The 230,686-nt window shown below is 57.0% G+C and carries 208 protein-coding genes, 4 tRNA genes and 1 other RNA gene (1 of these 213 cut by a window edge); 117 read left to right on the top strand and 96 right to left on the bottom strand.

Annotation, left to right across the window (positions count from 1 at the left end; all coding sequences use genetic code 11):
• The 4 genes from SOM48_RS10750 to SOM48_RS10735 all read right to left on the bottom strand — a co-directional run.
• A protein-coding gene (locus SOM48_RS10750; protein ID WP_320512039.1) for a non-ribosomal peptide synthetase crosses the window boundary here: on the bottom strand, positions 1-302 show its 5' end (the start). The gene continues 13,081 nt to the left of window position 1, outside the view; the window shows 302 of its 13,383 coding nt (coding positions 1-302); its start codon is at positions 300-302; the stop codon falls past the left edge of the window.
• 69 nt (positions 303-371) lie between these two features.
• The gene (locus tag SOM48_RS10745) at positions 372-572 is read right to left on the bottom strand and encodes an MbtH family protein (protein ID WP_139568722.1); all 201 of its coding nucleotides are present in this window, start codon (positions 570-572) and stop codon (positions 372-374) included.
• A gap of 847 nt (positions 573-1,419) precedes the next feature.
• Positions 1,420-1,495: transfer RNA gene (locus tag SOM48_RS10740), tRNA-Phe, on the bottom strand.
• 105 nt (positions 1,496-1,600) lie between these two features.
• The gene (locus SOM48_RS10735; protein ID WP_320511908.1) at positions 1,601-2,320 is read right to left on the bottom strand and encodes a DUF554 domain-containing protein; all 720 of its coding nucleotides are present in this window, start codon (positions 2,318-2,320) and stop codon (positions 1,601-1,603) included.
• Between the two features lie 398 nt (positions 2,321-2,718).
• On the opposite strand from SOM48_RS10735, the gene SOM48_RS10730 reads away from it, so the two are divergent.
• Positions 2,719-4,854 carry an ornithine decarboxylase gene (locus SOM48_RS10730; protein ID WP_076769197.1) on the top strand — a complete coding sequence of 712 codons (2,136 nt, stop codon included), beginning with the start codon at positions 2,719-2,721 and terminating at the stop codon, positions 4,852-4,854.
• A 24-nt stretch (positions 4,855-4,878) separates the two neighbouring features.
• On the opposite strand, the gene SOM48_RS10725 is transcribed toward SOM48_RS10730, so the two are convergent.
• Both SOM48_RS10725 and SOM48_RS10720 read right to left on the bottom strand, forming a co-directional pair.
• Positions 4,879-5,571, bottom strand: a complete 693-nt coding sequence (locus SOM48_RS10725) for a response regulator (protein WP_042716834.1) — start codon at positions 5,569-5,571, stop codon at positions 4,879-4,881.
• Positions 5,561-7,195, bottom strand: a complete 1,635-nt coding sequence (locus tag SOM48_RS10720; RefSeq protein WP_320511907.1) for a sensor histidine kinase — start codon at positions 7,193-7,195, stop codon at positions 5,561-5,563. The genes SOM48_RS10725 and SOM48_RS10720 overlap by 11 nt, the downstream gene beginning before the upstream one ends.
• Before the next feature lie 335 nt (positions 7,196-7,530).
• Here SOM48_RS10720 and SOM48_RS10715 point away from each other — a divergent pair, with 335 nt between their 5' ends.
• The 8 genes from SOM48_RS10715 to citG are packed head-to-tail and all read left to right on the top strand — an operon-like array spanning position 7,531 to position 14,882.
• Entirely contained in the window at positions 7,531-8,895 is a 1,365-nt protein-coding gene (locus SOM48_RS10715) for a 2-hydroxycarboxylate transporter family protein (RefSeq protein WP_320511906.1), read from the top strand.
• 22 nt (positions 8,896-8,917) lie between these two features.
• Positions 8,918-9,784 (top strand): fumarylacetoacetate hydrolase family protein, encoded by an 867-nt coding sequence (locus SOM48_RS10710; protein ID WP_076769195.1) that lies wholly within the window; start codon positions 8,918-8,920, stop codon positions 9,782-9,784.
• A gap of 16 nt (positions 9,785-9,800) precedes the next feature.
• Complete coding sequence (citC, locus tag SOM48_RS10705; protein ID WP_042716828.1) at positions 9,801-10,820, top strand: [citrate (pro-3S)-lyase] ligase; 1,020 nt, start codon at positions 9,801-9,803, stop codon at positions 10,818-10,820.
• Between the two features lie 18 nt (positions 10,821-10,838).
• Positions 10,839-11,132: a citrate lyase acyl carrier protein gene (citD, locus tag SOM48_RS10700; RefSeq protein ID WP_042716827.1), complete on the top strand. Its 294-nt coding sequence runs from the start codon at positions 10,839-10,841 to the stop codon at positions 11,130-11,132.
• On the top strand, positions 11,129-12,004 hold the full coding sequence (gene citE / locus SOM48_RS10695) for a citrate (pro-3S)-lyase subunit beta (RefSeq protein ID WP_023481022.1): 876 nt from the start codon (positions 11,129-11,131) through the stop codon (positions 12,002-12,004). Before citD ends, citE begins: the two co-directional genes overlap by 4 nt.
• A 10-nt stretch (positions 12,005-12,014) precedes the next feature.
• The gene (gene citF, locus SOM48_RS10690) at positions 12,015-13,541 is read left to right on the top strand and encodes a citrate lyase subunit alpha (RefSeq protein WP_313275498.1); all 1,527 of its coding nucleotides are present in this window, start codon (positions 12,015-12,017) and stop codon (positions 13,539-13,541) included.
• Positions 13,538-14,077: a citrate lyase holo-[acyl-carrier protein] synthase gene (citX, locus tag SOM48_RS10685; protein ID WP_320511905.1), complete on the top strand. Its 540-nt coding sequence runs from the start codon at positions 13,538-13,540 to the stop codon at positions 14,075-14,077. The genes citF and citX overlap by 4 nt, the downstream gene beginning before the upstream one ends.
• The gene (gene citG, locus SOM48_RS10680) at positions 14,055-14,882 is read left to right on the top strand and encodes a triphosphoribosyl-dephospho-CoA synthase CitG (protein WP_139568666.1); all 828 of its coding nucleotides are present in this window, start codon (positions 14,055-14,057) and stop codon (positions 14,880-14,882) included. The genes citX and citG overlap by 23 nt, the downstream gene beginning before the upstream one ends.
• A gap of 479 nt (positions 14,883-15,361) precedes the next feature.
• Here the strand turns inward: citG and SOM48_RS10675 are convergent, their stop codons facing one another.
• The 4 genes from SOM48_RS10675 to mutY all read right to left on the bottom strand — a co-directional run bounded on the left by SOM48_RS10675 (position 15,362) and on the right by mutY (position 19,405).
• Complete coding sequence (locus tag SOM48_RS10675) at positions 15,362-16,615, bottom strand: nucleoside permease (RefSeq protein WP_076769192.1); 1,254 nt, start codon at positions 16,613-16,615, stop codon at positions 15,362-15,364.
• Positions 16,616-16,860: 245 nt separating this feature from the next.
• A complete protein-coding gene (gene mltC, locus SOM48_RS10670) occupies positions 16,861-17,943 on the bottom strand; it encodes a membrane-bound lytic murein transglycosylase MltC (protein ID WP_023480727.1) in 1,083 nt (360 codons plus the stop codon).
• Positions 17,944-18,047: 104 nt separating this feature from the next.
• Positions 18,048-18,323 carry an oxidative damage protection protein gene (locus tag SOM48_RS10665; RefSeq protein WP_020455176.1) on the bottom strand — a complete coding sequence of 92 codons (276 nt, stop codon included), beginning with the start codon at positions 18,321-18,323 and terminating at the stop codon, positions 18,048-18,050.
• Between the two features lie 2 nt (positions 18,324-18,325).
• Positions 18,326-19,405 carry an A/G-specific adenine glycosylase gene (gene mutY / locus SOM48_RS10660; protein WP_180344327.1) on the bottom strand — a complete coding sequence of 360 codons (1,080 nt, stop codon included), beginning with the start codon at positions 19,403-19,405 and terminating at the stop codon, positions 18,326-18,328.
• 136 nt (positions 19,406-19,541) lie between these two features.
• Here mutY and trmB point away from each other — a divergent pair, with 136 nt between their 5' ends.
• The 4 genes from trmB to wzz(fepE) all read left to right on the top strand — a co-directional run bounded on the left by trmB (position 19,542) and on the right by wzz(fepE) (position 22,798).
• Positions 19,542-20,261: a tRNA (guanosine(46)-N7)-methyltransferase TrmB gene (trmB, locus tag SOM48_RS10655; protein WP_054803427.1), complete on the top strand. Its 720-nt coding sequence runs from the start codon at positions 19,542-19,544 to the stop codon at positions 20,259-20,261.
• A complete protein-coding gene (locus SOM48_RS10650) occupies positions 20,261-20,587 on the top strand; it encodes a YggL family protein (protein ID WP_023480838.1) in 327 nt (108 codons plus the stop codon). Before trmB ends, SOM48_RS10650 begins: the two co-directional genes overlap by 1 nt.
• A 56-nt stretch (positions 20,588-20,643) precedes the next feature.
• On the top strand, positions 20,644-21,360 hold the full coding sequence (locus SOM48_RS10645) for a YggN family protein (RefSeq protein WP_023480977.1): 717 nt from the start codon (positions 20,644-20,646) through the stop codon (positions 21,358-21,360).
• A gap of 331 nt (positions 21,361-21,691) precedes the next feature.
• Entirely contained in the window at positions 21,692-22,798 is a 1,107-nt protein-coding gene (gene wzz(fepE) / locus SOM48_RS10640) for an LPS O-antigen length regulator Wzz(fepE) (protein ID WP_313164056.1), read from the top strand.
• A gap of 80 nt (positions 22,799-22,878) precedes the next feature.
• On the opposite strand, the gene hemW is transcribed toward wzz(fepE), so the two are convergent.
• The 5 genes from hemW to SOM48_RS10615 are packed head-to-tail and all read right to left on the bottom strand — an operon-like array spanning position 22,879 to position 26,186.
• Entirely contained in the window at positions 22,879-24,015 is a 1,137-nt protein-coding gene (gene hemW, locus SOM48_RS10635) for a radical SAM family heme chaperone HemW (protein ID WP_320511904.1), read from the bottom strand.
• Positions 24,008-24,601 carry an XTP/dITP diphosphatase gene (locus SOM48_RS10630; RefSeq protein WP_320511903.1) on the bottom strand — a complete coding sequence of 198 codons (594 nt, stop codon included), beginning with the start codon at positions 24,599-24,601 and terminating at the stop codon, positions 24,008-24,010. The genes hemW and SOM48_RS10630 overlap by 8 nt, the downstream gene beginning before the upstream one ends.
• An 8-nt stretch (positions 24,602-24,609) precedes the next feature.
• Positions 24,610-24,900 carry a DUF167 family protein YggU gene (gene yggU, locus SOM48_RS10625; protein ID WP_042713571.1) on the bottom strand — a complete coding sequence of 97 codons (291 nt, stop codon included), beginning with the start codon at positions 24,898-24,900 and terminating at the stop codon, positions 24,610-24,612.
• Entirely contained in the window at positions 24,897-25,463 is a 567-nt protein-coding gene (locus tag SOM48_RS10620; protein WP_054803430.1) for a YggT family protein, read from the bottom strand. Before SOM48_RS10620 ends, yggU begins: the two co-directional genes overlap by 4 nt.
• Before the next feature lie 18 nt (positions 25,464-25,481).
• A complete protein-coding gene (locus tag SOM48_RS10615) occupies positions 25,482-26,186 on the bottom strand; it encodes a YggS family pyridoxal phosphate-dependent enzyme (RefSeq protein WP_042713573.1) in 705 nt (234 codons plus the stop codon).
• A gap of 17 nt (positions 26,187-26,203) precedes the next feature.
• Here SOM48_RS10615 and SOM48_RS10610 point away from each other — a divergent pair, with 17 nt between their 5' ends.
• Complete coding sequence (locus tag SOM48_RS10610) at positions 26,204-27,184, top strand: type IV pilus twitching motility protein PilT (RefSeq protein ID WP_320511902.1); 981 nt, start codon at positions 26,204-26,206, stop codon at positions 27,182-27,184.
• Here SOM48_RS10610 and SOM48_RS10605 read toward each other — a convergent pair.
• Positions 27,181-29,439 carry an FAD-dependent oxidoreductase gene (locus SOM48_RS10605; protein WP_320511901.1) on the bottom strand — a complete coding sequence of 753 codons (2,259 nt, stop codon included), beginning with the start codon at positions 29,437-29,439 and terminating at the stop codon, positions 27,181-27,183. The genes SOM48_RS10610 and SOM48_RS10605 overlap by 4 nt on opposite strands.
• A 67-nt stretch (positions 29,440-29,506) precedes the next feature.
• Between SOM48_RS10605 and SOM48_RS10600 the strand changes: the two genes are divergently transcribed.
• The gene (locus tag SOM48_RS10600; protein WP_042713579.1) at positions 29,507-30,199 is read left to right on the top strand and encodes an IclR family transcriptional regulator domain-containing protein; all 693 of its coding nucleotides are present in this window, start codon (positions 29,507-29,509) and stop codon (positions 30,197-30,199) included.
• Positions 30,200-30,331: 132 nt separating this feature from the next.
• Here the strand turns inward: SOM48_RS10600 and ruvX are convergent, their stop codons facing one another.
• The 8 genes from ruvX to metK all read right to left on the bottom strand — a co-directional run bounded on the left by ruvX (position 30,332) and on the right by metK (position 37,519).
• Positions 30,332-30,748 (bottom strand): Holliday junction resolvase RuvX, encoded by a 417-nt coding sequence (gene ruvX, locus SOM48_RS10595; RefSeq protein WP_023480823.1) that lies wholly within the window; start codon positions 30,746-30,748, stop codon positions 30,332-30,334.
• The gene (locus SOM48_RS10590) at positions 30,748-31,311 is read right to left on the bottom strand and encodes a YqgE/AlgH family protein (RefSeq protein ID WP_023480870.1); all 564 of its coding nucleotides are present in this window, start codon (positions 31,309-31,311) and stop codon (positions 30,748-30,750) included. Before SOM48_RS10590 ends, ruvX begins: the two co-directional genes overlap by 1 nt.
• Positions 31,312-31,429: 118 nt before the next feature.
• Entirely contained in the window at positions 31,430-32,377 is a 948-nt protein-coding gene (gene gshB, locus SOM48_RS10585) for a glutathione synthase (RefSeq protein ID WP_320511900.1), read from the bottom strand.
• 13 nt (positions 32,378-32,390) lie between these two features.
• Positions 32,391-33,122: a 16S rRNA (uracil(1498)-N(3))-methyltransferase gene (rsmE, locus tag SOM48_RS10580; RefSeq protein ID WP_139569343.1), complete on the bottom strand. Its 732-nt coding sequence runs from the start codon at positions 33,120-33,122 to the stop codon at positions 32,391-32,393.
• Between the two features lie 67 nt (positions 33,123-33,189).
• A complete protein-coding gene (gene endA / locus SOM48_RS10575; RefSeq protein WP_128482132.1) occupies positions 33,190-33,888 on the bottom strand; it encodes a deoxyribonuclease I in 699 nt (232 codons plus the stop codon).
• An 87-nt stretch (positions 33,889-33,975) separates the two neighbouring features.
• Complete coding sequence (locus SOM48_RS10570; protein ID WP_076769186.1) at positions 33,976-34,482, bottom strand: SprT family zinc-dependent metalloprotease; 507 nt, start codon at positions 34,480-34,482, stop codon at positions 33,976-33,978.
• Between the two features lie 83 nt (positions 34,483-34,565).
• Positions 34,566-35,960 carry a sugar porter family MFS transporter gene (locus SOM48_RS10565; protein WP_076769185.1) on the bottom strand — a complete coding sequence of 465 codons (1,395 nt, stop codon included), beginning with the start codon at positions 35,958-35,960 and terminating at the stop codon, positions 34,566-34,568.
• Between the two features lie 404 nt (positions 35,961-36,364).
• A complete protein-coding gene (metK, locus tag SOM48_RS10560; protein WP_076769184.1) occupies positions 36,365-37,519 on the bottom strand; it encodes a methionine adenosyltransferase in 1,155 nt (384 codons plus the stop codon).
• 406 nt (positions 37,520-37,925) lie between these two features.
• Between metK and SOM48_RS22755 the strand changes: the two genes are divergently transcribed.
• The 3 genes from SOM48_RS22755 (at position 37,926) to speA (ending at position 40,326) form a co-directional block, all read left to right on the top strand.
• Positions 37,926-38,069, top strand: coding sequence for a hypothetical protein (locus tag SOM48_RS22755; protein WP_419979817.1), 144 nt, complete (start codon positions 37,926-37,928; stop codon positions 38,067-38,069).
• Between the two features lie 77 nt (positions 38,070-38,146).
• Positions 38,147-38,341, top strand: coding sequence for an acid stress response protein YqgB (gene yqgB / locus SOM48_RS22635; protein WP_128482135.1), 195 nt, complete (start codon positions 38,147-38,149; stop codon positions 38,339-38,341).
• Positions 38,342-38,349: 8 nt separating this feature from the next.
• On the top strand, positions 38,350-40,326 hold the full coding sequence (gene speA / locus SOM48_RS10555) for a biosynthetic arginine decarboxylase (RefSeq protein ID WP_139569346.1): 1,977 nt from the start codon (positions 38,350-38,352) through the stop codon (positions 40,324-40,326).
• Between the two features lie 120 nt (positions 40,327-40,446).
• On the opposite strand, the gene loiP is transcribed toward speA, so the two are convergent.
• Entirely contained in the window at positions 40,447-41,205 is a 759-nt protein-coding gene (gene loiP, locus SOM48_RS10550; protein WP_042713594.1) for a metalloprotease LoiP, read from the bottom strand.
• A gap of 277 nt (positions 41,206-41,482) precedes the next feature.
• On the opposite strand from loiP, the gene tkt reads away from it, so the two are divergent.
• The 8 genes from tkt (at position 41,483) to SOM48_RS10510 (ending at position 50,930) form a co-directional block, all read left to right on the top strand.
• Positions 41,483-43,474: a transketolase gene (gene tkt, locus SOM48_RS10545; RefSeq protein ID WP_320511898.1), complete on the top strand. Its 1,992-nt coding sequence runs from the start codon at positions 41,483-41,485 to the stop codon at positions 43,472-43,474.
• Positions 43,475-43,705: 231 nt separating this feature from the next.
• Positions 43,706-44,455, top strand: a complete 750-nt coding sequence (locus SOM48_RS10540) for a phage antirepressor KilAC domain-containing protein (protein ID WP_139965685.1) — start codon at positions 43,706-43,708, stop codon at positions 44,453-44,455.
• Between the two features lie 412 nt (positions 44,456-44,867).
• The gene (gene epd, locus SOM48_RS10535; RefSeq protein WP_076769180.1) at positions 44,868-45,887 is read left to right on the top strand and encodes an erythrose-4-phosphate dehydrogenase; all 1,020 of its coding nucleotides are present in this window, start codon (positions 44,868-44,870) and stop codon (positions 45,885-45,887) included.
• Between the two features lie 47 nt (positions 45,888-45,934).
• On the top strand, positions 45,935-47,098 hold the full coding sequence (gene pgk, locus SOM48_RS10530; protein ID WP_023481068.1) for a phosphoglycerate kinase: 1,164 nt from the start codon (positions 45,935-45,937) through the stop codon (positions 47,096-47,098).
• An 86-nt stretch (positions 47,099-47,184) separates the two neighbouring features.
• The gene (gene fbaA, locus SOM48_RS10525) at positions 47,185-48,264 is read left to right on the top strand and encodes a class II fructose-bisphosphate aldolase (protein ID WP_023480871.1); all 1,080 of its coding nucleotides are present in this window, start codon (positions 47,185-47,187) and stop codon (positions 48,262-48,264) included.
• A 188-nt stretch (positions 48,265-48,452) separates the two neighbouring features.
• A complete protein-coding gene (gene mscS / locus SOM48_RS10520; protein ID WP_139965687.1) occupies positions 48,453-49,313 on the top strand; it encodes a small-conductance mechanosensitive channel MscS in 861 nt (286 codons plus the stop codon).
• Positions 49,314-49,451: 138 nt separating this feature from the next.
• Positions 49,452-50,087 (top strand): arginine exporter ArgO, encoded by a 636-nt coding sequence (argO, locus tag SOM48_RS10515; RefSeq protein WP_289743829.1) that lies wholly within the window; start codon positions 49,452-49,454, stop codon positions 50,085-50,087.
• A 93-nt stretch (positions 50,088-50,180) separates the two neighbouring features.
• Positions 50,181-50,930: an oxidative stress defense protein gene (locus SOM48_RS10510; RefSeq protein ID WP_054803585.1), complete on the top strand. Its 750-nt coding sequence runs from the start codon at positions 50,181-50,183 to the stop codon at positions 50,928-50,930.
• A gap of 39 nt (positions 50,931-50,969) precedes the next feature.
• Here SOM48_RS10510 and argP read toward each other — a convergent pair whose 3' ends face one another.
• Positions 50,970-51,863, bottom strand: coding sequence for a DNA-binding transcriptional regulator ArgP (gene argP, locus SOM48_RS10505; RefSeq protein WP_023480875.1), 894 nt, complete (start codon positions 51,861-51,863; stop codon positions 50,970-50,972).
• 162 nt (positions 51,864-52,025) lie between these two features.
• Between argP and rpiA the strand changes: the two genes are divergently transcribed.
• Both rpiA and serA read left to right on the top strand, forming a co-directional pair.
• Complete coding sequence (gene rpiA, locus SOM48_RS10500) at positions 52,026-52,685, top strand: ribose-5-phosphate isomerase RpiA (RefSeq protein ID WP_023480899.1); 660 nt, start codon at positions 52,026-52,028, stop codon at positions 52,683-52,685.
• Between the two features lie 265 nt (positions 52,686-52,950).
• The gene (gene serA / locus SOM48_RS10495) at positions 52,951-54,183 is read left to right on the top strand and encodes a phosphoglycerate dehydrogenase (protein ID WP_076769179.1); all 1,233 of its coding nucleotides are present in this window, start codon (positions 52,951-52,953) and stop codon (positions 54,181-54,183) included.
• A gap of 44 nt (positions 54,184-54,227) precedes the next feature.
• On the opposite strand, the gene SOM48_RS10490 is transcribed toward serA, so the two are convergent.
• The 3 genes from SOM48_RS10490 to zapA all read right to left on the bottom strand — a co-directional run bounded on the left by SOM48_RS10490 (position 54,228) and on the right by zapA (position 55,401).
• Positions 54,228-54,824: a 5-formyltetrahydrofolate cyclo-ligase gene (locus SOM48_RS10490; RefSeq protein ID WP_139567805.1), complete on the bottom strand. Its 597-nt coding sequence runs from the start codon at positions 54,822-54,824 to the stop codon at positions 54,228-54,230.
• A 21-nt stretch (positions 54,825-54,845) separates the two neighbouring features.
• Positions 54,846-55,029: non-coding RNA, 6S RNA (ssrS, locus tag SOM48_RS10485), on the bottom strand.
• A 42-nt stretch (positions 55,030-55,071) separates the two neighbouring features.
• On the bottom strand, positions 55,072-55,401 hold the full coding sequence (gene zapA / locus SOM48_RS10480; protein ID WP_023480874.1) for a cell division protein ZapA: 330 nt from the start codon (positions 55,399-55,401) through the stop codon (positions 55,072-55,074).
• A gap of 227 nt (positions 55,402-55,628) precedes the next feature.
• On the opposite strand from zapA, the gene SOM48_RS10475 reads away from it, so the two are divergent.
• The 8 genes from SOM48_RS10475 to SOM48_RS10440 all read left to right on the top strand — a co-directional run bounded on the left by SOM48_RS10475 (position 55,629) and on the right by SOM48_RS10440 (position 65,676).
• A complete protein-coding gene (locus tag SOM48_RS10475; RefSeq protein WP_023480800.1) occupies positions 55,629-56,207 on the top strand; it encodes a YecA/YgfB family protein in 579 nt (192 codons plus the stop codon).
• Positions 56,208-56,233: 26 nt separating this feature from the next.
• Positions 56,234-57,547, top strand: coding sequence for a Xaa-Pro aminopeptidase (gene pepP, locus SOM48_RS10470; protein ID WP_320511897.1), 1,314 nt, complete (start codon positions 56,234-56,236; stop codon positions 57,545-57,547).
• Entirely contained in the window at positions 57,544-58,722 is a 1,179-nt protein-coding gene (gene ubiH / locus SOM48_RS10465; RefSeq protein WP_320511896.1) for a 2-octaprenyl-6-methoxyphenyl hydroxylase, read from the top strand. The genes pepP and ubiH overlap by 4 nt, the downstream gene beginning before the upstream one ends.
• A 10-nt stretch (positions 58,723-58,732) precedes the next feature.
• On the top strand, positions 58,733-59,935 hold the full coding sequence (gene ubiI, locus SOM48_RS10460; RefSeq protein ID WP_139567802.1) for an FAD-dependent 2-octaprenylphenol hydroxylase: 1,203 nt from the start codon (positions 58,733-58,735) through the stop codon (positions 59,933-59,935).
• 423 nt (positions 59,936-60,358) lie between these two features.
• Positions 60,359-61,453 (top strand): glycine cleavage system aminomethyltransferase GcvT, encoded by a 1,095-nt coding sequence (gene gcvT / locus SOM48_RS10455; RefSeq protein WP_288882055.1) that lies wholly within the window; start codon positions 60,359-60,361, stop codon positions 61,451-61,453.
• 24 nt (positions 61,454-61,477) lie between these two features.
• Positions 61,478-61,867 (top strand): glycine cleavage system protein GcvH, encoded by a 390-nt coding sequence (gene gcvH, locus SOM48_RS10450; protein ID WP_023481002.1) that lies wholly within the window; start codon positions 61,478-61,480, stop codon positions 61,865-61,867.
• A 131-nt stretch (positions 61,868-61,998) separates the two neighbouring features.
• The gene (gcvP, locus tag SOM48_RS10445; RefSeq protein WP_320511895.1) at positions 61,999-64,872 is read left to right on the top strand and encodes an aminomethyl-transferring glycine dehydrogenase; all 2,874 of its coding nucleotides are present in this window, start codon (positions 61,999-62,001) and stop codon (positions 64,870-64,872) included.
• Between the two features lie 60 nt (positions 64,873-64,932).
• A complete protein-coding gene (locus SOM48_RS10440; protein ID WP_320512038.1) occupies positions 64,933-65,676 on the top strand; it encodes an SDR family oxidoreductase in 744 nt (247 codons plus the stop codon).
• Positions 65,677-65,979: 303 nt separating this feature from the next.
• Here SOM48_RS10440 and SOM48_RS10435 read toward each other — a convergent pair whose 3' ends face one another.
• Complete coding sequence (locus SOM48_RS10435; protein ID WP_076769174.1) at positions 65,980-67,413, bottom strand: 6-phospho-beta-glucosidase; 1,434 nt, start codon at positions 67,411-67,413, stop codon at positions 65,980-65,982.
• A 116-nt stretch (positions 67,414-67,529) separates the two neighbouring features.
• Positions 67,530-68,258 (bottom strand): MurR/RpiR family transcriptional regulator, encoded by a 729-nt coding sequence (locus SOM48_RS10430; protein ID WP_023481032.1) that lies wholly within the window; start codon positions 68,256-68,258, stop codon positions 67,530-67,532.
• Positions 68,259-68,496: 238 nt separating this feature from the next.
• Here SOM48_RS10430 and trhA point away from each other — a divergent pair, with 238 nt between their 5' ends.
• Positions 68,497-69,156 (top strand): PAQR family membrane homeostasis protein TrhA, encoded by a 660-nt coding sequence (trhA, locus tag SOM48_RS10425; protein WP_128482145.1) that lies wholly within the window; start codon positions 68,497-68,499, stop codon positions 69,154-69,156.
• A gap of 50 nt (positions 69,157-69,206) precedes the next feature.
• On the opposite strand, the gene ygfZ is transcribed toward trhA, so the two are convergent.
• Positions 69,207-70,187, bottom strand: coding sequence for a tRNA-modifying protein YgfZ (ygfZ, locus tag SOM48_RS10420; protein ID WP_139567798.1), 981 nt, complete (start codon positions 70,185-70,187; stop codon positions 69,207-69,209).
• 246 nt (positions 70,188-70,433) lie between these two features.
• On the opposite strand from ygfZ, the gene sdhE reads away from it, so the two are divergent.
• Complete coding sequence (gene sdhE, locus SOM48_RS10415; protein ID WP_023480982.1) at positions 70,434-70,700, top strand: FAD assembly factor SdhE; 267 nt, start codon at positions 70,434-70,436, stop codon at positions 70,698-70,700.
• Positions 70,681-71,097, top strand: a complete 417-nt coding sequence (locus tag SOM48_RS10410; RefSeq protein ID WP_054803578.1) for a protein YgfX — start codon at positions 70,681-70,683, stop codon at positions 71,095-71,097. The genes sdhE and SOM48_RS10410 overlap by 20 nt, the downstream gene beginning before the upstream one ends.
• A 17-nt stretch (positions 71,098-71,114) precedes the next feature.
• Here SOM48_RS10410 and fldB read toward each other — a convergent pair whose 3' ends face one another.
• Positions 71,115-71,636: a flavodoxin FldB gene (gene fldB / locus SOM48_RS10405; RefSeq protein ID WP_320511894.1), complete on the bottom strand. Its 522-nt coding sequence runs from the start codon at positions 71,634-71,636 to the stop codon at positions 71,115-71,117.
• 99 nt (positions 71,637-71,735) lie between these two features.
• Here fldB and xerD point away from each other — a divergent pair, with 99 nt between their 5' ends.
• The 7 genes from xerD (at position 71,736) to SOM48_RS10370 (ending at position 78,838) form a co-directional block, all read left to right on the top strand.
• Positions 71,736-72,632 carry a site-specific tyrosine recombinase XerD gene (gene xerD / locus SOM48_RS10400; protein ID WP_023480693.1) on the top strand — a complete coding sequence of 299 codons (897 nt, stop codon included), beginning with the start codon at positions 71,736-71,738 and terminating at the stop codon, positions 72,630-72,632.
• Between the two features lie 24 nt (positions 72,633-72,656).
• On the top strand, positions 72,657-73,367 hold the full coding sequence (gene dsbC, locus SOM48_RS10395; protein WP_042718296.1) for a bifunctional protein-disulfide isomerase/oxidoreductase DsbC: 711 nt from the start codon (positions 72,657-72,659) through the stop codon (positions 73,365-73,367).
• Positions 73,368-73,372: 5 nt separating this feature from the next.
• On the top strand, positions 73,373-75,106 hold the full coding sequence (recJ, locus tag SOM48_RS10390; protein WP_128482147.1) for a single-stranded-DNA-specific exonuclease RecJ: 1,734 nt from the start codon (positions 73,373-73,375) through the stop codon (positions 75,104-75,106).
• 91 nt (positions 75,107-75,197) lie between these two features.
• Positions 75,198-76,296 (top strand): peptide chain release factor 2 gene (prfB, locus tag SOM48_RS10385; RefSeq protein WP_124967331.1). Its coding sequence is split into 2 segments (ribosomal slippage): positions 75,198-75,272 and positions 75,274-76,296, totalling 1,098 coding nucleotides; the frame shifts between segments, so codons are not numbered across the junction.
• Between the two features lie 9 nt (positions 76,297-76,305).
• Entirely contained in the window at positions 76,306-77,823 is a 1,518-nt protein-coding gene (lysS, locus tag SOM48_RS10380; protein ID WP_320511893.1) for a lysine--tRNA ligase, read from the top strand.
• Positions 77,824-77,940: 117 nt separating this feature from the next.
• Complete coding sequence (actS, locus tag SOM48_RS10375) at positions 77,941-78,672, top strand: amidase activator ActS (RefSeq protein WP_320511892.1); 732 nt, start codon at positions 77,941-77,943, stop codon at positions 78,670-78,672.
• A gap of 92 nt (positions 78,673-78,764) precedes the next feature.
• Positions 78,765-78,838 (top strand) — tRNA-Gly (locus tag SOM48_RS10370).
• Positions 78,839-79,022: 184 nt separating this feature from the next.
• Here the strand turns inward: SOM48_RS10370 and SOM48_RS10365 are convergent.
• Entirely contained in the window at positions 79,023-79,439 is a 417-nt protein-coding gene (locus SOM48_RS10365) for a hypothetical protein (RefSeq protein ID WP_320511891.1), read from the bottom strand.
• A gap of 102 nt (positions 79,440-79,541) precedes the next feature.
• Positions 79,542-79,865 (bottom strand): NIPSNAP family protein, encoded by a 324-nt coding sequence (locus SOM48_RS10360; RefSeq protein ID WP_320511890.1) that lies wholly within the window; start codon positions 79,863-79,865, stop codon positions 79,542-79,544.
• Positions 79,866-80,005: 140 nt separating this feature from the next.
• Here SOM48_RS10360 and SOM48_RS10355 point away from each other — a divergent pair, with 140 nt between their 5' ends.
• Positions 80,006-80,650, top strand: a complete 645-nt coding sequence (locus tag SOM48_RS10355) for a LysE family translocator (protein ID WP_320511889.1) — start codon at positions 80,006-80,008, stop codon at positions 80,648-80,650.
• Positions 80,651-80,710: 60 nt separating this feature from the next.
• Here SOM48_RS10355 and SOM48_RS10350 read toward each other — a convergent pair whose 3' ends face one another.
• The 21 genes from SOM48_RS10350 to SOM48_RS10250 form a co-directional block, all read right to left on the bottom strand.
• The gene (locus SOM48_RS10350; RefSeq protein ID WP_320511888.1) at positions 80,711-81,136 is read right to left on the bottom strand and encodes an IrmA family protein; all 426 of its coding nucleotides are present in this window, start codon (positions 81,134-81,136) and stop codon (positions 80,711-80,713) included.
• Between the two features lie 15 nt (positions 81,137-81,151).
• Complete coding sequence (locus SOM48_RS10345; RefSeq protein WP_288882087.1) at positions 81,152-81,631, bottom strand: hypothetical protein; 480 nt, start codon at positions 81,629-81,631, stop codon at positions 81,152-81,154.
• A 48-nt stretch (positions 81,632-81,679) separates the two neighbouring features.
• A complete protein-coding gene (locus tag SOM48_RS10340) occupies positions 81,680-82,165 on the bottom strand; it encodes a hypothetical protein (RefSeq protein WP_054803571.1) in 486 nt (161 codons plus the stop codon).
• Positions 82,166-82,175: 10 nt separating this feature from the next.
• The gene (locus SOM48_RS10335; RefSeq protein WP_288882133.1) at positions 82,176-82,883 is read right to left on the bottom strand and encodes a BAR domain-containing protein; all 708 of its coding nucleotides are present in this window, start codon (positions 82,881-82,883) and stop codon (positions 82,176-82,178) included.
• Between the two features lie 22 nt (positions 82,884-82,905).
• Positions 82,906-84,447, bottom strand: coding sequence for an SUMF1/EgtB/PvdO family nonheme iron enzyme (locus SOM48_RS10330; protein ID WP_076769168.1), 1,542 nt, complete (start codon positions 84,445-84,447; stop codon positions 82,906-82,908).
• Positions 84,437-85,669 carry an ABC transporter permease gene (locus SOM48_RS10325; RefSeq protein ID WP_320511887.1) on the bottom strand — a complete coding sequence of 411 codons (1,233 nt, stop codon included), beginning with the start codon at positions 85,667-85,669 and terminating at the stop codon, positions 84,437-84,439. Before SOM48_RS10325 ends, SOM48_RS10330 begins: the two co-directional genes overlap by 11 nt.
• Positions 85,650-86,336, bottom strand: coding sequence for an ABC transporter ATP-binding protein (locus SOM48_RS10320; protein WP_288882093.1), 687 nt, complete (start codon positions 86,334-86,336; stop codon positions 85,650-85,652). Before SOM48_RS10320 ends, SOM48_RS10325 begins: the two co-directional genes overlap by 20 nt.
• Positions 86,336-88,288 carry a vWA domain-containing protein gene (locus SOM48_RS10315; protein WP_288882097.1) on the bottom strand — a complete coding sequence of 651 codons (1,953 nt, stop codon included), beginning with the start codon at positions 88,286-88,288 and terminating at the stop codon, positions 86,336-86,338. Before SOM48_RS10315 ends, SOM48_RS10320 begins: the two co-directional genes overlap by 1 nt.
• A gap of 9 nt (positions 88,289-88,297) precedes the next feature.
• Positions 88,298-89,290: a hypothetical protein gene (locus SOM48_RS10310; protein WP_320511886.1), complete on the bottom strand. Its 993-nt coding sequence runs from the start codon at positions 89,288-89,290 to the stop codon at positions 88,298-88,300.
• Between the two features lie 6 nt (positions 89,291-89,296).
• Positions 89,297-91,963 carry a putative virulence factor gene (locus SOM48_RS10305; protein WP_288882100.1) on the bottom strand — a complete coding sequence of 889 codons (2,667 nt, stop codon included), beginning with the start codon at positions 91,961-91,963 and terminating at the stop codon, positions 89,297-89,299.
• A complete protein-coding gene (locus SOM48_RS10300) occupies positions 91,963-94,965 on the bottom strand; it encodes a virulence factor SrfB (protein WP_320511885.1) in 3,003 nt (1,000 codons plus the stop codon). Before SOM48_RS10300 ends, SOM48_RS10305 begins: the two co-directional genes overlap by 1 nt.
• Positions 94,966-96,363, bottom strand: coding sequence for an SrfA family protein (locus tag SOM48_RS10295; RefSeq protein ID WP_320512037.1), 1,398 nt, complete (start codon positions 96,361-96,363; stop codon positions 94,966-94,968).
• Positions 96,364-96,595: 232 nt separating this feature from the next.
• Positions 96,596-97,876 (bottom strand): VWA domain-containing protein, encoded by a 1,281-nt coding sequence (locus SOM48_RS10290; protein WP_320511884.1) that lies wholly within the window; start codon positions 97,874-97,876, stop codon positions 96,596-96,598.
• Positions 97,877-98,065: 189 nt separating this feature from the next.
• The gene (locus SOM48_RS10285; RefSeq protein ID WP_320511883.1) at positions 98,066-98,851 is read right to left on the bottom strand and encodes a phosphotransferase; all 786 of its coding nucleotides are present in this window, start codon (positions 98,849-98,851) and stop codon (positions 98,066-98,068) included.
• A 60-nt stretch (positions 98,852-98,911) separates the two neighbouring features.
• A complete protein-coding gene (locus SOM48_RS10280) occupies positions 98,912-101,104 on the bottom strand; it encodes a glycoside hydrolase family 2 protein (RefSeq protein WP_320511882.1) in 2,193 nt (730 codons plus the stop codon).
• Positions 101,094-103,763, bottom strand: a complete 2,670-nt coding sequence (locus SOM48_RS10275) for a response regulator (RefSeq protein ID WP_320511881.1) — start codon at positions 103,761-103,763, stop codon at positions 101,094-101,096. Before SOM48_RS10275 ends, SOM48_RS10280 begins: the two co-directional genes overlap by 11 nt.
• Complete coding sequence (locus tag SOM48_RS10270; protein ID WP_023480827.1) at positions 103,760-104,197, bottom strand: globin family protein; 438 nt, start codon at positions 104,195-104,197, stop codon at positions 103,760-103,762. The genes SOM48_RS10275 and SOM48_RS10270 overlap by 4 nt, the downstream gene beginning before the upstream one ends.
• Entirely contained in the window at positions 104,194-105,588 is a 1,395-nt protein-coding gene (locus SOM48_RS10265) for a DUF3131 domain-containing protein (RefSeq protein WP_288882112.1), read from the bottom strand. The genes SOM48_RS10270 and SOM48_RS10265 overlap by 4 nt, the downstream gene beginning before the upstream one ends.
• Positions 105,573-107,117, bottom strand: a complete 1,545-nt coding sequence (locus SOM48_RS10260) for a DUF3131 domain-containing protein (protein ID WP_288882114.1) — start codon at positions 107,115-107,117, stop codon at positions 105,573-105,575. Before SOM48_RS10260 ends, SOM48_RS10265 begins: the two co-directional genes overlap by 16 nt.
• Positions 107,114-108,445, bottom strand: coding sequence for a DUF3131 domain-containing protein (locus SOM48_RS10255; RefSeq protein WP_076769163.1), 1,332 nt, complete (start codon positions 108,443-108,445; stop codon positions 107,114-107,116). Before SOM48_RS10255 ends, SOM48_RS10260 begins: the two co-directional genes overlap by 4 nt.
• Positions 108,442-110,256 carry a glycosyltransferase family 2 protein gene (locus SOM48_RS10250; RefSeq protein WP_076769162.1) on the bottom strand — a complete coding sequence of 605 codons (1,815 nt, stop codon included), beginning with the start codon at positions 110,254-110,256 and terminating at the stop codon, positions 108,442-108,444. The genes SOM48_RS10255 and SOM48_RS10250 overlap by 4 nt, the downstream gene beginning before the upstream one ends.
• A gap of 295 nt (positions 110,257-110,551) precedes the next feature.
• On the opposite strand from SOM48_RS10250, the gene opgC reads away from it, so the two are divergent.
• From opgC to SOM48_RS10220, 6 genes are read left to right on the top strand one after another with little or no spacing between them, the layout of a single operon-like run.
• Positions 110,552-111,769 carry an OpgC domain-containing protein gene (gene opgC, locus SOM48_RS10245; protein ID WP_288882118.1) on the top strand — a complete coding sequence of 406 codons (1,218 nt, stop codon included), beginning with the start codon at positions 110,552-110,554 and terminating at the stop codon, positions 111,767-111,769.
• Between the two features lie 11 nt (positions 111,770-111,780).
• Positions 111,781-112,686, top strand: coding sequence for a hypothetical protein (locus SOM48_RS10240; RefSeq protein WP_076769160.1), 906 nt, complete (start codon positions 111,781-111,783; stop codon positions 112,684-112,686).
• Between the two features lie 9 nt (positions 112,687-112,695).
• Positions 112,696-113,886: a PP2C family protein-serine/threonine phosphatase gene (locus tag SOM48_RS10235; protein ID WP_320511880.1), complete on the top strand. Its 1,191-nt coding sequence runs from the start codon at positions 112,696-112,698 to the stop codon at positions 113,884-113,886.
• Positions 113,886-114,224 (top strand): STAS domain-containing protein, encoded by a 339-nt coding sequence (locus tag SOM48_RS10230; RefSeq protein WP_042718254.1) that lies wholly within the window; start codon positions 113,886-113,888, stop codon positions 114,222-114,224. Before SOM48_RS10235 ends, SOM48_RS10230 begins: the two co-directional genes overlap by 1 nt.
• Positions 114,225-114,227: 3 nt before the next feature.
• Positions 114,228-114,662 (top strand): ATP-binding protein, encoded by a 435-nt coding sequence (locus SOM48_RS10225; RefSeq protein WP_139965704.1) that lies wholly within the window; start codon positions 114,228-114,230, stop codon positions 114,660-114,662.
• Positions 114,663-114,707: 45 nt separating this feature from the next.
• The gene (locus SOM48_RS10220) at positions 114,708-115,208 is read left to right on the top strand and encodes a P-loop nucleotide/nucleoside kinase family protein (protein ID WP_320511879.1); all 501 of its coding nucleotides are present in this window, start codon (positions 114,708-114,710) and stop codon (positions 115,206-115,208) included.
• 37 nt (positions 115,209-115,245) lie between these two features.
• On the opposite strand, the gene uxuA is transcribed toward SOM48_RS10220, so the two are convergent.
• On the bottom strand, positions 115,246-116,313 hold the full coding sequence (gene uxuA, locus SOM48_RS10215) for a mannonate dehydratase (RefSeq protein WP_076769158.1): 1,068 nt from the start codon (positions 116,311-116,313) through the stop codon (positions 115,246-115,248).
• Between the two features lie 362 nt (positions 116,314-116,675).
• On the opposite strand from uxuA, the gene cspE reads away from it, so the two are divergent.
• The gene (gene cspE, locus SOM48_RS10210; RefSeq protein WP_023480861.1) at positions 116,676-116,888 is read left to right on the top strand and encodes a transcription antiterminator/RNA stability regulator CspE; all 213 of its coding nucleotides are present in this window, start codon (positions 116,676-116,678) and stop codon (positions 116,886-116,888) included.
• A gap of 10 nt (positions 116,889-116,898) precedes the next feature.
• On the top strand, positions 116,899-117,087 hold the full coding sequence (gene ymcF / locus SOM48_RS22680) for a cold shock small protein YmcF (protein WP_076769157.1): 189 nt from the start codon (positions 116,899-116,901) through the stop codon (positions 117,085-117,087).
• Between the two features lie 40 nt (positions 117,088-117,127).
• Here ymcF and SOM48_RS10205 read toward each other — a convergent pair whose 3' ends face one another.
• Positions 117,128-117,907, bottom strand: coding sequence for a helix-turn-helix transcriptional regulator (locus SOM48_RS10205; protein WP_054803561.1), 780 nt, complete (start codon positions 117,905-117,907; stop codon positions 117,128-117,130).
• A 113-nt stretch (positions 117,908-118,020) separates the two neighbouring features.
• On the opposite strand from SOM48_RS10205, the gene SOM48_RS10200 reads away from it, so the two are divergent.
• Positions 118,021-118,782, top strand: a complete 762-nt coding sequence (locus tag SOM48_RS10200) for a class I SAM-dependent methyltransferase (protein WP_320511877.1) — start codon at positions 118,021-118,023, stop codon at positions 118,780-118,782.
• 25 nt (positions 118,783-118,807) lie between these two features.
• Here the strand turns inward: SOM48_RS10200 and SOM48_RS10195 are convergent, their stop codons facing one another.
• Complete coding sequence (locus SOM48_RS10195) at positions 118,808-119,683, bottom strand: alpha/beta fold hydrolase (RefSeq protein WP_139567784.1); 876 nt, start codon at positions 119,681-119,683, stop codon at positions 118,808-118,810.
• 137 nt (positions 119,684-119,820) lie between these two features.
• On the opposite strand from SOM48_RS10195, the gene SOM48_RS10190 reads away from it, so the two are divergent.
• Positions 119,821-120,393, top strand: a complete 573-nt coding sequence (locus SOM48_RS10190) for a CGNR zinc finger domain-containing protein (RefSeq protein WP_320511876.1) — start codon at positions 119,821-119,823, stop codon at positions 120,391-120,393.
• A gap of 44 nt (positions 120,394-120,437) precedes the next feature.
• Here SOM48_RS10190 and SOM48_RS10185 read toward each other — a convergent pair whose 3' ends face one another.
• Positions 120,438-121,505, bottom strand: a complete 1,068-nt coding sequence (locus SOM48_RS10185) for an SDR family oxidoreductase (RefSeq protein ID WP_313276535.1) — start codon at positions 121,503-121,505, stop codon at positions 120,438-120,440.
• Between the two features lie 101 nt (positions 121,506-121,606).
• On the opposite strand from SOM48_RS10185, the gene SOM48_RS10180 reads away from it, so the two are divergent.
• Both SOM48_RS10180 and SOM48_RS10175 read left to right on the top strand, forming a co-directional pair.
• Entirely contained in the window at positions 121,607-122,530 is a 924-nt protein-coding gene (locus tag SOM48_RS10180) for a LysR family transcriptional regulator (RefSeq protein ID WP_313276536.1), read from the top strand.
• A gap of 65 nt (positions 122,531-122,595) precedes the next feature.
• A complete protein-coding gene (locus SOM48_RS10175; RefSeq protein WP_054803559.1) occupies positions 122,596-123,717 on the top strand; it encodes a ribosomal protein uL16 3-hydroxylase in 1,122 nt (373 codons plus the stop codon).
• 443 nt (positions 123,718-124,160) lie between these two features.
• On the opposite strand, the gene SOM48_RS10170 is transcribed toward SOM48_RS10175, so the two are convergent.
• Positions 124,161-124,751 (bottom strand): nitroreductase family protein, encoded by a 591-nt coding sequence (locus tag SOM48_RS10170; RefSeq protein ID WP_054804557.1) that lies wholly within the window; start codon positions 124,749-124,751, stop codon positions 124,161-124,163.
• A 489-nt stretch (positions 124,752-125,240) separates the two neighbouring features.
• Between SOM48_RS10170 and SOM48_RS10165 the strand changes: the two genes are divergently transcribed.
• Positions 125,241-126,575 carry a sensor domain-containing diguanylate cyclase gene (locus tag SOM48_RS10165; protein WP_139567780.1) on the top strand — a complete coding sequence of 445 codons (1,335 nt, stop codon included), beginning with the start codon at positions 125,241-125,243 and terminating at the stop codon, positions 126,573-126,575.
• 10 nt (positions 126,576-126,585) lie between these two features.
• Here the strand turns inward: SOM48_RS10165 and SOM48_RS10160 are convergent, their stop codons facing one another.
• From SOM48_RS10160 to SOM48_RS10150, 3 genes are read right to left on the bottom strand one after another with little or no spacing between them, the layout of a single operon-like run.
• Complete coding sequence (locus SOM48_RS10160; protein ID WP_128482171.1) at positions 126,586-127,728, bottom strand: trans-sulfuration enzyme family protein; 1,143 nt, start codon at positions 127,726-127,728, stop codon at positions 126,586-126,588.
• Positions 127,729-127,738: 10 nt separating this feature from the next.
• Positions 127,739-129,109: a pyridoxal-phosphate dependent enzyme gene (locus SOM48_RS10155; protein WP_054804554.1), complete on the bottom strand. Its 1,371-nt coding sequence runs from the start codon at positions 129,107-129,109 to the stop codon at positions 127,739-127,741.
• Complete coding sequence (locus SOM48_RS10150) at positions 129,084-129,302, bottom strand: hypothetical protein (protein WP_139567778.1); 219 nt, start codon at positions 129,300-129,302, stop codon at positions 129,084-129,086. The genes SOM48_RS10155 and SOM48_RS10150 overlap by 26 nt, the downstream gene beginning before the upstream one ends.
• Before the next feature lie 202 nt (positions 129,303-129,504).
• On the opposite strand from SOM48_RS10150, the gene SOM48_RS10145 reads away from it, so the two are divergent.
• From SOM48_RS10145 to SOM48_RS10125, 5 genes are all read left to right on the top strand, one after another.
• Positions 129,505-130,527 carry a methionine ABC transporter ATP-binding protein gene (locus SOM48_RS10145; protein ID WP_289745683.1) on the top strand — a complete coding sequence of 341 codons (1,023 nt, stop codon included), beginning with the start codon at positions 129,505-129,507 and terminating at the stop codon, positions 130,525-130,527.
• Entirely contained in the window at positions 130,520-131,188 is a 669-nt protein-coding gene (locus tag SOM48_RS10140) for a methionine ABC transporter permease (protein WP_023480933.1), read from the top strand. Before SOM48_RS10145 ends, SOM48_RS10140 begins: the two co-directional genes overlap by 8 nt.
• Positions 131,189-131,206: 18 nt before the next feature.
• Positions 131,207-132,019: a MetQ/NlpA family ABC transporter substrate-binding protein gene (locus SOM48_RS10135; RefSeq protein WP_076769153.1), complete on the top strand. Its 813-nt coding sequence runs from the start codon at positions 131,207-131,209 to the stop codon at positions 132,017-132,019.
• Positions 132,020-132,175: 156 nt separating this feature from the next.
• Complete coding sequence (locus SOM48_RS10130; protein WP_139567777.1) at positions 132,176-133,357, top strand: acetyl-CoA C-acetyltransferase; 1,182 nt, start codon at positions 132,176-132,178, stop codon at positions 133,355-133,357.
• A 441-nt stretch (positions 133,358-133,798) separates the two neighbouring features.
• Entirely contained in the window at positions 133,799-134,479 is a 681-nt protein-coding gene (locus tag SOM48_RS10125) for an oligogalacturonate-specific porin KdgM family protein (protein WP_023480788.1), read from the top strand.
• Positions 134,480-134,891: 412 nt separating this feature from the next.
• Here SOM48_RS10125 and SOM48_RS10120 read toward each other — a convergent pair whose 3' ends face one another.
• Entirely contained in the window at positions 134,892-136,067 is a 1,176-nt protein-coding gene (locus SOM48_RS10120) for an oligogalacturonate lyase family protein (RefSeq protein WP_094421950.1), read from the bottom strand.
• Positions 136,068-136,564: 497 nt separating this feature from the next.
• Here SOM48_RS10120 and kduI point away from each other — a divergent pair, with 497 nt between their 5' ends.
• The 3 genes from kduI (at position 136,565) to araE (ending at position 139,954) form a co-directional block, all read left to right on the top strand.
• On the top strand, positions 136,565-137,401 hold the full coding sequence (kduI, locus tag SOM48_RS10115) for a 5-dehydro-4-deoxy-D-glucuronate isomerase (RefSeq protein ID WP_128482172.1): 837 nt from the start codon (positions 136,565-136,567) through the stop codon (positions 137,399-137,401).
• A gap of 59 nt (positions 137,402-137,460) precedes the next feature.
• Positions 137,461-138,222, top strand: a complete 762-nt coding sequence (gene kduD, locus SOM48_RS10110; RefSeq protein ID WP_023480692.1) for a 2-dehydro-3-deoxy-D-gluconate 5-dehydrogenase KduD — start codon at positions 137,461-137,463, stop codon at positions 138,220-138,222.
• A 313-nt stretch (positions 138,223-138,535) separates the two neighbouring features.
• Entirely contained in the window at positions 138,536-139,954 is a 1,419-nt protein-coding gene (gene araE / locus SOM48_RS10105; protein WP_023480813.1) for an arabinose-proton symporter AraE, read from the top strand.
• 165 nt (positions 139,955-140,119) lie between these two features.
• On the opposite strand, the gene SOM48_RS10100 is transcribed toward araE, so the two are convergent.
• The 5 genes from SOM48_RS10100 to SOM48_RS10080 form a co-directional block, all read right to left on the bottom strand.
• Positions 140,120-141,409, bottom strand: coding sequence for an ABC transporter substrate-binding protein (locus SOM48_RS10100; RefSeq protein WP_320511875.1), 1,290 nt, complete (start codon positions 141,407-141,409; stop codon positions 140,120-140,122).
• Between the two features lie 62 nt (positions 141,410-141,471).
• A complete protein-coding gene (locus tag SOM48_RS10095; protein WP_054804551.1) occupies positions 141,472-142,599 on the bottom strand; it encodes an ABC transporter ATP-binding protein in 1,128 nt (375 codons plus the stop codon).
• Between the two features lie 12 nt (positions 142,600-142,611).
• Entirely contained in the window at positions 142,612-143,514 is a 903-nt protein-coding gene (locus SOM48_RS10090) for a carbohydrate ABC transporter permease (RefSeq protein WP_023480718.1), read from the bottom strand.
• The gene (locus SOM48_RS10085) at positions 143,507-144,397 is read right to left on the bottom strand and encodes a carbohydrate ABC transporter permease (RefSeq protein ID WP_076769150.1); all 891 of its coding nucleotides are present in this window, start codon (positions 144,395-144,397) and stop codon (positions 143,507-143,509) included. The genes SOM48_RS10090 and SOM48_RS10085 overlap by 8 nt, the downstream gene beginning before the upstream one ends.
• Positions 144,398-144,875: 478 nt before the next feature.
• Positions 144,876-145,202: a cupin domain-containing protein gene (locus tag SOM48_RS10080; RefSeq protein ID WP_023480914.1), complete on the bottom strand. Its 327-nt coding sequence runs from the start codon at positions 145,200-145,202 to the stop codon at positions 144,876-144,878.
• Positions 145,203-145,349: 147 nt separating this feature from the next.
• On the opposite strand from SOM48_RS10080, the gene SOM48_RS10075 reads away from it, so the two are divergent.
• The gene (locus SOM48_RS10075) at positions 145,350-146,042 is read left to right on the top strand and encodes an aspartate/glutamate racemase (protein ID WP_320511874.1); all 693 of its coding nucleotides are present in this window, start codon (positions 145,350-145,352) and stop codon (positions 146,040-146,042) included.
• Here the strand turns inward: SOM48_RS10075 and SOM48_RS10070 are convergent.
• Positions 146,039-146,965 carry a LysR family transcriptional regulator gene (locus SOM48_RS10070; protein ID WP_320511873.1) on the bottom strand — a complete coding sequence of 309 codons (927 nt, stop codon included), beginning with the start codon at positions 146,963-146,965 and terminating at the stop codon, positions 146,039-146,041. The genes SOM48_RS10075 and SOM48_RS10070 overlap by 4 nt on opposite strands.
• A gap of 121 nt (positions 146,966-147,086) precedes the next feature.
• Between SOM48_RS10070 and lysA the strand changes: the two genes are divergently transcribed.
• The 5 genes from lysA to SOM48_RS10045 all read left to right on the top strand — a co-directional run bounded on the left by lysA (position 147,087) and on the right by SOM48_RS10045 (position 152,614).
• Positions 147,087-148,349 carry a diaminopimelate decarboxylase gene (gene lysA / locus SOM48_RS10065; protein ID WP_313353701.1) on the top strand — a complete coding sequence of 421 codons (1,263 nt, stop codon included), beginning with the start codon at positions 147,087-147,089 and terminating at the stop codon, positions 148,347-148,349.
• 240 nt (positions 148,350-148,589) lie between these two features.
• Positions 148,590-149,927, top strand: coding sequence for a PTS sugar transporter subunit IIC (locus tag SOM48_RS10060; protein WP_076769149.1), 1,338 nt, complete (start codon positions 148,590-148,592; stop codon positions 149,925-149,927).
• Positions 149,928-149,934: 7 nt separating this feature from the next.
• Complete coding sequence (locus SOM48_RS10055; protein WP_320511872.1) at positions 149,935-151,362, top strand: glycoside hydrolase family 1 protein; 1,428 nt, start codon at positions 149,935-149,937, stop codon at positions 151,360-151,362.
• Positions 151,363-151,391: 29 nt separating this feature from the next.
• Positions 151,392-152,165 carry a GntR family transcriptional regulator gene (locus SOM48_RS10050; protein WP_320511871.1) on the top strand — a complete coding sequence of 258 codons (774 nt, stop codon included), beginning with the start codon at positions 151,392-151,394 and terminating at the stop codon, positions 152,163-152,165.
• Entirely contained in the window at positions 152,162-152,614 is a 453-nt protein-coding gene (locus SOM48_RS10045; RefSeq protein ID WP_320511870.1) for a GNAT family N-acetyltransferase, read from the top strand. Before SOM48_RS10050 ends, SOM48_RS10045 begins: the two co-directional genes overlap by 4 nt.
• 547 nt (positions 152,615-153,161) lie before the next feature.
• Here the strand turns inward: SOM48_RS10045 and galR are convergent.
• Complete coding sequence (galR, locus tag SOM48_RS10040) at positions 153,162-154,172, bottom strand: HTH-type transcriptional regulator GalR (protein WP_128482178.1); 1,011 nt, start codon at positions 154,170-154,172, stop codon at positions 153,162-153,164.
• Positions 154,173-154,771: 599 nt separating this feature from the next.
• Here galR and aas point away from each other — a divergent pair.
• Both aas and lplT read left to right on the top strand, forming a co-directional pair.
• Complete coding sequence (aas, locus tag SOM48_RS10035) at positions 154,772-156,931, top strand: bifunctional acyl-ACP--phospholipid O-acyltransferase/long-chain-fatty-acid--ACP ligase (RefSeq protein ID WP_320511869.1); 2,160 nt, start codon at positions 154,772-154,774, stop codon at positions 156,929-156,931.
• On the top strand, positions 156,906-158,117 hold the full coding sequence (lplT, locus tag SOM48_RS10030; RefSeq protein ID WP_094421932.1) for a lysophospholipid transporter LplT: 1,212 nt from the start codon (positions 156,906-156,908) through the stop codon (positions 158,115-158,117). Before aas ends, lplT begins: the two co-directional genes overlap by 26 nt.
• A gap of 3 nt (positions 158,118-158,120) precedes the next feature.
• Here the strand turns inward: lplT and SOM48_RS10025 are convergent, their stop codons facing one another.
• The 3 genes from SOM48_RS10025 to mutH all read right to left on the bottom strand — a co-directional run bounded on the left by SOM48_RS10025 (position 158,121) and on the right by mutH (position 160,395).
• Positions 158,121-159,161 (bottom strand): NADP(H)-dependent aldo-keto reductase, encoded by a 1,041-nt coding sequence (locus SOM48_RS10025; protein ID WP_023481132.1) that lies wholly within the window; start codon positions 159,159-159,161, stop codon positions 158,121-158,123.
• A gap of 133 nt (positions 159,162-159,294) precedes the next feature.
• Positions 159,295-159,513, bottom strand: a complete 219-nt coding sequence (locus SOM48_RS10020) for a YgdI/YgdR family lipoprotein (RefSeq protein WP_023481134.1) — start codon at positions 159,511-159,513, stop codon at positions 159,295-159,297.
• A 189-nt stretch (positions 159,514-159,702) separates the two neighbouring features.
• A complete protein-coding gene (gene mutH, locus SOM48_RS10015) occupies positions 159,703-160,395 on the bottom strand; it encodes a DNA mismatch repair endonuclease MutH (protein ID WP_320511868.1) in 693 nt (230 codons plus the stop codon).
• A gap of 680 nt (positions 160,396-161,075) precedes the next feature.
• Between mutH and rppH the strand changes: the two genes are divergently transcribed.
• The 12 genes from rppH (at position 161,076) to recD (ending at position 179,832) form a co-directional block, all read left to right on the top strand.
• Positions 161,076-161,606, top strand: a complete 531-nt coding sequence (rppH, locus tag SOM48_RS10010; protein ID WP_034813806.1) for an RNA pyrophosphohydrolase — start codon at positions 161,076-161,078, stop codon at positions 161,604-161,606.
• A gap of 12 nt (positions 161,607-161,618) precedes the next feature.
• Positions 161,619-163,865, top strand: a complete 2,247-nt coding sequence (gene ptsP, locus SOM48_RS10005) for a phosphoenolpyruvate--protein phosphotransferase (protein ID WP_023481129.1) — start codon at positions 161,619-161,621, stop codon at positions 163,863-163,865.
• A 573-nt stretch (positions 163,866-164,438) separates the two neighbouring features.
• Complete coding sequence (gene lgt / locus SOM48_RS10000) at positions 164,439-165,314, top strand: prolipoprotein diacylglyceryl transferase (RefSeq protein ID WP_042713403.1); 876 nt, start codon at positions 164,439-164,441, stop codon at positions 165,312-165,314.
• 6 nt (positions 165,315-165,320) lie between these two features.
• Positions 165,321-166,115, top strand: a complete 795-nt coding sequence (gene thyA, locus SOM48_RS09995) for a thymidylate synthase (RefSeq protein ID WP_042713402.1) — start codon at positions 165,321-165,323, stop codon at positions 166,113-166,115.
• A 185-nt stretch (positions 166,116-166,300) separates the two neighbouring features.
• Positions 166,301-166,762: a prepilin peptidase-dependent protein gene (locus SOM48_RS09990; RefSeq protein ID WP_320511867.1), complete on the top strand. Its 462-nt coding sequence runs from the start codon at positions 166,301-166,303 to the stop codon at positions 166,760-166,762.
• Positions 166,756-167,319 (top strand): prepilin peptidase-dependent protein, encoded by a 564-nt coding sequence (locus SOM48_RS09985; protein WP_315081304.1) that lies wholly within the window; start codon positions 166,756-166,758, stop codon positions 167,317-167,319. The genes SOM48_RS09990 and SOM48_RS09985 overlap by 7 nt, the downstream gene beginning before the upstream one ends.
• Positions 167,316-167,723: a DUF2509 family protein gene (locus tag SOM48_RS09980; RefSeq protein WP_320511866.1), complete on the top strand. Its 408-nt coding sequence runs from the start codon at positions 167,316-167,318 to the stop codon at positions 167,721-167,723. Before SOM48_RS09985 ends, SOM48_RS09980 begins: the two co-directional genes overlap by 4 nt.
• Entirely contained in the window at positions 167,708-168,031 is a 324-nt protein-coding gene (locus tag SOM48_RS09975) for a prepilin-type N-terminal cleavage/methylation domain-containing protein (RefSeq protein WP_042713398.1), read from the top strand. The genes SOM48_RS09980 and SOM48_RS09975 overlap by 16 nt, the downstream gene beginning before the upstream one ends.
• A 12-nt stretch (positions 168,032-168,043) precedes the next feature.
• On the top strand, positions 168,044-171,415 hold the full coding sequence (recC, locus tag SOM48_RS09970; RefSeq protein WP_320511863.1) for an exodeoxyribonuclease V subunit gamma: 3,372 nt from the start codon (positions 168,044-168,046) through the stop codon (positions 171,413-171,415).
• Positions 171,416-171,567: 152 nt separating this feature from the next.
• Positions 171,568-174,456 (top strand): pitrilysin, encoded by a 2,889-nt coding sequence (gene ptrA / locus SOM48_RS09965; RefSeq protein ID WP_076769144.1) that lies wholly within the window; start codon positions 171,568-171,570, stop codon positions 174,454-174,456.
• Positions 174,449-177,997, top strand: coding sequence for an exodeoxyribonuclease V subunit beta (gene recB / locus SOM48_RS09960; protein WP_320511862.1), 3,549 nt, complete (start codon positions 174,449-174,451; stop codon positions 177,995-177,997). The genes ptrA and recB overlap by 8 nt, the downstream gene beginning before the upstream one ends.
• Positions 177,994-179,832, top strand: coding sequence for an exodeoxyribonuclease V subunit alpha (gene recD / locus SOM48_RS09955; RefSeq protein WP_320511861.1), 1,839 nt, complete (start codon positions 177,994-177,996; stop codon positions 179,830-179,832). Before recB ends, recD begins: the two co-directional genes overlap by 4 nt.
• Positions 179,833-179,859: 27 nt before the next feature.
• Here the strand turns inward: recD and argA are convergent, their stop codons facing one another.
• Positions 179,860-181,191, bottom strand: a complete 1,332-nt coding sequence (argA, locus tag SOM48_RS09950; protein WP_023481070.1) for an amino-acid N-acetyltransferase — start codon at positions 181,189-181,191, stop codon at positions 179,860-179,862.
• Positions 181,192-181,415: 224 nt separating this feature from the next.
• On the opposite strand from argA, the gene amiC reads away from it, so the two are divergent.
• Positions 181,416-182,669 (top strand): N-acetylmuramoyl-L-alanine amidase AmiC, encoded by a 1,254-nt coding sequence (gene amiC / locus SOM48_RS09945; protein WP_023481090.1) that lies wholly within the window; start codon positions 181,416-181,418, stop codon positions 182,667-182,669.
• Positions 182,670-182,767: 98 nt separating this feature from the next.
• Here the strand turns inward: amiC and SOM48_RS09940 are convergent.
• Positions 182,768-182,844: transfer RNA gene (locus SOM48_RS09940), tRNA-Met, on the bottom strand.
• Between the two features lie 54 nt (positions 182,845-182,898).
• A tRNA-Met gene (locus SOM48_RS09935) sits at positions 182,899-182,975 on the bottom strand.
• Between the two features lie 205 nt (positions 182,976-183,180).
• On the opposite strand from SOM48_RS09935, the gene mltA reads away from it, so the two are divergent.
• Complete coding sequence (mltA, locus tag SOM48_RS09930; protein ID WP_054803751.1) at positions 183,181-184,287, top strand: murein transglycosylase A; 1,107 nt, start codon at positions 183,181-183,183, stop codon at positions 184,285-184,287.
• 69 nt (positions 184,288-184,356) lie between these two features.
• Positions 184,357-185,169: a tRNA cyclic N6-threonylcarbamoyladenosine(37) synthase TcdA gene (gene tcdA, locus SOM48_RS09925; protein ID WP_076769141.1), complete on the top strand. Its 813-nt coding sequence runs from the start codon at positions 184,357-184,359 to the stop codon at positions 185,167-185,169.
• Here the strand turns inward: tcdA and csdE are convergent.
• Complete coding sequence (gene csdE / locus SOM48_RS09920) at positions 185,154-185,603, bottom strand: cysteine desulfurase sulfur acceptor subunit CsdE (RefSeq protein ID WP_076769140.1); 450 nt, start codon at positions 185,601-185,603, stop codon at positions 185,154-185,156. The genes tcdA and csdE overlap by 16 nt on opposite strands.
• A complete protein-coding gene (csdA, locus tag SOM48_RS09915) occupies positions 185,603-186,808 on the bottom strand; it encodes a cysteine desulfurase CsdA (protein ID WP_320511860.1) in 1,206 nt (401 codons plus the stop codon). The genes csdE and csdA overlap by 1 nt, the downstream gene beginning before the upstream one ends.
• Positions 186,809-187,009: 201 nt before the next feature.
• Between csdA and SOM48_RS09910 the strand changes: the two genes are divergently transcribed.
• The 4 genes from SOM48_RS09910 (at position 187,010) to rlmM (ending at position 190,032) form a co-directional block, all read left to right on the top strand.
• The gene (locus SOM48_RS09910; RefSeq protein WP_023481080.1) at positions 187,010-187,237 is read left to right on the top strand and encodes a YgdI/YgdR family lipoprotein; all 228 of its coding nucleotides are present in this window, start codon (positions 187,010-187,012) and stop codon (positions 187,235-187,237) included.
• A gap of 351 nt (positions 187,238-187,588) precedes the next feature.
• Positions 187,589-188,503, top strand: coding sequence for a glycine cleavage system transcriptional regulator GcvA (gene gcvA, locus SOM48_RS09905; RefSeq protein WP_023481079.1), 915 nt, complete (start codon positions 187,589-187,591; stop codon positions 188,501-188,503).
• Positions 188,504-188,543: 40 nt separating this feature from the next.
• Entirely contained in the window at positions 188,544-188,939 is a 396-nt protein-coding gene (locus tag SOM48_RS09900; protein WP_023481135.1) for a DUF423 domain-containing protein, read from the top strand.
• Positions 188,932-190,032: a 23S rRNA (cytidine(2498)-2'-O)-methyltransferase RlmM gene (gene rlmM / locus SOM48_RS09895; RefSeq protein WP_054803749.1), complete on the top strand. Its 1,101-nt coding sequence runs from the start codon at positions 188,932-188,934 to the stop codon at positions 190,030-190,032. Before SOM48_RS09900 ends, rlmM begins: the two co-directional genes overlap by 8 nt.
• Before the next feature lie 76 nt (positions 190,033-190,108).
• Here rlmM and SOM48_RS09890 read toward each other — a convergent pair whose 3' ends face one another.
• Positions 190,109-191,146 (bottom strand): aminopeptidase, encoded by a 1,038-nt coding sequence (locus SOM48_RS09890; protein WP_320511859.1) that lies wholly within the window; start codon positions 191,144-191,146, stop codon positions 190,109-190,111.
• A gap of 245 nt (positions 191,147-191,391) precedes the next feature.
• Between SOM48_RS09890 and cysG the strand changes: the two genes are divergently transcribed.
• From cysG to rpoS, 13 genes are all read left to right on the top strand, one after another.
• Positions 191,392-192,798, top strand: coding sequence for a siroheme synthase CysG (cysG, locus tag SOM48_RS09885; RefSeq protein ID WP_270221606.1), 1,407 nt, complete (start codon positions 191,392-191,394; stop codon positions 192,796-192,798).
• 9 nt (positions 192,799-192,807) lie between these two features.
• The gene (cysD, locus tag SOM48_RS09880) at positions 192,808-193,716 is read left to right on the top strand and encodes a sulfate adenylyltransferase subunit CysD (protein WP_023481127.1); all 909 of its coding nucleotides are present in this window, start codon (positions 192,808-192,810) and stop codon (positions 193,714-193,716) included.
• 9 nt (positions 193,717-193,725) lie between these two features.
• A complete protein-coding gene (cysN, locus tag SOM48_RS09875; RefSeq protein WP_023481086.1) occupies positions 193,726-195,153 on the top strand; it encodes a sulfate adenylyltransferase subunit CysN in 1,428 nt (475 codons plus the stop codon).
• Positions 195,153-195,758 (top strand): adenylyl-sulfate kinase, encoded by a 606-nt coding sequence (gene cysC, locus SOM48_RS09870; protein WP_023481107.1) that lies wholly within the window; start codon positions 195,153-195,155, stop codon positions 195,756-195,758. The genes cysN and cysC overlap by 1 nt, the downstream gene beginning before the upstream one ends.
• 109 nt (positions 195,759-195,867) lie before the next feature.
• Positions 195,868-196,194, top strand: a complete 327-nt coding sequence (locus tag SOM48_RS09865) for a DUF3561 family protein (RefSeq protein ID WP_023481103.1) — start codon at positions 195,868-195,870, stop codon at positions 196,192-196,194.
• Positions 196,195-196,357: 163 nt separating this feature from the next.
• Positions 196,358-196,696: a cell division protein FtsB gene (gene ftsB, locus SOM48_RS09860; protein ID WP_023481120.1), complete on the top strand. Its 339-nt coding sequence runs from the start codon at positions 196,358-196,360 to the stop codon at positions 196,694-196,696.
• 18 nt (positions 196,697-196,714) lie between these two features.
• On the top strand, positions 196,715-197,425 hold the full coding sequence (ispD, locus tag SOM48_RS09855; RefSeq protein WP_128482198.1) for a 2-C-methyl-D-erythritol 4-phosphate cytidylyltransferase: 711 nt from the start codon (positions 196,715-196,717) through the stop codon (positions 197,423-197,425).
• Positions 197,425-197,904: a 2-C-methyl-D-erythritol 2,4-cyclodiphosphate synthase gene (gene ispF / locus SOM48_RS09850; protein WP_128482199.1), complete on the top strand. Its 480-nt coding sequence runs from the start codon at positions 197,425-197,427 to the stop codon at positions 197,902-197,904. Before ispD ends, ispF begins: the two co-directional genes overlap by 1 nt.
• Complete coding sequence (truD, locus tag SOM48_RS09845; protein WP_128482200.1) at positions 197,901-198,950, top strand: tRNA pseudouridine(13) synthase TruD; 1,050 nt, start codon at positions 197,901-197,903, stop codon at positions 198,948-198,950. Before ispF ends, truD begins: the two co-directional genes overlap by 4 nt.
• On the top strand, positions 198,931-199,692 hold the full coding sequence (surE, locus tag SOM48_RS09840) for a 5'/3'-nucleotidase SurE (RefSeq protein ID WP_054803745.1): 762 nt from the start codon (positions 198,931-198,933) through the stop codon (positions 199,690-199,692). Before truD ends, surE begins: the two co-directional genes overlap by 20 nt.
• Positions 199,686-200,312, top strand: a complete 627-nt coding sequence (locus SOM48_RS09835; protein ID WP_023481101.1) for a protein-L-isoaspartate(D-aspartate) O-methyltransferase — start codon at positions 199,686-199,688, stop codon at positions 200,310-200,312. Before surE ends, SOM48_RS09835 begins: the two co-directional genes overlap by 7 nt.
• Positions 200,313-200,478: 166 nt before the next feature.
• Positions 200,479-201,558 carry a murein hydrolase activator NlpD gene (gene nlpD / locus SOM48_RS09830; RefSeq protein WP_320512036.1) on the top strand — a complete coding sequence of 360 codons (1,080 nt, stop codon included), beginning with the start codon at positions 200,479-200,481 and terminating at the stop codon, positions 201,556-201,558.
• Positions 201,559-201,684: 126 nt separating this feature from the next.
• Positions 201,685-202,677, top strand: coding sequence for an RNA polymerase sigma factor RpoS (rpoS, locus tag SOM48_RS09825; RefSeq protein ID WP_023481104.1), 993 nt, complete (start codon positions 201,685-201,687; stop codon positions 202,675-202,677).
• Positions 202,678-202,732: 55 nt separating this feature from the next.
• Here rpoS and SOM48_RS09820 read toward each other — a convergent pair whose 3' ends face one another.
• Together SOM48_RS09820 and SOM48_RS09815 are read right to left on the bottom strand one after the other, a co-directional pair.
• Positions 202,733-203,113 (bottom strand): DUF4440 domain-containing protein, encoded by a 381-nt coding sequence (locus SOM48_RS09820; protein ID WP_320511858.1) that lies wholly within the window; start codon positions 203,111-203,113, stop codon positions 202,733-202,735.
• Positions 203,110-204,318: an MFS transporter gene (locus SOM48_RS09815; protein ID WP_320511857.1), complete on the bottom strand. Its 1,209-nt coding sequence runs from the start codon at positions 204,316-204,318 to the stop codon at positions 203,110-203,112. The genes SOM48_RS09820 and SOM48_RS09815 overlap by 4 nt, the downstream gene beginning before the upstream one ends.
• A gap of 108 nt (positions 204,319-204,426) precedes the next feature.
• Here SOM48_RS09815 and SOM48_RS09810 point away from each other — a divergent pair, with 108 nt between their 5' ends.
• Positions 204,427-205,332: a LysR family transcriptional regulator gene (locus SOM48_RS09810; RefSeq protein WP_312203300.1), complete on the top strand. Its 906-nt coding sequence runs from the start codon at positions 204,427-204,429 to the stop codon at positions 205,330-205,332.
• Positions 205,333-205,357: 25 nt separating this feature from the next.
• Here the strand turns inward: SOM48_RS09810 and mutS are convergent, their stop codons facing one another.
• Together mutS and SOM48_RS09800 are read right to left on the bottom strand one after the other, a co-directional pair.
• Positions 205,358-207,919: a DNA mismatch repair protein MutS gene (gene mutS, locus SOM48_RS09805; protein WP_320511856.1), complete on the bottom strand. Its 2,562-nt coding sequence runs from the start codon at positions 207,917-207,919 to the stop codon at positions 205,358-205,360.
• A gap of 439 nt (positions 207,920-208,358) precedes the next feature.
• Positions 208,359-209,300, bottom strand: coding sequence for an amidohydrolase family protein (locus tag SOM48_RS09800; RefSeq protein ID WP_320511855.1), 942 nt, complete (start codon positions 209,298-209,300; stop codon positions 208,359-208,361).
• Between the two features lie 136 nt (positions 209,301-209,436).
• Between SOM48_RS09800 and SOM48_RS09795 the strand changes: the two genes are divergently transcribed.
• The 3 genes from SOM48_RS09795 (at position 209,437) to SOM48_RS09785 (ending at position 213,400) form a co-directional block, all read left to right on the top strand.
• On the top strand, positions 209,437-210,342 hold the full coding sequence (locus tag SOM48_RS09795; protein ID WP_320511854.1) for a LysR family transcriptional regulator: 906 nt from the start codon (positions 209,437-209,439) through the stop codon (positions 210,340-210,342).
• Positions 210,343-210,940: 598 nt separating this feature from the next.
• Entirely contained in the window at positions 210,941-212,515 is a 1,575-nt protein-coding gene (locus SOM48_RS09790; protein ID WP_139566997.1) for a methyl-accepting chemotaxis protein, read from the top strand.
• 270 nt (positions 212,516-212,785) lie between these two features.
• Positions 212,786-213,400, top strand: coding sequence for a hypothetical protein (locus SOM48_RS09785; RefSeq protein ID WP_320511853.1), 615 nt, complete (start codon positions 212,786-212,788; stop codon positions 213,398-213,400).
• 16 nt (positions 213,401-213,416) lie between these two features.
• Here SOM48_RS09785 and mmuM read toward each other — a convergent pair whose 3' ends face one another.
• The 3 genes from mmuM to SOM48_RS09770 form a co-directional block, all read right to left on the bottom strand.
• Positions 213,417-214,355: a homocysteine S-methyltransferase gene (gene mmuM / locus SOM48_RS09780; protein WP_288882453.1), complete on the bottom strand. Its 939-nt coding sequence runs from the start codon at positions 214,353-214,355 to the stop codon at positions 213,417-213,419.
• Positions 214,342-215,748, bottom strand: a complete 1,407-nt coding sequence (mmuP, locus tag SOM48_RS09775; RefSeq protein WP_128482227.1) for an S-methylmethionine permease — start codon at positions 215,746-215,748, stop codon at positions 214,342-214,344. Before mmuP ends, mmuM begins: the two co-directional genes overlap by 14 nt.
• 120 nt (positions 215,749-215,868) lie before the next feature.
• Positions 215,869-216,507: a hypothetical protein gene (locus SOM48_RS09770; RefSeq protein WP_139566993.1), complete on the bottom strand. Its 639-nt coding sequence runs from the start codon at positions 216,505-216,507 to the stop codon at positions 215,869-215,871.
• Positions 216,508-216,971: 464 nt separating this feature from the next.
• On the opposite strand from SOM48_RS09770, the gene SOM48_RS09765 reads away from it, so the two are divergent.
• Positions 216,972-218,936, top strand: coding sequence for a methyl-accepting chemotaxis protein (locus SOM48_RS09765; protein WP_128482229.1), 1,965 nt, complete (start codon positions 216,972-216,974; stop codon positions 218,934-218,936).
• Between the two features lie 42 nt (positions 218,937-218,978).
• On the opposite strand, the gene SOM48_RS09760 is transcribed toward SOM48_RS09765, so the two are convergent.
• Positions 218,979-219,587, bottom strand: a complete 609-nt coding sequence (locus SOM48_RS09760; RefSeq protein ID WP_076769129.1) for a DUF1349 domain-containing protein — start codon at positions 219,585-219,587, stop codon at positions 218,979-218,981.
• Between the two features lie 62 nt (positions 219,588-219,649).
• Complete coding sequence (locus SOM48_RS09755) at positions 219,650-220,984, bottom strand: cation:proton antiporter (protein ID WP_076769128.1); 1,335 nt, start codon at positions 220,982-220,984, stop codon at positions 219,650-219,652.
• A 146-nt stretch (positions 220,985-221,130) separates the two neighbouring features.
• On the opposite strand from SOM48_RS09755, the gene SOM48_RS09750 reads away from it, so the two are divergent.
• Positions 221,131-221,454 (top strand): hypothetical protein, encoded by a 324-nt coding sequence (locus tag SOM48_RS09750; protein ID WP_054803732.1) that lies wholly within the window; start codon positions 221,131-221,133, stop codon positions 221,452-221,454.
• On the opposite strand, the gene proP is transcribed toward SOM48_RS09750, so the two are convergent.
• The 3 genes from proP to SOM48_RS09735 form a co-directional block, all read right to left on the bottom strand.
• The gene (gene proP / locus SOM48_RS09745) at positions 221,451-222,926 is read right to left on the bottom strand and encodes a glycine betaine/L-proline transporter ProP (RefSeq protein ID WP_054803731.1); all 1,476 of its coding nucleotides are present in this window, start codon (positions 222,924-222,926) and stop codon (positions 221,451-221,453) included. The two genes, SOM48_RS09750 and proP, sit on opposite strands and share 4 nt — an antisense overlap.
• A 248-nt stretch (positions 222,927-223,174) precedes the next feature.
• On the bottom strand, positions 223,175-223,945 hold the full coding sequence (locus tag SOM48_RS09740; protein WP_076769127.1) for a hypothetical protein: 771 nt from the start codon (positions 223,943-223,945) through the stop codon (positions 223,175-223,177).
• Position 223,946: 1 nt separating this feature from the next.
• Entirely contained in the window at positions 223,947-224,144 is a 198-nt protein-coding gene (locus tag SOM48_RS09735) for a hypothetical protein (protein ID WP_023481113.1), read from the bottom strand.
• A gap of 313 nt (positions 224,145-224,457) precedes the next feature.
• Between SOM48_RS09735 and SOM48_RS09730 the strand changes: the two genes are divergently transcribed.
• A complete protein-coding gene (locus SOM48_RS09730) occupies positions 224,458-225,972 on the top strand; it encodes a carbohydrate porin (protein WP_320511852.1) in 1,515 nt (504 codons plus the stop codon).
• A 64-nt stretch (positions 225,973-226,036) separates the two neighbouring features.
• On the opposite strand, the gene SOM48_RS09725 is transcribed toward SOM48_RS09730, so the two are convergent.
• The 3 genes from SOM48_RS09725 to SOM48_RS09715 all read right to left on the bottom strand — a co-directional run bounded on the left by SOM48_RS09725 (position 226,037) and on the right by SOM48_RS09715 (position 229,356).
• Positions 226,037-227,392, bottom strand: coding sequence for a 6-phospho-beta-glucosidase (locus SOM48_RS09725; RefSeq protein WP_320511851.1), 1,356 nt, complete (start codon positions 227,390-227,392; stop codon positions 226,037-226,039).
• A gap of 33 nt (positions 227,393-227,425) precedes the next feature.
• Positions 227,426-228,271, bottom strand: a complete 846-nt coding sequence (chbR, locus tag SOM48_RS09720; protein WP_128482234.1) for a transcriptional regulator ChbR — start codon at positions 228,269-228,271, stop codon at positions 227,426-227,428.
• A gap of 485 nt (positions 228,272-228,756) precedes the next feature.
• Positions 228,757-229,356 (bottom strand): NAD(P)H-dependent oxidoreductase, encoded by a 600-nt coding sequence (locus SOM48_RS09715; RefSeq protein WP_139965755.1) that lies wholly within the window; start codon positions 229,354-229,356, stop codon positions 228,757-228,759.
• Between the two features lie 111 nt (positions 229,357-229,467).
• On the opposite strand from SOM48_RS09715, the gene SOM48_RS09710 reads away from it, so the two are divergent.
• Positions 229,468-230,070 (top strand): TetR/AcrR family transcriptional regulator, encoded by a 603-nt coding sequence (locus tag SOM48_RS09710; protein WP_042713776.1) that lies wholly within the window; start codon positions 229,468-229,470, stop codon positions 230,068-230,070.
• A gap of 72 nt (positions 230,071-230,142) precedes the next feature.
• Positions 230,143-230,484 carry a nitrous oxide-stimulated promoter family protein gene (locus tag SOM48_RS09705; RefSeq protein WP_128482237.1) on the top strand — a complete coding sequence of 114 codons (342 nt, stop codon included), beginning with the start codon at positions 230,143-230,145 and terminating at the stop codon, positions 230,482-230,484.
• Positions 230,485-230,686: the final 202 nt, after the last annotated feature.

The raw sequence follows: 230,686 nt of genomic DNA, 5'->3' as shown, positions 1-230,686 counted from the left end.
GCCGTCATATATTCAATGGCGGTTGCCCACGGGTCGTCCATCATACTGAAATCATAAAAGCCTGCTTCATAATCATTAACCGGCGTCAATGATTGCCTGACGACGTTATTTTCATGAAAAAAACGGCCATGCATGGCATCCGTTTCAGCAATCATTGTTTTTATAGCGTCTTTAAATAGTGATGGATTAATTGCGCCATCAATAATTAAATACTCACTAATATTATTATTTGCTTGATTCAGTGCGACTTCATTCGCTAACCACATGCCCATCTGAGCCGACGTTAAAGCGAAATAATCCATGTCTTCTGGTGCGGACATATAAAACCTCAATATTAAAGCGAAATAGGATAACGAGTGGGCAACACGGGGTTATAGATTTTGTAAACTTTTCGGTTTGATATCCTTCCAGTTTTCCTCGATGTACTCAATGCACGCCTTGCGGCTGGCGGGCCCGCAGACCACGTCCCAACCCTCGGGGACAACCATAAATTCCGGCCATAAAGAGTGCTGATTTTCTGCGTTTACTAATACTAAAAAAGGAATGTTTTCATTTTCGAATGGATTGCTCATTTACTTGCCCCTGTAATAATAAAAACGAGGGTAATATTTATAGAATAAAAATCTGGAAGGCAATCTGTAATAGGAAGCTGTAAAAGAGATAACTTCTTGTTGTGATCTATCTCACGCTTTATTACTAATTAATAATAGCGTGAATAAATGAGAGTTTTATTCTCAGGCTAAGCTTTAAATAGTATAGATAAAAGAAATGGCAATTTTATTATTTGAATAATATTACTTTTTAACATGTGCTCTTAGGTATTAATTAATATAAGGCGCGGTGTGTGGTTAATAATCGAACGGAATTCGATGGAGAATCCATACTCCAGAAAGCAAAAAACCAGCCCGTAGGCTGGTTTCTTTAAATTAGTGGTGCCCGGACCCGGACTAACGCCGCAGGCGTTGAACAGCGCGCTTGTCGCGCTGGCCCCGAAGGGGTGAGCCGCTTGCGGCGAATAATCGAACGGAGTTCGATGGAGAGTCCGGTCGTAGAAAAGCAAAAACCCAGCCATAGGCTGGGTTCTCTGAATTAGTGGTGCCCGGACCCGGACTAACGCCGCAGGCGTTGAACAGCGCGCTTGCCGCGCTGGCCCCGAAGGGGTGAGCCGTTTACGGCGAATAATCGAACGGAGTTCGATGGAGAGTCCATACTCCAGAAACGAAAAACCCCCGCCGAAGGCGAGGGTTAAGAATAAGTGGTGCCCGGACTCGGACTAACGCCGCAGGCGTTGAACAGCGCGCCTGTCGCGCTGGCCCCGAAGGGGTGAGCCGTTTACGGCGAATAATCGAACGGAGTTCGATGGAGAGTCCGGTCGTAGAAAAGCAAAAACCCAGCCATAGGCTGGGTTCTCTGAATAAGTGGTGCCCGGACTCGGAATCGAACCAAGGACACGGGGATTTTCAATCCCCTGCTCTACCGACTGAGCTATCCGGGCAACGGGGCGCATTAAACCTGATTCACTGCGCTCCGTCAACGAAATTTCTTCATTTCGTCACAGAGTGCACAATCTATCACCACTTTCTGCCCATTGCACGCGCACTCAGGCAAAAAAGGCCGTCCAGAGGGCGGATAGCGGCATTGCCAGCACCAGCGCCGGCAGCATATTCGCCACGGCAAACATCTTTATCCCGCAGATGCGCAGCCCGGTCGCCAGCAGCAGAATGCCACCGACGGCGGTAAAATCGCCCATCATCGGCGGGGTGGTCAGCGGCAAAATCAGCGTCGCGCAGGTGGCGAGCGTCAGCTGAATAATCAGCATTGGAACCGAGATGATCGCCACGGCGAAACCGAGCGAAGTGGCGAAGATCAGCGCGGTAAAGAAATCGAGAAACGCTTTAGCAATCAGAATGCTGGGGTCGCCGGTCATCCCTTCGCGCATGGCGCCAAAAATCCCGGTCCCGCTGGCGCAAAAGAGAATAATGATCGCCACCAGGCTCTGAATAAACGACTCATGGGCGCTGGAGGCTGACTCAACCGCGTTGCGCTTCTGCGCCAGCTTGCGCAGGGCGTTAACGCCGCCGCCGATGCCGCGTTCAACATAACAGAGCTCGCCAATCAGTGTGCCGAGCAGCGTCGCCAGCACCATCACCGGCAGGTTGACGCATTTGACCACCAGTAAAATGCCGATGCCAAGCGAAGCAAGGCCAAAAATGGAGGGCATTGATGAGCGCACGCGCTCCGGTAAACGGTGGCTCATCAGCGCACCGAGCGTGCCGCCGATCAGCACGGCAGCCGCGTTAATAAAAGGACCTGTCAGCACGTTCACACTCCTGAAGTGCCATAAAAATGAATAAGAAGGCGCATACCATAGCATTTTTATGCGCGGCGAAGTGCCACCCAGGTTGCGCCTGCGGGTTAAAAATGACATGATTGCGCGAATTTTCATCCATCTGACGGGGCCGCCTGATGCTGTACATTTCAGCCGCTGACACTGCGTTTCACGCCCGTGCCAAGGCCACTCGCCCCCGCTTATCGTCACTCTTTCTCACCATGCGGTGAGGGTAGCGCACGCTCACCGCAGGACAACAGTAAGATCAGCGATTTTCTGCTTTTACTGATGTCTGGCGTCCGGAGCTGATCCCAGCCAGACTTTTTCGTTGGGCGAAGCCACTGCTTCGTCCGGGGCTTTTTACTCCCCTGAAACGGGTATTCGTGCTTATGAACTCACTGAAAATTGCCGTCAGCCGCGAGCTGCTCTCCACCCTCTCAACCCACCGCGAGGTGATCTCCCTTGAGAGTACCGATTTTACGGATGTGGCGGCAGTCGTCATGACGGTAGCGGAGAGCCGCAGCGGCATTCTCGCGCTGCTCAAACGCACTGGTTTTAATCTGCCGGTCTTTCTCTTCTCCGGCGAACCGGTTACCGCGCCTGAAGGCGTGACGGCGGTGATTAGCGGACGCGATCAGGAGTGGCTGGAGCTGGAAGCCGCCGCCTGTGATTATGAAGCGACGCTGCTGCCGCCGTTCTTCGATACGCTGCGTCAATATGTCGAGATGAAGAACAGCACCTTCGCCTGTCCCGGCCACCAGCACGGTGCCTTCTTTAAAAAGCACCCGGCAGGCCGCCAGTTCTACGACTTTTTCGGTGAGAACGTCTTTCGCGCCGATATGTGCAACGCCGACGTCAAGCTCGGTGATTTGCTGATCCACGAAGGCTCCGCCAAGCACGCGCAGAAGTTTGCCGCCAAAGTATTTAACGCCGACAAAACCTACTTTGTGCTTAACGGCACCTCCGCCGCCAATAAAGTGGTGACCAATGCGCTGCTGACGCGCGGCGATCTGGTGCTCTTCGATCGTAATAACCATAAATCCAACCACCACGGCGCGCTGATTCAGGCCGGGGCGACGCCGGTCTATCTGGAAGCGGCGCGCAACCCGTTTGGCTTTATTGGCGGCATTGACGATCACTGTTTTGATGAAGCCTACCTGCGCACCTTAATCAGCGATGTCGCGCCTGATAAGGCCAAACAGCCGCGCCCGTTCCGCCTGGCGGTGATCCAGCTTGGCACCTACGATGGCACGATCTACAACGCCCGCCAGGTGATCGATAAGATCGGCCACCTGTGCGACTACATCCTGTTTGATTCGGCGTGGGTCGGTTACGAGCAGTTTATCCCGATGATGGCCGACTGCTCGCCGCTGCTGCTCGATCTGAATGAGAACGATCCGGGGATCTTCGTCACCCAGTCGGTGCATAAACAGCAGGCGGGCTTCTCGCAAACCTCGCAGATCCACAAAAAAGATAACCACCTGCGCGGCCAGGCGCGCTTCTGCCCGCACAAGCGTTTGAATAACGCCTTTATGCTGCACGCCTCCACCAGCCCGTTTTATCCGCTGTTTGCCGCGCTGGATATCAACGCCAAAATTCACCAGGGCGAGAGCGGGCGCAGGCTGTGGGCGGAGTGCGTCGAGCTGGGCATTGAGGCGCGCAAAGCGATCATCGCCAACTGCAAAATGATCCAGCCGTTTGTGCCGCCGGTGATCGGCGGTCGCCCATGGCAGGATCATCCCACCGAGCTTATCGCCCGCAAGCGCCGCTTCTTCAGCTTTGAGCCGGGCGACAAGTGGCACGGTTTTGCCGGCTACGCCCAGGATCAATATTTTGTCGATCCCTGCAAACTGCTGCTCACCACGCCGGGCATCGATGCGGAGACGGGTGAATACACCGATTTCGGCATTCCGGCGACCATTCTGGCGCACTACCTGCGTGAAAACGGCATTGTGCCGGAGAAGTGCGATCTCAACTCGATCCTCTTCCTGCTGACGCCTGCCGAAAGCGCGGAGAAGATGGCGCAGCTGGTGGCGATGATCGCCCAGTTTGAGCAGCATATTGAAGATGACACGCCGCTGGCCGACGTGCTGCCGACCATCTTTAACAAATACCCGGTGCGCTACCGCGATTACACCCTGCGCGAACTGTGCCAGGAGATGCACGATCTCTACGTCAGCTTTGACGTTAAAGATCTGCAAAAAGCGATGTTCCGCAAAGAGAGCTTCCCGGCGGTGGCGATGAATCCGCAGGATGCCAACAGCGAGTTTATTCGCGGCAACGTCGAGCTGGTGCGCATCAGCGAGGCGGAAGGGCGCATTGCGGCAGAGGGCGCGCTGCCCTATCCGCCGGGCGTGCTCTGCGTGGTGCCGGGTGAAGTGTGGGGTGGAGCGGTGCAGCGCTACTTCCTCGCGCTGGAGGAGGGGGTTAACCTGCTGCCCGGCTTCTCGCCGGAGCTACAGGGCGTCTACTCGGAAACCGATGCCGATGGCATCAAGCGCCTCTATGGTTACGTGCTGAAGTAATCACCGCGCCGCCTGGGATGCGTCTCAGGCGGCCGCGCGGCGGTAAATGCGTCGCGGGTGACCAATCTTGCCATACTGCATCTCCACTGCCAGAAAGCCCGCTTCGACACAGTGTTCAAGGTAGCGGCGGGTGGTGGTTTTGCTCAGCCCCGTTTCGCTTACCACCTCATCAACGGAAAAACAGCGCGCCTCATCGTCGGCGAATAGCTTCTGCACCAGCGCCAGCGTGCTCTCTTCAATCCCTTTGCTGCCGTTATCCTGGCGGTAATTTTTCGACTGTAGCTGATAGAGGGTGTCGACGTTCTGCTGGTCAACAATCTTCCACACCCGCTGCTGCTCGGTGAACTGCACAAAGCGCTCCAGCGACTGGCTTAAGCGCTTCCACGACACCGGTTTGAGAATGTAGTCGAAGGCACCGTTGCGGATCGCCTGGCTACAGGTGTCCATATCGCTGGCGGCGGTAATAAAGATCACCGAACAGTTGGCGTTGATAATCTCGGGGTCGCTAATCAGCGTGATGCCTTTGCCATCCGGCAGGTAGTTATCCAGCAGGATAAGCTGCGGCTGCCGCTGGCTAAGGAGTGTTTTCGCTTCCGCCAGCGATGACGCCATCCCCACCAGCCGCAGGCGCGGATGTTTACTCACCAGTTCAGCGTTGAGCTGCGCCAGCGTCTCTTCATCTTCGACGATCAGCACGTCTATCGGTTCATGTTGCATACATCTCATCCACGGTGGCAACGGGGCGCGGAGCGCTGCCCGTTTCAGGAATAAACAGAGAAAAAATGGTGCCGCGGGGCGCATTAGCCGACACCTCGATCGCGCCGCCCGCCTGGGTGACATAGCTGGCGATCAGATAGAGGCCAATGCCGTGATCGCCGCGGCGTTTGGTGGTTACCCCGCGCTCAAAGATGCGATCGGCAATCGCCGGATCGATCCCAATCCCGCGATCCGCCACTTCAATGATCAGCTCCCGCTCGTTAAGCAGGATCAGCACATCAACCGGATCGTGCGGCAGGGGGGCGCGCTGGGTCGCTTCAATGGCGTTATCCAGCAGGTTGCCGATGATGGAGATCAGCTCCGCTTCTGCCAGCCCACGACAGGGGCGATCCATGCGGCTTAATGGGTCGAAGTTTAGCTCCACGCCCTTCTCCCGCGCGCGCGCCGCTTTGCCCAGCAGCAGACCGCAAATGGTCGGCGAGGTAAAGCGCGAGGAGATAAAGTCCAGTAGCTCCTGAGCATGTTCCGACTGGGCCTGAATATAGTTCACCGCCTCGTCGTAACGCTCCATATGCAGCAGGCCGGAAAGGGTGGTCATGCGGTTAAGCTGCTCATGGCGCATAATGCGCAGGTTGTCAGCATAGCGCTTTACCTGGCTTAACTGCGCGCTCAGGCTGTCGATCTCATTACGATCGCGAAAGGTGATCACCCACCCTTGTAAGCTATCTTCGAGCATAATGCGCACCCGGCTGGCGATCACCGTCAGGTGGTTGAAGCGGCAAATCTCATCATGGGTGTCGCTCTCCAGCATCGTCCCGGCGGCAAAAAAGGGCACCGGCGCAATGACATCGCTAATCGCATGGCCCCGCAGGGCGCGGGTCGGCTGGCTCAGCCCCAGCAGCTTACGCGCCGCCTGGTTGATCACCTCAATGCGCGACTCGCGATCAATCGCAATCACCCCTTCGTAGATCGACTCCATCATCGCCTTCTGCTGGCGCACCAGCAGGCCAATCTCGCGCGGCTCAAGGGAGAAGATCTGCTTTTTAATGCTGCGGGTAAAAAACCAGGAGAAGACAAACAGCGCGACGAGCAGCAGCACGGCGGCGATAAAGATATTAATCACTTTGCCGAGGGTGATGGCATCCAGATAGCTGGTCAGATACCCAACCGAGGCAATGCCAACCACCCGGCCAGCGTCATCAAAAATAGGCGCTTTACTGCGTAGCGAAATCCCCAACCCGCCTTTGCGAATAGTGGTGGTGCTTTTGCCCTGTAATACTTCCGCGTTATCGCCGCCGACCAGCGTTTTTCCCACCACATCCGCATGTACGGAGTGAAATAGGTGCAGGCCTTTATTATCACCAATCACAATAAAGCTGGCATCACTGTGGGAAACCACCTTTTGCATAAACTGATTAATAGCGGGAATATTCTTCTCGGCGACGGAGCGCCGTAGATTCGGAATAATCGCAATCTCTTCCGCCTGTATTTTCGCGCGGGCGCTCATCTCCTGATAGAGCTGGCGTCCGACGTCCTTGTAATAATAAACGCCCAACAGGACGAACAGGCCGGAGAAGAAAAGCACCAGCGAGATAAACAGCTTGATTTGAAAGGAGACTTTCATAACGACACGCGCAGCAATAAGGAAAGCCTCAATGTAACACTTTTCCCTGCGCGGGCGAGCAGTTTGCGGGAAACTTGTGATCCCTTACACAGCGCGTGTTACTGTGGAAAAACAAGCTGTTACAACCTCCTGTTACGGTTTGTTATGAACATGTATTTCCTTTTAAAAAAACCATAAAAACCACGGCAATAAATAAGAGCCAGCTCACGCAAAATAGAAGAAACCATAAAAACCATAGGTGCCTTAAAAACTCTGGTTTTATTATGCCTGCCCTCACATAAAGTGTGTATTTAGCCCACTACGCTGTAAGCACAAAATAACGAAGGGGCTTAATTATGAGCACAACTGACGATTCATTCTCTGTACCCGGAAAGTCGCGAACGCTTGATAAAACATCACTGAAAGATAAGTGGTGGCACATTATGGATAGCTGGAAAGTCGGGATTATTCCCCTGCCGCTGTTTCTTTTGGCGGGGGCATTAATTGCCGTCGACTGTCTCGGCGGTAAGCTGCCGAGCGATATCGTGGTGATGGTCGCCACGCTGGCCTTTTTTGGCTTCGCCTGCGGCGAGTTTGGCAAGCGGCTGCCGATTGTTGGCAAGCTGGGCGCGGCGGCGATTTGCGCCACCTTTATCCCCTCGGCGATGGTCTATTACGGCCTGCTGCCGGATGTGGTGGTTGAGTCCACCACCAAGTTCTACAAATCGACCAACATTCTCTATCTCTACATCTGCTGCATTATTGTTGGCAGCATTATGAGCATGAATCGCACCACGCTGATTCAGGGCTTCTTGCGTATCTTCTTCCCGATGCTGTGCGGTGAAATCGTCGGCATGCTGGTCGGCATGGGCGTTGGCATGGCGCTCGGCATGGAGCCGTTCCAGATCTTCTTCTTTATCATTCTGCCGATCATGGCGGGCGGCGTGGGCGAAGGCGCGATCCCGCTGTCAATTGGTTACGCCACGCTGCTGCATATGGATCAGGGCGTTGCGCTCGGTCGCGTGCTGCCGATGGTGATGCTCGGCGGGCTGACGGCGATCATTATCTCCGGCTGCCTGAACCAGCTTGGTAAACGCTTCCCGCACCTTACTGGCGAAGGCCAACTGATGCCGAACCGCAGTAACGGCGACGAACCGGCCTCTGCGACCCCGGCCTTCTCCGGTAAAACCGATGTCACGACCATTGCCGCAGGAGCACTGTTGGCGGTGCTGCTCTATATGATCGGTATGCTCGGCCACAAACTGATTGGCCTGCCTGCGCCGGTCGGCATGCTGTTTATCGCGGTGCTGATTAAGCTTGCCCACGGCGTCTCTCCGCGTCTGCTGGAAGGCTCGCAGGTGGTCTACAAATTCTTCCAGACCTCGGTCACCTACCCGATCCTCTTCGCCGTTGGCGTGGCCATTACGCCGTGGGAAGAGCTGGTTCACGCTTTCACCATCAATAACCTGCTGGTGATTGTCAGCACCGTCTCCGCGCTGGTCGCGACCGGCTTCTTCGTCGGTAAAAAGATCGGTATGCACCCGATTGATGTCGCCATCGTCTCCTGCTGCCAGAGCGGGCAGGGCGGCACCGGCGACGTCGCCATTCTTACCGCAGGTAACCGTATGAGCCTGATGCCGTTCGCACAGATCGCTACCCGTATCGGTGGAGCAATTAACGTCTCCATCTCGCTGCTGGTGCTCGGCAACTTCCTCGTCTGATTCAGGAATTACAGGAACTGATATGAAACTCGCAAGCTTTGTTCACCAGGGTATCCGCAGCTACGGCATCGTCAGCGCGGAAGGCGTCGTCAACCTCGGCCAGCGCCTGGGCGACCGCTACGCCGATTTAAAAGCGCTGCTCGCCGCCGACGATGGGCTGGCGCAGGCCGCGCGCTACAGCGAAGAAGCCGCCGATCTGCGTTTTGATGAGATCGCCTTTCTGCCGGTGATTGATAACCCAGGCAAAATCCTCTGTGTTGGGATGAACTACGCCGAAAAACGCAAAGAGTTCGACCAGCACAACCCGGCGCCGACGCTGTTTGTCCGCTTTGCCGATTCGCAAACCGGCCATAACGCGCCGGTGGTGAAACCGCGCCACTCCAGCGAGTTCGACTATGAAGGCGAACTGGCGGTGATTATCGGTAAAGGCGGGGAGAATATCGCCCGCGAAACAGCCTTAAGCCATGTGGCGGGTTACAGCTGCTATATGGATGGCTCGGCGCGAGACTGGCAGCACAGCTGGTTTACCGCCGGGAAAAACTGGCGGCAGACCGGGGCATTTGGCCCGTGGATGACCACCGCCGATGAGATCCCCGACCCGCATACACTCGCCATCCGCACCTGGCTCAATGGCCGCATGGTGCAGGATGACACCACCGCCAGCATGATCCACAAAGTTGCCGAGCTTATTGAATACATCAGTACCTTCACCAGCCTGACGCCGGGCGATGTGATCATCACCGGTTCACCGGGGGGCGTCGGGAAAAAGCGCACCCCGCCGCTGTTTATGAAGGCGGGCGATCGCATCGAAGTGGAGATCGAGAAGATCGGACATCTCAGCAATGTGATCGTGGAAGCGCCGGAGCAGGCGCTGGCAGCAGCGCACTAAGGACGAAGGCCAACAGATGCACACACGACCCTCCATCGACTTCCGCATTGCGGAAGTCAACGGTAACACGCCCCGGCTCGAGCGCATCCGCTCGCTATTAGCCGACAGCGGATTAGGCATGGACAGCGACATCACGACCTTCGTTGAAGCCTGGTCGGGAGAGCAACTGGTGGGGTGTGCAGGCCTTGCCGCGAACGTCATCAAATGCGTGGCGGTTGATGCGCAGCTTCGCGGCGAAAACCTCAGCGCCCGGCTGCTGGCGGAAGTGGAGAACCTGGCGCTGGCGCGCGGCCACTTCCACCTCTTTCTCTGCACGCGCCCCTGCAACCGGGAGCGCTTTCAGCACAGCGGCTTCTGGCCCATCGTCCAGAGCGGCAATAACGCGGTGCTGATGGAGAACACGCCGTCGGGCATTGAGCGCTACTGCCGCTCGCTGCGGGCAAAGCGGCTGGCGGGTAAGCGCATTGGCGCCATCGTCATGAACGCCAACCCCTTTACCCTCGGCCACCGCCATCTGGTGGAGCAGGCGGCAAAAGCCTGCGATGCCCTGCATCTATTTGTGGTGCGCGAAGATGCCTCGTTTTTCCCCTTCGCCGCGCGGCTAAAGATGGTGAAAGCGGGCGTAGCGCACCTGGCGAATGTCACGGTGCATGAGGGCTCGCAGTACATCATCTCCCGCGCTACCTTTCCGGCCTACTTCCTGAAAGAGACCGGCAAAGTGCAGCAGGCGTGGAGCGAAATCGACCTGCTGATCTTTCGCAACCATATCGCCCCGGCGCTCGGCATTACCCACCGCTTTATTGGCAGCGAACCCTTTTGCGCGGTGACCCGCCAGTACAACAACACCATGCACCAGATGCTGGCGGGCGCGGTTGAGGTGGTGGAGATCCCACGCATTAAAGCCGCAGGCACGGCAATTTCGGCGTCCGAAGTACGCCGTTTATTAAAAACACACCAGTTTTCCCGCATTCGGGAAATCGTACCAGATACCACTTTCGCGCACCTTGAAGCTCATTACAGCGTGGAAGTCGCTTAAAAATCAGGACTAATAACTATGAAAATTGTACGGGAGGCGCTGGCGGGAACCCTCGAATCCAGCGACCTGATGGTGAAAATCGCCCCTACCGACGGTGAACTGGAGGTGGTGGTGCGCAGCGAAGTGATTAAGCAGTTTGGCGATCAGATCCGCCGCGTGGTGAATGAGACGCTGCGCGCGATGGAGATCCGCCAGGGCTTAATCATTATTGAAGATAAAGGCGCGCTGGATTGCGTAATCCGCGCCCGTCTGCAAAGCGCCGTGCTGCGCGCGGCGGAAGAGAAGGAGATCGCGTGGGGGACATTGTTGTGAAAAAACTTCGTCGTAGCATGCTGTTTCTGCCGGGCGCTAACGCCGCCATGCTCTCCACCGCCTTTATCTACCGTCCCGATTCAATCATGTTTGACCTCGAAGATGCGGTGGCGCTGCGCGAGAAAGATACCGCGCGCCTGCTGGTCTTTCATGCTCTGCAACATCCGATGTATCAGGATATTGAAACCGTGGTACGCATCAACCCGCTGAATACGCCGTTTGGCCTGCCGGATCTCGAGGCGGTGGTGCGCGCCGGTGTTGATGTGGTACGCCTGCCGAAAACCGACAGCCCGGAGGATATCTACGAACTGGAGCGCCACCTGGAGCGCATTGAGCTTGCCTGCGGGCGGGAAGTGGGATCAACCCGCGTGATGGCGGCGATTGAGTCGGCGATTGGCGTGATTAACGCCGTGGCAATTGCCCGCAGCTCGCAGCGGCTGATCGGCATTGCGCTGGCGGCCTTCGATTACGTGATGGATATGCAGACCGAGCGCGGCGACGGCACCGAACTCTTCTATGCCCGCTGCGCGGTGCTGCACGCCGCCCGCGCTGCCGGTATCGACGCTTTCGACGTGGTGTGGTCAGACGTCAATGATGAAGCCGGGTTCCTGCGCGAAGTGGAGCTGGTGCGCAAGATGGGCTTTAACGGCAAATCGCTGATTAACCCACGCCAGATTGACCTGCTGCATAACGCTTATGCGCCGACGCAGCAGGAGGTTGATCACGCCAAAGTCGTGATTGAAGCGGCAGAGGAGGGGGAGCGCAACGGCCTTGGCGTCGTCTCCCTGAACGGCAAAATGATCGACGCCCCCATTATTAACCATGCGCAGATGGTGCTGGAACGCGCGGCGGCGTCCGGCGTGCGTCGTTAAGGAGAAAACCATGAACCAAACCGAGCTGCTTCACGTCAACTTTCCCCATCTGCGTGAATTAAAACCCTTTGATACCGCCCATAGCGCCACACCGTGGCTGGCGGATGAGGACGCCAGGCTAAACCGTAAACTCTGCGCCTCGCTGGAAGAGGCGATTACGCGCAGCGGCCTGCGCGATGGTATGACCATCTCTTTCCACCACGCCTTTCGCGAAGGCGACCGGGTGATTAACACCGTGGTGGCAACCCTTGCGCGCCTCGGCTTCAAAAACCTGACGCTCGCCTCCAGTTCGCTGATGACCTGTAACGATGAGCTGATTGAGCATATTCAGAGCGGCGTGATCCGCAAAATTTACACCTCCGGCATGCGCGGCAAGCTGGCGGATGCCATCTCCCACGGGCTGATGGCGGAGCCGGTGCAGATCCATTCCCACGGCGGGCGGGTAAAACTGTTGCAGGATGGTGAGCTGAAGATCGATGTCGCCTTTCTCGGCGTGCCGTGCAGCGATGCCTTCGGTAACGCCAACGGTACGCAGGGGAGATCCTGCTGTGGCTCGCTCGGCTACGCGATGGTTGACGCCGAATTTGCCGATAAAGTGGTGCTGCTGACCGAAGAAGTGGTGCCGTTTCCCAATATGCCCGCCAGTCTGAGCCAGGATCGGGTGGATCTGATTGTCCAGGTGGAGAGCGTGGGCGATCCGGCCAAAATAAGCGTCGGTGCCGCGCGTGTTACCAGCAATCCACGAGAGTTGATGATCGCCCGCTATGCGGCGGATGTGATTGAGCACTCCGGCTACTTCCGCGATGGCTTCTCGATGCAGACCGGCTCCGGCGCGGCATCGACTGCGGCGACCCGCTTTATGGCCGAGAAGATGGCGCGCCACGGCGTAAAAGCCCGTTTCGCCCTCGGCGGCATTACCGGCAGCCTGGTCGAACTGCATGAGAAGGGGCTGATTGAGAAGCTGCTCGATACCCAGTGCTTTGATGGCGAAGCGGCGGCTTCGCTGCGCCGTAATCCCAACCATGTGGAGATCTCGACCAACGTTTACGCCAACCCCGGCGGTAAAGCGGCAAGCTGCGACCAGCTGGACGTGGTGATCCTCAGCGCGCTGGAGATCGATATCGACTTCAACGTCAACGTTATTACCGGTTCGGACGGCGTGATGCGCGGCGCATCCGGCGGCCACTGCGATGTGGCCGCGGCGGCGAATCTGACCATTGTGGTTGCCCCATTGCTGCGCAGCCGCATTCCGACAGTGGTGAAGCGCGTGACCACCCGCCTGACGCCGGGGGAGAGCATTGATGTGCTGGTCACCGATCACGGCATTGCGGTCAATCCGGCGCGCCCGGAAGTCCGCGAACGTTTAGTGGCGGCCGGGCTGAACGTTGTCGATATCGAGGCGCTCTATCAGCGGGCGATTTCGCTTACCGGCGAGCCAAAACCGATCGCCTTTACCGACCGGATTGTCGGGGTGATCCGCTATCGCGACGGCAGCGTGATTGACGTTGTGCGCCAGGTAAAAGAGGAGGCGTTATGACTACGATGACTCCCGAGCGTACGGGTGTCAGCCTCGAGGCGCTGCTGGCGGCGAAAGAGAACCGCGCCGCGCGCCAGGCTGACTGGCTTCGCCACTATCATCAACCGATTATCTCCCTGACGCTGGTTACCCCGGGCGCGGTGAAAGATACGATGCGCTATCGCAACACCATGGGCGTGGCGTTACAGGCCTGCGACCAGATGCTGTGGCAGCGCGGCTGGCAGACGCTTGACCGGCAAGTGCTGTGGCTGCCGACCGGTGCGGAAGCGATGTGGTGCGTGGCCCATCCGGCGGTGGAAATCAAAGCGCAGTGCATTGAGCTGGAGCAGACCCATCCGCTCGGCAGGCTGTGGGATTTTGATATCTTCTGCCCGCAAAACGGCCAGGTTGGCCGCCATTCACTGGATCGCAGCACCCGCCGCTGTCTGGTGTGCGATGAACCGGCGCACAACTGCGCCCGCTCGCGCCGTCATCCGCTGGATGAGGTGGTGAACCGCGTTGAGGGGCTGATTAATGGCTGGTTTACCCGCGACTAAACCTGCCGTGGCGTTTGTGCCTGCGCTGGCGGCGCGGGCGCTGCGGCAGGAGCTGGATCTCACCCCGAAGCCGGGGCTGGTGGACAGGGCAAACAGCGGTGCGCACCGCGATATGGATTACGCGCTGTTTCTTGCCAGTATCGATGCCATTACGCCCTGGTTTGCACGCTTCGAGCAGGCGGGTTTTGATAACGCCCATAAACCGGCGGCGCAGTTACGGCTGATTCGACCGATGGGGATTGCCTGCGAGCAGGCGATGTTTGCCGCCACTGATGGGGTGAATACTCATAAAGGTGGCATCTTTTCACTCGGGTTGCTGTCGTTTGCCGCCGGGCGGCTGCGGGGGCTGGGCTGGCAACTGAGCGCGGATGCGCTTTGTAACGAGGTGAGCGCGATTTGCCGCGGGCTGGTGGCACGCGAGCTGGCCGGGCGGGCGCAGGCAATCACGGCTGGTGAAAAGCAGTTTCGCGACTATGGCCTGACCGGCGCGCGCGGCGAGGCGGAGCAAGGGTTTATCACCGTGCGCCGTGCGGTATTGCCCTTCTGGCAGCAGGAGCAGGGGGAGCGCCGTTTGCATAACGCGCTGCTCAGGCTGATGGCGGTTAACCGCGACAGCAATCTGGTGTCACGCGGTGGCCTCGCGGGGCTGCGTTATGTGCAGGATTATGCACAGCAGCTATTAGCCACCGGATGGAAGAAAGATGATTTACGCCAGATGGACCAGGCGTTGATTGCGCGACATTTAAGCCCCGGCGGCAGCGCCGATCTGCTGGCAGTGGCGTATGTGCTGGCGATGATCCCGTAACCGAAGCTGTTACGTAGGCCGGATAAGGCATCGCCGCCATCCGGCGATTGGGGAAATGCCTGATGGCGGTGTTATGTAGGCCGGATAAGGCAACGCCGCCATCCGGCGATGGGGAAATGCCTGATGGCGGTGTTATGTAGGCCGGATAAGGCAACGCCGCCATCCGGCAATGGGTGCAAATGCCTGATGGCGCTGCGCTTATCAGGCCTACGAACGTGCACCGATTATGTGTCAGCGCCGACATGCCTGAAGAGGCTGTTTCGTAGGCCGGATAAGGCAACGCCGCCATCCGGCGATGGGTGCAAATGCCAGATGGCGCTGCGCTTATCAGTTATGTAGGCCGGATAAGGCAACGCCGCCATCCGGCAATGGGGGAAATGCCTGATGGCGCTGCGCTTATCAGGCCTACAAAAGCTTCGCTTATCAGGCCCACAAAATGAGACCCATAAAAAACCCGGCGCTCAGGCCGGGTTTTCTGTTTACGCTTTCTGCGTCACGCCAGATGGCTCGCGCACATGCTTGTACTTAAACAGCATCACGAAGGCGACGGCCAGCACCAGCGAGTAACCGGCGAAGATCAGCCACACGGTTTTCCAGTCGGTAAGACCGGCGGTGGTGTACATCTCTACCACTTTGCCGCTCACCATACCGCCGAGGATACAGCCGAAGCCGTTGGTCATCATCAGCAGCATACCCTGCGCACTGGCGCGGATTTCCGGGCTAACCTCTTTCTCAACAAACACCGAGCCGGAGATGTTGAAGAAGTCGAAGGCGCAACCGTACACGATCATCGACAGCACCAGCAGCACGGTGCCGAACGGCGTCGGGTCGCCGTAAGCGAACAGACCAAAGCGCAGCACCCAGGCGAGGATACTGATCATCATCACGTTCTTAATGCCGTAACGGCTCAGGAAGAACGGAATGGCGAGGATAAAGACGGTTTCCGAAATCTGCGAAATCGACATCATTACCGACGCATGGGTAACGATAAAGCTGTTAGCGAACAGCGGATTCGAGTCGAAGCTGTGCAGGAAGGTGTTGCCAAACATATTGGTGATCTGCAACTCCGCACCCAGCAGCATAGAGAAGATAAAGAAGATCGCCATACGTTTGTTTTTATACAGCGCAAAGGCGTTCAGGCCGAGCATCTCCACCCAGGTCTGCTTCTGCTTGCTGTTAGCCACCGGAATGTGCGGCAGCGTCAGCGCAATCACGCTCAGCAGCAGCGACAGCGCCGCGCCAATGTAGAGCTGCATATGGCTTAACTCAAAGCCGGAGAAGCTCACCGCCCACATGGCGAGGATAAAGCCGATGGTGCCCCAGATACGAATCGGCGGGAAATCGGTGACGATATCGTGCCCGGCAGATTTAAGACGGAAATAGGAGATGGAGTTCACCAGGCTCAGCGTCGGCATATAGGCCAGCGAGTTGAGCAGAATAATGGCGAACATCGCGCCCGGCGTGGTGACGCCTGCGGCGATAAACAGCGTGATGGCACCGACCAGATGGCAGAGGGCATATACCCATTTCGCGCTAAGCCACTTATCGGCGACGATGCCTAAAAGGGTTGGCATAAACAGCGAGGCGATACCAAGGGAGCTGTAGACCGCGCCGACTTCCGCGCCCTGAAATTTCAGGGTCACGATCATATAAGAGCCAAGTGTCGTCAGCCAACTGCCCCACAGGCAGAACTGCAGAAAGATGATCACTTTCAGCTGCAGCTTAAGATTCATGCTTTTTTCCTCGCAAAGGAGACGGTTGTCGTTGTAATGGGCAGATATACTGCGATTTGTGGCGGCACTTTATCACTTTGCGGCGGCGTTGTTTGTTACGTACGACAGAAAAATGCAATCTTCGTCTGATTGCATTCTTATTAAGTGATCTTGATCACGCTTTTACGCAACCGATTGCGAGGGCCAGAAGGCGGGCTTATGCCCTTTTACCTGCAAAGGTAAAAAGGCATAAACCACAAGGGACGTTAATTACGACGGTAGGTTTTCTGCGCGGCGTTCACTTTGTAGAGATAGCGGCGTGACTCAGCAGAAGGGTGGCGCGTGGTAAGCGTTTCATACACATCGCCCGGCGACATGGTATTGATGATATTCGCCGCCTGCACTTTATCCGCCGAGAAGACGCGCAGCACGCTGCCCGCGCCGCCGTTATAGGCAGTGATCACCGCATAGCGCCGTGAGGTCGGGTTGCTGATACCGCCAAGATAGATATTGTTAAGCATCGCCAGGTAAGCGGTGCCGGTATCAATATTGCTCTGCGGATCGAAGAGATAACTGCGGTCCGGCGTACCGGATTTCCCCTGCGCGCGGAAGACATCTTTCCCGGCGCTGTGCTGCACCACCTGCATCAAACCGAGCGCGTCGGAGCGGCTCACCGCATAGGGGTTGAAGGAGGATTCTGTCTGCATAATCGCCAGAATGAGCGACTCCTCGACGCCATATTTATGCGACGCTTTGCGCACCATGCCCATATATTTATGCGCACGTTTATCGAGGTGGTTCGGCACCAAGTTAATGGTGATGCTGGAGATCACACGGATGCCGCTGGTGCGGGTTTTCAGCCGCGTTTGCAGCAGATAGTCGGCATATTTTTCCGCGCGCCACTGCCAGCGAATCGCTTCGCCGTTGTTATCCAGCACCTGACCATAGAGGAAAGGCTGTTTGGAGATCGTAATGTCGTCGGTATCGGAGTAGAGGTCGATAGAGCCGGGATCGTCGCCCATCAGCAGCGTTTTAACGATCGCCGCGCGCAGGTGCGCCGCCGGATCGGTCGCCGAGATGGTCTCGACGGTAATCGTCCCTTCATCAAAGTTGATGTGGCTTCGCGTCTGGTACTGATCGGTATACTTAACGTAATCCTTTGGTCCTGCGATCAGTACTTCGTTAAAGCCCCATAAATTCTCAATATTGTGGGCGAACTGGCCCATCAAAATGTCAAAACCGTTGGTGTCTTTGATCCAGGCTTCGTTGTAGTCTTCGCCGGATTTATTAGAGCTGGAACAAGAGATCAGCAACGGCGCGATCATCGCTAGCGCTAAAAATTTTTTCATCATTCCGGATGCAGTTGTGTTTGATTACAGCGCCTGAGACGCTCGCGAACCGGCAGTGCCTTCCCTGGATTTATGGCACTGCCGGCGGGTTTAAACCACGACGCCTATTTTTTTTCTTGTGGCGTGTAGCCTTCAATGTGCACATCTTTGCCTTCAAACAGGAAATTGACCATCTCCTCTTCCAGCAATTTGCGGTGCTCGACGTTCATCATGTTGAGTTTCTTCTCATTGATCAGCATCGTCTGCTTCTGCTGCCACTGCTTCCAGGCCTCTTTCGAGATCTCGTTATAAATGCGTTTACCCAGGTCGCCCGGATAGAGCTGGAAGTCTTGCCCTTCCGCTTCGCGTTGCAGGAAGGTACAAAAAATGGTTCTGCTCATAATCATTCCTCTTTTTGCGCGCCGCGCGAGACCGCTTCGGCGCGTAATTGCTGTATCAGGCGTTCCACCGGAGCCGCCAGACCGACGGATGGCGGTTGCGCTAAGTTATACCAAAGACCTGCACCTTCATCCATGCACGCGGCAACGGAAGACACAGGAAGCCACATCGGCACAATATCGAGGTGGAAATGGCTAAAAGTGTGGCGGAACGCGACAAGTTGGCTGAGAGTATCTGCGTTAATCCCTTTTTGCGCCAGCCAGTCGCGCAGCGCCGCTTCATCGCTAAACTGCGGGAAGCAGAAGAGGCCACCCCACAGGCCGCTCGGCGGGCGCTGTTCAAGATAAACCGTGCCTTCGTGCTCCATCAGCAGCAGATAACCGGTGCGCTCGGGCAGGATCTGCTTCGGCTTTTTACCCGGGTAGCTGCTCCAGCTGTGCGTGGCGTAAGCGATACAGCCGCTTTGCAGCGGGCAGAGTTCGCACTTCGGTTTTGAGCGGGTGCAGACCATGGCACCAAGATCCATCATTGCCTGGTTAAAGCGCTCGACGCCTTTCGCCGGCGTCACCTGCTCGCTTATCTCCCATAGCCGTTTCTCCACCTCTTTTTTTCCCGGCCAGCCGGCCACCGCATAACAACGGGCCAGCACGCGTTTCACGTTGCCATCGAGAATCGGAAAGTGTTTACCGAGGGATAAAGAGAGGATCGCGCCCGCCGTTGAACGGCCAACGCCTGGCAGCGCAGCGACTTCGTCAAAGGTTTCTGGAAAACGGCCATTGTGCAGCGTGGCGACCTGCTGCGCGGCTTTATGCAGATTGCGCGCGCGGGCGTAGTAACCGAGCCCGGTCCACAGATGCAGCACTTCATCCAGCGGCGCGTTGGCTAAATCAGTCACCGTCGGGAAGCGCGCCATAAAGCGCTCGAAATAGGGGATCACCGTTGTGACCTGGGTTTGTTGCAACATCACTTCTGACAGCCATACTTTGTAGGGCGTCTTTTCAATTTGCCAGGGCAGGGTTTTCCGCCCAAATTTGTCGTACCAGTCCAGAACCTGGGCTGAGAATTGAGACGCTTGCATGGTCACCAGAATCGCTTTATCAGGGGCGAAGATTGCAGCACAGCGGCGTTGCACTGTAAACCGGAACTTTCCGGTGCTTGCATCATGCCATGAACTTTGGATAATGCCCGTTTCCTGAACACTCTCACGAGCAGAAAACTTTATGAATAACGACGTCATTTCACCGGAATTTGATGAAAATGGCCGCCCGCTGCGCCGCATTCGTAGCTTTGTCCGTCGCCAGGGGCGTCTGACGAAGGGTCAGCAGCATGCGCTGGACAATTACTGGCCGGTGATGGGCGTTGAGTTTACCGAACAGCCGCTCGATTTTACCGCGCTGTTTGGTCGCACCGCACCGGTGACGCTGGAGATCGGTTTTGGCATGGGCGCTTCGCTGGTCGAAATGGCAAAAACCCGCCCGGAGCAGGATTTCCTCGGTATTGAAGTACACTCGCCGGGCGTCGGTGCCTGCCTCTCTTCCGCGCACGAAGAGGGCGTCGAGAACCTGCGCGTGATGTGCCATGACGCGGTAGAAGTGCTGCACACTATGATCCCGGATAACGCCTTAAACATGGTGCAACTCTTTTTCCCGGACCCGTGGCACAAAGCGCGTCATAATAAGCGCCGTATTGTGCAGGTACCCTTTGCCGAGCTGGTGAAGAGCAAGCTCAAGCTGGGCGGCGTATTCCATATGGCGACCGACTGGGAAGCCTATGCAGAACATATGCTGGAGGTGATGAACTCCATCGACGGGTATAAGAACCTGTCGGCCAGCAACGACTATGTGCCGCGCCCGGAATCGCGCCCGGTAACGAAATTTGAACAGCGTGGCCATCGTCTTGGTCACGGTGTATGGGACTTAATGTTCGAGAGGGTGAAATAATGGCAAAGAACCGCAGCCGTCGCTTGCGTAAAAAGATGCATATCGACGAATTCCAGGAAGTGGGTTTCTCCGTCGCGTGGCGTTTCCCGGAAGGTACCACCGAAGAGCAGATTGACAGCACCGTTGATAACTTCATTAAGCAGGTGATTGCGCCGAATAAACTGGCGTTTGATGGCAGCGGCTATCTGGCGTGGGAAGGGTTAATCTGCCTGCAAGAGATTGGCAAATGCACCGAAGAGCATCAGGCCCTTGTGCGTAAGTGGCTGGAGGAGCAGAAGCTTGAAGCGGTACGCACCAGCGAACTTTTCGACGTCTGGTGGGACTAAACAAACATAAGGGCCAGCATCTGCTGGCCCATTTTGTCTCTACAGGAGTTAATAGAATGCGTAAAACGCTGCTGGCGGCAACGCTCACCCTTACAGCTTTCGCGGCGCAGGCAGATTATCAGTGCAGCGTCACGCCGCGCGACGATGTGATTATCAGCCCGCAAACCGTGCAGGTGAAGGGCGAAAACGGCAATCTGGTGATCACGCCAGAGGGCAATGTGATGTTTAACGGCAAACAGCCGTCGCTTAGCGCCGCACAGCGCGAGCAGGCGAAAGATTACCAGGCTGAGTTACGCAGCGCCCTGCCGTGGATCGACAACGGCGCGCTGACTCGCGTGGAGAAAAACCGCATTGCGCTGGATAAGATCATCGTCAAAGAGGTGGGGGAGAGCAGCAGCATGCGTAACCGCCTCACCAAACTCGACGCGCAGCTCAAAGAGCAGATGAATCGTATTATCGAGCATCGCAGCGACGGCCTGACGTTCCATTACAAGGCGATTGAACAGGTTCGCGCCGATGGTCAGCAGTTGGTCAACCAGGCGATGGGCGGCATTCTGCAGGACAGCATTAACGAAATGGGCGCGAAAGCGGTGATGAAAAGCGGCGGCAACCCGTTGCAGAATGTGCTCGGCAATCTCGGCGGCTTACAAACGTCTATCCAGAACGAATGGAAAAATCAGGAAGCTGACTTCCAGCAGTTTGGCAAAGATGTCTGCCAGCGCGTGGTTTCTCTCGAAGAGAGCCGCAAAGCGTTAACCTCCTCCCTGAAGTAACTCTGTACCATGGCCTTTTGTCATCGACGAAAGGCCTTATTCGTATTGAATATGTTGTTACTCTCTTTCCCTTATTTCTGACGATTAAATAACAAACTCGTATCTTTTATTTAATTGGTTTGTCAGGCTCTGCTGATTATTCTCATCTATAAATTATTGCCCACAAAAGCAAGTGGCAATTCGCAGTTAACCCCTACCAGAATTTGGGGTTTTACTTAAGTAATTAATCGATTATTTGAATTGACTATAACTTGTATACTTTCAGAATGTTCTTGTTGATGTTAATATCGCCGCCTCAAATCACGGATATGATTTCTTCATAAATACTCCTATGTCATCAATAAACATACAGCCGAAAGGCGACGCTTCATTTTATGAAGAGCCCGCCCTTTCGTTTAAAAATAATGAGATCGATCTGCTCTATCTGCTGAGCCTGTTATGGCGAGGCAAGAAACTTATTGCCGGAACAGTGGTGTTGTTTGCCGTTTGCGCATTCTTTATCACCGCCTTACTACCGCAAAAGTGGACCAGCCAGGCGGAGATTACGCCGGCAGAGCGAATCCAGTGGGCTGAGCTGCAACGAGCACTCATGACGCTGGAGGTTCTTAATGTGAAAACCTCTATTTCACAGGATGATGTTTACCACCTCTTCCTGAAAAAATTCTCTTCTCAATCATTAAAAGAGGAGTTTCTTGCCAACTCGCCGCTGGTGCTGGGCAAGCTGGAAGAGAACAATATCGATCAGGATGAACTGCGCCGTGCGCTGACGCTGTTGACGCAGAAGATCAAAGCGACCAATAACGCCAAACTGGCGACTGCTGATAATACGCCGTACGCTTCCTGGACGCTCAGCTTCACCGCGCCGACGGCAACAGAAGCCCAGCAGGTGCTGAAAGGCTACATCGATTTCATTTCTGCCAAAGTAGTCAACGAGACGCTGGCAACGCTGCGTAATGATGTTGAGTTGAAGAAGAACTTTGAAAAGAACGTGCTGGAGATGGATCGTGCCCGAATTGCTACAAAGCATGATGCGAATGTGAAGCGCCTGAACTACTCCCTTGAAGTAGCGAATGCTGCCGGCATCAAACGCCCGGTCTACAGCAATGGTCAGGCGGTACAGGATGACCCGGACTTCTCAATCGCGCTCGGCGCCGATGGTATCTCGGAAAAACTGCGCATTGAGCAGTCGATGAAAGATTTTACCGAGCTGAATGCCGATTTTCGCAACCGTGAATACACTCTGGCACAGCTGCAAAAAGTTGATATTAAAGATGTGGAGTTTTCCCCCTTCAAATATCAACTCTCGCCGTCGCTGCCGATGAAAAAAGATGGCCCGGGGAAAGCGATTATCATGGCGTTGGCCGTTATTCTTGGTGGCATTATCTCCTCTGGCATCGTCTTATTGCGCCACGGAATGCACCAACGGAAGTTGCTGTAATACTATTATTTAAATAATCACGCCGCTAAAATAATTAAGGGGAAATAATATTTCCCCTTTCTTTTATCTCTCACTTCACGTTATTCGCTAAGAAACAACTCAAGCAATGAATTGAGAAACAGCTTACCGTGCTCGGTTATCTGCCAGTGCGTTGCGTTCTCGGTCAGATAATTGAGCGCCAGCGCCTGCTCAATTTGCGGGCGGATGATCGCTTCATCCAGACCGGTATACGCGGAAAACTCTGCCCGCGGCGCCGGTTCCAGCAGGCGGAAACGGTTCATAAAGAACTCAAACGGCTTATCCTGATCTTCTACATCATGCTGCTTATCAAGGTAATTTCCCTGCATATAGCCGCGTGGATGGCGCGTTTTCGCCGTACGCAAAATGCGCCCATCCGCGAAGGTCACTTTGCCGTGCGCACCGCAGCCGATTCCGAGATAGTCGCCAAAGCGCCAGTAGTTCAGGTTGTGCTGGCACTGATAGCCCGGTTTGGCATAGGCCGAGGTTTCATACTGCTGATAACCGGCAGCCGTCAGGATCTGATGCCCCTGCTCGAAGATATCCCACAGCGCGTCGTCATCCGGCAGCACCGGCGGGCGCGAGCTGAAGAGCGTATTGGGTTCGATGGTGAGCTGATACCACGACAGATGCGGCGGGTTTAAGGCGATGGCCTGGCGCAGATCGTCGAGCGCTTCCTCAACGGATTGATCCGGCAAGCCGTGCATTAAATCGAGGTTGAAACTGCGCAGCCCCAGCCCGCTCGCAAGGCGTGCCGCACGTTTAGCTTCTTCCGGGCCGTGAATACGCCCGAGACGCTGCAACTTGGTTTCGCTGAAACTCTGCACGCCTATTGAGATACGGTTAACGCCAGCGCGCTGGTAGTCGGCGAAGCGGTCAGCCTCAACGGTGCCCGGGTTCGCCTCCATGGTAATTTCCGCCTCACTTGCCAGCGGCAGACGCGCGCGAACGCCATCAAGCAGAGTCTGCATCGCCGGGCCGGAGAGCAGGCTTGGCGTACCGCCGCCGATAAAGATGGTCTTTATTTCCCGTCCCTGGGCGTAAGCGGCATCACCATCCAGATCCGCAAGCAGATGCTGGACATAGTCGTCGTGCGGCACTTCACCTTTCAGCGCGTGGGAGTTGAAGTCGCAGTAGGGGCACTTCTGCACGCACCAGGGAATGTGGATATAGAGACTCAGAGGCGGCAAATCAGCCATTACGCATTGCTTCCAGTAACAGGGTTAACGCCTGACCGCGATGGGAGAGGGCGCGCTTCTCGTCGCGTGTCAGCTCCGCGGCGGTTTTGCCTTCGGAGGGGACGAAAAAGATAGGATCGTAACCAAAGCCGCCGCTGCCCGCAGGCGCGCGGGCAATGACGCCAGGCCAGCTTCCGTGGCACACCAGCGGTGTCGGATCGTCGGCGTGGCGCATATAGACCAGCACACAGTGGAACTGCGCCTGGCGCTCGCCGTCCGGCACGCTCTGCAGCGCGTCGAGCAGTTTTTCCAGGTTCTGTTGATCGCTGGCTTCAAGGCCTGCGTAGCGTGCGGAGTAGATCCCCGGCGCGCCGCCCAGCGCATCGACTGCCAGCCCCGAATCATCGGCAATGGCGGGTAAGCCGGTCACTCTTGCCGCATGGCGGGCTTTCAGAATGGCATTTTCAATAAAGGTCAGCCCGGTCTCTTCAACGGATTCGACGCCCAGCTCGGTTTGTGCGACCACATCGAGGCCGAAATCATTGAGCAGCGAGGCAAGCTCGCGCACTTTACCGGCGTTACCGGTGGCGAGGACAACTTTTTGCATAGCGGATCCTAATTTATCAGCGCCGCGACTTCTGTCGGGATCTGTTGCGGATGAACGATTTTAATCTGTTTATGGCGGCCCAGTTCGCCCTTTTCGATCAGCACCTGGCTTTTCGCAACGCGGAACTGTTTAGCGAGAAATTTCACCAGGTGCGCATTGGCCTGGCCATCCACTGGCGGGGCGGTGATGGCGACTTTTACTTCGTCGCCATGCAAACCGATAATTGCGTCGCGGCTGGCTTTCGGCTGAATATAAAGCCGTAAAACCAGCCCGTCCTGAGAGGATACAACGGCACTCATAGTGCCATCCACAGCCCCGGCAGCAGCATATCACCGGTGGATTGCAGCAGTTCGGCAATCCCCATGTTGAGTACATAGAGCAGCAGCACGAGGATCATCGGCGAGAAGTCGATGCCGCCCATTGCCGGTAGCAAGTTGCGGATCGGGCGCAGCAGCGGCTCGGTCAGCTGAACCAGTGCGTACTCAACCGGGCTGCGGCCCTGGCTGACCCAGCTCATGATTGCCATTACCAGCAGCACCCAGAAAATCATCAGGCCAATGGTTTTGACCAGAATTAGCAGGGCGGATATCCAGATAATCGGCTGCAAGGTGACCACCATAAACAGCACGATCGCCTTGATAAAACTCAGCACAAAAGCGACCAGCAGCGAGGCGCTGTCCAGCGGCCCCATCGCCGGGATAATGCGGCGCAGCGGCCCGACAATCGGCTGGGTGGCTTTAACGACAAATTGCGAAAAAGGGTTATAAAAATCACAGCGTGCCCACTGCATCCAGACGCGCAACAGCAGAACCATGGTGTAGAGTTCAATTACTGTTGAGAGCAGGAAAGTCAACGTCTTCATGGCGTTCCTCAGTTTCTCTTACTTTTTTGTGTAATCGCGCGCACCAAAAATGGCGGTACCAATGCGCACCATCGTACTGCCCGCCGCGATGGCGGCGGACATATCATCCGTCATGCCCAACGACAGGGTATCGACCGTTGAATAGCGCGTTTTAAGCGCCTCAAATGCTACAGCCATTTGCCGTGCCACGGCAAACTGCCGTTCGTACTCTGCTTCCGGTGCCGGGATCGCCATCAACCCGCGCAGGCAGATGCCCGGCAGTTCAGCGAGTTGTGCGGCAAGCTCATCCAGTTCACTCAAGGGGATACCGGACTTGCTCTGCTCATCGCTGATGTTGATTTGGATAAGAACATTAAGCGGCGCGCGCGTGGCCGGACGCTGCTCGCTAAGGCGGCTGGCGATGCGCAGACGGTCGACAGTGTGGCACCAGTCGAAGTGCTCCGCTACCAGACGGCTTTTGTTGGACTGCAACGGGCCGATAAAGTGCCACTCCAGCCCGCTGACACCCGCCTGCTGGAAGTGCTGGATCTTCTCCACCCCCTCCTGCACATAGTTTTCACCAAACGCACGCTGTCCGGCGTCGATCGCTTCTGCGACGGCGCTCGCAGGCTTAGTTTTACTCACTGCAAGTAACGTAACTTCTTCTGAAGCCCGGCCGCAGCGTGCCGCGGCGGCGGAGATTTTGTCCCGGACCTGTGCCAGGTTATGCGCGATATCGTTCATGATTCCAGGATGGCGTAATGGATATAGAAGAAATAGTGGCGCTTAGTGTAAAGCATAATGTCTCGGATCTACACCTGTGCAGTGGTTGTCCACCGCGCTGGCGACAGCACGGGAAGCTTACCGCTGCGCCTTTTGAGCAGCCTGACATCAGCGCCCTGCTCAGCGGGCAGCTTACCTCCCTGCAACAGCAGCAGTGGCGCGAGTCGAGGCAGGTGGATTTCGCGCTGACTACCGCGAGCGGCAGGCGGCTGCGCGCAGGCGCGTTTGCCCGCCACGGCGGCATCTCGTTAGCGCTGCGCCTGCTGCCACAGCGCTGCCCGCAGCTTAGCGATATCTCTGCTCCGGCAGCGCTGGCCGAACTGCTGGCGCGTGAGAACGGCCTGATCCTCGTCACCGGCGCGACCGGTAGCGGTAAATCGACAACCCTTGCGGCGATGGTGCAACACCTCAATCAACAGGCCGGGGCGCATATTGTGACGCTGGAAGATCCCATCGAGTTCGTGCACCAGAGCGGCAACAGCCTGATTCAGCAGCGCGAGATTGGGCAACACTGCGCCTCGTTTGCCGACGGGCTGCGCGCGTCGCTGCGCCAGGATCCGGATGTGATCCTGCTTGGCGAGTTGCGCGACAGCGAGACGATCCGCCTGGCGCTGACCGCCGCCGAAACCGGGCATCTGGTACTGGCGACCCTGCACACGCGCGGCGCGGCGCAGGCCGTCGAGCGGCTGGTGGACAGCTTCCCGGCGCAGGAGAAGGAGCCGGTGCGCAGCCAGTTGGCGGGCAGTTTACAGGCAGTGCTGGCACAGAGGCTGGAGGCGGATAAGCAGGGCGGGCGCGTGGCGTTGTTTGAGTTGCTGGTTAATACTCCGGCGGTGGCGAACCTTATCCGCGAAGGCAAAACGCACCAGCTGCCCGGCGTGATGCAAACCGGGCAGCAGCAGGGGATGCAGACCTTCGCGCAGAGCCACCAGCAGCGGGTGCGCGAAGGGCGACTTTAGTGAAGATGCAGCGCGTAAACGGCGGGCAGCGCGCCTGCGGTAGCGACGATCTCCAGCCTGATGCTGCTCGCCGTAATGGGGCGGGTGAAACGGTGCTGGCAGACGGAGTGGTGATTATCATGCACCTCTGCCAGCAGCCACTCGTCGGCCCACAGGCGATAGTGCGTAATGCAGTGCGGCGTAACGGCGAGCGGGTGCCCCATCTGCACGGACTCCATGGCGTTATCGAAATCGTTGTCCTGCACCAGCGTCAACTGGCTAATCGTCTGCGGGCTCTCCCAGCGCCAGACGATCTCCGGCGCGGCGTCATCCAGCGCCGGGGACCAGGCGTTGATCTGCTGTTCAGGGCGCAGGCGGCCATTGAGCACATTCTGCACGCTCCAGGCGGCAATCGGCGGATCGCAGCGCAGGGCGGGCAGGATCTGCGAAGGGTGGCGGCGAGGTAGCCAGAAGTCGAATTCATCGACGCCGTAATCGCCATCGGCGACCTGGCGCGTATGTTTGGCAACGCGCGCATTAAGGCTGTTAAACACCGTCATGATGCCCGGCAGGCGCGCATCGGTAAGCGCAATCTCAACCTCTTCATTGGCGGCGAAGGCGAGAAAAACGTACTGGTTGCGTTCGCTCTGCCACTGGAAGGTGACGGTCTGCTCGCCTTCGTCAGCCACGCTCAGCACCTGCTCTTCAAAGTGGCAATCCGGAGTGAAGTTGCCGGCCCGGACGCTGCCGAGCAGGGAGACCGTCAGCTCTGTTGGCCGCTTTGCCCGCAGCCGCAGGGTGATGGAGGGCACGGTATGGCCCGCCGGAACGGGCAGCAGCAGGGCCATCCTCTCTGCCAGCGGATGCCAGTTGCCGTTGGGCGCAAGCGACGTCAGGCAGTACTCGCTGCTGGCGCTGACGCTGGCACCTGCCGCCGGGTCGTTCAGCCACTGGCGCGGAATGTAGCAGCCGTTAAGCTGCAGCTGCTGTTGCAGCGCACCGATATGCTCGCGCTGGGCCAGGGTCTGCGGCGTGAGACCGCGCGCATGGCAAAGCGCGGCAGCGCGGCCCACCACTTCGCCGAGCAGGCCGCAGGTGCACATCACGCGGGCGCTGCCGAAGGCGACGTGGGAAGCGGAGATAATCCGCCCGGTCAGCAGCAGGTTATCCAGCGAGCGGCTGTAGAGGCTGCGAAACGGGATGGTGTAGGTGCCTTTGCTGTGAAACTGACGGCAGCCGTCATGGGTACTATAAACGCCGTCCGCCGGATGCAGATCGATCGACCAGCCGCCGTAGCCCACGGCGTCATAGTGGTCGCGCTGCTCAATGATATCCTGCTGGCTCAGCAGATGGTCGCCAACGAAGCGGCGGCTTTCCCGCTTGCCGGGGATCGCGCCGACCCACTCGATGGTCATCTTGTCCGCTTCCGGGAAGTTGCCGGAGTTTTTGATGTGATCCCACACCCCCCAAACGATCTTCCACAGCTCCCACTTGATCTCTTCGCTCTCATGAACGGTATCAAGACGTCCGCCCCACTCAAGCCACCAGAGATCGCAGCCGTTAAGCGTAGAGGTGAGGCGTTTATAGCGGGGGATGGCGGTAATATCTTTCAGCGCGAAGGAGGGGGGAACAAAGTTAACCGGCCCGTCAGTCTGCTTGGTGTAGAAGTAGATGGAGTGGCCGAGCTTGTGGCCGAAGTTATCGCCGGGCGCCATTTTCTCCCCGAGTTCCTCCGCTTCTTCTGCGCCCTCACGATATTCGGCACCCGCCAGATAGCCGAGCACGCCGTCGCCAGTGGCATCACAAAACTGTGCGCCGCTGACGGTATAAAACGTCTCGTTGATCGGGTTAAAAGCCTTCACCTGAGTGATGGTCTGCGCCTCTTTTTCCACCTCAAACACGGCGGTATTAAGCAGCAGTGTCAGCCCCGGCTGGCTTCTGGCAAGGTCGAGCAGCACCAGGTCAAACATCACCGGGTTGCCCTCTTTGTTGCGCCAGAGGTTCTCCTCCATGATCTCGCCCATAATGCCGCCTTCTCGCGCCCAGCGGTTGTTGTTGCCCATATGCGATGTCGCGCCGTTTGCCCACAGGCGCACTTCGCTGGAGGCGTTGCCGCCGAGCACCGGCCTGTCCTGGATTAGCACGACCTCTAAACCGTCGCGCGCTGCCGCCAGCGCGGCGCAAAGCCCTGCCAGCCCGCCGCCCGCGACGACCAGATCGGCGTGCAGCTGCCGGGTCGGAAAAGCTCTGGCATCGGTGTGAGGAAAGATTTTCATTATCTTGTTTCCTTTTTGACTGACGGTAGAATCGTTTTTTCCAGCCAACTGAAAAGCGAACCCTGCAATGTCTTCTCAACCGAACCAAAGTCTGATTGATGGCATTCGCTGCCTGCAGTACCTCGTCTCCAGCGATCGCGCCATTGGCTGTCGTGAGCTGTCGCGTCTGATGGGCATTAACACCACCCGCGTAAACCGGTTATTGATGACCATGGCCTCTATCGGCCTGACTATGCAGGACGCGCAGCGTCGCTACCTTCCCGGCCCTGGCATTCATGCGCTGGCGGCGCAGGCCATTCGCGGCTCGGCGCTCTTCTCCCACGCGCTGCCGCTGCTTGAACGCTACGCCCCGAAAGATATCGTCGTGGCGATGGGCGTGCTGTGGGAGGATCAGGTGATCTACATCTACCACTCTGAACCCGGTAGCCAGGTGAGCCAGGCGCTGGCCGGTTTCCATATGCTGCCTGCCTGGCAGTCGGTCATCGGAATGTCGCTGCTGGCAGCGGAGAGCGATGAGGCGCTGCAACAGCGCTTTACGCCGGAGCAGTGGCAGCAGCTTGGCCCGCATGTCGCCCAGCAGCGCGCGCAGGGGCACGTGGTGTGGCATCACGACGACGGCGAAGTGTCGATGGCGAAACCCCTTGGCGCCCACTCTGCCGCGCTCGCGTTTGCCGGTCTGTGGCAGGTTGACGATGCGGTGGTTGAGACGCGCTTAGACGCTCTGCATGAACTGGCTCAGCGCTTAACTGAGAAATCCTGATAGCCTTTAATGTTTCTTTTATAGAAACATTAGTGGGAATGCAAAAAGCAGGGCTGGAAAGTGTGAGAAGGATCGGCAGAAAGCCGCGACGCGATCGCGGCTAACAGAAAAGAGAGGGGAAAACGGGCAGGCTTACGGGTGCAGTTCGAAGTAGCTTTCGAGAATAATCACCGCCGACGCTGAGTCGACGCTGCCTTTATCAAGGGCGCGAAATCCGCCGCGTTCAAACAGCCCGGAGCGCGCTTCAACGGTGCTTAACCGTTCATCATGCAGGATCACTTTTGCGCCAAAACGGCCGTGGATTTTATTGGCGAAGTTGCGGGCGCGGGCGGTAAGCAGCTGCTCGGTGCCATCCATATTAAGCGGCAAACCAACCACCACCGCCTCGGGCTGCCACTCTTTGAGCAGGTTTTCGATCCGCTTCCACTCCGGCGTGCCGTCCTGCGCTTTCAGCGCCGTCAGCGCGCGCGCCGTCCCGGTAATGCGCTGCCCGATGGCAACGCCAATGCTTTTGGTACCGAAATCAAACGCCAGCAGTGTGCCGCTCATCAGGCGTGCCCCGCGACGCCCGGCATGGTCGAAATATCGATGCCGATAAGCTTTGCCGCTTCGCGCCAGCGATCGGCGATGGGCGTTTTAAACAGGATGTTGAGATCCGCCGGCGCGGTAAGCCAGGCGTTATCAAGGATCTCCTCTTCGAGTTGCCCCTTATCCCACGACGAGTAACCGAGCGCGACCATCACCTCAGCGGGTTGTTCGCCTGTGCCGAGCGTCTCCAGCACGTCACGCGAGGTGGTGACCACGGTGTTGTCCGAGACGCGAATGCTGGAGGCAAAACCGCCGGGTGGGGTGTGCAGGATAAAGCCGCGATCTTCCGCCAGCGGGCCGCCGAGCAGCACCGGTTTATCAAGACGGATCGCCGGGTCGCGTTCAACGGCCTCGATTTTCAGTTTTTCAAGCACGCCCTCTACCGTCAGGTTTTCCAGCGGCTTATTGATGATAAGCCCCATCGCCCCTTCCTCGCTGTGCTCGCAGATATAGACAACGGAGCGCCGGAAGAGGGGATCCTGGAGAGCAGGCATGGCAATAAGAAAGTGATGCTGTAAATTCATTGTCAGAGGTTCTGTTCCTGGTTCAAAAAAGCGACAACGTAGTATGGGGGGAAAGCAGGGTGCTGTCACGAGATAAAGCGGGAAGGGCGCGGGCTCTCGCTCGCACCCTGTGTGGCGCTTATTTAGCCAGACGTTTTTCGATAGCGTCCATCAGCATACCGGTGATGGAGACCGGGAATTCGGCTTCGATTTCACGGATGCAGGTCGGGCTGGTGACGTTAATTTCAGTCAGGCGATCGCCGATGATATCGAGACCGACGAAGATAAGCCCTTTGGCTTTCAGCACCGGCGCGACTTTACGCGCAATCGCCCAGTCGCTCTCGGTCAGCGGGCGCGGTTCGCCGCGACCACCGGCCGCCAGGTTGCCACGGGTTTCACCGCCCTGCGGCACGCGCGCCAGGCAGTACGGCACCGGTTCGCCATCGACTACCAGCACACGTTTGTCGCCCTCTTTAATAGCAGGCAGGTAGTTCTGCGCCATGCAGTAGCGCGTGCCCAGTTCGGTCAGGGTTTCGGTAATAACCGAGAGGTTAGGGTCGCCCTCTTTGACGCGGAAAATCGAGGTGCCGCCCATGCCGTCCAGCGGCTTGAGAATAATGTCGGTGTGCTTCTGCCAGAAGGCTTTCAGACGTGCTTTATCACGGGTGACCAACGTTTCCGGCGTCAGATCCGGGAACCAGGCGGTGAAGAGCTTTTCGTTACAGTCGCGCAGGCTCTGCGGTTTGTTAACGATCAGCGTGCCTTTCTCTTCCGCACGCTCAAGGATATAGGTCGCGTAGATATACTCGGTGTCGAACGGCGGATCTTTACGCATCAGCACGGTGTCGAGATCGGCCAGCGAGATATCCTGCTCGCTGCCAAATTCATACCATTTGTCGTAGTTCTGCTCGACGGAGAGGGTACGCGTGCGGGCGCGGGCTTCACCGTTAATCAGATAGAGATCGGCCATCTCCATGTAGTGCAGCTCATAGCCGCGGCGCTGTGCTTCCAGCAGCATGGCAAAGCTGGAGTCTTTCTTGATGTTAATGTCCGCGATGGGATCCATCACGATGCCGAGCTTAATCATTCTGCTTCTCCTTTCAACCCAGGTCGCCGAAGCGAACCTGAAGCGCGGTGATGGCGGTAAGCGCCGTTGTCTCGGTGCGTAGCACGCGGGGACCTAACAAAATATCCGTAAACTGGTAGCGCGCGGTCATGGCGATCTCATCGGCGGATAACCCGCCTTCGGGGCCAATCAGCAGACGTACGCGCTCGACGGGCAGGGGCAAGGTGTTAATGCTCTGGCTGGCGCGCGGATGAAGGTTGAGCTTCAGACCGCTCTCCTCTTCGGCGCACCAGGCTTCGAGATCCATGGCCGGGCGAATCTCCGGAACACGGTTGCGCCCGCACTGTTCACAGGCGGCAATGGCGATCTTTTGCCACTGCTGCAGCTTCTTGTTCAGGCGTTCGGCGTCCAGTTTAACGCCGCAGCGCTCAGAAAAAAGTGGCGTAATGAGGCTTACGCCCAGCTCGATCGATTTCTGGATGGTGAACTCCATCTTTTCGCCGCGCGACATCACCTGGCCCAGGTGAATATGCAGCGGCGATTCACGATCGTCCACGCCGCCGCGCAGCACGCTAACGCGCACGCTTTTTTTATCAGCGTGGGTGATTTCTGCGTCGAAAACCTGGTTAGAGCCATCGAAAAGCTGCACCGCCTGGCCCGGGCCCATACGCAGCACGCGGCCGACGTGGTTGGCGGCATCCTCGCTGAGGGCAATTTCACTGCCCGGCTGAATACATTCTGGGTGATGGATGCGGGGAATGCGCATGTTTTAGATCCGTTCAGATTACCGCCCCGCACGGCAGGGCGGATGTTAACAATGGCGCTAGTGTAGGTTAGCTCTTTCGCGCCATGCAAGCGCGCTGCACATACGGGTTATGGTTGCCCTGAATGGCCGCGATACGCTCATCGCGCGTGCACTCCCATGCAGTAACCGGATAGAGCTTATCCCAGGCGGTGAAAAGCTGGGTCTGCTGGCGTGAGAGCGGTAGCTGGTATTGATCGCGCATATAGAAGTAGGTACGGGCAATTGAACCGCGGGCGCGCGCCGGTGGTTCAGCCAGTTTCGCTTTGAAATCAACCTTCATTTCGCACTGGCCATACTGCCCTTCACCGCCGTTCCACTGGCTGTACATGAAGTTACCGCGATCGCCATTCACTTCGCCCACGGCGGGTTGCAAGTTATGCATATCGCTCTCGATCTTGCGGTAGACCGGATCTTTGGCGCACTGTTTGCGCCCGCCATCCTGCCAGCACTGACGCAGGTGGCCGAACTGCCAGGCGGGCATCACATGCTCCCACTCTATGCGGCTGGCGCGGTTCTCATTTTTTCGCACTTTATAGCCGCAGGAGGCGAGATCGACGACTCCTTTTTTGCCCTGCCAGGTGATTTTACAGCCGCAGTAAAAATCACCCGGCGCGTCAGCATTCACTTTCACACCGGCCGCTTTGGCCTGGGAAAAGTTGTTGATACCGTTGGCGGCCAGGGCAGGCACTGCCAGCAACGTGAAGAGAAAAGGTATAAAACGGAACATAGCGAACTCCCTGTCAAAACGAGCTCGCAACGTAGCGGAAGGGGCTTCCTGATGCAATCAGTTAGCGCATAAAACTTCTTAATGGATTCAGTTAGCCGCTTCAGCCATTAACGGCTCGCCGCAGCGCACGCAGCGGTAGATCGCCTCGCCGCGCACTACCCGATTATGGCGACGCAGGGTCAACTGATGCTGCTGGCATTTACAGCGGTAGGGGAAGGTGTTGCGCCGCACTGACTCCAGTTCAAACTGATGCGTTCGCCGCGCGGGCACGCCGAGCACGCTCTCCATCATCCACTTCCACTCTTTGCCGTGTGGCGCAACGCGCCCGAACTCTTTCCACACCAGCAGGTGCGCCAGCTCATGGGGAACCACTTCATCAATAAAGGCTTGCTGATTTTCCAGCAGCAGCACCGGGTTGAGGCGAATCTCGTAGTCGGCAAGCCACGCCGTACCGGCGGCGGTGCCGCGCTGTTGGTAGACCAGCTTCGGTTCGGGGTAGTCACGCTCAAGCTTCTGGTTAGCGAGGGCGAGTTTATCCCGCAGGCTACGCATAACAGCTTGCTGGAGGGCAATAGGGAGGCGGGGTGTTTTCATAACTGCAGAGAATAGGATGGGCGGGACGGGAGTGCAATAAGCAAATAAGGCTTCCTCCGCAGAGGAAGCCTGAAGGGTGTTAATCAGTCACGGGAACCAATTTCACGCAGCGGACGGCCACGCATCAGGTTGCGCTCGATGTGCTCCAGCGAAACGTGTTTGGTTTCCGGCACCAGCCACAGGGTGAGGAGGATGAACAGCACGTTCAGACCGCCGTACACCCAGAAGGTGTTGGCATTGCCCAGCGTGTTCAGCATCGTCAGGAAGGTCGCGCCGACAATCATGTTGGCGATCCAGTTAGTGGCGGTGGAGAGGGTGATACCAAAATCGCGGCCTTTCAGCGGCTGGATTTCGGAGCAGAGAACCCAAATCAGCGGACCGGCGCTCATTGCGAAGCCGATGATAAACATCAGCAGCATGGCGACAGCGAAGTACTGCGCTGACGGCGAATGGATGCCCATATGCAGCATCGTGCCGAGAATACCCATACCGGCGGCCATCACCATAAAGCCCAGCACCAGCGTCGGTTTACGGCCCCAGCGATCCACCAGGCCGATAGCGATAAAGGTCGCCAGCACGTTGGTCAGACCGACGATCACCGTTCCCCACATCTGTTCGGTGGTGTTGGTGTAACCCGCCAGTTCAAAGATTTTCGGCGCGTAATACATGATGACGTTCATGCCGGTGAACTGTTGCATGATCTGCAGCAGCACGCCGAGGAAGACCGCGCGGCGGAAGTTGCTGTTCTCTTTAAACAGCGCCCAGCCGGTCTGCTTCACTTTCAGGCTTTCGCGGATCTCATCCAGCTCGTTCTTCGCTTCGGCGCTGGTATCACGCAGGCGCAGCAGCACCCGTTCAGCATCGTTGAAGCGGCGCTTCGCGGCGAACCAGCGCGGGCTGTCCGGCAGGAAGAAGACGCCAATCAGCAGCAGCACCGCCGGAATGATGATCACGCCCAGCATCCAGCGCCATGCGCCGCTGTAGCTGAACGCGGTGTCGGAGAGGTACGCGCCGAGAATCCCGATGGTGATCATCAACTGATACATCGAAATCATACTGCCGCGGATTTTTTCCGGGGCGATCTCAGAGAGATAGAGCGGGGCGGTATAAGAGGCGATACCGACGGCCAGGCCGAGCAGCACGCGAGAGACGATCAGGAACTCGACGTTCGGTGCGGCGGCAGAGCAGAGAGAGCCGATAACAAACAGTACCGCGCCGATCATCAGGCTCTTTTTACGCCCGAGACGCCAGGAGAGCCAGCCGCTGCCGACTGCGCCGACGGCAGCACCAAACATCATTGAGCTCACCACCCACTCCTGAGTGTGCGAGCTGATTTGAAAATCTTCCGTGATGAAGGGCAGTGCGCCCGCAATCACGCCAATATCCAGGCCAAAAAGTAATCCTGCCAGTGCTGCGAGGAAGCAGACAAAAAAGGTCATGGCCTTGTTGGAATGCTTCTGTTTCTTATTGTCAGGCATTATGCCCTCCATTCATGTTATGAATTTTATCGAGATAAACGTTAGGTCACTCATAAGCGAAAAGTCGTGATATGCATCACATGAGTGTAATCGGTTACATTTCGGGCAGGCCACGAATGTAAATAAAAGTGTTGAGGATTATAGGATTCTTGACAATGAATGGTTAATTGCAGGGCGTTATTTCAGACTAAACCGAAGCGTAATGTAACAATTATGACGCGTGACGGTTTCAGCCGGTGAGGGAAGGAGAAAGTTTCGGGTCGTGTCTGATGTAATCGCTTTCAAATGAAATAGTTACGGGCAGAGTGAGTATAGCTGCACAAATGGCATTGGATGGTCATAACGCGCATAAAAATGAAAAAGGCCAGCGCGAGGCTGGCCTTGATAGCGGTGCGGTCAGTGGATTATTTCAGGCCGGCAGCGTCGCGCAGCAGCGCGGCTTTGTCGGTTTTTTCCCACGGGAAAGATTCGCGACCGAAGTGACCGTATGCAGCGGTCTCTTTATAGATCGGGTGCAGCAGATCCAGCATCTGAATCAGGCCGTACGGACGCAGGTCGAAGAACTCACGAACCAGCAGCGTTAACTGCTCGGTGGATACCTTCTCAGTGCCGAAGGTTTCAACCATGATTGAGGTCGGCTCTGCCACGCCGATGGCGTAGGAGACCTGGATTTCACAGCGATCGGCAAGGCCAGCAGCAACGATGTTTTTCGCCACATAACGCGCCGCGTACGCTGCGGAACGGTCAACTTTCGACGGATCTTTACCGGAGAATGCGCCGCCGCCGTGACGGGCCATGCCGCCGTAGGTGTCAACGATGATTTTACGGCCGGTCAGACCACAGTCGCCCATCGGGCCGCCGATCACAAAGCGGCCGGTCGGGTTGATAAAGAATTTAGTAGAGGCGTTCAGCCACTCGGTAGGCAGGATCGGCTTGATGATCTCTTCCATCACCGCTTCCTGCAGTGATTTCTGATCGATATCTTCTGAATGCTGGGTGGAGAGCACTACAGCATCAATGCCAACGATTTTGCCGTCGTCATACTGGAAGGTGACCTGGCTTTTCGCGTCCGGACGCAGCCACGGCAGGGTGCCGTTTTTGCGCACTTCAGCCTGGCGTTCAACCAGACGGTGAGCGTAGGTGATTGGCGCTGGCATCAGCACGTCGGTTTCGTTGGTCGCATAGCCAAACATCAGGCCCTGGTCGCCCGCGCCCTGCTCCAGCGGATCGGCACGGTCAACGCCCTGGTTGATATCCGGGGACTGCTTACCGATTGCGCTCAGTACGGCGCAAGAGTTGGCGTCAAAGCCCATGTCGGAGTGAACATAGCCGATCTCGCGCACGGTGTTACGAGTAATCTCTTCGATATCCACCCATGCGCTGGTGGTGATTTCGCCACCGACCAGCACCATGCCGGTTTTCACGTACGTTTCACAAGCGACGCGCGCTTTAGGGTCCTGCTCGAGGATTGCATCCAGCACAGCGTCAGAAATTTGGTCAGCAATTTTGTCAGGATGCCCTTCAGAGACGGACTCGGACGTAAAAAGGTGTTTTGCCATAATAAATTTTCACCTGGTGTAATTCGGTTGGATCGAATTCTGTGTTCGGCTCTCTTCGCGGTGGCTACGCAAAGATGACACAAGAAGTCTGTGTGTTAATCGGTCTGGACGGATTAACATCTGGACGGCTATTTTAGGTTACTTATTCATCCCATTGCCAGCGTTTTTTGATCTGCGTCGTCTCCTGACACACTCTGTCACGGAAAATTTTCCTGGCAATGGGGCAAGAAGGCCTTTTTTATTTTGCTTTTTCACCTGGTTATCGGTATAAAACGCCGCGCGCGGCTCATCAAAAAAGCGCACGGCATCGCTGCTGTGTCGCCACTTCCAGCCGGGTTAAGCAGTGTATTTAATGGCTTTGGCTTGTCGCGGGTCGTCATGGCTTGCGTGGAGGTGATACGAAATAATGAACCGTCGTTTTCCGAATATTCTGCCGCGTCGTTCTGATGTGCACGCATTTCCCATCATTCGCATCTCTGATCTGCAAACCAGCCGATGTTATCCCCATTTCGGCGCTTCTCAGGACTCCAGGGCCGGTAAGGCATTGTGATAACTGAACAAGGGCTCTCCTGAGCATCAGGAGTTTTCTCGTGGTTTCGCCGGCCTGTCATACTCGGGTCCGGACAGATGTTTTACTATCATATGAACCAGAAACCGGTCGCGCAGTCGGTGCTTTGGCATGTTATGCCGAAAATCATGGCTGTTTATGGGTTGTTATCGCTATGTGTCACTGCGATAGTAGTCAACTATTTCATCCCCGTGTCGCTTCGCCTCGCCAATGAGCAGCGTGACGTTCACAGGGTATACACTTTAATTAAGTGAGGTTCGCAATGTCTGACGACATCTCTTCAGTTTCGCCTTCGTCAGCAGGCGAACACGGTGCACTACGTTCCATGCAGGAGGTAGCGATGAGCTCCCAGGAAGCCAGCAAGATGCTACGGACTTACAATATTGCCTGGTGGGGCAATAACTACTATGACGTCAACGAGCTGGGCCACATCAGCGTGTGCCCCGATCCGGATGTCCCCGAGGCGCGTGTCGATCTGGCACAGCTGGTAAAAGCGCGTGAAGCGCAGGGCCAGCGTTTACCGGCGCTCTTCTGCTTCCCGCAGATCCTGCAACACCGTCTGCGCTCGATTAACGCCGCCTTCAAACGCGCGCGTGAATCCTATGGTTATAACGGCGACTACTTCCTGGTTTACCCAATCAAGGTTAACCAGCACCGTCGCGTCATTGAATCCCTGATCCACTCCGGCGAACCGCTGGGGCTGGAAGCGGGTTCAAAAGCGGAGCTGATGGCGGTACTCGCCCATGCGGGCATGACCCGTTCAGTGATCGTCTGTAACGGCTATAAAGACCGTGAATACATCCGCCTGGCGCTGATTGGCGAGAAGATGGGCCACAAGGTCTATCTGGTGATCGAGAAGATGAGCGAAATCGCCATCGTGCTGGAAGAAGCTGAACGTCTGAACGTGATCCCGCGCCTTGGCGTGCGTGCGCGTCTGGCATCGCAAGGCTCCGGCAAATGGCAATCCTCCGGCGGTGAGAAGTCGAAGTTTGGCCTGGCGGCGACGCAGGTGCTGCAACTGGTTGAGATGCTGCGTGAGCGCGGTCGTCTGGACAGCATTCAACTGCTGCACTTCCACCTCGGTTCACAGATGGCCAATATTCGCGATATCGCCACCGGCGTGCGCGAGTCTGCCCGTTTCTACGTTGAGCTGCACAAGCTGGGCGTGAATATTCAGTGCTTCGACGTTGGCGGCGGTTTGGGTGTCGATTATGAAGGCACCCGTTCACAATCCGACTGCTCCGTTAACTACGGCCTGAACGAGTACGCGAACAATATTATCTGGGCGATTGGCGATGCCTGTGAAGAGCACGGTTTACCGCACCCGACGGTGATCACCGAATCGGGCCGCGCGGTGACTGCGCACCATACGGTGCTGGTCTCCAATATCATTGGCGTTGAGCGCAACGAATACACCCCGGCCATTCCGCCGGCGGAAGATGCGCCGCGCGCGCTGCAAAGCATGTGGGAAACCTGGCAGGAGATGCACGAGCCGGGGACGCGGCGTTCGCTGCGCGAGTGGCTGCATGATAGCCAGATGGATCTGCACGACATTCACGTTGGTTACTCTTCCGGCACCTTTAGCCTGCAAGAGCGTGCGTGGGCAGAGCAGCTCTATCTGAACATGTGCCATGAAGTGCAGAAGCAGCTCGATCCGAGCAACCGTGCGCACCGTCCGATTATCGACGAACTGCAGGAGCGTATGGCGGACAAGATGTACGTCAACTTCTCCCTGTTCCAGTCGATGCCGGATGCGTGGGGTATCGATCAGCTCTTCCCGGTGCTGCCGCTGGAAGGGTTGAACCATGCGCCGGAGCGCCGTGCGGTGCTGCTGGATATTACCTGTGACTCCGATGGTGCTATCGATCACTATGTCGATGGCGACGGTATTGCCACAACGATGCCAATGCCGGAGTACGATCCGGAGAACCCGCCGATGCTGGGCTTCTTTATGGTCGGTGCCTATCAGGAGATCCTCGGCAACATGCACAACCTGTTCGGTGATACCGAAGCGGTTGACGTGTTTGTCTTCCCGGATGGCAGCGTGGAAGTGGAGCTTTCTGATGAAGGCGATACCGTGGCCGATATGCTGGAGTACGTGCAGCTCGATCCGGGCAAGCTGTTAACCCAGTTCCGCGATCAGGTTAAAGAGACCGGGCTGGACGATGCGCTGCAGCAGCAGTTCCTCGAAGAGTTCGAAGCGGGTCTCTACGGCTATACCTATCTGGAAGATGAGTAACCTCATCCCACGGCGTGAGCCGCAATGAAATCAATCCCCTCCTGGCCCAGGCCCGGAGGGGATTTTTTTATCGGCGCTGCCGGGACGTAATAAAAAGGAGGCAAGCGCCTCCTTTATTGATTACTTGATGCCGTCTGCGGCCATACGGTCGCGAATGTGCTGGGCACGGGCTTCTGAAGCCGGGTGATCGTCAAACATTGAGCTTTGGCGGCCCTGGTCCATCTTCGCCAGTTTCTCGAAGCTGGTGGCTAAACCGACCGGGTTAATGCCGCGCTTACGCAGCAGGTCGTAAGAGTAGTCATCCGCTTCCGACTCCTGACGCTGGGAGAACTGTGAGTTGACCAGTTTTTCTCCGAGCGCACCAAGCTGCGACTGGGACAAACTACCAACCACGCCGCCCGCCGAGGCTGCCGCTGCGCGCACCGCGTTGGTACCGAGCGCGACCTGCATCCCTTTCTTCACGTGGCCGAGCGCAACGTGGCCCATTTCGTGGCCAACTACCGCTTCGACTTCATTGTCGGTCATCATATCCATCAGGCCGCTGTAGACGCGGATGCAGCCATTCGCCATCGCAAAGGCGTTAACGTCTTTAGTGACATACACCTTGTAGTTCACCGGCTGGCCGTTGATGTTGTCGCCAAGGGCGGCGGCAATTTTGTTCACGCGTTGGCTGTATTCGCTGCTTGCTGGTGCGATGGTAGCTTTGCTGTCCATCTGCTTACAGGCGTCGTCACTCAGGGCAATAACCTGCGCATCGCTCAGGGTGTAAGCCTGAAAGGCCTCCGCGCCGGAGCTGAGAAAACCGTTTGAATCCATGTTCTGACAACCGGCAAGCAAGGTTGTCATTCCCAGGGCAAGGAGGGCTGGGCGAATTTTCATTTATTATCTTCCGCAATGATTGAGTCGTTTTTTGCTCCGCCGTTCTTCTACACGAGAGGGCGGTGAGCGCCAGTATAAAGAAGAGAGTGTTGGACGGGCGAGGAGATTGCGCAACTTGCGAGCGGCTTCCAGAGATTTCTGAAGCGCAAAAGGATGCTCCATGTACATGATTACCCGCTTGGGTTACATTGTTGGCACTTTTTTCCGGCGTAGCCCAAAACGCGCTGTCGTCAAGTCGTTACGGGATTAGCCCTTAACAGTCCGATCTGGAGTCAAAATGTCCTCACGTAAAGAGCTTGCCAATGCTATTCGTGCGCTGAGCATGGACGCGGTACAGAAAGCCAAATCCGGTCACCCGGGAGCCCCGATGGGCATGGCAGACATCGCCGAAGTGTTATGGCGTGATTTCCTGAACCATAACCCGACGAATCCTGCATGGGCTGACCGCGACCGCTTTGTGCTGTCCAATGGTCACGGCTCGATGCTGATCTACAGCCTGCTGCACCTCACCGGCTACGATCTGCCGATTACCGAACTGCAGAACTTCCGCCAGCTGCACTCCAAAACGCCGGGTCACCCGGAAGTGGGTTACACCGCAGGCGTTGAAACCACCACCGGCCCGCTGGGGCAGGGGATTGCAAACGCAGTCGGTATGGCGATTGCCGAGAAGACGCTGGCCGCACAGTTCAACCGTCCGGGTCATGACATTGTTGACCACTTCACCTACGCCTTTATGGGCGACGGCTGCATGATGGAAGGCATCTCTCACGAAGCCTGCTCGCTGGCCGGTACGCTGAAGCTGGGCAAACTCGTTGCGTTCTATGACGACAACGGCATCTCTATCGACGGCCACGTTGAAGGCTGGTTCACCGACGATACCGCAAAACGCTTTGAAGCCTACGGCTGGCACGTGGTGCGCGGTGTGGACGGCCACGATGCCGACGCCATCAAACGCGCCGTTGAAGAAGCACGCAGCGTCACCGACAAACCGTCGCTGCTGATGTGCAAAACCATCATCGGTTTCGGCTCGCCGAACAAAGCCGGTACCCACGACTCCCACGGCGCGCCGCTGGGTGATGCGGAAGTGGCGCTGACCCGCGAACAGCTGGGCTGGAAACACGCTCCATTTGAGATCCCGTCTGAGATTTATGCGCAGTGGGATGCGAAAGAAATGGGTCAGGCGAAAGAGTCTGCGTGGAACGAGAAGTTCGCCGCTTACGCGAAAGCGTTCCCGGAGCTGGCTGCCGAATTCACTCGTCGTATGAAAGGCGAGATGCCGGAAGATTTCGCGGCGAAAGCCAACGAGTTCATTGCCAAACTGCAGGCCAACCCGGCGAAAATCGCCAGCCGTAAAGCTTCCCAAAACGCTATCGAAGCGTTTGGCCCGCTGCTGCCGGAGTTCCTTGGCGGTTCCGCTGACCTCGCGCCTTCCAACCTGACCCTGTGGTCCGGCTCGAAAGCGATCAATGAAGATGCCGCAGGCAACTACATTCACTACGGCGTGCGCGAGTTCGGTATGACCGCGATTGCCAACGGCATCTCTCTGCACGGCGGTTTTGTGCCGTACACCTCCACCTTCCTGATGTTCGTCGAGTATGCGCGTAACGCGGTACGTATGGCGGCGCTGATGAAGCAGCGTCAGGTGCTGGTTTACACCCACGACTCCATCGGTCTGGGTGAAGATGGCCCGACGCACCAGCCGGTTGAGCAGGTTGCTTCTCTGCGCCTGACCCCGAACGTCAGCACCTGGCGTCCGTGTGACCAGGTGGAATCTGCGGTTGCGTGGAAATATGGCGTTGAGCGTCACGACGGCCCGACGGCGCTGATCCTCTCTCGCCAGAACCTGGCGCAGCAGGAGCGTACCGAGCAGCAGCTGGCGGATATCGCTCGCGGCGGTTACGTGCTGAAAGATTGTGACGGTCAGCCGCAGCTGATCTTCATCGCCACCGGTTCTGAAGTGGAGCTGGCCGTTGCTGCATGGGAACGTCTGACGGCTGAAGGCGTGAAAGCGCGCGTGGTCTCCATGCCGTCTACCGACACCTTCGACAAGCAGGATGCTACTTACCGTGAAGCGGTGCTGCCGAAAGCTGTCAGCGCGCGCGTGGCGGTGGAAGCCGGTATCGCCGACTTCTGGTGCAAATACACCGGCCTGAACGGCGCGGTTGTTGGCATGACCACCTTTGGTGAGTCTGCGCCGGCAGAGCTGCTGTTCGAAGAGTTTGGCTTCACCGTAGATAACGTGGTCGCCAAAGCCAAAGAGCTGCTGTAATCCCCATTACCCGGTAGCGTTTCGCTTACCGGGTCTGCACTATTCCGTGCCGGAGCAGGCGTCATCGCCCTCCGGCACGTCTACGTTATGCCCTCACCACGCTCTCCTCTTTTTACTCAACGCTCTTAAAGCACCCTTGATCTATGTGTAAAAAATATACTGGATATCTATCCAGTAAGTTGTATACTATTTCCTCACCTTAACTGATGTGAGTTTGAGTAAGGAGTGAACATGCAGATCTCTGGTGAACACCTCAATTCGCAGGCTGCCGCGTCGACCATCAGCAGCCGCGAAATCGCGAAGCTGACGGGCGTAACCCATGCCGAAGTCAAACGGATGGTTAAAAGCCTGGAAACTGCGCAACGTCTTTCCCAGCCGGTAAGCGCCAATGCTTACGAGCGCGAGGGCGAAATGCGGCAGGAGTTTTTGCTCAACAAGCGCGACTCACTGTTGACGGTTTCACGCCTTTCTCCGGCTTTTACCGCCGAAATGCTCGATCGCTGGCAGGAGCGCGAAAAAACCGTCGGCCTGCCGGATTTTACCAATCCTGCCGCGGCGGCACGCGCCTGGGCGGAGCAGTATGAAAAGCGCCAGCGTGCGGAAGCGCAGCTTGCCATTACTGCGCCTAAAGCGGAGTTTTTCGACCAGTATGTGCGGGTTGAAGAGTCGCTCGGTTTCCGCCAGCTGTGCAAAATGCTGCGCGTGAAAGAGCCGCAGTTCCGCCGCTTTTTGCTGGAGCGCAATATCATGCAGCGGGTTAACGGCGCGCTGATGCCACCGCAGTACCATATCGATGCGGGTTACTTCACCGTGCATGGCGGCGTGGGCGAAAACAGCCACAGCTGGTCGCAGGCGCGCTTCACCGCGAAGGGCGTCAAATGGGTGGCCGATCTGTGGGCGAAAGAGCTCTCTGCGCAGCCGGTTGAGATGCCGCGCGCGGATCGCACCGAACCGCAGGTGCCGGAGCGCAGCTGGTTTTAAGCCGCGTTTAGTGCACGGCGTTTTATCGCAGAAGTGGGGGGAGTGAAACGGGTTCAGAGTAGCCCTCATCAGCCCGGCTTGTTTAATGCTTCACAACACACTCTCCCGTCTGATAAACCAGCAAGGACGCTTTTCTTCCCCCTTCGTTCGCTTTTCTGGCCCTCAGTTAGACCTCTCTTTTCCCGTCAATTATTCCAGCAAAAATGTGATGCAAGTCAGATTACTGGCGAATCCGTCTGGACAATCATTCCTTTTATTCCAGCTTTCGCTTATTCTAGCTGAAGCGTTTCAGTCGGCTAAATGTTCGACAAATAACCAAACAGACGCAGTTCAGGCAGGCGAGGATTCCCCTCTGGTGGCGACTGGATTACTCTGTCATCCACTTCAGGCGGGCTGGCCTTGCAGGAGAGTTATGAGCCTACGCATAGCGATTAACGGTTTCGGTCGCATCGGGCGCAACGTGGTTCGGGCACTCTACGAATCAGGGCGTCGCGCCGAGATCACCGTGGTGGCAATCAATGAACTGGCGGACGCCGCGGGGATCGCGCATCTGCTGAAGTACGACACCAGCCACGGGCGTTTTGCCTGGGACGTGCGCCAGGAGCGGGAGCAGCTATTTATTGGCGACGATGCCATTCGCCTCCTGCATGAAAGCGAGATTTCTGCGCTGCCGTGGCGCGAGCTGGGCGTTGATATCGTGCTTGATTGCACCGGCGTCTATGGCAGCCGGGAAGATGGCGAAGCCCATCTGGCGGCAGGCGCGAAAAAAGTGCTCTTCTCTCATCCTGGCAGCAGCGATCTCGACGCAACCATCGTCTTTGGCGTGAACCATATGACGCTGCGTCCCGAAGATCACCTTGTCTCCAACGCCTCCTGCACCACGAACTGTATTATTCCGGTGATCAAACTGCTCGACGAGGCTTACGGCATTGAGTGGGGAACGGTAACGACAATCCACTCGGCGATGCACGATCAGCAGGTGATTGACGCCTATCATGCCGATCTGCGCCGTACACGCGCAGCCAGCCAGTCAATCATCCCGGTCGATACCAAACTGGCGGCGGGCATCTCGCGCATTTTCCCGCAGTTTAATGACAAATTCGAAGCGATTGCGGTGCGCGTACCGACCATTAACGTCACCGCCATTGATTTAAGCGTAACGGTGCAAAAGCCGGTAAAAGCGAGTGAAGTCAACCAGTTGCTGCAAAAAGCAGCGCAGGGAACATTTCATGGTATAGTTGACTATACGGAATTACCGTTGGTCTCAATTGATTTTAACCACGATCCGCACAGCGCCATTGTCGATGGCACGCAAACCCGGGTCAGTGGTTCGCACCTGATTAAAACCCTTGTGTGGTGCGACAACGAATGGGGCTTTGCTAACCGTATGCTCGACACAACGTTAGCAATAGCTGCAGTGAGTTTCAGGTAAGGCACGCGAGTGTCTACAAAACTTAAGAATCATCGAGAGGATTCACCATGTCTGTAATTAAGATGACCGATCTGGATCTGGCTGGTAAACGCGTTCTAATCCGTGCGGATTTGAACGTACCGGTTAAAGAAGGGAAAGTGACCAGCGATGCGCGTATCCGTGCTTCTCTGCCGACCATCGAACTGGCGCTGAAACAGGGCGCGAAAGTGATGGTAACGTCTCACCTGGGTCGCCCGACCGAAGGTGAATACAACGAAGAATTCTCTCTGCTTCCGGTAGTTAACTATCTGAAAGACAAACTCTCCAACCCGGTTCGCCTGGCAAAAGATTACCTGGATGGCGTAGAAATCGCTGCCGGTGAGCTGGTCGTGCTGGAAAACGTACGCTTCAACAAAGGCGAGAAGAAAGACGACGAAACGCTGGCGAAGAAATATGCCGCGCTGTGCGACGTCTTTGTCATGGACGCCTTTGGTACTGCGCACCGCGCGCAGGCTTCTACTCACGGTGTCGGTAAATTTGCTGATGTCGCGTGCGCAGGCCCACTGCTGGCAGAAGAGCTGGACGCACTGGGTAAAGCGCTGAAAGAGCCGGCTCGCCCGATGGTGGCTATCGTTGGCGGCTCCAAAGTTTCTACCAAACTGACCGTGCTGGATTCCCTGTCCAAAATCGCTGACCAGTTGATCGTTGGCGGCGGTATCGCTAACACCTTCGTTGCAGCCCAGGGCCATAACGTTGGTAAATCCCTGTACGAAGCGGATCTGGTTGATGAAGCCAAACGTCTGCTGAGCACCTGCGATATCCCGGTTCCGACCGATGTGCGTGTGGCGACCGAGTTCTCCGAAACCGCTAACGCGACGCTGAAATCCGTTAATGACATCAAAGATGATGAGCAAATTCTGGATTTGGGCGACGTTTCCGCGCAGAAACTGGCTGAAATCCTGAAAAACGCCAAAACTATTCTGTGGAATGGTCCGGTTGGCGTCTTTGAGTTCCCGAACTTCCGTAAGGGTACTGAAATCGTGGCGAACGCCATCGCTGACAGCGACGCGTTCTCCATCGCAGGCGGCGGCGATACGCTGGCTGCTATCGATCTGTTCGGTATCGCTGACAAGATCTCCTACATCTCCACTGGCGGCGGCGCATTCCTCGAATTCGTGGAAGGCAAAGTTCTGCCGGCAGTAGCCATGCTCGAAGAGCGCGCTAAGCAGTAAGATCAGCAGGGCGGGGTAACCCGCCTTAATTTCAGCGCGCTATAAGGCACGCATTTTTCCAGGCCAAAGATACAGGACTACGTAACATGTCTAAAATTTTTGATTTCGTAAAACCTGGCGTGATCACCGGTGATGACGTTCAGAAAGTGTTCCAGGTAGCTAAAGAAAACAACTTCGCTCTGCCAGCAGTTAACTGCGTGGGCACTGACTCCATCAACGCCGTTCTGGAAGCCGCTGCGAAAGTTCGCGCACCGGTAATCGTACAGTTCTCCAACGGCGGCGCTGCGTTCATCGCGGGCAAAGGCGTGAAAACTGACGTTCCTCAGGGCGCGGCTATTCTGGGTGCTATCTCTGGCGCGCATCACGTTCACCAGATGGCAGAACACTACGGTGTGCCGGTTATTCTGCACACTGACCACTGCGCGAAAAAACTGCTGCCGTGGATCGACGGCCTGCTGGACGCGGGTGAAAAACACTTCGCTGCTACCGGCAAACCGCTGTTCTCTTCTCACATGATCGACCTGTCTGAAGAGTCTCTGGAAGAAAACATCGAGATCTGCTCTAAGTACCTGGAGCGCATGTCCAAAATGGGCATGACCCTTGAGATCGAACTGGGCTGCACCGGCGGTGAAGAAGATGGCGTCGACAACAGCCATATGGACGCATCTGCTCTCTACACCCAGCCGGAAGACGTGGACTACGCTTACACCAAGCTGAACGCCATCAGCCCGCGTTTCACCATCGCGGCTTCCTTCGGTAACGTTCACGGTGTTTACAAGCCGGGTAACGTTAAACTGACCCCGACTATCCTGCGCGACTCTCAGGAGTATGTTTCTAAGAAACATAACCTGCCGCACAACAGCCTGAACTTCGTGTTCCACGGCGGTTCCGGCTCTTCTGCTCAGGAAATCAAAGACTCCGTAAGCTACGGCGTTATCAAAATGAACATCGATACCGATACCCAATGGGCAACCTGGGAAGGTATTCTGAAGTACTACAAAGATAACGAAGGCTACCTGCAGAGCCAGCTGGGCAACCCGAAAGGCGAAGACCAGCCGAACAAGAAATACTACGACCCGCGCGTATGGCTGCGTGCAGCGCAGACCAGCATGGTGACGCGTCTGGAGCAGGCATTTAAAGAGCTGAACGCGGTAGACGTTCTGTAATTTACGCCGCTCTTTTCCGAAAAGGCCCGCACTTTGCGGGCCTTTTTTATTGCGAATTCAATAAGCTGCTATTCGCCCGCGAATGTTAACTATTTGGCGAAAGCGCCTCTTTTTGTTTACCCTTTAGGGGGCTGTCCTTTTGGCAAGGGGCGTTTTTTCCGTTTTGGAACAATAGAAGGAAGCACAATATGGAAGATCTTCACGTTGTCGATAGCATCAACAACGCGGGCTCCTGGCTGGTAAATAACCAGGCGCTGCTGTTGAGCTATGCCGTAAATATCGTGGCGGCGATCGCCATTATCATCGTCGGTATGATTGTGGCGCGCGTTATTTCGAACGCCATTAACCGTGTGATGCGTGCAAGACACATTGACGCCACCGTTGCGGACTTCCTCTCCGCACTGGTTCGCTACGGTATTATCGCGTTTACCCTGATTGCTGCGCTGGGGCGCGTCGGCGTACAAACGGCGTCGGTGATCGCGGTGCTCGGTGCCGCCGGCCTGGCCATTGGTCTGGCGCTGCAAGGGTCGCTCTCCAACCTCGCGGCGGGCGTGCTGCTGGTGACCTTCCGTCCGTTCCGCTCTGGCGAGTATGTTGATCTGGGCGGCGTTGCCGGCACGGTATTGCAGGTGCAGATTTTCTCGACCACCCTGCGCACGCCGGATGGCCGCATTATCGTCATCCCGAACGGTAAAATCATCGCGGGCAACATCATTAACTTCTCCCGCGAGCCGGTGCGCCGTAACGAGCTGATTATCGGTGTGGCCTATGATTCGGATATCGACCAGGTCAAACGTATTCTGAACGAGATTATCCAGGCCGATGACCGCATCATCAAAGATCGCGAGATGACAGTACGCCTCAACGAGCTGGGCGCGTCGTCGATCAACTTTGTGGTGCGTATCTGGAGTAAAAGTAGCGATCTGCAAAACGTCTACTGGGATGTACTGGAGACCATCAAGCGCCGTTTCGATGAGGAAGGGATTAGCTTCCCGTTCCCGCAAATGGATGTGAATTTAAAACGGGTTAAAGAGCAACCTGACGAGTAAGCACAAGGCCGACACTGTCGGCCTTTTTTATCGCTGTCGTCATTAGCTGGTTAATGACGGATTAAAATTATCAATTTCACCTAATAATCCACGCGCGTTATAGTCAGCTTCCTGCAATAAATCGAATGGATATTTGACGTGTTATCTTATTATTTACAAGGGCTTATGCTGGGTGCTGCTTTAATTTTGCCGCTGGGGCCGCAAAACGCATTCGTCATGAACCAGGGCATTCGTCGGCAGTATCATCTCATGACGGCGCTGCTCTGCACTCTGAGCGACGTTGCGCTGATTTGCGCCGGGGTATTTGGCGGTAGTGCGTTATTGATGCAGTCGCCGTGGCTGCTGGCGCTGGTGACCTGGGGCGGAGTACTTTTTCTGTTGTGGTACGGCTTTGGCGCGCTGAAAACCGCCTTTGCCGGTGATATCGATCTGGAAAATGCAGAAACGCTTCGCCAGGGGCGTGGGCAGATCATCGCCACCATGCTGGCCGTTACGTGGCTCAATCCCCATGTCTATCTCGATACCTTTGTGGTGCTCGGTAGCCTTGGCGGGCAGTTAGCGGAGATGCCGAAGCGCTGGTTTGCCCTCGGCACCATCAGCGCCTCTTTTCTCTGGTTCTTCAGCCTGGCGCTGCTGGCCGCCTGGCTCGCGCCGCGTTTGCGCACCGCCACGGCGCAGCGGGTTATCAATAGTCTGGTCGGCCTGGTGATGTGGTTTATCGCGCTGAAACTGGCGGTGGAAGGTGTTAACCATTTGCAAGGATTATTCAGTTAAGGTAAGTCCGATGGACAATCAGGCGTAAGTGGCTAAGCTTGCTGCCAGGCGTCCGTCCAACGGGACGTAATTGAGTAACATGGAGGAGTACCTGTGAAACGTAAAGTGATAGCCCTGGCGGCGATGGTGGGTTTCAGCGCAATGGCGGTACAGGCCAGTGAATTGCCGGATGGCCCGCACATTGTCACAACGGGTACGGCAAGCGTGGATGCGACCCCCGATATCGCCACCCTGGCGATTGAAGTGAACGTCGCCGCGAAAGATGCGGCCTCAGCCAAGAAGCAGGCGGACGATCGCGTTGCGCAATACCTGAGCTTCCTTGAGCAAAACGGCATCGCCCGTAAAGATATCAACTCAGCGAACTTACGTACCCAGCCCGATTATGACTACCAGAATGGCAAAAGCATTCTGAAAGGCTATCGCGCTGTGCGCACCGTGGAAGTGACGTTGCGCGAGCTGGATAAGCTTAACTCACTGCTTGATGGCGCGCTGAAGGCGGGTCTGAACGAAATCCGCTCCGTCTCGCTGGGCGTTGCGCAATCGGAGTCCTTTAAGGATAAAGCCCGTAAAGCGGCAATTGATGACGCAACCCGTCAGGCGCAGCAGCTGGCTGCCGGCTTTAATGCCAAACTCGGCCCGGTCTACAGCGTTCGTTACCATGTCTCTAACTATCAGCCGAGCCCGATGGTGCGCATGATGAAGGCCGATGCGCCAGCGGAGTCTGCGGCGCAGGAGACCTACGAACAGCCAACCATCCAGTTTGACGATCAGGTCGATGTAGTCTTCCAGATTGAGCCTAATCAGGCGCAGCAACAGCCACAATCAACGCCAGCCGCCAAGTAACGCTGGCGTCCCTCTCCTCATTCGGGGAGAGGGTCTCTCTTAATCCTGTCGCAGTACCCGATGACCGAACGCCAGCAGCGCGTCGGTGACGTTGCGCATCATCCGGCTTTCCGGCGCAAAGCGGTGCCAGTAGAGCATACGTCGCTGCAGCAGGCCCGGCGTCAGGTCGATAAGCTCACCGCTCGCCAGCTCTTTTTCGATTTGCAGATGTGGGATCATGCAGCATGTCGTTCCCTGGCGCGCCAGCTGCACAAAGGCTTCCGATGAGTTAACGATATGGCAGGGAACGCTGCCGGGCGGCAGATCGAAATATTGCTGCAAAAAGGCCTGATGCATATCGTCGAGATGGTCAAACGCCACCGCAGGCGCTTTCAGCAGCGCGGAACGCGTCACACCGTTGGGGAAGTAGCGTTCGGCAAACTCTTTTGAGCCGACAAACAGGTAATCGAGCGCGCCCAGTTTATCCACCAGGCAGCTTGGCAGCGCCTGAGGCTGAATACTCACCGCGCCAACCACTTCACCGCGACGCAGACGCTCCTGGGTGCGGGTTTCATCTTCCACCTGCAAATTGAGGCGAATCGGGGAGTCGACCAGCACCGGCGCCAGCGCGGGCAGCAGCCATGTTGCCAGACTGTCGGCGTTGACCGCAAGCGACAGCAGCAGCGGCGTAGAACCGGTTTGCTCGTCGCCCAACCACTCCTCTTCCAGCAGCTCAACCTGGCGCAACAGCGCCAGCAGCTTTTGCCCTTGCTCGGTGGGGCGCGGCGGTACGGTACGCACCAGCAATGGCTGCCCGAACATGTTCTCCAGTTGCTTGATACGCTGTGACACGGCGGATTGAGTAATACAGAGCTTTTGCGCAGCACGCTCAAACCCACGTTCACGAATGACTGCATCAAGTGCCTGTAGTGTTCTGTAATCCGGACGTTTCATTGCTCGGGCAATCTCCTGAAAAATAGTCTTTCGCACTATGACATAAATTTCCCGTCGTGGCAGACGAAAATGGTTGTCGCGTATTGTGACACAGGTCACAGGGACTTTTCGGCAGAGCCTATTTATAATGCGCCTGAAATTTCACACCACAGGCGAACGACCATGACGCAGGATGAACTCAAAAAAGCAGTGGGCTGGGCAGCACTTCACTATGTTGAACCCGGCACCATCGTCGGCGTAGGTACCGGCTCCACCGCGGCACACTTTATTGACGCGCTGGGTACCATGAAAGGGCAGATTGAGGGCGCGGTTTCCAGCTCAGATGCTTCCACCGAGAAGCTGAAAAGCTTAGGCATCACCGTTTTCGATCTTAACGCGGTCGATCGCCTGGGGATCTACGTCGACGGCGCGGATGAGATCAACGACCAGATGCAGATGATCAAAGGCGGCGGCGCGGCGCTGACCCGCGAGAAGATCATTGCTTCAGTCGCGGATAAGTTTATCTGTATCGCAGATGCCTCAAAGCAGGTGCCGATCCTCGGTAAATTCCCGTTACCGGTTGAGGTGATCCCAATGGCGCGCAGTGCGGTCGCGCGAACGCTGGTCAAGCTGGGCGGCCGCCCGGAGTATCGCCAGAATGTGGTGACGGATAACGGCAACGTCATCCTTGATGTCTATGGTCTGGAAATTCTCGATCCCATCGCGATGGAGAACACCATCAACAATATTCCCGGTGTGGTCACGGTGGGCTTATTCGCGAATCGCGGGGCTGACGTGGCGCTGATCGGCACCCCGGATGGCGTCAAAACCATCGTGAAATGATCTGACCGGGAGGCAGCGGTCTCCCGGTAAAAATCTGACATCGTTAAATTCGGTGATATCTGTCACGTTTTTCCCCTTCATCTCGCATCCCTGCCGCGAGCTTCTGCTTTTCCAGCATTTTTCTCTGCCATTTCCCGCTGGATGACATTTCTTCAGAGCGGCGACGCAAACGTTCATATTGCCGCGATAGTTTTTTTTGATATGTTGGCTAACGCGGTTTTCCTCCGCACAACATCACAGTCAGACATAAAACAGGGTCGGGTAAATGGCAAAGGTATCACTGGAGAAAGACAAGATTAAATTTCTGCTCGTCGAAGGGGTGCACCAGAAAGCGGTCGAAAGCCTCCGCGCGGCGGGTTATAACAACATCGAATTCCACAAGGGCGCACTGGACAGCGAGCAGTTGAAAGAGTCCATCCGCGACGCCCACTTCATTGGCCTGCGATCCCGTACTCAACTGACTGAAGATGTCATCGCCGCGGCGGAAAAACTGGTCGCCATCGGCTGTTTCTGTATCGGCACCAACCAGGTGAACCTGGAAGCAGCAGCCAAACGCGGTGTACCAGTCTTTAACGCCCCCTTCTCCAACACCCGTTCCGTTGCGGAGTTAGTGATCGGCGAACTGCTGCTGTTGATGCGCGGCATTCCGGAAGCGAACGCCAAAGCGCACCGCGGTATCTGGAACAAGCTGGCGGTCGGCTCCTATGAAGCGCGCGGCAAAAAGCTCGGCATCATTGGCTACGGTCACATTGGTACGCAGCTTGGTATTCTTGCTGAATCGCTGGGGATGAATGTCTTCTTCTACGATATCGAGAACAAACTGCCGCTCGGCAACGCCACGCAGGTGCAGCATCTCTCCGATCTGCTGAACATGAGCGACGTGGTCAGCCTGCACGTGCCGGAAAACGCCTCAACGAAAAATATGATTGGCGAAGAGGAACTGGCGCTGATGAAGCCGGGCGCACTGCTGATCAACGCCGCACGCGGCACGGTGGTTGATATTCCGGCGCTGTGCGATGCCCTGAAGCGTAAGCACCTGGCGGGCGCAGCGATTGACGTCTTCCCGACCGAACCGGCGACCAACAGCGATCCGTTCGACTCGCCGCTCTGCGAGTTTGATAACGTTATCCTGACGCCGCACATCGGTGGTTCAACGCAGGAAGCGCAGGAGAATATCGGCCTGGAAGTTGCCGGTAAGCTGATTAAGTACTCCGATAACGGCTCAACGCTCTCGGCGGTAAACTTCCCAGAAGTCTCCCTGCCGCTGCACGGCGGTCGTCGTCTGCTGCATATCCATGAAAACCGTCCTGGCGTGCTAACGGCGCTTAACCAGATTTTTGCCAGCCAGAACATCAACATTGCGGCGCAGTATCTGCAAACTACGCCGCATATGGGCTATGTAGTGGTTGATATCGAAGCGGAAGAAGAGGTTGCGCAGACCGCGCTACAGAGCATGAAAGCGATTCCGGGCACCATTCGTTCCCGTCTGCTGTTCTAAGTTGCGTTAGCTGTTCCTCTCCCGTCCGGGAGGGGAACAAACGCTTACCACTCCCACACCGTTGACGGCGTGATCACCGCAGGCAGCGGAATATCCCACTCCTCTACAGGCAACTTCTCTACGCGCTGGCAATCATGGGCATAACCAACCGGCTGCACGCCATACGCGCGCCAGTTTTGCAGCGTTCTGTCGTAGAACCCGCCGCCCATGCCGAGGCGCTGCCCCTGTTCATCAAAGGCGACTAACGGCGTGATCAGCACATCGAGCTGGCTAAGTGGAAGCACATCACGCACATCCAGTTTCGGCTCCTGAATTTTCAGACGATTGGTCACCAGTTCGCTGCGCGGATGGTAGTGCAAAAAGAGCAGATTGCCGGGGCTGAAAGGGTGTAATACGGGAAGGTAAACGCGTTTGCCGCTTCGCCACAGTTGTTCGATCAGCGGTTGTGTATCGAGCTCGCCGTCAAAGGAGAGAAACAGAGCAACGCTGTGTGCCATGACAACAGGAGGCCAGGCCATCATGCGCAGTGCGGCTTGTTCAGCGAATTGGCGCTGCTGGGCGCTGGTGATTTCTCGTCGGCGTTGACGAATCTGTTTGCGAATTGCTTGTCGTGACGGAAGTGAATCGGGCAGTTGCGTCATGGTCGTTACTGGTAGAAGAGGGGAATCTCCGAGATGCCGCCGCAGGCTGTAACCCTTGAACCCTTGGTTCAAGGTGAATGTGTCGTCATGATTTTAAGGCTTCTCGGACGGACCGAGCATGCTCACCAACCATGGATCGCCACACTCTGTTGGTATGAAATATCGGCTCAGGGGACTGGCCCGCTTGCAAACATCTCAGAGAATTTTTTAACTTCACTGTCAATCTACCATAGTTGACCTTGAAGTATTATTCAAACTTCGGCCCCGGTCTTTCCGTTATGCGACCCTGATCAAGTAAAGCCTGTTCAATGGTCTGCTGTAACATCTTAATACGCTGCTCCATGCTGGCGGCGTAATCACGGGTTTTTGCCTTTTCCTGAGCAAGCTCGTAGCTGATATTCAGCGCGGCGATAAACACCAACTGCTCAGTATTTGTGACTCTAGTGCGAACCTTCAGATCTTGCAACCGCTGATTCAGATCTTCCGCAGCCTGATTCAGCGCATCTATCTGCTCAGGCGGGCAGTTCACGCGGAGTGAACGGCCAAAAATTTGGATATCGACGGGTTGTGCAGACATGCCACCTTCCTGCTGTTTGACTGCGCTCTGCCTTCGCATTCGAGCCCTGGGCTGCGAAGGGGCGACACTATAAGCGACCCTGGTCAGTACTTTCAACTATTTTACGTCTATACCTTAAGTAATCCGCGTACATGCAATGGCATGTAACGTGAACCATCACGGGTATATCACCAGGGTCCAAAGTGGTAGCATACCATGAATATTTCCCCCAACGACGACGAATGCGCATGTCTATACAGAACGAAATACCTGGTTACAAGGAAGTAGGCCAGTTACTCAACCAACAAGGCGTTGGATTGCATCCTGCTGAAATGCATGGGCTGATCGCGGGGATGCTCTGCGGCGGCAACAAAGACACCTCATGGCAGCCGCTGCTGCATGATTTAACCAACGAAGGGCTGGCCTTCGGCCACGAGCTTGCCCAGGCGCTGCGTGCAATGCATGCCGCCACCAGCGATTCGCTGGAAGATGACGGCTTTCTCTTTCAGCTCTACCTGCCGGAAGGCGACGACGTCAGCGTCTTCGACCGCGCCGATGCGCTGGCAGGCTGGGTGAATCACTTCCTGCTGGGGCTGGGCGTCTCGCAGCCGAAGCTCGACAAAGTGACCGGTGAAACCGGCGAAGCGATTGATGACCTGCGCAACATTGCGCAGCTGGGCTACGACGAAGACGAAGATCAGGAAGAGCTGGAGATGTCTCTGGAAGAGATTATTGAGTATGTCCGCGTTGCGGCGCTGCTCTGCCACGATACCTTCACGCGCCAGCAGCCGACCGCACCGGAAGTGCGCAAGCCCACACTACACTAATTAGTTTTTTACATGGAGGAGGTGTCATGACACAGCTTGAGTTTCTCCGTCGTCGCCAGGCTTTACTGGCGCAGATGGTTCCGGGTAGCGCGGCGTTGATCTTTGCCGCGCCGGAAGCGACCCGCAGCGCAGACAGTGAATACCCCTATCGCCAGAACAGCGATTTCTGGTATTTCACCGGTTTTAACGAGCCGGAAGCGGTGCTGGTGCTGATCAAAAGCGATGACACCCACAACCACAGCGTGCTCTTCAACCGCGTGCGCGACAAAACCGCTGAAATCTGGTTTGGTCGCCGTCTCGGCCAGGAAGCCGCGCCGGAGAAGCTCGTCGTCGATCGCGCGCTGGCGTTCCCGGAGATTGACGAGCATCTCTATCAGTTGCTCAATGGCCTCGATGCGGTCTATCACGCACAGGGCGAATACGCTTATGCGGACACCATCCTCTTTGCCGCGCTCGACAAGCTGCGCAAAGGCTCGCGCCAGAATCTGAAAGCGCCCGCCACGCTGACCGACTGGCGGCCCATCGTGCATGAGATGCGCCTGTTTAAATCCGCTGAAGAGATTGACGTGTTGCGCCGCGCGGGCGAAATTTCCGCGCTGGCCCACACCCGTGCGATGCAGGTGTGCCGCCCGGGTATGTTTGAGTATCAGCTTGAAGGCGAAATTCAGCATGAGTTCAACCGCCACGGCGCGCGCTTTCCCTCCTACAACACCATTGTGGGCGCCGGCGAAAATGGCTGCATCCTGCACTACACCGAGAACGAAAGCGAAATGCGCGCGGGCGATCTGGTGCTGATTGACGCGGGCTGCGAATACAAAGGCTATGCCGGGGATATCACCCGCACCTTCCCGGTCAGCGGCAAATTTACCCCGGCGCAGCGTGAGATTTACGACATTGTGCTCGCCTCGCTGGAACGCGCGCTTGAACTGTTCCGCCCCGGCACCTCAATTCAGGAAGTGACCGGCGAAGTGGTGCGCATCATGGTGAGCGGGCTGGTGAAGCTCGGCATTCTGCAGGGCGACGTTGACGAGCTGATTGCGAAAAGCGCTCACCGCGCCTTCTTTATGCATGGCTTAAGCCACTGGCTGGGGCTGGATGTGCATGATGTCGGCGTTTATGGCCAGGATCGCTCCCGCGAGCTGGCGCCAGGCATGGTGCTCACCGTTGAGCCGGGGCTTTACATCGCGCCGGATGCCGATGTGCCGGAGAAGTATCGCGGTATCGGCATTCGCATCGAAGATGACATTGTCATCACCGACAACGGCAACGAGAACCTGACTGCCAGCGTAGTCAAAAAAGCCGATGAGATTGAAGCGCTGATGGCGAAGGCGCGCGCATGAGTGTGATCATCGTTGGCGGCGGCATGGCTGGCGCAACCCTTGCGCTGGCGATTTCACATCTGACACAGGGCAAGCTTGCCGTTCATCTGGTGGAAGCCAACGCGCCCGGCGCGCAGGATCACCCCGGTTTTGACGCACGTGCTATCGCGCTGGCGGCAGGCACCTGCCAGCAGCTGGCGCACATCGGCGTCTGGCAGGCACTTGCCTCCTGCGCAACACCCATCTCGACGGTGCATGTCAGCGATCGTGGCCATGCCGGTTTCGTAACGCTGACGGCGGAAGAGTATCGGCTTGATGCGTTAGGCCATGTGGTTGAGCTGCACGATGTCGGGCTGCGGCTCTTTAAGCGGCTGCAAAACGCGCCGGGCGTCACGCTTCACTGCCCGGATCGCGTCGATCGCTTTACCCGCAGTGAAGAGCAGGTGACGGTGACGCTGCAAAGCGGCAAGCAGCTCACCGGCGAACTGCTGGTGGCGGCAGACGGCTCGCGCTCATCGATTGCCGGGCAGCTCAATATCGACTGGCAGCAGTCGCCTTATGACCAGGCGGCGGTGATTGCCAATGTCACCACTTCTGTTGCCCATCAGGGGCGCGCCTTTGAGCGCTTTACTGAACATGGCCCGCTGGCGATGCTGCCGATGTCGCAGGGGCGCTCTTCGCTGGTGTGGTGTCACCCGCGTGAAAAACAGCAGCAGGTGGCGAGCTGGTCAGACGAACAGTTTTGCGAGGAGTTGCAAAAAGCCTTCGGCTGGCGTCTTGGCCGCATCCTGCATGCCGGGAAGCGCAGCGTCTACCCGCTGGCGCTCTCCACTGCCAGCTCATCTGTTTCCCATCGCGCCGTGCTGGTCGGCAATGCCGCGCAGACGCTGCATCCGATTGCCGGGCAGGGCTTCAACCTTGGCATGCGCGATGTGATGACACTGGCGGAAACCCTTTCGCACGCCTTTATCGAACAGAGTGATGTGGGAAGCTATCCGCTGTTGCTGCGTTATAACCAGCGTCGGCAGGCAGATAAAGCTGCCACCATCGGCGTGACGGATGGGCTGGTGCATCTCTTCGCCAACCGCTGGGCGCCGCTGGTCTTGGGGCGCAACCTCGGATTGATGGCGATGGAACTATTTACCCCGGCGCGTGATGCGCTGGCGCAACGAACCCTCGGTTGGGTCGCCCGTTAAGGAGCTAAGAGTGCAGAGTGTTGATGTTGCGATTGTCGGCGGCGGCATGGTGGGTCTGGCATTAGCCTGCGGCCTGCAAGGGAGCGGGCTGCGCGTGGCGGTGCTGGAACAAACGGTTCCCGAGCCGCAGGCCGCGGATGCCCCTCCGGCGCTACGCGTCTCGGCGATTAACGCCGCCAGTGAAAAATTGCTGACCCATCTCGGCGTCTGGTCAAACATCGTTGCCGGGCCGGTCGGCTGCTATCACGGCATGGAAGTGTGGGAGAAAGACAGCTTCGGGCGCATCTCCTTTGACGATCTGAGTATGGGTTACAGCCATCTGGGCTACATCATTGAGAACACGCGCATTCACCACGCGCTGTGGGAGCAGGCGCAGCAGTGCAAAGATGTCACGCTGATTGCGCCAGCCGAGTTGCAGCAGGTCGCCTGGGGGGAGAACGAAGCGTTCCTGACCCTGAAAGAGGGCACTATGCTGACGGCGCGTCTGGTAGTGGGTGCTGACGGCGCTAACTCGTGGCTGCGCAACCGCGCGGATATTCCGCTCACCTACTGGGATTATCACCACCACGCGCTGGTGGCGACGATCCGCACCGCCGAGCCGCACCAGGCGGTGGCGCGCCAGGTTTTCCATAATGATGGCATCCTCGCGTTTCTGCCGCTGAACGATCCGCATTTATGTTCGATCGTCTGGTCGCTTCCGCCAGAGCAGGCGAAGGCGATGCAGGAGAGCAGCGCTGAGGCGTTCAACCAGGCATTGACCGTGGCCTTTGATAACCGGCTCGGGCTGTGCGAGCTTGAGAGCGAACGCCAGACTTACCCGTTAACCGGGCGCTACGCACGGCAGTTTGCCGGGCATCGGTTAGCGCTGGTGGGCGATGCGGCGCACACCATCCATCCTCTAGCTGGCCAGGGCGTTAACCTCGGCTTTATGGATGTGGCTGAGCTGATTGCTGAGCTGCGTCGTTTAAGCCGCGACGGCAAAGATATCGGTCAGCATCTCTACCTGCGCCGCTACGAGCGCAGCCGTAAACATAGCGCCGCGATGATGCTGGCGAGCATGCAGGGTTTTCGCGAACTGTTTGCCGGTGCGAATCCGGCGAAAAAGCTGCTGCGTGATATCGGGCTGAAACTGGCTGATACGCTTCCCGGCGTTAAACCGCAGTTATTGCGTCAGGCTTTAGGGCTTAACGATCTGCCAGAGTGGTTACGTTAACTGCGTCACACTTTCCCTTCCCGGCCCCGGGAAGGGAAGCTCCCCTCTCATTTGAAATATTCTAATTTCACCCCCATTCTCAGATTAGTTTTTCTCATGTGGTTAATTTTGGCTCACGCGCTTTTTTGCTTTTAACTGGCAGTAAATGCTAATTACCCGCCCAATAAGCGCGCAGAAGTGACCTCTTATCCGCGTGTTGCAGGGATTTTTCGCTATATTCCACTGCGGTTATCTCAGCGCGTTTTGGTCATAAGCTAATGTGATGACCGGTTTTTCCTTATGGTTAAGCGCACCTTTCGGTGATAAGTTCAGGCCAAAGAGAACGTTTGCGTCACCGCCTGTAACAGGGCATCGACACGCTTTTTTGCCGCCGGAAAGGCGCTGCGAAAAACGTGATAGCTCAGCGTATTCGATGAGGAAAAGATGGCTCAGCAGACCCCTTTATTTGAACAACATACTCAATGCGGCGCCCGCATGGTCGACTTCCACGGCTGGATGATGCCACTGCATTACGGCTCGCAGCTTGATGAGCACCACGCGGTGCGCACCGACGCCGGCATGTTTGATGTTTCACACATGACCATCGTTGACCTGAAAGGCAGCCGGACGCGCGAATTTCTGCGCTATTTGCTGGCAAACGATGTCGCGAAATTGACTAAGCCCGGCAAAGCGCTCTACAGCGGTATGCTTAATGCCTCGGGCGGCGTGATTGATGATTTGATCGTCTACTACTTCACCGAAGATTTCTTCCGCCTCGTTGTTAACTCCGCCACCCGCGAAAAAGACCTCTCCTGGATTTCCCAACACGCCGAACCTTATGCCATCGATATCACCGTGCGCGACGATCTCTCACTGATCGCGGTGCAGGGCCCGCATGCGCAGGAGAAAGCCGCCAGCCTGTTTACCGATGCGCAGCGCGAAGCGGTCTCTGGCATGAAACCCTTCTTCGGTGTGGTAGCGGGCGACCTCTTTATTGCCACCACCGGTTACACCGGTGAAGCCGGGTATGAAATTGCCCTGCCGAATGAAAAAGCCGCTGACTTCTGGCAAGGCTTGCTGAATGCGGGCGTAAAACCCTGCGGGCTCGGCGCGCGCGATACGCTGCGCCTGGAAGCGGGCATGAACCTCTATGGCCAGGAGATGGATGAAGGCGTTTCGCCGCTGGCGGCCAACATGGGCTGGACCATCGCCTGGGAGCCGCAGGATCGCGACTTTATCGGACGTGATGCCCTTGAGCAGCAGCGTGAAAAAGGCACCGAACAGCTGGTTGGCCTGGTGATGACCGAAAAAGGCGTACTGCGTAATGAACTGCCGGTGCACTTTACCGATGCGCAGGGCAATGTGCAGAAAGGGGTGATCACCAGCGGCACCTTCTCGCCGACGCTTGGCTACAGCATTGCGCTGGCCCGCGTTCCGGCAGGGATCGGCGAAACGGCCGTGGTGCAGATCCGCAACCGCGAAATGCCGGTCAAAGTGACCAAACCTGTTTTTGTGCGCGCCGGCAAAGCGGTCGCGTAACGTTATTTTTCTGGAGAGAAAGCAATGAGCAATGTACCTGGCGATCTGAAATACAGCAAAGAACACGAGTGGCTGCGTAAAGAAGCGGACGGTAGCTACACCGTTGGTATCACCGAGCATGCGCAAGAGCTGCTGGGCGATATGGTTTTTGTAGACCTGCCGGACGTCGGCACCACCGTTAGCGCTGGCGACGACTGCGCCGTGGCGGAGTCGGTAAAAGCGGCATCCGATATTTATGCCCCCATCGGCGGTGAAATCGTTGCGGTCAACGACAGCCTGAATGATTCGCCGGAGCTGGTGAACAGCGCGCCGTATGGCGAAGGCTGGATCTTCAAAATCAAGGCCAACGATGAGGCGGAAGTCGAAGCGCTGTTAGACGCAACCGGCTATAGCGCCCTGTTAGAAGACGAATAATGGTGTGCCGGATGGCGCGATGCGTCTCCGGCTAACCTTTACGTCCATCAACAGGCCGGTGAAGCGTCGCGCTTTCCGGCAAGCCAGATCTTCGTTTTATCTATTACCGCACGTTTCAGGAACCCTCGCTCATGACTCAGACTTTAAGCCAGCTTGAACATCACGCCGCGTTTATCGGCAGGCATATTGGCCCGGACACCACGCAACAGCAGGAGATGCTGAACAGCGTTGGCGCAGAATCGCTCGACGCGCTGATCGGGCAGATCGTGCCGAAAGATATTCAGCTCGCCGCACCGCCGCAGGTGGGGGAGTCCACCACCGAATATGCCGCGCTCGCTGAACTGAAAACCCTGGCCCGCCGTAACAAGCGCTTTAAGTCTTACATTGGCATGGGTTACACCGCCGTGCAGCTGCCGCCGGTGATCCTGCGTAATATGCTGGAGAACCCGGGCTGGTACACCGCTTACACCCCTTATCAGCCGGAAGTGTCGCAGGGGCGTCTTGAATCCCTGCTCAATTTCCAGCAGGTCACGCTCGATCTGACCGGCCTCGATATCGCCTCCGCTTCGCTGCTGGATGAAGCGACCGCCGCCGCTGAAGCGATGGCGATGGCAAAACGCGTCAGCAAACTGAAAGGCGCGAACCGCTTCTTCGTCGCAGCCGACGTCCATCCGCAAACGCTGGATGTGGTGCGCACCCGTGCCGAAACCTTCGGCTTTGAGGTGATTGTCGATGAGGCAGAGAAAGCGCTCGATCACCAGGATCTCTTTGGCGTGCTGCTTCAGCAGGTGGGTACCACCGGCGAAGTGCACAACTACAGCGCGCTGATTGCCGAGTTAAAATCACGCAAAATCGTGGTCAGCGTTGCCGCCGACCTGATGGCGCTGGTGCACCTGACCGCACCGGGCAAACAGGGTGCCGATATTGTTTTCGGCTCCGCGCAGCGTTTCGGCGTGCCGATGGGCTACGGCGGCCCGCATGCCGCCTTCTTTGCCGCGAAAGATGAATTTAAACGCTCAATGCCGGGGCGCATTATCGGCGTCTCCAAAGACGCGGCCGGTAACACGGCGCTGCGCATGGCGATGCAGACCCGCGAGCAGCATATTCGCCGCGAGAAAGCTAACTCCAATATTTGTACTTCGCAGGTGCTGCTGGCCAATATCGCCAGCCTCTATGCGGTGTTCCACGGCCCGGAAGGGCTGAAACGCATTGCCGGGCGTATCCATCGCCTGACCGACATTCTCGCTGCTGGCCTGCAGCGCGGTGGTCTGAAACTGCGTCACGCGCACTACTTCGACACGCTCTGCGTTGAAGTAGCGGATAAAGCCGCGGTGCTGGCGCGTGCGGAAGCCCATGAGATCAACCTGCGCAGCGACATTCTTAACGCCGTAGGCATCACGCTGGATGAAACCACTACCCGCGACGATGTGCTGGCGCTGTTCAGCGTTCTGCTCGGCGACGCACATGGCCTTGAGATCGACGCGCTGGATAAAGAGGTTGCCCTCGACAGCCGCTCTCTGCCGGCTGAGATGGTGCGCGAGGATGCGATCCTTACCCACCCGGTGTTCAATCGCTACCACAGCGAAACCGAGATGATGCGCTATATGCATTCGCTTGAGCGCAAAGATCTGGCGCTCAACCAGGCGATGATCCCGCTCGGCTCCTGCACCATGAAGCTTAACGCCGCAGCGGAGATGATCCCCATCACCTGGCCGGAATTTGCGGAACTGCACCCGTTCTGCCCGCCGGAGCAGGCGGAAGGTTATCACCAGATGATTGCGCAACTCTCCGACTGGCTGGTGAAACTGACCGGTTACGATGCGCTCTGTATGCAGCCGAACTCCGGCGCGCAGGGGGAATACGCTGGTCTGCTGGCGATCCGCCACTATCACGAAAGCCGCAATGAAGGGCATCGCGATATCTGCCTGATCCCAAGCTCTGCCCATGGTACCAACCCGGCTTCGGCGCAGATGGCGGGTATGCAGGTGGTGGTCGTAGCCTGCGATAAGAATGGCAACATCGATCTGGGCGATCTGCGCGCGAAAGCGGAGCAGGCGGGAGAGAACCTCTCCTGTATTATGGTCACCTACCCATCAACGCACGGCGTCTATGAAGAGACGATCCGCGAAGTGTGCGAAGTGGTGCATCAGTTTGGCGGCCAGGTTTACCTTGATGGCGCGAACATGAATGCGCAGGTCGGCATCACCTCGCCGGGCTTTATCGGCGCAGATGTGTCGCACCTCAACCTGCATAAAACCTTCTGTATCCCGCACGGCGGTGGCGGCCCGGGCATGGGGCCGATTGGCGTCAAAGCGCACCTGGCACCGTTTGTTCCGGGCCACAGCGTGGTGCAAATTGAAGGCATGCTGACGCGTCAGGGCGCAGTTTCCGCCGCACCGTTTGGCAGTGCGTCGATCCTGCCGATCAGCTGGATGTATATCCGCATGATGGGCGCCGAAGGTCTGAAAAAGGCGAGCCAGGTGGCGATCCTCAACGCCAACTATATCGCCAGCCGCCTGAAAGAGGCCTTCCCGGTGCTCTACACCGGCCGTGATGGACGCGTGGCGCATGAGTGCATTCTCGATATTCGCCCGCTGAAAGAGGAGACCGGCATCAGCGAGCTGGATATCGCCAAACGCCTGATTGACTACGGATTCCATGCGCCGACCATGTCCTTCCCGGTTGCCGGCACGCTGATGGTTGAACCGACAGAATCTGAAAGCAAAGTCGAACTGGATCGCTTTATCGACGCGATGCTGGCGATCCGCGCTGAAATCGAGCGCGTGAAACAGGGCGAATGGACGCTGGAGGATAACCCGCTGGTCAATGCGCCGCACACCCAGCATGAACTGGTGAGCGAGTGGAACCACGCCTACAGCCGCGAGCTGGCGGTCTTCCCGGCGGGCGCAGTCAACAAATACTGGCCAACCGTGAAACGTCTGGATGACGTGTATGGTGACCGGAATCTTTTCTGCTCCTGCGTACCGATGAGCGAATACCAATAATCGATTGATTCCGCTATCTTTTAAGGGCGCTTCGGCGCCCTTTCTATTTGGGAGAAGATGATGGCAATTGCCTTAGTGAGCGGCGCAAGCCGGGGAATTGGTCGAGCCACCGCGCGGTTACTGGCGCAAGAGGGCTACACCGTGGCAGTCAATTATCATCGCCAGCGCGACGCTGCCGATGAGGTGGTGGCAGAGATCCTGGCCTGGGGCGGCAAGGCGTTTGCTGTGCAGGCGGATATCAGCAATGAAAGTCAGGTTGAAGCGATGTTTGCGCGTATTGACGAAGAGGGGCTGCCGCTGACCGCGCTGGTCAATAACGCCGGTATTCTGTTTCAGCAGAGCCGGGTAGAGGCGCTGAGCGCGGCACGCATCAACCAGGTGCTGGCGACCAATGTGACGGGCTATTTCCTCTGCTGTCGCGAAGCGGTAAAGCGCATGTCGACGCAGCATGGTGGGCAGGGCGGCGCGATTGTGAATGTTTCGTCAGCAGCGGCAAGGCTTGGATCGCCGGGAGAGTATGTTGATTATGCGGCGTCAAAAGGGGCGGTGGATACGTTAACCACCGGTCTGTCGCTGGAGGTTGCGGCAAGCGGCATCCGCGTAAACGGCGTGCGTCCGGGGTTTATCTATACGGAGATGCATGCCAGCGGCGGCGAGCCGGGACGCGTTGATCGCGTCAGCAGCGCGATTCCGATGCAGCGCGGCGGTCAGCCGGAAGAGGTGGCGCAGGCGATTGCCTGGCTGTTAAGCGATAGAGCCTCCTATGTGACAGGAAGCTTTATCGATCTGGCCGGGGGAAAGTAGCGTTTTTATGCCTGATGGCGCTTCGCTTATCAGGCCTACAAATCGAATACAGCGCAACGCCTCAAGCGTGGTGCAATCCGTTGTAGGCCGGATAAGGCGTAGCCGCCATCCGGCAAGGCCAGGCGTGGTGCAAACCCGTCCCAGGCCGGATAAGGCGTAGCCGCCATCCGGTAACGCCTCAAGCGTGGTGCAATCCGTTGTAGGCCGGATAAGGCGCAGCCGCCATCCGGCAACGCCAGGCGTGGTGCAAACCCGTCCCAGGCCGGATAAGGCGTAGCCGCCATCCGGCAACGCTTCAATAGATCACACGTTCTCGCCGTTGCTGGCGATCACTTCTTTGTACCAGTTAAAGCTCTTCTTGCGTGAGCGCGACATATCGCCGGAGCCGTCGTCATGCTTGTTCACGTAGATAAAGCCGTAGCGCTTGCTGTACTGGCCGGTGGTGAAGGAGACGCAGTCAATGCAGCCCCACGGGGTGTAACCCATCAGATCCACGCCATCATAGGTGACGGCTTCGACCATCTCTTTCACGTGCGCGCGCAGATAATCGATGCGGTAATCATCGTTAATGCTGCCATCCTCTTCGACTTTGTCGTACGCGCCGAAGCCGTTTTCAACGATAAACAGCGGCTTCTGGTAGCGCTCATACAGCTCGCAAAGGGCGTAGCGCAGGCCAACCGGGTCAATCTGCCAGCCCCAGTCGGAGGCTTTCACATGCGGGTTCGGCACACTGCCCTGGAAACCGGAGAGCGCATCACCCGAACCTCCTTCAGCTTTTACCGCATTGGTCATGTAGTAACTGAAGCCCAGATAGTCGCAGCACCCTTCGCGCAGGATCGCTTCATCGCCAGCTTCCATGTTGATGGTAAAGCCGCGACGCTCCCACTCGTTAAGTACGTAGGAGGGGTAGTAACCGCGCAGCTGCACATCGGTAAAGACATAACGCTCGCGCATTGATTCCTGCGCATACATCACATCTTCAGGCTTACAGGAGAAGGGATAGAGCGGCACCATCGCCAGCATGCAGCCAATCTGCATCGACGGGTTAATGCGGTGACCAATTTTCACCGCCATCGCGCTGGCAACAAACTGGTGATGCAGCACCTGGTACATGGTCTCTTCCGGGTTCTCGTGGTCGGTATAGACCACGCCGGAGCAGCAGTAGCCAAACAGCGGCGCGCGCCAGTTGCGCTGGTTGTTGATCTCGTTGAAGGTCATCCAGTATTTGACCTTGTTCTTGTAGCGCTCAAACACCACTTCGGCGAAACGCACAAAGAAATCAACTACTTTACGGTTGGTCCAGCCGCCGTACTCCTGCACCAGGTGCAGCGGCATCTCAAAGTGAGAGAGGGTAATGACCGGCTCGATGTTGTACTTCAGCAGCTCATCGAACACATCGTCGTAGAACTTCAGACCCTCTTCATTGGGCTGCAACTCATCGCCCTGCGGGAAGATGCGGGTCCAGGCAATTGAGGTTCGGAAACATTTGAAGCCCATCTCGGCAAAGAGTTTGATGTCCTCTTTGTAATGACCATGAAAATCAACGGCCTCATGGTTCGGGTAGTATTTTCCCGCTTCCACTTGCGACGTGATTTCACGCGGGACGCCGTGCGCGCCGCCGGTCAGCACGTCGCAGATGCTCGGGCCTTTGCCGCCTTTATTCCAGCCGCCTTCTACCTGATGCGCGGCAACTGCGCCGCCCCACAAGAAATCTTTCGGTAAGGTCAATTTTTTCATCGTTGCTCTTCTCGTCATATTAGCTGCCAACGAGTCTAGCAAAGGGGAAATGAATGTCACGATATAACAAATTGCCGCTGCGGTAATTTGTTACACCGAAAAAACACCCTGTTTTTTTATGCTATTTTCTTCGCCAGTTTACGCCCCAGGGATTCGAGAATATAAACCACTGGAATTTGCGTCGTAATATCGTACCCGCCGGAAATACGCATTTGCGGCACGTGCCAGGAGATATTGTAATCCGCGAGTTTCGCCAGGCGTGAATGTTCATGGCTGGTAATCGAGAGAACTTTGCAGTGATGCAGGCTGAACTGGCTGGCAAAACGCAGGATCTCCTCGGTTTCGCCGGAGACAGAGAGCACAATCGCCAGCGCGTTTTTCGCCATATCATTGGTCACCGGGAAATAGGGGTCGTCGATATGGTTACTGAATTTGCCAATATTTGAGAAGAATCGTGCGCCATATTTCGCCAGCGCTCCTGAAGTGCCCGCTCCGACGAAGATAATACGCTCGGAGGATAATATGATGTCGACGGTGCTATCGAGTAATTTATCGAATTCGTCGTTGTTAACGCTTTTAAAAAAGCTGATCACTTCGCTGGCACCGAAATTAGCCTGCGGCGGCTCGTTCTGCTCCAGATACAATTTAAAGCGCACGCGAAACTCCGAATACCCCTCGCAGTTAAGCTTGCGGCAAAAGCGCAGCACCGTGGTGGTCGAGACGCCCGCCGCGTCGGCCAGTTCGCGGATCGTCATGTACATCACTTTGTCGCGATTTTTGACCACAAAGTTGTAGACCATCATCTCCAGGGTGTTGAGGCTGGCGATAGCGGAGTGGGTAAACATCGTCACGGCGGTGTCCTTTGCTGCTGATAATGTAGCCAGCCCTTAGCGGGCCTGCCTGCAAATGTGCCTCATGCTGCCACAACTGCGGCTCGCGCGCCCCGACTTTTAGCGGATCCTCAGGCAGTGACATATTCATATGCGAAATATTTTAGCGTACAGGTGTGCACTGGAATTATTCTCAGTTACTCTAATAGCGCAACTAGTAGCACAACGTTTTTGAGTTCTCCTGGAGTTACCTATGGTCAAAAAACCATTAATCGCACAGGGATATACACTGGCAGAGGAGATTGCCAACAGCATCAGCCACGGTATTGGTCTGGTGTTCGGGATTGTCGGGCTGGTGCTGCTGCTGGGGCAGGCATTTGACACCCATGCCAGCACGCTTGCCATCACCAGCTATGCGCTGTACGGCGGCAGCATGATCCTGCTGTTTCTGGCCTCGACGCTCTATCACGCCATTCCGCATCCCCGCGCCAAAATATGGCTGAAGAAGTTCGACCACTGCGCCATCTACTTGCTGATTGCGGGTACCTACACGCCGTTTCTGCTGGTCGGCCTGGATTCACCGCTGGCACGCGGGCTGATGGTGGTGATCTGGGGCCTTGCGCTGCTGGGCATCCTGTTTAAGCTGACGATCGCGCACCGCTTTAAGGTGCTGTCACTGGTCACCTACCTGGCGATGGGCTGGCTCTCGCTGGTGGTGATTTACGAGCTTGCCATGCGTCTCTCACCGGGCGGCATCACGCTGCTTGCCGTGGGCGGCCTGATCTACTCGCTTGGCGTTATCTTTTACGTCTGTAAACGTATTCCCTACAACCACGCCATCTGGCACGGCTTTGTCCTTGGCGGCAGCGTCTGCCACTTCCTGGCGATCTATCTTTACGTCGGCCAGATTTAAACCCTGCGTAGTAGCCGGGCGGGCAGATGCCTTGCCCGGCTCAGAGGCGCTTACTCTTCGAGTGAGTAGGGCAGCGGCTCAATGCTCAACGTATTAGCATCCTCGCGCACGCGGAACACGCTGTCCGGCTCCATGTCATTATTCATCACCACCTGAACCATCACGCGGCCATCATCCAGCTGTGCGGCAGCCAGTACGGTGCCGGTACGACGCCAGTTGTCGCCCATTTTACGTTCGAGATCTTCTCCCGCTTCCGGAACGCGGCTGGCCGTGCCTGCCAGGTACCACAGCGCGCGTTTATTGGCCCCGCGGAATTTCGCCCGTGCCACCATCTCCTGGCCGGTATAGCACCCTTTTTTAAAGCTGATGCCGCCCAGCGCCTGCAGGTTGGTCGCCTGCGGAATAAACTGAGCGACATTCGCTTCGTCAATGACCGGCAGACCCGCTTCGATATTCAGTGCCAGCCACTGCTGGCTGTTATTGAGCTGGGCTTCGCCGCGCAGCTTCTCGGTGACCATTTCGGCCGTGGCGGCATCGGTCACTAACAGGAAGCGTTCAGCGGGGTGAGCAAACCACAGCAGCGTGGTTTCACCCTCCTGCACGACCTGATTTTCGCTCTCAGGCAGGGTGGAGAAGAGATTCGCCAGCGCGGCCCGCGCCTGGAAACCGGCCACACCAAGCAGAACGCGCTCGTCGTCCGCAGCGATAGTGACTTTGGAGAAGACGGCATATTTTTTCAGTTCGCGTAGCTGGGTTTCACGCACGCTGCGGCGCAACAGCCACGCGAAGCCCTCTTTATCGTGGAACAACCGCATATTGCTCCACATTTTGCCTTTAGAATCACAGTGCGCCGCCAGCAGATGCTGATTGGCCGCCAGTGTCGAGACATCTGCCGTCACCTGGCCCTGCAGATACTTCTCGCTATCGGCCCCGGTAATGGTTGCCAGCGCCCAGTCATCGAGCGTCATAAGCGTCAGCGGCAGACGTGAAGAAGCGGTCGGCTGGCGCGGAGGAAAAGGAGTAAAAGCCATATTAATGTCCTGATTAGCTTAACGCTGTGTTGGGTGTTAATGGTAAAAGAGCCGGTGTCCATTGCAAGCGATAAAGCATGCGATTTGTGCCATTGTGATGGCCTTGCGAGATATTACGCAGCGGAATGAAATCGTTGCAGAGAAGGCGAATTATTCTGGAAGCCAGCGCGAGCAGTGAAATATTCCGCAAAAGATATATTAAAAACACGTTACAATGTGCCCATCATGCCGAACAGGGAGATACACATGGATATTACTAACAAGGCCCGTATTCACTGGGCGTGCCGTCGCGGAATGCGCGAGCTCGATATTTCCATCATGCCTTTTTTCGAACATGAGTACGATTCGCTAAGCGATGATGACAAGCGTCTCTTTGTCCGCCTGCTGGAAAATGACGATCCCGATTTATTTAACTGGCTTATGAACCACGGCAAGCCACAGGATGCGGAGTTGCAAAGAATGGTGCAGTTAATCCAGACACGGAATCGGGATCGTGGTCCTGTGGCAATCTGAGTTACGCGTCTCCTGGCGCGCACAGTGGCTCTCCTTACTGCTCCATGGATTCGTAGCCGCACTCATCTTGCTGATGCCCTGGCCGCTGAGCTACACGCCGGTATGGCTGCTGCTGCTTTCGCTGGTGGTGTTTGACTCCGTACGGAGCCAACGGCGTATCAACGCCTGTCATGGCGAGATTAAGTTGCTGATGGATTCCCGCCTGCGCTGGCAGGGCGAAGAGTGGGATATTGTCGGTACGCCCTGGATGCTGCGTAGTGGGATGATGCTGCGTTTGCGTCGCGAGGAAGATGGGCGTCGGCAGCATCTCTGGCTGGCATCAGACAGTATGGATGCGCAGGAGTGGCGCGATCTGCGCCGGATGATTTTACAAAAACCGGCGCAGGGGCTGCACTAAAGGCAACGTCGCAGGGATCAGGCGAAGCGCTCTGCCATCTCCGTCAGGATCTGCTCGCACCAGGCTTCGAGGCGCGCGTCGCTCAGGTCATACTGGTTGGTTTCATCCAGCGCCAGGCCGACAAACAGCTGTCCGTCGGCGATAACCGGTTTGTTGCTGGTAAACTCGTAGCCTTCGGTTGACCAGTAGCCGACGAAGCTAACGCCTTTCGGTGCCAGCTTGTCATGCAGCATGCCCAGCGCGTCGAGGAACCATTCGCCGTAGCCGAGCTGGTCGCCCATACCATAGAGCGCCACAATTTTGCCATCAAGGTTGAGCGTGTCGAGCGTCTCCCAGACGGCCTCCCAGTCTTCCTGCAGTTCGCCAAAATCCCAGGTCGGAATGCCGAGGATCAGCGCATCGTACTGCTCCATCAGGGCGGGAGCATCGTCTTTCAGGTTGTGTAGCGTGACCAGTTCCGGCCCGATAATGTCGCGAATTTTCTCCGCCGCCATTTCGGTGTAGCAGGTGCTGGAACCATAAAACAGACCAATATTCATAACGTAAACATCTCGGTTCTTGATGTGTCTTTGCACGCAGTGTACCAGAATCAGGTCTCAATCAGGCATAATGCAGCGATTGAGAGAAGGAGAGGGCGGATGGAAGAAGATCTCGCACGTATCGAACAATTTCTTGATGCGCTCTGGCTGGAGAACAACCTGGCGGAAAATACCCTCAGCGCCTATCGTCGCGATCTGAAGGGCGTCGTGGAGTGGCTTCATCATCGGGGCAGCAGCCTGGAGCGCGCGCAGAGCGATGAGCTGCAGGCGCTGCTCGCCGAACGCGTCGAAGGGGGCTATAAAGCCACGAGTTCGGCGCGTCTGCTGAGCGCCGTGCGGCGTTTTTTCCAGTATCTCTACCGCGAAAAGCTGCGCCAGGATGACCCGAGCGCCCAGCTGGCCTCCCCTAAGCTGCCGCAGCGCCTGCCGAAAGACTTAAGCGAAACGCAGGTTGGGCGGTTGTTACAGGCGCCGGTAGTTGACCAACCGCTGGAGTTACGCGATAAAGCCATGCTTGAGGTGTTGTATGCGACCGGTCTTCGCGTGACGGAGCTGGTGGGGTTGACGATGAGCGATATCAGCCTGCGCCAGGGCGTGCTGCGGGTTATCGGTAAAGGCAACAAAGAGCGCCTGGTGCCGCTGGGCGAAGAGGCGATCTACTGGGTTGAGCACTATCTTGAATATGGGCGTCCGTGGCTGCTTAACGGTGCTTCAATCGATGTGCTGTTCCCGAGCCAGCGCGGCCAACAGATGACACGCCAGACCTTCTGGCATCGCATCAAGCACTATGCGGTGCTGGCGGGGATCGACAGCGAAAAGCTCTCGCCCCACGTCCTGCGCCATGCATTTGCCACGCATTTGCTCAACCACGGCGCGGATCTGCGCGTGGTACAGATGCTGCTGGGGCACCAGGATCTCTCGACAACGCAAATTTATACGCATGTCGCCACCGAGCGGCTGCGCAAGCTTCATCAACAGCACCACCCGCGGGCGTGAGTGCTGACAATCTAAGGATCTGTTATGAAAAAAGGTTTAATCATGTTCACCCTGCTGGCTGCGTTCACCGGCGCGGCCCATGCCGATGATGCGGCGATCAAGCAGTCGCTGGCGAAGCTGGGTGTACAGAGTTCCGACATCATGCCCGCTCCCGTTGCCGGAATGAAAGCCGTGATGACCAACAGCGGTGTGCTTTATGTCACCGAAGATGGCAAACATATTATTCAGGGGCCGATGTATGACGTCAGCGGCGCGCAGCCGGTCAACGTCACCAGCAAAATGCTGCTGCCGCATCTTAACGCGCTGGAAAAAGAGATGATTGTCTACAAAGCGCCGCAAGAGAAGCATGTCATCACCGTCTTTACCGACATCACCTGCGGTTATTGCCAGAAGCTGCACAGCGAAATGGCCGACTACAACGCGCTGGGTATTACCGTGCGTTACCTCGCCTTCCCGCGCCAGGGCGTGCCGAGCGAGGTGGAAAAAGAGATGAAGGCGATTTGGTGCGCGAAAGATCCGAAGAAAGCCTTTGATGATGCGATGGCGGGCAAAGGCGTTAAGCCTGCCAGCTGCGATATCAGCATCGCTAACCACTACGCGCTGGGCGTGCAGTTTGGCGTAAACGGTACGCCAGCCATTGTGCTGAACGATGGCTACGTTGTGCCGGGCTACCAGGCACCCGCCGAGATGAAAGCCTTCCTCGACCAGCACCAGAAAGCGACGGGCGGTAAGTAATTCCCGTGAAAGCTGAGATACAACTTCGCCGCCGTGAGGTGGATGACGCGGCAGTGCTGGCGGACTCGCTCCCGCCGCTGCTGCGTCGCTTATATGCCAGCCGCGGCGTGAAGAGCGACCGCGATCTGGAACGCAGCGTAAAGGGTATGCTTCCCTGGCAGCAGCTGACCGGCATCGATGAGGCGGTTACGCACCTCTACAACGCCATGCGCGAAGGGCTGCGCATTATCGTGGTCGGGGATTTTGACGCCGACGGCGCAACCAGCACCGCGCTGAGCGTGCTGGCGCTGCGCTCGTTGGGCTGCGACAACGTCAGCTACCTGGTGCCGAACCGGTTTGATGATGGCTACGGCCTCAGCCCGGAAGTGGTCGATCAGGCCCACGCCCGCGGCGCGCAGCTGATCCTGACCGTGGATAACGGCATCTCCTCCCATGCGGGTGTCGCGCGTGCGCATGAGCTTGGCATTCCGGTTGTGGTCACCGATCACCATCTGCCCGGCGACACGCTGCCCGAGGCTGAGGCGATTGTTAACCCCAACCTGCGCGACTGCGACTTTCCGTCAAAATCACTGGCAGGCGTCGGCGTTGCCTTCTATCTGATGCTGGCGCTGCGTGCCTTTCTGCGCGACAACGGCTGGTTTGAGGCGCGCGGCATTGCGATGCCAAACCTTGCTGAGCTGCTCGATTTGGTGGCGCTGGGCACGGTGGCGGACGTCGTTCCGCTGGATGCCAATAACCGTATTTTGACCTGGCAGGGGCTGAGCCGTATTCGCGCCGGCCGCTGTCGCCCGGGTATTAAAGCGCTGCTTGAGATTGCCAACCGCGAGGCGCACAAGCTGGCGGCAAGCGATCTCGGCTTCGCGCTCGGCCCGCGCCTCAATGCCGCCGGGCGTCTGGATGATATGTCTGTCGGCGTAGCGCTGCTGCTGTGCGACAACCTGGGCGAAGCGCGCCAGCTGGCAAGCGATCTCGACGCACTCAACCAGACGCGCAAAGAGATTGAGCAGGGCATGCAGGCGGAAGCGCTGACCCTGTGCGAGCAGCTTGAGCGCAGCAGTGAGACGCTGCCCGGCGGGCTGGCGATGTACCATCCCGAGTGGCATCAGGGCGTGGTCGGCATTCTGGCTTCGCGCATTAAAGAGCGCTTCCATCGCCCGGTAATCGCTTTTGCGCCCGCCGGTGAAGGCGTGCTGAAAGGCTCCGGGCGCTCTATTCAGGGGCTGCATATGCGCGATGCGCTGGAGCGGCTCGACACGCTCTACCCCGGTATGATGCTGAAGTTCGGCGGCCATGCGATGGCGGCCGGATTAACGCTTGAAGAGGCTAATTTTGACGCCTTCCAGCAGCGCTTTGGCGATCTGGTCACCGAGTGGCTCGACCCGGCGCTGTTACAGGGTGAAATTCTCTCCGACGGGCCGCTTAGCGCCCAGGAGATGACGCTTGAAGTGGCAGAGATGCTGCGCGAGGCGGGCCCGTGGGGGCAGATGTTCCCGGAACCGATGTTCGACGGCGAGTTTCGCCTGTTGCAGCAGCGGCTGGTGGGCGAGCGTCATTTAAAAGTGATGCTGGAGCCGGTTGGCGGCGGTCCGCTGCTCGACGGGATCGCCTTTAACGTTGATACCGCCATCTGGCCGGACAATGGCGTACGGCAGGTGAAAATCGCTTATAAACTTGATGTTAACGAGTTTCGCGGCAACCGTAGCGTGCAGCTGATCATCGAAAACCTCTGGCCACTTTAGCGCCACTATTCGCTACAAATAAGGGCATAGATCCGGTAGAATCTCGCCCTTATCACCGCTTTTTGACAAGTCCAATAAAAGAAAACAGACCATGTTTGAAATTAATCCGGTAAAAAATCGCATTCAGGACCTCACGGAGCGCTCCGACGTTCTTAGGGGGTATCTTTGACTATGACGCCAAGAAAGAGCGTCTGGAAGAAGTAAACGCCGAGCTGGAACAGCCGGACGTATGGAATGAGCCAGAGCGCGCACAGGCGCTGGGCAAAGAGCGCTCCTCCCTCGAAGCTATCGTTGAGACGCTGGATCAGATGCGCCAGGGGCTGGAAGATGTCGCGGGCCTGCTGGAACTGGCCGTTGAAGCCGACGATGAAGAGACCTTCAACGAGGCCGTCGCCGAGCTGGACGGGCTGGAAGAGAAGCTGGCGCAGCTTGAGTTCCGCCGCATGTTCTCCGGCGAGTACGACAGCGCCGACTGCTACCTCGATATTCAGGCCGGCTCCGGCGGTACCGAAGCGCAGGACTGGGCCAGCATGCTGACGCGTATGTATCTGCGCTGGGCCGAAGCGCGCGGCTTCAAAACCGAAATCATCGAAGAGTCTGAAGGCGAAGTGGCGGGGATTAAATCCGTTACCATCAAGATCATTGGTGATTACGCCTACGGCTGGCTGCGTACCGAAACCGGCGTGCACCGTCTGGTGCGTAAAAGCCCGTTTGACTCCGGCGGCCGCCGCCATACCTCATTCAGCTCCGCGTTTGTCTACCCGGAAGTGGATGACGATATCGATATCGAAATCAACCCGGCTGACCTGCGCATCGACGTTTACCGTGCCTCCGGCGCGGGCGGTCAGCACGTTAACCGTACTGAATCCGCGGTGCGTATTACCCACATTCCGACCGGGTTGGTCACGCAGTGCCAGAATGACCGCTCTCAGCATAAAAACAAAGACCAGGCCATGAAGCAGATGAAAGCGAAGCTTTATGAGCTGGAGATGCAGAAGAAAAATGCCGAGAAGCAGGCGATGGAAGACACCAAGTCCGACATCGGCTGGGGCAGCCAGATCCGTTCTTATGTCCTGGATGACTCCCGCATCAAAGATCTGCGCACCGGGGTTGAAACCCGCAATACGCAGGCGGTGCTGGACGGCAGCCTGGATCAATTTATTGAAGCAAGTTTGAAAGCAGGGCTATGAGGAACCAACATGTCTGAACAACAAGCACAGGGCGCTGACGCGGCAGTCGATCTTAATAATGAACTGAAAACCCGCCGTGAGAAGCTGGCGCTGTTGCGCGAGCAGGGCGTTCCGTTCCCGAACGACTTCCGTCGTGACCAGACCTCTGACAAGCTGCACGCCGAATTCGACGGCAAAGAGAATGAAGAGCTGGAAGCGCTCGGCATCGAAGTTGCCGTTGCGGGTCGTATGATGACGCGCCGCATTATGGGTAAAGCCTCCTTTGTCACGTTGCAGGATGTGGGCGGTCGTATTCAGCTCTATGTTTCCCGCGACGATCTGGCGGAAGGCATCTACAACGAGCAGTTCAAAAAGTGGGATCTCGGCGATATCCTCGGCGCGCGCGGTAAGCTGTTCAAGACCAAGACCGGCGAGCTGTCGATTCACTGCACCGAGCTGCGTCTGCTGACCAAAGCCCTGCGCCCGTTGCCGGACAAGTTCCACGGCCTGCAGGATCAGGAAGCGCGCTATCGTCAGCGCTACCTCGATCTGATCGCTAACGAAGAGTCGCGCAACACCTTCAAAATTCGCTCCCGCATCATGGCCGGTATCCGCCAGTTCATGGTAAACCGCGACTTTATGGAAGTGGAAACGCCGATGATGCAGGTGATTCCGGGCGGTGCTTCTGCGCGTCCGTTTATCACCCATCACAATGCGCTCGATCTCGACATGTACCTGCGTATCGCGCCGGAGCTTTATCTCAAGCGTCTGGTGGTTGGCGGCTTCGATCGCGTGTTCGAAATCAACCGTAACTTCCGTAACGAAGGCATCTCCGTACGCCATAACCCAGAGTTCACCATGATGGAACTCTATATGGCGTATGCGGATTATAAGGATCTGATCGAGCTGACCGAATCCCTGTTCCGCACGCTGGCGCAGGATATTCTTGGCACCACCGAAGTGCCTTACGGCGAGCAGGTGTTCGACTTCGGTAAGCCGTTTGAGAAGCTGACCATGCGCGAAGCGATCAAGAAGTACCGTCCGGAAACCGATATGGGCGATCTGGATAACTTCGACAGCGCGAAAGCGATTGCTGAAAGCATCGGTATCAAAGTTGAGAAGAGCTGGGGTCTGGGCCGTATCGTGACCGAGATCTTTGAAGAAGTGGCGGAAGCACACCTGATTCAGCCGACCTTCATCACCGAATACCCGGCAGAGGTCTCTCCGCTGGCGCGCCGTAACGACGACAACCCGGAAATCACCGACCGCTTCGAGTTCTTTATCGGCGGCCGTGAAATCGGTAACGGCTTTAGCGAGCTGAACGATGCCGAAGATCAGGCCAAGCGCTTCGCCGACCAGGTAGCAGCGAAAGACGCGGGCGATGACGAAGCGATGTTCTATGACGAAGACTATGTCACCGCGCTGGAGCATGGTTTGCCGCCGACAGCGGGTCTGGGCATCGGTATCGACCGTATGGTAATGCTGTTTACCAACAGCCACACCATCCGCGACGTGATCCTCTTCCCGGCGATGCGTCCGGTTAAATAACCGCTAATCGCCACAAGCCCCGACGTTCACGCGCCGGGGCTTTTTTATTGCCCTGTGAAAGGGTTGGCATCCCACGTATGGCTGCTATGATATGTCGCCAGTTAATTTATTCGAGGAATGGTTTTGCGCGCAGGACGCCTGATGAAAAACCCATTTTGCATGGTCATATGCCTGGCATTTTCGCTGCTGCTGGCGGGCTGTGCGGGGAATAATTCGACCGGAAGCTACGCAGGCGCGACCTACACGGTCAAGCGCGGCGATACCCTGTACCGCATTTCGCGCATCACCGGCACCAGTGTAAAAGAGCTGGCGAGCATGAACGGCATTTCGCCGCCCTACACCATCGAAGTGGGGCAACGGCTGAAGGTGAAAGGGGCGTCGAAAGGCTCCTCCTCCGGCAAGCTGGCGAAAGCGCGGCCTTCTTCGTCGGTGCCGCAAGCCTCCTGGCCGCCCGTTGGGCAGCGCTGCTGGCGCTGGCCGACCAGCGGGAAAGTGATCCTCACCTATTCCAACTCTGATGGCGGTAATAAAGGTATTGATATCGCCGGGTCGCGCGGGCAGCCGATCTACGCTGCCGGTGCCGGGAAAGTGGTTTATGTTGGCAGCCAGCTGCGCGGCTATGGCAACCTGATCATGATTAAGCACAGCGAAGATTACATCACCGCCTATGCGCACAATGAGACGCTGCTGGTGAATAACGGCCAGAGCGTTAAATCCGGGCAGAAGATTGCCACCATGGGCAGCAGCGATGCCGACTCCGTGCGCCTGCACTTCCAGCTGCGCTATCGCGCGACGGCCATCGATCCGCTGCGCTACTTACCGCCGCAGGGCAGCGTACCGAAGTGTTAATCTGCGCGCTAACAGGCGAGAAATTAACCTGTTAGCGCATCGGTGGGTTGTCAGACGCGATGTAAGGTCTATAATGCCTGAGCACTTCGAAAGCGGGCGTAGTTCAATGGTAGAACGAGAGCTTCCCAAGCTCTATACGAGGGTTCGATTCCCTTCGCCCGCTCCAGCATTTCCTCTCTCTTCATTTCCCTGATTTCTGCAACGCATGCTTCACGTTTATGCCATGACGCTTATCGCGATGAGATTTTTATTGTCGTTACAGTGGCTTGATTAGGCGGGTAAAGCGAGGCGTCGCGGCACCAGCACCACCAGGCAGCACGTCGCCCGTCAGCACTGGTGCCGGAAAGCGATTAATTATGTGTGGTGTCCTGGCCGCCGAAGATATTGGCACGGCTGCTGGAAGAGCTGCCATCACTGTTTTTCGTATCCTGACCGTCGAAGATATTCGCGCGACTGCTGGAGGAGCTACCATCGCTATTTTGCGTGTCCTGGCCGTCAAAGATATTGGCGCGGCTGCTGGAAGAGCTACCGTCGCTGTTTTTCGTATCCTGGCCGCCAAAGATATTGGCTCTGCTGCTTGAGGTTCTTCCGTCGCTATATTTCGTGTCCTGCCCACCAAAAATGTTAGAGCGGCTGCTGGATGTTGTGCCATCGTCATAGCGGCAATCCTCTCCGCCAAAAATGTTGGACCGGCAGCTATCCGCCATCGCGCTATTCAGCGAGCCGGCAAGCAGAAAAAAACCTAAAAACAGTGCCTTGGTATTCATAGCGTCTCTCTGAAAAGTGAGCTTATCCGCGGGTATGGGAAATCTGAATCAGCACGAATTATGCCTGACACCGCCCTGATGTCATTCCCCTGGCTCTGGTAGTTATCGCAGCCCTTCCACACCTTCCGCCGACAGCGTCATAACCGTTTTCAGGCTCGTTTCAATGCTGCTCACAATCGCCTCTCGCGGGCCACTGCGCCACGCATCGCTGGCATAAAAGGCCTCCAGCACCGTCGCCATACTTTCCGGGCTGGCAAAAGCGCGGATCAGGCAGTAGCAATCGGGATCGTGCAATGAGTTGCCAAACCTCACAACATCGATGCCGTGGCGCTGATGCAGGGGAACGCTGATCTCCTGCATGATGGCGTGGAACGCCGCGCCGCTTCCTGGACGCAAGGTGTATTGCAATATTTCAACCGTCTTCACAATTTTCATCCCTATTAAGTGCCATCAGAGGTCAGTTATGAAAAGCATAACTATTCTTCTGGCGGCATAACTATTCATTCCAGGTATGGATTACTGCCTCATTCCGATGTTAACTTATGCTTCTGAATATGGAGGGAGTAATGCTGGATATTACACATTTTGGGCTGTTTGCCCTGTCAGTTTTTCTGTTGTCGGTAACGCCTGGGCCGGATATGGCTTATGTCATCGGGCAAAGCGTGGCTAACGGGCGTCGTGCCGGGGTGATCTCCGCGGCGGGCGTGGCGTTGGGCAGTTGTACGCATGCCGTGGCCAGCGCCGTCGGGTTAACGGCGCTGATCACCGCTTCACCGCTGATGTTTACGGTAATTAAATACCTCGGCGCAGCCTACCTGCTCTACCTCGGCAGTAAGATGATCCTCGGCACATTCGCCAAACCGCGCGTTGAGGGCGAGGAGTGTGCGCCCAGCAAAGGGAAAGTGACCACCCGCACGCTGCTCTCCCGTGGGTTTATCACCACGCTCACCAACCCGAAGGTGCTGCTCTTCTTTATCTCATTCTTCCCGCAGTTCGTGGTCGCAGATGGCGATCAGCATGCTGCCTCATTTCTTATTCTTGGCTTCGCTTACGCGCTGATTGCGTTCCTGACCGATATCACTTTCGCCCTGCTGGCGGGCAGCGCGGCGGGCGCAGTATCGCAAAACAGGGGCCTGCAAAAGCTGCTCGACCGCATTGTCGGCACCACGTTTATTGCGCTAGGTATTCGGCTGGCGCTCACGAAGCGCTAAGGGATAGAGCAAAAAAAGCGCGCCGTTATTGCTTACCGGCGCGCTTTTTTTCTGTCGGAGTTACTTATCTCGTGGCGCCGTCACGATGGTAAATGGCGTGAAGTGGCGCGGCGTGATAAGTGAAAGAGGTAACCGCTTCTGCACGCCGTTGTCGACCTCAGCGAGTGAAGTAATGCGGATGCTTAACGTATCATCGCAATAGTGCTCCCCTTCAGCAGAGGTTGACTGATAGCGCGTGGCCTCTGAGGTGCCAAAGGGCGCAACGGCTAAGTGATCCACGCTCACGACTTCCTGGCGTGCGTTAACCAGTTCAATACCAATATCCAGCTGGCCGACCGGCTCCGCGCCGCTATCGAGAGTAAAAGTTGCGCTGCACATCCCCTGGTTAGCCCATACCGTATCCGAGTGCCAAATCTCAATGGCCAGCGCGGGTTTTAGCATCACAAAAGGCAGTAAAAACGGCCACAAATAACGGCGTGAGATCATCTGTTCCGTCCACTGTTAATCGGCATAGCCGTAGGTATCGTCATCGCCGGTATCGCTCTCTTTCACAAGATTTTCACCGCGATAATTCGTGTTCAAAAAGCCGCCGTTAGTACACTCCCGCTTCATAATACGTTTTTTGCCCTGGTAAACTTTCAGGCCGGTGAACTCCCATCCTCTGCCCATCCCGCTATAGACCACATAACTGAAGTTGCCGTTAATAAAGCGGTAGTAGAGGGAGCCGCCCCCAGCGAAGGTCATCTCACCAACGCGGACCTGGGTTTTATCACCTTCGATGCGCGGTAGCGTCATCTCGACTTGCTCAATAGAGCCGTAATAGTAAGTCGGGACGTTATCCTTCAGACGAATAACAACGCCTTTCTCATTCGGCAAATCACAGTTAAATATCAACTCCGGGTCGGGGATTTCCGCCTGCGCATAGGTTGCTACGGACATTGCAGCGAGCAATATCGCAATCATAGAGATGCGTTTCATCATGGGTTCCTGATAGTGTCATCCCGCCGACGCAGCGCCGGCGGGCGCTGCTTATTGCGCGGCTAAGGTTTGCTGAAGTTCCGACAGCTGACCCTGCAATTTTTGCAGCTCCATCTGTTTTTCCATCTCGGAAGCGGAAGGGCGGTTTTGCGCCTCTTTCATCTTCTTCTCAAGCGCGGCGATCTGTTTTTGCACATCGGCCCGGCCTGCGTTTTTCTGCTTCAGCTGCGCAATCAGGTTATTCATCGAACGTTGCAGCGCCTGCTGTGATTTACGCTTGCTGGCGACGCTGGCATTGCTCTGCTTCTTCTCCTGTTCAATCGCCGCATAGACCGCGTTGAACTCCTTGTTCAACTGCTGCTCATGTTGCAGGGTCTGCTGCTTCTGCTCAACGCGCTTATCCCAGGTGCCGGAGTAGTTACAGTTAAACTTGGTAATAATGCTGACGTCGCCGGCGGTCGGGTCGCAATCACGCGCATTTGTCGCGCAGCCAGCCAGTAACAGCGCGCTCAACATCATTAAAATCTTCTTATGCATAGCGTGATCCTCAGCTAACTTTCAGTGCGGTACGTTGGGTATAGAGGCTGTCGAGTTCACCCTGCAACGAGCCAATTTGATCGCGCATCTGCGCAATTTCAGAATCGAGTTTTTTGGTATCGCCGCCGGTTCTGTGCATATCAGAGGAGATATCCTGCCACTGCTGCTGATGTTTTTTCATATCGGTCAGCGTGTTACGCAGATAAGCGATGTTGGCATCGACGCCTTTAACCTGCTGTTGCAGCGCATCTTTCTTCACTTTCCTTGCGGCAATGTCCTTCTCAAGCTTCGCCAGCGTCAGCTTGTCGCTGGCAATAACCGATTTCGCCACGTTAGTCGCATTCTGGATGCGGGTGTTTTCCGCCTGGATATCGCGAATGGAGGCATTCAACTGCTCCTCCTGCGAGGCATATTTTTTACGCTGGTTATCAAGGTAGGCGTTAGCACCAACCCCGACGCCGCAGCCTGCCACCGCGGCGGCAATCATGCACACCGCTTTATTGCTTGAGTTACTTGCCGCACAGGCCAGCGCGCCGAGCAGCGCGCCGCCAGCACAGGCCATGACGCCCGATTTATTAAAAAACTCGACGTCCTGGTTATTGGCTAAACGGGGATCGACACTCCCACTGCCGCCCATACCGCCCGAACTCTGGCAACCCGCCAGCACCACAATCAACCCAGCCACTACTGCTGTACGTAACCGTTTAAAAGCAACCATCACCACTCTCTCCTGAATGTCCTTAATTATTTTTTTTACAAGCGCTCAGCCACGCATCGCGCGCCACTTTGCCATCTTTCCAGTAGCCCTGAAGGTTGCCCCAGTAGGTATTCAGATAACCATTCAGATTGGTTTTACCGCGCGCCGCCATCTGTTGCTGCACGACGGTCATCTGCGGATCGATCAGGCTCTTGTTATAGGTCGTGCCCATATCCACCAGCGTGTCGGCGTAATAGCTGGTGATAAACTCCAGCGCTTTTTTATGCTGATCGAGCTGCTCCTGGCGACGCGAACAGTTGGCATCCAGCTGGCTCCCGGCGGCACACGTTTTGCTATAAAGCTGGTTAAGGCGATCGAGAAACTCGCCGTCATCTTTCATCTTGGTGCACAAAAAGGCGCCCAGCTGCAAAGAGGTACGGATCGCCTGGTCGCGTTGCTCATCGCGCAGCTGACTATTGGCTCGCAGTTCATTACGCAGCGACTCCAGCTCCTTTTTCACGCCTTCATCCTGCACTTTGGCGGAGATGGCATTCAGGTTCTGTAATGAGTCCGCGCCTTCGCCCGGTTTCTTCGCCGCTTTGCTCTCGGTACCCAGCGCCTGCCACTCTTTTTCAATCTCTTTGATGCGATCCCGCGAGGTGAGGGTGGTTGAGACCAGTACCAGGCGCATGCCGTTCGCTTTGCTGCTGTTCTCACCTTGCGCGGTGTAATAGGGCTCTTCCCCGCGCAGCGAACTGCGAATATCGGCCTGCGGCGTTAAGTAGCTGCCGCCGCGCACGATATAGCCGCCCGCTTTGCCATGCAGGCGGTCAAGTTTATTTAAGCGAAACGGCTCAAACATCATTTCGCCAACGTTGCCGAGCATATCGTGCAGACCCAGCGGGTTCGGTTTAAGCAGGCCGGTAAGCTGAAGTTTGTTATTTGCTGACTGCGCCCCCGCGAACCAGACATAGCCATTCAGGCCTTCCGGCATCGGGAAGTGGCGATCGCGAAACTCCGCCGACGAGACAGACAGCCCGCCGCGCGCGGCAAACTCCCATTCGGTTTCCGTCGGCAGACGTAAAAAGCCCGGCTGCTTATCATCCTGCGGCAGTGCGTCCGGCTTCTCTTTTCGCAGCCACAGGTTGTATTTATCGGCAATCGACATGGCGTCCATCCAGCCGATATTGACCTTCGGCAGACGACCTTTGATATCGGGTTTGGCGCAATCACCGGAGAGTGCGCGATACTGCAAATCCGTCAGCTCATATTTGGCCATCAGGTAGTAACGGCCTTTCTCTTTCTTCTCTTGCGGGAAGCTACCGGCGATATGGTCCGGGCGTGACTGTTCGATATAGCCCCACTCGTTACCCTCTTCGCCAAGCGTAATGCTGTAATCGGCTAACGGCTTATCCAGAGGAATAGCAACCTTACGAAACGCCATTGCGCCATCGCAGGGCAGCGGCAGGATCACATCATCAGCCAAGGGTTTTGGATTCCAGAACTTCTCATCCCACGTTGCGTTTGCCGCGCAGGAAAAGCCTAACCCGGCCGCAGCCAGCGTCAGTAACAGGTTAAATTTCACGTAAACTCTCCGCAGGTTCGATCTTTAACGCCCGCAGCGCGCCAATCGCGGCAACGCCCAGCGCCACGGCCAGCACGCTCAGGAAGGCGGCGGCAAAGTGGCCAGGATCAAGGTGACAAACAAAAGCGCTTTCGGGGAGATTAGCGCCCAGAAGGTGGTTAAACAGCGCGCTGCCCGCGCCATAAATCAACAGGCCAGCAATAAACGCAACGCCCGTCAGGCAGAGCGCCTGGATCATGATGAACAGCGTCACCGCCTGGCGGCGAAAACCGAGCAGGCGCAGCACTGCCATATCTTTGCGTTTACGATCGATATTGGCGATAAACGCGCCAATAAGCGACGCAATGCAGCCCGAGGCCGAGATCCAGGCGATCACCGCGAAAATCACCCCCAGCACGCGATCGATGGCGCGCACCGCTTCAATCTGCGCGGCCTGGGTTATCGCTTCGATATGCTGCGACTCAAGCCATTGCGCCAGGGGGGCAACATCATCCAGCGTGGCGGCATAGAGCCGCGCCCGCGCAAAGTTATGCCGCTCGCGCGCTTTTTCACCGTCGGTAACGCCGAGCAGCGGCACCTGGAAACCGTCGCGATAATCCTCCAGCGCTACCAGCAGAGGCAGGTCGACAAATAGCGCAGGGCGGGCAAAGCGCGCCTCGTCGAGAATGGCACCGACGCTGACGGAGAGCGATGTGCGCTGGTTCTGCCCGTCGCGTTTACGGCTGATAAACAGCCGGAACGTGTCGCCCGCTTTCACGTCGAGCTTACGGGCGGCGCTGTTGCTTAGTACCACCGTGCTGCCGTGCGGCAGCACTCCGCTCTCGCGCAGCAGCGGATCGCCTTTCGCGGAAGGGATCACCTCTGCACCAGCGGCAAAATGTTGCCCGTCGCGCACCAGGTCTGCCTGGGTATTCAGCGATCGCGTAAGCGGTATTGAGAAGCCAACCTCCGGGCGTGCCGCGAGCGCATTGAGCCACGCAAGATCGTAGTTACCGTTGCCGGTCATCCGCACTTCCCGCGTGCGTGGATCGTCGAGCAGATCGTGGCGCAGCTGGCTGACGATACCGTTCTTTAAGCCAAACAGGAGAAGTAGCGGGGCGATCACCGCGATCAGCGAGAAGACAATACAGAGCGCCACTTTCCGATCGTGTATCAGATCGCGCAGCGCCATATTTAGCAGTAGCCCCATCCTGGGGCGCGTTTCAGGCAGGCTGGAAGACACTTTGCCCCTCCTGCATCACGGCGCGATAACAGCGCAGATTACACTCGCTCACCCGCTGCCAGTCATGGCTGACGATCACCGCCGCCATCTCCATTGCCCGCACCATCTCAATCATTAGTGCAAACAGCCGGCTGGCGTTATCGGGATCGAGCGCAGCGGTTGGCTCATCTGCCAGCAGCAGGCGCGGCTGGTGGGCGATAGCGCGCACAAACGCCACGCGCTGACGCTCGCCAATTGACAGGCGGGAAGGCAGCTGATGCAGCAGCGGCGCAATGCCGAGCCGATCGATAGCGGTCTTAAGCCACGGCGATTGCACCGTTTGCCCGACCAGCCGACGGGTGAGGGTGATGTTCTCCTGCACCGTTAGCCACGGCAGCAGCCCGCCGTGCTGGAGTACAAAGCCGAGATCCCGTGCGCGGATACCCGACAGCGCGGCTTCATCATCCGCGAGCAGCGCCGGGGTAAGATCCCGCTCGCCGAGGCGATACTCCGACAGCTCTTCCGGGCGCAGGATCGCGCCCATCATCTCCAGCAGGGTGCTCTTACCGCAGCCGCTGGGGCCGGTAAGCGCCACCACTTCACCGGGTGCCAGCGTCAGCTCCGGTAGCGAGACCCGGTAGCCCTGCGTGCCGCCGCGACGGATCGCCATTTCGCGTATGTGTAGCATTACGGCAGGTTTTCCAGCGGCACAGGGTAGACGTTGTCACGCGGATCGCTGTCCGGTGCCAGCGAGATCCAGCGGTCAACATCCTGGTTATAGCGTTGGTAGTAGTTCAGCTTGGTATTGAGACGGCGAATAAATCGCTCCTGCTCAAGGCCATCCCAGCTCTTCCAGGTCTCTTCATCAAGGCTCAGCACTTCACTCAGGTACGGCAGCCCTTCGATGTATTCACCCAGCAGACCCAATTCACCTAAGCGTGTGGCATTTTTGCTTTTCGCCTGGTTCGGATCGTTGCCCATCGTTGCGGCCAGCGAACGCAGGCTGGCGAACATATCGTCCGGCGAGATCAACCCTTCGTTGGCGGCGTTGACGATCTTCTTCATCACATCGCTCAGATCGCTCAACTCGCTTTTGGTCAGCAGGACACGCACTTCAGTGGCGGGAATGTTCTGGTTCACCAAATCGCGATCGCTGATCCAGGATTTAAACACCGGCGGTGCCTGGGTCCCCTGTTTTTCACCGAGATAGGCAAGGCGCATCGCTTTGCTCAGCTTGTCCGCATCGCTCAGCAGCGGGTCGGCTTTCTTACCGGCATACTCTTCGCTGGCGCCCAGCGCGCTGCCCGCCGTCTCTTCCCCGCTCCAGGCGGTTTTGATCTGGCCGGTGATGGCGTTAGCCAGGCTATCGACCATGGTGCCGAAGTTGTTCACATCGCCGGAGTCGATCGGGTAGTAGAGCGGTTTATGCAGGAACGGGTTGAGCGTCAGATCCTGATACTGCGCCTCGGCAGCAGCATGGTTTTTCTTACCGCTCGGGGTTTTGAGATGCAGGGTATAAAGCGCCACACCACGATAGGCCGCTTCCTGGCGAACCTGTGCGGCATCAAGATGTGTAGAGGAGAGGTTATCTCCGCCCTCCAGCGCGCCGGCGTCGGTAATCAGGATCACGTAACGTGCGCCAAACTGCGTCCAGTCGACCTTATCAAGCGCCGTCATCACACCGCCATAAGCATCCTCATCCACTTTGCTGCTGGAGACCGTGGCTTGCTTCAGATCGTGTACTTTGGCGAGGAAATCTTTGCCATCTTTCACCGTATTGGGGTCAACATACATCTTGCTGTCATACTCCAGCCCCGGCACGGCTTTGACATTAGAGCGGAAGGCCACCAGACCGAACTTCACCTGATCCTGGAGGTGCTCCTTTTCAATGCGCTGATAGATCTTATCGATCGCCTCTTTAGTGCGGTCGATATAGGGACCCATCGAAATGGTGGAGTCGATAACAAACACCACCGACGCCGAAAAGCCCTTCATCATGTTCTTCTCGTCAGCCGCTTTTGCCGCTTTCTCCGGCGCTTTTTCACTGACCGAGGCGACATTAAGCACGCGCACCTGGAAACCGCTGTCGGTAAAGACATCGTCAGAGCCTAACACTGGCAGCAGGTAGAAGTTTTTCTGCTGATCGACCATGTAATCCGGCTCTTTCGCCAGCACCTGCGGCACGGGTTTATTGCTCTTCAGATTGGCCAATAACGGATCGAGCGCGGCGGCCGGTTTAGGGTTATTCAGCAACGATTCGACGTCGCTCTTATCGCGGAAAAAGAGCATCGGGTGGCGACCCGCCGGGTTGGTAAAGGCCAGCGTGAGCTGCATCTTCCAGTCGACGGTACAGGCGGCTTTAAGCCAGCCGGAAACATGACCGAAGCTATCCGGCCCCACCTGCAACCACTCATCCTGGCCCTGCTTGCTACGCTGATAAACGTAGAAGCGGCTAAACGCCGGCTGCTCTTTACCGGCCTCGCCCGCTTTCGGTGCCAGCTGGCAGCCCGGGTAGGTGAGAACACGCTGATAAAGGCTATGTTTCCCCTCCTGCAGCAGCGGTTTTTGATCGGCGGCGTGCGCGCCCATGGTGGCGGCCGTTAAGCACAGGAATCCGCCCAGCCAGACTCTCGTTTTCATCCTTTAATCCTATTTTTTCAGCTCGGCAAGACGGGCTTTCGCCCCGCTGTTTTGTGAGTCCTGGTTGACCACAATCTCGTACCAGTAGATGGCGGTTTGCGCATCCGGGCTAAAGCAGCCGCCGCTCTGTGCGGTTTTCGGGTCATACTCTTCGGCATAACGCATTGCCATCTGGGTATCGCCAGACTGCGCTTTATAGGCGTATAAGCGTTGCGCGACATCACACTGCTTCGCCGCTTTTGCTTTCGCGATCACCTCCAGCAGTTGCGCACTGCTTGGCTGGCTGCGCAGGCACCCTTTCACAAATGCCAGTTCATTGCCTTTGGTCATCAGATCGTCGCCGCACGGGCCGCTGACTTTCGCCGCGACCGAAGGCGCTGCCGCAGGTGGCGGTGTCTCTTCAGCTGGCGCTTCGGGGCTACGCATAAACCACCATGCCGCAGCGGCGGCGGCGATCAGCAGCAGAAGCACCACCAGTGCAATAATCAGCCCTTTACCGCTCTTCGCTTTCGGCTCCTCGACCGGCTGCGGCGCAGGCGGCTCGGCAATCACTGGCGCGGGTTCCGGCACCGGTTGCGGCGTTGGCTCAACGGCAGGTGGCGTCGGCGGGGTGTCATTCAGGGTACGGGTGTTGACCGGTAGCGGGTTCTCGCCGCCCGCCTGGGAGCTGAGCAAGCCTTCGCTGATCATCAGGATCCCCATATCGCGCGAGACATCATCTTTGATGGCGATGCGATAGGCTGCCTGGCGGTTAGCCAGTAGGGGATCAACCAGCGACGGGCCGACCTGCACGGTGGGCACACCCTCATCGAGCGTAAGCGTCGGCAGCGCCAGAAAGACTTCCGCGCTGCTCCAGCCGCCATCGTTGTCGAGATAGAGCGAATCCTGGTTACGCAGCACCGAGATCATCACGCCATCCATACCCCCTTTCCACGCTTTCAACAGTAGTTGCGCATAGCCCGGGATGACGGGCTGAAGGGCTTTAAGTTCGGGTTTGATCACCTGCTATTACTCCTGTGAAGTCTGAATCTGACGGATGATGGCGCCCAGTTTTTCGTTCTGCGCCACGCTGATCTCCCGTCCGGCCGAATGGCCCGCGTTCTCGGTAATCAGCGACTCCAGTCCCACCAGCCAGTCGATAATGAACATGGCGGTGTAGTTCAGTTGTTGCGGCGTTAAACGTGCCAGGCGCTCGTCGTCTTTCCACACCACGCTGTCGCACTGAGAGGGGCGGGTGAAAATGTGCTGATCCGGCATATTCAAGCGTGTCGGGCGTTTCGCTGCGGGCATCTCGAGGTACCCAAGCCAGGTAATAAAATCGCCCATCACATGCAGGATGCGCGACACCTGACGGTCCACCATCTGCTCCAGCAACACGCCTGCCTGCTCGGTATTGGTCATCGCCTCAACGAGCTTCTCTTCGACGCGCAGACGGAGCAGGGCGGTAATCAGTTCATCGGCCAGCGCGTCGATAATCGGGCGCGGTAAATTGATGTAGTTGAGCAACGCCGGGCTTTCCGACAAGCCGCGTAGATGGTTGATCCAGTGCTGTACGCTCTGATGCGCGAAGGCAATTTCGTGGCTATAGGTCGTTGCCGCAGGTGCTTCAGCCCCAAAGGCAGCGCCAACACCGATATCGAAAATATCCAGCTCTTCAGGCGCCTCTTCCTGCACCGGCAGTGTGGTTTGTTGCAGATAGAGTGCCTGCAAATCGCGGCGCGTCGGCACCAGGCGCAGCAACAGCTCGCCGTGCATACCGCTGCGTTTTTTCAGCACATCCAGAATGTCGCGGGCAATCTGCGCCTTTTTCGCCGCATCCTCTTCGCCGTCTGGCTGATACCAGTTGCCTAAACCGCCCTCGATCAGCTCATCGCGGATCTCCTGCAACTGCTCGGCAATGCGCTCGAGCTTCACTTCCGGACGCGCAACGGTCGAGAGGTAATCAGCCATGCGGCGCATCCCGCCGTCGTTAAGCTCGAGCATCGCGTCCCAGGCTTCGTCCGGCGAGGCGATATAGCGGTTAACCGCTTCATCTTCAAGGAAGGTTTTGCGCATCAACTGGAGCTGCGGCAGGTTCTCTTCGCTAAACGCCGCTTCGTTACCGTCGCTAATACGAATAAACGGCGTCTGCTGACGCGGCTTGCGCACAAGGAAGGTGTTGTTAAACGCCTGTCCGCGCTGCCACTCCTGCATCCATTTGTACTGACCGAAGCGCTCGGTCATTGCCATTTTGATCATCCCGCCCAGCCCCCAGGATTGTCGCAGGATTGCCTCCTCTTGCGACAGCCCCTGGCTGATGCGCAGATCGAACATGGTCAGCGCCCAAATTAGCCCCGGCAGACGGCGGCCGCGCGCCTCGGCGTCGGCGCCCTGGGTGTAGCGGATCCACTCATCGAGCACGCCGCCCACCTCTTTAACATCCGACTGCTTGGTCGAGGCTGTACAGACCACCAGGACGTTCATCTCCTGGTTTTCGGTATAGCGCTCAAAGAGATAAGCGACTTTGCCACGTAAAATCAGCTGCGCCAGCGGGTTGCTCTCTTCACTGTTGACCGCGCGGCGAATATCATCCATCGACTCAACGCCGAGGCGCCCACGATAACCGGGGAAATCGAGCAGATCGACGGTCTCAAACAGCGGCTCGCGGGTCGAGGCGACCAGCGGGATATGCAACTCAACGGTTAATGCCGTTAATTCTGCCAGCGAGAGGGTGACGGGCGCTGCGGCCTGGCCCTCCACCACCGGACAAACCTCAATGCGGATATCGGTCTCTTTATTCAGCCGCTCCAGCATGTCGACATTCATAATGCTGTCGCGCTGCACCAGCAGGCCATTCTCTTCGCTGACCAGCGTGCTTAACGGTGCCCACACTTCCTGCGCGCCGCCCAGCCGATGCAGGGTTTGCGCGAAACGGATATAGGCTTCGGTCAGCTCTGCCACCTCGCCCCATAACACCGAGAAGAGCTGGCCGCGATCCTCCGGCGTCAGCCACGGCGCCAGCGTAATCGCCTGCGGCCAGTAGTGCAGCGCTAAGCGGCTCTGACTTTTTTCCGCATGGCGGCTCAGGTAATCCCACAGCGAGACGACATCATCTTCACTGATGCCCGCCACGCGGGTTGGGCGACGGCGTTTGGTCAGCGAGGCCAGCAGATCGTTGATGCGCCCTTCGTCATACTGCCAGTCGAATTTTTCCTGATTAAAATCATGGATAAAGGCGTTGGCGAGAATTTTGCCCATCTCGATTTCGCTAAACAGTTGCAGCGTCACCGGCCAGCGCTCGTCGCCGCCAACCTGACGACGGCTAAAGCGCGTCACCAGGCCGGTCGCCTCTTTGCCACCGCCCGGCGGGTTGATGTGGGTCAGAAAATCGAGCTGCTTACCGCCGAGGCGGGTCTCCAGCTTGCCGTTTTCACCCGCCGCCAGCGCGGAAATCAGGTAGGATTTGCCCGCCTGCGACAGGCCAAAGAAGCCGATGGTCATCGGTTTTGCTGCTGCCAGCGCCAGACGGCGCGCCTTGTTACGGCTGCGGCGGAGGTTAATCGTCAGACGGTCGGCTTCGGTATTAAGACGCGGCGCATCCTGGCGCACCGCGTTGATCCACTCAATCGCTTCACCGGCACCGCGTTCAACGCCCTGCCAGCCCTGGATAATTTGCTTCGAATTGATGCTGTTCATTAGCTCTTAATGCTCCCGCTATCCAGCCAGTACTGGCTTTCGCCCATGCCATTGCCAACCATCGTGTTTAACTGGAAGGTCACATCCTTGCGGCTGTAGTTTCGTCTGGCGTTCTCCATCTCCAGCGACTCAATACGGAAACGCTCCGGGCTGACCGCCTCTTCGCCGTTTCGCGCGCGGCCCTGTTCCGCCATCAGCTCAATACGCATCACCGCATCGCCGGCGAGTTCGCTGGCAAGGTTCGGATTGTTGATTTTCAGGGTATAGAGCGACGAGGCCGGCCAGCGCTCGTTATCCAGCTGGCGGAAACCGATACGCACTTCACCGCGCGCCTCAAATGGCTGGCCCTGAGGGAGCTGGAAGTCAGCGGCATCGAGGTCGATATCGCTGTAAAAGACGTTGCTGTCTTTGATGACGTTGTTGCCATCCAGCATGCCGAGGTAGCGGATCGTCGAGTAGGCGGTAAAGTTTGCCGCGCGGAAATAGAAGTTGTTGAGACGCGACTTCTCCGCCAGCAGGCAGAGCATCGCGCCGACCACCGCGGTGGATTTCGGATCGTCAATGCACCCTTTTTTGTTGAAGGGATACCAGCCGCCGGTTTCATACCCGTGCAGCGGCAGAACCCGCGTCGGCGGCACCGGCTGGAGCTGGCGAATCAGTGCCTGAATGCCCGGCAGGCGTGAAGGGCGGCCCGTTAACAGCAGCACATCACAATTGTAGTGCCAGAGCACTTCACACAGGGCGCGCAGGCTATGGCAGATGTTCATCCGGCCGCTGCGCGGATCGATAAACTCATTATGCAGACGGGCGAGATCGACCTCTAACGGCACGTCGAGCAGTGAGAAGAGCGCTTCGCTCGCCAACTGGCCGGTGCGCACCACGTCGTTAACGTAATCCTGCACTTTGGCGGTAGGCGTAGTGCCGGTGAGCAGTTCGCGGAAGGTAAAGTTGAGGACTTCGCGGCCACTCTCCGGCTTGTACTCTTCATAGCGATGAAGAATGGCCAGCGCCAGCGGTGAGAAGATTTGCAGCGTCAACTGCTGGCGCAGCACCTGCTTGCCCGCTTCGATCGCTTCACTGCCGAACAGCTGCGACATCATCGACTCTGCCGCGATATCGCTGTGGCCGACTTTCATCATCGCCGCTTTTACGGCTGGCTGGAGATAGAGACGGATGACATCCAGCAGAATGTCGTCGCCCGCCACTTTAAAGCCTTCGCGGAAGAGCTGTTTCGGTGTAATGCGCACGTTAATGCCTTTACCGTCATCCAGCGTATAGCGGGTGATCACCAGATCGGTGGTGCCACCGCCAATGTCGATGGAGGCGATCTTCAGGCTGCGTTGTTCCCCCTCCGCCTGCTGATTATCGGGGCGACGGGTGGCGGCAAAAAACTCATCGGTGCGGCCACCGAAATTGGTCTGCGTTTCGTTATAGAGATAGACCAGCTGTCCGCAGGTCGCTTCATCCCACTTCACATGAACGCCGGGGTGTGGCTGCTTCGCATTGCCGCTCTCTTCGCCGTCGTAATCCATCTCTTCCCACTCCAGCGATTTCCACACCAGGCGGATAGCGTCATGCATGCAGGCTTCAAAGATGGCGCGCTCTGGTTTCGGCATCGCCGGCGGCACGGTCAGGATCACGTTGCGTAAACGACGTGGATGGCTGGCGTGGCTCATCTTCAGGCGCTGCGCCGGGCTGTTGATCTGCATTAACGCCTGGCTCAGCACCTCTGAGAGCATCATGGTCATCAATGAACTGCGGCTGTAAACCGGCGAGAAGACCGGCATCCGCTCATCTTCATTGAGGCGAATCAACAGCTTGCCATGATCATTGAGCATATAGAGCAGCGGGGCGGCGGTCGCCAGCGGTTCACGATCCGATTTGACAAACGCCTGGCTGAAACGCCAGCCCGGCGAGTAGGGCTGATCGTCCCACAGATAGCGTTTCGGGCTGGAGAGGCCGGTTGAGCCTTCGGTACCTAAACGCTGCGCCGCCATGCGGAAAGCCTCACCGCCGACGCGGCCGATGGTCGGCCAGGTAAAGGCGTCGCTGCGCCCGCTTTTCGATGAGAAGTCCTGCTTGCCAAACTCCGCCTGCGCGAACTCCAGTCGGCTCTCAAATGGCTCGTTATAGACAAACTGCGGCTGGCTCAGATCGCGCAATTGCAGCTGATAGAGCTGAGAGAGGCCTTTGTTATCCGCCGCATGCTCCTCAATCAGCACGCCGCAGCTGCGTGAGTTGCCAATATCCAGCACCAGGTCGACGGGGATCGCGGTATCACGAATTTTCACGTCATTGAGCTGTACTTCTGGAATGGCGATGGTCTTTTTCAGCACCTCGAGCAGGTTAAGGAAGTGCGCCTGATGCTCTTTCAGCCCCAGCTTCTCTTCGGTGTCTTCAGGGTGCTGACGCAGCACAGCGTGTGCCTGCCTGGTATAGATATCGTTCAGCCACTCCTCAATCCATGGAAGAGTCAGGAAGTCGCCCATCTGGTGTGGTAAGCAGGCCAGCGCAAAACCGGCCCCGGAACGGACATCATCTTCGCCGGGGGCCAGGTATTGTGTATGTTCGCGGTCGGGAAAGATTTTGGTATCGAAAATCAGCGTTGCACGCCAGGTGTTGCCTTTCTCGTCCGGCTCCGGCAGTTGATGAAACTGCACGCGCGACCAGTTAGTCGGCCCGTGAGAAAAGCCGCCCGGCGGGTTGAAGCGAAAGAAGGGCAGCGGCAACCAGATCCCCGCATAAAGGCTCAGGGAATCTTCAATCGCCAGCGCATACTCCGGTTCGGCGTTGCGCGGCGTTTCGCCGTCTGGCGTCGGGACCTGAAACTTGTCGTCACGCTCGTTGTAGATAAGGCGCAGTACCGCACCTTCGCCCTGCTGGCGCAGAAATTCGCCGTAGGCTTTACGCGCGGGCAGGGAGAAAGCGAAGTCGAGGAACTGAATCCCGCTGTCACGGATAAGTTTGACCTGTTTTTTAAAATCAGTGAGCTCAGCCAGCATTTAGTTACTTGCCTCCTGCTTCATCGAAAGGGGGAAAAGGGTACTGGTGCCGTAGCTGCCTTTACAGTCGGCAACGCTCTTAGCACCGGGCGCACAGACGATCTCCGGCATCTGGTAAACCGAGCCATCGGTACATTGCGCTTCACCCTGGTTATTAATGGCCAGCTTGCCGGCCTGGATGGCGGCATTGACCGCGCCGCGGCAGGAGACGCCATCGCCGCGCACCATCTGCACTTCACCTTTGCCATCTTTAATCTGGTAGTTGAGGCTCAGCGGCTTGCCGGTACGCTGATCCTGGATGCCTGCGCCTGCGCGCCATTGGCCATTAAGAAAATCGGTACGCCCCTGCGCCAGCGCTTCCGGCGGCAGGCTTAACGGGTTTTTCACCTCCACCGGCGCGGTAGCGTTGCCCGCAGTAGCGTTGGGTTCCGCCAGCGCCGGGTCGTTCACCTGCGCCTCTGGCGTCACGGGCTCAACGCCAGCTTGCGCAGGCTCGCTGCCTGTTTCAGGCGCGACCGGCACGGCGGGATCGTTAAGGGCGGCGGCGTTTTCCGGGGCAGCTGTGGCACGCTCTTCATCGCTCAACGTGCCGATGCCCGTCGTGCTGCCGCTCACCACTGGCGCAGTAACGCCTTCGGTAGTGCCAACAACACGTTCAGAGGAGGTGACGGGGAGGGTGGCGCCATTCTCCGCAACCGGAAGGTGCGCATCAGGCAGTGCTGGTTGCTCAACGCTAAAGCCAGGAATGGTTACGCCGGGTACGCAGCCGCGCAGCAGCCACAGCAGCAGAAGCGCTAACAGCAGCAGCGGTAGTAGCCAGCATAACCACGCGGGCAGGATCCACCATCCGCGACGCTTCGGCGGTGTCACCAGCGGTTCGTTGACCGGCGGCGCGCTGTGCAGTGGGGCTGCGGGCGTAACGGGTTTCGGCGGACGTAAGCAGTCCAGCGGATCGATCCGTGCCTGATGGCGGGCGTTGACGAATCCCCAGAAGCTGATCACCGGCTTGCCGTTGACCAGCCAGACATGCTCGGGATCGGGAAATTGCAGGGTTTTTTCCAGCAGCTTACCAAACAGTTGCTGCTCCGGCTGGTTGCTCTGGGCGAAGTCCTGACTGAGCTGGCGCAACGTTGCCTGCGTGATTTCCAGCTGCGCTAAGGCGCTTTGACGTTCGCTCTCCGTGGCCGCTGACCAGGGAATGACGTCGCCGGAAAAAGGGGCATACCAGTCAACCCGTTCGCCGTGTTCACTGATTTGCGGAATGGCGAGCACATCTGCCGCCGCGCTCTGTTTGCGCAGGCGAAGGGTTTCGCGCAACTGCAGCGCAGAAATATGGACAGCCTGCCCGTTTTCGCCCATCGACTGATATTTATTGAGCTTGTCACTGCACAGAAACATCTCTTTCACGTTGGCAGGTCCTGTGTTTTCTAAAAGGTAAAAATGAGCAGAATTAACCCTAAATACGCTGTTTCAGACAGGGTTAAATTGCTCATCTCAGCATGGGAAAATGCGAAAACGGTAAAGCGTTATCGGCGTTAAGCGCATTTTATTTAGCACTAAGGGAAATTTTACGCGGCGATGTATTACGCGAAAAAATACCAGCGTGCCTAATAGTTTCTCTCTGTGAATATTATTCACAGCCCTCAGGAATATATTCTTGCATCGCCTTTTTCATGATCTGCTTAAATTCCCGGGTATTGTTGACGGCAAAAACTTTGCCGCCGGTGCTGCTGGCAATACAATTTCCTGCACCGGTGCTCATAATATCGACGACATTCACCTGCAGGCGCGGTTTACTCTTTTTCAGCTCGCGGGCAACCTGGCAGGGATCGCCGCCGCAGGTTTCATCTCCGTCGGAAACCAGCAAAATAATCGCATCGCGGTTAACCCCATCCACTTTTTTGCCCGCCAGTGCTAAGGCTTCGGCGAGAGGCGTTTTACCGACCGGTTGAATACCTTCAATGCGCTTTTTCAGCGCCGATCGCTGGGCAAACGGGAAGCTGGGCGACAGGGAGACCTGACGGCAGTTTTCCGCCGCCACCAGGCTGATGTTCATATCGCGCGGGATAGTGTCAATAATGCCTTTGGCCGCGTTACGCGCCAGCGAGATACGGCGCGGTTCACGTTCGATATTCTCGACATATTTCCCCTGGTTCCAGCTGATCAACTCATCCTGCGTGGCATCCATGGTGATAGCCATCGAACCGGAGGCGTCCATAATTACCACCATTTCAGGGGCTTGCTGTTGGGTTCGCTGCGCCGGGCAGACCGCTTTGGTGGGTTTTACCGGCGCGTGCGGCGCGGGTGTCGTTTCAGGTTTCACCGGCTCGCCGGGCGTTACAGCTGGTGGCGCGGGCGTGACGGGTGCTGCTGTTTCGTGCAGTGGCGAACAGCGTGACAGCAGCAACAGAATCAGGGCGATAAGCAGAGCCAGAAGTAAAAGCCACGGCCACCAGCGACGCCTTGAGACGGCAGCGGCAGTGGTGGCGGCAGCAGCGGCGCGGGGCGCGCCCTCCGCAGGTGGGACGATGACCGGATGGCCGTCGATCACCCACACCTGCTCAGGTGCAGGAGAGTGGGTGGCCGCCTGTAGCAGGCGCAGCATTGTTTCTGGCTCGCTCCCGCTTTGCGCCAGCTTCTGATGCAGGGCCCGAACGCTGTCGAGACGCTGTTCCAGCAGCGCGCGGGCGCGGCTCTGCTCGGTTTTACTCAGATCGAGTAAGCGGCGCGGCTGACCATTAATATCGCTATACCACTCAACGGCACCATCATCGGCGATAACCGGGCGGGCATATAAATTTTGGATAGAGGCGGGTAAATAGGTTTCGAGGAGCGTACGAAAAGGCGAAAATGACGCGGCATAATCGGTTAATTCAACTGAAGGTTTAACGATCCTTGTTATTCTTATCATTTATATCATTACGCTATCAGTTATTCATACGTGACTATCCCATTTAACTGAAAGGGTAATGAGTATAATCTTAAATACAACCTACCAGAAATAAGGAGTAAACAATTGCGTCGGGAGAAACGTATGATATTTTGCCGCTATTAGGCTTTTATTATCCGAATAACCCCGCAGGCAGTCTCAATTATTGGCTCACATCATTTTTTCCACTTCCCTCAGCCAGTCGGGCAAATAGCTGCGATACCAGTGCTGAAAACGCGGAAAATCCGCTTTCTGTCGCTTGTGAAGGAGCGTAATCACTTCGCTGACAATCCACGCTTTCGCTAAGGCAATATCGCGAGCGAGATCATTTTCTGACCGCGGATTAAATCGGCAGTAGCGCGCCGCGAGGTGTCGATACTCTTCAGGCGTACCCATACCTTTAATCAGCGGGGCTAAATCAATGGCCGGGTGACCGGTGCTGAACCGCTCCCAGTCAAACAGCACAAACTCGCCGTTCTCGCGCTGTCCCCAGTTGCCAACATTACTGTCGCCGGAAATCAGGCCCGCTTCGGCAAACAGTCTGTCGCTGTCGCGCTGGCAGCGACGCAACACTCTGGCGGCCTCTTCCGGTAAGGCGAGCAGTTGCAGGCTCAGCGCCAGCTGCGCGTCGGGCCAGCGATGGGGGTGGTAGTGCCAGTTTTTATCCGGCGCAAAGCGGTGTAACCGTGCCAGCATCGACACGATGGCGTCGTTCGCGACATTTTGCTGGCTAACAGGGTAGGGAATCGCTTCAAGGGTGAGGGCGAGCGTGCTGGCATCGGCTGCCAGCAAGGCTGGGGTAAGGATTTCCGCGCGGTTTAGCTCGGGCGCAACCTGGTGGTAGAAGGCGTACTCAACCTTGCTGACCGGCGCTTTCTCAATCACGGCTATTCCGGTGGCGTTAACCCGCTTCACCACCCGGGCGGCGCCCATTTGCGCCAGATTCTCTGTTGTCATCGATGCTCCAGGGTAAGGACATTGCGATAACCAGCAGAGTAAAGGTTATGGCCGCACCTGTCACGGTGCGGCGGTCACTGCTTCCACGCGTGCGTTTTTACCGACCACTTTGCCCTGCTGGTCTTCAATCCAGTAGGCGATCCTGGCTTCACCGGGCGCGGTGGGGGTTACCGAAACCTCTTTCACCATCTGGCCAGAGTCCGCTTCGAGGGTTAGCGGCAGCTCACCGCTCTCCAGGCTGCTGTCGTTTTGCGTGATGCGCCACTTCAGCGTGCACTTTTCGCAGGCCGACCAGCTATCGTTAATCGCCCACAGCCGCAGGATATTTGCTTTGTTAGTCTGCCAGTTTGCCGTGACCGGCTCGATAGAGGGCAGCAGCGGTTGATAGGCGGTTTTCAGCGCGTAGTAGCCCGCTTTCGGCTGACGCAGATAGTCAACGACGCCCCAGTTGATCGACGGCCAGGTCTCAACAAACATAAAGTGGAACAGGGCGGTAACTGGTTGATAACGCTGGCGGCGATAGCTCTCTGCCGCCATTGCCACCAGCTCCGCCTGGTAGCGCTGGGTATTATCGATGGTCTGCTGAATATTCTCGCCGCGCGGCACGTTGGCAAAGCCAAAGGTCTGGAACGGCTGGAAGTTGTGATACTTCCAGCGATCCCAGCCGGGATCTTTCGCATCGGTACTCTTCGGCCACATCTCGCTGGCGGGAATAATGGTTTTGAGGGTCGAGAGGCGCGGTAGCGCCTGCGCGCCAAACTCGGTAATGATGCCGGTTTTCGCCGGAGCCAGCACATCGCGCATGGTGCCGAAATACCACCCCTGCCAGTAGTGCTCCTCCACGGCGGAGAAGCGGTGCACGATACGCGAAGTATCCTCAGCCAGCGCATCCGCCACCTTCTGCGTCAGCTCGCGGTTAAGATCTTTATTCCAGTCTTTAAAGCGCTTCTCCATCCACGGCGAGTTCCACGGCGGCTCGTTGTGTCCACCCCAGGCCACAATCGCTGGTGAGTTGCCGAACTGCGCCACCATCTCCCGCGTCTGGCGGGCGGCGTTATCGGCAAATTCGCTACTGTTGTTATAGCCCCACTGCAACGGCACATCCTGCCAGATCATCAGCCCCATCTCATCGGCAACGTCATACAGCGCGCGCCCGGCGACATGACCATGCACGCGTATCGCATTGGCGTTCATCCCCGTTACCAGCTCGAAATCCTGGCGATACTTTGCGCGCGTCATGGTGCCGAGCCACGGCGAGCCGATATAGTTACTGCCCTTCACAAAAAGGCGCTTATCGTTGATGCGCCAGCCTTTGTTATCCGGCGCTTCCTCCATTTTGCGCAGGCCAGTGCGGGTGACGGCGGTATCCATCACCCCTTGCCGATCGATCAGCGAGGCGCGAACGCGGTAGAGGTTGGGTTTACCGTGCCCCACCGGCCACCAGAGCCTGGCAGCCTCCATCGGCAGCGTCACCGTCAGCACCTTGCTGTCGCCTGTCTCTAGCGTGACCGGGAATTCCTGACGGTAGTCACGACCATAAAAATTATCCGGCTTCGCCGCCAGGCGCAGCGTCACCGGCCCGGCCTGTTTCGCCCGGTAGCGGATCTCGGCGCGCAGCATTGGCTTCGCCAGCCCCTCCTGCCACAGCGGGCGCAGGATGACTTCATCAATTGCCGCCCCGCGGCTAAGGTGCAGCCGGACCGGTGCCCAGATGCCGCCGGAGTTGGCATCCTGCCCCTGTGCCGACCAGGCACCGCCAGGGCGAGTGTCATGCTGGTTCAGCACCCCTTTGACCATGGTTTTATGCAGCGGCCAGATAGTTTTTGGATCTTCAAACGGGCTATCGACGCGCACCGTCAGCTGGTTATGGCGGCGTAGCGCCTGGCTGACATCCACCGGGAAGCGCTGATAGTAGCCCTCATGGTGTGCCAGGCGCTGGCCGTTCAGCGTCACGTCGGCAAGGTAGTCGACGCCGTCAAACACCAGTGTTGCCAGCGTATCGGCAGACTGCTCAGGCAGGGTAAAGCTGTGGCGGTACCAGAGCGCGCCCTGGTGATCCAGCCCGTCGCTGTACCAGTTGGCGGGCACGCGCAGGGTGCGCCAGTCGGCGCTGGAGGCGCTGACGCCATCGAAAGTGGGATCGTTAGCATCGTGCACGCGCCACTCCCCGGCAAGGGACCAGGTGACGGGCAGCGCGGTGGCAAAAGCCTGGGTTGAGAGTAAGAGCGACAGCAGCAGCGCGTTACGCATCATGGTTTGCCTCCCGGCGTTGCAGCCACGCCTCAACGCGCACAAACTCCTCGCGAAGCGTCGTGTGCAGGTTATCCAGTGCTTGCTGATCGAGGCTGATGGCCTGGCTCTCAAGCTGTTGCAGCAACTGGCTCAGACGGGTGAAATCGAGGGCGATCGCCTCGCCGCGCAGTTTATGCGCCGCGCGCCGCAGGCCGTCGCGATCGTTGGTGTGAATGGCATCGGCAATCCTGGCCTGCATTGTCCCGACGCTTTCGCTAAACAGGGCCAGCAGCTCGTTAACCAGTTCAGCATCGTCGGCACACTGTGTCAGCAGGGCGCTCTGCGTGGGCAACCCTTCATCGTCACGTTGTGTGATGCGGGTCAGCTCATCGTGCAGCGCCTGCTGGCTTACTGGCTTTGCGATATAGCCATCAAACCCCATTGCCAGACAGCGCTCTTTATCGCCCTGCATGGCGTGCGCGGTCATGGCGATCACCGGCTGGTGGCTGAGCGCATGCATCCGTTCCTCTTCGCGCAGCAGGCGGATCGCCGTTTCGCCATCCATGCCGGGCATTTGCAGATCCATCAGGATCAGATCCCAGCCCCCTTCATGCCAGCGATCGAGCGCCGCACGCCCGTCATCAACCACCTCGGCATGATGGCCGAGCCGCTCCAGCAGACGCAGCGCCAGTTTCTGGTTCACCAGATTATCTTCCGCCAGCAGAATCCGCAGCGCGTGTGCTGCCACTTGCGGCGCGACAGGCTGTTCGACGGCAACCGGATCCGGCAGGCGACCCGGTGCCAGCACGCTGGCGATCGCCTGGTTTAGCTCGCTTTGTGCCACCGGTTTATGCAGGTAGTGGGCGATGCCGATGCGTTTAAGCATGCGTGCATCGAAGTGGCGGTTCATGGAACTGAGCATAATGATGCGGCTCTGGCTCGCCTGCGGCAGCACCGAAAGCTCCAGCGCCAGCGAGATGCCATCCATCTCCGGCATTTGCGCATCAAGCAGGATCAGCGGAAAGGGTTCGCTCTCTGCCGTCAGGCGCAGTGCCTGGTGGGCGTTATCGACGCAGTGCGGCACCAGCCCCATCTGCGTCAGCATCGTCTCCAGCAGGCGCAGGTTGGTGCTGTTATCATCCACCACCAGCACCCGCTCGCCGCTAAAACGCGTCATCTGCATTGCCGCCAGTGCGGCAGGCTGGCTTACCAGTGTTAAGCTGAACGCGAACTCGCTGCCCACGCCCGGTTCACTGGTCACAGCCAGCTCGCCGCCCATCATCTTCACCAGCCGCGCGGAGATGGTCAGCCCCAGCCCGGTGCCGCCATAGCGGCGGGTGGTAGAGCTGTCTGCCTGGCTGAAGGCTTCGAAGATCGCCTGCTGCTTTTCGGCGGGAATGCCGATGCCGCTGTCGCGCACCGCAAACCGCCAGCTACCAGACTCCTCGCCCGGCGAGATGGCGAGCACTACTTCACCCTGATGGGTAAATTTCAGCGCGTTGCCGAGCAGATTGGTGAGGATCTGCCGCAGCCGGGGGCCATCGATGGAGACGACCTCCGGCACGGCGGGATCGATATCGACCAACAGTTCAATGCCTTTTTCGCTGGCGGCGGGCATATGCGGGCGGATCAGCGCCTGGATAAAGGGGCGGATCTCCAGCGGCTCCTCATCGAGGATAATTTTGCCCGCCTCGATTTTCGAAAAGTCGAGGATGTCATTGATGATATGCAGCAGTGACTGTGCCGAACTCATCACCAGCGAGAGGTACTCGCGCTGCTCGCTGCTGAGCTGCGTGTCGAGGCAGAGTTGCGTCATGCCGAGAATACCGTTCATCGGCGTGCGAATTTCATGGCTCATATTCGCCAGAAAGGCGCTCTTCGCCTCGTTGGCGTCGCGTGCCACCTTCGCCGCCTCAATCGCCAGCAGCTCCGCCTCTTTACGGCGGGTGATATCCTGCAACGTGCCGATCACCCGCTCCGCATTGCCCTGCATGGTCAGCGTTACCACCTGGCCGGAGAGCAGCATCCAGCGCCACTCCTCGCTCTGATGGCGAACGCGGATTTCACACTCAAACACCGGAACGTGGTGGCGAGTTGAGCCCTGCATCGCCTGGCGCAGGCGGGCGCGATCCTCTTCATGCACCAGACTGAGCAGAAAGCGCGCCGGATGGTGCCACTGGCTGCGCGGAAGGCCGATCATCGTCAGCAGCGTGTCGTTGACCTGCAAATTGTCGGCCGAGATCTGCCAGTCCCAGATACCAATATGAATAGAGTCGGCGGTGAGCAGGAAATCATCGTGCAACTGCTGGCGCGAGCGCTGGGCTTCATCCAGCTGCGTGATGTCACTGTGCAGGCTGACGATGCTGCCATCCGCCAGGCGCTGGTGCTGAACAAACAGGCGGCGCTGCCCGGCCTGGCGCACTTCGCGGTGGCTATCCTGGCGGCAGTTGCGAATGATCGCCTCGCGCAGCGTCTGGCGGCGGCTCGGGTCGGTGTTATAGGCCGCGTCGATAAACTTCTCTGCCAGGCTTTGCAGCGTCGCGCCCGGCTTTAGCCCGCCGGCCAGCGCCGGGTAAAACGCCTCTACCTGCGCATTCCACGCCAGCAGCCGCTCGTGGCGATCGTAGATCAGCACCGCCGCGGGCAGGGCGTTGAGGTCAAAATGGCAGGCTGTTGTCATGATGCCTCCCCGGCCTGGTAGTGCAGTTCCGCCTGGCGACGCAGGTACTCCAGCCCCGGCGCAATCGCCATCGCCCACGCGGTCAGCGTCTCTTCATCGCACTGCGGGTCGCGCTGGCGCACGGTAATTAACATCGCTTCCCGCCAGAGGGCAAAAAAGCGCGGCGGCAAACGCAGGCCGTCGGTGCTCTGCTCACGCGCCAGCCGCTCGAGGAAATCGGGCACAAACAGCGCGCCGTCGACCGCCAGCATGGCAAAGAAGCTCTTATAAACCAGCTGTTGACCCTCTTCATTCTCAAGGCGGGCGAAGTGCTGCTCTGTCTCTGGCGACATATGCATAAAGGTGGTGTAGAAGGCGTTAAAGAAGGCGCGTTTCTCATCATCCGGGAAGACGCGGCTCAGACTCGCTTCAAAGAGATCGCGGTAGAATTTCATGGCGCGGCCCTCGGGGTGCGTTCACCCGGCAGGCAGAGGCCGGGTTTGTTAAATTCATCTGTCGTGCGGCGCACGAAATAGCTCTCATCGTCGATTAAACCGTCGCGAAAGAGCGGCCCGCCGTTGGCTTTGTAGAGCAGCGCCTCCAGCACCATCGCGTTGGTGGAGAGCGTCACCATTTTGTTGATATCGCCCGTCGCTTCAACGCGCCCCTCAAACCAGCCGCGTTCGGGATCGTTCAAGTGTTCCGTCACCGCCATCAGGGCATTGGTGTAGGCGGTGTCCCACAACACCCACAAGGCAAACACTGCTTTGGTCGTCACCTGCGCCAGCCGCGGGTAGTATTTGCCGTCATCGCCGAGGGTGTTCCACGCATAGCCATTTCCCCACACGCTGTCCTCCACGTGCCACGGTGCCTGCGCGAGGGTGAAGTCGGCGCGGGCGGTGAGGGTCTTCTCTTTTTCCCAGCGCGTTTTCTGTGTCAGCCAGACGCCCTGCGCCCGATCGCGCAGCAGGGTTTGCACCTCGTCACTCAGCCCCGGCGGCTGCCATCCAAACTCCAGCCCCGGCAACATTGCTGGCACCGTTGAGAGGATTGACGGCTGCCAGGTAGTGCGCGGATCGCGGGCATCCACCGGCAGGCTGCGCTGGTAGATGATGACGTTTTTTGACGGCGGCGTGAGCGCTTTCCCGGCCGGGAAACCCCACAGGCGGAAGGCGCTGGCGGCATATTCGCTCTCGCCGAGGCGCAGCTCTTCGCGCACCACCGGCTGGCCGTTTTGCAGCGAGGCGGACCACAGCTCGCCTTCGCCATCCATGACCGGGCAGAAGTTCCAGCGCAGGATCACTTTGTCGAGATACTCGCGGTACTGCGGCGCGCGTTCGGCGGTCAGGCGCAGCGCCAGCATCAACCGCGCCATATCTTTCGCCGACCAGCCGCTCTTCACCGGCTTGCCGCTAAAGTCGACGATGGTCGCCGTCTGGCTGGAGTAGAGCCTGCCGGGCGTGCGGGTATCGGTGAGCATCAGCCGGTTGAGGGTGCCGAGCAGGCGGGTGAGGCGCGCATCAAACTCCTTATCATCAACCAGATCGAGATCTTTTGCCGCCAGCAGGGCGATAAGCGTGTCGCCCATCTGCCACAGCGTAACGCGCGGCTGCTTGTCGCTGCCGTTGACCAGCCCGGTTTGCGGCTGGGTGTTATTGACGAAGTAACGCCAGGCGATGGCGGCCCACTCGCGCTCCTGCGGCGTCAGGCTGCTGACGCGCGCGGTGGTGTTCCACGCCCCTTTCGTCAGCCAGCGCCAGCCTGCGCCGCCCTCGCTAAATAGCGCAAAGGCGGCGGCGAGCAGCAGCAGAAGGATCGCCAGCCAGCGAACTACGGTTTTAGACATTGCGCAGTCACCGGCGGCAGCTTCACAGGCTCATCCGCATTACAGGAGGCGCACTGGCACGCCTGGCAGGCAGGTTTCGTGCGCTGGGTGGTGCCGGTCTGCTGACACCAGTTTTTCACCGACGGCGTGCTCTCAAGGAACGGTCGGTTACGGCGGGCGTTGTTCTCCTCAAACAGATCGACCAGCTTCTTCTCCCACAGCGACGGGGCGAAGTTACGGTTTTTCGGGTTATCGGTGTTGAATTGCAGCAGCTTGCCCTCTTTTTTGAATAGCAGCGCCTCAAGCATGATGCCGTTGTTGTTGGCGGTGAACTCTTTGATCGGGCCGTCGCCATTCTCATACAGCCCTTCGTAGTAACCCTTGCCCTCTTCGTTGGCGTTCTCGATAGCGCTCATCAGGCGATCGGTGTAAGGCGAATCCCACAGCACCCACATGCCGAGCGCCGCTTTCAGGGAGACGGCGGCGGCGCTCGGCATAAACTGCCCTTTATCGGTGATGGTGTTCCAGTCATAGCCATCGGTGTAGACCGTGTCATAGACGAAGTAGGGGGCTTTATCGAGCTGGTGCTCGGAGCGTGCGGTGAGCACGCCGGTAATGGTGTAGCGGTTCTCCTGCGCCTGGTAGACGCGGTCGGCGAAGTTTTTCATCCACGGATGGGAGTAGTTGCGCGGGCTGTTGTTGCGATCGTTCGGGTTATCAAAGCCGAACTCAAGGCCGTAGAGCAGATAGGATTCAGTCACCACATAGTTGTGCTGCGAGGTGGCACGCGGATCGCGCGTGTCGTAGGGCACCAGCACGCAGTAGATCTCCGCTAGTTCATAAGGCTGCGGTCGGCTCGCCTGGCAGGTGTTGAAGCCCCACAGCTGGAAACCGGCGGCGCCATACTCCTCATACCCGAGGCGCCCCTCCTGCACATATTTCGGCTGACCGTTTTCGAGGTAAGCACCGTAGAGCGTGCCGCACGGGTCAACAGCATGGCTAAAATCCCAGCCCAGCACGATGTTATCGATACTGTTGCCATACTCCGGGTAGCGCTCTTTGATCACCTTCAGCCAGATCAACATGCGGCCGATATCGAGCGCCGAGAAGCCAATCTCGCCCGGTTTGTTGGTGTAGTTCACCTTCTGCGCGGTGAGGGTGTTGTAGGCTTTGTTAGGCAGTTCATTGCGAAACAGATCCAGCTTGTTGATGGTGGCAAGGATCTTGAGCATCCGCCGGTCAAACTCCGCTTTATCGATAATCCCCAGTTCGCGTGCCGCCGTTAGCGCAGCAAGGTAGGAGCCGCTGTCCCACATGGTGGTGGAGGGGTATTTGTTTACCGCGTTAACCAGCCCGGTGGTGGGCTGGTAGTTGGCGACAAAGTATTGCCAGGCGTTTCTCGCCATCGTCATCTCTTGCGCCGTCAGCTTGCCGCTGCGCGGCGCATAGTCCGATGCCGGAAGATCGCCGGCGCGCGCCTGGCTCAGCGTCATCCAGAGCGCCATCAGCCCTGCCAACAGGGGAAAAAAGAGAAGTGCTTTCAGCTTCATGGCGTAGCTCCTGCTGACGAAGGGGAACGGGGCGCGGGATTAAAACAGGCCAGGCACAGCATCTGGCCGTGGGCGATATAGGCCAGGCTCTCCAGCACGATGGCATTGGTGTCGGCATCAATCACACTGTTCACGCTGTTATTGAGGTTATGCCCGCGCTGCCACCCTTTGCCCGGCACTTGCAGCACCTGCGCTTGCTGGCGCAGGGCCTCGCTCCAGCTGTTGCGAAACAGGGCATACCAGGCGAAGGCCGAGCGGGTAGAGGTGATCGCCGTCAGCTCCGGCGGCGCATCGCGCAGCGCCTCGTTATCGATAGGCTGGCGGTTGGGCAGGTCATTGATAAAGTCCGGTGCGGGTTCGGCATAGTCGGTACTGATGGGTGGTTTGCGCACCCGCAGGCTGTGGCGGCGCTGCTGGATCTGCATGATGCGAAAGGCAATTTCGGCGCTCTGCGCATCAAAGCCCAGCTCAAGGCCAGTTAACAGATAGGGGAGGCTAATGAGCGAAGGCTGGCGTCCCCACGGTGTGCGCAGCCCCTCATCGGGCACCATAATGCCGTCGATATCGATCATCTGCTGCCCCTCAGGCGGGTTGGTGACCGCCAGCCCGGCGGCGCTGTCGATCAGCCGCAGCGTATGGCTGGCATAAAGTCGATAGCCAAAGCTGTTGCGCGGCTCATCGGTGGCCAGCGCCCAGTGATGCAGCGGCGCGGCGGCCTGCGTTGCGCCGCTGGTGACGATAAGCGCGCCCACCTGCCAGCGGTTAAAGAGATCGCGCACCGCCTCCGCGTGCTGCGGCGAGCGCCAGAGCAGGGTTTGCAGCGCCACCAGCAGGCGGCCCATGCCGATGGCGGAGCTTTCCGGTTTGCCGAGAATTTTCAGCGTATCGGAGTGATAGTAGGCCGCCGGCACTCCCTGCGGCGTCAGCGGCAGCCCGCCGAGTGTTGCCAGCGCATTGCTGATGCGCGCATCGCTCTCTGCTTCGCTGAGGATGTGTAACTGTTGTGCGGCAATCACCGCCAGCAGATAGCTGCCCGCGCTCCATAAGCTGAACCACGCCTGCCCATCCTGGGCATTCGGCAGGCCGTTGGGTTGCGTATTGTTGACGTAATATTGCCAGGCCACGCGCGCCCAGATTGCCTCTTCAAAGGTGAGCGCACGCGAGGTGGGCAGCGGCGGGAAATCTTTACTGAGCGCCATGCCGCCGCTGCTCTCAACGCGGGTTGGCATCTGTTTTTCCACCCACACCACGATGGCGAAGCCGAGCAGAAAACCGAGCAGGATAGTGATGTAACTGCGTGCAGAAAGCAGTGCGTCGCGCGTTCTCATGTTCGCGCCTCCTCTTCGTCCGGCGTCCAGATGGCGGCGAGGATCAGCGGCAACATCGCGGCAATGTTGACGGCACCCCAAAAGATATTGATGACATAGCCTGAAGGATCATCCACCTGGCCGCGCGCCACCTGAATACCGCCCCAAATCAGCCCGGTGAGGGTGAGCAGCACAATGGCGATTTGCGGTTTCACCAGGTAGAGAAAGCGCCCGGTCTGGCGCTCCTTCGGCGTAACGTGAAACTTGATCTGCTCCCCGCGCAGCACCGTATTTAGCGCCCGCAGATTCATCGAGAAGAACGACAGATAGGATGCGCGCCCATCCCAAGCGGAAATGCCCCATGTGCCAAACATAAATGCCAGCTCCGAGAGGATAAAAAAGGGCAGGAAGTGGAGATAAAAGGGCGTCGACCAGGCCGACACTGGCGGAATGCCGGTAAAGAGGTAGATAATCGGCGAAATCAGGAAAATGGCGTTCCAGACGCAGGCCATATAGGACCAGAAGGTGGTGGCGTACATCAGGGTTTGCGGCAGCGAGAGCTTAAAGCGGCGGCGGCTGAAGATATTGTCATGAAACAGAATATCGAGCGATCCGGCGGCATACTTAAAGCGCTGGATCATCCACGTCAGCATATCCTGCGGCGATAGCATTTTTGATTCGATACGCGGGTGCATCACCGAGCGCCAGTTTCGCGCCGCATCGCCATGCAGCAGGATCGAAGTGTAGATATCTTCCGAGACGTGAAATTTATAGGGCGTCAGTTCGGTATCGAAAGCGACGTGGGGGCGCATCGCCTCCTGGAGCGCCTCGCGGGTGGCGGGATCGCGGATATCGCGCGTATGGCGGTCAATCTCCTCCTCCACCGTCCAGACATAGCTGCGCAGCGCTGCCTGCATCACCGCTTCGCGCCGGTGCACCGACGCCGCGCCGCAGCAGAAGGCGGCGTTGGCCCAGTTACGGCGACGCAGGATCACATCGTAAAACATGCGCGGATCGTTAAAAAAGGGATCGCGGCCCATCGTCACCGGGCCAACGATTTTCTGCGCCAGCCAGCCGAAGGCATAACCCACTTTGCCGGTTTTTCGCTCCAGCCAGCGGGAGAGGTTCTCCCCGGCGGGCAGGTCGTAAAACCATTGCGGCGTCTGCACCCACGCCACATCCGGGTTGCGGAAGTAGCCGAGGGTGTGGGCGAGCAGGGTCGGGAAGACGCGGGTGTCAGCATCGCAAATCACCAGAAAATCGCCGTCGGTCTGCTCAAGGCCGTTGCGCAGGTTACCCGCTTTGTAGCCGATGTTGGTCTGCCGGGTAATGTAATTGACTCCCTCTTCGTCGCAGACGGCTTTCATCTCCGGGCGTCGCCCGTCATCCAGCACATGCACGCGGTAATCGAGGGGAAAGGGGTACGCCATTTTCATCGCATCGCGGATGGAGAGCCTGACCAGTTCAACATCTTCGGAGTAGGTAGCGATAAAGAGGTCCACTTTCACCGGGCGCGGTTCGACCGCTTCATCTGCGCCCAGGCAGTCATTGATCTCCTGCGGCGGCGGCGCTTGCGGCGGATCCTCCTCCTTCCACAGGTTGATGGTAAATAACACCGTACCAATCCACGCCAGCGTTTCTGCTAATACCAGCGGAATGGCGTACCACAGGGCATCCATATTCAGCGACGCCGTCCAGCGCCAGTAGATATAATTCGCACCCAGAATCAGCGCCGCAACCGCTAATATCTGCCAGGTAATCATCGCCCAGCGCGGCGTTTTCAGCGGCTCGGGCGGTTTGCGATCTTCAAATCGGGAAAAGTAGAAGCCCATAGCGGTTGTTATCTTTATTCCGTAATAATAAGAAATCAGATAATACCCAGGCGGACCTGTTTCGCGGCCTGGCGTAATAACTTCCCGGTAAAACAAAAAGTAATGTAAGTGTAGATGGCTGATTAAAAGTTTCCAGCAAAGCGCAACGCGGAATAATTCGTTGCAGTTAATTTAATATCAATTTGAACGATTTTAGCGCTGCGCTTTTCGCCTCGCTAACATTGCCAGTCAGGCGTATTTAAGCTATCTAAATAATTTCCCTGTTGTTTTATTGCTGCCCTTAACAGGTCTATTTATGAGCCAGATGGCGCCCGCGCTGCCGCAAAAAGAGAGCATAGAATCAACGACATGGCGCTATGCCGTTGCCGGTAGCCGCGATTTGCGTATTGATTTAATGCGCGGTATTGCGCTGGTGATGATGGTGGTGGCGCATACGGAAGTGATGTCGATATTTAATATATTTTCGTGGGAGCGTTTTGGCTTAACGACCGGTGCCGAAGGCTTTGTTATTCTCTCCGGGTTTATGCTGGGGATGCTTAATCGGGCGCGGTTGCAAAAAGCGGCGCTATTAACGATTTGCTGGGGATTATATCTGCGGGCGTGGAAAATATATCGCGTTAATATCATCATCATATTGTCGATGCTGCTGCTCGGGTTTTTACCTTTTTTAAATGTATTTGAAGTGACCCACTTTACCGACCGTTTTTCTGGAACATCGTGGTCGCTTTATCCGGTGACGCCGCAAATAAAAGAGACATGGTTTAACATCGTGCTCTATTTGCAAATCGGGCCGCACCAGACGCAAATCCTTGGCCTCTATATTTTCCTGCTGCTATTAAGCCCGCTCTTTTTGGCGCTGCTTAAACAGGGCAGGGTGTGGTGGTTATTGAGCCTCTCCCTGCTGGTGTATGGCTGCTGGCAGCGCTGGCCAGTGCGGGTGACGGTGTCCGAGTTTGAGTTCGCCTTTCCGCTGCTCGCCTGGCAATTTATTTTCGTCCTTGGCATGAGCTGCGGCTGGTACAAGGCAGAACTGCTCTCGCTGGCGCGCACGCCGCCGGGCAAAGTGGTGATTGTGGCGCTGGTGATCGTTGCGCTGATTTTAGGCTTCGTTGCCCAGAACCACACCAACCCCTTTATGCCGCCGGAACTGCTGATGCATGTGATTCCACCTGCCGATTTCAACGCGTTTTACCACACCTGGGCGGCGAAAAACGGCCTTGGCCCGGTGCGGGTGCTGAATGATATCAGCCTGATGGTGACGGTCTATCTGCTGTTGACCTGGTGCTGGCGGCCCATCTATCGCCTGACCGGCTGGTTTCTTATCCCGCTGGGTCAGCACTCGCTGTATGTCTTTATTCTGCATGTCTATGTGGTGCTGGCGGTGAGCCAGTTCGTCACCTTCGATCTCTGGCGACAGGCGTGGATCGTCAACACGCTGGTGCATGCGGCAGCGCTCGGCGTGCTGTGGCTGCTGGCGAAATACAATGTTGGCGCGCGCTGGATACCTAACTGAGGAAAGGCTTAATGCGGGAGAGATATTTACTGGCCTGCGCGCTGCTCGCTGCCTTACCGGCAGCAAATGCGGCGCAAAAGAGTGAAGCGGAGAGCGAGTCGTTGCGTGACAGCAATGGCGACCCGGTGCAGGTCGGCGTCTTTACCAGCCGCTGGGGGCGTCTTTTTTCCGGTAATAACAAGCCCTTTTCCGGCGCGCTCAGCTTTGGTACAGGCCTGAAAGAGCAGTGGGTAACTATCCCGAATAGTTCCAGCAGCGCCGAGCAGAAAAGAAAGGTGAATCAGACCGTTAACCTGAGCCTGCAATACTCACCCTACAGCTTCTGGTTTGCCAATATCACCACCCGCGTGCCGGTGACCGATACCAGCCGCTACACCACCGATTTCCGTTACAGCTTTGGCTATGACGACTGGCATGCCAACACCGTCAGCCTGGTCTACAGCAACTATGGCGATAACCACTTCTGGACGTCGGGCAGCAAGCGCAAAACCTATTTTGAACAGGGGGCGGTGACGCTGGCCTATAAATTCTCACTGCCGAAACCCGTTGAAAATAAGCTACTGATTAACAAAGGCGATTCACTGATTTGCCAGGTCGGCTACAGCTGGGTGCCGCGTTACTACGATCTGAAGAGTAACGATATTGAGCAGAACAAAAACGTGGTGCTTGGCGGCTGCGGTTACACCTTTAAACAGCACTTCTTTGTGCGCGCTACCGCCTTCTGGTTCCCGGATCGCAGCCAGCAGCAGCCGTGGAACGGCGATTACAGCTACAGCTTTGGTTATGCAGGCTACACGCCGGGTTCCTTCTCGTTGCAGTACGCCAACTTCGCCGGCACGCGCTACCCCGGCCATAAGAGCGGCAATGGCAAATTCCGCGAAGGGACCGTCAGCCTGATCTGGTTTTTACCGTTATAAGGAGCCGCCGTGGCCCAACAGCATGTGCTTGTGGTGGAGGATTCGCCCATTTATCGCCGCCTGCTCTCACGCATGCTGGCGCAGTGGGGCTATGTGGTCAGCGAAGCGGAAAACGGTGTCAGCGCGCTGGAGATGCTGGCTACCTCACCCGTCAGCATGGTGATAAGCGACTGGGAGATGCCGGAGATGGATGGCTTAACGCTGTGCCGTGAAATCCGCGAACGGCAGTTTGGCCACTATATCTACCTGATTTTGCTCACCGCGCGGGAAAACCCCGGCGACCTGGCGCAGGGGTTCGATGCGGGCGCGGATGACTTTCTCAGCAAGCCGGTGGAGCAGAGCGAGCTGCGCGCGCGGCTGCATGCCGGTTCGCGTATTCTGGCGCTGGAGGCGACGCTGGCGGCACGCAACGCGCGGCTCAGCGAGGCGTTACAGCAGATTGAGCAGGATCTGCAAGCCGCGGCGCGCATTCAGCACTCGATTCTGCCCGCCCATCAATTGCGCTATCACGACTACTTTTCCGACTGGCTGTTTCTGCCCTCCGCGTGGGTCTCCGGCGATGTGTTTAACCTCTTTCAGCTAGACGACCATCTGGGGTTTTACTGTGTTGATGTCTCGGGTCACGGCGTCGGTGCGGCGATGATGTCCCTCGCGGTAGCACGGCAGTTTTTGCAGGGCCGCGTGGTGGAGCGTTTCCTCTTTTCTGCTGATGGCAGCGTCGCTTCGCCCGCAGAGGTGGTGCGCATGCTTAATAGCCGCTTTTGCAGCGAAGAGGCGGAGATCATGAGCTATTTCACGATGATCTACGGCGTTATCCATTTGCCGAGCGGCAAAGGCAGGCTCTGCCAGGCCGGTCATCCCACTCCTTTTATTGTCACCCCCGCAGGCGAGGTCACGCCGATTGGCAGCGGCGGCGCACCGGTTGGGCTGATGCCCGATCTCAACTGGGATGATGTTGATTTTGAGCTACGCCCCGGCGAGCGGCTCTGCCTCTTTAGCGACGGCATAACTGAATGTGAAAACCCCGCAGGCGAGCAGTTTGGCCCGCAACGCTTGCAGCAGTGGCTGCAACAGCACGTTAATGAGGCAATCGGCGCGCTTCTGCCACAATTCGGCCAGCACTTAACCGGCTGGCGCAACGGCGAGCAGATGGCAGATGATGTTTCCCTGTTAATTATTGAGCGAAATGGAGAGAAGTGATGAATATCGATAGCGAACGTCAGCCGCAGGTGACGATCCTTACGCCGGCGATTCGACGGCTGGATGCCTCCGTTTCAGCGGCTTTTAAAGAGGCGATTGCCCGCGAGATGGGTGATGAGCCGCGTGCGCTGATTGTCGATTTCAGCAAGGTCGATTTTATTGACAGTAGCGGCCTCGGCACGCTGGTTTCATTAATGAAGATGATGAACGGCAAAGGCGAAATGGTGCTCTGCGCCCTCAACCCCGGCATTAAAAATATGTTTACCCTGACGCGCATGGACCGCATTTTTCGCATCAGCGCGGACCGGGCCGCCGCTCTGCAACTGCTTGGGCTGTGAATTATGGCTAGCGAGATAACTTTCCCCGCCTCGCTCACCGCGCTCTCGCCGCTTGCTGAGTGGCTGAACGCGCAGATGGCCGCGTTGCCGGTGGATGAGGGCTGGCGTTTCTCTCTCGATCTGGCGGTGTGCGAAGTGGCGACCAATATTATTCGCCATAGCCTGCATCAGCAGGCCGCAGCCACCTTTAGCATCGCGTTTGCCGCCAGTGCGCAGGAGGTGCAACTGACGTTTCGCGATAATGGCGAGCCGTTTCCCGCTGAACGCTTACTGGCGGCACAGCAGGAAAATGGCCTTGAGATGGCACCGGATCTGGAGAGCGGGCGCGGGCTGAAGCTGATCCTGCTCAGCGTTGACAGCTTTACCGTACAGCGCCAGGCCGACGTTAATATCGCCACGCTGTGCAAAAAATGGGGAGTTGAAGAGGCGAGCGGCTAACTCGTATGCTCGGGGCTCGGGTTAAGCGCTAACGGGAGCCATAGCATGCGCATTGATGAGACAAGCCAAAACGGGCCAACGCTGCATATTCTCTGCGGCAAAATTGCTTCCGGAAAATCGACCCTTGCGGCAACGCTTGCGCAAACGCCGGGCAGCGTGGTGCTCAGTGAAGATAGCTGGCTGGCACTGCTGTTTAAAGAGTCGATGCACAGTGTAGAGGATTATGTGCACTACTCCGCGGTGCTTAAGCGGGCGATCAAGCCCCATGTCATCGCCCTGTTACAGGCCGGGGTAAATGTGATCCTCGATTTCCCCGCCAATACCGTTGCCAGCCGTCAGTGGATGATGTCGATTATTCAGGATGCCGGGGCGCAACATCTGCTGCACTATCTCGTGGTAAGCGATGAGGCCTGTAAAGCGCGCCTGCGCCAGCGTAATGCGGCGGGCGAGCACGATTTCGCCGCCACCGATGCGCAGTTTGAGTTGATTACCCGCTACTTTGTGCCGCCTGCCGATGAAGAGGGCTTTAAGGTGCGCCGCTATTAGGAAGAGCACCGGTAAACACCGGTGCCGTTGGTCAGGGTTAGTGGCGTTTTTCCAGCGCTTCCCATAAGCCGTGCAGATAGGTGACGCCGAGCGCGCGGTCATAGAGGCCATAGCCCGGACGCCCGGTTTCGCCCCAGATAAAACGGCCGTGATCCGGGCGAATATAGCCATTAAAGCCGTTGTCATGCAGGGCTTTCATCACCTCATACATATCGAGCGAGCCGTAGCGCGAAAGGTGCGCCGATTCGTAGAAATCCTTATCCTGAATCAGCTTGATATTGCGCACGTGGGCGAAGTGGATGCGCCTGCGGCGGGTAAACTCGGCGAGAATCTCGTAGACGTTATTATCCGGATCTTCGGCGATGGAGCCGGTGCATAAAGTGATGCCGTTGGCCTCAGAGTTGACGGCATTACAGATCCAGTCAAGATCGTCGCGGTTTTTCACAATGCGCGGCAGGCCGAAGATAGAGTAGGGCGGATCGTCCGGGTGGATGGCCATTTTGATGCCGACCTCTTCGCACACCGGGATCACGCGCTCAAGGAAATAGACCAGGTTCTGGCGCAGTGTGTTCTCATCGACATCTTTATATTTGGCAAACAGCTCCTGTACTTTCGCCAGCCGCTCTGGCTCCCAGCCCGGCAGCGCGAAGCCGTTAGAGTTCTCCAGCACCTCTTTCACCACTTCATCCAGCGTTTTATCGATGCCTTTTTTCTCAAACGCCATGGTCACAGAACCGTCCGGCAGGACGTAGTTCATCTCGGTCTTCATCCAGTCGAACACCGGCATAAAGTTGTAGCAGATGACTTTGATGCCGATCTCCGCTAAATGGCGGATGGTTTGCTGGTAGTTGGCGATAAAGCGATCGCGGCTCGGCAAGCCGATTTTGATGTCATCGTGAATGTTGACGCTCTCAATTACCTCCATTTTTAACCCGGCCTGCTGAACCTGATCGGCCAGCGCGCGCACTTTATCCTGCGGCCACACCTCGCCGACCGGAACGTCATACAGCGCGCCCACTACGCCTTCAACGCCTGGAACCTGGCGAATATGCGCCAGCGGAATTTTATCTTCGACTGGCCCAAACCAGCGCATTGTCATTTGCATGCTTGTTACCACCTTTATTAGTCCATGGCTTTAACTGCCATACTAGTATTGATAGTAACGCGCAGTTCGCTATCTTTTTGCGATCCTCTTCACACAACCCATTTTCGCGTTACGCTGCTTATCTAACGTTTACGTAATGCTGACAAAAGTTTCTAAATAAAGCCTTGCGCCCTAAGCCATAACCGTGCGTTAATGACTCGTCGGTTTGATAAATCATTATCTCCAGCCAGTAGTCCACTAAAGTCTCTCTCATCTCTAAGTACCTCGATAGTTACTTCTTTTTGGGTCTCTTTACACGCTGATAAATAATGCCTCAGACCATTGCCGCCTAAAAAGGCCACTAAAACAAAAGGGTAACAAACATGTCTAATAAAATGACTGGTATCGTAAAATGGTTCAACGCTGAGAAAGGCTTTGGCTTCATCACTCCTAAAGATGGCAGCAAAGATGTATTCGTACACTTCTCTGCAATCCAGAGCGATAACTACCGCACTCTTGATGAAAATCAGGAAGTTGAATTCACCATTGAAAATGGTGCGAAAGGCCCAGCCGCTGCTAACGTAGTGCCGCGCTAAGGACGATTTTATTACGAACCATATCCATTTCCGCTGCCCGTGCTGTCACGGGTCGCAATACAGAGTCTCCAATTTTGACGTGACTGAGAAAAACCCGGCCGGTGCCAAATGTATTTTTTGCAAATCTGCAATGATGACATTTGATAATATCGCCGCGATTATGCAGTCAAACCACGTTACGATGGAATTCCGTAAATAATAAAAAGGCCAGTTTACTGGCCTTTTTTTATGCCTCTTTTTTACTCCCCGACTAACATAATCATTTTTACCGAACGATTACTGGTTAATTGCCAGGTCATCTGCCGGTAGTGCAACTCTCCGCGCTGTGCATGCATAAACACCCGTTCGCCGCCTTCGCGCACTACCACCTGCTGGCGCGACCAGAAGGTGCGAAACAGCTCGCTCTCACTACGCAAACTCTCAACAAAACTATTCAGGGCCCGATCGTGCGGATAGTGCATCGCATCGGCGCGCAGCTCCGCCACAATGCGGCTGGCGCGCGGCTCCCAGTCGGCCACCAGCGTGCGCGCCAGCGGATGACGGAACATAAAACTCATCATATTCGGCTGCGGATCGCTGTCCAGCCAGCCGCTGAAAAGCGCTTCGGCTGCCCTATTCCACGCCAGCATTGTCCAGGTTAAATCGAGCAGATAGCAGGGGCACGCCATCTGCTGCACCGAGGCCAGCACCTCTTTTTCCACCGTCACCACATGCTCTTCCTGCGGATCGTTTTGCCGCGCCAGATGGAAGAGGTAATTTCGCTCCGTTGGCTTCATTCTTAATACGTTGGCGATATTCGACAGGGTTTGCGGCGAGACAACAATATCGCGCCCCTGCTCAATCCAGGTATACCAGGTGGTGCTGATGCCGCTGAGCTGCGCCACTTCTTCTCGCCGTAACCCGCGCGTGCGCCGCCGACCTTGAGCGGGCAAACCAATGTCCGCAGGCAGGGTGTTTTCCCGCTGGGATCGTAAGAACTCGCCCAGCGCTTTTGGCCCGGCAAAGAGGGTGTTTTCCATGGGTGGTACCTGCTAATACCAGTATAAGTAGCCATATTGTACCCCTATAAAAAGGGTCGTACAGTCGCAACTGAGCCGGTTTGTCGTCATCCATCACGAAAAGGAAAAAGAGCATGGCCGTAAATCATCATCAGTTAACGCAGCAGCAGTTTGGCGATCGGGCGCAGGCCTATTTAAGCAGCCAGGTACATTCCCAGGGGGAGGATTTAGTGCGTCTGGCGCAGTGGCTGGGTGAAAACCCGGCGGCCTCAGTGCTCGATTTAGGCTGCGGCGCAGGGCATGCCAGTTTTGTTGCCGCAGGCGTGGTGCGCGATGTCACCGCGTATGATTTATCAGAGAAGATGCTGGCCGTTGTGCGCCAGGCCGCCAGCGATCGCCAGTTCAGCAATCTGCGCACCGTTCACGGCGCGGCAGAAGCGCTGCCCTTTGCTGAAGGCGAATTTGATGTGGTAATAAGCCGCTACTCGGCGCACCACTGGCACGATGTGCCGCAGGCGTTACGTGAAGTGCAACGCGTGTTGAAACCCGGCGGGAAGTTCATTCTGATGGATATCACCTCGCCGGGCCGTCCGGTGCTGGATATCTGGCTGCAAACCATCGAAGTGCTGCGCGATCCCTCCCATGTTCGCAACTTCTCGCCGGGGGAGTGGTTGCAGATGACGCAGCAAAACGGCCTGCTGGTGGAGAAGCTGGTCACCGGCCGCCTGGCGCTGGAGTACACCTCCTGGGTTGAGCGTATGCAAACCCCGGAGGTGCTGCGCGCGGCGATCCGCTACCTGCAACAGACCACCTCTGATGAGGTGAAAAGCCATTTTGCTCTCGACGAGCAGGGCAGTTTCACCTCCGACACGTTGATGTTTCAGGCACAGGCTTAAGCCGCATGCGCCCGCGTTCCGGGCGCTAAATTTCGCTAAGCACTTCACGAATACGCTGCGCGATATAGCCGACGTGGGTTTCCAGTGCAAAGTGACCGGTATCAAGTAACTCAACCACCGCATTGGGGTTGTCACGTTTATAGGCTTCAGCTCCCGGCGGAATAAAGAAGGGATCGTGTTTGCCCCAGATGATCAACGCTGGCGGCTGCACCGCGCGGAAGAATGCCTGAAATGCGGGGTAGCGGGTCAGGTTGTTGGCATAGTCGAGAAAGAGATCCAGCTGGATCTCGCGGTTCCCCGGGCGCTCCATTAACAGCGCGTCGAGCTGATATCCCTCTGGCGCGACGCTCGTCGGATCGCTTACGCCGTGCAGATATTGCCACTTTGTCCCCTCCAGGTTGAGGATGGCATCATTCACCGCCTGGCGATTCGCGGCAGACGGCTCATCCCAGTAAGCCCGCACCGGCGCCCACGCATCGCCCAGCCCTTCAAGATAGGCATTACCGTTTTGTGAGATAAAACCGCTGATGCGCTGCGGATAGTGCACCGCCAGTCGTAAGCCTGTCGGCGCGCCGTAATCGAAGACATAGATCGCAAAGCGTTGCAGATCGAGCGCATCGACAAAATCGATCAGCGTCTTCGCAAGCCCATCAAAGGTGTAGAGATAATGGCGATCCGCAGGGACTTCGGTAAAACCAAAGCCGGGGAGATCCGGGGCGATAAGATGAAACTTATCCGCCAACAGCGGGATCAATTCACGAAACTGGTGGGACGAACTGGGGAAACCATGCAGCAGCAGTAAAGTCGGGTTCACCGGATCACCGGCTTCGCGATAAAAAACCTTCACGCCGTCAGCTTCGACAAACTGATAGCGAACCGGGAAATGGGTATTGCCAGCCATAATCACTCCTTCTCTGAAACCGTTAAAATGATATTTAAAAGGTTACGACGAAATGGAGTATGGCGTAGCTTTGTAACTGTGTAAAATTAATTTTATCGGTTACAATGCGCAGCACGCAAACTTCAGGAGCCACGATAATGACCACTTCAACCGCCACAAGGCCTGACGGCCCGTGGTTTATTGCCGATGAGCGGGCGCTGGATTTTATCAATACGCTGGCGATGGCTGAGCACTCGCCCCATGACTTTTTGCAGTCCGATGAGGATGTGCTTCTGTGGCTAAATCATGTGGGTTTTGCCGCCGCAGCCATAGGTGAACCGGGCGAGCTGCTGGCGGCTGCGCGCGCGTTGCGCACCACGATCCGGGAGTTAGTGACGGCGAAAAAAAGGGGAGAGACGCTGGCGCTGAACGCGCTCAATACCTGGCTGGCGCAGGCGCAGAGTTATTTGCAGATAAGCGATGATGGCGGAGAAACGCTGCGTGTTGAGCGCAAATATAAGCTCACTACACCACAACAGGTGCTGGCACCCATTGCGGAAAACGCAGCATACCTGCTTGCAGAAGGGGAGTTTGCCTACGTTCGCCAGTGCGAGCACCCTGAGTGCACACTCTGGTTTTATGATAAAACCAAAGCGCACCGCCGCCGCTGGTGCAGCATGGCCTTATGCGGTAACCGGGCAAAAGTGGCCCGGTTTCGCGCAAAAAGCTGACTGCCAATGCGCCCGGCGCGTCGTTTCGCGCCGGGTGTTGATCCTTAACGCGGGATGATCTTTTCCTGTTTCAGGCGATCAAACAGCGCAAAGAAGGAGTCCGGCGTTGAGCGGTAGCCAGTAAAGCCCGCTTTGCGGCTTTTGCTCATATCCGTAAAGGCTTCCATCGGGCGACCGAGGTCGGCATCTGTATGCCACCAGGAGGCCAGCTTGTTGATATCCGCTTCGCGAAGCTGATACTTTTCGGCGATCTCCGTCCAGGCGGCCTGCGCCTCCTGCATGCGGTTTTCCAGCGGCATCATGCTTGCCGGGTAGGCCGCCGCTTCAATGCCGAAATAGGCCGCCAGCTTCGGCCACAGCCAGTTCCAGCGGAAGACATCGCCATTCACCGCGTTGAAATCTTCATTCGCCGCCTGCTCGCTCTGCGCCGCCCAGCTCAGCTGCTCGGCCAGCAAACCGGCATCGGTAACATCCGCCAGCCCGTTCCACTGCTCGGGTGAGCCGGGGAAGATAAACGGCCAGCCTTTTTCACGGCACAGCGTGGCGTAGACGGCGAGCGTCTGGCCCATATTCATCGCATTGCCGAGGGCATAGCCAATAATGGTGTGCGGGCGATGGACGCTCCAGCGGTAGCCATACTTTTCCGCTCCGGCAAAGAGTTCATCTTCCTGCGCGTAGTAGAAGTTCTCCACCGGCTGGCGACCCTGCTCCTCGCGGAACGGCGTGACCGGCACAGCACCTTTACCGTAAGCTTCGAAGGGGCCAAGGTAGTGTTTCAGGCCGGTCACCAGCGCCACGTGGCTGCCGTTAAGCCGCTCGCCGAGCGCCTCAATCACGTTTTTGACGATGGCACCGTTGACGCGGATATTGGCCTGCTCATTCTCCTGGCGCGACCAGACACTGAAGAAAAGCGCATCAGCCTGCACCTCTTTTAACGCCTCGTTGACGGCTGCCGTATCGGTGAGATCGGCGGTCAGGCTTTCGCACCCGTCCGGGATTGCGCCACGGCCGCGCGACAGGCCGCTGACCTGCCACCCTTCGCCTTTAAGTTGTTCTGCCAGTGCGCGACCAATCACGCCACTAATACCGACTATCAATGCACGTTTTTGCATAGGGGGCTCCTTTTCTTTATCAGCTTTAAAGCCTAATAGAGAATTTAATTCTTATCTCTGCTATTAATTCACATCATTCATAACCTCAATTCAGTAATGCCATGAGCGATCAACGTCTGAAAGATATCGTCCCTTTTGTCGCCAGCGTCGAAGAGGGAAGTTTTGCCGCCGCCGCAGAGCGCCTGCATCTGACCGGCTCGGCGATCAGCAAAAGCATCAGCCGGCTGGAAGCGCGCCTCGGTTCGCGGTTGCTGGAGCGCACCACCCGCCGCCTGACGCTGACGGATGCCGGGCAGGCCTATTTTCAGACCTGCATTCGCATCCTTGAGGAGCTGGCGGAAGCCGAATCGGTGCTGGCGGCGCACCGCTCGATCCCTTCCGGTCGCCTGCGGCTGGCGGTGCCGACCACCTACGGGCGGCTCGGCGTGATGCCCGCGCTGATCCCCTTTTGCCAGCAGCACCCGGAGATTGATCTCAGCATCACCTTCTCTGACCGCTTTGTGGATCTCTTTGATGAAGGCATTGATGTGGCGGTGCGTATTGGGCTGGGTGGCGACTTACCGGTGTCGATTGGCCACCGGCAGCTTGGGCGGGAAAAGATGGTCTTTTGCGCTTCGCCTGACTATCTGCGCCGGGAAGGCACGCCGCAAAACGAGGCGCAGCTGCTCCGCCACCGGGCGATCCTCTATGAGCGCGTCGATGGCAGCAGCAAACCCTGGTTATTGCTGACGGAAGATGGACACCCGGAGTGGCGCAGCGTGCCTTACCGCATGACGCTGGGCGATGTGGATGCGCAGCGCCACGCGCTCTGCGCCGGGCTGGGCGTCGGGCAGATGCCCACCTGGCTGGTGCATCAGCAGTTAGCGCGCGGCGAGCTGGCCATCCTGCTGCCGCACCAGCAGCCGGATGGGTTGCCGTTAAGCCTGGTCTGGCCGCGGCGTAAACAGCTGCTGCCAAAAGTCGATGCGCTCTTAAGCGCGCTCGAACAATTAGTTATCGCACCGCCGCTTGCTCTTGACCCATGACAAGGCGGAGGGGGGCGCTCTCTTTTTATAATCAGCGCCGTTTCCCTTCTCACTGGTGTGGATCTATGGCTTACCAACTCAACCTCAACTGGCCGGAATTTCTTGAGAAGTACTGGCAGAAGCAACCTGTGGTGCTGAAAGGCGCATTTACCAATTTTGTCGACCCGATTTCGCCCGATGAGCTGGCAGGCCTGGCGATGGAGCCGGAGATCGACAGCCGCATTGTCAGCCACGTCGACGGCCAGTGGCAGGCGTGGAACGGTCCTTTCGAGACGTTCGATCACTTAGGCGAGCGCGACTGGTCCCTGCTGGCGCAGGCGGTAAACCACTGGCATGCGCCTTCCGCCGAGCTGGTGGAGCCGTTTCGCGTGCTGCCCGCCTGGCGCTTTGATGATCTGATGATCTCCTACTCCGTGCCGGGCGGCGGCGTTGGCCCGCATATCGACCAGTACGATGTCTTTATTATCCAGGGGATGGGCAGCCGCCGCTGGCGCGTGGGCGATAAGCTGCCGATGCGCCAGTTCTGCCCGCATCCGGCATTGCTGCATGTCGATCCTTTCCAGCCAATCATTGATGAGGATCTTGAGCCAGGCGATATCCTCTACATCCCACCGGGTTTCCCGCACGATGGCTTTACGCATGAGACTGCTTTCAACTACTCGATTGGTTTTCGTGGGCCGAACGGCCGCGATCTGATCAGCAGCTTTGCGGATTACGCGCTGGAAAACGATCTTGGCGGTGAGCACTACAGCGATCCGGATCTCACCTGCCGGGAACATACTGGCCGGGTTGAGGAGCATGAGCTGGCGCGCGTGCGCAGTATGATGATCGCCATGATCAACGACCCTGAGCATTTCACCCGCTGGTTTGGCAGCTTTATTACCACGCCGCGTCACGAGCTGGATGTGGCACCGGAGCCGGATGATTACCCGGTCGATGAGGTGATCGGCGCACTGAAAGAGGGGCAGAGATTAACGCGTCTCAGCGGGCTGCGCGCCCTGCGCGTCGGCGAGCGGTTCTTTATCAATAGCGAATGTCTGGAGACCGCCGAGCCGCAAGCCGCCGATGCGCTCTGCCGCTACACCACCATTGGCGTGCAGGAGTTGGGTAGCGCGCTGGATAACCCGGCCTTTGCCGACGAGCTGACCTGGCTGGTCAATCAGGGTTACTGGTATTTCGAGGATTAACGCCACGCGGCGCGATCTTTTGTAGGCCGGATAAGCACATTCCAGGCGGTTACGCGTAAGCCGGATTAGCACATTTCATGCAGTTACGCGTAGGCCGGATAAGCGCAGCGCCATCCGGCATTTTGCCCTTGTACAGGTGCCGGATGGCGGCTTTCAGTCTTATCCGGCCTACATTCCAGGCGGTTACGCGGAAGCCGGATAAGCACATTTCACGCAGTTACTCGTAGGCCGGATAAGCGCAGCGCCATCCGGCATTTTGCCCGTGTGCAGATGCCGGATGGCGGCTTTCAGCCTTATCCGGCCTACATTCCAGGCGGTTACGCGTAAGCCGGATAAGCACATTTCAAGCAGTGACGCGTAGGCCGGATAAGCGCAGCGCCATCCGGCATTTTGCCCGTGTGCAGTTGCCGGAAGGCGGCTTTCAGCCTTATCCGGCCTACGACTTATCTGGCGACAATAAATCGCTTCTCGTCGTCGATAAACGTCTTCTCCTCCGCGGGCGCGAGGATGGCACCAAAATTCATCTCGGCGCGTAACGTCCAGCTCTCGGGAATATTCCACGTTGCACGCACATCGGCATCAATCAACAGGTGATAATGCTGCAAATTGGCGCCAATCTGCTTATCCGCCAGCGCCAGCCACACCGCATATTGCGCAATGCCGCTGCTCTGCTCTGACCAAACCGGGAAGTGCTCGGCATAGGCAATGTACTGGCGTTGCAGGTGGCTTACCACCTCCTGATCCTCGAAAAAGAGCACCGTGCCGGCCGCCGCGCTGAAACCATCGAGCTTATCGGCGGTGGCGTGAAAACTCTCCGCCGGGATCACATTGCGCATTTGCGCGCGCACCAGTTCCCAGAAGCGTTCATGCTCATGATCGAGCAGGATCAGCGCGCGTGAGGTTTGCGAATGAAATGCCGAAGGTGCCTGGCGGATCGCCTCCTTGATCGTGGCGATCGCCTCTTCGTGCGATACCGGCAGATCTTTCCCCAGCGCGTAGATCGAGCGGCGCGCTTTCGCCAGCGCGAGAAACATCTCCACGCGCGGAACGAGGGTCTGTACGTTGAATACCGTTTCCAGCAACGCTTGCGGCGCTACGGCGGGCGGAACCACCTCTGTACGGGCGATAGTCGACTTCAATATTTGCTGAAACGGATCCATAAACAGCGCTCCTGTTCTGAGCAGTAACGGTGAAAGTAGCAAAGTTATCTCAACACACGCCGATAAGATTCCATTCAACAAACAGATGAAAGAAAGCGCGGTATTTAACGCCGCCTTGCGCGCGCGTGCTCAGTGAAAAGGTTAACGGAGTTATTTGCCGTCAGCTATTATTATCCGTCGTGGCGAACGGAGCCGTTTCTGACGCTTTTTTTTACGCAAATCTGTGGCAGACCATCTTCTCTTTCATCCTGCATTTGTGCAGTGTAGAGCCTATGGCAAGTATTTATGCAGTCAATGATTCACCCCTTCATCACCTTCTCCAGCTGTTATTGAGCGCATAGTAGGTCATGCGGAACCAATGAAATGAATAATGATAAAAAAGAGCACGATCACAGGGATGAAGAGATCAGGCATCTGTTTGAATTATTAAATAATAATTCAGACTGGGTCTGGGAAGTGGATGCACAAGGGCGTTACACCTGGTCGTCAGACGTGGTGACGGATCTCCTGGGTGTTTCCCCGGAAGAGGTGATTGGCAAAACGCCTTTCGATTTTATGCCGCCAGGCGAAGCCGAGCGCGTCGCGGGGGCATTTGGTGCCATCGTGGCGGAGAAGCGCGCCTTTTCCGGGCTGGTCAACCGCAACCAGCGCGCCGATGGCGGCATTGTGGTGCTGGAGACCAGCGGCGTTCCGCTTTTCGATGAGCAGGGCGAGCTGCGCGGTTATCGCGGCATTGACAGAAATATCTCCAATCTTGGCGAACGTGTGCTGCAACTGGAGACCATTTACGACACCACCGCCGTGGCGCTCTGCATGATCGACAGCCGCGGGCATCTGGTAATGTTTAATAAAGCGATGGCGAAACTGCTCGGCGACAGTGCGCCAAAAGATACTCATTGCCATTTTCAGCAGCTGATGCCGGCGTTCTGGCCCTTCTTCGTTGCCGATTTTGCCTTAGCAAAAGCGGGCGGCGTGCCGCCGTCGCGCGAGCTGAGCTGGCATGAGCGCAGTTACGATATCCAGGCGGTGCCGGTGCGCGACGCGATGGACATTGTGGTCGGATTATCGGTCACCTGGGTTGATATCACCGAGCGTCGCCTGGCGGAGCAGAAGCTGGCAAACGCCAATAAGGTGTTGCAGCAGTATGCCCAGCACGATCACCTGACCGGGCTGTTTAACCGCCGCTATATGGATGAGCGCCTGCTGCAGGAGATTAACCGCGCCTTGCAGGAGGGGTTCCCGCTCTCGGTCTGCCTGGCGGATATCGACTATTTCAAATACTACAACGACTCGCAGGGTCACCAGGCGGGGGATGACTGCCTGCGGCTGGTTGCCACTACGCTGACCTCGGCGCGGCTGCGCAGCAACAACAATGTCAGCCGCTACGGCGGGGAGGAGTTTTTGATTATCCTGCCCGGCACCAGCCTGGCGCAGGCGATGCGCGTCGCCGAAGGGGTACGGCATGATATCAGCGCCCTCCGGCGTCCGCACGCCGCCAGCCCGACCGGCTTTTTGACCATCAGCATCGGCGTTGCAACCCTGCATAGCGATCTCCTGCCCCTTGATGAAAAACCGCTGCATATGATTGCCAGCGGGTTAATTCACCGAGCGGATACTGCGCTCTACGCCGCGAAAAAGCAGGGCCGCAATCAGGTGGTCTCTGCCAGAGATATGCCGACCACATCACAGGGCGCCTGACGGCGCTCTGTTACGACAGAGCCTGTTGCCAGTCGGCAATCAGATCCGCTTCATCCTCAATCCCCACCGATAAACGGATCAGTTGCGGAGTGATGCCGTTTGCCAGCCGCTGTTCGAGCGGAATGGAGGCGTGCGTCATGCTGAAAGGCTGGCTCACCAGGCTCTCTACGCCGCCGAGGCTCTCTGCCAGCGTAAACAGCTTCAGCTTCTGGATGATCTGCGTCGCGCGCGGATCATCCCCTTTCACCACCACCGAGATCATGCCGCCCGGCAGCGCCATCTGTTTGCGCGCCAGCTGATAGTGCGGGTGCGACTCCAGCCACGGAAACCACACCTTTTCAACCTGTGGATGCTGCTCCAGCCAGCGGGCCAGCGCCAGCGCGTTACTGCTGTGGCGCTCAACACGCAGGGACAAGGTGCGGATGCCGCGCAGGGTCAGGAAACTGCTGAAGGGATCGAGCACGCCGCCGACCGCGTTTTGCAAATAGCCCAGCTTCTCCGCAAGCGCCGGGTTATCGCCCACCACCGCGAGGCCTGCGACCACATCAGAGTGCCCGTTGAGGTATTTGGTGGCGGAGTGCACCACAATGTCGAACCCCAGTTCCAGCGGGCGATGGATCACCGGCGAGGCAAAGGTGTTATCCGCCACGCTCAGCACATTATGGCGTCTGGCGATCTCCGCAACCTGTTGCAGATCGACCAGCTTCAGCAGCGGGTTGGTTGGCGTCTCGACCCAAATCATCCGCGTTTGTGGGCGGATCGCCGCTTCCAGCCCGGCCAGATCGTCCGGTTTTACCCAGCTCACCTCAAGCCCGGCGCTGCGCCGACGCACATTTTCGATCAGGCGATAAGTGCCGCCGTAAACATCATCAATCGCCACAATATGGCTGCCGCTATCCAGCAGCTCCAGCACCGTAGAGATCGCCGCCAGCCCGGAAGCAAAAGCGTAGCCGCGCGTTCCGCCCTCCAGCTCGGCAATCGCCGTTTCCAGCGTATGGCGGGTGGGGTTGCCGCTGCGCGAATACTCATACCCGGTATGCTGCCCCGGCGCCGGTTGCGCGAAGGTGGAGGTGGCGTAAATCGGCGGCATCACCGCGCCGTGTTGGTCGTGAAAAACGCCGCTGTGGACGCTCTGCGTAGCCAGTAATTTCATCTCGTGTTCCTTATTGTTCCAGTCGATTACGCCAGGTTGTTAAGACATCGCTGCGGGTTATCAGGCCGACAAAGCGGCCGTTATCGGTGATCACCACCACCAGACCGCGATCGAAAATGTCACGCATGGCGCTTTCCGGCGCGTGTTTATCCAGCACTTCCAGATTGCGGGTCATTGCCGCCTTCACCGGCAGGGCGAAGCGCTCGCTGTCCCCTTGCACATGGCTTATCAGATCCCACTCATCAACCAGCCCGACAAGCTGGCCATTTTCCAGCACCGGGAGCTGCGAAATGTCATACAGCCGCATGCGCGCCAGCACCGTTGCAAGGCTGTCGTCGGGCGAGGCGGTTACCGTTGCCCCTTCGTCATGGCGAAGCGCAATAAAGTCCGTCAGATCGCCCTGCGACGGGCGCGTCAGCAAACCCTGCTGGCGCATCCAGTCATCGTTGAACATTTTTGAGAGATATTTATTGCCGCTGTCGCAGGCAAAGGTGACCACCCGCTTCGGCGAGGTTTGCGCCTGGCAGTAGCGCAGCGCCGCGCTCAGCAGCGTGCCGGTAGAGGAACCGGCGAGAATCCCTTCCTGTTGCAGCAGCAGGCGCGCGGTGGCAAAGGCCTCTTTATCGCTAATGCGAAACGCCTGACGCACACCGTCGAGTTGTGCCAGCGGCGGGATAAAGTCTTCGCCGATCCCCTCAACCAGCCACGCGCCGGGTTCGCCGTAGCGCCCCGTCTCCACCTGGTCAGCAAGAATGGAGCCTGCCGGATCGGCGAGCACAAATTCGGTGTCGGGAGAGTGTTCGGCAAACCATGCCTGCAACCCGCCGAGCGTCCCGCCGGAGCCGACACCCACCACAATGGCATCGATTTTCCCCTCCAGCTGCGCGAAGAGTTCCGGCGCGGTAGAGGTGGCATGCGCCAGCGGGTTAGCAGCGTTATTAAACTGGTCGATATAGAACGCGCCCGGGGTCTCGTCGGCGAGACGGCGCGCATAATCCTGGTAATAGGCCGGATGGCCTTTGTTCACATCGGAGCGGGTGATCACCACCTTCGCCCCCAGCGCGCGCAGGTGGAAAATCTTCTCGCGGCTCATTTTGTCGGGCACCACCAGCACCAGCGAGTAGCCCTTTTGCGCGGCGATCAGCGCCAGCCCAAGGCCGGTATTGCCCGCCGTGGCTTCGATAATCGTTCCGCCCGGTGCCAGCACGCCTTGCCGCTCAGCCTCAGTGATCATCGACAGCGCGACGCGGTCTTTTATCGAGCCGCCGGGGTTCTGGTTTTCCAGTTTTAAAAACAGTTCGCACGGCCCGGTCGGTAATTTGTGCAGTTGCAGCAGCGGCGTATTACCAATTAATTCAGTTACTGAATGAAAAAGTGACATAACCCATTTGCTCGCTAATCAGGGAAGTGAGCGGATGATAGGTCTCTCTTTTTGCGCTTTTAAAGAATCTTTGTTTGGTATTTAGAACGAATAGAAATATAAAGCACTGTTTAGCCATCGGGGCGGCAAGCCGTGCAGTCGTCTGGATGGGTATATCGCTAAAACGATGCTTTTTTAGCGCTTTTTTACCCATTATCTTTACCTGTTCGCCGTCGTTATGCGTTTTTCGGCAATCTTATGCTGAATAAATTCTTAGTTTGCGACGCCGCGTTATAACGCTTTTAGCGCTTTCTGCTATATCTAATGTCTATTTGGTTATTTGTATTATAACGCTGGCTGATTATTATCATCTGGACATCCATACTGCTAAACCGCCAAACGGAAAATACCAACGCATGATCGTCCTCAGGAATATCTCCAAGATCTTCGACCAGGGAAAGGCATCGATTACCGCCGTCGACAACGTCAATCTGACGGTTGAGCAGGGGCAAATTTATGGAATTATCGGTTACAGCGGTGCGGGCAAAAGTACGCTGATCCGCTTACTGAACGGGCTGGAAAAACCGACCAACGGCAGCGTGGTGATTAACGGCCATGACATCGCCGCCGCGCGTGGTGAAGCCCTGCGCCAGGCGCGCCTGAAAATCAGCATGGTCTTTCAGCATTTCAACCTTTTATGGTCGCGCACGGTAAGCGAGAACATCGCCTTTTCCATGCAGATCGCCGGTGCACCGAAGAAAGCGATCAACGCGCGCGTTGCCGAGTTGATTGAGCTGGTGGGGCTAAAAGGGCGCGAAAACGCCTATCCGTCGCAGCTGAGCGGCGGGCAGAAACAGCGTGTCGGCATTGCCCGCGCACTGGCCAATAATCCCGATGTGTTGCTCTGCGATGAAGCCACCTCGGCGCTCGACCCGCAAACCACCGATCAGATCCTCGACCTGCTGCTTGATATCAATCGCCGCTTTAAGCTGACGATTGTGCTGATCACCCATGAAATGCACGTGGTGCGCAAGATTTGCGACCGCGTCGCGGTGATGGAGGAGGGCAGAGTGGTGGAAGAGGGCGATGTACTGCAGGTCTTTACCCATCCGCAGCAGCCGATCACCAAACAGTTTGTGCGCCAGGTGAGCCAGTATAAAGAAGAGGAAGCCTTTAACCCGGATCTGAACAGCGATCTCGACGGCACGGTGATTAAGCTGACCTTTACCGGCCACAGCACCCATCAGCCGATTGTCGGTGAGCTGACGCTGCGCTACGGCCTGCCGTTTAACATTCTGCACGGCAAGATGTCGCAAACCGCGCATGGCGTATTTGGGCAATTATGGGTGCACGTGGTGGCCACCCCGGAACAACTGAACAACATTCTTACCGATCTCGGCAAGAGCAACATTGAGAGCGAGGTCGTGACCCATGGCTGAATCACTTTTTCCGCACCTGAAATGGGAGCAACTCTGGGCTGCGACGCAGGAGACGCTCTATATGACAGCGCTTTCGGGCGCAGCAACCTTCGTGCTGGGCATTCTGCTTGGGCTGGCGCTGTTTCTCACCGCGCGCGGCGGGCTGTTCCAGAATCGCGCGCTCTATAGCGTCATTTCGATTCTGGTGAACGTCTTCCGCTCGATTCCGTTCATCATTTTGATTGTGCTGTTAATCCCGTTTACCAAGGCGATTGTCGGCTCGATTCTCGGTGCTAACGCGGCGCTACCGGCGCTGATTGTCGGCGCGGCACCGTTCTATGCGCGGCTGGTGGAGATTGCGCTGCGCGAAGTGGATAAAGGGGTGATTGAGGCGACGCGCTCAATGGGCGCGCGTCTCAGCACCTTAGTCTTTCGGGTGCTGCTTCCCGAATCATCGCCAGCGCTGGTCTCCGGTATTACCGTGACGCTGATTGCGCTGGTGAGCTACAGCGCCATGGCCGGGGTGATCGGCGCAGGCGGTTTGGGCAATCTTGCTTATCTGGAAGGATTCCAGCGGAACCATAACGACGTCACGCTGGTGGCGACGGTGACCATTCTCATCATCGTCTTCATCATCCAGTTCTGCGGCGACGTGATTACTTCTCTGTTAGATAAACGATAACTATTGGAAACCAACAACATGAAAAAGACACTGACACTGATTGCCGCAGCTACCCTCAGCGTGCTGAGTTTCTCCTCCTGGGCCGATACGCTGACCGTTGGCGCCTCTAACGTACCGCACGCGGAAATCCTTGAGCAGGCGAAGCCGATTCTGGCGAAGCAGGGCATCGATCTGGAGATCAAACCGTTCCAGGATTACATCCTGCCGAACACCGCGCTGGCTGGTCGTGAAATCGATGCCAACTACTTCCAGCACATTCCGTACCTGAACAGTGTGCTGAAAGATCACGCGGGCGACAAAACCTATGATTTCGTTAGCGCCGGTGCGATCCATATTGAGCCGATTGGTATCTACTCCAAAAAATACAAGTCACTGAAAGATCTGCCGCAAGGCGGCAAAATCATCATGCGTGACGCGGTCTCTGAAGAGGGACGTATCCTCTCTATCTTTGAAAAAGAGGGCGTGATCAAGCTGAAGCCGGGCATCGATAAAGTGACCGCGCGCATCGACGATATCGTTGAGAACCCGAAAAAACTGAAGTTCCTGCCGAACGTTGAAGCGGCGCTGCTGCCGCAGATGTACAACAACGATGAAGGCGACGCGGTGGTGATCAACGCCAACTACGCGATTGATGCCGGTCTCGACCCGGTTCACGATCCGATTGCCGTCGAGAGCGGTGAAAATAACCCGTATGCCAATATCATTACCGTGCATCGCGGTGACGAGAAGAAGAAAGATATCGTGGCGCTGGTGAACGTGCTGCACTCAAAAGAGATTCAGGAGTGGATCCGCACCAAATACAAAGGCGCGGTTATTCCGGTAAACAACTAATCACCCCCGATGCGCGGTCGCTCTGGCCGCGCATCTCTTTCTCTTCGACCACCCCGTACAATTCCCTGTGATTAATCTCACCAATTTTAAACATCCCTGATAAACCTTTTTAACAATGCTCTACTATTGCCCGGTTCAGCCACCGTGGGGGTAGAGATGAAAGATGTGGTGATTGTCGGTGCCGTGCGCACGCCAATCGGCTGTTTTCAGGGGGCGCTGTCGCGTCACTCTGCCGTTGAGCTAGGCAGCGCGGTGGTGCAGGCGTTACTGTCGCGCAGCGGCGTACAGCCGCAGGATATCGATGAGGTGATTCTGGGCCAGGTGCTGACCGCCGGGGCCGGGCAGAACCCGGCGCGTCAGTCGGCGATCAAGGGCGGGCTGCCAAATACGGTTTCCGCGATCACCATCAACGATGTGTGCGGCTCCGGGCTGAAAGCGCTGCATCTCGCCTCGCAGGCGATCCAGTGCGGCGAAGCCGACGTGGTGATTGCCGGTGGCCAGGAGAACATGAGCCGCGCGCCGCATGTGTTAACCGATAGCCGCACCGGCGCGCAGCTTGGCAACAGCCAGCTTATCGACAGCCTGGTGCATGACGGGTTATGGGATGCATTCAATGATTACCATATGGGCGTCACGGCGGAGAACCTGGCGCGGGAATATGGTATCAGCCGCGAGCGCCAGGATGAGTGGGCGCTCAGTTCGCAACATAAAGCGCGGATGGCTATCGACTCCGGTCGTTTTCGCGACGAGATTGTTCCTGTGCAGACTCAGAGCGCCGACGGCAAGCGTGTGCTGGTCGATACCGATGAGCAGCCGCGCACCGATGCCAGTGCTGAAGCGCTGGCGCAGCTCAGCCCAGCTTTTGAAACCAGCGGCTCGGTGACTGCCGGTAACGCATCGCCGATTAACGATGGCGCGGCGGCGGTGCTGATGATGAGCGCAGAACGCGCAGAGGCGCTCAACTTACCGGTACTGGCGCGTATTCGTGCCTTTGCAAGCGTGGGCGTCGATCCGGCACTGATGGGCATTGCGCCGGTTTACGCCATGCGGCGTTGCCTTGAGCGCGCTGGCTGGCAGCTGGATGATGTCGACCTGATTGAAGCCAATGAGGCTTATGCCGCGCAGGCGCTATCGGTGGGGAAAATCCTTGAGTGGGATGAGAAGCGCGTCAACGTCAACGGCGGCGCGATTGCGCTCGGTCACCCGATTGGTGCCTCCGGCTGTCGCATCCTGGTGTCGCTGGTGCATGAGATGCAAAAGCGCAAGGCGCGCAAAGGGCTGGCAACACTCTGTATTGGTGGTGGCCAGGGCGTCGCGCTGGCCATTGAGCGTGACTAATTCTGCCCGCTTGATAATAACGCCCTCGCCATGAGGGCGTTATTATTTGTGATCCTTCTCGCAGCTTACGTTTCAATAAAAATAAAACCTCCGCTTTCCTGCCATAAGAATTAACGCAAACACCAAAAATAGCATTATCCCCTGCGTGACCATTCTGTTATAAACTGATAAGCCTGCTTATTAATTTTATTTGCATTAACTTACGCACTCCTTTTTCTCTATTTAGTGCTCTCCGTGTAAAACGCAATAATAAGCATGGGTTGTGATCTTAAACGCTTTTTTTAACCCTAAAGGGCAACTTTTATTGATGCTCGTCACGCGCTTTTACTTCGCTATTTTCTATAGAAATATTTACGATCCAGATCACTAAAATAAAGTTACTATAAAAATAAAATGCAATTCCATAAAAATGAAACGTAATTTTAATTGTTGAGGTTGCTCATGTTTAAGAAAACTCTGGCCCTTGCTACTCTCCTTGGCGCATCCTTCGCTTCGTACGCTGTTACCGTCGATCTGCGCCATGAATACATTGACAGCGGCTCCAACGCCGATCGCGTAGCCGTGTCGCATCGCTTTGATAATGGCTTGGGTTTTGGCGTTGAAGCGAAATGGAAATCGGGTGGCGATGACGCTGACAAGCCGTTAACAGAGATTGTCGGCAACGGTCATGAAGAGTCGATTAACTGGCGCTGGGCCGCAACCAAGAATATTGCGCTCACACCAGGCTTTAATATTGAAAGCAAAGATACCTTCTCGATTTATAAACCCTATATTCATGCGCAATACAGCTTTGATAACGGCGTCTATATTGCGGGCCGTTACCGTTATGAATATACCCGTAACCCGGATTCCAACGTTGTCGATAACAAAGTCAATAAATTCGATGCGTGGGTGGGCTGGGCAATGGGCGACTTCCGCACCGAGCTGAACTACGTATATGCCAAAAGCACGGAAGATGTGGTGCGTGAAAATAATAAAAACTACTCCAACGAATATAACGCTAAGCTGGCCTACAAACTCGATAAAAACTGGTCACCGTATGTCGAAATCGGTAACGTGGGCGTGAAAAATACCGACGAACGCCAGACCCGTTTCCGTTTGGGCGTTGCTTACTCTTTCTGAATCTCCGAATATCTTAAAAAACCCGGTGCCTGGCGCCGGGTTTTTTATGCCCGCTCTATGACCATCCTACTTCTTCGCGCCGCCCGTGCCTTACGCGTAGGCCGGATAAGCGTAAGCGCCATCCGGCAACAGAGTTCGCTGCAATTATGCCGGATGGCGGCGATGCCTTATCCGGCCTACATGATTCCACACTCCGGCATCGATCCCGTAGGCCGGATAAGCGCCAGCGCCATCCGGCAATAAACTCTGCGACGATCATGCCGGATGGCGGCTACGCCTTATCCGGCCTACATAGTTCGTGCTGCTAGAAAGCCAACGCCCCTGCGGCGCGAAATATAAAGGGCATTAATAGCACCCAAAAAAAGGCCCTCCAAAGGAGGGCAAGGCCAGTTACAGAAACACTCACTCAAATTCAGGGTTGCAGCAGGGTGCGCTGCTCGGGCAGTTTGGCGATATAGAGCGCCGGTTTGCCGTCTTTATCGGAACTGAACAGCACCGCGCTGTCATCCGGGGTAAACGATGGATGCGGGTGCGTGACCTGGCGGCTGTTGGCAAAGGTCGCCCACGAGGTGTCGTGACGCGCGACGCGGTAATACCCTTTCTGCGCCACATCAAACACATAGAGATAGGGGTCGTTATCAATGGTGTAGCCGCCGGTATCTTTCACATCCACCGGCGTGCCGGAGCCATCGCCGACCAGCAGCGTACCGTCAAAGTTACTCATCAAATGCGAGCAGGCTGGCATCGGCATAATCTCTTCATTCACGCCGCTCTCCGGGTTGTAGCGCGAGATGGTGCGCCCCTGTTCACCTTTCAGGTAAGAGACATAGACCAGCGCCGAGCCGTTCGGCACCCAGAACTCATGGGTACAGCTCTCTCCTTCAGCATGATCCTTCACCTTGCGCACGTTGCTGCCATCTTCATTCACCAGCCACATCCGCGCATCGACCAGATCGTGCGGGCCTTCATGGCAAAACGCCACGGTGTTGTCATCAAACGGGCGATAGATCGGGTGACCGAGCCAGATCTTCTCTTCATGAATCACCTTGCTTTCGCCAGTCTGTAGATCAACGCGCAGCAGGCGGCAGTGTGGCCCTTTATGGAAGAAGTCATGGAACAGCTGCCAGTCGTTGAGCGGCGTCCAGTCGCTGGCGGCAATCTCAATCCCGACCAGCTTGGTGCAGTCGCTATTGGCGACCCAGGTACCGTAACCCACCCACTCCTCGGGGACACGGTAGATCTCGCGTTCAGCCAGCGTGTGCAGGTTAACTTCGCGCAGGGTGCGATCGTTTTTCACGTAGTAGAGCGCGCTGTCGTCCGGTGAGAGAAAGCCGCCAAAAGTGTTATCGCCCGCGCCTTCGGTTAACTGCACCGCTTCGGCATTCTCAATATCCAGCAGATAGTAGTTCCAGTTGCCGTCAAACTCGCCGGCAAACAGCAGGTGGCTGCCATCGTTAAAGAAGCACTTTTGATAGAAGTAGTTGCGGTGACACGTCACCTCCGGAGGGGTTAAGCGGGTCACTTCCGCGCCGGTATCCGGATCGCGGCTCACTGCATAGTTGAGTTTTACCCGCATGCCTTTCGCCATTTTTCTCTCCTGTAGAGGGGCCGACCGCCATCTTGCGTCCCCGCATGAACCCGTATCTGCTTAAGTTTAAAAATAGGATTTCAATTTATCAAAACATCGTTTCAATATGTGTGATTGCGGGCGCAATTTATAAGAAAATTATTACGAAAGGGCTTAACAGCGTTTCTGATATCACGGGCATGAATAATAGGCTTTGATTTTAAACGAGAAATTTTGCTACGACGGTCAAATTTCAAAGGCTGGTTTAACTTATTGATTAATATTAATTAATTAACATGGTGCGGATTGCTTCTGCGCCCCGTATCGCTTGTCAACGCTCAACAATCGTGATCCCACTTCCAGAACGGAAAATAACTAACATAAAAATTGAAACGTTGTTTTATATAAGATTGAAAACGTGTTTTAGCCGGGATAAGATGCAGCAAAAGTTGAAACGGAACACTGTTTCTCTGTTTCGTCTCAGGCCATTTTGCTGAACATTGATGTCGGAGGTAAGTGTGGAAGTCAGACAAAGCATCCACAGCGCGCACGCTAAAACGCTGGATACCCAGGGGCTGCGCAACGAATTTTTAATCGAAAACGTGTTCGTCGATGATGAATACACCATGGTTTACAGCCATATCGATCGCATCATCGTCGGCGGTATCAAGCCGGTGGCGAAAAGCGTGTCGGTTGGCGGCGAAGTGGGTAAACAGCTGGGCGTCACCTATTTCCTCGAACGCCGCGAGCTGGGCGTTATCAATATCGGCGGCGCAGGCACCATTACCGTGGATGGCGAGATTTATGAAATCGGCCATCGCGATGCGCTCTATGTCGGCAAAGGGGCGAAAGAGGTGGTGTTCGCCAGCGTTGATGCGGCGAAACCGGCGAAGTTTTACTACAACTGTGCCCCGGCCCATACCACCTATCCAACCAAAAAAGTGACGCCTGCGGAGGTTTCCCCCGTCACCCTCGGCGATCCGTTAACCAGCAACCGCCGCACCATCAATAAGTACTTTGTGCCGGACGTGCTGGAGACTTGCCAGTTAAGCATGGGGCTGACCGAGCTTGCGCCAGGCAACCTGTGGAACACCATGCCGTGCCACACCCACGAACGCCGCATGGAAGTCTATTTCTACTTCAATATGGAAGAGGATGCCTGCGTATTCCATATGATGGGCCAGCCGCAGGAGACGCGTCATATCGTGATGCAGAACGAACAAGCGGTGATTTCACCAAGCTGGTCAATCCATTCAGGTGTCGGTACGCGCGCGTACACCTTCATCTGGGGGATGGTGGGCGAAAACCAGGTCTTTGATGACATGGACCACGTTGCCGTAAAAGATCTGCGCTAATTGCGGGCAGCAAACACTCTGCCTGTCCGTGACAGGCGCTGATAGATTAAGGAACTCACATGATTCTGGATGCATTTTCTCTTCAAGGTAAAGTTGCGGTAGTGAGCGGTTGCGATACCGGTCTGGGGCAGGGCATGGCGCTGGGCCTTGCCGAAGCGGGCTGCGACATCGTCGGCATCAACATTGTTGAACCGACTGAAACCATCGAGCGCGTCACCGCGCTGGGCCGCCGGTTTCTGAGCCTGACCGCCGATCTGCGTAAGATCGACGGCATTCCGGCACTGCTTGAGCGCGCGGTCGCCGAGTTCGGCAAAATCGATATCCTGGTGAATAACGCCGGTCTGATCCGCCGCGAAGATGCGATCAACTTCAGCGAGCAGGACTGGGATGACGTGATGAACCTGAACATCAAGAGCGTCTTCTTTATGTCTCAGGCGGCGGCGAAGCACTTTATCGCCCAGGGCAACGGCGGCAAAATCATCAACATCGCCTCGATGCTCTCCTTCCAGGGCGGCATCCGGGTGCCTTCTTATACCGCTTCGAAAAGCGGCGTGATGGGCGTGACCCGTCTGCTGGCGAACGAGTGGGCGAAGCACAACATCAACGTTAACGCGATTGCGCCGGGTTATATGGCGACCAACAACACCCAGCAGCTGCGTGCTGACGAACAGCGCAGCGCCGAGATCCTCGATCGCATCCCGGCTGGCCGCTGGGGCCTGCCGAGCGATCTGATGGGGCCGGTGGTGTTCCTCTCCTCTAAAGCCTCTGATTACATCAATGGCTACACCATCGCCGTTGATGGCGGCTGGCTGGCGCGTTAATCCCTGCGCGATATATAAAAGAACCTGCTGCGGCAGGTTTTTTTATATCTGCATATTATTTGTCCATACGCAACAAATTGAAATATCCATATCATTTACTCTTAATTATTTCGCTAACGTTAAAATATGCTTAAAAATAAGCTAATTAAAAATAGTTTAGCGCTTAAACACTATTTTCAAAATTGTAAACTCCATCACAAAACAATAGCTGACAGCTATTTTATCCATATCTTCGCGTTTTCCTCACTGACGCTTTTCCCGTCGCTGCCTTACTTTCATATAACGTCTTATTCTGTGCAGGCAGGAAATAATAATGGCTTTTCTCAGTAATGATTCTGTCGCTTTACCCCGTGCGCTGCGTGATACCCGACGCATGAATATGTTTGTCTCTGTTTCCGCCGCGGTCGCCGGGCTGCTGTTTGGCCTTGATATCGGCGTGATTGCCGGCGCGTTGCCGTTTATTACCGATCACTTCACCTTAAGCAACCGGCTGCAGGAGTGGGTAGTGAGCAGCATGATGCTCGGCGCGGCGATTGGCGCGCTGTTCAACGGCTGGCTCTCTTTCCGCCTCGGCCGTAAATACAGCCTGATGGTGGGGGCGATTCTTTTTGTGGCCGGTTCGCTCGGCTCGGCGTTTGCCACCAGCGTCGAAGTGCTGCTCATCTCCCGCGTGCTGCTTGGCGTCGCGGTCGGTATTGCTTCCTACACCGCGCCGCTCTATCTCTCTGAGATGGCGAGCGAAAACGTGCGCGGCAAGATGATCAGCATGTATCAGCTGATGGTAACGCTGGGGATTGTGCTGGCGTTTCTCTCGGATACCGCCTTTAGCTACAGCGGCAACTGGCGGGCGATGCTTGGCGTGCTGGCGCTACCGGCTGTTTTATTGATTATCCTGGTGATCTTTTTACCCAACAGCCCGCGCTGGCTGGCGCAGAAAGGGCGTCATATTGAAGCGGAAGAGGTGTTGCGCATGCTGCGCGATACATCGGAAAAAGCGCGTGAAGAGCTGAATGAAATCCGCGAAAGCCTGAAGTTGAAGCAGGGCGGTTTTCAGCTGTTCAAGAACAACCGCAACGTGCGCCGCGCGGTCTTTCTCGGCATGCTGCTGCAGGCGATGCAGCAGTTCACCGGTATGAATATCATCATGTATTACGCGCCACGCATCTTTAAGATGGCCGGTTTTACCACCACGGAAGAGCAGATGATCGCCACACTGGTGGTCGGCCTGACCTTTATGTTCGCCACCTTTATCGCCGTCTTTACGGTGGACAAAGCCGGGCGCAAACCAGCGCTGAAAATCGGCTTTAGCGTGATGGCGATTGGTACGTTGATCCTCGGCTACTGCCTGATGCAGTTTGATAACGGTACGGCGTCCAGCGGCCTGTCGTGGGTGTCGGTTGGGATGACGATGCTCTGTATCGCCGGATATGCAATGAGCGCCGCGCCGGTGGTGTGGATTTTGTGTTCTGAGATCCAGCCGCTCAAATGCCGCGATTTTGGTATCACCTGTTCCACCACCACTAACTGGGTGTCGAACATGATTATCGGCGCGACCTTCCTGACGCTGCTGGATGCGATTGGTGCGGCGGGCACGTTCTGGCTCTATACCGCCCTGAACCTGGCGTTTGTGGGTGTCACCTTCTGGCTGGTGCCGGAGACGAAAAACGTTACGCTGGAGCATATCGAGCGCCGTTTGATGTCCGGGGAGAAGTTGCGCAATATCGGCGTGTGAGGCATTGCCGGATGGCGCGCAAGCGCTTATCCGGCCTACAAAACCTAATGAAACCACATTTCCAGGCCCGGTAAGCGTAGCGCCACCGGGCATTTTTTTGCCGGATGGCGCATAAAGGCTTATCCGGCCTACAAATCCTTGTTACAGCTTCAATTTTTAACCTGATTAACGCATGGCACGCTTAAGGATACGCTCGGCCTGGCGCTGGAAGTCCGTCGCGGTCTCTTCAACGGTTTTCTGGCCATAATCGATGTACTGAATCGCGGTACCGAACTGCGCCACAATCTGCGGATCGTCAAAATATGGCGACACGGAGAGTTTTGCCGGCAGCGACTGCGCCAGATGCAGGCCCGCGACCGCCGGATCCTCCTCTTTGATAACCCCGCTGGCGGTCAGCGTCTCAACCGCCGCTTTGCTCAGCGGTACACCGCGCTCAAGACCCAGCGTCTGCACACCCTCTTTGCTGTTCAGCAGGAAGTTAATCACCTGCGCCGCCTCTTTCGGATGTTTGGTCGACTTACCAATCGACAGCATCTGCGCCGGTTTAAAGAACAGCCCCGCATCGGTGGCGCCCGGCAGCATCGGATAGTCGCCCAATACCAGTTTGGCCGGTGGCTTCAGGTTGTCGGAGTATTTGGTGATAGTGGAGTTCCACATATAGGTGCCGCCCCATTCGCCCTCGATCCACGGCTTCATCTCATACATGTTGCTCTTACCGAACGAGGCGTAGTATTTCGAATCCGGCATCACGTGGCTGTCGACCAGCTTTTTGTACATCTGGAAGAACTCAACCCACTGCTCTTTGCTGTAGCTGAACTTCTTGGTCTTTTCGTCAACGGCCGGAATGTTGTACTTCTGCACCATATAAGAGTTGAGCAGCGCCAGGGTATCCTGGTGCTCCAGCACGACCGGGTAGTACTGTTTGCCCAGCTTGCTCTCAAAGGTTTTGCCCGCCGCCATCAGCTCATCCCAGGTTTTCGGGAAGCTAACGCCCGCTTTTTTCCACTGCTCGTCATTGAAGTAGAAGACGCGCGCGGTGACCGAGATAGGAATACCGTTTAACTTGCCGTTAATGGTGGTGGTTTGCAGCTCTTTAGCGTCGAACTGGCTGAGATCGATAATATCTTTCACCTGGTTCAGGTCGTAAAAACCCTCGCCGTTTTTTGAGAAGATCGGCAGCCAGTTCCAGTTGGTCTGCATGACGTCCGGCTCGGTGCCGCCGGCGATCTGCGTGGTCAGACGGGAGAGGTGCCCGTCCCAGCCTGTATATTCGGACTTCACGGTAATATCGGGATGCTGTTTATGGAACTCCTCCAGCGCTTTTAAGGTGACCTGGTGACGACCGTTTCCGCCCCACCAGGACATACGCAAATCAACATTGTCAGCGGCGGTGGCGGGTAGAGCGCACATGCCCAGGGTTGCGGAGATAGCTGCGCCGATTAGCACTTTTTTCATTTTTATACTCCAGTTTATGTAGGTCACGCTGAGGCCGCCTGACGCGGCCCGCATGTTTTTAGCTATAGAGAGATGTTCTGTTCCGTTTTCGCGTCAAAGATATGGCACTTATTCATGTCGAACTTGAAGTACACCTTCCGGTGAAGCCCCTTAGCAATCAACGGCCTGGCTTCATCCGAGGGTATGCGTGCGGTCAGCTCATAGTCGGCGACTTTCAGGTAGACGAAGAACTCGTGACCCATGTTCTCGACGCGCACCAGATCGCCCGCGCCGCAGTCGTCGCTGAAGGGCTCATCGGCGACGGAGACAAACTCCGGACGCACGCCAAAGAAGACCTCTTTGTCGGCATAAGCCGCGACTCTCTCCTGCTGATGAGCGTTAAGCGCCAGCGTCTCCTGGCCGACGGTAATGTGCAGGGAACCCTCTTTCTGCACAATTTTCGCCGGTTTGATGTTCATCTCCGGCGCGCCAATAAAGCCCGCGACGAACATGTTTTTCGGGAAGTGATAGAGGTTATCCGGCGTATCGACCTGCATGATATGGCCGAGCTTCATCACGCAGATGCGGTCGCCCATGGTCATCGCTTCGGTCTGATCGTGGGTCACATACACGGTGGTCGCCGGTTTACCGGAGCTTTTTAACTGCTTATGCAGATCCGAAATGCGGATGCGCATCGAGGCGCGCAGCTTGGCATCAAGGTTGGAGAGCGGTTCGTCAAACAGGAAGACATCTGGTTTTTTCACAATCGCACGGCCAACGGCCACGCGCTGCGCCTGGCCGCCGGAGAGCTGGCGCGGCAGACGATCCATTAACTCCTCCAGTTCGAGAATTTTCGCTGCTTCATCTACCTGGCGTGCGATCTCATCCTTCGGCATTTTGCTCAGCTTCAGGCCGAAGGCGAGGTTTTCGCGCACGGTCATATGCGGGTAGAGCGCGTAGTTCTGGAACACCATGGCGATGCCGCGCGACTTCGGCGCGAGGTTGTTGACAATCTTCTCGCCGATGCGCACTTCGCCGCCGCTGATGGTCTCAAGCCCTGCCAGCATGCGCAGGGTGGTCGATTTGGCGCAGCCGGAGGGGCCAACAATTACCATAAACTCACCGTCGGCGATTTTCAGGTCGATACCATGTACCGCTTTGAAGCCGTTGGAGTAGACTTTTTCCAGTTTGTTGAAAATTACTTCAGCCATGATACTTCCCTCTTAACCTTTGATTCCGCTGCTGGTGACGCCCTGTACGAAGTAGCGCTGTGCCAGGAAGAAGACAATGATGGACGGCAGAATGGAGATACTCGCCATTGCCAGAATTTCGTTCCACGGTGCGCCTTCGGTCACGTCGATAGACATTTTCAGCGCCAGCGCGATGGGGTATTTATCCACGCTGTAGACGTAGATCAGCGGCCCGATAAAGTCGTTCATCGACCACATAAACTGGAACAGCGCCACGGAGATAATCGCCGGTTTCAGGATTGGCACCACCACGTACCAGAGCACCTGCCACGAATTACAGCCATCAATCTGCGCCGCTTCTTCCATATCGCGCGGCACGCCGCGTAAGAACTGAATCAACATAAAGACAAAGAAGCCCTGGGTGGCGAAAGCCAGCGGCAGGTAGAGCGGCATATAGCTGTTGAGCATGCCCATTTCACGGAACATCAGGTATTGCGGGATCAGCAGCACGGTACTCGGCAGCAGCATGGTGGCGATCAGCGTGCCGAACCAGAAGTTCTTCCACGGGATCTCAAAGCGCGCAAAACCGTACGCCACCACCGTTGACGAGATGATCGTCAGGATCACTTTCGGGATCACATACTTAAAGGTGTTGAGCATGTAATGGCCGAAGGTGTATTCGGTGCCGGTTTTCCAGCCGTTGATAAAACCGTCCCAGGTGGCGTGGTTCGGCCACAGCCCGAGGGTGGTGAAGATCTCATGGTTCGGTTTGAACGACGCCGAGAACATCCACGCCAGCGGGTAGAGCATCAGCAGGCCGACCAGCAGCAGGATCGTGTAGCGGATCCAGGCGCTGATTTTCTCGCGGCGCAGGGTGCGCGCCACTTCACGTTCAGCCTCTTTCATGCCCGGCGTAAGGTGTTGAACATCAGCCATTTTTGCCTCCCTTATCGGCAGAGTAGAAGACCCAATACTTCGAGGACTTAAAGGCGACAGAGGCAAAGACCGCCACCACCAGGAAGAGCACCCAGGCCAGCGCTGCGCCGTAACCCATATCGAAATATTTGAACGCGGTGTCGTAGATGTAGAGCGAGAAGAGATAGGTGTAGTAGGTCGGGCCGCCGCCGGTAATCACGTACGGGCCGGTAAACTCCTGGAACGCCTGCGTGGTCTGCATGATGAAGTTGAAGAAGATCACCGGCGTAATCAGCGGCACAGTCACCTTCATAAACATCTGCCATTTGCTGGCGCCGTCGATCATCGCCGCTTCATACTGCGACTGCGGAACGTTTTGCAGCGCCGCCAGGAAGATCACCATCGCCGAACCGAACTGCCAGACGCGCAGCAGCGTCACCGACATCAGCGCCAGCGACGGCTCGCCGAGCCAGTTAACAGGATCAAGGCCAAAGACGCCGATAAAGCTGTTTAACAAGCCATCGATGGCGAACAGCGCGCGCCACAACACCGCGATAGCAACCGAGCTGCCGAGGATCGACGGAATGTAGTAAGCGGTGCGGAAAAAGCCGATGCCGCGCAATTTAAAATTGAGCACAAAGGCGATGCCCAGCGCAAAGGCCAGCTTCAGCGGAATGGTTAAAAAGACATAAGCAAACGTCACGCCCATCGATTTCCAGAAGAGGGTATCTTCAGTAAACATGTAGCGGTAGTTTTCGATGCCATTAAATACCGGCGGGCTCATCAGATCATACTCAGTAAAACTGAGAAAGAAGGATGAGATGAATGGGAAAGCGGTAAAGACAATCAACCCTATTATGTAAGGTGATATCCAGGCCAATCCCAGTAGTCTGTTTTCATTCATAGATACCTACCTGGCGAGCAATGTGTAATTCGGATTCGGAGAGCCGCCGCCCTTTCACGCAACAAAGGGTGCGTTAGATCACAATATTTAATGAAATCAAAGCGTTTAAAATCTGTAACTGCCGGAAATTATTGGCATTATTCCGGGTTTTAAAATCCTCTGAACTTGCGTTCTTGAATTGTAAAACATCGTTTTAAAATATTTTATTGTGTTTAAATGTGCCGTCATTCGTTAAATTGCTGAAATGTGATCGAAGTCGAAACGATGTTTCAATAAAGTGATTTGGCAGTCATTTTCAGGTAAAAAGCGCGGGCTTTTCAGTAAATAAAAAGCGGGTATTTCGACAAGCGAAGGGGCAGAGAAAAATATCGCGCGGTGAAATCATTCAATATTTAAACCATTATCTGGCGAAGGATTATTTATGGCGCAGAAATAAAAACGCCTCCACGGCGGGAGGCGCTTTTCACGGCTCAAAAACTCAGGATTGCAGAAAATCTTCGCGAATCGGCGTGAAGGTATCGAGCAGGGTGCCCGGCTTCAGACAGACGCAGCCGTGCATAATGTGCGGTTGCTTGTAAAGTGTATCGCCTGCGGTGACGATATGTTTCTCATCACCGATGGTAAATTCGAACTCCCCGGATAAAACATAGGTGAGCTGCTCATGAGGGTGGTTATGCATCGGGCCGACAGCGCCCTGTTCGAACATAACTTCAACCGCCATCATTTTGCCGCCATGGGCGAGAATACGGCGCGTAACGCCGTTGCCCAGGTCGTCAAGTTGCGTGTCTTTATGAAAGATAAACATCGGGCTGTCCTGTAGTAGGTAAGAGATACTGAAACAATGTTTTAAATAATTTATCTCACGGTGGCGGAAAAATAAACGCCGGGCCGGAGAAGTTGAAAGTCGATCACAACTTTGCATGATTGCGCGAGAACGAGACGGAGAAAGACGATGAAAACAATTGGACTGCTGGGCGGCATGAGCTGGGAATCGACCATTCCCTACTATCGGCTGATTAACGAGGGCGTTAAAGCACGCCAGGGCGGTTTGCACTCCGCGAGCTTGCTGCTGCATAGCCTCGATTTTCACGAGATTGAAACCTGCCAGGCCACCGCGCAGTGGCACAAAGCCGGAGATATCCTCGGCCAGGCGGCGGCGGGTCTTGAGCAGGCCGGGGCGCAGGCGATTGTGCTCTGTACCAACACCATGCACAAAGTGGCGGGGCAAATTGAAGAGCGCTGCCAGATCCCTTTCCTGCACATTGCCGATGCCACCGGCCACGCCATTGAAAATGCCGGGCTGCGCAATGTCGCGCTGCTGGGTACACGCTACACCATGGAGCAGGATTTTTATCGCGGGCGGCTGGAGAAGCAGTTCGCCATCAGAACTACGGTGCCCGGCCCGGAAGATCGTCAGCGCATCAATGAGATCATCTTTGATGAGCTCTGCCTTGGCACCTTCAGCGACGAATCGCGCTACTACTTTATGAATGTGATTAAACAGCTGGCGAGCGAAGGGGCAGAAGGGGTGATTTTTGGCTGTACCGAAATCGGCCTGCTGCTGCCTGAAACCCACAGCCCGATTAAGGTGTTCGACACGGCTGCGCTGCATGCTGCTGCCGCGGTCGATTTTATGCTCTCTTAATCCTCGCCGAGCATGGCGGCCAGCGGCGCGCTAATACGCGGCATGGCTGCCTGCAGATGTTCGGCAAAGGTATCGACCAGCGCGGAAGCGGGGCGGTGCAGCGGGCGCACAAGGCTGATGGTAAAGGGCACGTCGATGCTGAAACGCCGCACCGCCACGCCGCTGGTGGCATAGTCGAGAGCGGTCAGCGGGTTCACCACGGAAATGCCGACCCCGGCGCGCACCATTGCGCAAACCGATGCCGCGCTGTGGGTTTCCAGCACCATGCGGCGCTTCACCTGGTGCTCACTAAACAGGGCGTCAAGCAGCTGACGATAGCTGTCGGTACGCGACAAACTGATGTAATTCTCCCCCTGAAAATCCGCCGGTGTCAGCACCCTTTTCTGCGCCAGCGGATGATCCTCTGGCATCACGCACACTTCATTACAGGTCAGCAGCGGCGTGCGCTCGGTGCCCGCGGGCGTCGTGAGCGTTTCGGTCAGGCCTAAATCGTGGCGCTGTGCCGAGAGCCACTCCTCCAGCAGCGGCGACTCCTGCGGCACAATGTTGAGGCTGACGTCCGGGTAGCGGGCGAGAAAGGGCTGCAACAGCAACGGTAAAAAGGATTGCGAAAAGACCGGCAGACAGGCGACCGACAGCTCCCCCTGGCGAAACTCGCGCAGGCTCTCCGCCGCGCTGACGATCCTGTCCAGCCCGTACCAGGATCGCTGCACCTCTTCAAACAGCCGCAGCCCCTGCACCGTGGCGTGCAGCCGCCCGCGCGAGCGCTCAAACAGCGTCAGACCCAGCACCTTTTCAAAGCGCGCCAGCTCCCGGCTGACGGTTGGCTGCGAAGTGTGCAGCATGGCCGCGGCCTCGGTCAGGTTGCCGGTGGTCATCACGGCGTGAAAAATTTCGATATGGCGCAGGTTAACAGCGGGCATGAGATGATCCAGTTGCAGAAGGTTATCCATATCATTTTTGCATAGCCTCGCGATAAAACGATATTTTTTATTCGCTCTAACCTATGGCGTAATCATAAAAAAGATTGCTGACGGAGTTGTTATGCCACGCTCGCTACACCAGACAGAAACCGACCTCAACGCCGCTAACCTGCTGCAACTGCCTGCGGAATTTGGCTGCCCGGTATGGGTTTACGATGCGCAAATCATTCGCGAACAGATCGCAAAACTGCGCGACTTTGACGTCATCCGTTTTGCCCAGAAAGCCTGCTCTAACATTCATATTCTGCGCCTGATGCGCGAGCAGGGGGTGAAGGTGGATTCGGTGTCGCTGGGCGAAATCGAGCGTGCGCTGGCGGCGGGTTACGATCCGAAAACGCACCCGGACGATATTGTCTTTACCGCCGATGTGCTGGATGAGGCGACGATCGCCCGCGTCAGCGAGCTGGGCATCGCGGTGAACGCCGGTTCAGTAGATATGCTGGAGCAGCTCGGTGCCGTTTCGCCAGGCCACCGCGTCTGGCTGCGCGTTAACCCCGGTTTTGGTCACGGTCACAGTCAGAAAACCAACACCGGCGGCGAGAACAGCAAACATGGTATCTGGTATAGCGACATGGGCGCGGCGCTGGAGGTGATGCAGCGTTACGGCCTGCAACTGGCGGGCATCCACATGCACATCGGCTCCGGCGTTGATTATGGTCACCTTGAGCAGGTGTGCGGAGCGATGGTGCAGCAGGTGATCGACTTTGGTCAGGATCTGCCGGCTATCTCTGCCGGTGGCGGCCTGTCGATTCCTTATCACGAAGGCGAAGAGCCGGTAGATACCGCGCACTACTACGGCCTGTGGAACGCCGCGCGGGAGAAAATCGCGCAGCATCTCGGCCATGCGGTGAAACTGGAGATCGAACCGGGGCGCTTCCTGGTGGCGGAGTCGGGCGTGCTGGTCTCCCAGGTGCGCAGTGTGAAAACCATGGGTAGCCGCCACTTTGTGCTGATCGACGCCGGGTTTAACGATCTGATGCGCCCGGCGATGTACGGCAGCTATCACCACATTACGGCGCTGGCCGCCGACGGGCGCGATCTGCGCGACGCGGCGCGCATCGACACCGTGGTTGCCGGTCCGCTGTGCGAATCGGGCGATGTCTTTACCCAGCAAGAGGGCGGCAAAGTGGAAACGCGCCCGCTACCGGCAGTGAAAGCCGGGGACTATTTAGTCCTGCACGATACCGGTGCGTACGGCGCGTCGATGTCCTCAAACTACAACAGCCGCCCGCTGCTGCCGGAAGTGCTGTTTGATAACGGCGTGGCGCGCCTGATCCGCCGTCGCCAGACCATTGAAGAGCTGATCGGCCTCGAGCAGTTCTAAACCTGATCCACGATCCCGCTTGTAGATAGCGGGATCGCCCCTCCTTTTTTCCATAAATCCCTGCAATCCGTAAGGTGGTATGCCAAATGCGCGCTATGCCGCATTTTGGAATACCAGATTGGGTGTTGCGAGGCGCATCACAGAACTTTTCGCCGGGCGTGGCTATTTTTGGTATGCCAAATGGGACGACAGCGGTATCCCTGCATCGATAAAAAAGCTCCTTTACTGAGGTGTTAACTCATGGCCCTACAAGAAAAGCTCATCGATTCGCTGGGGAGTTTCGCGACGAAATTCAACAGCTATCGCTACATCATGGCCATCAAGGCCTCGTTTATTACCCTGATGCCGGTGATCATTGTCGGCGCCTTCTCTGTGCTGATCTCCAATATGGTGCTGGACCCGAAAAACGGGCTCGCCAGCTTCCAGTCGCTCTCCTTTCTGGCGGCGCTAAAGCCGATTACCAGCGCCATCAACTACGCCACGCTTAACTTCCTCAATATCGGGGCGGTGTTCTTAATCGGTATCGAGCTGGGGCGTATCAACGGTATTCGCACGCTGTTTCCCGGCCTGCTGGCGGTGATCTGCTTTATCTGCGTGACGCCGACCACCGTTGAAATGCTGGTCGATGGCCAGATGCACGTGGTGAAAGATGTGCTGCTGCGCCAGTTCTCCGATACCCGCAGCCTGTTCCTCGGCATGTTTATCGCCATTTTGTCGGTGGAGATTTATTGCTGGCTGGAGACGCGCGAAGGGCTGAAGATCAAGATGCCGGACACCGTGCCGCCCAACGTCTCCGCCTCATTCTCCGCGCTGATCCCGGCGATCATTACCACTACCGCGATCGCCACCTTCGGCTTTATTTTCCACCAGCTGACCGGCATGTATCTCTATGACGCCGTCTATCAGGTGGTGCAGCAGCCGCTGGAGCGGGTGGTGCAGAGCCTGCCGGGGATCTTGCTGCTGATGTTTGTCGCCCAGCTCTTCTGGGTGATTGGCATCCACGGTAACCAGATGATCAAACCAATCCGCGAACCGCTGCTACTGGGGGCGATCACCGTCAATATGAGCGCCTTTGAGCAGGGCAAAGAGGTGCCGAACATCATCACCATGCCGTTCTGGGATGTCTATATGAGCATCGGCGGATCGGGGCTGACCATCGGCCTGCTGGTGGCGGTGATGATCGCGACCAAACGCAAGGAGATGAAGGAGATCGCCAAGCTCTCTATCGGCCCTGGGATCTTCAACATCAACGAACCGGTGATTTTCGGTATGCCGATCATGCTCAACCCGATCCTTGCGATCCCCTTTATTATCACGCCGCTGGTGACCGGCTCGATCGGTTACTTCGCTACCGCCAGCGGCTTTGCCGGTAAAGCGGTGGTGATGGTGCCGTGGACCACGCCGCCGCTGATCAACGCGTGGCTCTCCACCGCCGGATCGATGGGGGCGGTGATCACGCAGCTTATCTGCATCCTGACCGCCATCATCATCTATCTGCCGTTTGTGAAGATTGCCTCACGCCGCGCCGAGCAGGCGCAGCTGCAAGCGGAAGCCACCTCTTCAACGCCGAAAGTGTGAGGACGTTATGAGCACCAAAACCGTCACCATCCCGCCTGACTTTATCCTCGGTGCCGCTGCGTCGGCCTGGCAAACGGAAGGGTGGAAGGACAAACGCGAGGGCCAGGATTCGTGGCCCGATCTCTGGTACAAAAACGATCGTCACGTCTGGCACCAGGGCTACGGCCCGGCGGTGGCGACCAACTTCTACCAGCGCTTTCGCGAAGATGTGCAACTGATGAAGCAGGCGGGCTTAACCCATTACCGCACCTCGATCAACTGGTCACGTTTTCTCACCGATTATGAAAATGGCGTGGTGGATGAGCGCTACGCCGCTTACTACGACGAGCTGTTTGATGAGATGGCGCGCCACGGCATTGCGCCGATGATCTGCCTCGAACACTATGAGCTGCCCGGTTATCTGCTGGAAACCTACGGCGGTTGGGCGTCGAAAAAAGTGGTCGAACTCTACCTGCTCTATGTCGAAAAGGTGTTTGCGCGCTACCACCAGAAGGTGACGCGCTGGTTCACCTTTAATGAGCCAATTGTGGTGCAGACCCGCGTCTACCTTGACGCGCTGCGCTGGCCCTATGAGCAGAACACCTCGACCTGGATGCAGTGGAACCATCATAAAAACCTCGCCACCGCGAAAGTGGTGAAGCTGTTTCGTGAGAAGGGGTACAAGGGCAGCGTCGGCTGTATTCTCAACCCGGAAGTGACCTACCCGCGTTCGCGCGCGCCGCACGATCTGCTGGCAGCCGAGCGCTACGATCTCTTCTACAACCGGGTGTTTCTCGACCCGATGGTTAAAGGGCACTACCCGGCGGAGCTGCTGGCGCTGCTGGAGAAACATGGGGTGAAGTGGGAGTGCAGCGACGAGGAGCTGGCGATTATTCGCGATAACACCGTCGATGAGCTGGGGATTAACCTCTACTATCCGCACCGCGTCAAAGCCCCGTCCCGCGCGTGGCACCCGGAAACGCCTTTCCATCCGGCCTACTATTACGAGCCGTTTGAGCTGCCGGGGCGCAAGATGAACACCTCGCGCGGCTGGGAGATCCTGCCGGAGATCGTTTTTGATATGGCGATGCGTCTTAAAAACGACTACGGCAATATTCCGTGGTTCGTGGCGGAGAGCGGCATGGGCATTGAGAACGAAGGGCAGTTTCGCAACGCGCAGGGCACCATTGAGGATGATTACCGCATCAACTTTATCGCCGCGCACCTCTACCAGGCGCTGCGCGCGAAGGAGGCGGGGTCAAACTGCCAGGGCTATATGCTGTGGGCGTTTACCGATAACGTGTCACCGATGAATGCCTTCAAAAACCGCTATGGGCTGGTGGAGATCGACCTGCAACACAACCGCGACCGCAGGCCGAAAAAGTCCCTTGGCTGGTTTCGCAAGCTCAGGGATGAGCGTCAGTTGACCCTGACCCTTGATGATGAAGTAAGATAGCGCAACGACTGATAAGTGCAGGTGATATCGTGGAGAAGGCCGTCGTCCCGCCGGAGAAAAAACAGTACCAGGAGATTGGCGACGATCTGCGTGAGCAGATCATCGAGGGTCACTACCCCGTTGGCTCGCGCTTGCCACCGGAGCGCAATATTGCCGAGAAGTATGGCGTCAGCCGTACCATCGTGCGCGAAGCCCTGCTGATGCTGGAGTTGCAAGGCACGGTGGATATTCGCCAGGGCTCCGGGGTCTATGTGATGCGCATTCCTCAGGCCCATGAAAACGAAGAGGAGCGCTTTTTAAGCAGCGATGTCGGCCCCTTTGAGATCCTTCAGGCGCGCCAGCTACTGGAGAGCAATATCGCCGCTTTTGCCGCCAAAATGGCGACGCGGGCGGATATCGACAATCTTCGGCGCATCCTCGAGCAGGAGCAGCGCGCCATCGCCCTCAACGACACTTCGCAGGACAACAGCAAGATGTTCCACCTGGTGCTGGCGGGCGCGTCGCAAAACCAGATGCTGCTGGCAACGGTCGAGAGTATCTGGCATCACATGGACAGCAGCCCGCTGTGGCAGCAGTTCAACGTGCATATCGCCAGCCGACCCTACCGCCTGAAGTGGCTCGGCGACCGCCAAACCCTGCTGGCCGCGCTGCGCCGCCGCGATGTGATGGGTGCCTGGCAGGCGATGTGGCAGCATCTCGAAAACGTTAAAAAGAGTCTGCTGGAGCTGTCGGACGAAGACGCGCCGGACTTTGACGGCTATCTGTTTGAGTCGGTACCGATTTTTCAGGGGAAGTTGATGTGACTATTCTGCCGCTTTATGAGGCACCGCAGCATGCGGGGCAGGTGACCGACTGGCTGTGGCAGGAGTTTGGCGACTCGCTGTCGCGAGAGTTTTTCGCCAGCATCATTGAGCACAGCCAGACGCCGGGGCAGCTACCGCTGACTTATGTGATGGTAGAGGGCGGTGAACTGCTGGGCACCGTCGGGCTGTGGCGCTGCGATTTGATCAGCCGCCAGGATCTTTACCCATGGCTTGCTGCGCTCTATGTAAAAGAGAGTGCGCGCGGCCAGGGGCTGGCCGGGCGGTTACAGCGCCATGTTATGGATCAGGCGAAAGGGATGGGCTTTGACCAGTTGCACCTCTACGCCGCTTTCCGTGACTATTATGAGCGTTTCGGCTGGGCGTATATCGGGGATGGCCTCGATTACCCGAATACCAGCGTGCATCTGTATCGCATTGCGCTGAGATAGCGCCGCTGCATCATTGCCGGATGGCGGCTACGCCTTATCCGGCCTACAAAAACGCACCGATCCCGTAGGCCGGATAAGCGGTACGCGCCATCCGGCAATGGGGTTTGCATGTGGCTTTGGTGGAATGGTTCCGTTCACCAGGCGTGCGGGGGAATATTTTTATCACCGGTGCGGTGAACGGGACAAGGGGGGGACCGCTCCCCCCTTGTCAATCCCCGCGGCCCCGCGAGGAAATCGGTGCTGCGCACTGCGCTCACCTCCCGCGTGCCTGACGGCGGCCGGCTCGACTCGACATCCTGTCTCGGTTCGCCTCTGTCCGCCATCCATGGCGTCCAGACCTTGTCATTCACGCTCCGGTTCGCCGATTTCAGCGGGGACACAACCCCTCGCTGTCATATTGCAGATATAAAACCGCACTGGTTTCGCTGAAAGCGCGTTTTTGTAGGCCGGATAAGGCGCAGCCGCCATCCGGCAATTGTGCCGCGGAGATAATGCCGGATGGCGCTACGCTTATCCGGCCTACGCGACTTCAACTGCAATGTGCGCCTTATGAACTCTCCGGCGGCGCAATCACTGAATGACGGCGCACCAGCGTCGGGTTAAAGAGATGGGTGATCTCCGGCAGCGGGCGGTTTTCCGCCAGCGCCAGCGCCAGCTCGGCGGCCTGGGTCGCCATCGTCACGATCGGATAACGCACGGTAGTCAGCCGCGGGCGGACATAGCGCGACACCAGCACATCATCGAAGCCAATCAGCGAAATCTCGCGCGGCACATCAATCCCGTTATCATTCAGCACGCCCATTGCACCTGCGGCCATCGAGTCGTTGTAACAGGCCACGGCGGTAAAGTTACGTCCACGCCCGAGCAGCTCGGTCATCGCCTGCTCGCCGCCGCTCTCGTCCGGCTCGGCAAAGGTTACCAGCCTGTCGTTGCACGGCAGACCATTCTCTTTCAGCGCGTCGTAATAGCCCTGCAGGCGGTCGTCGGCGTCGGAGATCTCATGGTTGGAGCAGAGATAGCCAATGCGCGTATGGCCCTGCTGGATCAGATGGCGCGTCGCCAGCCAGGCGCCGTAGCGGTCGTCGAGCGCTACACAGCGCTGCTCGAAGCCGGGCAGAATGCGGTTAATCAGCACCATACCGGGGATCTGCTTCATCAGCGACGCCAGCTCTTCGTCCGGCACCACCTTGGCGTGCACTACCAGCGCCGCGCAGCGGTGGCGAATCAGCTGCTCAATCGCTTTACGCTCTTTCTCTTCTACGTGGTAGCCGTTGCCAATCAGCAGAAAGTTGCCGGTGGCGGAGGCGACCTGCTCAACGGCTTTTACCATCGCGCCGAAAAAGGGATCCGATACGTCGCTCACCACCAGCCCCACCGACTCGGTCGATTGCTGCGCCAGCGCGCGGGCGTTGGCGTTCGGGTGGTAATTAAGCGAATCCATCGCGCTCTGTACCGCCTGGCGCGAGTTTTCACTGGCTTTTGGTGAGCTGTTAATCACGCGCGACACCGTCGCAACCGAGACCCCGGCCAGCCGCGCAACGTCTTTAATCGTCGCCATTCTCTACCTTCCTGGGTAAGCGTTTACACTGCAGTTAGTGTTACGGAAAAGGGGCGTCTGTTCAAGGCGGCGCGTGTACCAGTCTTTGCAAACGTGAGCCAGCGCGGCGCGCATCGTGAAAACGTTACATGCGCGGCGTTGCAAATGCACACACTGAGAACCTTTACTTACACTTTGCGAAAGCCTGTTTCGATTGACCGCTGGTTGTCGGCGGCCCGACCGTGCGACTCTGTTCATCCCAGAGGTATTGATAGGTGAGCGCAACGCTACGTTGCACACTCGACTTACACCGACCTGCGCAGATGCGCAGGTTTTTTTTATCCTACCGTGTAACAGTAATCGCTAATCGACACACCTCGTTTCACTTCGGCTCATTCTCTTGCTTTTTCCCGCTGGTAGCGCATCCAGGCGCAGGTGACAATCGACGTCCCAGAGGTATTGATTGGTGATTTATTCAGTACGCTTTTCGTACTTATTGATTGCACCAACCTGCGCGGACGCGCAGGTTTTTTTTTGCCTGCGTTTTATCCCTCCGCACTTCTCATGTAATCTGCCAGACTCTGAATCACATGCCTCAATGACTGGCAAAAGGAGTTGAAATGCTACTGGGCTTTTTCCGCGGCCTGTTTCGCGTCTTGTTCCGTGTACAGCTGACCGGCGATACCGCGCCTTTAAACGGCGACCGGGTATTAATCACCCCCAATCATGTCTCATTTATTGATGGCATTTTACTGGCGCTGTTCCTTCCCGGGCGTCCGGTCTTTGCGGTCTACACCTCAATTAGCGAGCAGTGGTATATGCGCTGGGTCAGCAAAATCATCGATTTTGTCCCTCTCGACCCGACCAAGCCCATGTCAGTTAAACATCTGGTTCGCCTGATTGGCGAAGGCCGCCCGGTAGTGATTTTCCCGGAAGGGCGCATCTCCGTGTCCGGCTCGCTGATGAAGATTTATGAAGGGGCCGGTTTTGTCGCCGCGAAATCCGGCGCGACGGTCATCCCGCTGCGTATTGATGGCGCGGAGCTGACCTTCTTCAGCCGCCTGAAAGGGCTGGTTAAACAGCGCCTCTTCCCGCGCATTACCCTGCATATTCTGCCGCCGACGCAGCTGCCGATGCCGGATGCGCCGCGCGCGCGTGACCGCCGCAAGATTGCCGGCGAAATGCTGCACCAGATTATGATGGAAGCCCGCATGGCGGTGCGCCCGCGCGAAACGCTGTTCGAAGCATTGCTCAGCGCCCAGTACCGTTACGGTGCCAGCAAGCCCTGCGTGGAAGATATCAACTTTACGCCGGACAGCTACCGCAAGCTGCTGACCAAAACCCTCTTTGTGGCGCGCATCCTCGATAAATACAGCGCGCAGGGCGAGAAAATCGGCCTGATGCTGCCGAACGCTGGCATCAGCGCGGCGGTGATCTTTGGTGCCATTGCGCGCGGGCGCATTCCGGCGATGATGAACTACACCGCCGGGGTGAAAGGGATGAGCAGCGCGATTACCGCGGCGCAAATCAAAACCATCTTCACCTCCCGCACCTTTATGGATAAGGGCAAGCTGTGGCATCTGCCGGAGCAACTTACCCAGGTGCGCTGGGTCTATCTCGAAGATCTGAAAGGGGATGTCACCTTTGAAGATAAGCTGTGGATTTTCCGCCATCTGCTGATGCCGCACCGCGCGCAGGTGGAGCAGAAACCGGAAGATCCGGCGCTGGTCCTCTTTACCTCCGGCTCCGAGGGCAACCCGAAAGGGGTGGTGCACAGCCATAAGAGCCTGCTGGCGAACGTCGAGCAGATCCGCACCATTGCCGATTTCACTGCCAATGACCGCTTTATGTCGGCGCTGCCGCTTTTCCACTCCTTCGGCCTGACGGTTGGCCTGCTGACGCCGCTGTTTACCGGCGCGCAGGTCTTCCTCTACCCGAGCCCGCTGCATTACCGCATTGTGCCGGAGCTGGTCTATGACCGTAACTGCACGGTGCTGTTTGGCACATCGACCTTCCTCGGTCACTACGCTCGCTTCGCTAACCCGTATGATTTTTACCGCCTGCGTTATGTGGTTGCCGGGGCGGAGAAATTGCAGGAGAGCACCCGCCAGATCTGGCAGGACAAGTTTGGCCTGCGCATCCTTGAAGGCTACGGCGTGACCGAGTGCGCGCCGGTGGTCTCCATTAACGTACCGATGGCGGCGAAACCGGGCACCGTCGGGCGCATCCTGCCGGGCATGGACGCGCGCTTAATGGCGGTGCCGGGCATTGAAGAGGGGGGCCGCCTGCAACTGAAAGGGCCAAACATCATGGCCGGCTATCTGCGGGTGGAAAACCCCGGCGTGCTGGAAGCGCCAATGGCGGAAAACATTAACGGGGAGATGGAGCCGGGCTGGTATGACACCGGCGATATCGTGCGCTTCGACGAGCAGGGCTTTGTGCAGATCCAGGGCCGCGCAAAACGCTTCGCCAAGATTGCCGGCGAGATGATCTCGCTGGAGATGGTGGAGCAGCTGGCGCAGGCCGTTTCGCCGGAGAAAATGCACGCCACCGTGGTGAAAAGCGACGCCAGCAAAGGCGAGGCGCTGGTGATGTTCACTACCGATAGCGAACTGACACGCGACAAGCTGCAACAGCAGGCGCGCGCGCAGGGCGTGCCGGAGCTGGCCGTCCCGCGTGATATCCGTTTCCTGAAACAGCTGCCGGTGCTTGGCAGCGGCAAGCCCGATTTCGTGACCCTGAAAGGAGTGGTGGATGAGGCAGAAACCGAACACGCATGAGTCAGTAAGCGCTAACTCGCCGCTCTTATCGCGAGGAATGATGGCGGTGATTGCCGCCCAGTTTCTCTCGGCATTTGGCGATAACGCACTGCTCTTTGCCACGCTGGCGCTGCTGAAAGCGGAGTTTTACCCCGACTGGAGCCAGCCTGTTCTGCAAATGGTGTTTGTGGGTGCTTACATTCTTTTCGCACCGTTTGTCGGCCAGGTGGCTGACAGCTTTGCCAAAGGGCGCGTGATGATGGTTGCCAACGCCCTGAAACTGCTGGGCGCGGCGAGCATCTGCGTAGGGGTTAACCCGTTTGTCGGTTACCTGCTGGTGGGCATTGGCGCAGCGGCCTACTCTCCGGCGAAGTATGGCATTCTCGGCGAGATCACCACCGGCGATAAGCTGGTGAAGGCGAATGGCCTGATGGAGTCATCGACCATTGCTGCGATCCTGATTGGCTCGGTCGCGGGCGGCGTGCTGGCCGACTGGCATGTGCTGGCGGCGGTCGGCGTCTGTGCGCTGGTCTACGCCGGGGCGGTGGTAGCTAACCTGATGATCCCGAAACTGCCTGCGGCGCGCCCTGGGCGCTCGTGGCGCTTTGGGCCGATGACCGCCAGCTTCTTTAGCGCCTGCAAAAGCCTGTGGCAGAACGGCGAAACCCGCTTCTCGCTGGTGGGTACCAGCCTCTTCTGGGGCGCGGGTGTGACGCTGCGTTTCCTGCTGGTGCTGTGGGTGCCGGTAGCGCTCGGCCTGACGGATAACGCCACGCCAACCTACCTCAACGCGATGGTTGCCGTCGGCATTGTGGTCGGTGCCGGGCTGGCGGCGAAGCTGGTGACGCTGGAAAAAGTCTCCCGCTGCATGCCAGCCGGGGTGCTGATCGGTATCGCCGTGGTGATCTTCTCGCTGCAGCACGCTCTGCTGCCTGCTTATGGCGTGCTGATGCTGATTGGCGTGCTCGGCGGTTTCTTCGTGGTGCCGCTCAACGCGCTGTTGCAGGCGATTGGCAAGGAGTCCGTCGGTGCGGGCAACGCCATAGCCGTGCAGAACCTCGGTGAAAACACCGCCATGTTGCTGATGCTGGGGCTTTACTCACTGGCCATTAAAGTGGGCGTGCCGGTGGTGGGAACCGGTATCGGGTTTGGTGTGCTGTTTGCGCTGGCGATTGCGGCGCTGTGGATCTGGCAGCGCCGCCGGTAAGTTTTACGGAGCGGGGTAGGTGTAGACCTGATGCACCGCCTCGATCTCCGCGATCACCTCATCGCTCAAATCCAGATGCAGGCTCTCAACGTTGGTTTTCAGTTGCTCCATCGTCGTCGCGCCCAGCAGGGTGCTGGCGACGAAGGGCTGACGGCGCACGAAGGCCAGCGCCATCTGCGCCGGATCGAGATTGTGCCGTTTCGCAATATCGACATAGGCCGCTACCGCTTTTTGTGACTGCTCGCTGCTGTAACGGGTAAAGCGGCTGAACAGCGTATTGCGTGCACCTGCCGGTTTCGCACCGTTCAGGTATTTGCCGGTCAGCGTACCAAACGCCAGGCAGGAGTAGGCCAGCAGTTCAACGCCCTCATACTGGCTCACTTCCGCCAGACCCACCTCAAAGCTGCGGTTCAGCAAGCTGTAGGGGTTCTGGATCGTCACAATGCGCGGCAGCTCGTGCTTCTCCGCCAGTTGCAGGTAACGCATCACGCCAAACGCCGTTTCGTTCGAGACGCCGATATAGCGAATTTTACCGGCGCGCTGGCACTCGGTAAGGGCTTCCAGCGTTTCCAGTAAGGTGATGACCGGCGCGCTCTCAACCCAGCTGTAGCCCAGCTTGCCAAAGCAGTTGGTCTGGCGCTGCGGCCAGTGAACCTGGTAGAGATCGAGATAATCGGTTTGCAGGCGCTTGAGGCTCTCATCAAGCGCGGCGCGGATATTTTTGCGATCGAGTGCCTGGTTCGGGCGAATGCCGCTATCGCTGTTGCGGCTCGGGCCGCTCACTTTCGAGGCGATAACCAGTTTTTCGCGGTTGTTGCGCTTCGCCAGCCAGTTGCCGACGTAGGTTTCCGTCAGGCCCTGGGTTTCCGGGCGCGGAGGGACGGGGTACATCTCTGCGACATCAATCAGGTTAATGCCCTGGCTGACTGCGTAATCAAGCTGTGCATGGGCGTCGGCTTCGCTGTTTTGTTCACCAAACGTCATTGTGCCCAGCCCGAGGGTGCTTATTTCAAGCGAACTGTGGGGGATACGGTGATAGTGCATAGCCGGCTTCCTTAAACAAACATGCCACGTCAGTTGAGCTGACAAAGGAATATAACCATGGCAGAGGGGAAGCAAAAGGGAAAGGAAAAAATGGATTAAAGGCCAGCAGGTTACTGACCTTTATAGGGAATTTTTAACGCTCAATAATCTGGGATACGTCATCGCGGTTAATCTGCATTTTGTTGCCCTGCTGATCGTGATAGCTCACCAGTCCGGTGTCATCATCAATCTGCGGCTTACCATCCGTCAGAATCATTCTGCCGTCTTTGGTCGACATCACATAATCGCTGCTGCAACCGCTGACGGCGCATGCCAGCCCGACCGCGGAAATAATCACTGCCCACTTCTTCATCGTTCGTATCCTCTCGGCTTTTCCTCACAGAAGTGTAGTAATAACGTGCCCTTATGCGATGAAAAAGCGGGATTATCTGAAAATTATTGCTGAGAGGGCGCAAACCGCCAATTACACCGTTATAAGACGAGGGCGTTTCGTTAAGCGCCGGTGCACGCTGTTACGCAGCGATTTAGCGGCTAAAACAGACTATATCGATAACGCAAAATGGCGCGCAAGCAGCGCACGGGTAAAGTTCTTTTTCAGATAAAAACCGCGCGGCAGGGTCAGAATCGGCTCGCCGTGCTCGCCGATGGCTTCGGTTAACGCTTTACTGTTGGCCGCTTTCGGGCGCAGCTGCAGCACTTCCCCATGACGGGCGGTAATGCGCGTGACCTGGCCGAGCACAATCAGATCCATTAACTCTTCCCAGTCCTGGCGCAACTGCTGCTCCTCATCGGCGTCCGGGCTCCAGAGCAGCGGCGATCCCACCCGACGCTCAGCAAGGGGAATGGTGCGCGATCCCTCGACAGGTACCCACAGGACGCGCTTAAGCTTATGGCGGACATGGCTGGTTTCCCACACCACGCCTGTGTTGCCGGTCAGTGGTGCTACGCAGACAAAGGTGGTTTCCAGCGGACCGCCCAGCGGATCTATCGGGATAGTTTTCAGCTCCACGCCCAGCGCCGCAAAATCCTGCTCCGGCTTACTGCCTGCGCTCGCTCCCAGCCAGCGCTCCAGCAGCACGCCGATCCACCCTTTATCGCGCTTCAGATCGCGCGGCGTCGGCATTCCGGCCAGTTCAGCCAGCTCGCCTAACGTATAGCCTGCCAGCCGCTGCGCCTGAGCCAGCAGCTGCGCTTCGGTTTCGGGAGGAGAGGTGAGAGGGGCGATTACACACATGCTAAAACCTTTTGGTTAAAAAATAGACAGCAGTTTTCCACCGCACGGCAGAAGTTTATCTTGTTCAGGGAAAAAAGAGCAATGCAATGATTTATAAGCTAATTTAGCAGAGCGGTTCGCGTGTTGCGCAACAGGCCGCGAGGTTTTCCAAATCTGGTCACTGACAATGAACAGGATCTTACACCCTGTTATCCACAGAAAAGTGGGATAAGTGGGAATAACCACGACTACTGTTTCCATTTACAGCCTTGACGCGGGAGCAAAATCGAATTTTTGCACAAAATGTGCCTAACTTAGTGGCATAATCTGTGGATAAATTCGGCTCTGCTCGATCTTTCATCAACGCCAGGATCCTAAGCGTGACGATCGTCACAAAACGGCAGTGGAAAGGGGTTTTCGATGCACTAAACCAATGAATTACGGAGAGTAATTTTTTGCGCATCTTAAGCCATTATTCAGACTACTCTGGGTTTTCCCTGGGTAATTCCATACTTCTTCACAACTCTATCCACAGAAAAGGTGAATAAAACCCCTCGGCATGATGCGGGTCTGTTTATAAGTGTGATGATAACTGTGAGTTATTCAATTGTTATTCGTTTATCTCCCTGTCATAGAGTGGTTTACCGTTTTCCGGGAGTGTGAAACAATCGCTTTATTCAGGTTTATTTTGAGGTAGTCCGGTGATTGATGACGATGGCTACCGCCCAAATGTGGGAATCGTAATCTGTAATCGACAGGGTCAGGTCATGTGGGCCAAACGCTTCGGACAGCACTCATGGCAGTTTCCCCAGGGGGGAATCAATCCTGGAGAATCTCCGGAGCAGGCCATGTACCGGGAGCTGTTCGAGGAAGTGGGCTTAAGTCGTAAAGATGTTCGTATCCTTGCTTCTACCCGTAACTGGTTGCGTTACAAGTTACCGAAACGTTTGGTGCGTTGGGACACAAAGCCGGTTTGCATCGGCCAGAAACAGAAATGGTTTCTTTTGCAGTTGATGAGCAACGACAGCGATATCAATATGCAAACCAGCAGTACACCCGAGTTTGATGGCTGGCGTTGGGTGAGCTACTGGTATCCTGTTCGCCAGGTTGTGTCGTTTAAACGCGACGTCTACCGGCGGGTGATGAAAGAGTTTGCAGCCGCTGTGCTGGCGCTTCAGGAGACCCCTGTGAAGCCGCAAAGCGCGCCTGCCTGGCGACGGAAACGAGGTTAAGCCACCCACATTATGCTCACCCGACTGCGAGAGATTGTTGAGAAAGTTGCCAGCGCGCCACGTCTTAACGAAGCGCTGGAGATACTGGTTACCGACGTTTGTCTGGCGATGGAAACCGAAGTATGTTCGGTCTATCTCGCAGATCACGACAGGCGCTGTTTCTATCTTATGGCGACGCGCGGTTTGAAAAAGCCGCGCGGCCGCACTGTTACGCTCGCATTCGATCAAGGTATCGTCGGCCTGGTAGGCAGGCTGGCGGAGCCTATCAACCTTGCCGACGCGCAAAAGCACCCCAGCTTTAAATTTATCCCCTCGGTGAAAGAGGAGCGGTTTCGCGCTTTTCTTGGTGTGCCGATCATTCAGCGCCGCCAGTTGCTTGGCGTACTGGTGGTGCAGCAGCGCGAAATTCGCCAGTACGACGAGAGCGAAGAGTCCTTCCTCGTTACCCTCGCCACCCAGATGGCGGGTATTCTTTCCCAGTCTCAGCTAACCGCCCTGTTTGGCCAGTATCGTCAGACCCGTATTCGTGCGCTGCCTGCCTCGTCCGGCGTGGCGATTGCCGAAGGGTGGATGGATCAAACGCTGCCGTTGATGGAGCAGGTTTACCCGGCTTCAACGCTGGATACCTCCCTTGAGCGGGAAAGGTTAACGACCGCGCTGGAAGAGGCGGCAAATGAGTTTCGTCGCTACAGTAAGCGCTTCTCCGCTGGCGCACAAAAAGAGACGGCGGCGATCTTTGACCTCTATTCGCACCTGCTCTCCGATGCGCGTCTTCGCCGCGAGCTATTTGAAGAGGTCGACCGCGGTGTGGTCGCCGAGTGGGCGGTAAAAACCGTTATTGAGAGCTTTGCCGCGCAGTTTGCCGCCCTCAGTGATGGCTATCTGAAAGAGCGCGCGGGCGATCTGCGCGCCCTAGGTCAGCGCCTGCTGTTCCATCTCGATGACAATATTCAGGGGCCGAATAGCTGGCCGGAACGCTTCGTGCTGGTGGCAGACGAACTCTCTGCAACGACGCTTGCCGAGTTGCCCCATGACAGGCTGGCGGGCGTGGTGGTGCGCGATGGCGCCTCCAACTCCCATGCCGCGATTATGGTGCGCGCGCTGGGCATTCCTACGGTTATGGGGGCCGATATTCAGCCTTCAGCGCTGCATCGGCGGACGCTGATCGTTGACGGCTATCGTGGTGAGCTGCTGGTCGATCCTGAACCGGTATTGCTGCAGGAGTACCAGCGTCTCATCACGGAAGAGAATGAGTTAAGCCGTCTTGCCGAAGATGACGTTAACCTCGAAGCCCGCTTAAGCAGCGGCGAGCGCGTTAAAGTGATGCTCAACGCCGGGTTAAGCCCTGCCCATGAAGAGAAGCTGGGCAAGCGAATCGACGGCATTGGGCTCTACCGCACTGAAATTCCTTTTATGTTGCAAAGCGGTTTCCCCTCCGAAGAGGAGCAGGTGGCGCAGTATCAGGGCATGTTGCAGATGTTCAACGACAAGCCGGTGACGCTGCGTACGCTGGATGTCGGCGCCGACAAACAGCTGCCCTATATGCCGATAAGCGAAGAGAACCCCTGTCTTGGCTGGCGCGGCATTCGAATTACCCTCGATCAGCCGGAGATCTTCCTGATCCAGGTGCGCGCAATGCTGCGGGCAAACGCTGCAACCGGCAACCTCAGCATTCTGCTGCCGATGATCACCAGCATTGATGAGGTGGATGAGGCGCGCAGGCTGATTGAGCGTGCCGGGCGGGAAGTGGAAGAGATGATCGGTTATGCCATTCCGAAACCGCGCATTGGCGTGATGCTGGAAGTCCCCTCGATGGTGTTTATGCTGTCGCACCTGGTTAACCGCGTCGATTTTATTTCTGTCGGCACCAATGACTTAACCCAATACATTCTTGCTGTCGATCGTAACAATACCCGTGTAGCGAATATGTATGACAGCCTGCACCCGGCGGTGCTGCGCGCGCTGGCGATGATTTCAGGCGAAGCTGAACGGCTGGGGATCGATCTCTGTTTATGCGGAGAAATGGCCGGCGATCCGATGTGCGTCGCGCTGCTGATTGGCATGGGCTACCGGCATCTTTCCATGAATGGTCGCTCGGTGGCGCGTATCAAATATTTGCTGCGCCGCATTGATTGCGAGGAGGTCCAGGCGCTGGCACAGCGTGCGCTGGAGTCCCAGCTGACAACCGAAGTGCGCCACCAGATTGCAGCTTTTATGGAGCGGCGCGGCCTCGGCGGGCTGATCCGCGGCGGGATTTAAGCGACGGTTTAGTATTGCCCACAGAGCCGGCCTTTCGGCTCTGTGGGCAATATGCCTGATGGCGGCTTCGCCTTATCAGGCCTACCAGGGCAGACCTTCTTCGGTGGCCGGATAAGCATTGTTTTGTAGGCCGGATAAGCGCAGCGCCATCCGGCAGAGGCTGCGCACCGGGCTTTGCCTTTCGTAGGCCGGATAAGCGTAAGCGCCATCCGGCAGAGGCTACGCAGCGGGCTTTGCCTTTCGTAGGCCGGATAAGCGTAAGCGCCATCCGGCAGAGGCTACGCAGCGGGCTTTGCCTTTCGTAGGCCGGATAAGCGCAGCGCCATCCGGCAGAGGTTGCGCACCGTGCTTTGCCTTTTGTAGGCCGGATAAGCGCAAGCGCCATCCGGCAAGGGCTCTGCGCAGAACCTCCGCCTGCACCCGTTTCGTTTATACATAACTTTTACAACATAGCGGCAACCTGCCTGGTGTGCCTTATGCTATGATTCGCAGCTTTGGAGCGGCCGCCAGGCGCGACTGCGTCGGTGTACCGCTGTCCACTTTCGGCGGAATAACAACAAGTTGTGGTGACAGATGAACAGTGGCTATCTGCATTTTCCGGATTTTGATCCGGTGATTTTCTCCATCGGACCCGTATCCCTGCACTGGTACGGTCTGATGTATCTGGTCGGTTTTGTTTTCGCTATGTGGCTGGCAACCCGCCGGGCTAACCGCCCGAACAGCGGCTGGACCAAAAACGAAGTTGAAAACCTGCTCTACGCAGGCTTCCTCGGGGTGTTCCTCGGTGGTCGTCTCGGCTACGTGCTGTTCTACAATTTCCCGCTCTTCCTCGACGATCCGCTCTATCTCTTCCGCGTATGGGACGGCGGCATGTCCTTCCACGGCGGCTTAATCGGCGTGATCGTGGTGATGATCATCTTCGCTAAACGCACCAAACGCAGCTTCTTCCAGGTCGCCGACTTTATCGCGCCGCTGATCCCGTTTGGCCTCGGTGCCGGTCGCCTGGGTAACTTTATTAACGGCGAGCTCTGGGGCCGTGTCGATCCCTCCTTCAAATACACCATGCTGTTCCCTGGCTCGCGCGCAGAGGATATGGCGCTGCTGCCTTCTCATCCTGAGTGGCAATCGATTTTTGATACCTACGGCGTTCTGCCGCGCCACATGTCCCAGCTCTATGAGCTGGCGCTGGAAGGCGTGGTGCTGTTTATCATTCTTAACCTCTTTATCCGTAAACCTCGCCCGACCGGCGCGGTCTCCGGCCTGTTCCTGATTGGCTACGGCGCGTTCCGTATCATCGTTGAGTTTTTCCGCCAGCCCGACGCGCAGTTTACCGGCGAGTGGGTGCAGTACATTAGCATGGGGCAGATCCTCTCCATTCCGATGATTATTGCAGGCGCCATCATGATGATCTGGGCGTACCGCCATCGTTCGCCGCAACACGTTTCCTGAGGAACCATGAAACAGTATTTAGAGTTGATGCAAAAGGTGCTTAACGAAGGCACCCCGAAAAATGACCGCACCGGGACAGGCACGCTGTCTATTTTTGGCCATCAGATGCGTTTTAATCTGCAGGACGGCTTCCCGCTGGTGACCACCAAGCGCTGCCATTTGCGTTCAATTATTCATGAGCTGCTGTGGTTCCTGCAGGGCGATACCAACATTGCCTACCTGCGTGAGAACAAGGTCTCTATCTGGGACGAATGGGCCGATGAAAATGGCGATCTGGGCCCGGTCTATGGCAAACAATGGCGCGCCTGGCCGACGCCGGACGGTCGCCATATCGATCAGATTTCAACGGTCATTGAGCAGCTGAAAAACGATCCGGACTCGCGCCGCATTATCGTTTCGGCGTGGAACGTCGGCGAACTGGATAAAATGGCACTGGCTCCGTGCCACGCTTTTTTCCAGTTCTATGTGGCAGATGGCAAGCTCTCTTGCCAGCTCTACCAGCGTTCATGCGACGTCTTCCTCGGCCTGCCGTTCAATATCGCCAGCTACGCGTTGCTGGTGCATATGATGGCGCAGCAGTGTGATCTTGAGCCGGGTGACTTTGTCTGGACCGGTGGCGACACGCACCTCTACAGCAACCACCTTGAGCAGACGCATCTGCAACTGAGCCGCGAGCCGCGCGCGTTGCCGAAGCTGGTAATCAAACGTAAACCCGCTTCACTGTTTGATTACCGTTTCGAAGACTTCGAAATCGAAGGCTACGATCCGCATCCTGCGATCAAAGCGCCGGTCGCTATCTGACCTCGCTTAGCCTGACACAACCGGCGCGTTAACGTGCCGGTTTTTTTTTGCCTGCAAATCGCTTTTTCGGCACAGCTTCCAGGCTTTTTGTAACCCGCTGCAATCCTCTTTTTTCCTTGCGTAACGCCTCGTAAACCTGCCTTTTCCTCCTCGACGAATTTTTCTCCCGGCGACAGACTGCCGCCATGAAAAAAGAAGATGGCTTTACATTGATTGAAACCCTCGTTGCCGTGGCGCTGATTGTCATTCTCAGCGCAGCGGGGATTTCCGGCTGGCAGAGCTGGCAAGCGCAGCAGCGGCTGTGGCAAACGGCCCTGCAGGCGCGCCATTTCCTTGAGCGCTTACGGGAGGAGGCCAACTGGCGCAACCAGTCGCAGGTTGTTTACAGCGTGCGGGAAGGGGAGCAGTGGTGCTTGCTTAACGCACCGGCGGCGCGTTGCTCAGCGCAGCAGTCGTTAATGATGCGCCCGGCCTGGCCAGACGTTACGCTGGCTGATGTCACGCCATCGCTCGGTTTTTATGGTTTACGCAATACCGCCTGGCCGGGGCATATTCGCCTGCGCAGCAGCGCCGGTGAGTGGCGGGTGGTGGTCTCTGCATGGGGGAGGATCAGGATGTGTCAGCCTGGAGGAGGGAGTGTATGTTAAACGCTCAGCGTGGTTTTTCCTTGCTGGAGACGCTGCTGGCAATGGCCATCGGTAGCGTGCTGCTGCTTGCCTCCGCCCGCTTTCTGCCCGGTCTACAGATTGCCCTTATGCAGCACACCCGGCTGCAGACTATTGAGGACGACCTCTGGCAGAGGTTGCGGGCCGTCGCTAAACACCTGCAGCGCGCGGGTTACTGCAACGGTAGCTGTAATGGTCAGCCACTTTTTATTAGTGCCAAAGGGGAGTGCGTCATTGCGCAGTGGGATGCCAACAGCAATGGTCGCTGGGAGGGCGCACCCAGTAATGACGCCGAACAAACGGCCTTTCGCCTGCAGAACGGCGCGCTGGAAACGCTACGCGGTGCGACCTCCTGCACCGGGAGAGGGTGGGAAAAAGTCACCGATCCCGCGCAGATGCACATCGGGCGCTTTAGCGTGACCCAACGCCGGACGGTAGGTTTAGCGCCGCAGCTCACGATCCAGCTTGCCGCCAGCCTGCCGGGCGCTGCTGAGAAAACGGTGAGCGGCGAGCTAACCGTCACCGGGTATAACCTGTGAATCGGCAGCGTGGCGTATCCTCCCTGGCGCTGGTGCTTCTGTTGCTGCTGCTGGGTAGCCTGATGCTCAACGGCCTTAGCCAGCAGCTAACCAGCCATATCTGGCGGGTCAATCGTGAAGGGCAAGGGATTCGCCGCACCGCAGAGATTTCATCGGCGATGGAGGCGGCGCGGCACAGGCGATGGCCGTCAGAGCCTGCGCTGCAATGCCAGCAGCCTGATGCAGAAGGCGTGCGAAGCTGCCTGCGTATTTTTGCCGAAGGCTCCGCTTTGCTGATCGCCGCCAGCGCAGAAGCGGCATTATGGCGGCTGGGGCGTGTAGATGGTGAGCAGGTTCGCTTCTCGCCCCATGGCTGGAGCGATTTCTGCCCGCTTACGGAGAGCGCATTATGTCAACTTCCCTGAACCGGGAGCGGGGCTTCAGCCTGACGGAAGTCCTGCTGGCGATGGTGCTGATGGTGATGGTGGTCACTGCCCTTGGCGGGTATCATCGCGCGCTGTCCGCCGGGTTTTCCACCGCCAGCCAGTGGCGACAGCTCTGGCGCTATGCATGGCAGCAAGCTCAACCTCACGCGACGCCGCTCCCTTCGGGCTGGCAGGTTTCACGGGGGCAGACAACAACAGAAGGATGTGTCAGCATCAACGTCACCGTTATCTCGCCGCTGGGCAGGCAGGGGAAAATGACGCAACTTTTTTGCCCAAATAGTCAGTAGCCAGGAGCACGTATGTTAAGGGTTTATCACTCCAATCGTCTGGATGTGCTTGAAGCACTGATGGAGTTTATCGTTGAGCATGACAGGCTCGACGATCCCTTTGCGCCGGAAGTGATCATGGTGCAAAGCACCGGGATGGCGCAGTGGCTGCAGATGACCCTGGCGCAAAAATTTGGCATCGCTGCCAATATCACCTTTCCGCTGCCCGCGAGCTTTATCTGGGAGATGTTCGTTACCGTCCTGGAGGACATTCCCAAAGAGAGCGCCTTTAACAAACAGAGTATGAGCTGGAAGCTGATGTCGCTGCTGCCTGCGCTGCTGGAGCATGAAGATTTTGCCATGCTGCATCACTATCTCCACGATGATGATGACAAGCGCAAACTGTTCCAGCTCTGCTCACGCGTGGCGGATCTTTACGATCAGTATCTGGTTTATCGCCCGGAGTGGCTGACGCGCTGGGAGGCGGGTGAACGGGTTGACGGGCTGGACGATGCGCAGCGCTGGCAGGCGCCGCTCTGGCGCGCGCTGGTTGAGCATACCCGCGAGTTAGGCCAGCCCCACTGGCACCGCGCCAACCTCTATCAGCGCTTTATCTCCCGGCTTGAATCGGCGAAAGAGCCGCCAGCCGGGCTGCCTGCCCGCGTCTTTATCTGCGGCATCTCCGCGCTGCCGCCAGTCTACCTGCAAGCCCTGCAGGCGCTGGGCAAGCATATTGATGTCCATCTGCTGTTTACTAACCCCTGTCGCTATTACTGGGGCGATATCAAAGACCCGGCGTTTCTCGCACGGCTCGTCACGCGCCGCCGCCGCCATCACCGGGATGACCGCCAGTTTCCTCTTTTCCGCGATACACAAAGCGCGGAAGGTCTGTTCAATGGCGAAGGCGAGCAGGATGTGGGTAATCCGCTGCTGGCCTCCTGGGGCAAGCTGGGGCGCGACAACATCTTTCTGCTTGCGGGGATGGAGCGCTATGAAGAGCTGGATGCCTTTGTCGACATCACCCCGCGCTCGCTGCTGCAAAACCTGAAGTACGACATCCTTGAGCTGCAAAACAGTGCGGTAGCTGGCGTCACGGCAGAGGAGTTCGCGCGCAGCGATAAGAAACGCCCGCTCGATCCAGAGGATCGCAGCGTTACGGTGCATATCTGCCACAGCCCGCAGCGGGAAGTGGAGGTACTGCACGATCGCCTGCTGGCGATGCTGGAGGAGGATCCGGAGCTGACGCCGCGCGATATCGTGGTGATGGTGGCAGATATCGACAGCTACAGCCCCTATATTCAGGCGGTGTTCGGCAGCGCCAGCGGTGAGCGCTACATTCCCTATGCGGTATCCGACCGCCGCGCGCGCCAGGCCCACCCCGCGCTGCAAGCCTTTATCAGCCTCTTATCCCTGCCGGACAGCCGCTTCGTCTCGGAAGATGTGCTGGCCTTGCTGGATGTGCCGGTGCTGGCGGCCCGCTTCAACATTACCGAAGAGGGGCTGCGCTACCTGCGCCTGTGGGTAAACGAGTCCGGCATTCGTTGGGGGATGGATGATGACAACGTCCGCGAGCTCGAACTGCCGCCAACCGGGCAGCACACCTGGCAGTTTGGCCTGACGCGCATGCTGCTCGGCTACGCCATGGAGAGCCACCGGGGCGAGTGGCAGTCAATTCTTCCTTATGACGAGTCGAGCGGGCTGATTGCGGAGCTGGTCGGTCACCTGGCCTCGCTGCTGATGCAGCTCAATATCTGGCGTCGGGGTCTTGCCGAAGAGCGCCCGCTGGAGGAGTGGCTACCGGTGTGCCGGGAGATGCTTAATGACTTCTTCCTGCCGGATCAGGAGACCGAAGCCGCACTGGCGCTGATTGAGCAGCAGTGGCAGGCGATCATCGCCCAGGGCGTTGGCGCGAGCTATGGCGAAGCGGTCCCGCTCTCGCTGCTGCGTGATGAGCTGGCTCAGCGCCTCGATCAGGAGCGCATCAGCCAGCGCTTCCTCGCTGGCCCCGTCAATATTTGTACGCTGATGCCGATGCGCTCGATCCCCTTCAAGGTGGTCTGCCTGCTGGGGATGAACGACGGCATCTATCCGCGAACGCTTCCTCCGCTCGGCTTTGATCTGATGAGCCAGAAACCGCAGCGCGGCGATCGCAGCCGCCGTGATGATGACCGCTATCTCTTCCTGGAAGCGCTGATCTCCGCCCAGCAGCAGCTCTATATCAGCTATATAGGCCGTTCGATCCAGGATAACAAAGAGCGTTTTCCTTCGGTGCTGGTGCAGGAACTGGTGGACTATATCGGCCAGAGCCACCATCTGCCGGGGGATGAGTCTCTCAACTGCGACGAAAGCGAGCGGCGGGTAAAGGCACATATCACCCATCTGCATACTCGCATGCCGTTCGATCCGGCTAACTATACGGTGGATGAGTGGCAGAGCTATGCCCGCGACTGGCTGCCTGCTGCCAGCCTGCAGGGCGAAGAGCATCTGCCCTTTATCCAGACGCTGGAGACGCCTGCGCTTGAGACGCTGGCCTTTGACCAGCTTCAGCGCTTCTGGGCGCACCCGGTGCGAGCCTTCTTCCAGATGCGTCTGCGGGTCAATTTCCGCCCTGAAGAGAGCGATATTCCTGACGCCGAGCCCTTTATTCTGGATGGACTCGATCGCTACCAGCTTAATAACGAGTTATTGAATGCGCTGGTTGAAGAGCAGGATGCGGAAAAACTGTTCCGCCGTTATCGGGCTGCGGGTGTGCTGCCATACGGGGCGTTTGGTGAGATTGTCTGGGAGACGCAGTGCAAAGAGATGCAGGCGCTGGCCAGCCGCGTTATTGAGCATCGTCAACCGGCAGGCAGCCTCGAAATCGACCTGCACTGCGCGGGTGTTCACCTGACCGGATGGCTGGCCCACGTGCAGCCGGACGGGCTGCTGCGCTGGCGTCCATCGCAGCTTAAGGTCTCGCAGGGGCTGCAACTTTGGCTGGAACATCTTGTCTACTGTGCCAGTGGCGGAACGGGAGAGAGCCGTCTCTTTGTGCGCAAAGATGGTCAGTGGCGCTTCCCGCCGCTGCCGCCCGAAGAGGCGCTGCGCTATCTGGCGTTAATGATCGAAGGCTACCGCGAAGGGATGGCGAAACCCTTGCTACTGCTACCGGAAAGCGGCGGCGCGTGGATAAAAGCCTGTTATGACGCGGCAAATGATGCCATGGTAAAGGACGACGAGACGTTGCAAAAAGCGCAGAGCAAATTTTTGCAGGCGTATGAAGGCAACATGGTGGTCAGCGGAGAAGGTGCCGATGTCTGGTATCAGCGTCTGTGGCGAACCCTCGAGCCGGAGTACTTCGCAGAGATTACCGCGCAGACGCAACGTTTCCTGTTACCGCTTTATCGACACAATCAGCCCGCCTGACGGTATAAAAATTGCGCAGAGGGGAGCCATCCCTTATTATGCGCGACGGTCACGGACTGATATAACACGCGTGCTGACGCTGTCAGCACACATTTACCTGCTACTCCGGCGGTTATCGGGGGAGCAGGAAAAGTTAATGATGAGGTTCGTGAATGCCCCGCAGCACCTGGTTAACTATCTTCGTTCTGTTTTTTGCCCTGTGGGCGCCACTCAGTCAGGCTGACACCGGCTGGCAGCCTGTTAAAGAAACTATCCGTAAGAGTGACAAAGATACGCGGCAGTATCAGGCGATCCGCCTTGATAACGGCATGGTCGTGCTGCTGGTCTCGGATGCACAGGCGGTCAAATCCCTTTCGGCGCTGGTTGTGCCGGTCGGCTCGCTTGAAGATCCCGATAGCCACCCAGGTCTTGCTCACTATCTTGAGCACATGACGCTGATGGGGTCGAAAAAGTATCCGCAGCCAGACAGCCTCGCTGAATACCTCAAAATGCACGGCGGTAGCCACAACGCCAGCACTGCGCCTTATCGCACCGCTTACTATCTGGAAGTGGAGAACGACGCGCTGGACGGCGCGGTGGATCGTTTAGCCGATGCCATCGCCGAGCCGCTGCTGGCAAAGAAGTACGCCGAGCGGGAGCGTAACGCGGTCAACGCGGAGCTGACCATGGCGCGTACCCGTGACGGCATGCGCATGGCGCAGGTGAGTGCGGAGACCATTAACCCCGCTCACCCTGGCGCGCGCTTCTCCGGCGGCAACCTTGAAACCCTCAGCGATAAACCGGGCAGCCCGGTGCATGACGCGCTGCTGGCGTTTCGCGATAAGTTCTATTCGGCCAACCTGATGAAAGCGGTGATTTACAGCAATCGCCCGCTTAACGAGCTGGCGACGCTCGCGGTGCAGACCTATGGCCGGGTTCCCAACAAAAATATCACCCGGCCTGAGATTACTGTGCCGGTGGTAACGGATGCGCAAAAAGGCATCATTATTCATTACGTGCCGGAAGTGCCGAACAAGCTGCTGCGCGTTGAGTTTCGTATTGATAACAACACGGCGGCCTTTCGCAGCAAAACCGACGAGCTGATTACCTATCTGATTGGCAACCGCAGCCCGGGCACGCTCTCGGACTGGCTGCAAAGCCAGGGGCTGGTTGAGGGGATTCGCGGTGACTCCGACCCGGTAGTCAACGGCAACAGCGGCGTGCTGGCCATCTCCGCCACGCTGACGGATAAAGGGCTGGCGAACCGCGATCGGGTGGTCGCCGCCATCTTCAGCTACCTGCAACTGCTGCGCGAAAAGGGGATCGATAAGCGCTATTTCGACGAGTTGGCGCACATTCTCGATCTCGATTTCCGCTACCCGTCGATCACCCGCGATATGGATTACGTTGAGTGGCTCGCCGACACGATGATCCGCGTGCCGGTTGCTCACACTCTCGATTCCGTCAACATTGCCGACCAGTTTGATGCTAAAGCGGTACAGGCACGCCTTGATGAGATGACGCCGCAAAACGCGCGTATCTGGTATATCAGCCCCGATGAGCCGCACAACAAAAAAGCCTACTTTGTTGATGCGCCTTACCAGGTGGAGAAAATTACCCCTGATCGCTTTGCCGCCTGGCAAAAAGATGAGGCGGGGATCGATCTGAAATTCCCGGAGCTTAACCCCTATATTCCGGATGACTTCTCGCTGATTACCCCGGCGAAAAAATACACGCACCCGGAGCTTATTGTTGATGAACCGGCGCTGCGCGTGGTCTACATGCCAAGCCGCTACTTCGCCAATGAACCGCGCGCGGATGTCAGCGTAGTGCTGCGTAATCCGCAGGCGATGGACAGTGCGAAAAATCAGGTAATGTTTGCCTTAAATGATTACCTGGCAGGGCTGGCGCTCGATCAGCTTAGTAACCAGGCTGCGGTCGGCGGCATTGGCTTCTCCACCAATGCTAATAACGGTTTGATGCTAAATGCCAACGGCTACACGCAGCGCCTGCCGCAGCTCTTCAGCGCCTTGCTGGAGGGGTATTTCAGCTATACGCCCACCGAGGAGCAGCTGACGCAGGCGAAATCCTGGTACAGCAGAATGATGGCCTCGGCGGAGAAGGGTAAAGCGTTTGACCAGGCGATTATGCCGGTGCAGATGATATCGCAGGTGCCCTATTTCCCGCGCGAAGCGCGCCGTGCGCTGCTGCCGTCGATCACCGTGCAGGACATTCTTCATTATCGCGATGCGCTGAAGCAGAATGCGCGCCCGGAGTTTCTGGTGGTGGGTAACCTGAGCGAACAGCAGGCGAAAGATCTGGCCCGCAACGTGCAAAAACAGCTTGGCACCAGCGGTAACGAATGGTGCCGCAACAAAGATGTGCTGGTGGATAAAAAGCAGAGCGCCATGTTTGAGAAAGCGGGCAACAGCACCGATTCCGCGCTGGCTGCCGTCTTTGTGCCGACCGGTTTCGATGAGTACAGCAGCTCGGCGTACAGCGCGATGCTCGGGCAGATTGTGCAGCCGTGGTTCTATAACCAGCTGCGCACCGAAGAGCAGCTCGGTTATGCCGTCTTTGCTTTCCCCATCAATGTTGGCCGCCAGTGGGGAATGGGCTTCCTGTTGCAGAGCAATGAGAAGCAGCCCGCCTGGCTCTGGGAGCGCTATAAAGCCTTCTTCCCGACCGCTGAAGCGCGCCTGCGCGCGATGAAGCCGGAGGAGTTTGCGCAGATCCAGCAGGGCGTCATTGCGCAAATGCTGCAAGCGCCGCAGACATTAGGCGAGGAGGCTTCCAAATTGAGCAAAGATTTCGATCGCGGCAATATGCGCTTCGATTCACGTGATAAAGTAGTGGCCCAAATAAAAGCGCTGACGCCGCAAAAACTTGCGGACTTCTTCCATCAGGCGGTGGTTGAGCCGCAAGGTATGGCGATACTGTCACAGATCTCCGGAAGCCAGAGTGGAAAAGCCGACTACGCCCGCCCTGACGGCTGGAAGGTGTGGAAGGACGCCAGCGCTTTGCAGCAATCCTTACCCTTGATGAGCGAGAAAAATGAGTGAAACGACCGCTGAGACCCTTGATCCCCTGCGCCTGCCGCTTACCGGCGAGCGCCTGATTGAAGCCTCGGCGGGCACCGGTAAGACCTTCACCATCGCCGCGCTCTATCTGCGGCTGTTACTCGGGCTTGGCGGCAATGCCGCCTTTCCCCGCCCGCTCAACGTCGAAGAGCTGCTGGTGGTCACCTTCACCGAAGCGGCAACGGAAGAGCTGCGCGGGCGTATTCGCAGCAACATCCATGAGCTTCGTATTGCCTGCCTGCGCGAAAGCAGCGACAACCCGCTCTACGCCAGCCTGCTGGCAGAGATTGAGGATAAACAGCAGGCCGCCCACTGGCTGATGCTGGCGGAGCGGCAGATGGATGAAGCCGCTGTCTTTACTATTCACGGTTTTTGCCAGCGCATGCTCAGCCTCAACGCCTTTGAATCCGGCATGCTGTTTGAACTGAAACTGCTGGAAGATGAAACCCTGCTGCGCTATCAGGCCTGCGCAGACTTCTGGCGTCGCCACTGCTACCCGCTGCCGCGCGATATTGCGCAGGTGATCCACGATTTGTGGAAGGGGCCGCAGGATCTGCTCAGGTCCATCGACCGCTATTTGCAGGGAGAAGCCCCGCAGATCAAATCGCCGCCGCCGGAGGAGGAGACCCTCGCGTCGCGCCATGCGCAGATTGTCTCGCAGATTAATGCGGTGAAACGTCAGTGGCTCGACTCCGTCAGTGAACTGGAGCCGCTGCTGGAAAATTCCGGCATCGACCGGCGCAAGTTCAACCGCGGCAACCAGGGAAAATGGATTGAGAAGATCTCCGCCTGGGCGCAGGAGGAGACCAGTACCTATCTGCTACCGGACGCGCTGGAGAAGTTCTCGCAGGCGTTTCTCGCCCAGCGCACCAAAGCGGGCGGCGTGGTGCCGGAGCATCCGCTGTTTGTCGCCATCGAAACGCTGCTGGCGCAGCCGTTGACCTTGAGCGATCTGGTGCTGACCCGCGCGATGCACGAAATCCGCGACGCGGTCGCAAAAGAGAAGCGCCGCCGCGGTGAGCTTGGTTTTGACGATATGCTCAGCCGGCTCGATCACGCCTTACAAAGCCCGAACGGCGAGGCGCTGGCTGCGGCTATCCGCACCCGTTTTCCGGTGGCGATGATTGATGAGTTTCAGGATACCGACCCGCAGCAGTACCGCATCTTTAGCCGTATCTGGCTGAATCAGCCCGAGTGTGGCCTGCTGCTGATTGGCGATCCCAAGCAGGCAATCTACGCTTTTCGCGGCGCTGATATCTTCACTTATATGAAAGCGCGCGACGAAGTGAGCGCCCGCTACACCCTCGACACCAACTGGCGCTCGTCGCCGGGGATGATCGCCAGCGTCAACCGGCTCTTTAGCCAGATGGACGATGCGTTTATGTTCCGCCAGATCCCCTTCCTGCCGGTAAAAGCGGCTGCGCGAAACAGCGGCCTGCGCTTTGCGGTGAAGGGAGAAAGCCAGCCGTCGATGAAGCTGTGGCTAATGGAGGGCGAAGGCGTTGGCGTCGGTGATTACCAGAGCTTTATGGCCCAGCTCTGCGCGACGCAGATCCGTGACTGGCTCAGCGCCGGGCAGAAAGGCGATGCGTTGCTCTACGAAGGGGATAAAGCGCGGCCGGTAAAAGCTTCGGATATCACCGTGCTGGTGCGCAGCCGCCATGAAGCGTCGCTTATCCGCGATGCGCTGACGCTGCTCGGCATTCCCTCTGTCTACCTCTCCAACCGCGACAGCGTATTTGAAACGCCGGAAGCGCAGGAGCTGCTCTGGTTGCTGCATGCGGTGCTGACGCCGGAGCGTGAAAACACGCTGCGCAGCGCGCTGGCAACCTCGATGCTCGGGCTGACGGCGCGGGATATCGACGCGCTCAATCTTGATGAAGATGCCTGGGATCGGGTGGTTGAAGAGTTCTCCCACTATCGCGAGCTGTGGCAAAAACGCGGCGTGATGGCGATGCTGCGCACGCTGATGAGCGCGCGTAACGTAGCGGAAAACCTGCTTGCCACGCCCGGCGGAGAGCGGCGCTTAACGGACATCTTGCATGTCAGCGAGCTGTTGCAGGAAGCAGGCACACAGCTTGAGAGTGAGCACGCACTTACACGCTGGCTAACGCAGCACATCGCCGAGCCGAACACCAGCGCCGCCAGCGAGCAGATGCGTCTGGAGAGCGATAAGCACCTGGTGCAGATTGTCACCATCCACAAATCGAAAGGCCTTGAGTACCCGCTGGTCTGGCTGCCATTTATCGCCAACTTCCGCGTACAGGACCAGGGCTTCTATCACGATCGCGCCTCGTTTAACGCGGTGCTCGATCTCAGCCATGCCGAAGAGAGCATTGAGCTGGCAGAGGCGGAGCGGCTGGCGGAAGATTTACGCCTGCTCTATGTGGCACTGACCCGCTCGGTATGGCACTGCAGTCTGGGCATTGCGCCGCTGTTTCGCCGGCGTGGCGAGAAGAGCGGGCCAACTGATTTCCACCTTAGCGCATTGGGTCGGCTGATTCAGAAAGGAGAAGCGCTGGACGCCGCCGGGCTGCGTCAGGCGCTGGCAGCGATCTGCAATGAAGAGATTGTGCTGGCCATACCGCCAACGCCGGACACCGAGCGCTGGGAGTTACCGCAGCCGCAGCCGCCCGCGCTCAGCGTGCGCGAAGTGATGCGCCGGGTCGCCGATGACTGGCGCGTGACCAGTTACTCCGGCTTACAGCAGCGCGGTCACGGCCTTGCTCAGGATCTGCTCCCGCGTCTGGATGTCGACGCCGCAGGCGAGCGCGAGGTGCAGACCCAGCCGATGCTGACGCCGCACCAGTTTCCGCGCGGCGCAGCGCCGGGCACTTTTTTGCACAGTCTGTTTGAAGATATTGACTTCACCCAGCCGGTATCACCGGAGTGGGTGGCGGAAAAGCTGCTGGTGGCTGGGTATGAGGAGCACTGGCAACCGGTGCTGAGCAGCTGGCTGGAGACGGTGCTGCACGCGCCGCTAACCCCAGCGGGAGTCTCTCTTAGCCAGTTGACGGCCAACGATAAACAGGTCGAGATGGAGTTTTACCTGCCCATCAGCGCCACGCTGAGCGCAGAGGCGCTCGATAGCCTGATCCGCCGCTACGATCCGCTATCGGCCGGCTGCGCGCCGCTCGATTTTCGCGACGTGCGCGGGATGCTGAAGGGCTTTATCGACCTGGTGTTTCGCCATCAGGGGCGCTACTACCTGCTCGATTACAAATCCAACTGGCTTGGCGAAAACGCGCAGGCCTATACGCAAGAGGCGATGGCGGCAGCCATGCAGTCCCATCGCTACGATTTGCAGTACCAGCTCTATACCCTGGCGCTGCACCGCTATCTACGCCACCGCATCGCCGATTATGACTATGAGCGCCATTTCGGCGGTGTGATCTACCTCTTTTTACGCGGCGTGGAGGCGCAGCAACCGGAGCAGGGGATTTTCACCACCCGCCCGGAGGCGGCGCTGATCGCCCGCATGGATACCCTGTTTGCAGGTGAAGTACCGGAGATGACGCCATGAATGTGCAGGCTTTACTGCAAGAAGCGATGGAGCAGAAGCTGCTGCGTCCGCTGGACGTGCAGTTTGCCCTGACGGTGGCTGGCACGGAAGAGCCCGCCTTGCTGCTGGCCGCGGCGCTACTGAGCCGCGATGCCGGAGAGGGGCATGTCTGTTTGCCGCTCTCACGCCTGACGCCCGAAGTGTTCGGCAGCGATTCGCCGCTCGCACGCCAGCTGTTTGAGATGGCCGGGCCGCCCGACGACTGGCAGGCACTGCTGCTTGCCTCACCGGCAGTTGGCGACGGCAGCGGCGCAACGCCGATTATTTTGCACGATGCGCGCCTCTACCTGAACCGTATGTGGTGGAACGAGCGACGCGTCGCGGAGTTCTTTGCCGCACAGGAAGCCGTTGATGAGGCGGATGAAGCACGCCTTTCTGAGGCGCTGGCCTCACTCTTTCCGCCAGACAATGAAGCCGATGTGAACTGGCAAAAAGTCGCCGCCGCCGTGGCGCTTACCCGGCGAATTTCGGTGATCTCCGGCGGGCCGGGAACCGGTAAAACCACCACCGTGGCGAAGCTCCTGGCGGCGCTGGTACAAACGCTCAATGGCAGCCGCTGCCGTATTTGCCTGGCTGCGCCCACCGGTAAAGCCGCCGCGCGGTTAACCGAATCCCTCGGCAACGCGCTGCGCCAGCTACCGCTTGATGAGGCGCAAAAAGCGCTGCTGCCGGATGAGGCCAGCACGCTGCACAGGCTGCTCGGCGCACAGCCGGGAAGCCAGCGCATGCGCCATCACGCGCTCAACCCGCTGCATCTGGACGTGCTGGTGGTGGATGAGGCGTCAATGATTGACCTGCCGATGATGTCGCGGCTGATTGATGCCCTGCCGCCGCGGGCGCGGGTGATCTTCCTCGGCGATCGCGATCAGCTGGCCTCCGTTGAGGCCGGTGCGGTGCTGGGGGATATCTGCGCCTGGGTAAATGCCGGGTACAGTGCGACGCGCGCGGCGCAACTCTCACGCTTAACCGGTGCGAAAGTGCCCGCAGGCGAAGGCGAGGCCGCCACCGCGCTGCGCGACAGCCTCTGCCTGCTGCAAAAAAGTTACCGCTTCGGCAGCCACTCCGGCATCGGGCAACTGGCCGCCGCGGTTAACCGCGGTGATAAGCGCGCCACCCAGGCAGTCTTCAGCCAGGGTTTTGAGGATATTGAGCGGAAACCGCTTAACAGCGCCGAGGCCTATCAGGAGATGATTGACGACGCGCTGGCAGGCTATGGGCACTATCTCTCGCTGGTGCAGGGCCACGCCGAGCCGGAAGCGATTATCGCCGCCTTCGGCGAGTACCAGCTGCTCTGCGCGTTGCGCGAGGGGCCGTTTGGCGTCAGCGGGCTGAATGAACGGCTTGAGCTGGCGTTGGTGCGTCAGCGTAAAATTACCCGCCAACCCTTCTCGCGCTGGTATCACGGCAGGCCGGTGATGATTTCGCGCAACGACTCCGCGCTGGGGCTGTTCAACGGTGATATCGGCATTGCGCTGGATCAGGGGCAGGGGATGCGCGTCTGGTTCCCGCTACCCGGCGGGAAGATCAAGTCGGTGCAGCCAAGCCGTTTGCCGGAGCATGAAACCGCCTGGGCGATGACGGTGCATAAATCGCAGGGCTCGGAGTTCGATCACGCCGCGCTGATCCTGCCTGCGCAAAACGTGCCGGTGGTGACGCGCGAGCTGGTCTACACCGCGATTACTCGCGCACGTAAACGGCTCTCGCTCTATGCCGATGAGCGCGTGTTGGGCCAGGCGATTGCCACCCGCACCGAGCGGCGCAGCGGTCTTGAAGCGCTGTTCAGCGCCCTGAAATAAAACGCCCCGCACAGGGCGGGGCGTGAATCAGGTCAGATCGGCCATCAGCACTTTTGAGCGCCGCTGGTAGTTGTACATCTGCTTTTTGGTTTCAGGCAGCGAGTCGATATCCACCGGCGTAAAGCCGCGCTCCTGGAACCAGTGAATGCTGCGGGTGGTGAGTACAAACAGCTTGCTGAGGCCCATCTGCCGCGCCTGCAACGCAATACGCTCCAGCAGCGCTTCGCCGCGTGACGAGCTGCGATAATCAGGATGCACGGCCACGCAGGCCATCTCGCCAATCTTCTCTTCCGGGAAGGGGTAGAGCGCCGCGCAGGCGATAGTCAGGTTGTCACGCTCAATAATCGTGAACTTATCGATCTCCATCTCCAGCTGCTCGCGGGAGCGGCGCACCAGAATGCCCTGCTGTTCGAGCGGGCGAATCAGTTCCAGAATGCCGCCGATGTCGTTAATGGTGGCGCGGCGGATCTGCTCGGCGCTCTCCATCACAATCTGCGTGCCGATACCGTCGCGGGAGAAGAGCTCCTGCAACAGCGAGCCATCTTCCTGATAGCTGATTAAGTGGCTGCGACGCACGCCGCTGCGGCACGCTTTTACCGCGCCGCGCAGGAAACGCACGGTGCCGGAGTGGTAGTCGCCGCGCTGCTCCAGCTCTTCGACACGCGCTTGCGCGTCGTTAGGGAACAGTTCAGAAACAATTTCGCCTTCATCATTCATGACACCCTGCGATGAGCAAAAGCCGATCATCTTCTCCGCTTTCAGCTTGATCGCCAGCTGGGTGGCAATCTCTTCGGAGGTGAGGTTAAAGCTCTCCCCGGTCACGGAGACGGCAACCGGCCCCATCAGCACAATCGCGCCGCTATCGAGCTGGCGGTGGATCGCCTCTTCATCAATACGGCGAATACGCCCGCTGTGGCAGTAGTCAACGCCGTCATCGACGCCCAGCGGCTGCGAAATAATAAAGTTACCGCTGACCACGTTGATGTGTGCGCCCTGCAGCGGCGTATTGTTTAGGCTCATCGACAGCCGTGCGGTGATATCCAGCTGCAAAAGCCCTGCGGCCTGTTTCACCAGTTCAAGGGTTTTGGCGTCGGTAACGCGAGTGTGTTTGTGGTAGATCGGTTCGTGGTGATGTTCAGCAAGGTTGGCGTCGATTTGCGGGCGCGCGCCATAGACCACCACCAGCCTGATCCCGAGGCTATGCAGCAGGCCGATGTCGTTGACAATGCTGGAGAAGTTTTCATGCTCGATAGCTTCACCCCCGAGCATGATGACGAATGTCTTTCCCCGATGGGCGTTGATATAGGGAACGGAATGGCGAAATCCCTGCACCAGTTCGGTTCTGCGCTCTTTGACCACGGCCTGTCCTCACTGCATGATTATTCGTAAAAAGTGTATTTTTATTCTTCTATTGCCTTCGCTGCAAGCACAAATTTTCTTAACCCAGGATTCTCCCGTCTTTGTGAAGCATAGCGCCAGACATATGTTTACCCTTTAAAAGATGACAGTTTATGCATCATTCGCTAAAGTTTTCCGTCAATTCTGACGTTAAGCATTATTTAAACAAATTGCTCGGGAGAAGCATGTCGGGAAGTCATTCAGCGCTGAGCCGCCGCAAATTATTACAGGGTGCGGGGGCGATGTGGTTATTAAGCGTGAGCCAGGTTGGCCTGGCCGCCGTCAGTCAGGTGGTCGCCGTGCGCGTCTGGCCTGCGTCGAGCTATACCCGTGTGACGGTGGAATCGAACCGCGTGGTGAAGTACAAACAGTTCGCCTTGAGCAATCCCGACCGTCTGGTGGTGGATCTGCAAGGCGTTCACCTCAACTCCGTGCTTAAGGGCATGGGAACGCAGATCCGCAGTGACGATCCCTTTATCAAATCAGCCCGTGTGGGTCAGTTCGATCCGCAGACGGTGCGCATGGTGTTTGAACTTAAGCAGAATGTGAAACCGCAACTCTTTGCGCTGGCGCCGGTCGCAGGCTTCAAAGAGCGTCTGGTGATGGATCTCTATCCGGCGAATGCGCAGGATGTGCAGGATCCGCTGCTGGCGCTGCTTGAAGAGTACAACCAGGGCGATCTTGATAAGCAGGTGCCGCCCGCGCAGAGCGGCCCGCAGCCGGGCAAAGCCGGGCGTGACAGGCCAATTGTGATCATGCTCGATCCCGGTCATGGCGGTGAAGATCCGGGGGCGACGGGGAAATATAAAACCCGTGAGAAGGATGTGGTGCTGCAAATCGCCCGCCGTCTGCATGCGCTGATCGAGAAAGAGGGCAATATGAAGTCCTATATGACCCGCAACGAAGATGTCTTTATTCCGCTGAAGGTGCGGGTGGCGAAAGCGCAGAAGCAGCGCGCCGACCTCTTTGTCTCGATTCACGCCGATGCCTTCAGCAGCCGCCAGCCGCACGGTTCCTCCGTCTTCGCGCTCTCGACCAAAGGGGCGACCAGTACAGCGGCGAAATATCTGGCGGATACGCAGAACGCGGCAGACTTGATTGGTGGCGTAAGCAAAAGCGGTGACCGCTATCTCGATCACACCATGTTCGATATGGTGCAGTCGCTGACCATCAACGACAGCCTGAAGTTTGGCAAAGCGGTGCTTAATAAGCTGGGGCGCGTCAATAACCTTCATAAGAACAGCGTCGAGCAGGCGGGCTTTGCGGTGCTGAAAGCGCCGGATATCCCGTCGATTCTGGTTGAGACGGCGTTTATCAGTAATGTGGAAGAGGAGCGTAAGCTCAAGACCGCAAAATTCCAGCAGGAAGTCGCAGAGTCGATTCTGGCAGGGATTAAAGCCTACTTCGCGGATGGCGCGACGCTGGCAAGAAGGGGATAACAGAATGGCGCCGAAAGGCGCCATTTTTTTCTCTTGTTTGCTGCGCGCTTTTACAAACGCCAGAAACAAAAAAACACCCGTTAAGGTGTTTATTGTGTTGGTTGCGGGGGCCGGATTTGAACCGACGACCTTCGGGTTATGAGCCCGACGAGCTACCAGGCTGCTCCACCCCGCGTCCGTCTGTTTACACTTCCATCATGTAAACTTTTTCTTTCTTCCACATTTTAATTGGTTGCGGGAGCCGGATTTGAACCGACGACCTTCGGGTTATGAGCCCGACGAGCTACCAGGCTGCTCCATCCCGCGTCCGTGGAAGCGCACTATACGCCGTAGACGATTTGATGCAACCTTTTTTTGCGACATTTGTCGATTTAAGGACTTTATGTTTAAAAACAACACAATGTGCTTAAGATTTAAACAAAACTGGTGTCGGAATGTTCTTGTGCATTTCATTAGCCACAGCGGTTTGTTATCTTCATCCGGCTTGGGGTTAACCAAAAGATGAGAAACAATGAAAGCACGTTGGGCTAAGTTCGTACTCACAGGCGCGATGGTGGCACTTCTCGCGTCCTGCTCTTCTAAACCGACCGATCGCGGTCAACAGTATAAAGACGGAAAATTCTCTCAGCCTTTTTCCCTCGTTAATCAGCCTGACGCCGTGGGCGCACCGATCAATGCTGGAGACTTCTCCGAGCAGGTGAGCCAGATCAGAGGCTCTGCACCGCGCCTTTATGGCAACCAGAGCAGCGTCTATAACGCCATTGAAGCCTGGCTGCGCGCCGGGGGCGATACCCGCTCGCTGCGCCAGTTCGGCATTGACGCGTGGCAGATGGAAGGCACAGACAACTACGGCAACGTGCAGTTTACCGGCTACTACACGCCGGTGGTGCAGGCGCGCCACACCCGGCAGGGCGAGTTCCAGTATCCTATCTACCGCATGCCGTCAAAACGCGGCCGCCTGCCTTCGCGCGCGGAGATCTACGCCGGGGCGCTCAGCGAGAACTATGTGCTGGCCTACAGCAACTCGCTGATGGACAACTTCATTATGGATGTGCAGGGCAGCGGCTATATCGATTTTGGCGACGGCAGCCCGCTCAACTTCTTTAGCTACGCCGGTAAAAATGGCCATGCCTATCGCAGCATCGGTAAAGTGTTAATCGATCGCGGTGAAGTGAAGCGCGAAGATATGTCGATGCAGGCGATCCGCGAGTGGGGCGAGAAGCACAGCGAAGCCGAAGTGCGTGCGCTGCTGGAGGAGAACGCCTCCTTTGTCTTCTTTAAACCGCAATCCTGGGCTCCGGTAAAAGGCGCCAGCTCCGTGCCGCTGATTGGCCGCGCGTCGGTTGCTTCTGATAAAACCGTGATCCCGCCGGGCACCACGCTGCTGGCGGAAGTGCCGCAGCTGGACAGTAAAGGCAAATTCAACGGCCAGTATGAGCTGCGCCTGATGGTGGCGCTGGATGTGGGTGGGGCAATTAAAGGCCAGCACTTCGACATCTACCAGGGTATCGGCGCAGAAGCCGGGCATCGGGCCGGCTGGTATAACCACTATGGCCGTGTCTGGATATTGAAGAACGCGCCGGGCGCGGGTCTGACGGGCAACGTCTTTAGCGGCTAAGGGAATGTGGTAAACTCTTCACCCCTTCCGGTCCCGGAGGGGGTTCTCTGTTTCAGCTTGAGGTTTCATATGTCAGCAGTAATCAGCGACGCCTGGCGCCAGCGCTTTGGCGGGACGGCGCGTTTGTATGGTGAAAAAGCGCTGCAGTGGTTTGCCGATGCGCATATCTGCGTGGTCGGCATCGGTGGCGTCGGCTCGTGGGTCGCCGAAGCGCTGGCGCGCACCGGAATTGGCGCCATCACGCTGATTGATATGGATGATGTCTGCGTCACCAACACCAACAGGCAGATCCACGCCCTGCGCAATACCGTTGGTGAAGCGAAAGCGGAAGTGATGGCCGCGCGCATTCGCGATATCAACCCGGAGTGCCGTGTCACGGTAATCGACGATTTCGTCACCGCTGATAATGTGGCGCAGCTGATGAGCACCTCGTTCAGCTACGTGATTGACGCTATTGATAGCGTGCGGCCAAAAGCGGCGCTGATTGCCTATTGCCGACGCAATAAGATCCCACTGGTGACCACTGGCGGCGCGGGCGGGCAGATCGATCCGACGCAGATCCAGGTGAGCGATCTGGCGAAAACCATTCAGGATCCGCTGGCGGCGAAGTTGCGTGAGCGGCTGAAGAGCGATTTCGGCGTGGTGAAAAACAGTAAAGGCAAACTCGGCATCGACTGCGTCTTTTCAACTGAAGCGCTGGTCTACCCGCAGGCGGATGGTTCGGTGTGTGCGATGAAAAGCAGCGCGGAAGGGCCAAAAAGGATGGATTGCGCCGCCGGGTTTGGCGCGGCAACGATGGTGACCGCCACCTTTGGCTTTGTCGCGGTCTCCCATGCGTTAAAAAAACTGATGGCGAAAGCGCAGCGTCAGACCAGCGCCTGACGAGCCTGCTCCTGCACAGCGGCGGCCAGTGCCGCCAGCCCCTGGCTGCGCGAGGCGCTCAACTGATTGCGCAGCCCCAACTCATCAAACAGCGCCAGCGGATCGTTCTCTATAAGCGTCTGCGGGCGTTTGCCCTCCACCGCTGTTAGCAAGACCGCTAACAAACCGCGCACGATACGTCCTTCGCTGTCACCAAAAAAGTGCAGCGTGCCGTCGGGTAAAGGCGTTGAGCCGAGCCAGACGCGGTTTTCGCAGCCGGGGATCTCCTGCGCCTGCGCTTTTATCTCGTCCGTTGCGGCAGGCAACTGCTTGCCGAGCATAATCAGCTGGCGGTACTTCTCTTCCCACGCGTTGAGGGCGCCAAAGGTCTGGCGCATTCTCTCTTCAGTGACCACGGTGCCGAACGGATGTCCGGCGAATGCAGGGCTTGTCATCAATCCACCAATAGTTCCAGAGCACGGTCGACGGCGCTGACCAGCGCATCGACATCCTGTTGAGTATTATAGGGCGCAAATGAGGCGCGTAGTGTGCCGTTGACGCCAAGCGCGGCGAGCAGCGGCTGGGCGCAGTGCTGGCCCGCGCGCAGAGCGATGCCGTAACCCGCCAGCAGCGTCACCATATCGCTGTGATGCACGCCGTCAAACGTGAAGGCCAGCAGGCTGGAGTCCTGGCAGCGGAATGAGCGGAAACCGGGGCGCTGTGCCAGCTGCTCCTCCGCCAGCGTTGCCAGCCCACGGCTGTAGCGTTCCGCCTGCGCAATATCAATTCCGTTCAGCCACTCCAGCGCAGCGCTTAAGCCAATCACCCCCGCCACGTTAGGGGTGCCCGCTTCGAGCTTGTAAGGCACCGGCTGGGTGGTGAAACCCGCAAAGGTCACTTCGCTGATCATCTTCCCGCCGCCGAGCCACGGCGTCATCGCCTCCAGCAGCTCCGCTTTGCCATACAGCGCGCCAATGCCGTTTGGGCCATAGAGTTTATGACCGGAGAAGGCGTAAAAATCGATATCGAGCTGCTGCACGTCGGCAGGGAAATGAACCACGCCCTGCGCGCCATCGACCATCACCACCATGTCGGCCTGATGGGCAAGCGTAACGGCGCGGGCGAGATCCGGGCAGCCGCCGGTGACGTTGGACATCTGTCCCAACGCCAGAATCCGGCTGCGGGAGGTAATAAGGGCAGCAAGCTGGTTAAGATCCGGCAGGCGATCGTCCGCCAGCGGCAGTTTCACCACTTTTGCACCGGTCTGCTCCGCGACCATCAGCCACGGCACCAGGTTGGCGTGGTGCTCCGCCTCGCTGACAATGATCTCATCGCCAGGTTGTAAGCGCGGGCGGGCATAGCACTGGGCAACCATATTGATCGCCTCGGTGGTGCCGCGCGTCCAGACAATATTTTTGCCGGAAGGGGCGTTGAGCAGCGTGGCGACCTGGTCGCGTGCGGCTTCGTAACGGGCGGTGAGCTGCTGCGCTTCGGCAAACTGGCTGCGGTGAACATTGCCAGCGCTCAGGCTGTAGAACTGCTGCGTGGCGTCGATTACCGTCTGCGGTTTCAGCGCGGTCGCGGCGCTGTCGAGGTAGACACCCGCGTCGGCCAGCGCCGGAAACTGGGCGCGAAACTGCGAAGGATTAAATGCGTTCATACTTATCCTCATCTGTAGGCCGACGATGGTCGCGCACTTTTTTTCCGTGGGCAAGGGGATTGATAACCATCGGAATTATCTGTTTGTACTGGCGGAACTGCGTAAGCAGGTTATGCTGATAAGTGTAAGTAACGTGTTTGAGACTCTTCCAGTAAGAGTATTTCACAGCATTAATTGCCAGAATAAATCAAGGAGAAGAAGATGAAGAAGACTGCCGCAATTATTTCTGCTTGTACTTTAGCTTTCGCCCTGAGCGCCTGTTCCAGCCCGAACTACGCGTTGCACACCAACGATGGCCGTACAATCATTTCCGAAGGCAAGCCGAAAACTGACGACCAGACAGGAATGATTTCCTACAAAGACGCGAACGGTAATGAGCAGCAGATCAACCGTTCTGACGTGAAAGAGATGGTTGCTCTGGAGAAATAATCCCGGGCGCCAGGCAAAAAAAAGCACCGCAATTTGCGGTGCTACATTAATCACTATGGACAGACAGGGTAAATGTACAGGAAGTGAAAAAGGGGTAGCGTCGCTACCGGGGTCTGAAATGCAGACCAAATTGCAAACACAACAACACAACATCACAACCGTAAGCCAAAAGCCCTTCAGAATCTCAATTCCAAAACACTTTTCGTTCCGGCTTCAGGAAGTGGCGCCACTATAGGTATTTGCTGGTGCAACCTCAACGGACAATTTATAATGGCTCAGATAAAAAAAACTAATAGGTTAACTACTGTTTCCTGTTTGTTAAATTCAGTTTACATCTAAGCCTGATAAACCATGTCCAAGCGATTACCACCTCTTAATGCATTACGTGTTTTTGATGCCGCTGCCCGCCATTTAAGTTTCACCCGCGCGGCCGATGAGCTATTTGTGACGCAGGCCGCAGTAAGCCACCAAATCAAGTCTCTCGAGGATTTTCTCGGCCTGAAACTCTTTCGCCGCCGCAACCGTTCGCTGCTGTTAACGGAGGAGGGGCAGAGTTATTTTCAGGATATCAAAGAGATATTTTCCCAGCTCAATGAAGCCACCCGCAAATTGCAGGCGCGCAGCGCAAAGGGCGCGCTCACCGTCAGCTTGCTGCCCAGTTTCGCCATTCAGTGGCTGGTGCCGAGACTCTCCAGCTTTAACTCAGCTTATCCGGGAATCGACGTGCGCATCCAGGCGGTCGACCGCGAAGAGGACAAGCTCGCCGACGATGTTGACGTGGCGATCTTCTATGGTCGCGGCAACTGGCCGGGCCTGCGCGTGGAAAAACTCTATGCCGAATATCTGCTCCCGGTCTGCTCGCCGCTGCTGCTGACCGGCGAAAAGGCGTTAAAGACGCCGGACGATCTGGCGCGCCACACCCTGTTGCATGATGCTTCGCGCCGCGACTGGCAAACTTATACCCGTCAGTTGGGCGTTAACCTCAATGTTCAGCAGGGGCCGATCTTCAGCCACAGCTCGATGGTGCTGCAGGCGGCGATCCACGGCCAGGGCGTGGCGCTGGCAAACAATGTGATGGCGCAATCGGAGATCGAAGCGGGTCGTCTGGTCTGCCCGTTTAATGATGTGCTGGTGAGTAAAAATGCTTTTTATCTGGTTTGTCATGACAGCCAGGCAGAACTGGGTAAAATAGCGGCCTTTCGTCAGTGGATCCTGGCCAAAGCGGCAAGCGAGCAGGAGAAATTCCGTTTCCGCTACGAACAATAATTCGCGCGCGCAGGGCGCGTATGACTCTTGGGGAAGTAACATGACCAGCCGTTTTATGCTGATTTTTGCCGCAATAAGCGGTTTTATCTTTGTCGCGTTGGGCGCATTCGGCGCGCACGTGTTAAGCAAGTCACTCGGCGTCACCGAGATGAGCTGGATCCAGACCGGCCTTGAGTATCAGGCGTTCCACACCTTAGCGGTGTTCGGTCTTGCGGTGGCGATGCAGCGCCGCATCAGCATCTGGTTTTACTGGAGCAGCGTGTTCCTGGCGCTCGGCACCGTGCTGTTCAGCGGTAGCCTCTATTGCCTCGCGCTCTCCCATTTACGCCTGTGGGCGTTTGTTACCCCGGTCGGCGGCGTCTGCTTCTTAATCGGCTGGGCATTAATGTTAATTGGCGCAATTCGTCTGAAACGTAGGGGCGTTGTTCATGAATAAAGTGGTATTACTGTGCCGCCCGGGTTTTGAGAAAGAGTGTGCAGCCGAAATTACCGATAAAGCCGGACGCCAGAACGTGTTCGGTTTCGCCCGCGTGAAAGAGAACGCGGGCTATGTCATTTTTGAGTGCTATCAGCAAGAAGATGCCGACAAACTGGCGCGCGAGCTGCCGTTCAGCTCGCTGATTTTTGCCCGCCAGATGTTTGTCGTCGGGGAACTGCTGCGCGACCTGCCGCCGGATGATCGCATTACGCCGATCGTCGGCATGCTGCAGGGCGTGGTGGAGAAGGGCGGCGATCTGCGCGTTGAAGTGGCCGACACTAACGAAAGCAAAGAGCTGATGAAGTTCTGCCGTAAGTTCACCGTGCCGCTGCGCGGTGCGCTGCGTGAAGCGGGCATCCTCGCGCGCAGCGACTCGGCGAGCCGCCCGGTGGTGCATATCTTCTTTATTGCACCAGGCTGCTGCTACACCGGCTACTCCTACTCTTATAACAACTCGCCTTTCTATATGGGCATTCCGCGCCTGAAGTTCCCGTCCGATGCGCCGAGCCGCTCGACGCTGAAGCTGGAAGAGGCGTTTCACGTCTTTATTCCTGCCGATGAGTGGGATGAACGCCTGGCGAACGGCATGTATGCCGTTGATCTTGGGGCCTGCCCTGGCGGCTGGACCTACCAACTGGTGAAGCGCAACATGTGGGTCTCGTCCGTGGATAACGGCCCGATGGCGCAGAGCCTGATGGATACCGGCCAGGTGACCTGGCTGCGCGAAGATGGTTTCCGCTATCGTCCGACGCGCAGCAACATCTCCTGGATGGTGTGCGATATGGTTGAAAAACCGGCCAAAGTGGCGGCGCTGATGGCGCAGTGGTTAACAGAAGGGTGGTGTCGTGAAACCATCTTTAACCTCAAGCTGCCGATGAAGAAGCGTTATGAAGAGGTCTCCAACAATCTCGCCTATATCCAGCAGCAGCTGGATGAGCACGGCATCGCCGCGCAGATCCAGGCGCGTCAGCTCTATCACGATCGTGAAGAGGTGACGGTTCATATTCGCAGAATGTGGGCGGCAGTGGGTGGACGCAGGGACGAGCGTTAATTCTTCTAAACGGAGCGGTGCTCAGACCCTTGCGTACTGCTCCTGTTCAGATAGCCTGCAACTACAACCTGCTGGTTTATTTTTTATTTCCCGCCCTGGCTAACTCTTTGACCAGCGGCAGCATAATCCGCATCACATCGCGGCTGCGGTGTTCAATTCGCCCCGGCAGCGCTTTATCGATATAGATCTGGTTATCAAGCCGCGCGCGGTGATAGCTCACGCCATCCGGAAACGCCTTCGACTTTGCCCGCTGCTGGGCGCCATCTTTATTCCCCAGAGACCAGTTGGCGGCTTCCACCGACAGCACCGGGATCATCGCATTATCAAACACCTGTGCGTCATGGCAGCAGGCGCTGCGCTTCTCCGCGCCCGCCGGGGCGCTTAACGCCTGAATGCCGTGCGAGCGGGCAATCGCCAGCGCGCGGTCGCGCGTCAGTTTGCGCACCGAGGCTGGGGTATTTTTCCCGCTGGTAAAATAGAGTTTGTCGCCAACGATCAGGTTATTGAGGTTAATCACCAGCAGGGTGTTTTTGCGCTCTTTCTCGCTCATGCGATCGAGAAAGCTCCCCGCACCAAGCTGGCCCTCCTCTTCGCCGCTGGTGGCGACAAAGCGCACGGTGTACTCCGTCGGCGTCGTTTTCAGCGCCTGCGCCAGCTCCAGCATGACGCCAAGCGCCGCGGCATTGTCATCAATGCCCTGCAACGTTAAGCCACCCAGGTTGTTGTCAACATCGGCATCGCTCTGCGGCGCGTAGGTATCAAGATGCGCCATCACGATAATCTGCTGCGGCACGCGCCCTTCATGGGCGGCGATCACCGAACTGCCGGTCACATTCTGCCAGCTCTGCTGATTATCTTTAGTGCTGTAGCGGTAGCGGGTTTTGAACTTACGGATATCGCTCTGATAACCCATCTGGGAAAACTGCTGCTGGAGATAGTCCGCGCTGAGCATTTCGGCCGGCGTGCCGGTCATGCGGCCGGGAAAGAGGCTGGCGATATGCCGCGCCTGTTCATTTGCCATGTCACCGGGTTGGGAAGAGCGGGCAGCAACCGGAAGGATAAAGCATACGCCGAGCGCCAGGGCAGCGGTACGGAGGCGCAATGCGGAAAACATAGTGAGTCCTTTATGCAGCAAGATTTTAAACGGGCTTAGTATGAAACTGTGACGGAGTTTGCACAATTTCATTTGTCGTTAACCATGCGAAAAATCTCACCTTAAGCACTTTTTGGTATGAGCTTTCCCAGCTCTTTATTCTTTTGCGGAACTACTCATTCCAATTCGTAATTTCATTCGTTCTAACGCGCCCCCTATAGTCCCCCTATTGCTGGCTGTGAGTGAGTTACAACGTTGTGGATTACCTGCCTCTGTTTGCTGCTGTAAAAGACCGCCCTGTTTTAGTGATTGGCGGCGGTGAAATTGCCGCGCGCAAAATCACTTTTTTGCGCCGTGCGGGCGCGCACGTACAGATAGTGGCCAGACGACTCGATCCGCAACTGCAACAGCTTGCCGATGAGCAGGCCGTTCACTGGATAGCTACGGAGTTTGATGAGTCGCAGCTTGATGCGGTGTTTCTGGTGATTGCGGCTACCAACGATGCAGCCCTCAACCGCCGGGTATTTGACGCTGCCAACGCGCGCCATCGGCTGGTTAACGTGGTGGACGATCAGCCGCTCTGCTCCTTTATTTTCCCCTCTATTGTTGACCGTTCGCCGCTGATCGTCGCCATCTCCTCCGGCGGCAATGCACCGGTGCTGGCACGTCTGCTGCGTGAAAAGATTGAGGCGCTGCTGCCGGGTAATCTCGGGCGGATGGCGGCCGTGGCCGGGCGCTGGCGCACGCGCATTAAAGCGTTTCGCCGCACCACCGACGATCGCCGTCGCTTCTGGGAGAGCGCCTTTCGCGGGCGTTTTGCCAGCCTGATGGCGGCAGGCGATGAGCCTGCGGCAGAGCGGGCGCTGGAAGCAGAGTTACAACAGCCGGGGTCGGCCAGCGGCGAGATCATCCTCGTCGGTGCCGGGCCGGGCGATGCGGGCTTGCTCACCCTGCGCGGTTTGCAGGTGATCCAGCAGGCCGATGTGGTCTTTTACGACCATCTGGTGAGCGATGCGGTGCTGGAGTTAACCCGCCGTGACGCGGAGAAGATCTGCGTTGGTAAACGGGCGGGCGTGCATGCCGTGCCGCAGCACGAAACCAATCGCATGCTTGTAGAAGCGGCGCAGGAGGGGAAAACCGTGGTGCGCCTGAAAGGTGGCGATCCCTTTATCTTTGGTCGCGGTGGCGAAGAGCTACAGGCGGCGGCTGAAGCGGGCATTCCGTTCCAGGTGGTGCCGGGCGTCACTGCGGCATCGGGCGCGACGGCGTATGCCGGTATTCCGCTGACGCACCGGGATTTCGCCCAGAGCGTCACTTTCGTGACCGGCCACTACAAAGCCGACAGCGCGCCGTTCGACTGGTCGCAACTGGCGCAAAGCCGCCAGACGCTGGCGATCTATATGGGCACAATGAAAGCGGCCGAGATCAGCGCACAGCTGATTGCCCACGGGCGTGAGCGCACCACACCGGTGGCGGTGATCTCCCGCGGCACGCGTGCCGATCAACAGATTACTACCGGCACATTAGAACAACTTGAGGAACTGGCTACAGGCGCGCCAATGCCCGCCCTGTTAGTGGTGGGTGAAGTGGTTGCGCTTCATCGCGAACTGGCCTGGTTCCAGCAAACGACAGCCACGGCGGCGTTTGACGCTTCCGTGATTAATCTGGCTTAAGGAAGGGATATGGACGAAAAACGACTCACTCACCTGCGACAACTGGAGGCGGAAAGCATCCATATCATTCGCGAAGTGGCCGCCGAGTTTGCCAATCCGGTGATGATGTACTCCATCGGCAAAGACTCCAGCGTGATGCTGCACCTGGCGCGTAAGGCCTTCTATCCGGGCACGCTGCCGTTTCCGCTGCTGCATGTCGATACCGGCTGGAAATTCCGCGAGATGTATGAATTCCGCGACCGTACCGCCAAAGCCTACGGCTGTGAGCTGCTGGTGCATAAAAACCCGGAAGGGGTGGCGATGGGTATTAACCCGTTCGTGCACGGCAGCGCGAAACACACCGACATTATGAAAACCGAAGGGCTGAAGCAGGCGCTGAACAAATATGGTTTTGACGCCGCATTTGGCGGCGCGCGCCGTGACGAAGAGAAGTCGCGCGCCAAAGAGCGTATCTACTCCTTCCGCGACCGTTTTCACCGCTGGGACCCGAAAAACCAGCGTCCGGAGCTGTGGCATAACTACAACGGCCAGATCAACAAAGGCGAAAGCATCCGCGTTTTCCCGCTCTCCAACTGGACCGAGCTGGATATCTGGCAGTACATCTTCCTGGAAAATATTGAGATCGTGCCGCTCTATCTGGCCGCCGAGCGACCGGTACTGGAGCGCGACGGCATGCTGATGATGATCGACGATGACCGCATCGATTTGCAGCCGGGCGAAGTGATTGAAAAACGCATGGTGCGTTTCCGTACCCTCGGCTGCTGGCCACTGACCGGCGCGGTGGAGTCCCACGCGCAGACGCTGCCGGAGATCATCGAAGAGATGCTGATCTCAACCACCAGCGAGCGTCAGGGACGCGTGATCGACCGCGACCAGGCCGGCTCGATGGAGCTGAAAAAACGCCAGGGTTATTTCTAAGGAGCCGCCATGAACACCACTATTGCACAACAAATTGCGGATGAAGGCGGCGTCGAAGCGTACCTGCATGCCCAGCAACACAAAAGCCTGCTGCGTTTTCTTACCTGCGGCAGCGTCGATGACGGCAAGAGCACGCTGATCGGCCGCCTGCTGCACGACACTCGCCAGATCTACGAAGATCAGCTCTCAACGCTGCACAATGACAGCAAACGCCACGGCACCCAGGGCGAGAAACTCGATCTTGCGCTGCTGGTGGATGGTCTGCAGGCCGAACGCGAGCAGGGCATTACCATTGACGTGGCGTATCGTTACTTCTCCACCGAGAAGCGCAAATTTATTATTGCCGACACGCCGGGGCATGAGCAGTACACCCGCAATATGGCGACCGGTGCCTCCACCTGCGATCTGGCGATCCTGCTGATCGATGCGCGCAAAGGCGTGCTGGATCAGACCCGCCGCCACAGCTTTATCTCCACGCTGCTTGGCATAAAAAACCTGGTGGTGGCAGTGAACAAGATGGATCTGGTGGAGTTCAGCGAAGCGACCTTCGATTCTATTCGCCAGGATTACCTCACCTTTGCCGAACAGTTGCCGGGCGATCTCGATATCCGCTTTGTGCCGCTCTCGGCGCTGGAGGGCGACAACGTTGCCAGCCAGAGCGATAAAATGGCGTGGTACAGCGGCCCGACGCTGCTGGAGATGCTCGAAACCGTTGAAATCAAACGCGTGGTAGAGAGCCAGCCGATGCGCTTCCCGGTGCAGTATGTTAACCGTCCGAACCTCGATTTTCGCGGTTTCTCCGGCACGCTGGCCTCCGGCGTGGTCAAGGTCGGGCAGCGCATCAAAGTGCTGCCGTCGGGCGTGGAGTCAACCATCGCACGTATCGTCACCTTTGATGGCGATCTGCAGGAAGCGGGCGCGGGGGAAGCGATTACCCTCGTGCTGAAAGATGAGATTGATATCAGCCGCGGCGATCTGATCCTCGACGCGCAGGAAACACTGCCATCGGTGCAGCGCGCCTCGCTGGATGTGGTGTGGATGGCAGAGCAACCGTTGCAGGCGGGCCAGAGTTTTGAGGTCAAAGTGGCGGGCAAGAAAACCCGCGCGCGCATCGACGCCGTGCAGTACCAGGTGGATATCAACAACCTGACCCAGCGCGAAGTGGAAAATCTGCCGCTGAACGGTATCGGGCTGGTCGACGTCACCTTTGATGAGCCGCTGACTCTCGACCCTTATCAGCAGAACCCGGTGACCGGCGGGATGATCTTTATCGATCGTCTGAGCAACGTCACCGTTGGCGCCGGCATGGTGCGTGAAGTACACACCGATGCGCAGGTTGTGCCGTCGGAGTTCAGCGCCTTTGAGCTGGAGCTGAACCAGCTGGTGCGTAAACACTTCCCGCACTGGGGCGCGCGCGATCTGCTGGGAGGCAAGTAATGGCGCAGCATGACGAAAACGTCGTCTGGCATGCCCATCCGGTAACGCCGCAGCAGCGCGAACAGCTCCACGGTCACCGTGGGGTTGTGCTCTGGTTTACCGGCCTTTCCGGCTCCGGTAAATCGACCGTTGCGGGGGCGCTGGAAGAGGCGCTGCACCGCGCGGGCGTCAGCACCTATCTGCTTGATGGTGATAACGTGCGCCATGGGCTGTGCAGCGATTTAGGCTTCAGCGACGCGGATCGTAAAGAGAATATTCGCCGTGTCGGCGAAGTGGCGAAGCTGATGGTCGAATCGGGGCTGGTGGTGTTGACCGCCTTTATTTCGCCCCATCGCGCCGAGCGGCAGATGGTGCGTGAACGCCTCGGCGAGGGGCGTTTCATTGAGGTGTTTGTCGATACGCCACTGGCGATTTGCGAAGCGCGCGATCCGAAAGGGTTATATAAGAAAGCCCGCGCCGGTGAGCTGCGTAATTTCACCGGCATTGATTCGGTGTATGAGGCGCCAGAAGCGCCGGAAGTGCACCTTGATGGCGAACAATTGGTAACAAATTTGGTCAGCCAATTATTAGACCTGCTGCGGCAGGGAGATATTATCAGATCCTGAGACGGTACTGGCGATACACCCACTCTTCAGGCTTTAGCGAGTTTGCTTTTCGCGCCGTCTGAACAGGTGTGTATCGCGTTTACCGGTCGTGCAGGCAACAGGATCAGATATGCGTAACAGTCACAACATTACCCTCCCGCGGTCATCGTCTCTTCCCCCGACCGCCGACGAACCCACATGGTCGCTTCCGGGTGCCATCGTGGGCTTTGTCGCATGGCTGCTGGCGCTGGCAATCCCTTTTCTTTTATACGGCTCCAACACCCTCTTTTTTCTTCTCTATACCTGGCCCTTTTTTCTCGCCCTGATGCCGGTCTCGGTGGTGGTGGGAATTGCCCTGCATTCGCTGCTTGATGGTAGGCTGCGTTACAGCTGTGTGGCGACGCTGCTCAGCGTGGCGGCGATGTTTGGCCTCCTTTTCCTCTGGCTGGTGGGCTAAGGCGCGCCATACTTCAAGGTGTAACGCCTGTTAAGGCGATGTGTCCGGGTTCGGATTGCTCAACATTTATGATAAAGTCTGGCGCTTGCGCGGTATCACCCGGCCCCGAAGTGGAGTCTGACGAAAAGTTATGGGATGATGATGCCGTTTTTCAGGGGGCAGGATGGGTAAATTAACGCTGCTTTTGCTGGCTTTGCTGGTCTGGCTGCAATACTCGCTGTGGTTCGGCAAAAATGGTCTGCACGACTACGGCCGCGTCAGCGAAGATGTGGCGGCTCAGCAGGCGACAAACGCAAAACTAAAAGCGCGCAACGATCAGCTGTTTGCCGAAATTGACGATCTCAATGGCGGCCAGGAAGCGATCGAGGAGCGTGCTCGTAATGAGCTGACCATGACGAAACCGGGCGAAACCTTCTATCGTCTGGTGCCGGACGCATCAAAGCGCGCGGCAGGCTCAGCGCAGAACACACAAAACACGCAGAATACGCAAACTAGACCATAAACAGTCCCGGGTTAACGAATGGCAACACTCATTCCGGACGTCTGTGCCGTGGTGCCGGCCGCCGGATTCGGCCGCCGCATGCAAACGGAATGTCCAAAGCAGTATCTCTCCATCGGCGATAAAACCATCCTTGAGCACGCGGTCGCCGCGCTGCTCGCCCACCCGTGCGTCAGCCGGGTGATTATTGCCGTCAGCGCGGGCGATGAACGCTTCGCGCAGCTTCCTCTGGCCAACCATCCGCAGATTACGGTGGTAAACGGCGGTGCGGAACGTGCCGATTCGGTGCTGGCGGGGCTGAAAGCCGCTGCCGGTGCGCAGTGGGTGCTGGTGCATGACGCCGCGCGCCCTTGCCTGCACCAGGACGATCTCAACCGACTTCTCGCCCTGCGTGAGACCAGCCGGGTTGGGGGCATCCTCGCCGCGCCGGTGCGTGACACCATGAAACGCGCCGAGCCGGGCCAAACCGCGATTGCTCATACCGTTGAGCGCAATGATCTCTGGCACGCCCTGACGCCGCAGTTTTTCCCGCATGCGTTACTCCACGACTGCTTAACCCGCGCGTTAGATGAAGGTGCAACCATCACCGATGAAGCCTCGGCGCTGGAGTATTGCGGCTATCATCCCGAGCTGGTCGCCGGGCGTGCGGATAATATTAAAGTGACCCGACCCGAAGATTTACGACTCGCAGAATTTTATCTGACCCATGCAGACCTTCAGGAGAAAGCATAATGCGCATTGGACACGGTTTTGACGTACACGCCTTTGGCGGCACTGGCCCGATTATTATTGGCGGCGTGCGCATTCCCTATGAGCAGGGGCTGCTGGCACACTCCGACGGCGATGTCGCCCTGCATGCGTTAACCGATGCGCTGCTCGGTGCGGCGGCGCTGGGGGATATTGGTAAGCTCTTCCCGGATACCGACCCGGCTTTTAAAGGCGCGGACAGCCGCGAGCTGCTGCGCGAAGCCTGGCGGCGCATTCAGGCCAAAGGCTATACGCTTGGCAACGTGGATGTGACCATCATCGCCCAGGCACCGAAGATGTTGCCGCATATTCCGCAGATGCGTGTCTTTATCGCCGAAGATCTTGGTTGCCATATGGATGACGTCAACGTCAAAGCCACCACTACCGAGAAGCTCGGTTTCACCGGGCGCGGCGAAGGCATTGCCTGTGAAGCGGTGGCGCTGTTAGTGAAGGCGGCGAAATGACGGAATTTGATAATCTCACCTTCCTGCACGGCAAACCTGGCGGCAACGGCATCCTGAAGGCCAGCCCGGAGGATTTCGTCGTGGTAGAGGATCTGGGCTTCGAGCCAGACGGCGAAGGTGAGCATATTCTGGTACGAATTCTGAAAAATGGCTGCAATACGCGTTTTGTTGCTGACGCTTTAGCGAAATTCCTTAAAATTCATGTGCGTGAAGTGAGCTTTGCCGGTCAAAAAGATAAGCATGCCGTAACGGAACAGTGGCTTTGTGCCCGCGTACCGGGTAATGGTATGCCGGATCTCAGCCAGTTCACGCTCGAAGGCTGCAACGTGCTGGAGTATGCCCGCCATAAACGCAAACTGCGTCTCGGCGCGCTGAAAGGCAACGCCTTTACGCTGGTGCTGCGTGAAGTAAGCGACCGCTCAGAGGTTGAATCACGTTTAAAGGCTATCGCGGAACAGGGCGTACCCAACTATTTTGGCGCACAGCGTTTTGGCATTGGCGGCAGCAACCTGCAGGGCGCGCTGCGCTGGGCGCAAAGCGACGCGGCGGTTCGCGATCGTAACAAACGCAGTTTTTGGTTGTCCGCCGCGCGCAGCGCGTTGTTTAATCAGGTGGTCAGCGAGCGGCTGAAGAAACCAGACTTCAATCAGGTTGTTGTCGGCGATGCGCTACAATTAGCGGGTCGCGGCAGCTGGTTCGTGGCGACCAGTGATGAGCGCGACGAGTTACAGGCGCGGGTCGATGCGAAAGCGCTGATGATTACCGCGCCGCTGCCGGGCCGCGGCGAGTGGGGAACACAGGACGCGGCGCTGGAGTTTGAGCAGCAGGCAGTTGCTGACGCGCCAGAGTTACAGACGCTGCTGGTGAGAGAAAAAGTGGACGCTGCGCGCCGTGCGATGTTGCTCTATCCGCAGGCGCTCAGCTGGAACTGGTGGGATGACGCCACCGTCGAGGTACGTTTCTGGCTACCGGCGGGGAGTTTTGCCACCAGTGTGGTCAGGGAACTTATCAACACATCGGGTGATTATGCGAATATTGCTGAGTAACGATGACGGGATCCACGCGCCGGGTATCCAGACGCTGGCCCGTGCTCTTAGGGAGTTTGCCGACGTTCAGGTCGTGGCTCCCGATCGTAACCGCAGCGGTGCGTCTAATTCGCTGACGCTCGAATCTTCGCTTCGTACTTTTACCTTTGATAACGGCGACATCGCCGTGCAGATGGGCACGCCGACGGACTGCGTCTTTCTCGGCGTGAACGCATTAATGCGCCCGCGCCCGGATGTGGTGGTTTCAGGCATCAACGCCGGGCCGAACCTCGGCGATGATGTTATTTACTCCGGTACCGTTGCCGCCGCGATGGAGGGCCGCCACCTCGGCTTTCCGGCGTTAGCCGTCTCTCTTAATGGTCACACCCACTATGAAACCGCCGCTGCGGTCACCTGCGCCATCCTGCGTGGGCTGAGCCGCGAGCCGCTGCGCACCGGGCGCATTTTGAATATCAATGTCCCGGATCTGCCGCTGAGTGAGATCAAAGGCATTCGCGTGACGCGCTGCGGCAGCCGCCATCCCGCTGACCAGGTGATCCCGCAGCAGGATCCGCGCGGCAACACCCTCTACTGGATTGGCCCGCCGGGGGAGAAGTGCGATGCCGGTCCCGATACCGACTTCGCCGCCGTTGATGAGGGTTATGTTTCCGTTACGCCGCTGCACGTGGATTTGACCGCCTACAGTGCACAAGAGGTGGTATCAGGTTGGTTGGAACGCGCCGGGGTGAATACGCAATGGTAAGCAAACGCATCCAGGATCTTCTCAATCAGCTACGCGCGCAGGGCATCAAAGATGAACAGGTGCTTGAGGCGCTGTCGCGGGTGCCGCGCGAGAAATTTATCGACGAGGCGTTTGAACACAAAGCGTGGGAAAACGTCGCGCTGCCCATTGGTCAGGGGCAAACCATCTCCCAACCCTATATGGTCGCGCGCATGACGGAGCTGCTTGAGCTGACGCCCGATTCGCGCGTGCTGGAGATTGGCACCGGTTCCGGTTACCAGACGGCGATCCTCGCGCATCTGGTGCACCATGTCTGCTCCGTTGAGCGGATTAAAGGGCTGCAGTGGCAGGCGCGTCGCCGCCTCAAGCAGCTCGATCTGCACAATGTCTCCACGCGTCACGGTGATGGCTGGCAAGGATGGCAAGCACGCGCGCCATTTGACGCTATTATTGTGACAGCCGCTCCGCCTGAAATTCCCGCCGCGCTGATGTCGCAGCTGGATGACGGCGGCATTCTCGTTTTGCCCGTGGGCGACGAACTCCAGCAGTTGAAGCGGGTTCGTCGGCGGGGAAGCGAATTTATTATCGATACCGTTGAAGCCGTGCGCTTTGTTCCGCTTGTACGCGGTGAGTTGGCCTGAGTTACAGATTTATCCTGGGTATTTCGGGCCATAACAGCGTATTGTGGGCAAATTTGCCGTCGAGCTTCGCGGTTATCTTTAAGTCATTGGTAATTTACATAATATTGGGGGAAAAATGAGCGCGGGAAGCCCGAAATTCACCGTACGCCGTGTCGCGGCATTGTCACTGGTTTCGCTTTGGCTGGCAGGGTGTTCAAATTCCAACAATACTCCGGCACCGGTCAGTTCCGTAGGCGGAAGCGCCAGCGGCAGCGACAACTCCGGCATGCTCATTACGCCGCCGCCTGCCATGAGCACTAACGCACAGCAGCCGCAAATGCAGCAAGTTCAACCGGTACAGCCTGTTCAACCGGTACAGCCAATGCAGTCTCAACCTGTCCAGGCGCAGCCGGTACAGACGGTAGATGGTCACATTGTCTATAACCGCAAATACGGCAATATCCCGAAAGGGAGCTACACCGGCGGCAGCACCTATACCGTAAAACGGGGCGATACCCTCTTCTATATTGCCTGGATCACCGGCAACGATTTCCGTGACCTTGCACAGCGCAACAACGTGGCTGCGCCGTATGGTTTAAACGTCGGGCAGACGTTGCAGGTAGGAAATGCATCTGGTACACCTATCACAGGCGGAAATGCAATAACGCAGGCTGATGCATCGGAACAAGGAATAGTCTCAAAAACTGCGCAAAATTCAACCGCGGTGGTTGCTTCGAAACCGACAATTACGTATTCTGAGACTTCAGGTGAACAAAGTGCTAATAAAATGTTGCCGAACAACAAGCCTGCGACACCTGTCACAGCGCCTGTTACGGCACCATCCGTTAGTACAACAACCGAACCGACTGTCAGCAGTACAACAACCAGCTCGCCGATTTCAACCTGGCGCTGGCCAACTGAAGGCAACGTTATCGACAACTTCTCTGCCACCGAGGGTGGTAACAAGGGTGTCGATATCGCAGGCAGTAAAGGACAGGCTATCATCGCGACCGCAGATGGACGCGTAGTATATGCCGGTAACGCACTGCGCGGTTACGGTAATCTTATCATCATAAAACACAACGATGATTACCTGAGCGCCTACGCCCATAACGACACAATGCTGGTCCGGGAACAACAAGAAGTGAAGGCGGGGCAAAAAATAGCGACTATGGGTAGCACCGGAACCAGCTCTACACGCTTGCATTTTGAAATTCGTTACAAGGGGAAATCCGTAAACCCGCTGCGTTATTTGCCGCAGCGATAAATCGGTGCAAAGCAGGTGAGGTCATTCTCACTTATTCCGTTGCAGTGAGCGCTAATGCCGCTGCAGCGGAGGTAAATGAGAATGCGTCAGGTGTTTTGCCCAGGGATCACGGGTAGGAGCCACTTTATGAGTCAGAATACGCTGAAAGTTCATGATCTAAATGAAGACGCGGAATTTGATGAGAACGGAACAGAGGCTTTTGACGAAAAAGTCTTGGTAGAAGAGGAACCCAGTGATAATGACCTGGCTGAAGAAGAGCTGTTATCGCAGGGTGCAACACAGCGTGTTTTAGACGCGACTCAGCTTTATCTTGGGGAAATCGGGTACTCCCCGCTCTTGACGGCCGAAGAAGAAGTTTATTTTGCACGCCGTGCATTACGAGGTGATGTTGCCTCCCGCCGTCGCATGATCGAAAGTAACCTGCGTCTGGTGGTGAAGATTGCCCGTCGATACAGCAATCGTGGTCTGGCTCTGCTGGATCTGATTGAAGAGGGCAACCTGGGGCTAATCCGCGCCGTTGAAAAATTTGACCCTGAACGTGGGTTCCGTTTCTCAACTTACGCGACCTGGTGGATTCGTCAGACCATCGAGCGGGCTATCATGAACCAAACCCGCACCATTCGTCTGCCGATTCACATCGTCAAAGAGCTGAACGTCTATCTGCGTACCGCGCGTGAGTTGTCCCATAAACTGGACCACGAACCGAGCGCAGAAGAGATTGCTGAACAGTTAGATAAACCTGTTGATGATGTCAGCCGTATGCTGCGTCTCAACGAGCGCATTACCTCAGTTGATACGCCGCTGGGCGGTGATTCTGAAAAAGCGCTGCTGGACATCCTGGCCGATGAAAAAGACAACGGCCCGGAAGACACCACGCAAGACGATGATATGAAACAGAGCATCGTCAAATGGCTGTTCGAACTGAACGCCAAACAGCGTGAAGTGCTGGCACGTCGTTTCGGTCTGCTGGGTTATGAGGCTGCGACACTCGAAGATGTAGGCCGTGAAATTGGTCTCACTCGTGAACGTGTTCGCCAGATTCAGGTTGAAGGTCTGCGTCGTTTGCGCGAAATTCTGCAAACGCAAGGGCTGAATATCGAAGCGCTGTTCCGCGAATAAACACCCTTTCTCGTCAAAAAGGCCGGTCGTAAAGACTGGCCTTTTTTCTTTTCTGCTACCCGGCAAGCGCCGTTTCATGCAGATGCCGCCACACAAGCTTCCCGGCATCTTTCTCAAACACCACCGTTGACCAGCGCTGATGCGCCGACTGATCCGGCAATTGCTGCGTTTCACGGTAGCGCAGCACCGCGCCGCTTTCCCACTCTGCCAGCAATTCGACATCATCAACACGAATGCTAAGCCCCGTGCGCGCCGCGCGCTGTGCCTGGAAAAAATTGACCAGCGCAGGCTTATCAAGCGTTGCTCCGCCTGGGGTAATCATGATGAATGCGTCACTAAAGCGCGCCATCAGCGCCGCGCCGTCGCCTTCGCCCCGGCCCAGCCACGCTTCAATGGCGATATGGGCATCTATAATCTCCGTCATATAAACCTTCATGGTTGCTCCTGTTTTAGCTGTTGCAGGGTGTATTGGTTATCAAGGCGCAGCGCGCCCAAAAGCGGGAAAAGCGTAATTATGGCAGCGAGGATATATGTCCCGCGATAAGCGGCAAGGGGCGGCATAACCTGTTGCAGCAGGCCGAGAACAAACGCCAGCAACGTGGCGCCGATAAAAAAGCTCAGCTGACGGTTAAGATTCCACAGCGCGCTGGCATCCGGCATCGCCTGATTATCGATGGTGAGAAAAGCACAGCTCTGCGCGGTGCTGCTGCACAGGCTTCCGCCCGCGCCCATCAGCGCGAAGCTTATGATAAGCATCGCCAGCGGCGTCGACGGGGTAACCAGCAGCAGCATCACAATGCCCACTGCCTGCAACAGAGCGCCGATCATCACCAGCGGGCGCGGGCCGAGGCGATTGAAATAGCGGCCGGTCACGGAGATCGCCAGTGCGGACGCAAGCGACCACGGCACCATTAACGCGCCGGTCACCGCAGGCGTGAGCCCCATCATGCGCTGCAAATAGAACATCCCCACCACGCTGACGCCAATAAACATCCCCGGCACACAGAGGTAAATAAGCATGGCGAAGCGCAGCAGTGAATTCTTCAGCAAAGAGAGATCGAGCAGCCGACGCGACACGGCGGGCTTTGCCTCCTCTTTCAGCCAGCACCCGGCCAGCAGCAGCGTCAGCAGTGCCAGCGGCAGCGTGACGAAGAAGATCCAGCGCCAGCCGAGCAGTTCCACCAGCAGCCCACCGACAGCCGGTGAACAGGCGGGGGCGAGCAGTGCCACCAGCATCACCGCAGAGGAGATTTTTGCCCGCTCATGAGGTTTGAACTGCTGCCAGGCAAGGGCTTGCCCGACCGGGATCAGCAACCCGCCGCCTAACCCCTGCACTACGCGCCAGGCAATCAGGCTGCCCAGTGAGCCGGCAAAACCCGCCGCCAGCCCCGCCGCGCTGAAGAGTAACAGCGACAGCATAAAGAGCCGCCGTGCACCGATAAAGCGCGTCAGCAGGGCGCTGAAGAGGATCGCCACCGTCAACCCGGCGATATAGCCATTGCTGACCCACGCCAGCGCGGAGACCGATGCATGCAGGCTCTCTGCCATCGCCGGAAAGGCGACGCTGGCGATAAACATATTGATCAAGTCGAGAAAAAAGCCCAGCAGATAGACCACCGCGACTTTGTTGCGATACCTCATTTTTCCTCCTTCTGTGCGGAGCGCTACTGTAGCCGCTGGCAGAAAGGGGATAAACGGCGCGGGTGGCGATATACTGTCAAACCTGTTTTGACAATCACGAGAGAAGCGATGCTCAATTTGCAACGCGTCGCCATGTTTATCGCCGTCGTCGACACCGGCAGTTTTACCGCCGCGGCCGCAACGCTCGGGCAGACCAAGGCGGTGATCAGTTTTAATATCCGCCAGCTTGAGGATTCGCTGGGCGTGGCGCTACTGCTACGCTCCACCCGCCGCTTAACGCTGACCGAGGCGGGGAGCCTCTTTTACCAGCGCGGCGTGGCGCTGTTGCGGGATGCCGAAAATTTGCAGGATGAGGTGCAGGCAAACCATATTGGCCTCAGCGGCGAGCTGCGCATTACCACCACGCCGGAGTATGGCGCGCAGGTGGTGATCCCGGCGCTGGCGGCTTTCAGCGAGCGTCACCCGGCGCTGCGCATTCGCCACGTCTCTTCATCCCATCACGCGGATCTGATTAGCGAGCGTTTCGATGTTGCTATTCGCCTCGGCACACTGGCGGACTCCCGCTATCACGCAGCACTGATTTCACGCTTCGATATTCTTCCTGTTGCCGCGCCGCAGTGGCTTAGCCAGCACCCGATTACGACGCTGCACGCCCTGGCGCACGCGCCGTGGATTATTCATGAGCGGCTCGCTTCCCCGCTGCGCTGGCAGGTCACTGATGCGGCAGGGTGCGGTGAAACGCTGGAGATAAAGCAGCCCGCGCGTATCTTCGCCGACAGCGCGCAGGCGCTGATGTCGTTTGCCCTTGCTGGCTGTGGTGTGGCGCTGCTGCCGGCGTGGCTGGTGCAAAGCGCGCTGGCTGAAGGGCGGCTGGTGCATCTGTTGCCGGAGTGGCGGTTTGCGCCGCAGGGCGTTTACGCAGTCTATGCCGATACGCAGCATCTCTCTGCCAAAGTGCGCGCGCTGGTCGATTTTTTGCGCCAGTGGGTGGCGCAGGGGGAGGTTGCCGGATGACATTAGCGCCATCCGGCAGCGTTTTTTAGACGAGGTTTTTTAAACGGTAGATCCACTCCAGCGCCTGACGCGGTGTCAGGCTGTCCGGATCGAGATTCTCCAGCGCTTCAACCGCCGGGTTGGTCTCTTCCGCTGGAGCAAGCAGCGACATCTGCGTGCCGTCAATTTGTGTGCCCGCAGCACTCGGCGAGAGGCTCTCCAGCTCGCGCAGCTTGCCGCGCGCGCGCTTGATCACCTCTTTTGGCACGCCCGCCAGCGCCGCGACAGCAAGGCCGTAGCTCTTGCTCGCCGCGCCATCCTGCACGCTGTGCATAAAGGCGATGGTATCGCCATGCTCAATCGCGTCGAGGTGCACGTTCGCCACGCCCTCCATCTTCTCCGGCAGCTGCGTCAGCTCAAAGTAGTGGGTGGCAAACAGCGTCAGCGCTTTGATCTTATTCGCCAGATTCTCCGCACAGGCCCACGCCAGCGACAGGCCGTCATAGGTCGACGTCCCGCGGCCAATCTCATCCATCAGCACCAGGCTGTTCTCGGTGGCGTTATGCAGAATGTTGGCGGTTTCGGTCATCTCCACCATAAAGGTCGACCGCCCGCTTGCCAGATCGTCCGCCGCGCCGACGCGGGTAAAGATGCGGTCGATCGGGCCAATCTCGACTTTCTGCGCCGGGACATAGCTGCCGATATAGGCCAGCAGGGTAATCAGCGCAGTCTGGCGCATATAGGTACTTTTACCGCCCATATTCGGGCCGGTGATAATCAGCATCCGGCGCTGCGGCGAGAGGTTCAGCGGGTTGGCGATAAACGGCTCTTTCAGCACCTGCTCTACCACCGGGTGACGCCCTTCGCTAATGCGAATGCCCGGTTTATCGCTGAAGGTCGGGCAGCAGTAGTTCAGGGTGTCGGCACGCTCGGCGAGGTTGATCAGCACATCCAGCTCTGCCAGCGCGGCGGCGCTCTGTTGCAGGTCGCCGAGGTGCGGCATCAGCAGATCGAACAGCTCTTCATAAAGCTGCTTTTCCAGCGCCAGCGCTTTCCCTTTCGAGGTGAGGACTTTGTCTTCATACTCTTTCAGTTCAGGAATGATGTAGCGCTCGGCGTTTTTCAGCGTCTGGCGGCGCACATAGTGGATCGGCGCCAGGTGGCTCTGCCCACGGCTGATCTGGATAAAGTAGCCGTGCACCGCGTTATAGCCCACTTTCAGGGTGTCGAGGCCAAGACGCTCGCGCTCGCGGATCTCCAGCCGGTCGAGATAATCCGTCGCGCCATCGGCGAGGCTGCGCCACTCATCCAGTTCGGCATGGTAGCCGGGAGCAATGACGCCGCCGTCGCGTACCAGCACCGGCGGGGCTTCAATAATGGCGCGCTCAAGCAGTTCGCGCAGTTCGCTGAACTCGCCCATCTTCTCACGCAGCGCCTGCACCGGCGCGCAGTCGACGTCCGCCAGCTGCGTGCGTAGTTCCGGCAGTTGCTGGAAGGCGTAGCGCATACGCGCCAGGTCGCGCGGGCGGGCGGTACGCAGCGCCAGACGTGCCAGAATACGCTCCAGATCGCCCACCTGGCGCAACACCGGTTGCAGCTCGGCGGCGCGATCCTGTAATGCGCTGATGGTTTGTTGACGCTCGGTCAGCACTTTCGTATCGCGCACCGGCATGTGCAGCCAGCGTTTCAGCATGCGGCTGCCCATCGGCGTGACGGTGTGGTCGAGCACCGAGGCCAGCGTGCTTTCAATCCCGCCTGCGAGGTTCTGGGTGATCTCCAGATTACGGCGCGTCGCGGCATCCATAATAATGGTGTCCTGCTGACGCTCCATAGTAATAGAACGAATATGGGGCAGGGCGGTACGTTGTGTATCTTTGACGTACTGCAACAGGCAGCCAGCGGCGCACAGGCCACGCGCGGCGTTCTCAACGCCAAAGCCAATCAAATCACGGGTGCCAAACTGCATATTGAGCTGCTGGCGGGCGGTGTCGATTTCGAACTCCCACAGCGGGCGGCGGCGCAAACCGCGGCGGCCTTCAATCAGCGCGGTTTCCGCAAAATCTTCCGCATAGAGCAGTTCAGCAGGGTTGGTGCGTTGCAGTTCAGCAGCCATGGTTTCACGGTCGGCCGGTTCGCTGAGGCGAAAACGTCCGGAGCTAATATCCAGCGTTGCATAACCAAACCCTTTGCTATCCTGCCAGATGGCAGCCAGCAGGTTATCCTGGCGCTCCTGCAGCAGTGCTTCATCGCTGATGGTGCCCGGCGTGACGATGCGGACGACCTTGCGCTCCACCGGCCCTTTGCTGGTGGCCGGATCGCCAATCTGCTCGCAAATCGCCACCGATTCGCCGAGGCTCACCAGTTTTGCCAGGTAGTTCTCCACCGCATGATGCGGCACGCCCGCCATCGGGATCGGCTCCCCGGCAGAGGCACCGCGTTTGGTCAGGGAGATATCCATCAGCTGCGACGCGCGTTTCGCATCGTCATAAAAGAGCTCATAGAAGTCGCCCATACGATAGAAAAGCAGAATGTCCGGATGCTGTGCTTTCAGCTTCAGGTACTGCTGCATCATCGGGGTGTGCGCGTCGAGGTTGTCTGTCGTACTCATCAGTTAGTGATGTCCATCTTCTTGAAAAATAATGAGTCAGTGATGTTTGTTGTTCTCATCGCTTATCACTTTCCTCATCGGAACTCATGAATTTGCATCGCGGTTCATGAAGGCGTAGCGAGCATGATAACGGACTCTGTAGGGCAGGAAAACAAGCGTGCGCGAAGCGGTTATTGAAAGCGACAGGAATGATAAAGCCAGATGATGAGGATAAAGCTGATAACGGCGAAAATCGTGGTTTACATCACTCCTGTAGCGCTGCCGGGTACAACTCTTTTTTCTACCGTTATATAGCCCTCTGAGGGAGAGGCTCCCTCAGGTCAACATTGGCCGCCTGGATTAGTCCATTGGTAGGCAGCAAACGAAGCGTTGCGATTATTAAAAGGTTATAAGCACGCCATTGTTTCCCCCGCCGCTGGATTTTGCGCCATTGAGCCATTTATTTCATTAAACGGGGGAAAAGTTTAAGCCCGTTGAGATAATTAATTTCTCTTAACTGATTCCCCGTATAGCTTTCATAATTATCCAGCTGATGGGCGAATGAAGTACTGACGGACGCAGGCGCATAAGGAAAATCGCTACCGTAAAGGATATGTCCCGGCTCTGCAAAAGCCAGCAGACTTTTCAAAGCGACGTGACTACTGGACAACGCAGTGTCGAAGTAAAACTTTTTCATCTCCCCGAGCATCTCATCTTTGCTGAGCGTCGGGTGCAGGCCGGGTAACAACTCAGCAAATCGATATGAAGCGTAAGGCAAAAATCCTCCCGCATGGGAAAGGATCACTTTGATGTTTTGACAACGCTTCATTACACCTTCTACAACCATATGTATCGCAGTGCGGGTGGTGTCCATCGGATAATCAATTACCGGGCCGGGAATACCAGGTATTGATGCCATCGGTGGTTTGGCCGGGTGGATAAACACAACAGCAGAACGACGATTTAATTCATCCCATACAGAGCTGAAACGCTCGTCTCCTAAATATATTCCCTGGTAATTAGTCATCAGCACCACACCATCAGCATCCAAATGCTCATAGGCATAATTAATTTCAGACAGCGAGGCATCAATATCAGGCAATGGTAAGGTTATAAAATTACCAAAACGCCCAGGCATTTTCTGCACCAGAGCAGCAGTGTATTCATTAACCTTTCTCGCCATATCAATCATGCTCTTACCATGCCATCCAGTAATACTTGGGGCAGTAAGAGAGAGCATTCCCGTGGCGATCTGATTATCGTCCATAAAGTTAATAGCATCCTCTGGTGTCCAGGCTGGACTTTTCCAGCCGGATGGATCTCCGCCATGTTTGGCCAGTTCACCGGCCCAGAAAGGAGGGACCACATGCTGATGAACATCAATACGATTTGAACAGGTCATAATATTTACCTTTTGCATCAGGTGGAAAATAGAGTGCGTGCCGAAAATAGATTAAGAGTGACATTTTAATCACTCAAATAGATTGATATTATCAAACGATAACTTTAAGTAATCGTTTGATATGTGGAGAAAAGGCATGGAACTCCGTCACTTACGCTATTACGTTGCGCTGGTCGAAGAGAAACACTTTGGTAAAGCGGCTGAGAGATTGCATATTGTACAGCCTGCATTAACCAAACAAATACAGGCGCTTGAAGAACTTATTGGTACCACTTTATTAATCAGGAACAGCCGGCGGCTCTCTTTAACGAAAGCTGGTGAATTGTTTTACCATGAAGCCATAAAAACGCTAAGGCAGGCTGACTCTGCTGTAGAACTGGCACAAAGGGCAGGGAAAGGATTGATCGGCGTGATCCGGATTGGCTACGTTGGTAATGCAGCACTTAGCGGCATGTTGTCGCATTATCTATTTCAATACCGCTTACATTATCCTGATGTAGAAGTTTATTTAGAAGAAATGTCCCCATGGGAAATTTGTGAAGCCATTCTAAATGAAGAACTTGATATATCATTCGCGACAGATTTTAATAATAATTTGTCTGAGCATTTGGTTGCACAAAAGCTTATGTCATGGCACTGGGTAGTAGGGATGAGAAAAGACCATCCTTTGGCGGCGAATAAATATATTTCACGTGAGCAGCTAAAAGATCAGGCATTTGTCGTATATAGCGACGAAAGAAACGATAGTGTACAAATTAGTATTTTACAACGATTGCTGGGTGCGACTCCTGTAATCTCACATCAGGCTAAAAACACAATAGCCACTCTGACGTTAACTGCTGCAGGATATGGTCTGGCATTATTGCCATGTACATTAGTCAATATCAAAATCGCCGGGATGACATACCGTGAAATAATTGATTTTCCGGATCGAATGACAATGGAACTGTTTTATAGAAAAAATGAATCCAACCCCGTGGTGAATTCATTTTTACGGGTCGCGTCAGATATGGATGTTTCTTTTCTTAATGAAAATTCATAGGTTATGTAAAAGCTATTAAAGTTTCTGTTTTGCAATCCTGATTTTTAAGGAGTAAGGGATCTCGGGAATAAGACCGCATTATTCTGCGCCCTCTCATTTTCAGTTGTGCCATTCTGCGTGATGCAATTCAATATTAATGATCGTTATGAAATAATTTATTGATTAACGGCTGATTAAAGGCGTTTTCTATTGTGACAATGTATAAAAAATTTAGTTATAAAATATGAAATGCGTAATAAATTATTTACGCTTTTATCATTTCGGGTCGGAAGTAAATAAGTTAACGCTTTACATTGTTTTTATTATGTGATTTTGGCTGTTTATTTTCAGTGACTTACGAATTTTTTGCAAACGAAAGTCTTCTCTCCGTCACCAATTTTAACTAACGCCGCCTATTAACGTTAAAAAAAATGAAGAAGCAGACTTATAGTTAGGAATAGTGTTTCAATATTAAATTATCCATAGATAATGCCTATTGAATGGCGGGTTTGGACAGTTTTTAACGATCAATTTATAAACTCTCTTCCCTGTAAGCCGATATAACCTGTGTCGTTCCTTCATTCGAATGGTATATCCGTAAACTTACTAAGGGAATAATATGAGAAATGATTCGCACGCAGTCAAAACAACGGGCATGAGTATCAGAAATAAAATCATGATCTCTTTTGGCGTATTATTGTTATTACTTGCTTTAATTTCCGGTAATGCGCTTTATCGTCTCAGTGAAGCAAAAGGGAATATCACTGAGATTGTTACGGAGGTCTACCCGACAACCGCGCTGGCAAACGATCTGATACGCCAGGTTAATAACACCAGTGCTTTACTGCTTAACGCGCTGCTTGAAAAAGATCCAGCAAATAAAAGAAACATGGTTAATGAGCTTACGGATCAGTCTCATAAAATAAGCGCATTATATACCGAGCTGAGCAAAGCAGCGGATGATGAACAATCACAATTGATGCTTGAGCAAATTAAGCAGGCTCGTGCCACGTATATTCAGTCGCGTAGCAAAGTGATTGAGATCATTGAATCAAATCCTGATGCGGCCATTGATGAGTACAATGCCAGAACGCGCGATTACACGACGCAGTACATCAGCAAAATTAGCGAGTTTATTAAGCTGCAACGCAATGAGATGCAGGGTTCCTATGACGATTTCCTGGCTGACTACAGCCAAAGTAAACTCATCATGTTAATCATCTCGCTTATTAGCCTTGCCTTTGGCGTAACCACCGCAGTGGTGATGGCAAAAAGTATTGTTAACCCGATTCGCCAGGTTGTGGATGCCGCTCAGCGTATCGCCAGGGGCGATCTCGGCCATGAGATCACTGTCATTTCTAAAGATGAGACCGGGCTGTTAACCAGCGCCATTATCAATATGCAGGAGGAACTGAAAAAGATCGTTGCGGAGATCCGCTCAGGTGCGGAAAACATCGCCACCGGCGCTTCGCAGATCATGGCCGGTACGCGCGATCTCTCGGCGCGTACTGAAGAGCAGGCCAGTTCGGTTGAGCAGACGGCGGCATCGATGGAGCAGATTTCATCGACGGTTAAAAACACGGGCGACAATACGGCTAACGCCGCGCAGCTCTCCGAAAGGGCAAGCCATGCCGCTAAAGATAATGGCAGGCTGATGACCTCGCTCACCGAGGAGATCCATAACATCAGCAGTTCAGCCGATAAGATGTCAGACATCATCAACCTGATTGACTCGATTGCCTTCCAGACCAATATCCTCGCGCTTAATGCCGCTGTCGAAGCGGCACGCGCTGGCGAACATGGCAAAGGATTCGCCGTCGTGGCGCAGGAAGTGCGTAACCTCGCGCAGAAAACGGCGAACTCATCAAAAGATATCCGCACGCTGATAGAGAACTCGACGCAGCAGAGTAACCGCGGGCTGGAAATGGTGCGTCAGGTGAACGGTAAGATGGATGAAATGGTGCTGAACGTTGATAACGTTTCGGAAATCTTAAAAGAGATTGAGCGCGCAAGCCTCGAGCAGAGCGACGGCGTTCAGCAAATCAACATTGCTATCGGGCAGATTGATACCACCACTCAGCAAAACGCCTCGCTGGTTGAAGAGTCCGTTGCTGCCTCAGAGATGCTCAACGAGCAGGCGCGAGTGATGAAAGATCTGGTCAGCGTTTTCAAACTGGAGCGCACGGTCAGTTGAGTCAGCGGCGATCGTGACGCTAGCGAGTTTCACTCTCTTACACTTAAAAACATTTAATAGTTACTCTGTAAAACTTATAGAAACTGAATGATGTATGGTCTCACTTTGACCGTGATGTGTATTTGCCGTTCCCTCCCCAAGGAACGGCTTTTTTTTGCCTGCTCTTCCCCTTACTTTGTCGCCCGTTCTGCTTGCCCGCCATAACCCAGGTGTATATAAACCCTGATAAACGTAATGTTCACGCATACCTGCAACTGCACAAGGATCTCTATGAGCTACATCGATGGCTTTGACCACGAAATAATTGGCACCCTTGGCTACCTGCCGATCTACCACCCGCTGGAAGCTATCGAAGGCGACGGCGGCTGGGGAGTGTATGACTTCAACGCCTCGCCGCAAAACCTGGTGCTGGGTGGCGGCAGTGGCGAGCATCCGGGTCTGGTGGTGCATCACTTGCCGACGCTTGCCGCGCGCTTCCTGTTGGATAGCCTGACCGAGGCGCAAGCGGAGACCTTAAGCCGCGACGAGAGCGAATATGTCGACGAGCTCTATTACGCTGGTGAAACGCTGGAGTTTTGCGGCTGGCGTATCCGCCACTATGCACAGCTCCAGGCGATGGCGCAAAGCCCGGCGCTGAGCAACCCCGCCAGCGAAGAGGGGGAGGTTGAGGAGTGGCTTGAGCGCTCCCTTGGCGAACTGGTGTGGTTTTCGCTGCCGGAGCTTAATCCGCAGCATCAACGGCTGGCGGCCATATTCCAGCGCTTCAATATCTTCCCTTCAATGCGCAACGTCTCGGTCGACCCGCCGGGTTATCCGGCCTGCGGCGGCAGGATTATGGTTAACGGCGCGCTGAGCTGGGGACATCAACGCTGGCGTTCACGCTAGCCGCCGCAGCGAATAACTATTTTGTGCAGCCGCGGTGCAGGGCGGCGATATCCTCAGGCGTGGTGCGACAGCAGCCGCCAATCAGCTTTGCGCCAGAGGCCAGCCACGCGGGCAGATGCCCGGCCAGCGTGTCGCAGGCTGCTCCGTGTGCGTGCCAGCTTTTGCTTACCGCATTGTAGGTTTCGCCCGAGTTAGGGTAGACCACCAGCGGCAGCGCGCTCAGGCTGTGCAGATGCTCCAGCGCGTCATTGGTATTAGCAAGCGCGATGCAATTAATGCCCAGTGCCACAATCTGCGGCGTCGCTTCCACCACTTTCACCACCTCTGCGAGCGGGGTGCCGTCGCTTAAATGGTGCGCGTCGCGCAGGGTAAACGAGAACCATGCCCGCGCGTCCGGCCACGCCTGCAACAGCGCGGCGAGGGCTTTTATCTCGGCAAAGGAGGGGAGCGTTTCGCAGGCCAGCAGATCGGCACCCGCCGCTAACAGCGCCTCAATGCGCGGGCGATGAAAATCCGTAAACTCGTCAGCGGTGCGCTGATAATCGCCGCGATACTCCGACCCATCCGCCAGATACGCGCCATAGGGCCCAACGGACCCCGCTACCAGCAGCGGCCCGGCCTGCGGGTTCTCTGCCAGCGCGGCATCACGTGCCGCCTGCGCCAGCTCAACGCTTTTGCTAATCAGTGCCCGCGACTGCGCCTCATCCAGGCCGCGTGCGGCAAAGCCGAGCGGCGTTGCCTGGTAGCTGGCGGTAATCGCGACCTGCGCCCCGGCGCGGAAATAGTCGAGATGTACATCGCGGATCAGTTCCGGCGCTTCCATCAGCACTTTCGCAGACCAGAGGTTATCGGCAAGGTTACAGCCGCGCGCTTCAAGCTCCGTTGCCATCGCGCCGTCGAGCACAATAAAGGGCTGCTTCTCCAGCAGCGCGTTCAGGGGGTTAGGGCGCGACATGTTCACTCTCCTTCGCTTTTTCATGATGGGTCAGCCAGTAAGCACCATAGCACAGGGCCACAAACGGCAGCCCGCAGTAGAGCGCAATGCGCTGATCGGGATCGAACGCCAGGCCGACACACGCCAGCAGGCAGAGCAGGAAACCGGCGATCGGCACCAGCGGATACCACGGCGCGTGGTAGTGCAGATCCGCAAGCGACTTGCCGGACTGCAAATGGCGGCGGCGAAAGACGAAGTGCGCCGCGCAGATGCTGAGCCACACGGCAACCACGGCGAAACCGGAAATCGCCGACAGCGCGACAAACACCGTATCCGGCGCGATAACGCTTGAAAGCAGCGCCAGCACTCCACCCAGCATAGAGACGGAGAGCGCCGTCAGCGGCACGCCGTTTTTCGTCACGCGCATAAAGCAGCGCGGCAGCGTCTTCTCATTGGAGAGCGACCACAGCATGCGTCCGGAAGCATACAGCCCCGAGTTAGCCGCCGAGAGGATCGCTGTCAGGATGACAAAGTTAAAAATATCGGCAGCATAAGGAATGCCAATCTTCTCAAACACCACCACGAAGGGGCTCTTCTCTACGCCCGCCTGCTGCATCGGGATCAGTGCCGCCAGCACAAACACGGTGCCGATAAAAAAGAGAATCAAGCGCACGATAGTGGCGCGAATGGCAACCGGGATCACCTGCTGCGGGTTCTGCGTTTCGCCTGCGGCAATGCCAATCAGCTCGGTACCGGAGAAGGCAAAGTTCACCGCTACCATGGTCATTAAAATCGGCAGGCCGCCGTGGGGGAACCACCCTTCGGCGGTGATATTGGCAAGCCCTGGCGCGGGGGAGCCATCCTGCATCGGGATAAAGCCAAAGATCGCCGCGCCGCCAAGCAGAATAAAGGCAATGATGGTGATCACTTTCACCAGCGAGAACCAGAACTCGCCCTCGGCGAAAAAGCGCGTTGAGACCACGTTAAGGGCGAAAATCGCCACGCAGAAGATGACGCACCATATCCAGACCGGAACATGCGGGAACCAGTACTGCATGCAGAACCCGGCGGCGGTAAAGCTTGATCCCAGTGCTACGGTCCAGGTGAGCCAGTAGAGCCAGGCCACGGTATAACCGGTTGCCGGGCCAAGGTAGCGCGCGGCATAGACATGAAACGCGCCGGTCACCGGCATTGCCACGGAGAGTTCGCCGAGGCACTGCATCACCAGCCAGACCACCAGCGCGCCAATCAAATAAGCCAGCAGCGTGCCGGCCGCGCCAGTGGTAGAGATGATATAGCCGGTATTAAAGAACAATCCGGTGCCAATCACGCCGCCCAGCGACAGCATAATTAAGTGGCGGGTCTTCATGGTGCGCTTAAGCTGCCCCTGCGCCTGATCCTGCTGATTTTGCATACAACCCTCTAAACGTATGGACGTCTAAACATCTGCGTTCAGGGTTTATAACGTGATTGTTAACAAAAAGCCAGCCTCGCAGCGGGCAGGGGCGCTTAACTGCGCACTCTCTGGCCGGGGTTAGTTAAAGAAGAACACCACGCTCCAAAAAAGCAGTGATGTCAGCAGATGGACTTTTATCACCCGTAGCCAGTCGATGCGCTGGCCGGTGGCATCCCTAAAGCGGAACCACGTCAGATGGGGAAGATAGGTGGCCAGCGTTTTGGCCACTAATAACCACACAACGATCGACAGCGTATTCAGACAGAGCCGGGTTAAATAGTGTATTGCCAGCTCATCCATATTAATGGTGTAGAGCAATTGTGTATGTATTACCTGATAGAGCCAGAATTCGGCGGAGGTAAACCACGAAAGGAGATGCGGAACGGAGAGTTGTGCCGCTACAGATTGAATAAAAAAATACCAGTAAGTGCTCGCAAAATCGAAAGCGTAAAGAATTACCTCATACAGCAGAAATAATTTCAGCGCCCGTGCAAAAGAACCTGGCCATAATTTCGGCGCACCGCGCGTAAGAAAAGCTTTAGTAGCAAAGAAAAGCAGGGCAAATAGCGAAAAAACAGCAATGAGTGCAATCATGACTATACTTACCGCCGCCGGACCTGACGCTGCGCCATATGGGTTTTGCGCGGCTATTCTTCGGTTGGCTTCATCGCGCTCAAACTCGCTGAGATGGCTGTTACCGTTGTAATCGTAATGCACGAACGATCCCTATAATAGTGACAAAAAAAGTGTGGCGCCCATGCTATCCGCTTTGTGGGGGGAATTAAAACGCTGCGGCGAAAACCCACCGGAAATGGGTGGTTTGCGCATCATCTTATTAGGATTTGAAAGGCACATAATAAAGGAGGGTTATATTTCTGGCCGTCCGGGAATAACCCGTGCACTTAAAAAAGTATTAAAAAACAGCGCCGCAAAAAATAGTTAAACGCTATCTGCTTCACTCGTAACCTGTTTTGTGCGGAATACTTTTATCTATTGCAGCGATTAGTGAAGCTTTAGCGCAAATTGACGATAACGTCTTTGCGTCACCCTCAATCATGCAGGGGCGCAATTATCTTTTTTAACGAGTTCTGATCGCGAACGGATCTGCTTTTAGCCCTCCTTTAACAATCTCTGCAAGCGCATTTTCAGGCGCAATTTTTTATTTTAAGGAAAACAGTACTATGGCTTTCGTAAGATCACTGTATCGCGGTTTGTTGGGTTCCCGTCTGGCGGGTGGCGCTCAGCCTGCCAACGGCATTTTCGACTGCCGGGATTTACCGACCTCACTTTCGGCTGCGGGTCTTAGCGCGCGCTCATCCGGCATTTTATTGACCTTCGTTCCACCCGAAGCGGATTTTCACCGCGTTAGCCAGGCGTGGCAGCGTTTCACTTCTGCCGATCTGACGGTGATTACCCTCTCTTCTTATGGTGCGCTGAGCGCCAGCGGCCGCCAGACAACCTACTGCGCGGGCGACGGGCAGGAGGGGAGTTTCCTGCTGCTGCCGGACAGCCTTATCGCCGAGCACGAGACGCATATTGTCGATCTCCATCTGCACGACACCCAGACTGCCGCGCAGCGTATTAGCGCCATTCAGCGCGAATTAAACACCATTAAACCGCGCATGGCGCTCTCTGCTGAGCGTACCTTCGCAATGATCTACTGCGACGGGCTCTCCGCCTCAGAAGGTTTCTTCATGCAGGCCTGGTATAACAGCGGCCTCTTTCCTTGCCTGGCGATTGGCGGCTCCGCAGGCGGACGCGCGACCTTTGACGGCACGTGGATTGGCGTCGGTGATCGCGTCTTACAAGGCAAAGCGGTGGTCGTTTTCTGTCGCATGGCAGAAGGCAAATCCTTCTCGCCCTTCAAGAGCCAGAACTTCACCCCGCTGGATCAGAGTTGGTTGATTGCCGATGCCGACCCGATTGCCCGCACGGTAACTTCAGTCTTTGACCGCCAGGGGCAGCAGAAAGCCTTTACCGAGGCGCTGGCCGACCATCTGAAATGCAAAGAGTCGCAGCTGAGCGAGCGCCTGAAGGGGCTAACCTTCGGCGTGAAAGTGGGTGACGAGTACTTCATCCGCTCGGTGGCAAAAATCGAGCACGGCATGGTGCACTTCTTCTGCGATCTGGAGTTTGGCGATCGGCTGTTCCTGATGCAGGAGACCGACTTTAAACAGGCGACGCTGCGTGACTGGCAAACCTTTATCGCCGGCAAAGGCAAGCCTGCCGCCATCATGATGAATGACTGTATTTTGCGGCGTATGGGCAACAGTGATCAGCTGCACGATGCCCACTTCTTTAAAGGCATTCCGGCGGCGGGCTTCTCCAGCTTTGGCGAGATTCTCGGCGTGCCGATTAACCAGACTCTCTCCGCGCTGGTCTTCTTTAACCATGATGTGAAAGCGATGACGCAATTCCCGGTAGAGTACGCCGGGTATGCCGCGCACTACGCCCAGCGCGCGCTGCGCCGCTGGGAAGCGCTGAACAGCATTCAGACTCGTGTGCTGGATCGCGTGGTGAGTTATCAGCAGGAGCTGGCGCCGATTGTGCAGGCGTTGCCGGCGCTGGAAGCCGCGACCCAGAGCCAGAGCGAAGCGCTGGTAATGGCGGAAAGCAGCATTCGTGGCATTAGCGATATCGCCACCGAGAGCCAGCGGGCGCAGGGGCGTCTTGGCGAAGGGCTGGATTCGCTGGAGCAGATCTCCAACGGCATCGGTGTGATCACCCACGGCATCAGCAACATCGCCTTCCAGACCAATATTCTTGCGCTCAACGCGGCGGTAGAAGCGGCGCGCGCGGGCGATGCGGGGCGCGGTTTTGCGGTAGTAGCAGGGGAAGTTCGCCGCCTGGCGCACTCCTCAAAAGAGCAGGCGGAAGCGACGGCGAGCAATATCAGCGACGCGGTCAACACCATCTCCCATATCCGTGAAGTGGCCAGCAATACGGTGGAGACCGCAACCGATATGGCGGAGCGCAGCATTCTTGCCGCTAACGCCATCGCTGAGATGAGCCAGCAGACGCGCCAGGAGCGGGAAAACATTGCTAAGCAACTGAGCAACCTGCGCACCCTGACCGCCGGGATGGATGCGATGCAGGAAGCGGTTGCCCAGCTGAAAGTGCTGCAAACCCTCTCGACGGGTCGTTAAGGCGTTGAGTTGCAGACCTCTGGCGGCGCAGGCCGTCTGGGGTCAGCTTAAATCATGCAGTGTTTTGCCGAGCGGGCGGGTGATGCGCAACTGTTCGAAGCGCACATCCAGCCCCTCTCTTTCCGGCGAGCAGCACATCACACCAACAAAGCGCTGGCCGCTGTCCTGCCACGGGAAGAGCCGCAGCAGCGGCCACGTTTTACCGTCGGTGGAGTATTGCAGGCGTAATGCCTGCTTCTCAAGGGTCGCGCGCATCCAGAACTCACGCGCATCGCCGGGGAAGACGCCGGTCGACCAGTCAGATAGCCCCTGCGTGACCACACAGCCAATGGCGGGCGCGCCATCGTTATACTCAATGCCGCTTTTCACCCACTGCGTCTCCGACGCCTCAATAAATATGCCCGCTTGATCATAGAGCTGTTCAAACGCCGCGGCGATCTTCACTTCAAGGGTAAACTCCCCCTCCAGCATAAAACCAAAGGCATGGCCGGAGTGGCGTTCAAAGCCGTACCAGGTCTTAACCCAAAAATCGGTATTCGCCCCGGTGCGCATCAGTAACTGCTCTTCGGTCTGCGTAACGTGGGCCGGTTTATTGATCCACAAACCCTCTTCTGACGTGAAGCTCTCAATCGGTGTCACAGGCAACCTCATCAATGTTTACAGGAAAACCGCGGCCACTCTGCCACGCTTTTGCAGTGATTGCCGGGCGGTGGTTAACGTTTCGCTTTGCGCGCCAGTTTTTTACTGCGCACCGTTAACAGCGGCGTCACCGAAATGCCGTGCAGCAGCACGCTCAGCGTCACAATGGTGATGGCAATATGGGCGACAATATCGGCATCCGCGCCCTGCAAACCGTGGACATAGGCAAAGGCAATATAGTTGAGACTGCCGATGCCGCGAATGCCCAGCCAGCCGAGGCTCGCGCGGTGAAACCAGGTCGTGCCGGAGCGCAGCGTGACAATAAACACCGACAGCGGGCGGATCACCAGGAACAGCACAAAGGCCAGCCCGAGCGCGTGCGCATCCCAGTGATGCGAGAGGGTGACGCCAAGGACAATCACCAGCAGTGCCGCCAGTAATCGCTCAACGGTATCGCCAAATGAGAGGGCATCGCCAATCACCAGCCCGACGGATTTAATCGGGTTCTGCTCCTCCAGCGCATGACGCAGGTGCGGGTTAACCTGCATCTCTGCCGGCACATCCTCCTCATCTTCAGGATCGCCGTGGCGCTTCTGCACGCTCACTTCGGCGCTGCGCAGGCCGATACCGGCCGCAAAGGCGGCGAGGAAGCCGGAGGCGCTCAGTGACTGGGCCAGCGCAAAGCTCAGGCAGATCAGCGCCAGGGCGATAAAGTCGCTCGGTGCCACTTCGCCCTGTTTATGGCGCGAACGGGTGGCGATAATCCCTATCAGTCGGCCCATACCGTAGCCGATGAGTAAGCCGCCGACCAGCGCCCACAGCAGATCGATGCTCAGCCAGTGCAGCAGCTCTTCGCCCGATGGCACGCCATCGGCTTTGTACCAGACCAGCGCCAGCATCAGGAAGGGCAGCGCGGTGCCGTCGTTAAGCCCCGCCTCGCTGGAGAGCGCAATGCGCAACTGGTCATCATCGCGCGCGTCGTTGATCGCCACCAGGCTTGCCAGCACCGGATCGGTAGGGGCAAGGATCGCCCCAAGCGCCAGTGAAAGCGGCCAGGCGAGATCGAGCAGATAGTGGGCGGCAACCATAATCCCGCCGATGGTCAGCAGCATAGCGGGCAGCGCCAGCTTAATGCCCATCTTCCAGTAGGGAGAGGTGAGCGGCAGGCGTATTTTCAGGCCGGTAATAAACAGCGAGGCCGCCATCGCGATTTCGGTAATGCGGGCGGTGAGATCCGCATGGGCCGCCACATCAATATTAAGAACGCCCATCTCCCACGGGCCACAGATAATGCCAACCACCAGATAGAGACCAAACACCGGGATCGGCACGCGGCTTATCCAGCCGTAGGATAACGACATCAACAGTAACAGGCCGCCGGTTGCGGCCATCCACATCAAATAACTCATACTCCTCCACATCAGGCCGCAACCTGAACATTGCACCCCAAAAGGTATAGTTGCTGAAAAAGGTCTGCACCAGGCCAGACGGCGCGAATAGTGCAAGGGCTGAGCATTAGCTACGCTTAAAAAAAACGGCGTAACGGGGGTGTCAAATGAGCAAGAAGATCATGCAGGAGTATCTTGTGCTGGGCGGCAAACATCACGGCGAGGTCTGGCGCGGCGTCTACCCGGCGATGGGGCTGAATCTCTCGAAGCATGATGAGCGCTTCGGGCAGTTCTATGACCGAAGCGGGCAGAAGAAGGTGGAGCTATCGCGTAAAGAGCAGTACTTCATTACCGAGTGGCTATCGCCCGAAGGGCACACCTATCTGCTGGCAACCGCCGAAGATCTGACGGAGTTCAATATTGAAGAGGAGATAGGCCGGATCGCGCCACCGCTCCGGCCTCTGGACAGCGCTATTGAAGACTGGGTTTAGCCGTGCTCATGCGCCGCCTGCGTTTTTAAGCGTTTCGCTGCGCGCTGCTTGCGTAACTTATCAATCAGCTTGTGCGCTTCTGCGCGGGTGGCAACCGCAGGCGACGAGCCGCTCAGCGGTTTACGCGCCGTTTCGCGCAGCGTCAGCACGGTCAGCGCACCAATCAGCCCGGCGCCCATCATGTAGTAAGCGGGCATCATCACATTGTGGGTGGTATCAACCAGCCATGCGGTGACCAGCGGCGTTGTGCCACCAAACAGCGAAACCGAGAGGTTAAAGCCAATCGCCAGCGCGCTGTAGCGGATATCGGTGATAAACAGCGCTGGCAGCGTGGCTGGCATGGTGCCGCTAAAGCAGGTGTGCAGCACGCCCAGAATCACCAGCCCGCCGAAGACCGCCCACATATTGCCGGAGCCAATCAGCATAAAGCTCGGGATCGCCAGCAGCACCAGCCCCAGTGCGCCGAAGGCGATCACCGGGCGGCGGCCCAGACGGTCAGTCCAGTGCCCCCAGGCCAGCGTCAGCGGCATCATCACGAACATGATCATCATCACCAGCAGCAGGCCGGTCAGCTCGCTCATGCCCAGCACGCTGGTCAGGTAGCTCGGCATATAAGAAGTGAGCATGTAGTTCGAGACGTTAAACACCAGCACCAGACCAATACACTGCAGCATCTGTTTGCGGTATTTGTGCAGCATCTGCAACAGAGAGAGTGTCGGTTTGCTGTGCTCCAGCGCATCCTGCTTATCCATATGCTCTTTAAAGGCCGGGGTCTCCTCCAGCTTCAGGCGGATATAGAGGCCAAACAGGCCGAGCGGTGCGGCGAGGAAGAAGGGAATACGCCAGCCCCAGCTGTGCATCGCCTCGGTTGGCAGCACGGCAATCATAATGGTCACCAGGCTGGCACCCATCAGATAGCCGCCAAGCGTGCCGAACTCGAGGAAGCTGCCCATAAAGCCACGGCGCTTATCGGTGGAGTACTCGGCGATAAAGGTGGCTGCACCGCCATACTCACCGCCGGTCGAGAAGCCCTGAACCAGGCGCGCTACCAGCAGCAGGATCGGTGCGGCAATGCCGATGCTGTCGTAATCGGGGATAAGCCCGATACAGAAAGTACCAATCGACATCATGATCATCGTCAGGGCGAGGATCTTCTGGCGGCCAAAACGGTCGCCGAGCGGGCCGAAGACCATGCCGCCAATCGGACGAACCAGGAAGGCGGCGGCGAAGGTGCCGAAAGAGGCAATCAGCTGTGCGGTACTGCTGGCACCGGGAAAAAATACCTGACCGATAATCACCGCCAGATAGCTGTACACGCCGAAGTCGAACCACTCCATCGTGTTACCCAACGCGGCAGCGCCAACAGCGCGTTTCAGCAGCTTATTATCGATGACCGTGATGTCTTCGACGGTCAGTTCACTGGCCGTTGCGGCCGAATTCGTGTGGTGCGGTAAAGTCGTTCCGTTGCTCATAAACTCCCCATGAGTGCTGGTGGTGCGACCTTATAGCTTTCGCAGCCGTAGTGCTCAAATGGAGGGAAATGAAAGCTATAAGATGCAAGAAAAAGCAGATTGCCGACGTTTTCGGCAGGGGCACACCATAATTAAAATTTATGGATGAGGCAAATTTTTGGCGAAATTCGCTACTTTTATACTGAAAAGCTGAATATTAACGCGCCGTGACTAAAAGTAGCGGAACAAGCTAATCCCTTAGCTTGTATTCACTTCGGGGACCGCAGTTTGTTGATGCCCATCGCCATCACCTGTGAGGGATGGAACAGCGACAAACTCTCCACCTGCGACAGCAGCAGCACCTTGCGGAAATCGAGCGCCGACATTGGCTCCGAGGCGAGATCGATATCATGTTCATCGTACCAGGCGCTGTAGTTATGCTCGACGCGCAGATCCAGCGTCTCATGGTTGCGGTAGCCGCTCAGCATCGGGATGAGCACAATGTTGTTAGCATCGCCGACATCAAAGGTGGCGGTATGGATCATGCCGATGTAGATACGCTGCGATTTCAGAGTGATCCACGCCAGATCGCCGCGCTCCATGCACTGGTAGATCAGCCCCTCAATGCCGTTGGCGCGCGAGAGGTGTTTATACAACTCGCGGCGGCCGGGGATATCGAGGCGCGCGCTGCTGGACCAGTTTGAATGCCACAGGCAAAACAGCACCGCAAAGGCGAGCATAATCACCACCGGCGCCTGGATGCCGAGGAAGGTCCAGTTCATAAACGTCATATGCAGGTGGTGCTCTTCCGCGCCAAACGTGGCGGGAAAAGAGTTCATCACCGCCGAACTGGCGAGCAGGCAGAGCCAGATTACCGCGGTGGCGATAATCCCCTGCAGGACGAAGACGCAGCCGTAGAGCGCCACCAGAAAGTAGACGTCCCAGCCGAAGCTGCGTTTGAATTTGAAGCGTGTCGAGAGGTCGTGCGAGGTGTACCAGTAGCCGCAAACCATCAAAACCATGAATATTGCTGTACCCATCCTAAGCCCTCTTCAACGCATCAACGTGCTCTCTAAAATCTTCCTGTACCCTTTTGCAGTGGATATTCACCGAGGCGTTGCCGTCAGCATCGACCACAATGCGCTCACCATCTTCAATCGAATCCTGGATTTCACTGTGACTCATCACCTGTAACAGCTTGTCAGGGCTGGCGAATAAAGAACGAAGTAATTTTCTCATTAATAAACCTCCGCAGAGAGTATAGAAACCATTTCATGAATGTGTGAAATTTCCGAGAAAATTCTGTGCGAGAGAGATCTAAAAATGAATTTATCTTTATAGACATATCGAAACATCCTGAATGACTATTACCCGCTCAATAATAGTTGTTAAGGAGGCCGTTACCAGGGTTACCCCCTCATTTATCAATAATCTTATCTTTCTGTATTTGTTAACTTTCTTATATTTCACGCATTCAGGGTAAGACGCGCAAATTAAATTAAAGGGAATCTTTATTCAGCGCGTTTATATATTAATAAATGGATTAGTTATTATGAATAAATCATTACTCGCACTGCTGATTACAGCAGTCTGCGCGCACGCCTCTGCGCAACAATTAACGGTTGAGGAGCGACTGAGCCAACTGGAAATGGCATTACAACGCAATATGACGGAGCTGGCGCAGGCGAAAGCGGAGCTGGAACAGGCCAGAGCAAGCGGCGATAGCGGGGCAAAATCGACCGCACAGCCGCAGGCCGCTGCGGCAGAAAAATCCCACCCTACGCTGAAAGAGATCAGCGAGTTCGTTAAAGAGGATATCGGTTTTGCCTGGCACGGCTATCTGCGTTCCGGTTGGGGTGCGGCCGACAACGGCTCGCCAAAAGAGTACGCCATCGGCTCGCTGGGGCGTTTTGGCAATGAGTACTCATCGTGGTTCGATTTAACCTTCTCGCAGCGGGTTTATGAGGAGGGGGGCAAATCGGCGCATGCCGTGGTGCAGTTAGATGGCAATGTCGGCGCACAGTACGGCTCCGCGTGGTTTGACAAACACTCTGAAAATCTTCTGCAGTTCTCCGATATTTACCTTACTACGCGCGGTTTCCTGCCCTTTGCGCCGGAAGCGGATCTCTGGGTCGGTAAACACAACCTGCCAAAGTATGAGATCCAGATGCTCGACTGGAAAAGCCACCAGACCGACAGCGGCGCGGGGATCGGCGTGGAAAACTGGGCGCTCGGCGCGGGCAAACTCAACGTTGCGCTGGTGCGCCAGGATCTTGACGCCCATGCGGTGAACTACCCTGCCAGCCAAAACACTATTCAGGTCAACACCCACACTGTCGATCTTCGCTATAACGCGCTGCCGCTGTGGGATCGCGCCACGCTCGAGCTGTTTGGCCGCTACTCGCTGGCGAACAAATCTGCCACCTACCGGGCGGGTGAAAAAGCGGGGCACTATTACAGCATTAAAGATGCGTGGTTAGCGGGTGCGATCCTGCGACAGAGCTTTAGCACGGGCGGGTTTGAGGAGTTCACGCTGCAGGCGGCGGATAACGCGCTGGCGAGCGGCTTTGCGCTTATCTCCAACTCGGGAGCGAGCTACGGTTATCACGACAACTATTATGGCGAACACACCTACGGGCACGCCGTGCGCGCCATCTCGCAGGGCGAGTTCTACCCCTCATCGCAGATCGTGCTGGCGCACGCGCTGGTCTACGCCGCCGGGCAGGATATTTACAGCTATGACACCGGCGCGCATACGGATTTTCGCAGCTACCGGGCGGTGATGCGCCCGGCGTGGATCTGGGATAAGCATAACCAGACGGGCGTCGAGCTGGCGTGGTTTAAACAAACCAACCGCCAGCAGGGCGAGGATTACCGTGAGAAGGGGTATAAAGCCACGCTCTATCACGCACTGAAAGTGGACACCAGCCTGCTGACCTCGCGACCGGAGCTGCGGTTTTACGCCAGCTGGCTCCGCGCGCAGGAGAACGGCATCAGCCACTTCCGCTTTGGCGATGAGCGGCGGGAGCAGTTCACCGTTGGCGCCCAGGCTGAGGTGTGGTGGTAAGTAACCAATGCGGCGCAGAAGTGCGCCGCAATAGCCTGTTCCGGGCGGGCAAACGGCCCCGGCATCAAGCTTGCTGATGCTTAAGGCGGGCAAGGGTAGCGGCGAAGTTCGGCAGCCACTTCTCATGAGCCAGCAACATCTCGCGCGCCAGCACCTCGGCGTCACCGTCGGAGTGCACCAGCGGGCTGAGATTGAGCGCCAGCAGCACATCGTTAAACTCGCCGCTCAGCGCTGCCCGGCTGGCGGCGATCTCAAAGCCTTTGATGGTGTGGATCAGCCCCAGCACCTTGTCATCAAAGTGGGTGACGCGCGGATGCGGCGTCGCTCCTTCGCGTCCAATCAGGCAGGTCATCTCAACCGCCCACTCCGGCGGAATGTTATCGATATGCCCGTGATGGGGAATATTCACATAGTGCTCGGTCTGCTTATCGTTATAGATGGCGTTAATCACTTCGCAGGCTGCATCCGAGTACCAGGCACCGCCGCGCTGCTCCAGCGCCTGAGGTTTCACGTCGAGGGTCGGATCTTTATAAAGCTCAAACAGCTCTTTTTCGATCTGCTGCACCACCTGCGCCCGCGCGCCGCCTTTGTAATATTCGCCAAGCTCAATCGCCAGCATCTCTTTCTGCTTGAAGTAGTAGAGCAGGTAGGAGCAGGGGAGGAGGTTGAGAGCGCGAATCAACCCTTCGCTAAACGGCAGGTCAAAGATGTTTTTCACCGACGATGGCTGCAACTTTCCGCTGGCAACGCCGTCGAGCAGCTCCGCGAAGCGCGACACGCCGTTCACCTGCACATCGCTGAGAAACACCATATGGTTGAGGCCGAAAAGATCGAGCGCGATCTCATCATGCGCATCCAGCGCCAGCACATCGCGGACAAACATCTTCATGCCGACAGGAATGTTGCAGACGCCGATAAATTTCCTGAAGTCGGTATGGCGACAGATCGCTTCGGTCACCATTCCCGCCGGGTTAGTGAAGTTAATCACCCAGGCGTTCGGGCAGATCTCCTCCACGTCGCGCAGAATATCGAAAATGACCGGAATGGTGCGCAAGCCTTTGAACAAGCCGCCTGCGCCGTTGGTCTCCTGACCAAGATAGCCGTGGCTTAAGGGAATGCGCTCATCCAGTTCGCGCGCTTTTAACTGGCCAACGCGCAACTGGGTGGTAACAAAATCCGCGCCCTGCAGCGCCTCGCGGCGATCCAGCGTTTGGTAGACTTTTAGCGGAATGCCCGCTTTTGCCACCATCCGCTGGCAGAGCTGGAAAATAATCTCCTGCTTCTCTCTTCCTTCCTCGACGTCAACGAGCCACCACTCCGTAATCGGCAGTTCGTGGTAGCGCTTGATAAACCCTTCAAGAAGTTCCGGCGTATAGCTGCTACCCCCGCCGATAGTGACAACTTTCAGTTTCGGATCCATGCTCTCTCCTGTGGAGGGTCGCGCCAGCGGGCGTTACTGCGTGATTTCCGTCAACCGCTTGCGATAACTGTTGGGTGTAAACGACGTCATTTTTTTGAAGGTTTTGATAAACAGGCTTGGGCTGCTGTAGCCCGACTCCCAGGCGATGTCGGCCACCGAGTAGTTGGTCATCTCGAGCTGCTTTTTCGCAAAATCGATACGGATCTCATTGATGATCTGCATCGGCGTTTTGTCATAAAAGCGCCGGGTCGCGCGGGTAAGATACTCCTGCGATTTGCAGGAGAGCCGCACCATATTCTCCAGCGCATTGTCGCTGAACTGGCGCTTGTCGTGCATCGCTTCAACGGTGCTTCTCAGCCACTGGGGAATATCCTCCAGCACCTGCTCTTCGCGGTAGTGGCGCAGGCGATTGAGCACATAAAAGGTGACGGTTTCGATAAACTCATCCAGCCCGTTCTCGCGAAAATTGAGCGAAGCAATCACTGTTTCAACATAGGTCAAAAATGCGCTGTGCGTGCGGTAAGGTTGCGAGGCAACAAAGCAGAACGGCATCAGCGATTGATAGTACTGTTCGAAAAATTTGCGGCTGATCCCCACATTAAGGATCCGCGCGGCGCCGTACTCATAGACGCTCTGGTGGTGCGAACCCAGCGGGATAAAGACAAAGTCGCCGCGCTCCAGCAGCACGCGCTTGCCGTTAATGATCTGGTAGTAACGCCCGGTCAGAACAAGAGTAAATTCATAATAATCATGCTGATGCAGCCCGCTGGCGCTCTCCGATTTGTTGAAGATAAACACATGGAAAGGCTTTCCCTTAAAGAGCTGCTGTTCGTGGACGGTTTTGATCTCCTGTGTGCCGATCATTGGCGTTGGCTGCATCGTTCACTCCTTACGACTTGCTCATACATGTCAAAATTTCAGCGCGTTGGCGATCGCTCTGCGCGCGCTTCCTGCTTAATGAACACTGCCTTTTTTTCTGGCGCGAACGCTCTTCATCTGCGTTAAGGGCTCCTGGAAATGCTTCAATAATGACCGAAGCGGCAGGATATCTGGCTTATCATTAACGGTAAGCAAACAGGCTCGCCTGTAATGTCGAAAGAGAAATATGCTTCTCTACCCTCAACGCGCGCGCCAATTATTCCCATTTTTGCCAAAAGGGCGTCAGTACATCTTCACAGGAGCCGTAAATTTGCGTTTAGTACTTTTTTCCTGAGATAAAACAAGTATACGGGAGCGTGCCGGAGGGAGGTATTCTGCAATCTGCCACAATTATCTCTGGTTGACCGATTGTTATGCTCTTCTTCACAAATTCGGTAATTTTTTGGCGAGTCCGGAGAGGGCGCAGGCTCCTCTCCGGCGGAAAATTACACCAGGTTAGCAGCAAAAATAGTTTTGCCGATCTCACGCGCTTTTTGCAGGCAAGCCTGAGGCGAACCGAGATCGGGCTGCATCAGCGTGGCGTTGGTTAACACCGGCGCGCCGCAATAATCGAAAATACCGTGCGGAATTTGCGTATTCCAGGATTGCGCATAGCCATGTTTTTCAAAGGTTTTAGTGTCTGCGCCGCCTGTCGCCACCAGATGCACCGGCAGATGCCCCAGCTTCTTGATCACCTTGCCGGTACCGCTATCTTCGTAAGCCCAGCCGTTGGCAAAGACGCGATCGATCCACCCCTTTAACTGCCCCGGCATCGTCCACCAGTAGATTGGAAACACCAGTATCAACGCGTCGGCTTTCTCAATCCGCGCCTGTTCAGCCCGCACATCGGCGGGCAGCGGGGCGGTTTGCATAAAGGCGTTGTAATCGGCGGCAGTGAAAGACGGGTTAAAGCCCTCCCGCGCCAGATCGGCGATCTCAACGCTGTGCTGCGCGTTCTCTTCGCGGATCCCTTCTGCCACCGCGTGCGCCAGGCCATGGGTTAATGAGGTGTCGAGCGGGTGAGAGACTACGATCAGTGCATGCATGTTCTTCTCCTCGGTTGCCATTACGGATCAATCACCGTAGGCTTATATACTATCAGTAACCTACTACTAGTAAGTTACTAATGGTATATAAGCTTGTCAAGGAGGCAAATTATGGCCGATACGCGTGTACGCCAGCGGCTCTCGCGGGAAGAGCGCTACGCACAGCTTGTTGAAGTGGCATGGCAGATCATTCATGAGTTGGGTACTGAAGCGCTGACGCTCGGCTATTTAGCTGAACGCGCGGGCGTCACCAAACCGGTGGTTTACGACCACTTTACCAGCCGCTCCGGGCTGCTGGCGGCGCTCTATCGTGAGTACGATCAGCGCCAGAACCGCAAACTGGAGTCGCTGCTGGCGCAGACCGCGCCCGAGCTACAGCCGCGCGCAGAGGTGGTTGCGAAAACCTATATCGAATGCGTGCTGTTCCAGGGGCGTGAGATGCCTAGCCTGCTGGCGGCGCTGGCCGGGACGCCTGAGCTGGAGAAGATCCGCCGCGAATACGCGGTGGATTTCACCGGCACGTGCCGCACGCTGTTTGCGCCGTTTTGTGGTGCGCCTCTGCGCGACGCCGCGTTATGGGCGATGCTCGGCGCTGCCGAAGGGCTCTCCTGGGCGGCAGTGCAGGATGCGATTAGCGAACAGCAGGCTAAAGAGGAGCTGGAGCGGGTGATTATCACCATGGTGCATGCGACGTTGAGTGACGAGAGTGCATAAAACGCTCACCCGGGGTGCCATCATGAGGTATTAAGTTGTATTATGAATGCATCTTAATTATTGGTGATAACGATGTCTGGACCACGCATCCTGCGGGAAAAATTGACCATCAGGAAGATGATTGCCCTCTATCAACGCGCCTGCCCGGATGCAGTGAGCAGCGCGGCGCACTACGCGGATCTCTATGCCTACGCGGAGAAGCGGCTTGATAAATGCGTCTTCGGCGAGGCAAAACCGGCCTGTAAGCAGTGCCCGGTGCACTGTTATCAGCCCGCAAAACGTGAAGAGATGAAACAGGTAATGCGCTGGGCAGGGCCACGCATGTTGTGGCGGCATCCGATATTGACGGTGCGCCATTTGATCGACGATAAGCGCCCGGTACCGGCGTTGCCCGAAAAGTATCGACGCAAATAACCTGTAGGCCGGATAAGCGCCAAGCGCCATCCGGCAATGGGGCTTGCATGGGGCATTGGTGGAAGAGTTCCGTTCACCAGGCGTCTGGTGGCTGATTTAATCACCGGTGCGGTGAACGGGACAAGGGGGGGACCGTGTATGAACCGGGCACATGGGTAACACTTTAAACCGGGCACATGGGTAACAGGTTATAACGGTACGG

This window comes from Kosakonia sp. CFBP8986 (assembly GCF_034044935.1).
Taxonomy (GTDB): domain Bacteria; phylum Pseudomonadota; class Gammaproteobacteria; order Enterobacterales; family Enterobacteriaceae; genus Kosakonia; species Kosakonia cowanii.
The sequence above is the reverse complement of the archived record's forward strand: the minus strand, read 5'-3'. Positions and strand labels throughout refer to the sequence as shown.

Excerpts from the sequence above, each read along its gene's own strand:
- SOM48_RS10745 (WP_139568722.1), bottom strand. The coding sequence starts at position 572 with ATGAGCAATCCATTCGAAAATGAAAACATTCCTTTTTTAGTATTAGTA.
- SOM48_RS10730 (WP_076769197.1), top strand. The coding sequence starts at position 2,719 with ATGAACTCACTGAAAATTGCCGTCAGCCGCGAGCTGCTCTCCACCCTC.
- SOM48_RS10725 (WP_042716834.1), bottom strand. The coding sequence starts at position 5,571 with ATGCAACATGAACCGATAGACGTGCTGATCGTCGAAGATGAAGAGACG.
- SOM48_RS10720 (WP_320511907.1), bottom strand. The coding sequence starts at position 7,195 with ATGAAAGTCTCCTTTCAAATCAAGCTGTTTATCTCGCTGGTGCTTTTC.
- SOM48_RS10715 (WP_320511906.1), top strand. The coding sequence starts at position 7,531 with ATGAGCACAACTGACGATTCATTCTCTGTACCCGGAAAGTCGCGAACG.
- SOM48_RS10710 (WP_076769195.1), top strand. The coding sequence starts at position 8,918 with ATGAAACTCGCAAGCTTTGTTCACCAGGGTATCCGCAGCTACGGCATC.
- citC (WP_042716828.1), top strand. The coding sequence starts at position 9,801 with ATGCACACACGACCCTCCATCGACTTCCGCATTGCGGAAGTCAACGGT.
- citD (WP_042716827.1), top strand. The coding sequence starts at position 10,839 with ATGAAAATTGTACGGGAGGCGCTGGCGGGAACCCTCGAATCCAGCGAC.
- citF (WP_313275498.1), top strand. The coding sequence starts at position 12,015 with ATGAACCAAACCGAGCTGCTTCACGTCAACTTTCCCCATCTGCGTGAA.
- citX (WP_320511905.1), top strand. The coding sequence starts at position 13,538 with ATGACTACGATGACTCCCGAGCGTACGGGTGTCAGCCTCGAGGCGCTG.
- citG (WP_139568666.1), top strand. The coding sequence starts at position 14,055 with ATGGCTGGTTTACCCGCGACTAAACCTGCCGTGGCGTTTGTGCCTGCG.
- SOM48_RS10675 (WP_076769192.1), bottom strand. The coding sequence starts at position 16,615 with ATGAATCTTAAGCTGCAGCTGAAAGTGATCATCTTTCTGCAGTTCTGC.
- mltC (WP_023480727.1), bottom strand. The coding sequence starts at position 17,943 with ATGAAAAAATTTTTAGCGCTAGCGATGATCGCGCCGTTGCTGATCTCT.
- SOM48_RS10665 (WP_020455176.1), bottom strand. The coding sequence starts at position 18,323 with ATGAGCAGAACCATTTTTTGTACCTTCCTGCAACGCGAAGCGGAAGGG.
- trmB (WP_054803427.1), top strand. The coding sequence starts at position 19,542 with ATGAATAACGACGTCATTTCACCGGAATTTGATGAAAATGGCCGCCCG.
- SOM48_RS10650 (WP_023480838.1), top strand. The coding sequence starts at position 20,261 with ATGGCAAAGAACCGCAGCCGTCGCTTGCGTAAAAAGATGCATATCGAC.
- SOM48_RS10645 (WP_023480977.1), top strand. The coding sequence starts at position 20,644 with ATGCGTAAAACGCTGCTGGCGGCAACGCTCACCCTTACAGCTTTCGCG.
- hemW (WP_320511904.1), bottom strand. The coding sequence starts at position 24,015 with ATGGCTGATTTGCCGCCTCTGAGTCTCTATATCCACATTCCCTGGTGC.
- SOM48_RS10630 (WP_320511903.1), bottom strand. The coding sequence starts at position 24,601 with ATGCAAAAAGTTGTCCTCGCCACCGGTAACGCCGGTAAAGTGCGCGAG.
- yggU (WP_042713571.1), bottom strand. The coding sequence starts at position 24,900 with ATGAGTGCCGTTGTATCCTCTCAGGACGGGCTGGTTTTACGGCTTTAT.
- SOM48_RS10620 (WP_054803430.1), bottom strand. The coding sequence starts at position 25,463 with ATGAAGACGTTGACTTTCCTGCTCTCAACAGTAATTGAACTCTACACC.
- SOM48_RS10615 (WP_042713573.1), bottom strand. The coding sequence starts at position 26,186 with ATGAACGATATCGCGCATAACCTGGCACAGGTCCGGGACAAAATCTCC.
- SOM48_RS10610 (WP_320511902.1), top strand. The coding sequence starts at position 26,204 with ATGGATATAGAAGAAATAGTGGCGCTTAGTGTAAAGCATAATGTCTCG.
- SOM48_RS10605 (WP_320511901.1), bottom strand. The coding sequence starts at position 29,439 with ATGAAAATCTTTCCTCACACCGATGCCAGAGCTTTTCCGACCCGGCAG.
- SOM48_RS10600 (WP_042713579.1), top strand. The coding sequence starts at position 29,507 with ATGTCTTCTCAACCGAACCAAAGTCTGATTGATGGCATTCGCTGCCTG.
- ruvX (WP_023480823.1), bottom strand. The coding sequence starts at position 30,748 with ATGAGCGGCACACTGCTGGCGTTTGATTTCGGTACCAAAAGCATTGGC.
- SOM48_RS10590 (WP_023480870.1), bottom strand. The coding sequence starts at position 31,311 with ATGAATTTACAGCATCACTTTCTTATTGCCATGCCTGCTCTCCAGGAT.
- gshB (WP_320511900.1), bottom strand. The coding sequence starts at position 32,377 with ATGATTAAGCTCGGCATCGTGATGGATCCCATCGCGGACATTAACATC.
- rsmE (WP_139569343.1), bottom strand. The coding sequence starts at position 33,122 with ATGCGCATTCCCCGCATCCATCACCCAGAATGTATTCAGCCGGGCAGT.
- endA (WP_128482132.1), bottom strand. The coding sequence starts at position 33,888 with ATGTTCCGTTTTATACCTTTTCTCTTCACGTTGCTGGCAGTGCCTGCC.
- SOM48_RS10570 (WP_076769186.1), bottom strand. The coding sequence starts at position 34,482 with ATGAAAACACCCCGCCTCCCTATTGCCCTCCAGCAAGCTGTTATGCGT.
- SOM48_RS10565 (WP_076769185.1), bottom strand. The coding sequence starts at position 35,960 with ATGCCTGACAATAAGAAACAGAAGCATTCCAACAAGGCCATGACCTTT.
- metK (WP_076769184.1), bottom strand. The coding sequence starts at position 37,519 with ATGGCAAAACACCTTTTTACGTCCGAGTCCGTCTCTGAAGGGCATCCT.
- SOM48_RS22755 (WP_419979817.1), top strand. The coding sequence starts at position 37,926 with ATGAACCGTCGTTTTCCGAATATTCTGCCGCGTCGTTCTGATGTGCAC.
- yqgB (WP_128482135.1), top strand. The coding sequence starts at position 38,147 with ATGTTTTACTATCATATGAACCAGAAACCGGTCGCGCAGTCGGTGCTT.
- speA (WP_139569346.1), top strand. The coding sequence starts at position 38,350 with ATGTCTGACGACATCTCTTCAGTTTCGCCTTCGTCAGCAGGCGAACAC.
- loiP (WP_042713594.1), bottom strand. The coding sequence starts at position 41,205 with ATGAAAATTCGCCCAGCCCTCCTTGCCCTGGGAATGACAACCTTGCTT.
- tkt (WP_320511898.1), top strand. The coding sequence starts at position 41,483 with ATGTCCTCACGTAAAGAGCTTGCCAATGCTATTCGTGCGCTGAGCATG.
- SOM48_RS10540 (WP_139965685.1), top strand. The coding sequence starts at position 43,706 with ATGCAGATCTCTGGTGAACACCTCAATTCGCAGGCTGCCGCGTCGACC.
- epd (WP_076769180.1), top strand. The coding sequence starts at position 44,868 with ATGAGCCTACGCATAGCGATTAACGGTTTCGGTCGCATCGGGCGCAAC.
- pgk (WP_023481068.1), top strand. The coding sequence starts at position 45,935 with ATGTCTGTAATTAAGATGACCGATCTGGATCTGGCTGGTAAACGCGTT.
- fbaA (WP_023480871.1), top strand. The coding sequence starts at position 47,185 with ATGTCTAAAATTTTTGATTTCGTAAAACCTGGCGTGATCACCGGTGAT.
- mscS (WP_139965687.1), top strand. The coding sequence starts at position 48,453 with ATGGAAGATCTTCACGTTGTCGATAGCATCAACAACGCGGGCTCCTGG.
- argP (WP_023480875.1), bottom strand. The coding sequence starts at position 51,863 with ATGAAACGTCCGGATTACAGAACACTACAGGCACTTGATGCAGTCATT.
- rpiA (WP_023480899.1), top strand. The coding sequence starts at position 52,026 with ATGACGCAGGATGAACTCAAAAAAGCAGTGGGCTGGGCAGCACTTCAC.
- serA (WP_076769179.1), top strand. The coding sequence starts at position 52,951 with ATGGCAAAGGTATCACTGGAGAAAGACAAGATTAAATTTCTGCTCGTC.
- SOM48_RS10490 (WP_139567805.1), bottom strand. The coding sequence starts at position 54,824 with ATGACGCAACTGCCCGATTCACTTCCGTCACGACAAGCAATTCGCAAA.
- zapA (WP_023480874.1), bottom strand. The coding sequence starts at position 55,401 with ATGTCTGCACAACCCGTCGATATCCAAATTTTTGGCCGTTCACTCCGC.
- SOM48_RS10475 (WP_023480800.1), top strand. The coding sequence starts at position 55,629 with ATGTCTATACAGAACGAAATACCTGGTTACAAGGAAGTAGGCCAGTTA.
- pepP (WP_320511897.1), top strand. The coding sequence starts at position 56,234 with ATGACACAGCTTGAGTTTCTCCGTCGTCGCCAGGCTTTACTGGCGCAG.
- ubiH (WP_320511896.1), top strand. The coding sequence starts at position 57,544 with ATGAGTGTGATCATCGTTGGCGGCGGCATGGCTGGCGCAACCCTTGCG.
- gcvT (WP_288882055.1), top strand. The coding sequence starts at position 60,359 with ATGGCTCAGCAGACCCCTTTATTTGAACAACATACTCAATGCGGCGCC.
- gcvH (WP_023481002.1), top strand. The coding sequence starts at position 61,478 with ATGAGCAATGTACCTGGCGATCTGAAATACAGCAAAGAACACGAGTGG.
- gcvP (WP_320511895.1), top strand. The coding sequence starts at position 61,999 with ATGACTCAGACTTTAAGCCAGCTTGAACATCACGCCGCGTTTATCGGC.
- SOM48_RS10440 (WP_320512038.1), top strand. The coding sequence starts at position 64,933 with ATGGCAATTGCCTTAGTGAGCGGCGCAAGCCGGGGAATTGGTCGAGCC.
- SOM48_RS10435 (WP_076769174.1), bottom strand. The coding sequence starts at position 67,413 with ATGAAAAAATTGACCTTACCGAAAGATTTCTTGTGGGGCGGCGCAGTT.
- SOM48_RS10430 (WP_023481032.1), bottom strand. The coding sequence starts at position 68,258 with ATGTTTACCCACTCCGCTATCGCCAGCCTCAACACCCTGGAGATGATG.
- trhA (WP_128482145.1), top strand. The coding sequence starts at position 68,497 with ATGGTCAAAAAACCATTAATCGCACAGGGATATACACTGGCAGAGGAG.
- ygfZ (WP_139567798.1), bottom strand. The coding sequence starts at position 70,187 with ATGGCTTTTACTCCTTTTCCTCCGCGCCAGCCGACCGCTTCTTCACGT.
- sdhE (WP_023480982.1), top strand. The coding sequence starts at position 70,434 with ATGGATATTACTAACAAGGCCCGTATTCACTGGGCGTGCCGTCGCGGA.
- fldB (WP_320511894.1), bottom strand. The coding sequence starts at position 71,636 with ATGAATATTGGTCTGTTTTATGGTTCCAGCACCTGCTACACCGAAATG.
- xerD (WP_023480693.1), top strand. The coding sequence starts at position 71,736 with ATGGAAGAAGATCTCGCACGTATCGAACAATTTCTTGATGCGCTCTGG.
- dsbC (WP_042718296.1), top strand. The coding sequence starts at position 72,657 with ATGAAAAAAGGTTTAATCATGTTCACCCTGCTGGCTGCGTTCACCGGC.
- lysS (WP_320511893.1), top strand. The coding sequence starts at position 76,306 with ATGTCTGAACAACAAGCACAGGGCGCTGACGCGGCAGTCGATCTTAAT.
- actS (WP_320511892.1), top strand. The coding sequence starts at position 77,941 with ATGGTTTTGCGCGCAGGACGCCTGATGAAAAACCCATTTTGCATGGTC.
- SOM48_RS10365 (WP_320511891.1), bottom strand. The coding sequence starts at position 79,439 with ATGAATACCAAGGCACTGTTTTTAGGTTTTTTTCTGCTTGCCGGCTCG.
- SOM48_RS10355 (WP_320511889.1), top strand. The coding sequence starts at position 80,006 with ATGCTGGATATTACACATTTTGGGCTGTTTGCCCTGTCAGTTTTTCTG.
- SOM48_RS10350 (WP_320511888.1), bottom strand. The coding sequence starts at position 81,136 with ATGATCTCACGCCGTTATTTGTGGCCGTTTTTACTGCCTTTTGTGATG.
- SOM48_RS10345 (WP_288882087.1), bottom strand. The coding sequence starts at position 81,631 with ATGATGAAACGCATCTCTATGATTGCGATATTGCTCGCTGCAATGTCC.
- SOM48_RS10340 (WP_054803571.1), bottom strand. The coding sequence starts at position 82,165 with ATGCATAAGAAGATTTTAATGATGTTGAGCGCGCTGTTACTGGCTGGC.
- SOM48_RS10335 (WP_288882133.1), bottom strand. The coding sequence starts at position 82,883 with ATGGTTGCTTTTAAACGGTTACGTACAGCAGTAGTGGCTGGGTTGATT.
- SOM48_RS10320 (WP_288882093.1), bottom strand. The coding sequence starts at position 86,336 with ATGCTACACATACGCGAAATGGCGATCCGTCGCGGCGGCACGCAGGGC.
- SOM48_RS10315 (WP_288882097.1), bottom strand. The coding sequence starts at position 88,288 with ATGAAAACGAGAGTCTGGCTGGGCGGATTCCTGTGCTTAACGGCCGCC.
- SOM48_RS10305 (WP_288882100.1), bottom strand. The coding sequence starts at position 91,963 with ATGAACAGCATCAATTCGAAGCAAATTATCCAGGGCTGGCAGGGCGTT.
- SOM48_RS10300 (WP_320511885.1), bottom strand. The coding sequence starts at position 94,965 with ATGCTGGCTGAGCTCACTGATTTTAAAAAACAGGTCAAACTTATCCGT.
- SOM48_RS10295 (WP_320512037.1), bottom strand. The coding sequence starts at position 96,363 with ATGTTTCTGTGCAGTGACAAGCTCAATAAATATCAGTCGATGGGCGAA.
- SOM48_RS10290 (WP_320511884.1), bottom strand. The coding sequence starts at position 97,876 with ATGATAAGAATAACAAGGATCGTTAAACCTTCAGTTGAATTAACCGAT.
- SOM48_RS10285 (WP_320511883.1), bottom strand. The coding sequence starts at position 98,851 with ATGACAACAGAGAATCTGGCGCAAATGGGCGCCGCCCGGGTGGTGAAG.
- SOM48_RS10280 (WP_320511882.1), bottom strand. The coding sequence starts at position 101,104 with ATGATGCGTAACGCGCTGCTGCTGTCGCTCTTACTCTCAACCCAGGCT.
- SOM48_RS10275 (WP_320511881.1), bottom strand. The coding sequence starts at position 103,763 with ATGACAACAGCCTGCCATTTTGACCTCAACGCCCTGCCCGCGGCGGTG.
- SOM48_RS10270 (WP_023480827.1), bottom strand. The coding sequence starts at position 104,197 with ATGAAATTCTACCGCGATCTCTTTGAAGCGAGTCTGAGCCGCGTCTTC.
- SOM48_RS10265 (WP_288882112.1), bottom strand. The coding sequence starts at position 105,588 with ATGTCTAAAACCGTAGTTCGCTGGCTGGCGATCCTTCTGCTGCTGCTC.
- SOM48_RS10260 (WP_288882114.1), bottom strand. The coding sequence starts at position 107,117 with ATGAAGCTGAAAGCACTTCTCTTTTTTCCCCTGTTGGCAGGGCTGATG.
- SOM48_RS10255 (WP_076769163.1), bottom strand. The coding sequence starts at position 108,445 with ATGAGAACGCGCGACGCACTGCTTTCTGCACGCAGTTACATCACTATC.
- SOM48_RS10250 (WP_076769162.1), bottom strand. The coding sequence starts at position 110,256 with ATGGGCTTCTACTTTTCCCGATTTGAAGATCGCAAACCGCCCGAGCCG.
- opgC (WP_288882118.1), top strand. The coding sequence starts at position 110,552 with ATGAGCCAGATGGCGCCCGCGCTGCCGCAAAAAGAGAGCATAGAATCA.
- SOM48_RS10240 (WP_076769160.1), top strand. The coding sequence starts at position 111,781 with ATGCGGGAGAGATATTTACTGGCCTGCGCGCTGCTCGCTGCCTTACCG.
- SOM48_RS10230 (WP_042718254.1), top strand. The coding sequence starts at position 113,886 with ATGAATATCGATAGCGAACGTCAGCCGCAGGTGACGATCCTTACGCCG.
- SOM48_RS10225 (WP_139965704.1), top strand. The coding sequence starts at position 114,228 with ATGGCTAGCGAGATAACTTTCCCCGCCTCGCTCACCGCGCTCTCGCCG.
- SOM48_RS10220 (WP_320511879.1), top strand. The coding sequence starts at position 114,708 with ATGCGCATTGATGAGACAAGCCAAAACGGGCCAACGCTGCATATTCTC.
- uxuA (WP_076769158.1), bottom strand. The coding sequence starts at position 116,313 with ATGCAAATGACAATGCGCTGGTTTGGGCCAGTCGAAGATAAAATTCCG.
- cspE (WP_023480861.1), top strand. The coding sequence starts at position 116,676 with ATGTCTAATAAAATGACTGGTATCGTAAAATGGTTCAACGCTGAGAAA.
- SOM48_RS10205 (WP_054803561.1), bottom strand. The coding sequence starts at position 117,907 with ATGGAAAACACCCTCTTTGCCGGGCCAAAAGCGCTGGGCGAGTTCTTA.
- SOM48_RS10200 (WP_320511877.1), top strand. The coding sequence starts at position 118,021 with ATGGCCGTAAATCATCATCAGTTAACGCAGCAGCAGTTTGGCGATCGG.
- SOM48_RS10195 (WP_139567784.1), bottom strand. The coding sequence starts at position 119,683 with ATGGCTGGCAATACCCATTTCCCGGTTCGCTATCAGTTTGTCGAAGCT.
- SOM48_RS10190 (WP_320511876.1), top strand. The coding sequence starts at position 119,821 with ATGACCACTTCAACCGCCACAAGGCCTGACGGCCCGTGGTTTATTGCC.
- SOM48_RS10185 (WP_313276535.1), bottom strand. The coding sequence starts at position 121,505 with ATGCAAAAACGTGCATTGATAGTCGGTATTAGTGGCGTGATTGGTCGC.
- SOM48_RS10180 (WP_313276536.1), top strand. The coding sequence starts at position 121,607 with ATGAGCGATCAACGTCTGAAAGATATCGTCCCTTTTGTCGCCAGCGTC.
- SOM48_RS10175 (WP_054803559.1), top strand. The coding sequence starts at position 122,596 with ATGGCTTACCAACTCAACCTCAACTGGCCGGAATTTCTTGAGAAGTAC.
- SOM48_RS10170 (WP_054804557.1), bottom strand. The coding sequence starts at position 124,751 with ATGTTTCTCGCGCTGGCGAAAGCGCGCCGCTCGATCTACGCGCTGGGG.
- SOM48_RS10165 (WP_139567780.1), top strand. The coding sequence starts at position 125,241 with ATGAATAATGATAAAAAAGAGCACGATCACAGGGATGAAGAGATCAGG.
- SOM48_RS10160 (WP_128482171.1), bottom strand. The coding sequence starts at position 127,728 with ATGAAATTACTGGCTACGCAGAGCGTCCACAGCGGCGTTTTTCACGAC.
- SOM48_RS10155 (WP_054804554.1), bottom strand. The coding sequence starts at position 129,109 with ATGTCACTTTTTCATTCAGTAACTGAATTAATTGGTAATACGCCGCTG.
- SOM48_RS10150 (WP_139567778.1), bottom strand. The coding sequence starts at position 129,302 with ATGGGTAAAAAAGCGCTAAAAAAGCATCGTTTTAGCGATATACCCATC.
- SOM48_RS10145 (WP_289745683.1), top strand. The coding sequence starts at position 129,505 with ATGATCGTCCTCAGGAATATCTCCAAGATCTTCGACCAGGGAAAGGCA.
- SOM48_RS10140 (WP_023480933.1), top strand. The coding sequence starts at position 130,520 with ATGGCTGAATCACTTTTTCCGCACCTGAAATGGGAGCAACTCTGGGCT.
- SOM48_RS10135 (WP_076769153.1), top strand. The coding sequence starts at position 131,207 with ATGAAAAAGACACTGACACTGATTGCCGCAGCTACCCTCAGCGTGCTG.
- SOM48_RS10130 (WP_139567777.1), top strand. The coding sequence starts at position 132,176 with ATGAAAGATGTGGTGATTGTCGGTGCCGTGCGCACGCCAATCGGCTGT.
- SOM48_RS10125 (WP_023480788.1), top strand. The coding sequence starts at position 133,799 with ATGTTTAAGAAAACTCTGGCCCTTGCTACTCTCCTTGGCGCATCCTTC.
- SOM48_RS10120 (WP_094421950.1), bottom strand. The coding sequence starts at position 136,067 with ATGGCGAAAGGCATGCGGGTAAAACTCAACTATGCAGTGAGCCGCGAT.
- kduD (WP_023480692.1), top strand. The coding sequence starts at position 137,461 with ATGATTCTGGATGCATTTTCTCTTCAAGGTAAAGTTGCGGTAGTGAGC.
- araE (WP_023480813.1), top strand. The coding sequence starts at position 138,536 with ATGGCTTTTCTCAGTAATGATTCTGTCGCTTTACCCCGTGCGCTGCGT.
- SOM48_RS10100 (WP_320511875.1), bottom strand. The coding sequence starts at position 141,409 with ATGAAAAAAGTGCTAATCGGCGCAGCTATCTCCGCAACCCTGGGCATG.
- SOM48_RS10095 (WP_054804551.1), bottom strand. The coding sequence starts at position 142,599 with ATGGCTGAAGTAATTTTCAACAAACTGGAAAAAGTCTACTCCAACGGC.
- SOM48_RS10090 (WP_023480718.1), bottom strand. The coding sequence starts at position 143,514 with ATGGCTGATGTTCAACACCTTACGCCGGGCATGAAAGAGGCTGAACGT.
- SOM48_RS10085 (WP_076769150.1), bottom strand. The coding sequence starts at position 144,397 with ATGAATGAAAACAGACTACTGGGATTGGCCTGGATATCACCTTACATA.
- SOM48_RS10080 (WP_023480914.1), bottom strand. The coding sequence starts at position 145,202 with ATGTTTATCTTTCATAAAGACACGCAACTTGACGACCTGGGCAACGGC.
- SOM48_RS10075 (WP_320511874.1), top strand. The coding sequence starts at position 145,350 with ATGAAAACAATTGGACTGCTGGGCGGCATGAGCTGGGAATCGACCATT.
- SOM48_RS10070 (WP_320511873.1), bottom strand. The coding sequence starts at position 146,965 with ATGCCCGCTGTTAACCTGCGCCATATCGAAATTTTTCACGCCGTGATG.
- lysA (WP_313353701.1), top strand. The coding sequence starts at position 147,087 with ATGCCACGCTCGCTACACCAGACAGAAACCGACCTCAACGCCGCTAAC.
- SOM48_RS10060 (WP_076769149.1), top strand. The coding sequence starts at position 148,590 with ATGGCCCTACAAGAAAAGCTCATCGATTCGCTGGGGAGTTTCGCGACG.
- SOM48_RS10055 (WP_320511872.1), top strand. The coding sequence starts at position 149,935 with ATGAGCACCAAAACCGTCACCATCCCGCCTGACTTTATCCTCGGTGCC.
- galR (WP_128482178.1), bottom strand. The coding sequence starts at position 154,172 with ATGGCGACGATTAAAGACGTTGCGCGGCTGGCCGGGGTCTCGGTTGCG.
- aas (WP_320511869.1), top strand. The coding sequence starts at position 154,772 with ATGCTACTGGGCTTTTTCCGCGGCCTGTTTCGCGTCTTGTTCCGTGTA.
- lplT (WP_094421932.1), top strand. The coding sequence starts at position 156,906 with ATGAGGCAGAAACCGAACACGCATGAGTCAGTAAGCGCTAACTCGCCG.
- SOM48_RS10025 (WP_023481132.1), bottom strand. The coding sequence starts at position 159,161 with ATGCACTATCACCGTATCCCCCACAGTTCGCTTGAAATAAGCACCCTC.
- SOM48_RS10020 (WP_023481134.1), bottom strand. The coding sequence starts at position 159,513 with ATGAAGAAGTGGGCAGTGATTATTTCCGCGGTCGGGCTGGCATGCGCC.
- mutH (WP_320511868.1), bottom strand. The coding sequence starts at position 160,395 with ATGTGTGTAATCGCCCCTCTCACCTCTCCTCCCGAAACCGAAGCGCAG.
- ptsP (WP_023481129.1), top strand. The coding sequence starts at position 161,619 with ATGCTCACCCGACTGCGAGAGATTGTTGAGAAAGTTGCCAGCGCGCCA.
- lgt (WP_042713403.1), top strand. The coding sequence starts at position 164,439 with ATGAACAGTGGCTATCTGCATTTTCCGGATTTTGATCCGGTGATTTTC.
- thyA (WP_042713402.1), top strand. The coding sequence starts at position 165,321 with ATGAAACAGTATTTAGAGTTGATGCAAAAGGTGCTTAACGAAGGCACC.
- SOM48_RS09990 (WP_320511867.1), top strand. The coding sequence starts at position 166,301 with ATGAAAAAAGAAGATGGCTTTACATTGATTGAAACCCTCGTTGCCGTG.
- SOM48_RS09985 (WP_315081304.1), top strand. The coding sequence starts at position 166,756 with ATGTTAAACGCTCAGCGTGGTTTTTCCTTGCTGGAGACGCTGCTGGCA.
- SOM48_RS09975 (WP_042713398.1), top strand. The coding sequence starts at position 167,708 with ATGTCAACTTCCCTGAACCGGGAGCGGGGCTTCAGCCTGACGGAAGTC.
- recC (WP_320511863.1), top strand. The coding sequence starts at position 168,044 with ATGTTAAGGGTTTATCACTCCAATCGTCTGGATGTGCTTGAAGCACTG.
- ptrA (WP_076769144.1), top strand. The coding sequence starts at position 171,568 with ATGCCCCGCAGCACCTGGTTAACTATCTTCGTTCTGTTTTTTGCCCTG.
- recB (WP_320511862.1), top strand. The coding sequence starts at position 174,449 with ATGAGTGAAACGACCGCTGAGACCCTTGATCCCCTGCGCCTGCCGCTT.
- recD (WP_320511861.1), top strand. The coding sequence starts at position 177,994 with ATGAATGTGCAGGCTTTACTGCAAGAAGCGATGGAGCAGAAGCTGCTG.
- amiC (WP_023481090.1), top strand. The coding sequence starts at position 181,416 with ATGTCGGGAAGTCATTCAGCGCTGAGCCGCCGCAAATTATTACAGGGT.
- mltA (WP_054803751.1), top strand. The coding sequence starts at position 183,181 with ATGAAAGCACGTTGGGCTAAGTTCGTACTCACAGGCGCGATGGTGGCA.
- tcdA (WP_076769141.1), top strand. The coding sequence starts at position 184,357 with ATGTCAGCAGTAATCAGCGACGCCTGGCGCCAGCGCTTTGGCGGGACG.
- csdE (WP_076769140.1), bottom strand. The coding sequence starts at position 185,603 with ATGACAAGCCCTGCATTCGCCGGACATCCGTTCGGCACCGTGGTCACT.
- csdA (WP_320511860.1), bottom strand. The coding sequence starts at position 186,808 with ATGAACGCATTTAATCCTTCGCAGTTTCGCGCCCAGTTTCCGGCGCTG.
- SOM48_RS09910 (WP_023481080.1), top strand. The coding sequence starts at position 187,010 with ATGAAGAAGACTGCCGCAATTATTTCTGCTTGTACTTTAGCTTTCGCC.
- gcvA (WP_023481079.1), top strand. The coding sequence starts at position 187,589 with ATGTCCAAGCGATTACCACCTCTTAATGCATTACGTGTTTTTGATGCC.
- SOM48_RS09900 (WP_023481135.1), top strand. The coding sequence starts at position 188,544 with ATGACCAGCCGTTTTATGCTGATTTTTGCCGCAATAAGCGGTTTTATC.
- rlmM (WP_054803749.1), top strand. The coding sequence starts at position 188,932 with ATGAATAAAGTGGTATTACTGTGCCGCCCGGGTTTTGAGAAAGAGTGT.
- SOM48_RS09890 (WP_320511859.1), bottom strand. The coding sequence starts at position 191,146 with ATGTTTTCCGCATTGCGCCTCCGTACCGCTGCCCTGGCGCTCGGCGTA.
- cysD (WP_023481127.1), top strand. The coding sequence starts at position 192,808 with ATGGACGAAAAACGACTCACTCACCTGCGACAACTGGAGGCGGAAAGC.
- cysN (WP_023481086.1), top strand. The coding sequence starts at position 193,726 with ATGAACACCACTATTGCACAACAAATTGCGGATGAAGGCGGCGTCGAA.
- cysC (WP_023481107.1), top strand. The coding sequence starts at position 195,153 with ATGGCGCAGCATGACGAAAACGTCGTCTGGCATGCCCATCCGGTAACG.
- SOM48_RS09865 (WP_023481103.1), top strand. The coding sequence starts at position 195,868 with ATGCGTAACAGTCACAACATTACCCTCCCGCGGTCATCGTCTCTTCCC.
- ftsB (WP_023481120.1), top strand. The coding sequence starts at position 196,358 with ATGGGTAAATTAACGCTGCTTTTGCTGGCTTTGCTGGTCTGGCTGCAA.
- ispD (WP_128482198.1), top strand. The coding sequence starts at position 196,715 with ATGGCAACACTCATTCCGGACGTCTGTGCCGTGGTGCCGGCCGCCGGA.
- ispF (WP_128482199.1), top strand. The coding sequence starts at position 197,425 with ATGCGCATTGGACACGGTTTTGACGTACACGCCTTTGGCGGCACTGGC.
- truD (WP_128482200.1), top strand. The coding sequence starts at position 197,901 with ATGACGGAATTTGATAATCTCACCTTCCTGCACGGCAAACCTGGCGGC.
- surE (WP_054803745.1), top strand. The coding sequence starts at position 198,931 with ATGCGAATATTGCTGAGTAACGATGACGGGATCCACGCGCCGGGTATC.
- SOM48_RS09835 (WP_023481101.1), top strand. The coding sequence starts at position 199,686 with ATGGTAAGCAAACGCATCCAGGATCTTCTCAATCAGCTACGCGCGCAG.
- rpoS (WP_023481104.1), top strand. The coding sequence starts at position 201,685 with ATGAGTCAGAATACGCTGAAAGTTCATGATCTAAATGAAGACGCGGAA.
- SOM48_RS09820 (WP_320511858.1), bottom strand. The coding sequence starts at position 203,113 with ATGAAGGTTTATATGACGGAGATTATAGATGCCCATATCGCCATTGAA.
- SOM48_RS09815 (WP_320511857.1), bottom strand. The coding sequence starts at position 204,318 with ATGAGGTATCGCAACAAAGTCGCGGTGGTCTATCTGCTGGGCTTTTTT.
- SOM48_RS09810 (WP_312203300.1), top strand. The coding sequence starts at position 204,427 with ATGCTCAATTTGCAACGCGTCGCCATGTTTATCGCCGTCGTCGACACC.
- mutS (WP_320511856.1), bottom strand. The coding sequence starts at position 207,919 with ATGAGTACGACAGACAACCTCGACGCGCACACCCCGATGATGCAGCAG.
- SOM48_RS09800 (WP_320511855.1), bottom strand. The coding sequence starts at position 209,300 with ATGACCTGTTCAAATCGTATTGATGTTCATCAGCATGTGGTCCCTCCT.
- SOM48_RS09795 (WP_320511854.1), top strand. The coding sequence starts at position 209,437 with ATGGAACTCCGTCACTTACGCTATTACGTTGCGCTGGTCGAAGAGAAA.
- SOM48_RS09790 (WP_139566997.1), top strand. The coding sequence starts at position 210,941 with ATGAGAAATGATTCGCACGCAGTCAAAACAACGGGCATGAGTATCAGA.
- SOM48_RS09785 (WP_320511853.1), top strand. The coding sequence starts at position 212,786 with ATGAGCTACATCGATGGCTTTGACCACGAAATAATTGGCACCCTTGGC.
- mmuM (WP_288882453.1), bottom strand. The coding sequence starts at position 214,355 with ATGTCGCGCCCTAACCCCCTGAACGCGCTGCTGGAGAAGCAGCCCTTT.
- mmuP (WP_128482227.1), bottom strand. The coding sequence starts at position 215,748 with ATGCAAAATCAGCAGGATCAGGCGCAGGGGCAGCTTAAGCGCACCATG.
- SOM48_RS09765 (WP_128482229.1), top strand. The coding sequence starts at position 216,972 with ATGGCTTTCGTAAGATCACTGTATCGCGGTTTGTTGGGTTCCCGTCTG.
- SOM48_RS09760 (WP_076769129.1), bottom strand. The coding sequence starts at position 219,587 with ATGAGGTTGCCTGTGACACCGATTGAGAGCTTCACGTCAGAAGAGGGT.
- SOM48_RS09755 (WP_076769128.1), bottom strand. The coding sequence starts at position 220,984 with ATGAGTTATTTGATGTGGATGGCCGCAACCGGCGGCCTGTTACTGTTG.
- SOM48_RS09750 (WP_054803732.1), top strand. The coding sequence starts at position 221,131 with ATGAGCAAGAAGATCATGCAGGAGTATCTTGTGCTGGGCGGCAAACAT.
- proP (WP_054803731.1), bottom strand. The coding sequence starts at position 222,926 with ATGAGCAACGGAACGACTTTACCGCACCACACGAATTCGGCCGCAACG.
- SOM48_RS09740 (WP_076769127.1), bottom strand. The coding sequence starts at position 223,945 with ATGGGTACAGCAATATTCATGGTTTTGATGGTTTGCGGCTACTGGTAC.
- SOM48_RS09735 (WP_023481113.1), bottom strand. The coding sequence starts at position 224,144 with ATGAGAAAATTACTTCGTTCTTTATTCGCCAGCCCTGACAAGCTGTTA.
- SOM48_RS09730 (WP_320511852.1), top strand. The coding sequence starts at position 224,458 with ATGAATAAATCATTACTCGCACTGCTGATTACAGCAGTCTGCGCGCAC.
- SOM48_RS09725 (WP_320511851.1), bottom strand. The coding sequence starts at position 227,392 with ATGGATCCGAAACTGAAAGTTGTCACTATCGGCGGGGGTAGCAGCTAT.
- chbR (WP_128482234.1), bottom strand. The coding sequence starts at position 228,271 with ATGCAGCCAACGCCAATGATCGGCACACAGGAGATCAAAACCGTCCAC.
- SOM48_RS09715 (WP_139965755.1), bottom strand. The coding sequence starts at position 229,356 with ATGCATGCACTGATCGTAGTCTCTCACCCGCTCGACACCTCATTAACC.
- SOM48_RS09710 (WP_042713776.1), top strand. The coding sequence starts at position 229,468 with ATGGCCGATACGCGTGTACGCCAGCGGCTCTCGCGGGAAGAGCGCTAC.
- SOM48_RS09705 (WP_128482237.1), top strand. The coding sequence starts at position 230,143 with ATGTCTGGACCACGCATCCTGCGGGAAAAATTGACCATCAGGAAGATG.